Below are 230,686 nucleotides of genomic sequence, written 5' to 3'. Positions count from 1 at the left end.
AGCGAAAAACTACTATCAAAACTATGCCCTAGGCGATTCACCCACGGTTTTTTCCATTTTAACGAGCCACGTACGCCAACATCGGTCGATAAACCGATCCCAGTTTCTAATTGATTGCGGGCTTGTGGTGCTAAAGTGACTTTGATCGGTAACTCACGGCCTTGATCTAACTGCGATAAATCTGGCTCGACCAGCACCGAGGAGAACCAATCAGTATTGGACAGATTTTGGTTAAACTCGCCCACCTGTGACACCAGATAAGGATCGCCTTGTTTAAACGGCCGTAGTGACAGCACTCGATTTTGCTCAATCTGACTGCCTTCGATACTAGTGAGACCAAACTGATAACGCATACCACTGGCAAAATGCAGCTTAACTCGGGCTTGATTCAGCTCGGGGATCACTTCCAATCGACTGAGCTCAAAGTCACCATTGAAGTAACCTTTTTGCAGAGCAAGGTTGCGGATCCCAGATTTTAGATTGTCGTACAAGCTATGGTTAAGTCGGCGATCAACCACCACACCACTGGTTCTGATCAGGCGTTGAAAATCATTGTCGGTGTGCGCCTCACCACTGATCACTATGTCAACCTCACTAAAGCGTGTCACTTCACCGCGCGTCACCGCCACATTTAAGCGCTGATTATCGGCTGCCACGCTAAACTCAATCTGCGGATGATAATAACCCACCGCGTTCAGTGCCTCGATAATGCTCTTTTCAAGTTGGGATTGAAAACGTAAGCTAGTGGAATAGTCTGATGGGGCAATCGAGGAGAGATAAGCGTCTACGTTATCTTTGTCTGCACCACTCAATCCGGTGATCTCCAACTTCACATTGGCGTAACATAACGCAGGCAATAGGGCGGAGCAGAGCCAGAGCAGAATTAAGGCGCGAAGTGATGGTCGTCTCATGCTTGATTAAACTCGTTATACAACGGTGACATTTTTGCTACATCGGCATCATAGCGTCAATGCCGCGTGGCGTCTGTACGAAAATGGTTAAATCGCTGGCCATAACGAGCATAAGCGATCACGGCAAGCAGGCCCGCAGAATTTTTCGCTGGCAACCATTTATATGCTATATCTGCACCGGCTTAACCGAAGGAAATAACTCAATGCACAATAAAACTTTGATTGCCTTACTCTTGGCATGCTCACCAACGCTTGCGTTGGCCCACAATCTAACCCTTGGCGCAGCCGTGCCAGCCGTAACTGTCGAGCAACATGGCGAAATCCTACTCCAACAACAGCAGTTCAGCTATCAAGCGTGGAACTCACAACACATGGTTGGCAAAGTGCGCGTGATCCAAGCCATCGCTGGACGCAGTAGTGCAAAACAGCTCAATGCACCATTAATGGACGCAATCTCAGCGGCAAAATTTCCTAGCGAACGCTACCAAACCACCACCATCATCAATCAAGATGATGCGCTGTGGGGCACCGGCGCACTGGTGAAATCATCAGCGCAGGACAGCAAGCAACAATTCCCTTGGTCATCGATGGTGCTGGATAAATCCGGTGCAGTGGCTAAAGCATGGCAGCTACCCGCCGAATCTTCCACTATCATAGTGCTAGATGAGCAAGGTCAGGTGCTGTGGGTGAAAGAAGGCGCACTCAGCGAGGCCGAAATTGCCAGCGTGCTTGGATTGATTGAGCAACAGTTGTGATCAACCAAGATCGGCAGCGTTAACCACTTAACGCGTGCAGCATCGGTGAGTAAGGACTGACTTGCTCACCGAATCATCGATTGAACATCCGCGCAGTGCACTGAATCACTGCTTGCCTGATTGGTGAATTGTTATATTATAACAAACCTCATTCACTGCAGGTCTGCCATAATGCTCAAACCTATGTTGCACCGATCGCGCTTATCCATCGTCGCTCTACTGACGATGGCACTAGTGCTATGGTTTAACGTAGCGGTGATTGATCACCAATTCGATGCACATCCTGAACACCATTGGCAGCATGATTGTCAGTTATTTGCTGGGGTTAACCATGGATTGCCTAGCACACAGTGGCGACTGCCTCAGTGGCCGCAGACGCCACCGCAAAGCCAAGTAGCCCAGCCGATTCAACGCACACTGCTGCTGCACTCCTATTTTGCTCGCTCACCACCTGCGGCATAAAACAAATCAAACCGATTGTTTCTTTTTTTTGTTTTATTAGGAGTTTTTCATGCATTACCCAACAATGATTGCGCTGATGATTGGCGCGACACTTTCTGGCAACGTATTTGCCGATCATCACTCTGACCATCAACATCGTCAGCACGAAGCGCATGTACATGGCCACGTTGAACTAAACATTGCTCAAGATGGTCACGACTTACTGATTGAAATCACCGCACCAGGCGCAGATGTGCTTGGCTTTGAGCATGAGCCACAAAATGAGGCCCAGCAACACACCTTGCAGCAAGCACTCGACACACTGCACCATGCCGATCAACTGTTTATCATCAATCAGCAAGCGCGCTGCGAAAAACGTGAAGTGTTTATCCAATACTCATTGGGTGGTAAGCAATACCAAGACCGTCATGCTTATCAACCCGGTGAAAAGCACCAACACAACCATACTACCCACGATCACCACACCGCGCACGATCACGCTGAACATGAACACCACGATCATGATGGCCATGCACATGACGATCATCAGCATGACAACCATCAACACGGCTCATTCAGCGCTCAATATCAGTTCCACTGTGAAGCTGTCGATCAGCTCCAACAGATCGATACACAATGGTTCCAATATTTCCCAAGCAGCGAACAAATCCAAGCTAATGTGTTAACCGAAAAGCAGCAAAGTGCGCTACAACTGAACGCTAAGCAAGCGCTTATCAAACTGTAATTCCAGCGCTCGGGATGGGTGACTCTCACCTATCCCTTATTGGAGATGCTTTGATTTCCCTGTACACATGAGGAGCCATTATGCCTGCTCACCATTCTGATCCTACTTCATCCGTGATTGAGTTAAATGATGTGGTGTTCTGTTGGCCGGGAGCCAGCACCCCCACCTTGGATATTGCCCATTTACAGATAGCTCGGGGTGAACACCTGTTTGTCAAAGGCCCAAGTGGCTGCGGCAAGTCCACCTTACTGAGCCTTTTAACCGGCATTAACACTGCAACACAAGGTGTCGTATCTTTACTTGGCAGTGACTTAAGCCGCTTGAGTGCCAGTCAGCGCGATCGCTTCCGCGCCGACCATATAGGCTATATTTTCCAACAATTTAATCTACTGCCTTATCTGTCGGTGTTAGATAACGTGACCTTACCATGCCACTTTTCCGCTCTGCGCAGACAACAAGTCAACGGCCCTTTGGTGCACCAAGCCCAATCGCTACTCGAAAGATTGCATCTGCCAAGCGCTTTACTCAATAAGCCGGTGACAGAACTCAGTATCGGCCAGCAGCAACGCGTCGCCGCTGCGCGAGCGCTGATCGGTGAGCCACAACTCATCATCGCCGATGAACCGACATCAGCGCTGGATCACGATAATCGCGAAGCTTTTATTGCACTGCTGCGTGAAGAAGCCGAGCGCGTTGGTTCCACTTTAGTGTTTGTTAGCCATGACCCAACACTAGAAAAGCTTTTTGAGCGAAGTGTCCACTTACCCACCCTCAATCGTGCAGGAGGTTGGCAATGAAAGTTATCCTGAATTTGGCATGGAAAAGCCTACTCAACCGCAAAGCCAGCGCACTATTAACTGTATTAACCGTCTCGATCGCCGTGGTATTGCTGCTCGGGGTGGAGCGGATCCGCACTCAAGCCAAGCAGAGCTTTGCCAACACCATTGCCGGTACGGATCTCATCGTTGGCGGGCGCTCTGGTCAGGTCAATTTACTGCTCTATTCAGTATTTCGAATTGGCAATGCCACCAACAATATTGATTGGCACAGTTATCAAGAATTTAGCCAGCATCCGGCGGTAAAATGGACCATCCCGATCTCTTTGGGAGATTCACATAAAGGATTTCGCGTCCTTGGCACTAACCATAGCTATTTTGAGCACTACCGCTATGGTAGTAAGCAACCACTTACTTTCTTACAAGGCACTGAATTTAATCGCCTCTTTGAAGCCGTCATTGGTTCCGATGTAGCAAAATCGCTCGGCTATCAGATTGGCAGCCCAATGATCATCGCCCACGGGATCAGCGATGTCGGCTTTAGCCGCCACGATAACCAGCCCTTTACTGTGGTCGGCATTTTGGCACCTACGGGCACACCAGTCGATAAAACGGTGCATGTTTCCTTAGAAGCGATAGAGGCGATCCATGTCGGATGGGAATCAGGGGCCAACCTTGGTCAGCACAGCAGTGCCGAACAACTGGCGCAGCGCGATTTTACCCCGAAACAGATCACCGCTATGTTGCTAGGGGTCAAATCGAAAATCCAAATTTTTGCCTTGCAACGCCAGATCAATAGCTATCCGTACGAGCCGCTCAGCGCTATTATGCCGGGCGTCGCACTACATGAGTTGTGGGGTATGATGTCCGTCGCTGAGCAAGCACTGATGGCCGTCTCCATTTTTGTGGTGATAGCAGGGTTGCTCGGTATGCTCAGTAGCTTGCTGACCAGCTTACAAGAGCGGCGCAGAGAGATGTCGATCTTACGTACAATGGGCGCAAGGCCACAGCATGTGTTTGCTTTGCTGGTCAGCGAAGCAAGTGTACTGACACTCGTGGGCATCCTGCTTGGCGTGAGTGTGCTTTATCTGCTACTGGCGCTCGCCGCGCCACTGATTGCAAGCCAGTACGGCATTCAAATTGCGCTAGCTGGGTTAACCGCTTATGAATGGCAGTTGCTCGGCTGCGTACAACTGGCAGGTATAATGATTGGGTTTATTCCCGCACTGCGCGCTTATCGACAATCGCTCAGTGATGGCATGACCATTCGCTTATAGGAATAAAATAGGTGACTGACTCACAACGAGAAGGATCACAAGGAAGCATTCGATGAAACGTTTTATGTTGATAGCGAGCCTCATCATGGCGCCGCTGTTCTCAACGCCACTATTGGCTAATCAAGACACCACTGCCAGTGAGCAGGATGTGTTACAACTCGACTGGCTCGATCTCATTCCAGAGAATGAGCGCAACTTGTTTGATCAACAAGGTATGCCGATGCCGGATCATAACGGTAATGAACCAGCCAAGCAGCAACAGATTGGCACTGTCCGTAAGGAGCTGAACGGCAGTCGGGTCAAAATCCCCGGCTTTGTGATCCCGCTTGAAGGCGATGATAAAAAGGTCACCGAGTTTTTATTGGTGCCTTACTTTGGTGCATGTATTCACGTGCCACCACCGCCACCTAACCAGATTATTTACGTCAAGTTTCCTAAAGGCGCTCCAATCCAAGAGCTGTGGGATGTGATTTATGTGATTGGCGAATTGAAAACCGAATCACTCAGTCATGATCTGGCCGAAACCGCCTATACCCTAATTGGCACGGACATCGCCGAATACGACGATATGTAAGTATTAAGCCTCTCGGCTCAACGTTGGGAGGCTGACATCCCCGCACTCGAACCTGCCGCAGCTTTCTCCGTCACCACTTTTGCGATCAGAGCGCAAAATTATGCGCTAAATCCAAGAGTTTCACTGGCTGGCAAGCGGTGAACAGAGTAAATTTTACACTCGACGTCCACCCCGTAGCAGAGATTTTCAGGTAGCACATGGCAGACAATCCTACGCCAGTTGTGATCGAGCATGACACGCCACACAACCAAGAGCAACGCACACAATCCCAGCATCTTAAAGACAGCGCCAGTCGGATCTTAGGCATCGCCCGTCAGCATGGTTTAGATAGCCTATTACTGAGCGAAACACCGAAAACTAGCCTGTTAGAGCGGGCGATACAGCGTGAACGTCGCCATAAAGAACTGCGCCAAAAAAACTTAGAGCAGATCATTAAACTGGCTCACAGCTCTTGCCGCAATGAAAGCTCCGGCGACCCAGATCCTGACTGGCTATACCGTTTTTTTGACATGGCACAAGATATTCACAGCCGCGCAATGCAGCAGTTGTGGGCACAAGTGCTAAAACGCGAGGTCACCAACCCTGGTTTTACCTCAATGAAAGCGCTCAAAGTTCTGCAAACTATGACCCCGAAAGAGGCGCAAATTCTGCAGCGTGCCGCGAGCTTAGCCTGCAGCTTTGGCGCGAGTAGCAGCTTAAAATTGCTGATTGGCTACAAAGCCCAGCATAGCCTGCTCAGTTTCGCGAAACGCATCACCACTCAAACCATCAATATCGGTAGCCATCAGTTGCCCTACTCCAGTTTATTAGTACTGATTGAACTTGGGCTACTGCACGCGACTGAATTAGAGTCCGGTGAGATTGAAACCGATCCGCCACTCCTACTCAACTATCAAGGTAAACACCTTCAGTTACAGCCCCATAGCAAAGCGGTACGCCTGATCTATTATCGCTTCAGCCCGACGGGTAATGAACTATGTCGCTTACTCGGCAATAAGTTTAACCAGACTTACTACGATCAGTTGATCGCGTTACTGAATCAGAAATTCACGCTGCAAACAGAAGTCAGCAACTCAATGCATCATGCGGTATGACCACACATAACTGAAAAATGGCTTGCACATCAACGAACACGCCATCCTGTTTGGCGCATTCACTCAGCCAGTAACATCATTGTGGGAGATAATGCCGCGCAGGCTCAACTCGGTGAGACATTGCTCAACTAACGCTTCGATGCTTTTTTCTGCGGCCATTAGATCAATCTCAGGATCGAGTGGCGCTTGGTACTCGGAATCAATCCCAGTGAAGTGCCGAATTTCCCCAGCACGGGCTTTTTGATACAAACCTTTCGCATCGCGCGCCTCACACACTGCCAGCGGCGTATTGACATACACCTCAATAAATTCACCGCTAGGCAACAAATCACGCACCATCTGTCGCTCAGCACGATAGGGCGAAATAAACGCAGTCAGCACAATCAACCCCGCATCCGCCATCAATTTGGCCAATTCGCCAATTCGTCGGATATTCTCGCGCCGATCTTGCGCTGAAAAACCGAGATCACTGCATAAACCGTGACGAACATTATCACCATCCAACAAATAGGTGTGATAACCAAGCTCGGCTAAGCGATATTCCAAAGCCCCCGCCACGCTCGACTTCCCCGCGCCAGATAACCCAGTAAACCAAAGTACCGCTGGACGCTGCTGTTTGAGCGTGGCACGTTGCGTTTTATCCACACGATGAGAATGCCACACGATATTGGGCTGACGCTCCCATCGCTGATCACGCATATTCTCTGCTTGAACTGTCATACGATCCTCACTCACTTTGCCCTAAACGACTAACATCGATAGCTTGCCAATGCGGAAAATGTTTACGTACTAATGCATTGAGTTCGACCTCAAAGCTGGAAAATGGCGTCGCTTGCGCTGGCCGATGCTGCACGCTCTCACGCACCAAGCCCGCACCGACCGTGACATTGGTTAGGCGATCGATGATGATGAAACCGCCGGTATCGGCACAAGCCAGATAGTGATCAATCGCGACGGGTTGGGTAAACGTCCACTCACATAAACCAATCCCGTTAAGCGGTAAACTTTCAGCCGGATAAGTGGATAGATTATTAATATCGTACTGATGGTGCAGCGCTTGTAGTTGGCCGACCGTCTTTTTACCGGCAATTTTAATGTCGTAATCACGACCGATTTGCAATGCTTGTTCGGTCATCCACACCACATCGGCCAACAGATGATGGGTGCTCTCAAGCGCTGAATTTTCCTGCACCAGTAAATCGCCACGGCTGATGTCAATTTCGTCGGCTAAGGTTAGCGTGACCGCCAATCCAGCTTGGGCTTGCAACAACTCACCATCAAAGGTGACAATCCGGGTCACCTGCGAGGTTTTTCCCGATGGCAATACTTTGATCTTATCGCCAACCTTGATCACTCCAGCGGCGATAGTGCCGGAAAAACCCCGAAAATCGAGATGGGGACGATTGACATACTGCACCGGAAAGCGAAATTCCGCCCCGCTCTTGTCGCGATCTATATTCACTTGTTCCAGCAATCCCAACAGTGATGGACCTTGATACCAATCCATGACGCGGCTTGGTTCCACCACGTTATCGCCTTCTAAGGCTGAGATCGGGATGATCTGAATATCAATATCACCTTGTAGATGCTCAGCAAATTGTAGATATTCAGCGCGGATCTGCTCAAAACGCGATGCAGAGTAATCGACCAGATCCATCTTGTTCACCGCCACCACAAAATGCCGTAAACCCAGTAAATGAGCGATAAATGAATGGCGACGGGTTTGATCCAGCACCCCTTTACGCGCATCAATCAAGATCACCGCCAGATCGCAGTTGGATGCACCAGTCGCCATATTGCGCGTGTACTGCTCATGCCCCGGTGTATCGGCAATGATAAATTTGCGGCGCTCGGTTGAAAAATAGCGGTAGGCCACATCAATGGTGATGCCTTGTTCACGTTCGGCTTGTAAGCCATCCACCAGCAAGGCTAAATCTGGACGCTGACCTGTGGTGCCGACCCGTTGGCTATCGTGATGCACCGCAGCCAACTGATCTTGATAGATCTGTTTAGTGTCATGCAGCAGACGGCCGATCAGAGTGCTTTTGCCATCATCGACCGAACCACAGGTTAACAATCTCAGTAACGATTTGTGTTGATGCTGCTTGAGGTAAGCTTCAATACCAAGCTCAGCGAGCTGCTGTTTGATTGCATTATTCATACGCTTTCCTGCGATGCTTAGAAATAACCTTGCCGTTTTTTCAGTTCCATTGATCCCGACTGATCGTGGTCGATCGCGCGGCCTTGCCGTTCACTTGAGGTCGCCACCAGCATCTCTTCAATAATTTCGGTCAGGCTACTGGCGTGCGACTCAATGGCGCCGGTCAATGGATAGCAACCTAAGGTGCGAAAACGCACGCTTTTGTGCTCAATCTGCTCACCATCACGCAGGGTCATCCGCTGATCATCAACCATGATCAACATGCCATCTCGCTCGACCACAGGGCGCACTGCCGCCAGATACAGCGGTACAATCTCGATCTGTTCGAGATAGATGTATTGCCAAATATCCAGCTCGGTCCAGTTAGAGAGTGGAAACACCCGTATGCTTTCGCCTTTGTTGATCTGGCCGTTATAGGTTCGCCATAGCTCTGGACGCTGATTTTTCGGATCCCAAGTATGGTTTTTATCGCGAAATGAATAGACTCGCTCTTTCGCTCGCGATTTTTCTTCATCTCGCCGCGCACCACCAAAAGTGGCATCAAAACCATACTTGTTAAGCGCTTGCTTCAAAGCTTGGGTTTTCATAATGTCGGTATGCTTGGCCGAACCGTGCACAAACGGGTTAATCCCCGCGGCTAATCCTTGTGGATTTTTATGTACCAGCAGTTCAAAACCATATTTTTTAGCGGTCGCATCGCGAAATGTGATCATGTCGCGAAACTTCCAGTCGGTATCAACATGCAACAAAGGAAAGGGAATTTTGCCGGGATAAAACGCTTTACGCGCCAAATGCAGCATTACCGAGGAGTCCTTACCAATCGAATACATCATCACCGGATTGGCAAACTCAGCCGCCACTTCACGAATAATATGAATGCTTTCCGCTTCCAACTGTTGTAAATGGGTTAAAGCTTGTTGAACCATATTGTCTCTTCCTTGTTTGCGACTGAAACCACTTCACTACTAAGCCGATTGACCATTAAGCGAATTGCGCGGCCTCACGCGAGATTGGCGTAGCGCAAGAACCAAACCAGTGCAGCTTAGTCGCCAGCGCCACTACCTCACCGACCACAATCAGCGCGGGAGCCGCCGCACTGGCCGCCAAACTCGGCAAGTTGTGTAACGTACCAATTTGCACTTGCTGCGTAGTTTGCGTGCCACGTTCGATGATGGCGATGGGAGTGCTGGCTTGGCGACCATGCAGCTGTAATTGCTCACTAATCATGCTTGCGTTGCCAAGCCCCATGTAGATGACTAAAGTTTGCTGGCTACGCGCCAAGGTTGACCAATCCAATGCTTCGGCTTGTGCCTGTAAATGCCCAGTCACAAAGAGCGCAGACTGCGCATAATCGCGGTGCGTCAATGGAATACCGGCATACGCGGTGGCTCCGGCGGCAGCAGTAATGCCGGGCACAACTTGAAATTTGACACCAGCCTCAAACAGCACTTCGAGCTCTTCACCACCACGGCCAAACATAAAAGGATCCCCCCCTTTAAGCCGCACCACGCGATAACCTTGCCGAGAAAAATCGACCAACAATTGATTAGTTTTCGCTTGTGGCACACTGTGATGACCGGCACGTTTGCCAACGCAGACTAAAATGGTCGTACTTGGGATAAGCGCCATGATGGGTTCGGAAACTAAGTGGTCATACAGCACCACGTCCGCTTGCTGCAGATAGCTGAGTGCTTTCACGGTCAGCAGCTCAGGATCGCCCGGACCTGCGCCAACTAACGCAACTTCGCCTGCTGGCAGTTGACTACGGGCCGCACGCAGATAACTGGAGCCTTCGACTACCGAAAAACGAGGGGATTGACCAAAAGTGGCTAGCGCATCCTGCGACATAATCGAGCTCCTGCTTATTACCTGAAATCCTATGGGGTTTGTTGCAGGCATTATGCGCAGTTCTGATTATTACCTGAAATTCTATAATTTCATTCTTTATTCCAAAAACTGATATAGGAGTGTGTAAGGTTTAGCAGCGTAAGTGCATAACTGGCAAAGGTCGGAGAGGTACAGCAAGGTCGGATTGGCTAAGTGGATCACGCAGCGCTGCGATGTCACAGTGCTGCGGATTGGGATCCACATTATGGAGTCTCAGCCATAGCGATGTATGGCTGAGCAAACATCATGGGATTATTTGAGTAAACGAGCGCGGAACTGGCGTCCTTTCATCTTACCGTTGGCGATTTTGTTGAGGGCTTTGTGCACCACTTTTTTATCCACCGCCACATAAGCACGCATCGGGAAGAGGTTGATCTTGCCGATCTGCGCCGCCGTCAGCTCACCATCACTGGTCAATGCCCCGAGAATATCACCGGGACGAACTTTGTCTTTTTTACCACCATCAATCTGAATCGTGATCATGTTCGACAAATATGGACGCGCGCCAGCGGCCGGCTGTGGCAAGGTGGCCGGTTCAATCGCGATATCCATGTATTCATCAATTTGTGCTACACGATAGCTTTCGTTATCGCTAAAAAAGCTAAATGCTAAACCTTTGCTGCCAGCTCGGCCTGTACGACCGATACGGTGCACATGCACCTCAGGATCGCGTGATAAATCGTAGTTAAATACCGCATCAAGGTTATCCACATCCAAGCCACGCGCAGCCACATCGGTCGCCACCAAAATCGAGATGCTCTTATTGGCAAATTGGACTAACGCTTGGTCGCGCTCACGCTGCTCTAAGTCACCGTGCAATTCAATCACACTAAAGCCGGCTTGATGCAAGGTATCGGCGACATTTTGCACTTCTCGCTTGGTATTACAAAAAACCACCGCTGAGCTAGGTTGATGATGTAACAACAGCGTTTCAAGCGCTTGATCACGCGCCTCGCTGCCATCCACCTTATAAAAATATTGGCGAATGGTTGAGGTATCATGAGTGGCGGCGACTTGGATCATCGTTGCATTACGGGTAACATTTTGCGCAATTTTCTCAATGCTGGCAGGGAAAGTAGCGCTAAACAGCAAGGTTTGGCGATCAGTAGGTGCTGCAGCCACAATCGCTTCTAACGCTTCTTGGAAGCCCATTTCCAACATGCGATCCGCTTCATCCAGCACCAGCGTGTTGAGTTCGCTAAGATCGATACGATCTTTACTCAGGTGATCCAAAATACGCCCTGGTGTGCCAACCAAAATATGCGCGCCATGTTCCAACGAGCCAATCTGTGGCCCCATCGGCATCCCGCCGCACAAAGTCAACACTTTAATATTGTGGATGGTGCGACCTAAGGTTCGAATATCGGTCGCCACTTGATCGGCAAGTTCACGAGTTGGACACAACACTAAGGCTTGCACCCGAAAGCGTTTTACATTGAGATTAGACAATACCCCAAGACCAAAGGCAGCCGTTTTGCCCGAGCCCGTTTTACCTTGACCAATCACATCCTGTTGATTGAGGATTGCGGGAAGAGATTGCGCCTGAATCGGAGTCATTGTGGCAAACCCCATCGTTTCAAGGTTCGCGAGTAATTCAGGCTTCAGGTTCAAAGCCGCAAAAGAGTTGGTGTTCAAGGGGGATCCTTAGTGTGATGAAAAAAGAAGCGCTATTATCGTTATTTTACGCCTCAGCTCCAGTGAATCTTGATTTAAATTTTTCGCGCTATGCTTAACGCTAGAGAAAATGGCGCTGCGCAGTAATAATTACCCCCCGTTCAGCGCAGTTCAAAGCAAATCAAACCACGAGCATTAACTTTATTATCAAGGAGATAATCATGATCCACTGGCAATGTGTGCCTTTTTGCCAATTAACTACCGAACAGCTGTATCAACTCCTTAAACTCAGAGTGGACGTCTTCGTGGTAGAACAGTGCTGTGCTTATCCCGAATTGGATGACAAGGATTGCCTCAGCGGCGTGCAACATTTGCTTGGCTATCAAGGATCACAATTAGTGGCTTGCGCACGTTTACTGCCGCCTGGGGTAAGTTACTCGAATGTCAGCTTTGGCCGAGTGGCGACCAAGGCCTGCGCGCGGGGCAATGGGCTTGGACATCAATTATTGCAGACCGCACTTGAGCAGTGCCAACGCTTATGGCCACAACAAATCATCGAAATTGGCGCTCAACAGTATCTTGGTGAGTTTTATGCTCGCTATGGCTTTATCGCCACCTCCGAGCCCTATATCGAGGATGGGATTTGGCACATCGATATGATTAGGGACGGATCTGAGCGCTGCGCAGACTAAACTGCGCACTCATCTTATTTGCTGCGCCCAAAACCGCCATCAGAGAGGCGAAAGAACATCACTGATTGGCTATTGCGCTCCAGTTGCAAAATATCCAACTGGCCATTTTCCGCCAATTTAAAACGGATCAGTTGTCCTGCTTGAATTTGGCTAAGCGGCTTATCGGCGCCTTCAACCTTGACCAACCCATTGATATCACTTAATGGCAACTGATTAATCCGAAACACTTGCGATAAAGTATCACCTTGGCGAACCACGTACTCTTGCCAAGCCGATGATTTAAGTTCACTCGGCGTTGGCGAACCTTGTTCACTCAAACTCTGGGTATTGATCCCGACTTCAATCCTCTGCGCAGCCGCAGGCGCTGCATTGAGTGCGGTTGACTTATCCGGTAATGGGATCACCATCAAGCCGAGCACAACGGGGATCAGCACCATCAAACTCCGTCGATGCCGCAGCGGCAGTGCAAGCCATAACTCTTGCAACCGCTGACGATAGCGCGGCCAATCCAGTCGTTGCCAAAAATTTTGTACCAAGGCCAGATAATCAGTTTGCGGCGGCTTCTTGTGGCGGCGATTCATGTTCAAATCCTTTAATTACTAGCCTACAGTATAAAAATTCATAAGGTTAGAGTATAGAGTCGAGTCGCATGAAAGCCAAAGCTTGACACAAACTTGAAATTTTTTGCTGAACTTTCTGCGCTAAGTCACAAGCCAATGCCACGATGACGGACCATAACCCACTTACTTGGCATAGCAACCCCACATGGGATAACCGTTTCATGACTCTGCCTAACCTGTTATTCTGTCGCCTTTATTGAACGACCAAGAGTGACTTTTATGTCTGAAGTAACATTTGAAACCGTAGAACAAAAAGCCAGTTATGGCATTGGCCTACAAATGGGTCAACAACTGGCGGGTAGCGGCTTAGAAGGTCTGAATGTGGCAGCGATTGCCGCTGGTATCGCAACCGCACTGGTTGGCGAACAACCTGCAATTTCAGTAGATGAAATCAACCAAGCCCTACAAACCATGCATATGCGTGCAGAACAAGCACACCAAGAGGCCGCTAAAGTCGCGGCTGCAGAAGGCGAAGCATTCCTGCAAGATAACGCGCTGCGTTCAGAAGTCACGGTTCTTGAGTCTGGCCTGCAATACGAAGTATTGGTTGAAGGCAACGGGGCTATCCCAACTGCCGACAAATCAGTTCGTGTTCACTACCATGGCCAACTGGTCGATGGCACTGTGTTCGACAGCTCTGTCTCTCGTGGTCAACCTGCTGAATTCCCAGTCACTGGCGTGATCCGTGGTTGGGTTGATGCATTGCAACTGATGCCTGTCGGTTCAAAATGGAAACTCTATATTCCACAAGACCTAGCTTATGGTGAGCGTGGCGCAGGTGCCGCTATTCCACCATTTGCAGCACTGGTTTTCGAAGTAGAGCTGTTAGATATTCTGTAATATTGGCTTTGCGCTTACCAACAACGATAAAGAGCGATCCTAAGGGTCGCTCTTTTTTTACAGACTCAATAATGGCGCTGATGACGATGACAGTGACACCAATAGGTCACGCTTGAATAGGATTAGGCGAGAGGTCAGTTTAGCGGGACTGTGAGTCTAGATTTTGCCAGCAGTGGATCTAATAAAACACCAGTCGCAACCAAGAAGAGTCGCTCGGCGAACGGTAGCCACAATATCCAGCAAACCTATCGCGATAGAGTGCCCGTAACCTAATGCCAATCACATCACACTCCGTTTACAAGCCAAATACAGCAAAAAACAGCAATAAAAAAAGCCGGGCTAGCCCGGCTCTTTTATTGCATGACGAATTGATTACTCAGCAGCAGCTTCAACAGCAGCTTCTGGGCGATCAACCAGCTCAATGTATGCCATTGGAGCTTTGTCACCTGCACGGAAACCACACTTCAGAATACGAGTGTAGCCGCCTTGACGTGCAGCGAAACGTGGACCTAATTCGTTAAACAGTTTTGCTACCACTTCGTTATCACGAGTGCGAGCAAATGCTAGACGACGGTTAGCAACGCTGTCAGTCTTAGCTAGTGTAATCAAAGGCTCAACGACGCGACGCAGCTCTTTCGCTTTTGGCAAAGTAGTCTTGATAACTTCATGACGTACTAGAGAGCTAGCCATGTTGCTGAACATCGCTTTGCGATGACTGCTGTTGCGGTTGAGTTGACGACCACTCTTACGATGGCGCATGACCTAATCCTTCTAACTATTATCGATTAATCTTCAGCGATTGACGCTGGCGGCCAGTTTTCTAGACGCATGCCCAGAGACAGACCACGTGATGCAAGCACGTCTTTAATCTCTGTAAGAGACTTCTTACCGAGGTTTGGCGTTTTAAGAAGCTCAACCTCAGTGCGCTGTACCAGATCACCGATGTAGTGAATCGCTTCTGCTTTCAAACAGTTAGCAGAGCGAACTGTTAGTTCAAGATCGTCTACAGGACGCAGTAGGATCGGATCGAATTCTGGCTTCTCTTCCTTCTCCTCAGGTACACGCACATCACGAAGATCTACGAACGCATCCAATTGCTCAGCAAGAATAGTTGCTGCACGACGGATTGCTTCCTCAGGCTCAAGAGTACCATTCGTTTCCATATCGATAACGAGTTTATCCAAGTCAGTACGCTGCTCAACACGAGCCGCTTCAACTGAGTAGGCAATTTTGTCTACTGGGCTGAAAGTGGCATCAACAAGCAGACGACCAATTGGACGTTCGTCTTCTTCAGTATGGATACGGGCAGAAGCTGGAACATAACCACGACCACGTTCTACTTTGATACGCATAGCGATCGCAGCATTGTCAGCAGTTAGATGACAAATAACGTGTTCAGGGTTTACGATCTCTACATCACCATCATGGGTGATGTCACCTGCAACCACAGGGCCCGAGCCTGATTTGTTCAGTGTAATGAACACTTCGTCTTTGCCTTCGGCAACGCGAACAGCCAGACCTTTCAGGTTCAAGAGAATCTCAAGGATATCTTCCTGAACACCTTCTTTGGTGCTGTACTCGTGAAGAACGCCTTCAATCTCTACTTCAGTAGCAGCACAACCTGGCATTGAAGATAAAAGAATACGGCGAAGTGCATTACCCAGAGTGTGACCGAAACCACGCTCTAACGGCTCAAGAGTTACTTTTGCGTGTGTCGTGTTGATTTGTTCGATATCAACAAGACGTGGCTTAAGAAATTCTGTTACAGAACCCTGCATTGTGTCCTCTCTTTAGTTTAAACCTTACTTAGAGTAAAGCTCGACGATCAATTGTTCGTTGATGTCAGCCGACAGATCGGAACGCTCAGGCAGACGCTTGAAAGTACCTTCCATCGTGTTTACATCGACTTCAATCCAAGTTGGTTTTTCGCGTTGTTCAGCAACTTCTAGAGCTGCTTTAATGCGAGATTGCTTTTTCGCTTTCTCACGAACTGCAACAACGTCGTTTGCCGCAACATTGAAAGAAGGAACGTTTACTACTTTACCGTTCACTAGGATAGCTTTGTGGCTAACCAGCTGACGTGATTCAGCGCGAGTCGCACCGAAACCCATACGGTAAACTACGTTATCCAGACGACCTTCCAGAAGCTGAAGCAGGTTTTCACCTGTGTTGCCTTTCAGGCGCGCAGCTTCTTTGTAGTAGTTACGGAATTGTTTTTCTAAAACGCCATAAATACGACGAACTTTTTGCTTCTCACGAAGCTGAACGCCATACTCAGACAGACGACCGCGACGAGCGCCGTGTACGCCTGGTGCGTTATCAATTTTACACTTGGTATCAATCGCACGAACGCCTGACTTAAGGAATAAGTCAGTACCTTCGCGGCGGCTAAGCTTCAGCTTAGGACCCAAATATCTTGCCATGATCTTTCTCCAATCTTCCTAGAAACGTTAAACGCGACGTTTCTTCGGTGGACGACAACCGTTATGAGGGATTGGTGTAGCATCAACGATGTTCGTGATACGGAAACCAGCTGCATTCAGAGCGCGAACAGTAGATTCACGACCTGGACCAGGACCCTTAACCATAACCTCTAGGTTCTTTAGGCCGTATTCTTTAGCCATTTCAGCACAACGCTCAGCAGCAACTTGTGCAGCGAACGGAGTAGACTTACGAGAACCGCGGAAACCAGAACCACCAGCAGTAGCCCAAGCAAGAGCATTGCCTTGACGGTCTGTAATGGTAACGATTGTGTTGTTGAAAGATGCGTGGATATGCGCTACGCCATCAGCAACTTGCTTGCGTACACGCTTACGTGCGCGAGTTGGTTGTTTAGCCATTGTACTCTACCCTTCCCGATTATTTCTTGATCGGCTTACGCGGACCCTTACGGGTGCGAGCGTTGGTTTTAGTACGCTGTCCACGTAGTGGTAGACTGCGACGATGACGAAGACCACGGTAACAACCAAGATCCATTAGGCGCTTGATGTTCATGGAAACTTCACGACGTAGATCACCCTCTACAGTGTACTTAGCTACACCATCACGCAGTTGATCGATCTGCTCTTCAGTTAGTTCACTGATCTTAACACTCTCAGCAATACCCAAATCAGCTAAAATAGCTTTTGAACGGGTTTTACCGATCCCGTAGATCGCAGTTAGTGCGATTACAGCATGTTTATGATCAGGAATGTTAATGCCTGCTATACGGGCCACTATGCACTCCTAGTACTTTCATCAAAGAATTACCCGCAACAAAGCCCGTCGAGGATACGTTGCGGTATACTACTTCTTTTGCACGCAAAAGGTAGGCCGAGGAATATACTCGACACTACCTTAATTTTCAAGTAAAAAATTTCTGCTAATTAGCCTTGGCGCTGCTTGTGCTTTGGCTCACTGCAAATCACGCGAACGACACCGTTACGCTTGATAATTTTACAGTTACGGCAGATTTTTTTAACGGAAGCACGAACTTTCATTGCTAAACTCCGTAAATCTATCTGAACTGCTGCCGTATTAACGGCCATAGCCTTTCAGATTTGCTTTTTTCAACACAGACTCATACTGATGAGACATCAAATGGGTCTGTACCTGTGCCATAAAGTCCATGATCACGACAACGACAATCAGTAGTGATGTGCCGCCAAAGTAGAAACGTACGTTCCACGCAACCATCATGAACTCAGGGATCAGACAGATAAAAGTAATATACAGTGCACCCGCAAGGGTTAAACGTGTCATCACTTTATCGATATATTTCGCTGTCTGTTCACCTGGGCGGATACCGGGTACGAATGCACCAGACTTCTTCAAGTTGTCTGCTGTTTCACGTGGGTTAAACACCAACGCTGTATAGAAGAAACAGAAGAAGATAATCGCCGCTGCATAAAGCATTACATACAGAGGCTGGCCTGGGCTCAATGCTAAAGACACATCGGTTAACCAACCAAATGCGCTGCTTTCACCGTTCTGACCAAACCACTGCGCCAATGTTCCAGGGAACAAGATAATGCTTGACGCAAAGATCGCAGGGATTACACCAGCCATGTTGATTTTCAACGGCAGGTGAGTGCTTTGCGCTGCGAACACTTTACGACCTTGTTGACGCTTCGCGTAGTTAACAACGATTCGACGTTGACCACGCTCCATGAAAACAACGAAGTAAATCACAGCAAAAGCTAACACTGCAATTAACAGCAGAAGAAGTACATGCAGTTCACCTTGACGCGCTTGCTCGATTGTTTGACCGATTGCCGAAGGCAATCCAGCAACAATACCTGCAAAAATCAGTATCGAAATACCATTTCCAATTCCGCGCTCTGTAATCTGTTCACCTAACCACATTAAGAACATGGTACCGGTTACTAAGCTCACGGTCGCAATCAGGGTAAACATGGTTTGGTCGATAACAACCAGATTGTTGACCATGTTTGGTAAGCCTGTTGCAATACCAATCGCTTGGAATGTTGCAAGTACAAGCGTGCCGTAACGCGTATATTGGCTGATCTTACGACGGCCTGCTTCACCCTCTTTCTTGAGTTCGGCTAACGCGGGATGAACTACCGTTAGCAACTGGACAACAATTGACGCCGAAATATACGGCATGATGCCCAGAGCTAAAATAGATGCACGCTCAAGGGCACCACCGGAGAACATGTTAAACATTTCAACGATGGTACCTTTTTGCTGTTCGAACAATTCGGCAAGTACAGCAGCGTCAATACCAGGGATCGGCACAAAAGAGCCGGCTCGGAATACTAAAAGTGCACCAATTACAAAGAATAAGCGCGACTTTAGTTCATTTAAGCCGCTCTGAGCACTACGAAAATCTTGTCCTGGTTTTCTAGCCATCTGTACCTCAATCCTCGAGATTATTCCTCGATTTTACCGCCTGCAGCTTCGATTGCAGCTTTAGCGCCTTTAGTCACGCGCAGACCTTTTACAGTCACTGCTTTGTTAATCTCGCCAGAAAGAACAACTTTCACAAACTCAATGTTTTTAGTAACAAGGTTTGCTGCTTTCAGAGCGTTCAGATCAACTACGTCACCAGTTACTTTCGCCAGTTCAGACAGGCGAACTTCAGCAGTCACAAAGCTCTTACGAGAAGTGAAACCGAATTTTGGTAGACGCTGTTTCAGAGGCATTTGACCGCCTTCAAAACCTGGACGAACTTTGCCGCCAGAGCGTGACTTTTGACCTTTGTGACCACGGCCACCTGTTTTACCAAGGCCTGAACCAACACCACGACCTAAACGCTTAGGAGCATGTTTAGAACCCGCTGCCGGCGATAGAGTATTCAATAGCATTATGATTACTCCTCAACTTTAACCATGTAGTAAACCTTGTTGATCATGCCACGAACACATGGCGTATCTTCAAGTTCTACTGTGTGGTTGATTTTACGAAGACCTAAACCGCGCAGTGTAGCTTTATGCTTTGGCAGGCGACCAATTGAGCTTTTAGTTTGAGTTACTTTAATAGTTGCCATGTGTTCTTACTCCGAAATTGATTCAACAGTTAGACCACGCTTAGCAGCAACCATTTCTGGTGACTTCACGTCCACTAGCGCATCAATCGTTGCACGAACGATGTTGATTGGGTTAGTAGAACCGTACGCTTTAGACAAAACGTTGTGTACACCAGCAACTTCAAGTACTGCACGCATCGCACCACCTGCGATTACACCAGTACCTTCTGCAGCAGGCTGCATGTAAACTTTAGAGCCCGAATGGCGACCTTTCACTGGGTGGTGAAGAGTACCTTCGTTCAGCGCGATCGTAACCATGCTACGACGTGCTTTTTCCATTGCTTTTTGGATCGCTGCAGGTACTTCACGGGCTTTACCGTAACCGAAACCTACACGACCGTTACCGTCACCAACTACAGTCAGTGCAGTAAAGCTCATGATTCGACCACCTTTAACCGTTTTAGAAACACGGTTAACTGCGATTAATTTTTCTTGCAAATCATTCGCTTGAACTTGTTGTTCTTTAGCCATCTTCCAACCCTACCTTAGAATTTCAGACCAGCTTCGCGAGCAGAATCTGCTAGCGCTGCTACTCGACCGTGGTATTGGAAACCAGAACGATCGAACGCAACTACAGTTACGCCTTTTTCAAGAGCGCGCTCTGCAACAGCTTTACCCACTGCTTTCGCTGCATCGATGTTACCGGTATATTTCACTTGCTCACGGATCGCTTTTTCTACAGTAGAAGCGGCGGCGATAACCTCAGAGCCATTAGCTGCAATCACTTGTGCGTACACGTGACGAGGAGTACGGTGTACTACTAGGCGAGTTGCACCCAGTTCTGCAATCTTACGACGTGCACGTGTAGCACGACGGATGCGAGATGCTTTCTTATCCATAGTGTTACCTTACTTCTTCTTAGCTTCTTTACTACGCACATTTTCATCTGCGTAACGAATACCTTTGCCTTTGTATGGCTCAGGCGCGCGGTAAGAACGAATGTCAGCCGCAACTTGACCAACTACTTGCTTATCACAACCAGTCAGTACAATTTCAGTTTGGCTAGGACATTCAGCTTTAATACCCGCTGGCAGTTCATGCTCAACAGGGTGAGAGAAACCCAGAGTCAGGCCTACAGCGTTGCCTTTCATAGCAGCACGGTAACCAACACCTTTCAGTACGAGTTTCTTAGTAAAGCCTTCAGTAACACCAACAACCATGTTCTTAACTAGAGCACGTGCAGTACCTGCTTGTGCCCATGCATTGGCTACGCCTTCACGTGGACCAAAAGTCAGTTGGTTGTCTTCTTGTGCGATCACTACACCTTTGTGGAAAACGCGAGAAAGTTCGCCTTTAGCACCTTTGATAGTGATCTCTTGGCCGTTCAGTTTCACCTCTACGCCAGCTGGAATAGCGACAGGTGCTTTAGCAACACGAGACATGTTCTACTCCTTAATTATGCTACGTAGCAAATGATTTCACCGCCAAGACCTGCTTTACGAGCAGCGCGGTCTGACATCAGACCCTTGGAAGTGGAAACGACAGCAACGCCTAGACCACCCATTACAGATGGCAGCTCGTCTTTCTTCTTGTAAACACGAAGACCTGGACGAGAAACGCGTTTGATTTGCTCGATTACTGGTTTTGCTTGGAAATACTTAAGCGTGATTTCCAACTCAGCTTTTACTTCGCCTTCAACAGCGAAATCAGCGATATAACCTTCTGCTTTCAGAAGTGCAGCAATTGCAACTTTCAGCTTTGAAGAAGGCATTTTTACAGCAACTTTGTTTGCTGCCTGACCGTTACGAATGCGGGTCAGCATATCCGAAATCGGATCTTGCATGCTCATAAACTTTACTCCAAATGATTAAGTGGCAATTACCAGCTAGCCTTACGAAGTCCTGGAATCTCGCCTTTCATGCAAGCTTCACGAACTTTAATACGGCTTAGACCGAACTTACGCAGGAAACCGTGTGGGCGACCAGTTTGGTTGCAACGGTTACGCTGACGAGAACGACTTGAATCACGTGGAAGAGATTGCAGTTTAAGAACCGCGTTCCAACGATCTTCTTCAGATGCGTTTACATCGCTGATGATAGCTTTCAGAGCTGAACGCTTTTCAGCGAACTGAGCTACCAGCTTCGCACGCTTGTCTTCACGTGCTTTCATTGATTGTTTAGCCATAACAGTAACCCTTCACCTTACTTACGGAATGGGAAGTTAAAGGCAGCCAGCAGAGCACGGCCTTCCTCATCGGTACCAGCGGTAGTCGTGATAGTGATATCAAGACCGCGTACACGATCGACTTTATCGTAGTCGATTTCCGGAAAGATGATTTGCTCGCGAACGCCCATGCTGTAGTTACCACGACCGTCAAAAGACTTGCCGTTAACACCGCGGAAATCACGTACACGTGGAAGAGCGATAGAGATCAAACGCTCTAAGAAATCCCACATGCGTTCGCCACGCAAGGTTACTTTACAACCGATTGGGTAGCCTTCACGGATTTTGAAACCAGCTACAGATTTGCGCGCTTTAGTGATCAGTGGCTTTTGGCCAGAGATGATCGCCATATCAGACGCTGCATTTTCGAGTAGTTTCTTATCGTTGATTGCTTCACCAACGCCCATATTGAGGGTGATTTTCTCAATTCTAGGGACTTGCATGACGCTTGTGTAACTGAACTGTTTGGTCAGTTCAGCGACTACAGACGACTTGTAGTAATCATGCAGTTTCGCCATAGTAGAACTCCAAATTACTTCTAATTAGTTAGAAACGATTTCGTTATTAGACTTGAAGAAACGAACTTTCTTGCCATCTTCAAAACGGAAACCGATGCGGTCTGCTTTACCAGTTGCTGCGTTGAAAATCGCAATGTTAGAAACGTCGATTGCTGCTTCTTGCTCAACGATGCCGCCTTGGACACCCATTGCAGGAACAGGTTTCTGATGTTTCTTAACTAGATTGATACCTTCAACGATAACTTTACCAGTTGCCAGAACCTTCGTTACTTTACCTTTCTTGCCTTTGTCTTTACCAGCAAGAACGATTACTTCGTCATTTTGACGGATTTTAGCTGCCATTGTTGCCGCTCCTTACAGAACTTCTGGAGCCAGTGATACAATCTTCATGAATTTCGCATTACGAAGTTCACGAGTCACTGGACCAAAGATACGTGTACCGATTGGTTGCTCACTGTTGTTGTTCAACAGTACGCAAGCATTACGGTCGAAGCGAATGACAGAACCGTCTGGACGACGTACGCCTTTACGGGTGCGAACTACCACCGCCTTTAATACATCACCTTTTTTCACTTTACCGCGAGGAATTGCTTCCTTAACAGTAACTTTGATGATGTCGCCAACGTGGGCGTAACGACGATGAGAGCCACCCAGAACCTTAATACACATTACGCTGCGAGCGCCTGAGTTATCAGCTGCATCCAGGGTAGTTTGCATTTGGATCATGTTAGTGCTCCGCTAAATATTAAAAAAACTAGACCCATCTCGGGTCGGGCTGCCTCTTTAAAGGGACGCGAATTGTACCACCCTTTTTTTTGATTGGGTAGTCAAAAAACAAGCGGCTCCAAAAATAATTGGAGCCGCCTGAATTGCGAGAAAAGGAGAGATTAAATCTTCGCTTTTTCTACAATTTTCACCAAAGTCCAAGACTTAGTCTTAGACAGTGGACGACATTCACGAATTTCAACGGTGTCGCCAATGCCACACTCGTTGTTTTCGTCATGTGCGTGTACTTTAGTCGTGCGCTTAACGAATTTACCGTAGATCGGGTGCTTCACCATGCGCTCGATAGCAACAACGATAGACTTGTCCATCTTGTCGCTAACAACACGACCTAGTTGAGTACGAATTTTGTCGCTCATTATGCGCCTGCCTTCTCAGTCAAAACAGTTTTCACACGTGCGATATCACGGCGTACAGCTTTCAGAGTATGAGTTTGCTGCAGCTGACCAGTCGCAGCTTGCATACGCAAGTTGAACTGCTCTTTCAGCAAATTCAGTAGCTCAGTGTTCAGCTCTTCAACGCTCTTTTCGCGTAGATCTTGTGCTTTCATCACATCACCTGCTTAGTTACAAATGTAGTCTTGAATGGCAGTTTACGAGCCGCTAGGCGGAACGCTTCACGCGCCAATTCTTCAGGTACACCATCAACTTCGTACATAACCTTACCAGGTTGGATTTGGGCTACCCAGTACTCAACGTTACCTTTACCCTTACCTTGACGAACTTCTAGTGGTTTTTCTGTGATTGGTTTGTCTGGGAACACACGGATCCAGATTTTACCTTGACGCTTGATATGACGCGTCATAGCACGACGTGCCGCTTCGATTTGACGAGCAGTCAGACGACCACGGCCAATAGCTTTAAGACCAAAGCTACCGAAGCTGACTTCAGTGCCTTTCGCTAGACCACGGTTACGACCAGTCTGAACCTTACGGAACTTAGTACGTTTAGGTTGTAGCATCTGTCGACTCCTTACTTACGGCCTTTACGCTGCTTCTTAGGCTTGTCAGCCTTTGGCTCTGCAGCTTCAGTTGCTGCTGGCATTCCGCCTAGGATCTCACCTTTGAAGATCCAGACTTTCACGCCGATTACACCGTAGGTGGTGTGAGCCGAAGAAGTTGCGTAATCAATGTCAGCACGTAGAGTGTGTAGAGGTACGCGACCTTCACGATACCACTCTGAACGAGCAATTTCAGCGCCGCCTAAACGGCCACTTACTTCCACTTTGATACCTTTAGCGCCTAGACGCATTGCGTTTTGTACCGCGCGCTTCATCGCACGACGGAACATTACGCGACGCTCTAGTTGAGACGCGATGCTATCAGCCACAAGCTGACCATCCAGCTCTGGCTTACGTACTTCAGCGATGTTGATTTGCGCTGGTACGCCAGCAATTTTTGCTACTGCTGCACGCAGTTTTTCAACGTCTTCGCCTTTTTTACCGATAACAACACCTGGACGAGCAGTGTGAATAGTCACACGGATGCTCTTCGCTGGACGTTCGATAACGATGCGTGACAGAGACGCGTTTGCCAATTCCTTAGACAGGTATTGACGCACCTTGAAGTCGCCGTCTAGGTTGTCAGCGAAATCTTTGGTGTTAGCAAACCATGTAGCATTCCAAGGCTTAACGATGCCTAGACGAATACCATTTGGATGTACTTTCTGACCCATTGCTTACTCTCCTAGTCTCTTAGCGATCTGCGACAACCACAGTAATGTGGCTTGAACGCTTCAAGATACGATCCGCACGGCCTTTAGCACGAGGCATAATACGCTTCATGACTGGGCCCTCATCTACGAAGATTTTAGCGACACGTAGATCGTCGATGTCTGCACCTTCGTTGTGCTCTGCGTTCGCGATTGCAGATACCAGAACTTTCTTAATCAGTTCAGCCGCTTTTTTGTTGCTGAAAGTCAGAAGTTCTAGTGCTTGATCCACAGATTTACCGCGGATTTGGTCTGCAACTAAGCGAGCTTTCTGAGGAGAAATACGAGCAAAGTTATGTTTAGCGATAGCTTCCATCATTTACCCCTTATTTCTTCTTAGCTTTCTTATCCGCAGCATGACCGCGGTAAGTACGAGTAGGTGCAAATTCGCCCAATTTGTGACCGATCATTTCGTCAGTTACGAAAACTGGAACGTGTTGACGACCATTATGGACAGCGATGGTCAAACCGATCATTGTTGGAATGATCATTGAACGACGGGACCAAGTCTTAATAGGCTTTTTGTCTCCGCTTTCCACCGCTTTCTCTACCTTCTTCAGCAAGTGTAGGTCAATAAATGGACCTTTCTTGAGAGAACGTGGCATGGCTTATCCTCTTAAATAGATTACTTATTACGACGACGTACGATGTACTTGTCAGTGCGTTTGTTACTACGTGTCTTGTAGCCTTTAGTTGGTACGCCCCAAGGAGATACAGGGTGACGACCACCAGAAGTACGACCTTCACCACCACCGTGTGGGTGGTCAACCGGGTTCATTACCACACCGCGAACGGTTGGACGAATACCACGCCAGCGCGCAGCACCAGCTTTACCCAGTTCACGCAGCATGTGCTCAGAGTTGCCTACTTCACCGATCGTTGCACGACCTTCAGACAACACTTTACGCATTTCGCCAGAACGTAGACGGATAGTTACATATGAACCGTCACGAGCTACCAGTTGCGCGTACGCACCTGCAGAACGAGCCAGCTGTGCACCTTTCCCAGGAGTTAATTCAACGTTATGGATAGTTGAACCAACAGGGATGTTGCGCATTGGCATTGCGTTACCCGCTTTAATCGGCGCATCAGGGCCAGATTGGATAACGTCGCCCGCTTTCAAACCTTTTGGTGCGATGATGTAACGACGCTCACCGTCTGCGTACAGAACTAGAGCGATGTTTGCGCTACGGTTTGGATCGTATTCTAGACGCTCAACTTTCGCTGGGATACCGTCTTTAGTACGTTTGAAGTCAACCAAACGATAGTGTTGCTTGTGACCACCACCGATGTGACGTACTGTGATACGACCGTTGTTGTTACGACCACCGTTCTTAGAGTTTTTCTCTAGAAGAGGTGCGTATGGCTTACCCTTGTGCAGGTCAGCGTTAACAACTTTAACAACGTGACGACGACCAGCCGAAGTCGGCTTACATTTAACAATAGCCATTTTTCAACTACTCCTGTTATTCCGCGCCGCCAACGAAGTCAAGATCTTGACCTTCATTCAAAGTCACGTACGCTTTTTTCACGTCAGAACGACGGCCTTGGCGTACACCTTGACGCTTGGTCTTCCCCTTAAGGATCAGGGTATTTACAGACTTAACTTCAACTTCAAATAGCTTTTCTACAGCTGCTTTGATCTCTTTCTTAGTGGCATCTTTTGCTACTTTGAAAACGATAGTGTTCGCTTTCTCTGCAGACATGGTTGCTTTTTCAGAGATGTGCGGTGCACGTAGAACTTTTAGTAGACGCTCTTCACGGATCATGCCAGCATCTCCTCAACTTGCTTAACTGCAGCAGCAGTCATTAGAACCTTGTCAAATGCGATCAGGCTAACTGGGTCAATGCCCGTTACATCACGCACGTCAACTTTGTACAGGTTACGAGCAGCTAAGAACAGATTTTCGTCTACTTCGCCAGTAACGATGAGAACATCGTTCAGCTCAAGTTCTTTTAGCTTAGCTACTAGAGCTTTGGTCTTTGGAGCTTCAACTGAGAACTCTTCAACAACGATTAAACGCTCTTGACGAACTAGCTCAGACAGAATGCTCTTCATAGCACCACGGTACATTTTTTTGTTTACTTTTTGGCTGTGATCTTGTGGTTTCGCAGCAAAAGTAACACCACCTGTACGCCAGATTGGGCTACGGATTGTACCAGCACGTGCACGGCCAGTACCTTTTTGACGCCATGGCTTAGCGCCACCGCCAGAAACTTCTGAACGTGTCTTTTGAGCACGAGTACCTTGACGAGCACCTGCTGCATAAGCAACAACTACTTGGTGTACAAGAGCTTCATTGAACTCACGTCCGAAAGTAGTTTCGGAAACAGTTAGTGCGTTAGCACCTTTAACCATCAATTCCATTACTTACTCCTAGACGTTACGCTTTAACAGCTGGTTTGACGATCACGTTAGCGCCGGTTGCACCTGGGACTGCACCTTTAATCAGGAGCAGATTGCGCTCAGCGTCAACACGTACGATCTCTAGGTTTTGAGTCGTTACACGCTCAGCACCCATGTGACCTGCCATTTTCTTGCCTTTAAACACGCGACCTGGAGTCTGACATTGACCGATAGAACCAGGAGCACGGTGAGACAATGAGTTACCGTGAGTCATATCTTGGGTACGGAAATTCCAGCGCTTAACAGCACCTTGGAAACCTTTACCTTTTGATGTACCGGTAACGTCTACTTTTTTAATTTCGTTGAACAGTTCAACAGTCAGTTCAGAACCCACTGCAAACTCTTCGCCGTTTTCTAAACGGAATTCCCAAAGACCGCGACCAGCTTCTACACCCGCTTTCGCGAAGTGACCAGCTTCTGGCTTAGTAACACGGTTAGCTTTCTTAGCACCCGCAGTTACTTGGATAGCTGCGTAACCATCAGTTTCAAGTGTTTTCACTTGAGTGATACGGTTCGCTTCAACCTCAACAACTGTTACAGGGATAGAAACGCCTTCTTCAGTAAATACGCGGGTCATGCCCACTTTACGTCCGACTAGACCAATCATTCTTCTAATCTCCCTTAACCTAGGCTGATTTGAACATCAACACCAGCAGCAAGATCAAGACGCATCAGTGCATCTACAGTCTTATCAGTTGGTTCTACGATGTCGATCAGACGCTTGTGAGTACGAATTTCGTACTGGTCACGTGCATCTTTGTTTACGTGTGGAGAGATCAGAACAGTGAAACGCTCTTTACGAGTAGGCAGTGGGATTGGACCACGAACCTGTGCGCCGGTACGTTTAGCTGTTTCTACGATTTCCGCAGTAGAAGCATCGATCAGTTTGTAATCGAAAGCTTTTAGGCGGATACGGATACGTTGGTTCTGCATGAGACAGAGCTCCAATTATAAAAAAATTACACAAACAATATCGCCACTCAAACTCGTCAGAACGAGAGAATGCCGATTGATTTATGTGAAACCGTAGTGCCACAATTGGGCACATTGTCAGCTAATGTGAATAACTTAAATAAATAAGCTAATCGAATTAACTGCGAACATAAGCTGAGTATACATTACCGTACCTATCAATACGACAGGCTAGCTCCTCGCTGCTCATTGGTTCACAACTGGCTAAACCAGTGCGGGGAATTATACCGATCACAGTTTGAGTTGCAAGGGATGTTTGAAAAATAATCGGAATTAAATTGTGGCAGGTTGAAGACAAAGAAAAATGGCGGAGAAAAGGAAAATAGGCCAATCATTCACGGGCACTTGCATACCCGTGATATTGTATCGGTTCGGAAACTTATTGATTGGCCATGCGTTGACGCACAGCTTCAAACAGGCAGACACCACATGCCACCGAGACATTGAGGCTTGAAACACTACCCGCCATCGGGATTTTGATCAGATCATCGCACGTCTCACGAGTGAGACGACGCATACCATCCCCTTCGGCTCCCATCACGATGGCTAGTGGCCCACTCAATTTACTTTGGTAGATATCATGAGTGGCTTCCCCCGCCGTACCAACAAACCACACCCCTTTTTCCTGCAGAGCGCGCATGGTACGTGCCAAGTTAGTCACTCGAACCAATGGTACGGTTTCTGCAGCGCCACAAGCGACTTTACTGACCGTCGCGGTCAGTGGCGCGGATTTATCCTTGGGCACAATCACTGCGGCGACACCTGCCGCATCAGCATTCCGCAAGCAAGCCCCAAGATTATGGGGATCGGTCACGCCATCAAGCACTAACAGTAATGGCTGTTGATGTTGGGCGAGGATATCATCCAGATCATTTTCATTGAGTTGCCGCATGGCTTTCACCCGCGCAATCAAGCCTTGGTGATTGGCACCTTCCGCTTTGTCATCAAGTGCTTTACGACTCATCTCTTGAATCGAGATCCCAAGATGCGTCAATTCATTGACTACTGGTAGCAAGCGATCATCCTGACGGCCTTTTAGTACATACACTTCGATAAAGCGCATTGGATCGCGTTGTAATACTGCATTCACCGCATGGATGCCGTAAATCAATTCGTTACTCATGTTCTACCTATTTGGTTTTTTCTCGTGCCTTGCTGGTTTTCTTACCCGCTTGGTTTTTACGTTTTTTCGGCGCTTTGGTTTTTTTGGCTTTGGTAGTCGCGGGGCCATCTGGATGGCGTGTCGCTTCTAGCTTAGGTTGTGCCGCTGATTTTACTGGCGCCTTAGCCCGACCACCTTTGCTCGCGGCTTGCTTTTTACCCTGAGCTTTGGCCCTTGCCTCTTCGGCACGCTTTTTGGCGGTTTTACCTTGGCCGCGTAGCTTACGACTTGTTTCAACCAATTCAAAGTCTATTTGACGATCATCAAGATTGACGGCCAAAACTTTCACTTTCACAGCATCGCCGAGCCGATAAATAGCACCAAAACTTTCCCCAACCAAACGTTGACCGATCGGATCATAGTGGTAGTAATCGTTAGCTAACGTCGAAATATGCACTAAGCCGTCAATATGCAGATCGCTCAAGCGTACAAAGAAACCAAAACTGGTCACGTTGGCAACTACACCATCGAGCTCTTCACCCACATGGTCTTGCATATATTCACATTTGAGCCAATCAGCGACTTCACGAGTCGCATCATCAGCACGCCGCTCAGTCATCGAACACTGCTCACCATAAAAATGCATATCATCAAATGAGTAATGATAGCCGCCGGTTGGGGTCCAACGATCTTGATTACGTCCTTCTTGTTTGGCGATCAAATACTTGATTGCACGATGCAGCAGTAAGTCTGGGTAGCGACGAATCGGTGAGGTAAAGTGTGCGTAACGTTTTAAAGCCAAACCAAAGTGACCAGCATTAGCACCGTTATATACCGCTTGCTTCATCGAACGCAGTAGCATGGTTTGGATCAGTTCTTTATCTGGTCGCTCGCCGATTTGCTTCATCAAATTTGCGTAATCGGTCGGCGCGGGCTCTAATCCCCCGGCTAGATCAAGGCCTAATTCACCTAAGAAACTTCTGAATCCAGTTAAACGCTCTTCACCTGGCGGTTCATGGATACGATACAAGGCCGCTTCTTTGGCTTTCTCCACCAACGAAGCTGATGCGATATTAGCGAGGATCATGCACTCTTCAATCAGCTTATGGGCATCGTTACGCACCACAGGTTCGATGCTGTCAATTTTACGCTGTGGATTAAAGATGAATTTGGTTTCCACCGTTTCAAACTCAATCGCACCACGCTCATCACGTGCGCCTTTGAGTACCTGATACATTTTGTGCAGCTCTTGCAGATGAGGGACTAGTTCTTGATAGCGCTCACGCAGCTCTTCATCGCCTTCGAGAATTTCGTGCACTTTAGTGTAAGTCAAACGCGCATGCGAATTCATCACCGCTTCATAGTGCTTGTAACCAGACAGTTTACCTGTCTCGGAGATGGTCATTTCACACACCATACACAAGCGATCGACTTGTGGGTTGAGCGAACAAAGACCATTGGACAACACTTCCGGTAGCATAGGAACCACTTGTGATGGGAAGTAGACTGAGTTACCGCGATTAATCGCCTCTTTATCCAGTGCGCTATCTGGGCGCACGTAATAACTTACATCGGCAATCGCCACCCATAGTCGCCAGCCGCCACCTTTTTTCGCTTCACAATAGACCGCATCATCGAAATCTCGCGCATCTTCACCATCAATGGTGACCAGCGGTAAAGCACGCAGATCAACGCGGCCTTGTTTAGCTTGCTCCGGTACCTCTTCTGCCAACCCAGCCACTTGCTGTTCAACTTCGGCTGGCCACTCATGGGGAATTTGGTGGGTACGGATCGCAATCTGAATTTCCATCCCCGGAGCCATATTTTCACCGAGCACTTCGACCACTTTACCCATCATGCCGCGATTGCGAGTACCGCGATCAGTGATCTCAATCACCACTACGTTACCCATCCGCGCACCGACACGTAATTCGTCAGGGATCAAAATATCATGATGGATCCGCGAGTCATCCGGCACCACATAGGAGTAACCGTGTTCAAAAAAGAAACGCCCAACAATTTGGTCATTACGCGGCTCCAAAATGCGCACCAAGCGCCCCTCTTTACGGCCACGCTTATCGGTACCACTTGGCTGCACCAACACAAAATCACCATGGATCAGCGAACGCATCTGGTGATGTGGGAGTAAAATATCACCCTCTTTATTAAGGCTTCCTTCTGGGCGTACCCAGCCATGCCCATCTTTGTGGCCAATGACGTAACCTTTCACCATTTCTAATTTTTCAGGCAAGGCGTAACATTGACGACGAGTAAATACCAGTTGACCATCACGTTCCATTGCTCGCAAGCGACGGCGCAACCCTTCGTACTGTTCTTCGCCGGCCAGTTTTAGCGCTTCGAACAGATCGTTGCGATTCATCGGAACATTAGCTTGGGTTAAAAATTCCAGAATGAACTCACGACTTGGAATTGGATTGTCATAGTTGTCGGCTTCTCGATCCGCAAATGGATCAAGGTGTGTGGTGTCAGACATAGGCAGACCTGCTTATCGAGGGGTATAGGTTATATCCTAATGCTTTGTCACAATGAACAACTAACGACAACGCACAGAACTGACTCATCATGCTATTTAATGTGATCTGAATCAAATTTAAAATGATGAATCAGCAAGATTTATGATCGGGTTCGAGCCAATCAGCCAAGTGAGGCTGATGGATAGTAAAATAGGTGGATGCCGCTTGGCGACAGCAAGAGCTTAATCGGCTAAATCAACGATATTGCTGACTCACCAATCCGTGAGATGTATTACACCCAAATAGCTTGGAGTTGCAGGTAGGCGGCAAGTGAGTGAGTCCCCATGAGCATAGGCAAGCTATGTGATTGAGGTGAAACAACCTAGCCAACACCACTACCGCTTCAAGTCGCAAGGGGATATCACCAAAACGTTTCTCTGCGCTTAGCACGTGCGATGATATTTTCCGGCATACGCCGCTCTAAACCTTGGCGCAGTAGCGCGATCCGGTGGTGAGTACGCTGATCCGCAGTTACCGAGTTATACAGCCAACGATACGCATCTTCGTAATCTCGCGGGCTGCCGTAATCACGCAATAACAGCTCGGCCAGTTGAATACGTGCATTTAGATTACCCATTGCCGCCGCTTCGCGTAGGTAAGGAATTGCGCGCTGTTTATCTTGCTGAACTAACGTACCGCGCGAATAATAACGTCCGAGCTGCTCAAGTGCTGCGGGTAGCCCTTGATGTGCTGCATTTTCCATATAATACAGGCCAAGCTCGACATCCTGCTCGACACATACTCCCCACGCTAGCATATCGCCATACAGAAATTCATAAGCAGGCAGACTGATACGTGTCGCACGCGCAACAATATCTTCCACAATCTGGCAATGATCCGCTTTTACACGCTCAAGATGCTTATTTTGTTCAATCAGTTTGATTAGCTTAGCTTCCGAATAGATAGGCACTGGTTCTCCTAAATCCTCAGCATAAGCAGGATTGTAGCAGGAGTACCATGCAAGCAATAAGGAAGCGGCTAGCGTTCGTAGCTTCATACCCGCACTCTTACATAACACCGGCAATCGTTACGCGCAGCATTGCACGCGGACTCGGTTTGCTTTCTATATCGGCATTTTATGCGATCGCTTTAGCCCCGTTTACCGTTTTGCGGCAACTTTTTGCCACCAATGAACAGCATACCGCTGACAGTATGGCAAAAAAAAGCCGACTCAATGAGTCGGCTGCGATTTTTTTCTCTCAAGATCACACGCTAAATGGGTGAACTTTGATGATAGTTTCGTTGCGATCTGGACCAGTAGAGATGATGTCAACTGGAACACCGGTCAGCTCTTCAATGCGCTTGATGTAATCCAGCGCAGTCTGTGGCAACTCAGCCAAAGTTTTCGCACCGAAGGTCGTTTCAGACCAACCTGGCATGGTTTCGAAAATTGGCGTTACACCTTCGAATGCATCTGCAGCCATTGGTGAAACTTGCGCAATTGAACCATCTGGCATTTGATAACCAGTACAGATCTTGATTTCTTTCAGACCATCAAGAACGTCAAGTTTAGTCAGACAGAAACCTGTTACTGAGTTAATTTGAATTGCACGGCGCATCGCCACGGCATCAAACCAACCACAACGGCGCTTACGGCCCGTGGTTGCACCAAATTCATGGCCTTTAGTGCCTAGGTGGTCGCCCACTTCGTCAAACAATTCCGTTGGGAATGGACCAGCACCAACACGAGTACAGTATGCTTTGGCAATACCTAAAATATAACCCAAGTGACGAGGGCCAAAACCAGAACCAGCGGCTACACCACCAGCAGTGGTATTGGAAGAGGTGACATATGGGTAAGTACCATGGTCGATATCCAGCAGGGTGCCTTGTGCGCCTTCGAACATGATCTTATCGCCACGCTTACGCGCTGCATCCAGTTCGTCAGTCACGTCAATAACCATCGACATCAACAATTCTGCATAACCTTGCACTTGCTCCAGTACAGCTTGGTAACTGACTGGCTCTACTTTGTAGAAATGCTCCAGTTGGAAGTTATGATATGCCATCACTTCTTGCAGTTTGTCAGCAAAAGAAGCCATATCGAATAGGTCACCAACACGCAGACCACGACGAGCCACTTTGTCTTCGTACGCCGGACCGATACCACGACCCGTAGTACCAATCGCTTTCTTGCCACGAGCAACTTCGCGCGCTTGGTCAAGCGCAATGTGGTATGGCAAGATCAGGGGGCAAGCTTCAGAAATGAAAAGACGCTCACGAACAGGTACACCACGCGCTTCGAGACCAGACATCTCTTTGAGCAGCGCATCTGGTGACAGAACCACACCGTTACCGATAATGCATTTCACGTTGTTGCGAAGAATACCGGATGGAATCAAGTGAAGAACGGTTTTTTCACCGTCAATGACTAGTGTGTGACCTGCGTTATGTCCGCCTTGGTAGCGAACCACGTATTTTGCATCTTCAGTTAAAAGGTCTACGATTTTACCTTTACCTTCGTCACCCCATTGGGTGCCAAGAACGACTACGTTATTACCCATCTTTCCAAGTCTGATTGCTAGTTAAAAAAGGATTCTAGCACCGAATGTGAATCGTTGCAGTCATTTTTTAAGCATCAAAAATTCATATAAAACAGTCTTGAAAATCCATTCAGTTATTAGCGCGCAATTATTGGTCGGCGTAAATGTTGACACTCAATTGCCCATGTCGATCAATACTGGCGCAATACATTGCAGTACCGTTGATCGCAAAGTGAACGTCGCCACAGGCATTGATTGCAATTAAACCCACTTCGCTAGTAAGGCTTTTCAGCTCGCCTTGCAGCACACTTTGACACGCGGTCTGCACATCTTGCTGCAGATAACGCATGTGAGCAGCAATATCACTGGCCACCGAATAGCGCAGCAAATATTGATCCATCCCGGTACATGAAATTGCCACATTACCATTTTCGGCAATCATACCCGCCCCCATCAGCACCGCACTCCCCACTCGCCCAACCGGTTGATTAGCAACGCCGCCAGTACTGGATGCCGCGGCTAAATTCCCCCATTGATCGAGCGCAACCGCACCGACCGAGCCAGATTGTTGCGCCACGAGATGTTGCCTTGGCGAGGATGGTTCAATCGCATCGCAAAGCGCTAAATCCGTTTGTGGCTTGAGACTCTGGAGTTGCTCATAACATCGCTCAGTAAAGAAATAATCCTGCTCGGTATATTGGTGTCCTTGTTGAAAAGCAAACTGCTCAGCCCCTTCACCGCTCAAAAATACCTGCGAGCTATCACGCAGCACATCACGCGCAAGCTGGATCGGATTTTTAATATGACGCACCCTAGCAATCATTCCCACCGCTCGCTGTGCACCATGCATCACTGAGGCATCCATCTCAACCATCTCATTATGAGTCAATGCCGCCCCCTTGGCGGCATTGAACAGTGGTGAATCTTCCAATACTGTCACGGCCGCCACCGCCGCATCTAACGCATCAGCGCCTTGCACTAACAATTGATGCCCGGTACGCACAGCTTGCTCTAATGTAGTGAGAATTTCAGCACGTAACGGGGCATCGATGTGTGCAGATAACACGCTGCCAACACCACCATGAATGGCGATCGCAATAGGATGAGTCATAACCAGTTTCTCCAACGGTATACCACGCATCATGGTGGTATGGGGCTTAAGCCGTAGTCTATCGATAAAAAGCAAAAAATCAGCCACAAAAAAAGCGCTAACCGGATCGCGGTGAGCGCTTTGCCAATAGACCTGACTAGACCAATCTGTTATCAGCTAGTCGGCGGCTTTACACTTAGTGTGAACCGCAGCTACCGCCGCCACAGCAGCCTTCTTTTTTACCATGACCGTGATGGTCATGATCGTGGCCTTCGCCACCACAGCAACCGCCTTCATGATCGTGGTCATGATCATGACCACCACAGCAGCCACCTTCTTGGTGAATATGACCGTGTGCCATCTCTTCTTCAGTAGCAGCGCGCACCGCGACCACTTCAACACTGAAAGTCAGTGATTGACCAGCCAGCATGTGGTTACCATCAACCACCACTTCATCACCATCAACTTCAGTGATTTCAACAGGGATCGGGCCTTGATCGGTATCGGCCAAGAAACGCATACCCACTTCCAACTCATCAACACCTTGGAACACATCCGCAGGAACACGTTGCACTAAGTCAGCATTGTGTTCGCCATATGCATCTTCCGGTGCAATCGTTACGGTAAACTTATCGCCCGCCACTTTGCCTTCTAGCTCACGCTCAAGACCTGAAATCAGGTTATTGTGACCGTGCAGGTAATCCAGTGGTGCCTCAACCGTAGACTGATCCACTACCACGCCATCTTCGATAGTCAATTGGTAAGCAAGACTTGCTACCGTGTTTTTTTCAATTTTCATAACTGCTCCAGGGAGGTTGTCTCTCGACGGCCAAATACCCGCCAAAAGAAAAAAGTTGTCGATATTATGAAGATCACACGCAGAAACTCAATTACTCCGGCTTAAAAATTCCCATCATCGACGGATCGGCATGCTGACTCGGCGCAATCATACCCGAATCGGTATAATGATCGACTTTTATCCTTATTCCACCTACTATTCCGAGCGCAAATTCAACCGGCGATAAACGATTTTTTATGATTACCTTTTCTGATATTCAGCTACTGCGCGGCGGTAAACCCCTCCTTGAGCACGCTTCAGCCACCATTCATCCCGGCGATAAAGTCGGTTTAGTCGGTAAAAACGGCTGTGGTAAATCAACCCTGTTTGCATTGCTGAAAGATGAACTCTCAATTGATGCGGGATCGTTCAGCCAACCCGCTTACTGGGAATTAGCTTGGGTAGCACAAGAAACCCCAGCCCTAGATCGCACCGCACTGGAGTATGTGATTGATGGCGATCGCGAATATCGCGAGCTAGAAAGTCAATTAGCTGAGGCGGAAATGGCCGATAACGGCACGAAAGTGGCGGAGCTGCACGGCAAAATCGAAATGGTTGGTGGTTATAGTATTCGCGCTCGCGCCTCAGAGCTGCTGGACGGCTTGGGCTTTTCACAACCGCAGATGAGCTGGAATCTGACCCAATTTTCCGGTGGTTGGCGAATGCGTTTAAACCTGGCACAAGCACTGATTTGCCGCTCAGATTTACTGCTGCTCGATGAGCCGACCAACCACTTAGATTTGGACGCGGTAATGTGGCTCGAACGTTGGTTACAAAGCTATCCTGGTACGCTGATCCTGATTTCCCATGACCGAGACTTCCTCGACCCGATCATCAATCGGATTGTGCATATTGAGAATCAGACTTTAAACGAATACACCGGTAACTACTCATCGTTTGAGCACCAACGCGCGCAAAAAATGCTCCAACAACAAGCCGCCTATCAAAAGCAGCAAAAACAGATGGCGCACATGCAAAGCTATATTGATCGCTTTCGCTATAAAGCGTCGAAAGCTCGCCAAGCACAAAGCCGACTCAAAGCGTTAGAGCGGATGGAAACCGTGCTGCCAGCCCAATTTGATAACCCGTTCAGTTTTGAATTTCGTGAGCCAGCCGCGCTACCTAACCCGATCCTGATGATGGATCAAGTGGCGGCGGGCTACGGCGATAACTTAATTCTGGAAAAAATCCGCTTGAATTTGGTGCCCGGCAGCCGCATCGGTTTGCTTGGCCGTAACGGAGCCGGTAAATCGACCTTGATCAAACTGCTCTCTGGGGAGCTGATACCACAATCGGGTGACTGCAGCTACTCGCAAGGGGTAAAAATTGGCTACTTTGCCCAGCATCAGTTAGAAACCCTGCATCCAGAAGAGACTCCGCTGCAGCACATGATGCAAATCGCCCCCGATAAAAATGAGTTAGAGCTGCGTAACTACCTAGGCAGCTTTGGGTTTCATGGTGAAAAAGCACTCGAAAAAGTTGCGCCCTTCTCTGGCGGTGAAAAAGCCCGTTTAGTGCTGGCACTGATTGTATGGCAAAAGCCCAACCTACTGCTGCTCGACGAACCGACCAACCATCTGGATTTGGATATGCGTCAGGCGCTGACTTTAGCATTGCAAAGCTATGAAGGCGCAATGGTGATCGTCAGCCACGATCGTTACTTACTGCGCGCCACCACCGATGATCTCTATTTAGTGCATGATCACCAAGTTGCGCCATTTGATGGTGACTTAAATGACTACTACAAATGGCTGACCGATCAGCAAAAAGCCGAACGCAAAGAAACCCAAACTAGCAGTAACACCAACAGCAGCAACAGTGCAGCGGCCAAAAAAGAGCAAAAGCGCCGTGAAGCCGATTTTCGTAAGCTCACTGCGCCCATTCGCAAAAAACTGACCCAGTTGGAAAATAAACTCGACCAACTGAACCAACAGATCGGTGAGATGGAAAACCAGTTAGCGGATAGCGCACTGTACCAAGCCGAAAATAAAGCCACTCTGACTGAGGTGTTGGCCAAACAAGCGGCCGCCAAATCCGAGCTAGAGCAAGTCGAACTAGCCTGGATGAGCGAACAGGAAATCTTAGAAGAGATGGAACAGCAATTTAATGCTTAAAGCACGCTAGCGCACAAACCATCTAGCCGCGACGCTGGTTATCTCGCTCGACCACTTCACCGACAGCGAGATAACACAGATCCCCCCGATCACTCGTGCGGTGAAAGCCGAGCAATCGGTTATCAAATCAAGAGGTATTGATGATCATTCCCTGGCAACAAATTGCACCAACAACACTCAACAATTTGATCCGAGAATTTGTGCTGCGTGAAGGCACGGATTATGGCGATATAGAAGTGTCACTGGAGGAAAAAATAGCGCAAGTACGCGTTCAATTACAAACTGGGCAAGCGGCAATCGTCTATTCCGAATTGCATGAAAGCGTCGATATTAAATGCCAACCATTTTAACTCAGCAGTGACGACAACCTTGACCGTGCTATAGTCATTGAGCAACGGGAGCCAAGTGGGCACCCAATTCAAGGACTTAAGGACAAGGTTTGTCATGTCAGCGAAACACCCCATCATTGCGGTGACCGGCTCTTCCGGTGCCGGCACTACCACCACCTCAGAAGCATTTCGTAAAATGTTCAATATAATGGACATTAAACCAGCATGGGTTGAGGGAGACAGCTTTCATCGCTTCACCCGCCCTGAAATGGATAGTGAAATCCGCAAAGCCCGAGAACAAGGTCGCCATATCAGCTATTTTGGTCCACAAGCCAACGACTTCTCAGCGCTAGAAGAGTTCTTTCGTCAATATGGCAAAAGCGGTACCGGCCAAGTTCGCCGCTACTTACATTCGTTTGACGAAGCCGTGCCATATCATCAAATCCCAGGCACCTTTACCCCTTGGCAAGCGCTGCCAGAAAACTCAGATGTGCTGTTTTATGAAGGCTTACACGGTGGCGTCGTTGATGGCGCAGTCAATGTTGCACAGCACGTTGATTTTCTGATTGGCATGGTGCCGATTGTTAACCTTGAGTGGATCCAGAAATACGTGCGTGATACCCGCGATCGTGGACATTCACGTGAAGCGGTAATGGATTCGATCGTCCGTTCAATGGATGACTACCTCAACTTCATCACCCCACAATTTTCACGCACCCATATTAACTTTCAACGGGTACCGACCGTCGATACCTCCAACCCGCTCAACGCAAAAGGCATCCCAACCTTGGATGAGAGTTTTGTGGTGATCCGCTTCCGTGGCATTAAAAACGTCGATTTTCCATACCTATTGGCGATGATTGATGGCTCATTTATGTCACGCCATAACACCATCGTTGTCCCCGGCGGCAAGATGAGTTTTGCGATGGATTTAATTGTACGCCCACTGCTGCAGCAACTGATTGAAACCGGAAAAATTGGTTAGCTCCGACCAGTTATGAATGCTTACTTTTCATACCGTGATCATGTGCACATTTTTGCGTAGCAAATCAGGCCAGTGACACGATTAAAATCAAGAAATCATTTTGGAAAGACGCTACTATTCTCAATCGAAACATAAGAGAGCTTGCAGCACTAGGTAACACCTTTTATTCTAGTAAACCCAATTGAGGCTTCGCTAAAATATGGATAGCGGCAAGCGTACCCTGCAGAGGAAGTGAGATAATTATGGTTCTAGGTAAACCTCAAACCGATCCAACACTAGAGTGGTTTCTTTCACATTGTCACATTCATAAGTACCCATCAAAAAGCACACTGATCCACGCGGGTGAGAAAGCGGAAACGCTGTATTACATCGTCAAAGGTTCTGTCGCGGTACTGATTAAAGATGAAGAAGGTAAAGAGATGATCCTCTCTTACCTAAACCAAGGTGATTTCATCGGTGAACTGGGCCTCTTTGAAGAAGGCCAAGAGCGTACCGCTTGGGTTCGAGCTAAAACACCTTGTGAAGTGGCTGAAATCTCATTTAAGAAATTCCGTCAATTGATCCAGGTTAACCCTGATATTTTGATGCGCCTTTCAGGTCAAATGGCTCGCCGTCTGCAAGTCACTAGCCAAAAAGTGGGTGACCTGGCGTTCTTAGACGTCACCGGTCGGATTGCCCAAACTCTGCTCAACCTAGCACGTCAACCTGATGCTATGACCCACCCTGATGGCATGCAGATCAAAATCACCCGTCAAGAGATTGGTCAAATTGTTGGCTGTTCACGTGAAACCGTTGGCCGCATCCTCAAGATGCTGGAAGAGCAAAATCTGATCTCTGCTCACGGTAAAACTATCGTGGTGTACGGTACTCGCTAACTATTGCGTGATCACCAGATCGATAAAAAGAGCCACCCGTTGCATTGGGTGGCTCTTTTTTTAGTTTAGTGTATCAGCGGATGACTAACCAACCAGCGTGGCGATAGCGCTATCTAAACGCGCCATCCCCTCGGCAATCTCTTGCTGACTAATGATTAATGACGGAGTAAAACGCACCACACTCGCTCCGGCCATCAAGACCAGCAACCCCTGCTGACCAGCAGCCAGCAAAATATCCCGTGCACGGCCTTGCCATTGTTCATTCAACACCGCCCCCAGCAATAAGCCTTTACCGCGCACTTCTTGGAATAGGTGATATTTTTGATTAATTTTTGCCAACTCCGCACGCATCCACTGCTCACGCTGCCGAACGCCAGCCAAAATATCCGGCTGGGACACAAAATCGACCACCGCTTCCGCCACTGCGCACGCTAATGGATTGCCACCGTAAGTCGAACCGTGCACACCAACCTGCATATGTTGCGCAAGTTTCGCCGTGGTCAAAATCGCACCAATCGGGAAACCACCACCGAGCGACTTGGCGGTGCTAAGAATATCCGGCGTGATCCCTAGCCCTTGATAGGCATAAAAATCACCGGTGCGACCATTGCCAGTTTGTACTTCATCAAAAATCAGCAGCGCATGGTGTTTGTCACACAATTCGCGTACCGCTTGCACAAATTCGCCGCTGGGCGCAATAATCCCGCCTTCGCCCTGCAGCGGTTCCATCATCACCGCGCAAGTGCGATCAGATATTTGTGCTTGTAACGCCGCCAGATCATTATAAGGCAGATGCACAATATCGCCCGGTTTCGGCCCAAAACCATCCGAATAGGCTGCTTGACCACCGACCGAAACGGTAAACAAAGTGCGACCATGGAACCCTTGATTAAAAGCAATGATTTCCGATTTTTCAGCGCCATATACATCCGCCGCATAACGACGCGCCAGTTTCAGGGCCGCTTCGTTGGCTTCCGCGCCTGAATTGGCAAAAAAGACCTTTTCAGCAAAACTGACTTGGGTAAGTTTTTTGGCCAGCCGTAAGGCGGGTTCATTGGTCATGATATTACTCACATGCCACAGCTTATTCGCTTGAGTGGTCAAGGCTTCAACCATCACAGGGTGGCAATGCCCCAAGCAACTCACCGCAATCCCTCCTGCAAAATCAATATACTCGCGGCCATGCTGATCCCACACTTTGCAACCAACCCCTTTGACAGGGATAAACTCCATCGGGTTGTAGCAAGGTACCATTACCTCATCAAACCAACTCCGATCGACACTCGCTTCCATCATCATTAACCACTCCTTGCAACACTGCGTCACTAATGATTACTTATGCAATAAAAACGTTTTTTTATGAAGCTTTTTTTATGAAAAATTAAAAATAGCTCAGAAAACGAAGAACTATACCCAAACAACTTGGAGTTGCAGGTAGGCGGCAAGTGAGTGAGTCCCCATGAGCATAGGTAAACTATGTGATTGGGGGTGAATGAACGTAGCCAACACCACTGCAGCCTCAAGTAGGAAGGGTATAGCGACGTAAGAAATTGGCCAACAACTGGTGACCCTGCTCGGTTTTAATCGACTCTGGATGAAACTGCACCGCTTCTAGTGCTAGGCTTTTATGTTGAAAGCCCATGATTTCATCAACACGACCATCACTGAGCTCTGTCCATGCCGTTAGCTCAAAGCACGCCGGTAGCGTCTCATTTTTCACCACCAATGAGTGATAGCGAGTCACGGTCAGTGGATTATTCAGTCCAGCAAATAAGCCTTGTCCGCTATGGCGGATCGGCGAGGTTTTACCGTGCATCACCTGACGTGCGCGCACCACTTGACCACCAAACGCTTGCGCCATCGCTTGGTGCCCTAAACAGACACCTAAAATCGGTAGCTGGCCAGCAAAATGCTCAATCGCTGCCAGCGAAATGCCCGCCTCATTTGGGGTACAAGGCCCGGGAGAGATCACCAGATGGCTCGGCGCTAACGCCTTGATACCATCGAGATCAATCTGATCATTGCGCACCACCTTGACCTTAGCCCCTAACTCACAGAAGTATTGATACAGGTTGTAGGTAAACGAATCGTAGTTATCGATCATCAGCAGCATGCATACCTCCTTGAGCGATGAAAATCGTGCGCGCTATTGTGCAACACTGGCTTTTAAAGGCAAGGTTTAAGCCAAACATACCAACTTTAGCCGCGCTTGGTGGGTGCTTTTTTACGCAATTTTGCACCCTCGGCTCTACCCAATTTCCCCGGCTCAGTTATAATTCGCCGACTTTTATACCCGTACCGATTGCCACCACACCTTGGTGATCTGGGCGGTGATCCGATAATTATCAGGTAGCACACAGAGCAATGACAGTTCAGACTTTTACGCCCAACCAAACGACAACCTTGGAAACGGCGAAAAAAACCCTCGTACAACAGAGCCAAATCGGTCAAACCACAGGCAATAAAATTGGTTTTGTTTCGTTAGGTTGCCCGAAAAACTTGGTCGATTCAGAACGCATTTTGACCCAACTGCGTACCGAGGGGTATGACATCGTCAATAGTTATCACGATGCCGACGTAGTGATTGTCAACACCTGTGGCTTTATCGATAGTGCGGTACAAGAGTCGCTTGATACGATTGGTGAGGCGCTCACAGAAAACGGCAAAGTGATTGTCACTGGCTGCCTTGGCGCGCGCGAAAATGAAATTCGCCAAGTGCATCCCAATGTATTAGCCATTACCGGCCCGCACGCTTATCAAAATGTCTTGGAGCAGGTACACCAATACGCACCGAAACCCACTCATAACCCCTTTACCAGCCTAGTGCCGGACCACGGGGTCAAACTGACTCCCAAGCATTACGCTTACCTAAAAATTTCCGAAGGATGTAATCACCGCTGTACTTTCTGCATTATTCCCTCGATGCGCGGTGACTTAGTCAGCCGTCCAGTGGGCGATATTCTTAGCGAAGCGGAACGCCTGAAAAACGCTGGGGTAAAAGAGCTACTGGTGATCAGCCAAGATACCAGCGCTTACGGGGTGGATACCAAGCACAGCCTCGGTTTTGCCAACGGTTCACCAGTGCGCCACAATATCAAAGCACTGAGTGAAGAGCTCGGCAAAATGGGGATTTGGGTACGTTTGCACTATGTCTACCCTTACCCGCATGTCGATGAGCTGATCCATTTGATGGCGCAAGGCAAAGTACTGCCTTACCTAGATATTCCGTTCCAACACGCCAGTCCACGAGTGCTGAAAATAATGAAGCGCCCAGGACAAGCGGAACGCACCTTAGAGCAGATTAAAAGATGGCGAGAGATCTGCCCAGAGCTGGTGATCCGCTCAACCTTTATCGTCGGCTTCCCAGGCGAAACGGAACAAGATTTCCAGATCCTGCTGGATTGGCTGCAACAAGCCCAACTCGATCGCGTTGGCTGCTTTAAGTATTCCCCCGTCGAAGGGGCTACGGCCAATGAAATTGCAGATCAGATCCCGGAAGAAGTGAAACAAGATCGTTTCGAGCGCTTTATGCTGGTGCAACAAGCGATCAGCGCCGCCAAACTGCAGAAGCGGATTGGCAGCACCATGCAAGTGCTGATTGATGAAGTCGATGAAGAAGGCGCGATTGGCCGTACCTACGCCGATGCTCCTGAAATTGATGGCTTAGTCTATCTCAATGGGGAAACTGGCCTACAACCGGGTGAGCGGGTCAAGGTGCTTATCGAACACGCCGATGAATATGATCTGTGGGGCAGCGTACAGCGCGACGCACAGTAAATCGAGTACAGAACCCATAAATAAAGGCTAGCGCAAGCTAGCCTTTATTTTTCCGCCGATCCAAGCAATAACGCAGTGGATATAGCTCAATCACACAAGCTTATGGGCGTGCCACAAATCCGACGGCCGCATAGACTTGTTGTAGCGTTTGCTGCGCCTTGGCTGAGGCTTTCTCTGCACCATCACTCATCACGCTGTTAAGATAGGCACGATCACTGCGAATCCGCTGGTATTGCGCCTGAATAGGCTCCAGCATCGCCACCAGCGCTTCACCAACGTCTTTCTTAAATGGGCCATACATCTCCACCCCAGCGTATTGCGCTTCAATTTGCGCAAAAGTTTGCCCGGTGGCAGCGGAATACAGTCCCATCAAGTTAGCAATTCCGGCTTTATTCTCTACATCGTAGGCGATCCGCGGCGGAGTTTCGGCATCGGTTTGCGCTTTGTTGATCTTCTTGATGATCGATTTAGGATCTTCCAGCAAGGTGATCACATTTTTGCGGTTATCGTCCGATTTCGACATTTTCTTAGTCGCATCTTGCAGACTCATCACGCGCGCATTCACGGTTGGGATATAAGGCTCTGGAATGGTAAAAATCGGCTGCTCTGGGGCATAAATATTATTGAAACGGGTCGCGATATCGCGCGCCAGTTCTAAATGCTGCTTCTGATCACTGCCGACAGGCACTTGGTGCGCACCATACAGCAGAATGTCTGCCGCCATCAACACCGGATAACCAAACAAACCGACATTCACATCATTGGCATACCGTGCGGATTTGTCCTTGAATTGAGTCATGCGGTTCAGTTCACCCATCTGGGTATAACAGTTTAACACCCAACTCAGTTGCGCATGCTCCGGCACATGGGATTGAACAAACAGCGTGCTCTTTTCGGGATCAACCCCGACTGCCAAGCAGATTGCCAGTGCATCAAGCGTTACTTCATACAGTGCTTGCGGATCTTGGCGCACGGTAATCGCATGCAGATCCACCACACAATATTGGCAATCATAATCATCTTGCATCTGTTGCCATTGACGCAGCGCACCCAAATAGTTACCGATACTTAGTTCACCTGACGGTTGAACACCACTCAATACAATGGGTTTGCTCATGGGTTTGATTTCCTTGCAACTGAAATTAAAATTACACAACACTTAAAATGACACCAATCAAAGTGACAAAACCGCACTCAGCTTGAGTGCGGTTTTAGCAGTGTACTTATTAACGAGTATTTTTCTAGTACGAATAACAGGTTTTATGCCGAAACCTGCACCACCTCAAGTAGCGTGCCAATATCATCGGCCACAAAATCAGGCTCTGCATTAGCAATCGGTTCACCATGGTTGTAACCATAGGTTAAACCAAACGAGTAACAGTTGGCATTTTTCGCCGCCAGAATGTCATTCTGCGAGTCACCGACCATCAACATCTGATCCGCACTCAGTTGGTGCTTAGCCAGTAACCAGTTGAGCGCCATCGGATCTGGCTTCTTATCTGGGAATGTATCGCCACCAATCACATCACTAAAAAAATGGGCAATGTTATGCTGCTCAAGCACTTCTGGCACAAAGCGCGATGGTTTATTGGTCACCAACGCCAAAATAAACCCAGCGTTATGTAATGCAGCCAAGGTCGATGTGACGTTGGCATACAGATGACTTAATTGATGGCCAGTTTGCGCGTAAAATTCATCAAACTTTTCGCGAGCTTGCTCTAGCAGGGCTGGGCTTAAATCGGAATTGATGGTTAAACTTTGGCTAAGCGCACGCGCAATCAATACATCGGCACCATTGCCGACATAATCACGCACTTGTGCTTCACTTACCGTGGGATAGCCGAGTAGGTGTGCAGTTTGATCCACCGCAAGCGCTAAATCCGGCACACTGTCGAGCAGCGTACCATCCAAATCAAAAGCAATTAATTTTATCGATTTCAAAACAGGATCCTAACTCAAATTAAATCTTGGCTTGTGCCAATTCAGCACGCATTTGGGCAATCACCGCTTGGTAGTCAGGCTGGCCAAAAATCGCCGAGCCGGCCACAAACATATCGGCCCCGGCCTCCGCAATTTCACGGATGTTTTCCACTTTGACTCCACCATCGATTTCCAAACGAATTTGACGACCGCTTTGCGTGATCCGCTCACGCACCGCACGCAGTTTATCTAAGGTGTGTGGAATGAAAGATTGTCCGCCAAAACCCGGGTTCACCGACATCAGCAAAATTAAATCGACTTTATCCATGATGTAATCGAGATGATGCAGAGGTGTCGCAGGGTTCAGTACCACACCCGCCTGACAACCACACTCTTTAATGAGCTGTAAAGTACGGTCAACGTGCTCAGAAGCTTCAACGTGGAAAGTGATCATGGAAGCGCCAGCTTTGGCAAAATCCGGAATGATGCGATCGACCGGTTTAACCATTAGATGCACATCGATCGGCGCGGTGATCCCATAATCGCGGAGCGCTTTGCAAATGGGTGCGCCAAATGTCAGGTTCGGTACGTAGTGATTGTCCATCACATCGAAATGCACCACATCGGCCCCAGCCGCGAGCACTTTGGCAACATCTTCACCTAAACGGGCAAAATCGGCGGAGAGAATGGATGGTGCAATGAGAAAATCTTTCATACTGACCTCATGAGGAGTGGAATGCGAGCTGGATATAATGTGCTCGCTATTCTACCTAAGCTCGCCAACAGATCCTAGCGCACCGCTCAGCGGCCAAGATCATTTTGGCGAATATCCCCTTCCTAGTTGAAGCTGCAGCGGTGTTGGCTACGTTGCTTCAGCCCAATCACCATAGTTTGCCTATGCTCATCGGGACTGATTCACTTGCCTACCTACAACGCCAAGTTGTTTGGGGATAACATCAAACTTGAGGTACTGAAAGAGGGGTAAATAAAGCAAGTAATTCATCGACTTTATTACGCCCTGCGCCATTGCGACTGATGGTGCGATTGGCTTTGACGACGTTAAGCTGCGCCCCGCGATATAAACGGCGGGTATGGGTGGTGTCATGATTAGAAATCAACACCGAAATGCCACGCTCTTTGGCGGTTTTCTCGGCAATATCCGCTAACGCGGCTTGATCGTCGAGGGTAAAACCACTACCGGCATAAGAGGTAAAATTGGCGGTCGTCGAGAGCGGTGCATAAGGTGGATCACAATAGATCACGCTATCACTTTGCGCCTGCGCAAAACTGTGGTGGTAAGAGGCGCAGATAAACGTTGCACGCTGAGCTTTCTCAGCAAAAAACTCCAGCTCTTGCTCGGGAAAATACGGTTTTTTATAAGAACCAAACGGCACATTAAAGCCGCCTTTTTTGTTGTAACGGCACAGGCCATTAAAACCAAATCGGTTCATATACAAAAAAGCCAGTGAGCGAAACAGCACATCATCACTTTGATTAAACTGCTGACGAATATCGAGATAGGCTTCTTTACGATTATTTTCCGGCACAAACCAGCGTTTGGCTTCGGTAATGTAAGCTTGTGAGTCGGTTTTGAGCAGATTATAGAAATTGATCAGATCGGGATTAATATCTGCCAGCAGATAGCGCTCAAAATCGGTATTCAAAAACACGGATCCGGCCCCAACAAAGGGCTCAATCAATTCTCGAGCTTCTGGCAGATGGCGTTGAATGTCTTCGACTAGGCTAAATTTACCGCCAGCCCATTTCAGAAAGGCACGCTGCTTTTTCATCTACTTCTCTAATCACTGGCCACAAAATAAGGCTGCGGAATGTAACATATTTTTGCTTGAAGCTCAGGTTTATTTGTTACGTTCGATTTCGCGCTGCACCTGACTGAGTGACTTAGCCCAAGGACCCAATGCTTGTAGCGCAGCAGGCAGTTGCTCGACCGCATCGCGCGCCATTTGAATGGTTGGATAATTACCCTGCGTGACAATAAACCACTCCACCTCATTACGTAAGGTCGGATAAACGTAAACTTTATTGTGCAACTGATAGCGCTCAATAAATGCCTGCACATCTGGCAGTGAATTCATCGCCGCCAGTTGCAAGGTATAACTGCGCGCCGACATCGCTTTAAGTTCATCACGCGCAAAAGAAAAACTGACCGCTGGCGGCGCAGAAACCGAGGCAGCGCTTGGCTGCAGAGTTTGGCTTTTCAGTTGCGTAACAGATTGAGTTGACTCAACAAGTTGTTCAATCGCGACGGTGTCGGTGGGATTGGCGGTGCCTTGCAGTAGCGCATCAACCACATCCGAGTTAATCACCACTCGCTTACCATCATCAGCCATGCCGACACTGGCGGTGCTCTCTACCACATCAGGTGGCAAAGCGGCCGTATCATCATAAGCGCCGAACGCCGTACCATCAGCCTCTGAAGTCGCCTCATCACCATTGGCCTTGGCATCATCAGCCAGCGCTGAGTGATTCGCAGAATCGAGGGGAGCAAGCACCGTTTGTTCCGCCGTTGCTAATTGCCGTTCTTGCGGCACCGGTTTTGAGAGTAGCCACCAATAGCCACCACCGAGCAACAGTAGCAATAACAGTATCACTAAGGTGATGTTGAATGGTGAGCCGATAATTGAGCGGATCACCACTCGCTTTTCTAATTTAGTTTCCGCCAATGCCATAATTTCCCCCGGTAACGGATGCACTTTTTTATACGCATTGCGAACTTTACGTTCAAGTTGTGGATCAACATAGCGCATCACTCGATTTTCGAATAACCGATCCGCTTCATCTTCGGACAGCATCTCAATCTCTAAATCGACAGGTTTATGCTCCTGACCGTAACTTAAACGAGCCAGCAACGCGTCCAAACCATTATCCCGAGCAAACAGCAACACATTCAGCGTCCAACGTGGATTCAGTTGTGCTTCTTGCACCAACATCCACAATTCGGAAATCAGCGACTCAGACAACAGATGGGCATCATCGACCACAATGGCGATATCGCAGGTCTGCTCTTCAAATAGGCGAGTAACACTCTCAGCGAGTGGATCTTTGGGGTTGAACGAGGACTCAGAAGCCAACTGTGACAAGATAGTCACCCGGCGCTGCTCATCATTTTGATTAGGATGACACATCAGCAGAGCTTGGTTTTTATCCGGCACCCAGCTCTCTAAAAAGCGCTGTGCCAACCAAGATTTACCTGCACCTTGCCGACCACACACATTCACTAAATGAGAACCAAAGCGAGTCAGTAGCTGTAACCGCTGCAATAATTCCGTTTGCGACTCTAAATCCAGTTCATGCGCCAAACTCATTGGGCCATCCTAATCACAATTGTCTGCTATCAATAAGGTTACACGAGCGTCCATTTTACACAGTGCGACAATACTCAATCGCCTGTGCGATCACAGCTTGAGCAACATCTTTTACTACTGCGGCACTGCCTATGCTAGTTGGTAATACGAGACGTAGCTCGCCGGCCAACACTTTTTTATCACGCAGCATATGCTGCATAAAATCGGCAAAGGTCATACTATCTGGTGGACAAACTGGTAATTGGGCTTGTTTGAGTAGCGCTACGATACGCGCAAACTGAATAGGATCAATCAAACCTTGCAGTAAGGCAGTTTTGGCCGCCATCACAGTGCCAGCCGCAACAGCTTCACCGTGTAGCCAATTACCGTAGCCCATATGTGCTTCAATCGCATGGCCAAAGGTATGGCCGAGATTGAGTAACGCACGAATACCCGTTTCGGTTTCATCTTGAGCAACGATTTCAGCTTTGATTTGGCAACAACGGGCAATCGCATAAGTTAATGCGCTTTGATCGAGAGCATATAATGCATCGATGTGCTGCTCTAACCAATCGAAAAACGCCGCATCGTAAATAATCCCGTATTTGATCACTTCGGCCATGCCTGCGGCAAACTCACGTGCTGGCAGAGTGGCTAAACAGTCAGTATCAATTAATACCGCTTGCGGCTGATAAAATGCGCCGATCATGTTTTTGCCAAGTGGATGATTGACGGCGGTTTTCCCCCCTACCGAGGAGTCTACTTGCGACAATAACGTGGTGGGAATTTGGATAAAATCCACTCCGCGCTGATAACAAGCTGCTGCGAAACCGACCAGATCACCAATCACTCCACCACCGAGGGCAATGATCACCACATCACGGTTGTAGTTGTGTTCGAGCAAAAAGCTCACCACGGTATTGAACGTCTCTAAGGTTTTATACTGTTCACCGTCAGGCAGCTCAAGCAATGCATGCTGACAGCCAAGTCGATCCAGTAATGAGACAATGACAGAGGCATAGAGCGGAGCTACCGTGTGATTAGTCACGATCACCACTTTCTGCTGGGCGGAGAGAGAAAGAAAGGCCGGATCAGCAAATAATCCGGCACCGATTGAAATTGGGTAGCTACGTTCACCTAAGTTGACCGTAATCCGCTCCATGGTTTTGCACTCCAATTCTTCGAACAAATCTTACATGATGTGTTCTTCTAGCATTTTTACGATCTGATTGGCTACCACTTTTGCACTTTGATCGTCAGTACGCACGGTGATATCCGCTATTTCTTGGTACATCGGATTACGATCTTCGGCTAATTGCTCTAACACATCACGTGGGCAATCGGTTTGTAATAACGGACGCTTTTTATCACGATTGGTGCGGGCCAATTGCTTTTCGATGGTCGTTTCGAGGTACACCACGATACCGCGAGCAGACAAGCGATTGCGATTATCTTTACTGATCACAGAGCCACCACCGGTCGCCAGTACGATACCTTGTTGCTCAGTTAGATCATTAATAACGGCCTCTTCGCGCTTGCGGAAGCCTTCCTCACCTTCAACATCAAACACCCATGCGATATCAGCTCCGGTACGTTCTTCGATAACCGTATCAGAGTCAACAAACTCCATGTGCAGTTGTTGCGCAAGGTGTCTACCAATTGTACTTTTGCCGGCGCCCATCGGGCCAACAAGGAAAATATTGCGTTTCTCAGCCATGTTTAGCAGTAATTTACAACGTTAATTCAATGACATCGCCACAAGAGTTGCTGGACATATACCAACAGTAAGTATGCTTGTGGCACCTATTCCTCACCGATATTTCGTGATAAGACCCGAAATTATCAAGGTATGGTGCCACTATTGCAACTTTAATTTTTGTTCACGGGTTTTACGCACGCTAAGTTATTGAATGACGACTTTCGGCGTGACAAAAATCAGTAGCTCACTTTTACCCATTTGCTCGTAAGTGCGGCGAAACAGAGCGCCTAACACGGGCAGATCGCCGAGCAATGGCACTTTATCCACCGTATTATTAATACTGTGTTGGAAAATGCCGCCCAGCACCACCGTTTCGCCATTATTGACCAATACCTGAGTGCCGATCCGCTGGGTATCAATTGAAACCGCTTCTCCGGTTCCGGTTTTGACCGTTTCACCACGTCGATCTTGAGTCACGCTCAAATCGAGCACCAAGCGATTGTCTGGGGTAATTTGCGGAGTCACTTTTAAACTCAATACCGCTTTTTTAAATGATACGGTTGAAGCGCCACTGGAGGAAGATTCGAGGTACGGGATCTCGGTACCTTGTTCAATATAGGCTGGCTGTTTATTGGTGGTGATCAGTCGTGGGCTAGAGATGATCTCTGCTTTTGACTCATTTTGCAGTGCCGAAAGTTCCAAATCGAGCAACGTATCTGAACCTAATTTGGCCACCTGGAAAGCAATCGAAGGTGCGTTGGCTGAAGCGCCTAAGTTAACATTTAAGAAATTATCGAGCGGAAAGTCATCATCACCGAGCAGACCTTGTTGCCAGAGATTGCTTTCAATCGAACCACCAACGGAATGGCTACCATTGGTCGACATCACTCCCCAACGCACCCCAAGCTCATCAATATTGCCTTCCTTGACGGTCACGATCCGCGCTTCAATTTGCACTTGTTTAACCGGGATATCTAGTGATTCAATGATCTCACTGATCACCGCGATATTGTCCGGCAACTCACGGATCAGCAACGAGTTAGTCCGCTCATCAATGCTGATTGAACCGCGATCCGACAGCATATTAACATTGCCCTCACCGCCGATCATCGCGGCGATATCCGACGCTTTGGCAAAGTTAATCTTGATGATTTGTGATTTTAAATCACCAAGCTCTTCGGTCAAACGCGCCTTTTCCAAAGCTTGTTTCTCACGTAAATCCAGCTCTTCTTTAGGTGCAATCAAAATCACGTTGCCATCGACCCGCTTATCCAATCCTTTGACTTGCAAAATAATATCTAACACCTGCTGCCAAGGTACCCCATCTAAGCGTAAAGTGAGGTTGCCAACCACTGAATCCGAGACCACTAAATTGAAGCTGTTATAGTCAGCAATCAGCTGTAAGACATTGCGCACCGGAATATCTTGGAAGTTAATTGAGATCAGCTTGCCCTCTTTTTCCAAGATACTTTTCGATTTTGGCTTTTCATCCACTTTGAGTTTACTGATCACCACTTCAAGGTATTTGCCTTTTAAGGAGTAATCATGCTTAAACTCACCCTCAATGCTCACAATCAACTCCGTGGTCGGCTGCTTTCTAAACACTTCAATGCTCTGCACCGGAGTGGCAAAATCTTTTACATCAAGCAGATAAAGCTTGTCATCAGCAACATCGGTTTTCAGCAGATCAATGCTTAACCCTTGCGGGATCTTTTGCACATCCACCACTACCGAAGCGGAAGCCAATTCGACAATTAACACGGCGGCCTGGGCTTTATTGACTCGAAAATCAATATTTTCCAATCGATTAGCCGAAACAGAATCAACAGCATACGCGACGGAAGAAGTGCAAACCGCCAAACCAATCCATAAGGTCAACCAAGCCTGGGCGACATAAGTTTTCAATCCATTTTTCATCGTGATATCTCTACACTTCAACCTATTATTTTAAAGCCAGCTTGACGTTACGCTGATTCCAACACCCTAAGCCATCCGGCAAGGTTTCATTAATTAACAAGTAGCGCTCATCGACCCGCATAATCTTGCCATTATTATTTCCAACATATTGCCCCGCTTTGGCTTTGACCACGTTCCCATTCGGGGTCTGGATCAAGGCTGAAATCGATCCTCCACTGCTCATCACACCCTTAAGACGTAACTGAGTGAGAGGATAACGCTCAAGGGGGCCATTTTTGGTACGCGGCGCAGGTTGCCAACAATCGGTTTGCGCGACTGGTTGATTGTTTACCAGCGCTTCTTTGGGCAGCATAAATGGCTCACGTCCTTTATGCTGTTGATATTCAACGGCGGAAAACTCCAAAATCGGCTTGAGCTTAGTCACTTCTTGGCGAGCTTCACGCTCAATTTGGGCAACATAACTGGCTAAATTGTCTTGATTGGCTTTGCAACCAACCAACATCAACAAGCTGACTAACAGTGGCCACAGCGAATTATTTTTCATCCTCTACCTCCGGCTTAAACTGATAGGTGTAGGCTCTGACTCGAAAATGCAGTGTGCTGCTTTCTTGACTGACTCGCTGCCAATCAATGTCATCAAAATGAATAATCCGTGGCAGTTGGGCAATCGCCTGAGAGAAATCACCAATATCGTGATAGTTACCGGTCAGCTCAATATTGAGTGGTAAACGATACAGAAAGGCTTGATTTTGGCGTTCACCCCAATCAATTCTGGTGAAGGTCAGTGAGTTATCTAGGCCTAATTGATTGACTGACGCCAGCATACTGGCCAGCTCTTTTTGTACCGGCAATTGACGTAATAAAAAGTCATAGCGCTGTTTTAATTCATCGAGTTGCGCCTGAATCTGTGGCAAAGCGGCCACTTTGTTGGCTTTGATCCTCAAAGTGGCTTTAACCGTTTGCTCTTCTTGTTTCAAAGCGTTGATTTGATCTTGTTGTGGCATCAGATAAAACCAGTAACCCGCCCCTTGAACTAGCAACATCAACAATAAAATCACCAATAACTGAGGCAATAATGGCCATTCGGTGATCTCATCAAGTTCCAATTCTTGCCAATTAGTCATCGGATGCCTCTCCTTGTTTTAGCTCAGAGACCGCCGGCAACAATTGGAAAGAGACTTTGAAGCTCTGAAACTGCTTACCAAAGCGTTTATTGCCCGCCACAATCTCATGCATCTCCACCTCGCTTAATTTGGTCGACTTTTCTAGGTTGTCGAGCATAGTGGCTAAACGGGCAGTCGAATCGCTAATACCGGTGATCTCTATTTGCTGACTATTCATTTTGATCTTATCGACATACACACCTTCTGGGATCAACGGCGGCATCAGATTCATAAAATCGGTGGTGGTATTGCGTTTATGCTGCAATTGCTCGACCACATGTAGGCGAGTCAGCAGCGCTTTGTGTTCTTCTTCGCTCAGTTTCAGTTGCGAGACTTGCTGATCGAGCGAAAAAATATGCTGCTTTAAATAACCAATTCGCTCTTGCTGTTGCGCTACTTGACGACTCAGGTAGTGACCCGCAGCAAACTGCATCAACACCGCGAGCAAAATGCCGAGCATGACTAAACCCAAAAAACGCCGTTTATGAGCTTCACGCCGCGCTTCTCGCCATGGCAATAAATTAATTCTATCCAGCATGCTCACCCTCCAGCCACGCTAAACCACACAAGGCCAAACCTGCCGCGGTGCTAAACCGTGCCCCATCCCTCACTGGTCGCTGACGCCTCGCTACCTCGATGGTGAACAGTGATAATGGATCCAATACCTCACAGGGTAGCCCTACACGCTGCTGCAGGGCCTCAGTCAACCCCGCCATCAGTGCGCCACCACCAGAAAGCCATAGGCCACTCAGATTCTGCGCCCCATGTACCGAGGTAAATAACTGAATTTGACGGGCCGTTTTATCGACCAACTCATCAATAAAGCGCTGTGTTGGATCTTGCAACTCTGATGGGTTGACGGCAAATTCACTCCTTGGCTCGACGTCGAGTCGTTGAGTACCGAGCGGAATATCTTTGTAAAACGGCATTTTGTCTGGCCAATCGAGACACAGGGTGCTTTGGCTATAACCAATATCAATCAACATCCAATCCGCACGCCGCTGAGCACGACTCGCGTGTTGCCATAACTTCAGCAAGCTATGCACTTGTACATCGATCAAGATCGGCTCAAAACCCGCTTTCTTACTGACTTGCCAACGACTGTCGACCACTTCAGTTCTGGTGGCATAAACTTGGAACGTTGTCGTGCTGCTGCGCGCAACAGCACTACTCGCGATCTCAACAAAATCGAAACTCAGATCTTCGACCGGAAAAGGGGATTGATGGGCGAAAGCCTGATAGATAGCAAACTCCTGCTCACGCGGTTCAAGGTCACTATCAATGGGTAATGATTTGCTGATCACCGCATTATCCGGAATTGCCAGCGCGACTTTACGACTAAATAGCGGTAACCCCTTTTTTAGTTGTTTGAGTTTCTTTACAATTTTCTGATAATCGAGCGTGTAGTTATCGGTGAAAATATCCGCGGTAACGAGCAACTCCTCATACCCCACCAGCGCGTAGGTGTCGCCCATAGGTTTGAGCACTACAGCTTTAATGCTGTGATGGCCGATATCAATACCCGTAACTAATGATTTACCCATGTGGCTAAGTTCCCATAAAGATGTCCAGCTCAAGCGACCGATTGCTCTATACTTGGCAATAAATAGGCAGATGAGATTGGATGAGCTAAGGTTCTAGCCTAGAGTACAAGGGTTTGCATTAGTGCAGCCTCAACTAAACAGGGATTCTCCGGTGAAGTTCATAAAGCGTTTATTAGTATTCTCATTGATTTGCATTATTCTTGGAGTCACTACAATCTTTGGTTTCTATTTCTATCTGAAATCAGAATTGCCAGATGTCGCGACTTTGCGTGACGTTCAGTTACAAACTCCGATGCAAGTCTTTAGTCAAGACGGTAAGTTGATCGCCCAGTTTGGCGAGAAACGCCGCATTCCCCTCAAGCTAGAAGAGATGCCCAAAGCACTCATCGACGCGGTGATTGCCACCGAAGATTCTCGCTTCTATGAACACTATGGTTTTGATCCGATTGGTATCACGCGAGCTGCGTTTGCCGTGGTCGCATCGGGCAGCGCCTCACAAGGCGCGAGTACCGTGACTCAGCAATTAGCGCGTAACTTTTTCCTCTCCAATGAGAAAAAAGTGATGCGTAAGATCAAAGAGATCTTTATTGCCATCCACATCGAAGAACTGCTCAGCAAACAAGAAATTTTAGAGCTGTATCTGAATAAAATTTATCTTGGTTACCGCTCTTATGGCGTGGGTGCGGCAGCTCAAGCTTATTTTGGCAAAGAGGTAAAAGACCTCACCTTAGGTGAAATTGCCCTGATCGCGGGTCTTCCAAAAGCGCCTTCGACCATGAACCCGATCTATTCCGTCGAGCGCGCTACCAATCGTCGTAACGTGGTGTTACTGCGCATGCTGGATGAAAAATACATCACACAAGCCGAATATGAAGCCGCTCGGCGTGAACCGGTGTTAGCCAAATATCACGGGGCAGAAATTGAGTTAAATGCACCTTATGTGGCGGAAATTGCCCGCGCTTGGATGGTCGAGCGCTATGGTGAAGAAGCGGCTTACACGTCAGGGATGAATGTTTATACCACGGTAGATGCCAAGCGACAAAAGGCGGCTAATCAAGCCGCGGTCAATAACTTGATCGCTTATGATGAGCGCCATGGCTATCGCGGTGCAGAAAAAGAGTTATGGTCAGCCAACCAACCCACTTGGAGCAGTCTGCAACTGACCCAATACCTCAGCAATGAACCTACCTATGGCGATATGTACCCTGCGGTGGTACTGAGTGTCGAGAATCAATCAGCACAGGTTTGGGTGAAAAGTTACGGTCAGCAAACCATCGCTTGGGAAAATATGAACTGGGCGCGCCGCTTTATTAACGATGATCGGCAAGGTCCATTGCCCCACAGTGCGAGCGAATTTTTAGCGGCTGGCCAGCAAGTTTGGGTTCGCCCACGTAGCCAGGATAGCCAGATCGAGGCTTGGAAACTCAGCCAAGTACCGAATGCCAATACCGCTTTTGTCGCCATGAATCCAGATAATGGCGCGGTACTCGCGTTGGTGGGCGGCTTTAACTTTGTACATAATAAATTTAACCGCGCCACTCAGTCGGTGCGTCAAGTGGGCTCGAGTATTAAGCCGTTTATTTACTCAGCTGGGTTGGATCAAGGGCTGACATTGGCCACCTTGATTAATGATGCTCCGATTAATCAATGGGATGAGAGTCAAGGTACCGCGTGGCGACCTAAAAATTCACCACCGACTTACACTGGCCCAACTCGGCTTAGAATTGGCTTAGCTCAATCGAAAAACGTCATGGCAGTGCGAGTATTGCGTGAAGTGGGTTTGGATAAAACTCGTCAATATTTAACTCGCTTTGGCTTTAGTCTTGATCAACTACCACGCTCAGAAACCATCGCGCTTGGTGCTGGTAGCTTAACGCCAGTACAAATGGCACAGGGTTTCTCTGTGTTTGTGAATAATGGCTACTTTGTTCAACCTTTCTATATTAGCCGAGTCGAAACACCATCCGGCAAACTGGAGTTCAGCGCTGAACCGAAAGTCGTCTGCCATCAACAGTGTGCAGCAACACTTAACGAGTTTGCCGAACAAGATGTCAACACCGCTTATGCACCACAGGTGATCTCCGAACAAAATGCGTTCCTGACCCGCGAAATGTTGTACAGCAATATTTGGGGGGGCGGCGAATGGAGTTCAGATACCGGTTGGAATGGTACGGGCTGGCGCGCGCAGACACTGAAGCGGCGTGATATTGGCGGCAAAACTGGCACCACCAATGATTCGAAAGATGCATGGTATAACGGTTATGGCCCGGGCATTGTCGCCGTGGCTTGGGTCGGCTTTGATGACCATAGTCGCAACTTAGGCAAAACGGCACCGAATAAAAACTTGGATGATGATGTCTCCGGAGCGGAATCCGGTGGTAAAACTGCGTTACCCGCTTGGGTTGAATTTATGTCGCTCGCACTACAAGATGTACCGACCCAACCCAAAACCGTACCCGATAATATAGTGCGGGTGCGCATTGATCGTGAGACTGGACTACTGACCAACAAATTAGATGCCAGTTCGATGTTTGAGTATTTCGAAGCCGGGACTGAACCGACTGAATACGTTGGTGAACATGTCAATGAGTCGATTTACTCATCCAGCACTGGTGAAGAGTTGTTCTAACTTACATCGATAACCAACCGAGGCGGCATTGACCGCCTCGTTTTTTTTGGCGTTAAATTGACTCTAGCTCGGCAGGCTGCAAGCACTGCTGAATCTCCGCCGCCAACTGCTCAAAGCGCTGACGTAAAGGAGAGCCTGGGCGATAAGCCAAGACTAATCGACGAGATGGAATAGGATTTACCGCTCGCAGATAACACACGCCATCTTTGTTTTTTTCTGCTGGCAGCGCCAATTGAGGCAATAAGGTGATCCCAGCCCCGGCGGCAACCATATTACGCAAGGTTTCTAAGCTAGTGGCTTTAAAGCGTTCATCATCCTTTGCGCCGGCAGCAAAACAAAAGCCTAACGCTTGATCGCGCAGGCAATGACCATCGCCCAAAGCTAACACCGTTTTATCTTTCAATTCCAACATCTCGACCGCATCGCGCTCAGCCCAAGCATGATCACTCGGCACCGCAATACTCATCACCTCATGATACAGTTCAATCTCTTTAAACGGCGCGGTCTCTTCCACCGAGGCTAATACCAAGCAATCGAGCTTGCCCTCTTCAAGTTGCCGCACCAATTGATGGGTCTGCGCTTCATGCAGGTAAAGCTCCAATTCTGGAAAACGCTGTTTCAAGGTTGGGATGATCCGCGGTAATAGATAAGGCCCTAAGGTTGGGATAAATCCGATGTGCAGCGGGCCGGTCATTGCTCCGGTTTGCTGATTTGCCATATCTTTAAAGGTTTTCACTTCGCTGAGAATTTTCTTGGCCTGATCGACCAACTGCAGCCCAGACTCAGTAAACAGCACACGCCGACTACTGCGCTCAAGCAAGGTGGTACCAATTTCATCCTCTAATTTACGGATTTGACCACTGAGCGTTGGTTGACTGACAAAACACGCCTCTGCTGCTTTACGAAAATGCTTATGGTCGGCTAACGCGACCAGATATTCAAAATCACGAATGTTCATGCTTTACCCACATAGAATGCACCTATCAAAACCATAGCATTAAACGATTAGAGCTATCAAAGCTTTTCTTGAATAATCACCACAACAAAGCAATCCATGCTATTGATTTAATTTTTTAATTTCAAAAATGAGGCAACAAATGTTTACAGCTAAAGAAGGCCAGAACGTTCCACAAGTTACCTTTCCAACTCGCCAAGGCGATGCTTGGGTTAATCTAACCAGCGACGAGCTATTCAAAGGCAAAACCGTTATCGTGTTTAGCTTGCCGGGGGCATTTACGCCAACCTGTTCATCCACTCACCTGCCGCGCTATAACGAGCTATTCCCAGTATTTAAAGAACACGGTGTGAACAGCATTTTGTGCGTATCCGTCAACGATACTTTCGTGATGAACGCTTGGAAAGATGACCAAAACGCCGACAACATCACTTTCATTCCTGATGGTAACGGTGAGTTTACCGATGGCATGGGTATGCTAGTGGATAAAAATGACCTTGGTTTCGGTAAACGTTCATGGCGTTACAGCATGCTGGTGAAAGACGGCGTGGTAGAAAAAATGTTTATCGAGCCCAATGAGCCAGGTGACCCGTTCAAAGTTTCTGATGCAGACACCATGCTCAAATACATTGCGCCGCAATACAAAGTGCAAGAGTCGGTAACCATCTTCACCAAGCCGGGCTGCCCTTACTGCGCGAAAGCCAAACAAGCCCTGATTGATGCGGGTCTGCACTATGAAGAGCTGATCTTAGGCAAAGATGCCACCACCGTGAGCCTACGTGCCGTTTCGGGCCGCAGTACAGTGCCACAAGTGTTTATCGGTGGTAAGCATATTGGCGGTAGCGACGACTTAGAAGTCTACCTAAACCAGTAATTTACTTAAACCAATAAGCTACCTAAATCAATAAGCACGATAGGCTCCGTAACGGAGCCTAATTTTTCCCCCCGACAGACCGATAACCCACCGATTGAGGAACCAGAATGAAGCAGATCCACGTTGATGTTGCCGTGATAGGCGGCGGTACCGCAGGTCTTGGCGCTTACCGTGCCGCAAAAGCCTATACGCCAAATGTGGTCATGATTGAAGGTGGCCCTTACGGCACTACCTGCGCACGAGTAGGCTGCATGCCTTCCAAATTACTGATCGCGGCGGCAGAAAGCGTGCACCAGATTGAGAAAGCCCCCGGTTTTGGCATTCACCCACAAGGTGAAATCGTGATTAATGGCCGTGAAGTGATGGATCGCGTCAAGCGCGAACGGGATCGCTTTGTTGGCTTCGTACTGGAAGGAGTCGACTCAATTCCTGAGCAAGATAAGCTGGCTGGCTATGCCAAGTTTATTGATAACCATACCCTACAAATCGATGATCATACTCGCGTTCATGCCCAACGGATTGTGATTGCCACTGGCTCACGCCCAGCTTACCCAGCCGCATGGCATGAGTTAGGCGATCGGTTAGTGATCAACGATGATGTGTTCGAATGGGATGATCTTCCTGCCGCGGTTGCGGTATTTGGTCCGGGCGTGATCGGCTTAGAGCTCGGTCAAGCACTGCATCGTTTAGGGGTGCAAGTCAAAGTGTTTGGCTTGGGCGGTCAAGTGGGGCCACTGACTGACCCTGAGATCATGGCTTACGCTAATCGTGCTTTCCAGCAAGAATTTTATCTAGATGCAGATGTCAAAATCGAAAGCATGCAGCGTATCGCGGGCGATAAAGTTGAGATCCAATTTATCAACCAGCAAGGTGAATTAGAAACTTTCGTGGTCGATTACGTGCTGGCTGCCACCGGTCGTCGTCCCAACGTTGATCAGCTCGGCTTAGATAACACCGATGTGACGCTCGATGAGCGTGGTGTCCCTAAAGCTGATCACTACACGCTACAAACTTCAGTACCTGCAATTTTTATTGCTGGCGATGCTAGCAACCAAATTCCGCTGCTGCATGAAGCAGCCGATCAAGGCCGAATTGCCGGTGACAACGCCGGGCGCTTCCCTGACATTCGCGCTGGTTTGCGCCGCTCGCCAATTTCTGCGGTGTTTTCTGACCCACAAATCGCTATGGTTGGGGAAACCTATCAGCAGTTGACTCAACGTCTGGGTAACTGTGGCTGCTTTGCGGTGGGTGAAGTGTCGTTTGAAAACCAAGGTCGTTCACGCGTGATGCTACGCAACAAAGGCTTGCTGCATGTGTATGGCGAGCAAGGCACAGGTCGTTTCCTTGGCGCGGAGATGATGGGACCTAATGCCGAGCATTTAGCCCACCTACTGGCTTGGGCGCACCAAAACCAGATGACTATTTCACAGATGCTGGATATGCCTTTCTACCATCCGGTGATTGAAGAAGGGGTGCGCACTGCACTGCGCGATCTCAACGCTAAGCTGCACTTAGGCCCAGAGATGATCCAACACTGTTTGGATTGTGGCCCGGGCTGTTAATCAGCACCTATGGTAGTCGAGGGCTCAAGCACCTCTCCCATCAGACCAAGCCCAACCAGCAAGTTGGGCTTTTTTGCGGTTGTGAAAACCGTTAGCCGCTAACTGTCACTGGCGATCAAGATCACTTAAGCCATCCCTCAATACTCGGCTATACTGGTGAACCTTAGCAATCGGAACCCGATTGTTGATGGATCACTTGCAACGAAAGGAGTAGCCATGGCTTGTGGAGAGTGCAGCGAACATTGGTTTTGGAAAAAAATCGGCCGCTGCCAGCGCTGTATCGATCAACTCACGGTGTTGTCCGTGGTGGTGTGGATCATTTGGTTTTGGGGCTTTAAACAGGAGCCCACCAGCATCGAGTCGATCAGTCTGATCTTGGCGGGTTTTGCTTTCAATGGCCTGCTATTTCTGCATCTATGGCTCAGGTATGTGATCTTGCCTTGGCGTAAACGGCAAGCCAAAAAGGATTAAATCGAGCGCATCACTCTTCTGCTGTGCAGAAAAGAAAAAAGCCCTAAATCTAGTACAGGTTTAGGGCCTTCTTAGAGTCTTCTAAGAAAAAGCAGTGGTACAGCTATAGACTGAGCTTTAGGACAAAGGTTCATTAAAAATGATCTTTTTACGATCTTTTTTAGCTCGCAAGGATCCTGCCTGACCACTCACCCAATTTATTCAGCTTTTACCCGAGCTTGCGCCTGTTGCAAGGCATAAGTTACTTGCTGGGGAGCCACTCCCCGAGAGCACAGCGCTTGTGTAAACAAGAGTCGATGGTCAAAATCGAGTAAACATCTTGCTCAATCAACGGCGAAAACTGCCGTAGTTCGCTCAGTTCAAACTCTTCCAGCGCCACGCCTTGTTTAATCGCCGCTACCACCACCACCCCAACAATATGATGCGCTTCACGAAATGGCACACCTTTTGCGACTAAATAATCAGCCAGCTCGGTTGCGTTCGAATAACCTTGCTTGGCCGCTTCGAGAGTACGCGCGGCGTTGACTTTAATCCCATCAAAACAGAGTCCAGCCATTTGCAAGCAATCAAACCAAGTATCAAGCGCATCAAACAGCCCTTCTTTGTCTTCCTGCATGTCTTTGTTGTAGGCCAGTGGCAAGGCTTTCACCGTCATCATCATCCCAGCCAACGCGCCATAGACACGGCCGGTTTTGCCACGGATCAACTCCAACGCATCCGGATTTTTCTTTTGCGGCATCAAAGATGATCCCGATGTCACCGTATCCGCCAATTCAATAAAACCTGCTTCGCCAGTGGTATAAAAGATCATATCTTCCGCCAGACGCGACAAATGCAGCATTGAAATGGATGCCACAGAGATCAGTTCCAGTACATGATCGCGATCAGAAACGGCATCCAGTGAATTACGTGTCGCACGAAGAAAACCAAGATCCGCCGCCAACACTTCCCGATCAATTGGGTAAGCGGTGCCCGCTAAGGCTCCTGAGCCAAGTGGTGAAGTATTTAGCCGCGTCAATGCGTCAGCTAAGCGTGATTCATCCCGCTCAAACATTTCTAAATAAGCTAAGCACCAGTGGGCGAAGGTGACGGGCTGTGCGCGTTGCAAATGGGTATAGCCCGGCAGCACCGTCGCTTGGTGCGCAGCCGCTACCGCAACTAACTGTTGCTGTAGTGCTTTAAGCGCCAACAGAAGATGAACGCTTTGATCGCGGCACCACAATTTAAGATCGGTTGCCACTTGATCATTACGCGAACGGCCAGTGTGCAGTTTCTTACCCAGATCACCAACTTGCTCAATCAGTTGCTGCTCGACCCAAGAGTGAATATCTTCCGCATCCGAGGCTAAAATTTGCTCAGGATCTTGCTGAACCGATTGCAGCAATTGGTTTAACGCCTGCTCTAACTGCTGTTGCTCAAGCCCGGTTAAGACATTGACTGACAGCAAAGCTTTTGACCAAGCAATCGAGCCAACAATATCTTGCTCGGCCAAGCGATAATCAAAGCGCAGTGAATCATTAAAGGTTTTAAACCGACTGTCTGCCGCTTGGGTAAATCTTCCACCCCATAATGCCATGCTACATCTCCTACTTGCCTCTGACTGCCACCACAGTTGAGGATGTGATAACTGAAAAATAAGGATCGCACAGCGATCCTTATTCTAAAAATCGATAACGCGACGGATCACTGATGGTGTTTATTCAGCGCACGGATCCGGCTCGACAACGAGTAGAGGCGAATAAAGCCGCCAGCGTGGCTTTGGTCGTACACTTCATCAGCACCAAAAGTCGCAAAATCTTCCGAGTAGAGACTATTGGCCGAACGTTTCTGGGTTGCGACCGCTTGGCCTTTGTAGAGTTTGATCACCACTTCACCGTTGACCTCTTTGGCCAGTTCATCGGCAGCGGCAAATACCGCTTGACGCAGTGGAGTAAACCAGCGGCCATCGTAAACCAGATGCGAAGCTTTAATGCCCAGCTCTTCACGAAACTCAAACGCGGTTTTATCCAGCACTAACTGCTCAACCGCACGCAGCGCTTCCATCATGATGGTGCCGCCCGGGGTTTCGTAACAGCCGCGCGATTTCATGCCGACCAGACGGTTTTCTACGATATCGATCCGACCGACCCCATGTTTTGCCCCTTTTTGATTGAGGTAGCGTAGTGCGTTATAGGGCGTCATGGCTTCGCCATCCACCGCTACCACTTCACCGTGCGCCACTTGCAGGGTGACATATTCTGCCTCATTCGGTGCTTGCTCAGGATCAACCGTCCACACCCAGCAATCTTCATTCGGTGCATTCCAAGTACTTTCTAGCACGCCACCTTCGGTCGATACGTGCCATGCGTTAGCATCACGCGAATAAATTTTGGTCAGCGAAGCGGCACAAGGAATGTTACGTGCGGCAAGGTAATCCAGACACGCTTCACGGCTACGCAGATCCCACTCACGCCACGGCGCAATCACATGCAGATCTGGTGCAAGCGCAGCAAAGGTACCTTCAAAGCGCACTTGATCATTACCTTTACCGGTACAACCATGCGCCAGAGCATCCGCTCCCACTTTACGCGCAATTTCAACTTGGGCTTTCGCAATCACCGGGCGCGCCATTGAAGTACCCAGTAGGTATTTTCCTTCGTAGTACGCGCCAGTTTTTAGGGTTGGGTAGATGTAGTGCTTAACAAACTCTTCTTTTAGATCAACGATGTAGCATTCTGAAGCACCGGAAGAAAGCGCTTTAGCTTCCACGCCTTTCAGCTCTTCATCGCCTTGACCGACATCGGCCACAAACGCCACTACCTCACAGTCATAATTCTCTTTCAACCAAGGAATGATCACCGAGGTATCCAGACCGCCGGAATAGGCCACCACCACTTTTTTAACTTGAACTTTACTCATTGATTTATCTCCATATTCCTGACTCTGCGCTAAGCGTTCAGTGCTCAGGTTGCATCAAATTAGTGACTTAATAGGTTAAGGAAGAAAACGGGTGCCAATACTTTCACCACCAAATAGCTTGGCGAGCTTCTCTGGGTAACGCCAGGTCGCCACTTCTATCGGACGCCCTAAATCTTGTGCCGCTTGCAGCGCTGCTTTAACTTTGACAATCATGCCATCGGTAATCACTTTGCCGGCGATCAGAGCATCCGCTTGTTTGCTATCTAATGTCTTGATCAAACGGCCTTTACCATCAAGCACACCACTGACATCCGACAGCAGTACCAGTTCCGCATCTAAAGCGCCGGCAACCGCCAATGCCGCTTGGTCAGCATTCACATTCATCATCTGCCCTTGTGCTGTAAGGCCAATCGAACTAATGATCGGCATCGCACCGACAGCTAAAATCGCTTGCAGTAAAGTGGAATCACCTGGGGTGGCTTTACCGACAGCGCCCAATTGAGGGTCCAATTCGTCGACCTGACACAAGCCACCATCGGCCAGCGATAGCCCTACCGCATTTATGTCATTTTTAATCGCTTGGCCTTGCAACATTTTATTGGCCGTTCCCGCTAGCGCACCAGTAATGATCGGGATTTGCTCATAGGGGGTAACACGCAAACCCTCTTTCTTAACCGATTTGAGCTGCAACTTGGCCAGCAAATCATCCACCAAATAACCGCCACCATGCACGATGACAATACCGCGCTGCGCTTGCTGCTGATATTGCGCTATCGCGGCAAACAATTTGCTCAATGTCTCGGTACAATCGAGCGCGGCACCACCTAACTTAATCACTAAAGGACTGAGCTTGAGAGTTGTCATAGTAAATCCTTATACCAATGCGGTTAATGGGTCGAAACCGTAGTGAATATTTAAACACTGCATCGCTTGACTGGATGCACCTTTCAATAAATTGTCGATCGCAGAAACCACAATGATATGACGTCCCTGCACTTTCCAACCCAAATCGCAAAATGGGGTGAATTCGACATCTTGCACCCGAGGTAAACCGGTTGGGAAACGCACCAATGGTTGATCGTGATAGGCATTGGCAAAGGCTTGTGCCACTTGTTGTTCGCTCACTCCTGCCGCCAGTTTCATGGTAATGGTGGCTAAAATGCCACGCTTAAAATTGCCAAGATGTGGGGTAAAAATCACCTCACAACCAAGATGAGTGGCAATTTCTGGTTGATGGCGATGGTTAAACACCCCATAAGGCTGCAGGCTCACTTCACAAAAGCTGTTGCTCATACTGGCTTTGCGTCCAGCGCCAGAAACACCGCTCACCGCATTAATCACTGGCCATTGAGTGGTATCGAGTAAACCGGCGACGAGCAACGGTTTAATCGCTAGTTGTGATGCGGTGGGATAGCACCCCGCGACTGCAATAATTGGGCTGGTTTTGATCGCCTCTGCGTTCCACTCTGCCAAGCCGTACACCGCTTGCTCTAACCAGTCGAGATGTTGATGAGTAAAGCCATAAAAAGTCGGATAAAAATCCTCACTCTGCACCCGAAATGCACCAGAGAGATCGAAGACTTGGCAACCTTGCGCTAAAAATTGCGGCGCGAGATCGTGGCTCACTTCGTGTGCGGTGGCTAAAAAAACCACATCACTGTTGGCCGCCACAGCCGCAACATCGGTTAATGCCTGCACTGGCATATCGATAATGCCTGCCACCCGACCATGCACAGCCGCTAACGATTTTCCCGCATCAACACTGTTGGCGGAAACATATAAACCTGCTAGCGTGAGTTGTGGGTGTTTGTGCACCATCACAGCCAATTCTGCTCCGGTATAACCACTTGCGCCAATGATGGTGGTTTTTAACATCAGAAAACATCCATATTCGTGATGAAAGATAGCAGCTCATGCTGATTATTCATCTTTAAAAACTACGATTAATTGATTTTTTATTCACACAAAGTGATTTAATATGTGTTTTACCGTTTCGCTGTCCCCCTGTCAATAGTAGGAGTAAAGATAAAATGCCGTTACCCAGTTTCCTTGAGGTCTATGAAGGCCTGATTTCAACTTCTTCGATCAGTTCAACCGATACACGCTGGGATCAAGGCAATGAGCAGGTGATCGCAAAATTAGCAGAGTGGCTAAGTGCACTCGGCTTTACCATCCACATTGAGCAAGTGGCAGAGCATAAGCAGAATTTGATCGCCCAGTTAGGCAGTGGCGAAGGCGGCTTACTGTTAGCCGGACACAGTGATACGGTGCCATTTGATCAAGGGCGTTGGAATTACAACCCACATGCGCTGACTCAAGCCAATAATCGCTTTTATGGATTGGGTACCGCCGATATGAAAGGCTTTTTTGCCTTTATCTATGAAGCAGTGAAAAAAGTTGATTGGAGCAAACAGAGCAAACCACTGTATATTCTTGCCACTTGTGATGAAGAAACCACCATGCTCGGCGCACGTCACTTTACCGCCAGCACACCATTTAAGCCCGATTACTGCATTATCGGTGAGCCAACCAGCCTAGTGCCCATTCGCGCCCATAAAGGCCATGTTGCCAATGCGATCCGAGTTACCGGTAAATCTGGCCACTCATCCAATCCCGCATTAGGGGTTAATGCGATTGAAATTATGCATGAAGTGCTGTTTGCGCTGATGCAGCTACGTGACCGCTTAATCAAAACCTATCAGCATCCTGGATTTGAAATTCCTACCCCAACGCTCAACCTTGGCCATATCGACGGCGGCGATAGCCCAAACCGGATTTGTGGCTGCTGCGAATTGCATTATGACGTGCGCCCGCTACCTGGGATGAGCTTAGAGGGTTTAGATAACCTGATGCGCGAAGCTCTGGGTGAAGTGCAACAAAAATGGCCCGGGCGGATTGAGCTGGTACCCCTGCATGAACCGATCCCGGGCTATGAGTGCCCCGCGGAGCAACCCTTTATTACCAGCATGAGCGAACTGTGTGGACAAACCGCACAAACCGTCAATTACTGTACCGAAGCACCGTTCTTACAACAGGTTTGCCCAACCTTAGTGCTCGGCCCAGGCTCGATTGATCAAGCGCATCAACCCGATGAATTTTTAGCCTTTGAATTTATTGAACCGACGCTCAATATCCTGTCACGCGCAATGCTGAAATATTGTTTCTAAATCGATCACTGCTAGCGCAATCCTCAGGCTTTTTGTAAGAAGTTTTCAACAAATTAGTCCAGTTAGTTAAACAAGCGCCACACAAAAGCGCCGATTAATAAACCAAATTTTAGCCTTAATCGCTAGCTTACTGGACAAAACGGCCAAGATTGTGTAATTAACTGGACTAATACTGGATGTAATTTTTTTTCAAGGCAGGATGACAATGAACGAAAAATACGCTGCGCTTAAAAGTAACGTAAGCATGTTGGGTAGATTACTCGGCCAGACAATCCAAGCCGCCGATGGCGACGTTATTTTAGAAAAAGTGGAAACCATCCGAAAACTTTCTAAATCCGCCAGAGCAGGCAATCAAGCGGACCGTGAACTGCTGATTGAAGAGATCAAACATCTCCCCAATCATCAGTTGACTCCGGTCGCTCGTGCGTTTAACCAATTTCTGAACCTGACCAATATCGCTGAGCAGTACCACACCCTCTCTCGCCACTGCGAGAGCCATGTTAATGGACTGGATTCCCTCAGCAATTTATTCGCAAAACTGGCGCAAAAATCGGTCAGCCAGTTCGATACTGCGCAAGCCATTCGTGATCTGAATATTGAGTTGGTGTTAACCGCTCATCCGACCGAAATCACTCGCCGCACCATGATCAATAAATTGGTCAAAATCAATGAATGTTTGTCCAAGCTCGAACTGAGCGAACTCTCGTCAAAAGAGCGCCATAATACCGAACGGCGTTTGGAGCAATTGATTGCACAAAGCTGGCACTCAGATGTGATCCGCCAGCAACGCCCAACTCCACTCGATGAAGCCAAATGGGGCTTTGCGGTAGTTGAAAGCTCACTGTGGCACGCGGTACCTGAATTTTTACGTGAGCTGGATGAGCAGGTGCAATCTCATTTAGGTGAAGGCTTGCCGATTGACGCTCGTCCGGTGCATTTTTCCTCGTGGATGGGCGGCGACCGTGATGGCAACCCGTTTGTTACTCACACCATCACACGGGAAGTGCTGTTGCTATCGCGCTGGAAAGCGGCCGATTTGTATCTTACCGATATCAATGAGCTGGTCAGCGAGCTTTCAATGACCAAGTGCAATGATACGGTACGCGCTTTAGCCGGCGAGGAGCACGAACCGTACCGCGCGATTCTCAAGCACTTACGCAGCTTGCTGCAAGAAACGATCACCATCTTGGATGCCAAAGTTAACGGCCAAAAGCTGGCGGTCAAAGCGCCGCTGCAAACAGTCGATCAATTGTGGGAACCACTTTACGCTTGTTACCAATCACTGCATGAGTGTGGCATGGGCGTGATCGCCGATGGTTCACTACTTGATACCTTGCGCCGTATCAAAGCCTTCGGTGTGCACCTAGTACGCCTTGATATTCGCCAAGAAAGTTCACGCCATGCCGAAGTACTTTCCGAACTAACTCGTTACCTTGGGATTGGTGATTACGAACAGTGGAGCGAGCAAGATAAAATCGCATTTCTAACCACCGAACTCAATTCTAAACGACCACTACTGCCACGTGATTGGCAACCTTCAGCCTCAGTCAAAGAGGTGATCGACACCTGTAAGATCATTGCATTGCAATCAAAAGATGCGTTTGGTGCCTATGTGATTTCGATGGCTCGTACCGCATCCGATGTACTGGCAGTGCACCTGCTACTGCAAGAAGCCGGTTGTCCTTACCGTATGGATGTCTGTCCACTGTTTGAAACCTTAGAGGATTTAAACAATGCCGAATCGGTGATCCGTCAATTGATGAGTATCGATCTGTACCGTGGCTTTATTCAAAACCACCAAATGGTGATGATTGGTTACTCAGACTCCGCCAAAGATGCTGGGGTCATGGCCGCGGGCTGGGCGCAGTACCGTGCGATGGAAGCGCTGGTTAACGTGAGCGAAGAAGTCGGTATTGAACTTACCTTATTCCACGGTCGCGGCGGTACCATTGGTCGCGGAGGCGCGCCAGCCCATGCAGCACTCCTTTCACAGCCACCAAAAAGTCTAAAAGGCGGACTCCGCGTTACCGAACAAGGCGAGATGATCCGCTTCAAACTTGGACTACCGGAGGTTGCAGTTAACAGCTTCAACATGTATGCCAGCGCCATTTTAGAAGCCAACTTATTGCCACCACCAGAACCAAAGCAAGAGTGGCGCGATCTGATGGATGTGTTGTCAGAGGTCTCTTGTGAAGCCTATCGCCATGTCGTGCGTGGTGAGCCTGATTTTGTGCCTTACTTCCGCCAGGCAACCCCAGAATTAGAGCTGGGTAAATTGCCACTGGGCTCACGCCCATCAAAACGCAATCCGCATGGTGGAGTAGAGAGCCTGCGCGCCATTCCATGGATTTTCTCTTGGAGCCAAAACCGCTTAGTATTACCCGCTTGGCTTGGCGCTGGCGAAGCGATCCAATTTTCGATCGATAAAGGACATCAAGCACTGTTGGAAGCCATGTGTCGCGAGTGGCCGTTTTTCTCGACTCGGCTTGGCATGCTTGAAATGGTCTACACCAAGTGTAGTCCTGAAATTGCTGAATATTATGATCAACGTTTAGTCGATCCCGCACTGCGCCCACTGGGTGAAAAATTGCGCGCCCAACTGCAAAAAGATATCCAAACGGTGCTTAATGTCGAAAACAATGAGAACTTGATGCAAAGTAATCCTTGGGGACATGAATCGATTCGCCTACGTAATATCTATGTCGAGCCACTTAATATGCTGCAAGCGGAATTGCTGTACCGAACTCGCCAATCGGAGCAGCCGAGCGTAGAACTTGAAGAAGCGTTGATGGTGACCATTGCTGGTATTGCAGCAGGAATGCGCAATACCGGTTAAGAAATCACAATTCATTAATATGAACACCCCAAAAGACTGCACATTCGCAGTCTTTTGTTTTAAAATTTCACATTATTGAGAGTATTATCAGTTTTTTACTTAACCAACCACTTTCTATTCCACTTTGTGCTTATGTTTTTGGTATAATGATGGCGAAAGCAATAAACCATACGAATTCATTGTTTAATTAAAGTATGCAAAGACATACACCAAGCTAGGTGACAATCAGTTTTATAAGGTGACATAAGCAGTCGATATCTCGACTGCGTTTGTTTAAACCAATGGATATACGTGCCGCAAGAAGCACACCACGGTTTAAATGAAGCTTTATGTGGACTTAATTTTGGATTGAAGACATGTCATTACCACACGTTATCCTTACTGTTCTTAGCACACGCGATGCAACCGGTTACGATATCACTAAAGAATTTTCCGCCAGCATTGGCTATTTTTGGAAAGCGAGCCACCAGCAGGTTTATCGCGAACTCAATAAAATGGCCGAGCAAGGCTTAGTCACTTGTGTGTTACAACCGCAAGAAGGCAAACCGGACCGTAAAATCTATTCCATTACTCAAACCGGCCGCAGCGCTTTAGGTGAGTGGTTTGAGCAGCCGACCGCCCACCCAACCGTGCGCGACGAATTCAGCGCTAAACTGATGGCCTGCTCGATTCAGTCAGCAGAACCTTATCGTTTGCAACTGACTGAATTGGTGGAAGAATCACGCAGACTGGTCGCACATTATCAAGAGATCGAAGCGGCTTACTATGCGACCCCGAGACTGCTAGACAAACCGCAACGTTTAGAACGCTTAACTCTACGTCGCAATTTATTGGTTCGCCAAGCTTGGATCCAATGGGCCGATGAAGTGTTGGCGGAATTGGCTGAGCTGGCGTAAGCCGAGCAGTTTCAGCCAGTTTTAATCGAAAAAAGGATGATGTCACCATCATCCTTTTTTGTCGACAAACTCAGCCGAATTAAATCCCGTCGCCACCAATAAAGGTTTGCGTACGGCCATTAAATTGCTGATCCATATCCAGTGAGGGTTTATCGGATTGCGGATGGCCGACAATTCGGGCCGGAACCCCTGCCACAGTGGTGTGTGGTGGCACCGCTTGCAAGACGACTGAGCCAGAGCCAATTTTTGCCCCCTCACCCACTTCGATATTGCCTAAAATTTTCGCGCCAGCACCAATCATCACTCCTTCGCGAATTTTCGGATGCCGATCACCACACTCTTTACCGGTACCGCCCAAAGTAACGTCTTGGAGGATCGACACATCATTTTCAACCACCGCCGTCTCACCAATCACAATCCCAGTCGCATGATCAAGCATGATGCCACGACCAATGCGCGCCGCAGGATGAATATCGACCTGACAAGCGACCGAAATTTGATTTTGCAGATAAGTTGCGAGCGCTTTACGCCCTTGCCGCCACAACCAATTGGCGACGCGGTAGCCTTGCAGCGCGTGATAACCCTTGAGATACAACAGTGGCATCGAATACATAGACACCGCCGGATCGCGAGTCACCGTCGCACAAATATCACATGCGGCAGACTGGGTAATGCTCGGTTCAGCGGCAAATGCCTCTTCAATCACCTCTCGCACTGCCATGGCGGGCATTGAGGCGGTACTTAAGCGGTTGGCCAAAATATAACTAAGCGCCGAGCTCAAACTGTCGTGTTTAATAATCGTCGCGTGATAGAAGCTGGCCAGCATCGGCTCTTGCTCTGACTGCTCACGAGCTTCCACCACTATCGTTTGCCAAACCTTAGTATACGCACACTGTTTCATTGCTTATTTGTGTCCCAATCAAGAGAAGGCGCGAGCTCGCCATCTAATCGATATTATCTCGTCCGTTGGATTTACCCTGCTGTTTAGCAACAAATGAGAGCTTAGCGCTCCATCTTCTTATCACGGGCCAGCAAGTCCTGAGCCGCCTGTCGCGCATCTTTACCTTGATACAATACTTGATAAATTTGTTCAACAATTGGCATCTCAACGCCCATGCGTTTCGCCAGTATCCACACTTCTTTGGTGTTGCGATAGCCTTCGACTACCTGACCGATATCGCTTTGCGCGCTATCGACATCTTTCCCCTGCCCTAGCGCCAAACCAAAACGGCGGTTACGTGATTGATTGTCGGTACAGGTCAGCACTAAATCGCCAAGTCCCGCCATGCCCATAAAGGTTTCCGGTTTGGCCCCCAGTGCCACACCTAAACGGGTCATTTCGGCCAAACCACGCGTGATCAGCGCAGTACGCGCATTGGCACCAAAGCCAATTCCATCGGACATTCCCGCCCCAATCGCAATCACATTTTTCACGGCACCACCCAGTTGCATACCGATAAAATCACTATTGGCATAAACACGGCACGTTTTGCTACAGTGGATTTTCTCTTGCAGATCAACCACAAATTGTGGATCTGGCGAGGCAACTGAAATGGCCGTCGGCATCCCCATCGCCAACTCTTTGGCAAACGTTGGCCCAGACAACACCGCCAATGGATAGCTATCGCCAATCACATCGTGCGCAACCTCTTGCAATAAGCGTCCGGTTTCTGGCTCTAACCCTTTGGTAGCCCAACAAATCCGGCTATCAGCACGCAAATATGGCTTTAAGCTGTTTAGCACCAGACCAAATACATGGCTTGGCACCACCACCAATAGATCACGACACGCTTGCACCGCTTTCTGTAAATCGGTTTCCACAATCAATGAATCAGGAAACGCAATATCGGGTAAAAATTCGTGATTGGCCCGCTCGGCGGCCAAACGAGCCATATGCTCGACTTCATGTCCCCATAGGACAATATTCGCTCCATTACGGGCCAGTGAAATCGCCAGCGAAGTACCGTAAGATCCGGCACCAATCACCGTCATTTCAATCGGTTTCCCGTAGCCATTATGGTTATGTGTCTCGCTCATTATTGCGCCTATCGATAACGAAGTTGGGCTCTATTCTATACTTAAAGTCGGCAAAATTGCAGAGTCAGCATGAACACTGCACTGATTAAGCCACAATTCAGTCGCTAGAATAAAAAAATGCACATCGCAACCGCGCTGTGCATTTCATCAAAGTAAAGTGACAACCGCCTAACTTAAGCGTTAGCGGGTGTTGCACCTTCAGCTTGCTGCTGCAGATAGTTCATGAACAGCGCATCAAAGTTAACTGGCGCTAAGTTCAATTGTGGGAAAGTCCCCTTCACCACTAAGCTTGAAATCGTTTCACGTGCATATGGGAATAGGATGTTCGGGCAGAAAGCGCCTAAACAATGTGCCAATTGGCCCGCTTCCATCTGCTCAGCACCAAAAATACCCGCTTGTTGTACTTCACACAGGAAGGCGGTTTCTTCGGCATTTTTCACCGTAACGGTCAAACGCAAAACCACTTCATAAACCCCTTGGCCCAGTTCGCGGCTTTGTGTGTCGAGATCCAGTTTCACATCTGGACTCCACTCTTTTTGGAACATCACTGGTGAGTTTGGCGCTTCAAAAGAGACATCTTTCAGATAGATACGTTGAATAGCAAACTGTTGTTGCTGGGCTTGTGCTGCTTCAGCCATGATTTCATCCTTAATTCAGATAATTCGATTCAAAAGTCAAGATGTCCTGAGACTAACTGAGAGTGCGAATGATCACTAGGTGACTAAACCATTACGTGGGCAATATCACAACTCTCATCATCAAGCGCTGACATTTTCGCCAGCCCTGACCTCTTACCCTGCTATTTAGCGTTTACCACGCACTAAAGGCAGGTTTGCTTCATTCCAAGTAATCAAGCCATTTTTAAGAAGATTGACCTTCTCAAAGCCAGCCTGAGTCAGCAGTTGAGCGCTTTCACGCGCGGTCTGACCGGTTTTGCATACCACGATAATGGGGCTTGATTTATGGCTTTCAAGTGCCGCCAAGTTTCCAGCCTTAATCTCAGAGGGCAAAATGTGCAGCGCATCGGTAATGTGTCCTTGTTTGAACTCATCTTTACTGCGGATATCCAGCACAATGCCGTTTTCACGGTTAATTAAGTGCGTCGCTTGGCTCGCGGTCACTTCTTGGTAAGCGGCGGTGGCTGATTTATAAATGCTGACGATTAACGCCACCAAAATACCAATCCAAGCCAGTGAAAGGATCATATTTTGCTGAAAAAACTCAATGTACTCTTGCATATCCTGTGCTCTTGCAATGGGGTTCAAATCAGATGAGGAGTATAACGAGGTTGGCTGCGAGACGCGAGCGCTTACCTCGTTAAAACTGGGGTGAAACCAGCGACCAATGTGGCAAACTGAGAAACGGATCAGGCACGAGGAAATGGAAAGGCGGTGACGTTGTCGATATGATCCTCATCTAACGCCAACATGATCAGGCGATCAATCCCCAATGCCACGCCAGCACAGGCCGGCAAACCCGCCTCTAATGCCGCAATTAAGTGGTAGTCAATCGGCTGCGCGGGCAAGCCCATCTCACTGCGCTTAACATTATCCGCTTCAAAACGAGCCAGTTGTTCAGCCGCATTATCCAATTCATGAAATCCATTAGCTAATTCAATGCCTTTAAAATAGACTTCGAAGCGATCGGCCACTCGCCCATCCAACGGGTTGATCTTAGCTAATGCCGCTTGTGAGGCAGGAAAGTCATACACAAAAACCGACGCGGTTTGACCAATCTTCGGCTCAATGCCGATGCTAAACAACAGCTGCAATAAGGTGTCACGATCTTGCTCTGGCTCAGCGATATCACTTAAACCCAGCGTTGCCGCCACTCGTTTTAAATCCGCCATGCTTGCCGCAAGTGGACATACGCCCAGTATCGTTAAAAAGGCTTGTTGGTAAGTGATCCGCTCTGCACTTGTACCACCTAATACTAAGCGCAGTAAATCGTCCATTTCATCCATTAAATCATGATGATCAAAACCGACGCGATACCATTCCAGCATAGTAAATTCTGGGTTGTGGTAACGACCATTTTCTTCATTACGAAACGCCTTACCAAGCTGGTAAATACAACCACTGCCTGCCGCCAACAAACGTTTCATATGAAATTCAGGACTGGTCATCAAGTGCAGCCGACCTCCCTGTGCATAACCAGGCCCAACAAACTCGGTTTGAAACGTCTGGAGGTGAACATCGGTCACCGTCGCATGACTCATGGCAGGCGTTTCCACTTCCAATACGTCACGCTCGGCAAAAAATTTACGGATCTGGCGCAGCAAAGCCGCACGCTGTTTTAATTGGCGGATCGAGGCACTCGGCATCCAGTCAGCAGTGGTCATAACATCACTTAGTAAGTCAACACAGAGCAGGAATTGTACTTGCTCAGAATCAAAATCCAAACCCAATTGTGACGCCAGTCACATACAATGCAATTAATAGACTTAAGTTGGTAATTCCGCAGCAAAAACCTAGCGGAATCAATTTTTAAATTGCCAAGCTATTTTACACTATCACTACCACTTAATAGGTGGGGTAGAGCGTGATGGAAACGATAAGAAATCGCATTTGCATCCTCTCTCACTATTCCAGGCACTGGGCCTAACTTAGTCCATAAATAAAATAATCACACTGGAGGATAACTGTGCAAATTATCACCACAGATATCGCGGTCATCGGCGCTGGCGGCGCTGGTCTTCGTACTGCTATTGCAGCGGCTGAAGCAAACCCTAACTTAGAAGTCGCACTGATTTCTAAAGTTTACCCGATGCGTTCTCACACCGTCGCGGCCGAAGGGGGCTCCGCAGCAGTTATCAAGGATGAAGATAGTTTAGATAATCACTTCAACGATACCGTTGGCGGTGGTGACTGGCTATGTGAACAGGATGTTGTTGAATACTTTGTTGCCAATGCAACCCGCGAAATGGTGCAAATGGAACAATGGGGTTGTCCTTGGAGCCGTAAAGACAATGGTGAAGTCAACGTCCGTCGTTTTGGCGGTATGAAAGTTGAGCGCACTTGGTTTGCGGCCGATAAAACCGGCTTCCACATGCTACACACCCTATTCCAAACTTCAATGAAGTACCCACAAATCAAACGATTCGATGAGTACTTTGTCGTGGATTTATTGGTGGATGAAGGTCAAGTCCAAGGTTTGATCGCGATTCATATGTCGGAAGGCGAACTGGTTCTGATCAAAGCTAAATCGGTGGTATTAGCCACCGGCGGCGCAGGACGTGTTTACCACTGCAATACCAATGGCGGCATCGTAACAGGTGACGGCATGGCAATGGCGTATCGCCATGGTATCCCACTACGTGATATGGAATTTGTCCAGTATCACCCAACCGGTCTGCCAGGTACCGGCATCCTGATGACCGAAGGTTGTCGTGGTGAAGGTGGTATCATTGTTAACAAAAATGGCTACCGCTACCTGCAAGACTACGGTATGGGACCAGAAACCCCAGTGGGTCAGCCAAAGAATAAATACATGGAACTGGGTCCGCGTGACAAAGTTTCCCAAGCTTTCTGGCATGAGCAGCAAAAAGGCAACACCATCAAACACCCGCTTGGTGATGTGGTGATGCTTGATCTACGCCACTTAGGCGAAGAATATCTGCAAGAGCGTCTGCCATTTATCTGTGAACTGGCAAAAGCGTACGTTAACGTTGACCCAGCCAAAGAGCCTATTCCAATTCGCCCAACCGTGCACTACACCATGGGTGGTATTGAAACCAATGGTGAATGTGAAACGCGTATTAAAGGCCTGTTTGCCGTCGGTGAATGTGCTTCAGTGGGTCTACACGGTGCCAACCGCTTAGGTTCTAACTCGCTAGCCGAATTCGTGGTCTTTGGCCGCGTTGCCGGTGAAAAAGCAGTCGAGCGTGCCGCTGAGTTTAAAGGCTGGAACGAAGCTGCAATCGCGACTCAAGTTAAAGCGGTGGAAGATCGTATCGCTGCGCTGATGCAACAAGAAGGCGATGAAAACTGGGCGACCATCCGTACCGAAATGGGTCACACCATGGAAGCCGGTTGTGGTATCTATCGCCAAGAAGATCTGATGCAACAAACCATCGACAAACTGGCTGAGCTGCAAGAGCGTTATAAGCGCATCAGCATCAAAGACAAAGGCAAAGTGTTCAACACTGACCTGCTGTACGCGATTGAAGTCGGTTATGGTCTGGATGTGGCACAGGCGATGGCTCACTCAGCGATCCTGCGTAAAGAGTCGCGTGGTGCGCATCAACGTCTTGACGAAAATTGTACTGAGCGTGATGACGTGCAATTCCTCAAGCATTCACTGGCATTCTATCAAGCCGGTCAAACACCGAAAATTGATTACAGTCCAGTGAAAATCACCAAATCGCAGCCAAAAGCGCGTCTATATGGTGAAGCGGCAGAGAAAGCAGCGGCAGCAGAAGCGGCAGCAGCTGAAAAAGCGTAGAGGAGCAAAAATAATGTCAGCACAACGAATTCAAAAAGTGGACATTCTGCGCTACGACCCAGCAACAGACGCAGAACCCAAGATGCAACGTTTCGAAGTACCGTTTGATGAAACTATGTCAGTACTCGATGCGATTGGCTATGTGAAAGATCATCTCGATAAAGATCTTTCTTACCGCTGGTCATGCCGCATGGCGATCTGTGGATCGTGTGGCATCATGGTCAACGGCGTGCCAAAACTGGCGTGTAAGAGCTTCTTACGCGACTATCCAGAAGGTGTGAAAATTGAGCCTCTGGCCAACTTCCCGATTGAAAAAGATCTGATCGTCGATATGACGCCGTTTATCGAGCGTCTTGAAGCGATCAAACCTTACATCATCGGCAATGACCGTAAGCCAGAAGATGGTACCAACCTGCAAACACCAGAGCAAATGGCGAAGTACAAACAGTTCGCTGGTTGTATCAACTGTGGTTTGTGTTACGCAGCTTGTCCGCAATTCGGTCTCAATCCTGAGTTTTTAGGCCCAGCGGCACTTACCTTAGCCCATCGCTACAACCTCGATAGCCGTGACAACGGTAAAGCTGAGCGTATGAAGCTTATCAACGGTGATAATGGCGCTTGGGGCTGTACCTTCGTCGGTTACTGCTCAGAAGTGTGTCCAAAACACGTTGATCCAGCATCTGCGGTTAACCAAGGTAAAGTGGAGTCATCATTAGACTTCGTGATTGCAATGTTGAACCCAGACGGTTCACCGAAGAAAGTGGAGGCTTAAGGATGAGTAACCGTAAACCTTATGTGCGTGAGATGAAGCGGACTTGGTGGAAAGATCATCCTTTCTACCGCTTCTATATGGTACGTGAAGCGACCATCCTACCACTGATCCTATTTACCTTGTTCCTAACCTTTGGTTTAGGATCGCTGGTTAAAGGCCCAGAAGCTTGGCAAGCATGGTTAGATTTCATGGCCAATCCAATTGTCATTGCGATCAACATCTTAGCATTAGTCGCCAGCTTATTTCATGCGCAAACCTTCTTTAGCATGATGCCACAAGTGGTACCTATTCGCTTAGGTGGCAAACTGGTCGATAAAAAAATCATTGTGCTAGCACAGTGGGCCGCTGTGGCGTTTATCTCATTGATCGTGCTTATTGTGGTGTAAGGAGCTTATTGTGATTAATACCAACCCAAAACGTTCAGACGAACCAGTATGGTGGGGCCTGTTTGGTGCAGGTGGCACTTGGTTTGCCATGATCACCCCAATCACGATTCTGGTACTAGCAATCCTAGCACCACTCGGTGTGTTGGATGCAGAAGCGCTGAGCTATGAGCGTGTCACTAGTTTTGCCACTAGCATTATTGGTGCACTATTCATTATCGGTACCTTAGCGCTGCCAATGTGGCATGCTATGCACCGTGTTCATCACGGCATGCATGACCTGAAATTTCACACTGGTGTGGCGGGTAAAATCGCTTGCTACGGCTTTGCCAGCCTTATCAGTATCTTGGCGGTTGTGTTTATCTTTATGATCTAACCCTCGGTGATCAACAATCGATTAGCGGGCCTCAATTGAGGTCCGCTTTTTTATCGACAGCAGCATGAAGCGCCACCAGTCCGATGATCCACCACGTGCAGCCAACAAAACGCAGCAAACACAGCCCATAAAAAAACCAACCTTACGGTTGGCTTAATAGTTGGGGCGAAATCTATTACTTCACACGGCCAACGTATTCTGCTGAACGCGTGTCAACTTTGATCACTTCGCCAATCTGTACGAAGAGAGGTACACGAACTACCGCACCAGTAGAGAGCGTCGCTGGTTTACCACCTGTACCTTGCGTATCACCTTTCACACCAGGATCGGTTTCGGTCACTTCTAACTCAACGAAGTTCGGTGGCGTCACTGCGATTGGGTTACCATTCCACAGCGTCAACATACAGGTATTGTTTTCTACCAACCATTTCGCATTATCGCCCACGGCTTTAACATCCGCAGCCAACTGTTCGAAGGTGGTGTTATTCATAAAGTGGTAGAATTCGCCATCGTTGTACAGGTAATCCAGATCGATATCGATAACATCAGCCACTTCAGCGGTATCACCCGATTTGAATGTTTTTTCCAAAACTTTACCAGTAAGCAGCTTACGGATTCTCACGCGGTTGAATGCTTGACCTTTACCTGGTTTTACATACTCGTTTTCGAGAATGACACAAGGCTCGTTATCAAGCATAATTTTGAGACCGCCTTTAAACTCATTCGTGCTAACAGTAGCCATTTTTTCCTCTTACTATCTTCGAGTTAAAATCAATGCCGCACATCATAACCCGAAAAGTCGTTTCTGTTGAGCAAAACTGGCTGCAACAATTGGCAAACGCGATCTCCGATCCGCTGCAACTACTGCAGCAACTGGAGATAGATCCAACACCATGGCAAGCCGGATTGGCGGCACGCCAACTGTTTGCGCAGCGCGTACCACAAAGTTTTGTCGCACGTATGCAAAAAGGCAATCCGGCCGATCCTCTGTTACGGCAAGTTTTACCGCTGAGTGCAGAGTTTGAGACCCATCCCGGCTACTCCCATGATCCACTGGATGAACAAAATAACACGCTTCCCGGTTTGCTGCACAAGTACCAAAATCGCTGCTTGTTGATTGTCAAAGGTGGCTGTGCCATCAACTGTCGCTACTGCTTCCGTCGCCATTTTCCATATCAAGATCACCAAGGTAATAAGAAAATTTGGCAGCGCAGCCTTGACTACATTGCCGAGCATGGTGAGCTCAATGAAGTGATTTTGTCTGGTGGCGATCCTTTGATGGCCAAAGATCAAGAACTGGCTTGGCTGATCGAACGCATTGCGGCTATTCCGCATATCAAACGGCTGCGTATTCACTCGCGCTTACCAGTGGTGATCCCAGCCCGCATCACGGATGAGTTGGTGGCGTTATTGGCGCACACTCGCTTGCAAGTACTGTTGGTGACTCACATCAACCACGCCAATGAAATCAATCTCGAGCTCAGACAGCAACTGGCTCGCTTACGTGCGGTGAATGTGACGTTACTGAACCAAAGTGTGCTACTTAAAGCGGTGAATGACACGGTTGAGGCGCAAGTCGCGCTCAGTGAAGCCTTGTTCGATACGGGTATTTTGCCGTATTACTTGCATGTACTGGATAAAGTACAAGGAGCGGCACACTTTTACGTCAGTGATGATGACGCGCGCAAGATTATGGCCGGTTTGATCGAACAGGTTTCTGGATATCTAGTGCCCAAACTCACCCGAGAAGTCGGTGGCAGGCCAAGCAAAACCCCACTCGATTTGCAGCTTGAATGAATACAGCGCTGCCTAGGCAACGCTGTAGCTTCAAATGAGAAGGAGATTTATCGCATTACTTAGCAAAGTTAATGATTGGGAAGCACTTGAAGAAACCGTTATCAGCACAGTTGATCAAGCCAATCTGCACCCCTTCAATTTTGTCGGTTTTGTTGAACAGGCCAAACTGTACTGTCGAAGTACTTGAGAAATTAGCCGCACCGAGATCAACCAACGTATTACCTTGTGAGTAGTTCACAAAGCTCAAGTTTGCCCCATGCACATCATTGGTCAAGTTAACCAAGCCGAGGTTAGCACCGTAAGTATGGCCCGTATTCCAGTTAAGCAGACCGAGCGATGCGCCAGTCATCTCTTGGTTCACTTTGCTGGCACCAAACAAGAAGCCAAAGTTTACACCAGTGGTTTTGTTGGTTTCCGACAGACCAAGAATGGAAAAATCCACCCCTTTCACTTCCGCCACTTTACCATGCAGCGCTGAAACGCGTAGACCTGCCACTTGGTTGGCATCAGGCGTGTTGAAATTATTGATCGAAGAAAACATCACCGGCGTCGCTGCCAATGCAGCAGGAGCAGCCAGCGCAGCAGTCAGAGCCATCAAAGCAAACGGCTTATTCATAAAAATAACCTCTAAATCAAAATAAATACGGGAAAACTCAGCAATCTTAGCCACAAGCGTGGCGAGAATTTGTGCACATTCTCTCAGTTTTTCGGTTCCAGCGATGCATTACCCTAGCATCTTTTTTCGATCAACTGAGCGGATCTGCTTCGCTGAGTGGGCTGTCGCGATAAAAAACCGGAGACTAAGCTCCGGTTTATCAACGAGTAAGATCAGGGATTACATCATTCCCATGCCACCCATGCCGCCCATATCAGGCATTGCAGGGGTATCTTTCTTCGGCAGTTCGGTGATCATCGCTTCGGTAGTGATCATCAAACCGGCAACCGAGGCCGCGAATTGCAGCGCTGAACGAGTAACTTTGGTTGGATCCAAAATACCCATTTCAATCATATCGCCATATACACCCGTCGCCGCGTTGTAACCGTAGTTACCTTCGCCAGCACGAACATTGTTAGCCACCACTGACTCTTCGTCACCAGCGTTTTTCACGATTTGGCGCAGTGGGGCTTCCATTGCACGTAGTGCAACACGGATCCCGACATTTTGCTCTTCGTTATCGCCCTGCAGCTCCGTCAGCTTAGATGCGGCACGGATCAGGGCTACACCGCCACCCGCAACCACGCCTTCTTCTACCGCGGCACGTGTCGCGTGCAGCGCATCTTCAACGCGATCTTTCTTCTCTTTCATTTCCACTTCAGTCGCTGCGCCAACTTTGATCACCGCTACGCCGCCAGCCAATTTAGCCACACGCTCTTGCAGTTTCTCTTTGTCGTAGTCAGAAGTCGCTTCTTCGATTTGTTGACGGATCTGCGCAACACGACTTTGGATCGCCGCTTGATCGCCAGCACCATCAATGATGGTTGAGTTTTCTTTGGTGATTGAGACACGCTTCGCTTGGCCCAAATCTTCCAAAGTCACTTTTTCCAGCTCTAAGCCAATCTCTTCTGAGATCACCACACCGCCAGTCAAAATCGCGATATCTTGCAGCATCGCTTTACGGCGATCACCAAAACCAGGCGCTTTAACTGCCGCCACTTTCACGATGCCACGCATGTTGTTCACTACCAAAGTAGCCAACGCTTCGCCTTCAACATCTTCCGCCACGATCAGCAGTGGACGCGATGCTTTCGCTACCCCTTCCAGAGCCGGTAACAGTTCACGGATGTTAGAAATTTTCTTATCCACCAACAGGATAAATGGACTGTCTAGCTCTACGCTGCCCGCTTCTTGATTGTTGATGAAGTAAGGTGACAGGTAACCACGGTCAAACTGCATGCCTTCTACCACATCCAGCTCATCTTGCAGACCTTGGCCTTCTTCAACCGTGATCACACCATCGCGGCCCACTTTTTCCATCGCTTCCGCAATGATGTTGCCCACGCTAGTGTCTGAGTTAGCAGAAATCGTACCCACTTGAGCAATCGCTTTAGTATCTGCACAAGTCACTGACAGTGCTTTCAGCTCTTCAACTGCAGCAATCACCGCTTTGTCGATGCCGCGCTTAAGATCCATTGGGTTCATACCCGCTGCAACCGCCTTAAGACCTTCATTGACAATCGATTGAGCCAGTACCGTCGCCGTTGTGGTTCCGTCTCCCGCCGCATCATTCGCTTGTGAAGCGACTTCTTTAACCATTTGTGCGCCCATGTTCTGGAATTTATCTTCCAGTTCAATTTCACGCGCAACCGATACCCCGTCTTTAGTAATAACAGGGGCACCAAAAGATTTGTCTAGCACCACATTACGGCCTTTCGGACCTAAGGTGACTTTTACCGCATCAGCCAGAATATTTACGCCTTCCAGCATTTTTACACGAGCGTCATTACCAAAACGTACGTCTTTAGCAGCCATTTTTCATTTCCTTTCTAAATTCAGTTGTTGATTTTGGTTGGGATTCAGAATCAATTATTCAACGATTGCCAAAATGTCATGTTCAGACAAGATCAACACTTCTTTACCATCGATCTTCTCAGTTTTCGTAGCATAGCCTTCTGCAAAAATTACGGTATCGCCAACTTTCACATCTAAAGCTTGCACTGAACCGTTCTCCAGAACGCGGCCTTTACCAACAGCCAACACTTTACCGCGAGTTGATTTTTCCGCCGCAGAACCAGTTAGAACAATCCCACCAGCAGATTTTGATTCAACTTCTTGGCGTTCAACGATCACTCGGTCATGTAATGGACGAATATTCATCGGTCGTCTCTCCTGATTTAATTTTCCGTATGGTTGATAAAACGCTGATCATCAGCATATGTCACTTATGTGGGGTAGCTTGCTTAATATCCCAAGGGGCAAAGCATAAAAAAACGTGATTAAATTAACGTTTTTGTATAGTAATTCACCAAAACTGTCGTTGATGGTTGGCTTGGCTTGCTCCGCACGCCACCAAGCTCGACCCCATCAAACAGCGCTCAAATAGCGCCAATGCTGGCGGCAAAGCGGCAGCTTAAACCGCCGATAAATAGTAAATGGTTTGCTTTAGATAATAAGCATTCCATAATATGCGCGACGCCTAAACACAGCGACTAAGCAGAGATAGCCAGATCCGGTTAACGACAAGGATAAAAACAATGAAAACGGTTGAGCGCATTTTGCACACCATTAAACGTGAAGGCAGCGTCACCGCCAAACAATTAGCCGCCGATCTCGATATGACCACCATGGGCGCGCGCCAACATCTGCAAAGCTTAGAGCAGGCTGGAGTACTGTGCTTTGATGATGTAAAAGTCAAAGTCGGCCGCCCCACTCGTCACTGGCGTTTGACCGCTAAAGGGCACTATCAATTTGCCGATCGGCATGGCGAACTGACGATTCAGGTGCTTGATGCCGTTGAGCATCTTTTCGGGGCACAAGGGGTGGCGAAAGTCGCGCAGCAGCGTGAAGCGCAGACTTTCGCAGCCTATCACAGCGCCTTAGCTGGCTATCATGAGTTAGCCGATAAACTTGCAGCGCTGGTTGCTCTGCGCGAACAAGAAGGCTACATGGCCGAATTACAGCCGGTTGCAGATGGATTTGTGTTGATTGAAAATCACTGTCCGATTTGCAAGGCCGCTACTCGCTGCCCAAACCTCTGCCAATCCGAGTTGAATGTATTTCGTCGCCTACTGGGTGAGGCTTATCAAATCGACCGCCAAGAGCATATTGTCGCCGGCCAACGGCGCTGCAGTTATTGGATCCGACTACGCTAACGGTTCTCCCCTCACATCTCATTTATAAGACAATTGCCATTTGTCGCGTCCAGCCCGTTAAAAATTGCTTACGCTGTTAGTGTTGCAGAAAGCTCTGCTTAGCCTCATAAGGAGCGACTTATGTCCCGCTCACCACAACAGCCACTATCAGCTCGCCATACATTGCCGCCTTTTGATGAGCTGGTGGCACTCGCCAAAAATCATCCTGATGCTTTTGAACAGGTCAAAAAAGAGCTGTGCGAAGAGATGATTTTGTCTGCTTCGCGGGTGATGCAACAAAGATTATGGGCACAACAGAGTCACATAGAGCGCATGATCAGTCGCGGGAAAAATCCCGATCATATCAATGTGCTATTGATGCGTGAATTGTGCACGCAGATGGCCAAATTTAGAGATGCGCTTGAGGGGGATCTCCATCAAGAGCGCTGCGCTCAACTGATTGCTTTTCCGACAACATCGGCGCGTGATAATGGTCAGTACTAACTGACCACGCTGCCAAATCGATTCTCGTACTCTGATCCTGCCAAAAAACCACACTCAACCAAAATCCAAGCGCCGCACAACAGAGCGGCCAGTGAAATCAGTGTTCCAGGCATACCAGGTTCAGCATTGATCGCTAACTCGCCAGTCGGGATGGTCATACGTCCAATCACCAACGGTAGGTTAAGTAACAGCCACCAACTCGATTTATCACGATCATGCCAACGCTTAGCGGTAATTGCTAAATCCGGCACTAATACCAGTAATAAAAAAACCGGCAAAATTAAGTGGGCAATATTGGGCAACCATTGATTGGCCAGCACGGCAAACAGAGCGATCATGGCGTAGTAGCATACATTCCATAGCCAATAGGTCCGACGCCCGACTCGACCTTGAAAAGAGAGTAACAGTGTTTGTAACGATATGGTTTGTAAAGACAGTGTTTGTAACGACATGATTTTAACCTCAGTGATCTTATTGATTGATCACTTTTTGAAAACAGTCCGCATCCATTTCGCGGAGATTGATGGTTAAGCTTCGGATATTACTAGCTTTATCTTGCAAAATAGCCATCAAATCATCGGCTAAAGCACGTTTTTGCTGCACGCTGCGTCCACTGAGTAGCTCAAAGCTAAGGTGAATAAAATCAACACTATCCCCCTCATCGCCGATTAACCAATGATGGCAGCGCACGGCGCGTGACTTTACCGCCGCTGTGTTAAATAACCCGGAATGGATCGCGGCTTGATGTAAATCCTCCAGCAATCCTTGCACATTGATCCGTTCATCAACTGAACTTGAATACTCCATGACCAAATTCGGCATTAGCGGCTCCTTAGTTGCGATGGTAAAAATGCTCAGCTTGTCAGGCTCACCATAGTAATAACAAGTTCAAGCCCAAAAACCGAGTTGATCAGCGACAATCTGTCACTCAGATCACTGCTTTCCTCAATCTGCGAGCGGATTTGATCCCAGAAAGTCATGATGCGAGTCATGATCTGGCGAATTTATTCTGCTATAGTCCTGCGAGTTTATTTTTTACATTGATGAGATATGGAGATATTGCTATGCGTCGTCCTGTAGTGATGGGTAACTGGAAACTGAATGGCAGCAAAGCTATGGTCACTGACCTGTTAAACGGCTTGAATGCAGAACTTGAAGGTGTGGTAGGTGTAGATGTTGCCGTTGCGCCACCAGCGATGTACTTGGATCTGGCTGAGCGCCTGATCAAACAAGGCGGTAATAAACTGATCTTGGGTGCACAAAACACGGATACTCATAACAACGGTGCTTACACTGGTGATATGTCGCCAGCGATGCTGAAAGATTTCGGTGCTTCACACATCATTATCGGCCACTCTGAGCGTCGTGATTACCACCAAGAGTCTGACCAATTCGTGGCGCAAAAATTTGCGTTCCTGAAAGAAAATGGTCTGACGCCAGTGTTCTGTATCGGTGAAACCGAAGCACAAAACGAAGCGGGCGAAACTGAAGCAGTATGTGCTCGCCAAATCAATGCCGTGATCGATGCGTGTGGCGTGGAAGCGCTGAACGGTGCGATCATCGCTTACGAACCAATCTGGGCTATCGGTACTGGTAAAGCAGCGACCGCTGATGATGCACAGCGCATCCACGCATCAATCCGCGCGCTGATCGCGGCGAAAGATGCAGCCGTGGCTGAGCAAGTGATCATTCAATACGGCGGTAGCGTAAAACCTGAAAACGCAGCCGCTTACTTCGCACAACCAGACATCGATGGTGCTCTCGTTGGCGGTGCAGCGCTAGATGCGAAAGGCTTTGCCGCGATCGCTAAAGCGGCAGCAGAAGCGAAAAAAGCGTAATTAACCGCTTAGCTCGCATGCTTCAAGGCCAGCGCTTGCTGGCCTTGTTGTTTTTCAACGCACACACTGTTTAAGCTTGGGGCACTTCAAGTCACCCACCCACTCCCCCTGCGCTAGGCGCGGTTTTTAACTTCAGGTATGCTAACCACCTGTTCCCCTCGCGCGCCCATAGTATGCAAGATAAATACGGTCTGCTTTCCGCTCCGATTGCTCACGTTTTACGGCAAATGACTGTGCCGCTGGTGTTTGGCTTAGTGGCGGTCTTGATGTTTAACTTGGTCGACACGTTTTTTATCTCCCTGCTCGGCACTCAAGCTTTGGCGGCGATCAGCTACACGTTCCCAGTCACCTTTGCGGTCAACTGTATCACGATGGGCATTGGGGTTGGCTTGGCAACCAGCATCGGCCGTTTACTCGGCCAAGGTAACAGTCAATTGGCCGCCCGAGTTGCCAGCCATGGATTGCTGCTCGCATTACTGCTGATCATTTGCGCCAGCACACTGGGCTTACTGACACTCAATCCGCTGTTTTTACTGCTGGGAGCCAGTCGTGATCTGCTGCCGCTGATCGCTCAATATATGCAGGTATGGTATCTCACCATTCCGCTGCTTGTGCTACCGATGGCCGGTAACAGCGTGATCCGCGCAACGGGCGATACCAAAACTCCGGCGAAAATTATGCTACTGGCCGGTGCAATTAACGGTGTGCTCGATCCACTGCTAATTTTTGGCTATGGCCCATTCCCCGCGCTCGGCATACAAGGCGCAGCGATTGCCAGCGCTTGGTCTTGGCTTGGCGCTTTGTTAGGCTCACTCTATTTATTGATCAAACGTGATAAATTGTTAGCGATGCCCTCATGGTCACAACTTGCGCACGACTGGCGCCAGATCCTCAAGATTGGAACTCCGGCAACCCTATCGACAGCAATGAATCCGCTAGCGGGAGCACTGCTGATGATGATGCTGTCAAGCCACGGTACCAGCGCAGTGGCAGCCTATGGTGCTGCGCTACGAATTGAATCGATATTAATCTTGGTGTTGATGTCACTCACCTCGGCGTTAACCTCCTTCATGGCGCAAAATTTCGGCGCAAAAAATCCAGCCCGTAGCTTTGCTGGGCTGTTTATTAGCCTGCGCTTCGCACTGCTATTTCAGTTGATGGTGTTTATTATGATGGTGCCGCTCAGCGTTCCGCTAGCCGCGCTGTTTTCTCAAGAGCCGGTGGTGCGCGATCTGCTATGGCATTATCTGCTGGTGGTGCCGATCAGCTACGGTTTTCAAGGCGTGGTGATGATGTTGATTTCCGCGCTCAATGCGTTGCATCAACCCTTACAGGCATTTCAATGGAGCTTTATGCGGCTGTTTGTTTTTACTCTGCCGGCGGCTTGGATTGGTAGTGTTTACTATCACACTGAAGGACTTTTTATCGGTATTGCGCTGGGAAACGTACTGGGTGGACTGTTAGCTTATCTCTATGCATTAAGATTGCGTCATCAAAACCTTATGTCCGATTTAGGGTGAGCCAGTGAATACCAAATAGGACATAAATAAAAAAGCCGATGCCCACCACATCGGCTGTTTCATGCTTAGAGGGAGTGAGTTCGCTTACACCAACTCATCATCCTCTTCACTTAAATCGCTGCTGAGCGGCTGCTGTGAAATGATGATGCCGGTATTGTCAGCATACAAATAATCTTCCGGCAGGAAAGTCACCCCGCCAAAGTTAACTGGAATATCCACTTCACCGATCCCTTGTGCGTTAGCACCAACAGGAATCGCTGCGATGGCTTGAATGCCAATATTCATCTCTTCCAGCTCATCCACTTCGCGGACACTGCCATACACCACAATGCCTTCCCACTCATTTTCTTCCGCTAAGGCTGCCAGCTCGGCATCAATCAATGCACGACGCAGCGAACCACCACCATCGATCAGCAAAATACGCCCTAGCCCATCTTGCTCCAGTGTTTCACGGATCAAGCCACTATCTTCGTAGCATTTAATCGTGGTGATTTGACCGGCAAAAGAAGCGCTGCCACCAAAATTACTGAACATTGGCTCTACGACATCGACTTGGTCGAGATAGATATCACATAGCGCAGAAGTATTGTATTCCATAGCTTGGTTCTCTTAGCGAAAGTCTTCCAACGAGTATATAGAGTGATAGGGTCATTGCAATGCCAGAGTGCAAATTAACTGCTCAGAGTTTGGGCAATGATCACTCCGACAAACAAAAGGTTGGTGATCACTGAGGTTTTGACAATCACAGGCATCATCGGTGCAATTTGGGCTGGCTGTTCGGTAAACCACACCTCACGACCATGGCGCGTCACTAATGATAAACAGAGTAAAAATGGCAAACTGATCCACAGTGGTTTGTCTTGTAGCACTAAATAACCAGCAAATGCCACCACCGCACCAAACAACAACGCAAAATGGTAGTGCTTAGCACGCACTTGGCCTAAACGCACCGCAACGGTACGCTTACCGCATAACGCATCATTTTCAATATCACGCATATTGTTGATATTGAGCACCGCCACCGCTAATAAACCACAGCCCAATGATGGCAGCAGTAAACTCCATTCAACAACGCCAGTGTGCAAGAAAAAGCTACCCGAAACGCCAAGCAGACCAAAAAACAGAAACACCGATAAATCGCCAAGCCCAACATAACCATAAGGCCGCTGACCAACGGTATAGGCAATCGCAGCCAAAATAGCCAACACGCCAAGGCCAATAAAGATCAAAATATTTTGCAGATTATCGAAGGCATATAGCACTAGAGCCAAACCAGAGAAAATGGTCAGCAGTACATTAATCGCCATCGCGCGCTGCATATCACGCAAGCTGACCGCACCCGATTGAATCGCGCGCATCGGCCCGAGCCGAGCGTGGTTATCGGTACCTTGTACCGCATCACCATAATCATTGGCTAAGTTCGATAAAATTTGCAGCAAGGTGGCGGTGAGCAGTGCTAACAGCCCGATCACCCCATCGAAATGTCCAGCCGAAAAAGCTAATGCGCTACCGGTTAGAATTGAGATCAGTGCCAGCGGCAAGGTTTTTGGACGCGCGGCATCCAACCAAATTTGCACAGAGTTATTCATGATAATGAGACGACAATCAACATGGGCAGAGTATACCCGCAAATCACCGCGATGAAAAAGCCCACCGCAATGCGATGGGCCATCAAGCATTACAGAATGAAGCGACTCAAATCTTCATCTTCCACTAGCGCTCCAAGACGCGCTTTCACATAGCAGGCATCAATCACCAAACTCTGGCCAGATTTTTCCGTAGCATCAAAAGAGATCTCATCCATCAAGCGTTCAAGCACGGTATGCAGACGACGCGCACCGATATTTTCGGTCGTCTCATTGACTCGCCAAGCCGCATCGGCAATCTGTTTGATGCCATCTTGGCTAAACTGAACATCGACTTGCTCGGTCTTCATCAGCGCAACATATTGCTCAGTGAGCGAGGCTTTCGGCTCAGTCAGAATACGTCTGAAATCGTCACTCGATAGCGCTTCAAGTTCAACCCGAATCGGCAAGCGACCTTGCAGCTCTGGGATCAAATCGGATGGCTTAGCCACTTGGAAAGCGCCAGAGGTAATAAACAGAATGTGATCGGTGCGCACCATACCATGCTTGGTGGATACGGTACTGCCTTCAATTAAAGGCAGCAGATCGCGCTGCACCCCTTCACGCGATACGTCTGGGCCTGACACTTCACCGCGTTTACAGATTTTGTCGATCTCATCAATAAACACGATGCCGTGGTTTTCTACGTTAAAAATCGCCTGCTCTTTCAACTCTTCTGGATTGACCAACTTGGCCGCTTCTTCCTCAACCAAGGCTTTCAACGCTTCTTTGATCTTCATTTTGCGCTTTTTCTTGGTATCACCCGCCAGATTTTGAAACAAACCCTGCAGCTGATTGGTCATCTCCTCCATGCCTGGAGGCGCCATGATCTCAACCCCCATTTGTGGCACTGCGACATTGATCTCAATCTCTTTGTCGTTCAGTTGCCCTTCACGCAGCTTTTTACGAAATACTTGGCGAGTGCTGGAGTTATCTTCTTTCTGCTCCGCTTGTCCCCACGCATCACGCGCTGGCGGCAACAACGCATCCAATACACGCTCTTCCGCCTGCTCTTCGGCGCGGAATTTCACTTTTTCCATCGCTTGTTGATGCGTCAATTTCACCGCAACATCGGTCAGATCGCGGATAATCGATTCCACTTCCTTACCCACATAACCCACTTCGGTAAATTTGGTCGCTTCCACTTTGATAAATGGCGCATTGGCCAGTTTAGCCAAGCGACGGGCAATTTCGGTTTTACCCACCCCAGTTGGGCCGATCATCAGAATATTTTTCGGGGTAACTTCAGCGCGCAAGCTCTCTTCAAGCTGCATACGACGCCAGCGGTTACGCAGCGCAATCGCCACGGCACGCTTCGCTTGATCTTGACCGATAATGTGGCGATTAAGCTCGCTGACTATTTCGCGGGGAGTCATTTCAGACATAATTCAAATCCTTCACTCAGCTTAATTGGGCGCTATCTTGCGGCGCTTGACCGTCTGGCAACATTGGCGAGGTCGCGTCGAGTTCTTCAATAGTGTGATGATGATTGGTAAACACACAGATGTCACCGGCGATATTGAGCGCCTTTTCGGCGATGGTGCGCGCATCCAACTCGGTGTTTTCTAATAGGGCAATCGCCGCCGCTTGCGCATAATTACCTCCAGAGCCAATCGCAATCAAATCGTGCTCAGGCTGCACCACATCACCATTACCGGTAATGATCAGCGATGCGCTTTCATCGGCGACCGCTAAAATCGCTTCTAAACGGCGTAATGCGCGATCGCTACGCCAATCTTTGGCCAGCTCGACCGCAGCTTTGGTCAGATGGCCTTGGTGCATCTGCAACTTGCTTTCAAAACGTTCAAACAGGGTAAAAGCATCGGCGGTTCCACCGGCAAATCCCGCTAGCACTTTGTTGTGGTAAAGGCGGCGAACCTTACGCGCATTGCCTTTCATCACGGTATTGCCTAGCGATACCTGCCCGTCACCAGCGATAACAACTTTATTATTTCGACGCACGGATACGATAGTAGTCACAAGCGGCCTCTTTATGTTCACATGACAATTAGTGGCTATATGTGGCTAGTGAGGGGTAATTTCAAGCGGCTGAACAAAATTCCATCTCTGCTTTTCATTTTTATTCACTGTCTTCATTTATCTCTCAGCAATAAAATCTTGTGGTCATAAACAAAAATATCTTACCCCTAACTTATTGATTGAGATGATGTTGCACTCAATATTTATTGGAAAATTATAATGAAAAAACAACTGCTTATTTTATCCGTTATCAGCCCATCTCCAGCACTAGCACAAATTACCGATTCATCACAATTGTACTTTGGCTCTAAACAACCCACTCAAAGTTGTGGGGTGCAAGGACGCCTAGCGACAGTGGCAGAGATTGAAGCACTTAAACTTAACGCAAACTTATGTAGCCATGTCGCATCACCATGGGCAATCTGGAAGGTTCAGGATGAAGATGGCACCCTCTGGTCATTCATGGGATACAACTATGCCTGTGAAACGAAAGCTGGATCGAATGAATGGAATGAGTCGGTATGTGTCATGGATGAGGCATTAGCCAATACCGCACAAATGTTTCCGCAAGCAAATTATCATGGCGCCTACCCTTGGGATGGCCGTGCCGCCATTTCTACCGTGGGTGATGAAGTTTCTAACACCAATATTCAGTCATTTAAATTAGGGAGCGATGTTCAACTTACTGCATTTTCCGATACCAACTACACTGGGCAAACAGAAACCTTTACTGAATCAGCCACAACAACACCATTCGAGATTAAATCCTATAAATTAAAGTTTATTGATAGCCCATACGAATACAGCTTTAGTTTTCAATCTTCAAAAGATTACAAGACTTGCCTTAAATTACAAACTAGCAGCGGCATCACGACAGAAATTTGTTCAGATTCAACCAATTCGGAATTAAGCCTAGGTAACACTCCGACACAAGGGCAAATCACTATTGCTGCTTATCTAAACTCATATGAAAACTCGACACCTACGCCATCTATTGGCCAAATCGTTTTAAGCGTCAATGATGAAAATCAAACCCTTTCTATTCAGCATGAAAGTCTTCCCGAAGGTTTACAGCTAAATTTGGATGATCGTAATATGGCATTTATTTATAATTAAAATCCATCAATAATAAATTAAATTAGGTATATACCTAAACAATTTGGAGTTGCAGGTAGGCGGCATGAGAATGAGTCCCCATGAGCATAGACAAACTATGTGGTTAGGGTAAGCTAAGGTAGCCAACACCACTGTAACTTCAAATAGGAAGGGAATATAAAAATCAGGAGATAATCATCTTGTCATTCATAAATTCAACATTTTTACGAACACACCTTAATCTAAACTTATCCTCTAATGAAATAAATAACTTAAGCAAAAAAAACACTTTAACAAATAAGGACATTTTTAGGTTAAATAAAACCTTAGATACATCAAATAATAAAATAAAAAATAAAACCGCAATGGAAATGTTATCAAAACATAATAAAACCATTGAGTTTCCTGATATGAAAAGAACCATGGAGGAAAAGTATAATGACGAAAGAAATCATAACTTTATAAATTCTTGGGACACTTCAAATTTCACATTAACAAGTTCTATATCGGATGAAATGGGAGTTAGAGGGCATAATTCCAAAAAAGAGTTTCAATTTATAGTTCACACTGCAAGTATAGAACAACTCATTAATAAAGATGGAATTTTTAGCCACAACGGTGAATCAGAATTAAATAACTGGGATGTTCTTTGCGCAAGCATTGTTAATGAAAAGAAAACTTTTACTTATGGCTCTATTGGTGTGATTTTAGATGTTCCAAAACAGAACATGTTAGCAGCAAGTCCAGATGATTTGATGTCTGAAACAAACATAGGGGCAACCCACCGGGTGGATTACCTAGTAAACATCTCGAATAAAGAAGATCAAGTTGAAAAATACAAACAAATGCCAAACCATGAAAGAACTGGATTATTAAAAAAAGAAATTTCCAGACATGCTAGACATAAAAATACACCATATGAAGTTTTGAAAAAAACCTATAACATGAGAAATGAGTTACTAATATGTACTCGCAGTGATGTAAATGTCCATAAAAATGAAGAATGCACTAAAAATATTAAAATTGCCGGGATATTTTTAAATGATTGTGACATTACCCCTGAACAAAAACATTTAGCTGAATTTACAGGCGATAAAATTTTATCAAAAGATGAAAAATATGAAATATTTATACAACATGCCAAACCGTTAGCAGAAAAGCTAGGCATACCAATCATTTATTTTAATGGTCAATCTGATACTGCAGAAAAAATCATTGACTAGTATTTTATAAGTTACATGTTCTTTTTTCACAAAAGAACAATCCACTTCATCTGACATTCCTCAAGCGATAAGAATTCTATTAATTTCTTATCGCTTAGTAGATAGCTGGAGTGTAACTATTCACCCACGAGCTATTGACGTCGGATTATGCTAAAAACGCTGGTGTCTGATAATCCACTTTGAGCATATGATACTCGACGATTTCACGCAGCCAGTTATAAGCTGATTGCTGTTGAAGTTTAGCGGTCTCGATAAGTGAGAACATCCGTTCACGGAACAGGTATCCTCGATATGAACGAGTTACGTAACAGCACTTTCTCATCAATATGTAATTACGAAGAACTCGTTCCGCTGCGTTGTTCGTTAGCGGACATTTGGAGTCATCCATAAAGCGCCAGACCATAGCATCGATATACTCTCGATGGGATCTAATGTCTGGTTTACCAGTTCGCCTTCCGTCGCTTTCCTCGACAGTATTGGGGGAAGTACAAATAATGGCGTCATTCATGAAAATGGAACAAGTGGACCTTCTGGTGACTTCTATAAGTTTAACTGGATTAATGCTCAATCATTGTGTGATACATATAATCATCGTCAGATTCTTGGCTTATCTAACTGGCAGCTACCCACACAAGAAGAATTATTAAATAACTTATTTACTCAACATGGCAATATGTTTACCTCACGAGAGTGGCCGACCTCCACGCGCTATTGGTCATCAACAACAGATGGTGATTATATAAGTAATATCGATCTCAGCCTAGGCTATAGTAATTTGAATCTACAAGATTCTCAATACTATGCATCGTGTATTTCTAAGCCTTAAAATTAATTTTAACCGCCAAAATTCCTTACCTGACTCCTCAAATAAACAGGTAAGGAATTAAAAACTCTTATATTATGCCAAGCATCTAGTTGTTTAGCATATCAATGATATTCATCACTTAATTTCATTACTCATCGATTAGTTTAGTTGGCATTATTACTATACCCAAACCACTTGGAGTTGCAGGTGGGCAATAATTAACATATTGAAGTGGTTATTGAAGAGGATTTATGACAATCATTAACGCCAGTGCTCCAGCTGCATTTCATGTCAGTGCAACAGAAAGCACTCCAAGTACATCTGCAGTAACTCGCCATATTTTTAACACAAAGCAAAGTAGAGATGAACTAAAATGTGCCAAGCTGATCGGTAAAATTGAAGCTAAACAAGATGCACTTGCTAAACTTGAAGCTTCGGCAACTCGCTGCAAGGCGATACAAAACAAACGAATTGCGTATATTCAAGCGCATCTTCATTGCCATGAGGTTAAACTCGATAAGCTACTGAATCAGCAAGAACATAGTTTAATGACCAAGATATTGGCACCAACCGATCACAATACAAAAAAAGAGATTCAGTGCAGTGCCATGTTGGCAAGTTTTGCATATCACCAAGATCTTGATCGCTTGCATAGTGCGACAGATCAACAGTGGAGCTTGGATAAACCTCTAATTACTGAACTAGCCAAGGAAGTGGGGCTTAAAGTTTATCCAGCAAAAGGAATGATTATTGACTCGCAAAGCGGTCTGGTTGGATTTGTTTTTCATAACCATCAAGCCAAAGAACTGCGGCTAGTTTTTGGCGGTACCAGCAGTGGCAAAGCAACCGGTTCATTGATGTACAGAAGTATCAGTAACTTTAAAGTAACCATGCATCAATGGGGGGCCAATGCCAAAAATGCCATTACCGGAAAAACCCCAGATAGCTATGCACAAGCACAGCTTATCGCCGAAACACTGACTCGAATGATAAGTAGTGGAGATTATAAGGATTATCGCTTATCGCTTTCTGGCCACTCAAAAGGAGCGGGTGAGGCAGCTTATGCTGCAGCAATGATTTCTACACCTGAAAATCCAGTGAAAGCCGAGTGTTTTTGCAGTGCTGAACTTGGCTCATCCATGCTGCAAGATATTCATGCAAGATTTGCGGATCCAAAGCAAGCCAAACAAGCGGTATCTGAAATTCAACACTATAAAATACAGGGAGACCCAGTGCCTAATGTTCATAGGGTAAAACATGATTTAGAGCATGTAGGTAAAATTATGACCTTACCTCATACTGAGGTGGAGGGAGCCAATAATATGCTTGCCTACCATGATAAATTTGATCGACAAATTGCAGCCTGGTTAAGCAACACGCCATAATTTGATAGTAAGCGATAAATCCGTACCAAAATCAATGCCATTCCCTTTAGATATTTAATTAGGATAACAAAACATTTATTAACTTTAGCAAATAGACTGGATGTGTATAACAATGAAATATTGTAAATAAAACCCGACAAACGATCAAGAAGATATTGAAATAGCTTAAGTGCCTCAACCATAATCGTCACATAACCCATTGAAATAAATTAATTTTCATAAAAACCTTAATCATTAACTACAACACAACCGATCAAAGTGGCTGATTTCGGGATTATCATAGACATAATGCATATCATTTGAACAAAAAAATGTGAAATGTAGTTAAATCGTTTGGCGGTTCTTTGACAAAGTAATTCACTTGAATTAACGTGTAAACATATTAAATTAATTATCAATTTGAGGTTCATCTATGTTAGGCATTAATCATTTTAGAGCCCATGTACTTCGGCATTCATCCGCTGCATTAGCCATTAACAAGCCAGAATTAGCAAAAGCTATTATCAGCGTAAAACAAAATAGATTACAAAACGCACCGTATCTTAAAAAAGATCTCGATAGCCGAGCTATAGCTCAAAAAGAAAGAAAATACGAGAGCGTTCTTAAGCAATGTGAAACACAAATTAAAGTAAATACTTTAGTAAAAGAAATGAAAAATGGTCCCCTCACCTCTGAGACAGCCAGTGAAGTATTAGTTGTGTTATTAGAAAAACTACAAAATAATGAAGAGTTCACAAAATCAGAAGGGATATTTCGTCTTTCACCATCAAGCTCAGAATTTAAAAAAACCTCATTAACTGATGTTTTAGCTAAAACTGATGATTTAATTAGCAAAAACAATGGTGCAGATCTAATTGCGAGTAAAATAAAGAAAGAAGTACTCCCTGCTATCCTTGATAAAACAGCATGTGCCACCTTAGCTCAGTTTAGTGTTCAATTTAGCACTCAACAACAGAAGCCAAGTTCAGATGAATTACCAGATGCACTAAATGCATTACTAGCATTTTTTAAAGAATCGATCATTGTAAATCACGCTCATAATAAAATGGATGCAGAAGCATGTGCTAGTATACTTGCTATGGTGACGAGCCAAAATCTAGACATGCCCCCACAAGCCATTCAAGCCATGGTATTAAACATGTCAAAAATGTATGAAGCGTTGTTGCGTGATTAATTAACAACATGACATTTTCATGTGCATTATAATAAAAAGCATCAACTTTGGTAAAAATAGACCCAAAGTTGATGTTCAACATCGATCACATATAAATAACAACACTAAATCTATCTTTACTTTTATAAGTAACACTATAAAAACCAAAAATATCATACAGTTTCGAATTGGTCATAACATTAAACAACTTAAAGATAGAGACAAACCATGAATGTTTCAAGTAGTCATCAAACCCATGCGATCAATAATAATTTAAATCCAAAAGATACGTTTGATAAATTCGAATTCGCAAAGCAGATAAAAGCCGTTAAAAATATTATCGTCACTTCTGAGCAAGCAAGCGATTGTTTAAAAATAATGGACCAACATCATGATCAAGGAAATTTCAGACTAGATGATGGGCGTAGCTATGAAATTAAACATGGTCAAGTCACTCGAACCAATAGAGGTAACCTGCTAGTTAGAATGAAAGAGGGTTTCGTTAAAAAATCACAAGGCCTATCTACCTCATCATCAGATGCAAGTAAATTTACTGAAGCATTGCAAGAAGATTTATTTACACCATCACAGCAACAATTGATACAACAGGCAAAAGAAAAAAGTATTAAATCACTGATTCCTAGAAATTGTAAGTTTCAATATCCACTCTACCTTAGAGACAATGAAAGATTTATAAATCCAGCTTATGAAAATCTTGATCAAGAACTTAATTGTCCTTTACCTGTAGGTGAACATCGAATATTTGTTTTAACTGTATCAATGATGCTCAATACTGGAATGAAGAACCATTATAATAAAGACTTAATTAATTCATTTTCGAACTCTCAGTATATTGATTGGAGCGAACGATATAGTCATCCATCCATAGCAAATGGAGAGCCAGTATACTATGCTGGATATCTTCACCAGAGAGAAGAGCACCTTGAAGTTATCCGTATATCTGGTCACTATGAACAGAGCTTAAATGAAAAACAAGCATTTTTACTTGAATTATATTTATCATTAAAGTTTTCTGAAGCTTATGGAATGCAAGAGGTAAAATTCTATGAGCCTTACGATAAAGAGACTAATGAATTAGCTACAGACGTAACTATCCATGCTTTAGAAAAGTCGCCTGATTGGGAAAGCGTAAAAAACAAGTTAATCTGCAGAGTTTTCAATGAAGATAAAGTTAAATATTTAAACTATGAGTTAAATGATCAACAGCGATAACGCTTAATCATTTAATATAGAGACAATTATAAACATCTACTTACATAAAATATTTCACACACCGACATTCTTACCATTTAGTATTGAAAAAAGTTCAATTTCAAACACTCACACAATGACTCAATATACTTCAACTTGGTTAGCCAAAGAAATAAAAAACATTGCTAACACCTCTACAGCTCCATATATTAACACCATTCAAAAAAAAGCAAATCAAATAATCACCACCGTATCAAACAATAAGTATACAACACGGAGCATAGCATATGTACACCCTGACAAAACATTATCAGGCGAACGATTTTCATGTAACCCTATTGTTATGAGCCTTATATCTGCTAATTTTTTAAAATACTCTTCACAAATTAAGGCAGAGCTTTCTAGTAAAGTAAGAGAAATACAAATATTTACAGCCACAACAATAAAAACCTTCAATAATACATGTTCAGCACTGAAAATTGTTGATACCTATGCTGGAGATATTCCAGATAAAAACAAATCAATAATGGCTTATTGGGTGCCTCAAGGAGGCTATGTTGACATACCTATTAAACCTGATTTATCAATACATCCTATTTATGTGTTTACTCCAGCCTTTAGTGGTTGTACATTCGTTATAGATAAAATATATCCAGATACATTGAGAGTTCGCCATGTAGAAGGCGGTAAAGAGCAAGAGCAGTACAATGATAAAAATATTGAACATGGGGAAGGAATATACTCATTAATTGAATTCAATGACTATGGCTACTATAAAGATAAAGAGTCTAAAAAAGTAATACAAAACACATATGGCTTTGCTTTTTTAAAGTTTGATGAACACTTAGATGGCTGGAATATACATTTACAAAAGCAAATAGCAACACCAGTTATTACTTCCATTGAAAAAAAAGGTTTATTAAATAGAGACACTGCCACAATATATATATCTGAAAAATCTTCAGTTCAAGGCACAAAAACCATCAATCCAATATAATAAAAACAATAATCAATCAAGCTGAATCATTAACATATCTAAGCATTGTTAAATTTATCATCAAATATAACATAAGCAACAAAATCAACCTATTGATTGAAAATTAATCATATAATCGATTTTGAAGTTCACTTTAATTCACTTTGTGGCAATCAAATTATGGGGTATAATTTATTATTTTAAAAACAGCGTGCAACTTAAAATTCTTCACATTATTAAATAAATTCAAGTAAAAAACATTTACCTAATAATCCCACTGTAACAATATTATTGAACACACTAAAATATGAGGTGTTTTTTGAACGTAAGTAGTAAAGTAAGTAGCCTAACAGCGCTATTTGAATCTAAAGCGGCAGAAAGTAAAAATACGCCAACGCGTTTGCCGGTCAGGGGAGCTCGTAATCACCATGCCTTATTTAATGGTGGCTCAAACGAACCTAGTACAATGAGCACCCCAAGACCACAAGTTGAGACAGGCGCACGATCAACGCCTGAACAACAAAAAAGTAGGGCAGAATTTAAAAGACTCTTAAATGAAAAATTAGGAGCTGGTCCCGTTGCACCAAAGAAAAAAGTGCAACCTCAACCTGTTGTAGCAGCGCAAGCTAAACCACAGGCCGAGTCTAACTCTCAACCATCCACTCCTACGGTAACGTCGACTACCACCGCTCCGCTAGCACCACCACCACCACCACCACCACCACCACTACCTCCATCACTTTCAAGCCCTCAGGTAAAGGTGTGGGCAACAATTGATGGTAAAGCGCTTGATCAAGCCAATAAGGCACAATCTCAAGAAAAAGCAGCAAGCAAAGTTAAAGCCTCTACTTTCGCAGCCAGTCAAGCAGAAAAAATGGGGTCAAAAGATATGATGGCAGAGCTAAGAGCGAAACTTTTGGCACGCCAAGAGAGTGCATCCCAGTAACTCATCGTGCGTAACGGATGGGTTATACCCTTCCGACTTAAAGTTGCCACGGTGTTGGCGGCCCATATCGATAAATTAATATGGGGGTCGCCAACACCTCATTTAGAGTAAATATCAATATAAGCTAACTTATGGAATGCTGCTTTTAATTTTACCACCAATAGGTAGGAAAATGACTACAGCGCCAGAGTATAAATATAATTAAATAAATAGCCACAGCAAAAAAAACATATGGATTTATTTAAAAATTAACTAACGCCTCACACTTCATATCCTCAATCTAAAACGCATCAAAAAATAAAGTCAGTTTGATCATCTCAGCTATATCTAGCTTTTGGGATTATGCTAATATCAATATCGCGCATCTTTTTATGAATGGAATTTGCTATACCCAAACCACTTGGCGTTGCAGGTAGGCAGTAAGTGAGTGACTCCCCATGAATATAGATAAACTATGTGATTGGGGTGAACAAGCGTAGCCAACACTGCTGCAGCTTCAATTAGGAAGAGGATAATAGAGATCACGCAAGACAATGTTGATTTTTATGGTGGCTTACTGAGAGGAAACAGGGAAATTAAACTCCAGTAAGATAGTTTATATACCCAAACAACTTGGAGTTGCAGGTAGGCGGCAAGCGAGTGAGTCCCCATGAGCATAGACAAACTATGTGATTGGGATGAACGAACGTAGCTAACACCGCTGCAGCTTCAAGTAGGAAGGGTATAGAGTGCAATACTTAACTTACTGGATCACTTATGTTCAAAAAAATGACTATCGGTCACAAACTTATCGCTACATTTTTAGCACTGACATTACTTATCATCGGATTATCTTGGTTTAATAGTGCTCAACAAGCGAACCTTAATCAAGCCTTTGGTGAAGTCACCAATAACGTTGTTCCTTCCATTCGATCGTCAAGCCAAATGCATGTCGCGCTATTAGATGCACGCCGAGCTCAGCTACGTATGGTACTGGATGCAATGAGTAATGATCTGGAGTCTCTCACTCAAAGTACCAAAAATTTTGAGCAAGCACGGCATCAATATGAAACTGCAGAGCGTAATTATAAAACGCTACCATTTTCATCAGAACAAGAACATAAGATTTTTTTAGAACTGAGCTCAGCCGCTAATAATTATTTTTCAATTCAAAATTCAATCAATAATGAAATTAAAAATAATAATATCGACCAAGTCATATCACTAATTAAACATCAGTCTATGCAAGCGTTAGAGAAAGCGGGAACGGATAGCTTTACACTACGCCACGAAAATGATTCTTTTGCGAACCAATTGGCCAAACAAATTGCAGACTCTTATCAAACCAATAAAATTCTTGGTATGACAATTAGCGGTTTTGCAATTATTTTTGTAGTGGTGGTTGCTTGGTTATTAATTGGTCAAATTCGCAACCCGATCATGTTGTTATTGAAACAAATTCATCAAGTAGCCGCTGGTAATCTAACTCACAAACTGGATATGCAGCTTTTTTCAGAGGATGAATTGGGTAAGCTCGCGCAAGGCGTTAATGAGATGCAAGTCAGCTTGCAGGTATTGGTTAATGAAGTTTTAGGATCGGTTTCTCAGTTAAGTGCCGCAGCAGAAGAGATTAGTGCGGTTGCTGAGCAGTCAGCGCAAAATATGAACTCTCAGCAGCATGAGCTCAATCAACTGGCTACAGCAATGAATGAAATGCAAGCCACAGTACAAGAAGTGGCTCGTAATACCAGTGATGCCGCTAACTCTGCGGCTTCAGCCAGTTCAACCTCTGTTGACGGTGGAAACATCGTGAATGATTCCATTGTAAAAATTGAAAAGGTTGCGACAACGGTTGAGGAAACAGCCTCCGTCATCAATCAATTAAGTAGTGATAGCCGTAATATTGGCCTCGTTCTTGAAGTTATTCAAGGCATTGCTGAGCAAACCAACTTACTTGCTCTTAATGCAGCAATTGAAGCAGCCCGAGCAGGTGAGCAAGGCCGTGGTTTTGCCGTTGTTGCGGATGAAGTAAGAACTCTGGCGAAGCGAACACAAGACTCAACGACACAGATCCATGGGATTATTTCTGAGTTGCAACTGCGAGCTAACGAAGCTGAATCCACCATGCAACAAAGTCAAGAAATGATGTCCGAAACCGTCAATACCGCTAAAGCCGCAGGCTCTGCGATTGCTGAGATTAGTGATTCTGTTAACAGTATCTCCCATATGACGATTCAGATTGCAACTGCAACTGAAGAACAGGGCGTTGTGAGTGAAGAACTCAATCGTAACGTAATTAATATTACAAATGCTTCAGAAGAGGTCACCTCAGGCGCGAAACAAATGGCCGAAGCTTGCAACGAGCTGAATTCTTTAGCCGCTCAGCTACATAGTGTGGTCAGTAAGTTTCAAGTTTGATGATGGTTATTAAGGGAGCAAAAAACCATTAAAGTTCCCCCCCCTGCTAACCGGTAAATCATTTCAACACATTATATAATGTCTTAATTTATAGAGAGCCTTGCTCATCCAAGGCTCTCTTAATCCAGCACAAAACCAGTTTAAGAACCTAACTCAATACAATGTCCACGATATAAAATCAGACTGTGTGGATCATTATTGATCGTGACCAATAACTCTGAACTGTTTTTAAGTGCTTGCCATTCGCTAGGAGAGAGATAACGCGCTTGGTTGAGATTTTGCAAGCTATCAATCAATTGTAGTTCACCCGTATTTTTATCTCTCATCCATACCATTTCTTGTGCAAGCGAAATAGGTTCAACGCTAAGATTACGCTGCATATGTAGACTGGATTGCCCAGGTTTATCACCTTGATAAGCGACTAATGCAAAGGCATCACGCTGATTTTCGGATGACATCATTGCGAAGTAAGCGATAGGCTGTATCTGAGTAGCTTCGATCACTGTTGGAATTGACAACATGATATTTTGCCCCCATATCCCAACCAACAATGACATGCTCATTCCGACCGGTAGCCACCACCAACGCAAACGAGGTGAAGGTTTAGATAACAATTGAGTGCGCTCACAAATACGCTTCCAAACTCGCTTCGGTGGTGGTTTAAAATAGCTCGCCGAAACCTGAACATGAGTAGCAGGATTAAAATCAGATAAATATTGTTGCCACTGCTCGATATGCTCCCACCACGTTGGATCCGAATGGAACAAACTTTCCATACGGCATTTAACTAAATTAGTTTGTGTACCTAATACATATTCTGCTGCCAATCTATCGCGTAATAGGGCATTCAAATAACGGCCGCTTTTTAATGACTCAGACATTGTTTCAACTCCTGCAGGCCGCGGCGGATCCATGATTTTACGGTTCCTAACGGTGTATTAGCATGCTTTACGATTTCTTGGTGGCTCATCCCATATTGATATGCTAAAACTATCGCACTTCGCTTTTCCTCTGTAAGAGTCAGCAAACATCGGCTCAAGTGCTGATCGGATAAGCTTTCTGCTGTATGAGATCCTCGCTCTATCAAATTCTCCAGTGACTCTTCACTACGACGTCCTCGTTTCCGAATTTCATCAATCGCAAGATTTCTCATACACTGGCAAAGCCAAGCCCATGGGTAGTCTACGGGATGTAAGTAATTACTAACCCAAAGCTTAACGAACCCTTCTTGCAAAATATCTGCTGCAAGGTGTTCATCTCCGACAATAGGCAAAATTACGTTATAGAGCCTTGAACTGGTTAACTGATAGAGCGCTTCGAAAGCCTTTCGGTCTCGAAGCGCTACTTGGGAGAGCAGTAAACCTATCGCATGTTTATCTATGCTCACACTTTCCTCATTGAGTAATTAGATGCCAAACATTGTTGACCCCATCACCTTTCGTTTCGCCCGGCTGTGATTCCTTTCGGGTTGCCTTTAGGCACGGCGATAACCGCTCTACGCAAATAGATGGGTTCAATGTTTTGATGATTAATAAAGGGATACGTTTCAGCAAAAGCACTCATCGATTGCTCTGATGAGCCAAAGAGCAAATCTGCATTTTTCTGTGCTTCTAGGCTCCATTTGGATTCTGGTCCAGCAATAATATTAACGGGCACCCCGCTTTGCTCAGTAAAAGCTTGGGCAGCATGACGTAATGCAGTATCTGGACCACCAGGGCCGTAGACATTAATCACCCCATCTTTAGGTTGATGAGTAACATTTAAATCCATTGGTACTGCAGCCACTGCAGATGTACTAGCGGCCAATAGTAGTAGGTTGGTTATCACACGATAGCGGTTCATTCGTTCTCCTTAATGGGAGGGAAAGTTCGTGAAATGAGACGCTAGAAACGTATCCGCCCCATGATCCCACGGGGCGTTCGAGTTTTAATGTGAGAAGTTCCAAGGAAGCAGTGAGTCGATATCAGGCTCTGACTTTGCCAACTCTTTCATACATTTCACCATGTAATCGTAGAGTATTAGCCCGTTAGCTTTTGCTGTCTCGATGATGCTGTATAGTAACGCACTGGCATCTGCACCATTGGGATTGTTGGCGAACAACCAGTTTTTTCTCCCAATAACCAATGACTTAATTGCGCGTTCCGCTCGGTTGTTGTCGATAGATAAATGCCCATCTTCAACATAGCGTATCAGCTTAGGCCACTGACCCAGGGTGTACTTGATGGCTTTTCCAAGAGGACTCGATTCGATGACTTTTTGCGTGGTTAACCAGTCATAGAGGTCATCTAGCATGGGTTTAGCATTGGATTGTCTCTCAGACCAACGTTCTTCGACCGAAGCGAGTTTTAATCGGGATTCAAGTGCATACAGCTTTTGGATTTTTGCTAACGCCACATCCGCTTTACCTGATTTTCCTTTGCCTTGAAGCTTCTTCGCATCCATGAACTTACGACGTGCGTGAGCGAAGCAGCCGACATTGGTAACTTTGGTTAATCCGTCATAAGCACCGTAGCCATCACTTTGCAGATAACCTGAGTAGTCGCCCAGGAAGCCCACGGGACAAGCTCTCGCACGACTGTTTTGATAGTCGAACAAGACGATGTTTTTCATGTCAGGGAGTGTAGCTTCGGGCGAGTCAGCCCCCGAGCAGTATAGCCACATGTAACATTGCTTGTCTTCCTTGAGCACATTGAGCGGTGTCTCATCAGCATGAACCGCCACTTGCTCAAGTAAGTGTGCTTTTAATGCTTGATAAAGCGGTTTGAACTTTTCACTCACCTGGATTACCCATCTTGCCATCGTGGTTCTCGATAACTCGATACCCGACTGGGTGAACAGGGTTTCCTGGCGGTACAGCGGTAGCGCATACTGATATTTACCGAGGATAATGTTGGCAAGCAGGCTTTCAGTGGCGAAGCTTTTGGGGATGATGCTCTTTGGAGCAGGCTGTTGGTGAATACGGCTCGTCTCTGCTTTTTGTTCGCACTGACGACAAGCGTATTTAGGGCGGACAACCTCCAACACTTTTAACACCGCTGGCGTGAACTCCAGCTTTTCACTGCGGTCTTCACCGACTTTATGGAGAGTGTGCTGACAGCAAGGACATTGCTTATCATGCTCATCAAGGTCAAGTACGAGGATTTCACGCGGTAAGTCTTTAGGCAGTGGTTGACGTTTACCACGGCGTTTTGTGGTCGTCGTTGTCGTGACAACTTCCTCTTCAGCTTTAGCGGCTTCGCATTCCGCTTCATTGAAGAGGTCACCCTGTGCTTCATTATAAGGTTTTAACGCTTCTGAGCGTTTGGCGAACTGGCGGTCAAGAGCGAGCTTAAATTGCTCAATTAAGGATTGGCGCTCTTGTTGCCACTCCTTTTTCTCCGACATCAACGCTTTCACCATAGCTTGAAGCTCGGCGATGTCTTGGCTTTCTGGGTTAATATCGGGCGTCTTTTTCATGGCATTTATTATACTAAAAACGCCACTCTAAGGCTTGGTGTAACTGACTTTTATCGAGATTAACTCATTGTAATATTGTCTATTTTTATCGGTTTATGGCCGATTATCGTGAAGCCCGATAACAGTCTGTCTAAGTCAAATTGAGTCAGGGTGTATACCTGTTTTTTCTCTTGAGTGGGCCATTTGAATTTGGCTTTTTCCAATCTTTTATACCACAGAGCGAAGCCCGTTTTATCCCAATACAAGACTTTGATTTTGTCGCGTTGTTTATTGATAAACAGGAACAGCGCACCGCTTCCTAATGGTAAGTCGGTTTCAGATTCAATAATCGCCGCCAGACCATTGATGGACTTTCTAAAATCCACAAACTCCCGATACAGGTAAACATTCGGAGCACTCAGCATTCGTTTCATGACAGTGCTCCGATTAACTCTGCCAGATACGAGGCAGGTGTTCCCTGGGGGATGCTGAGTTCAACGTCATTAATAAATAATGTCATGTTGGCAATCGGTGTTTGAGTCATCTGGTAGCGTGTCGTTTTTTCAACGACTTCCGCTTTGATAAAGCCACCTGCTTGAGATTGCCCAGAGCAATGCAATTGTTGACGCTTTGCGTAGAAGGTCGAAAGACTCAGATCATGGCGCTCGCAGAACACACGCTGAGAGAGTTGACTGGATTCGTATTGCTCGAACAGGGTTTGCCATTCTTGGTCGGTACGCCGCTTTGCCATTTCAGATCTCCTTGTAGTTTGAGGTTTGATCTTAGGGCGTACCGAGATTGATTAGAATGTGGGGTTTATGACGCGTTTACCTAGAAACAATCGATTGGATGCAGAAAAAAGAAATTTTTAATGTAATTAAAATCTACAGCTCAACAAGAGAAGTATTCTTAATACTTTTAGCGCTGGGTGATAATGCGGTATATGCAGCAGTAGTGTGCTCAGCCTTGATTTGAGTAGCGTGCAATCACACGCCACTCGTTGATAAACATTTTAAATGTGCAAATCAAAGCTCAGAAACACAAGATGCAAAATGAGTATAATAATCCATTGGTGGAAGATCTTGGGAACTTCCATCCTTGAGATCGAAGAGATAATAGCTAGATCCGTTAGCTGTTGTAGTCCACTGCATCGATCCTATCGGCCAACCACGTGTAACAAACATATTAGGAGAATTATTGGTATATAATGTTGATAATTCAGCAAGCGTTGCTAAGCGCCAATTACTACGACCAGCAAGGTTTTTATTGTTATATGTGGTACATAATTGATTTGCTTGTTGCCACGTAAATAAAAGCATAACTCCATCTGGACCAGATGTACTAGTCTGTAGAAATAAATCAGTATATGGACTGCCACCAATACTCTCCAAATAAGGTAAACTTGGTGAATTGGTAAATAAAACTCCACCACCGGTATCGAAAATATCCAAACATGATCCAGCTAAATCATCGCAGATATTGATATTGATTTCATTACTGGTTACTTCTTGTTTAAAAGCCATCACCTTCGTCTGCCCAGCCTGAACTCCTGATAGCAAACCTGATGGATCAACAACAGCAACTGAGGTGTTCAAAGCATCCCAAGCCGATGAACTCGTTATATCGGAGGAACTTGCATCACTATAGGTTGCGGTTGCTACTAGTTGCTGAGTTTTACCTTTAACCATGCTAATAGAAGCTGGCAAAATCGTAATGTCAGTAATAATCGCAGGAGATACCTCAACATCAATTAAAGCACTGGTAACACCATCCATAGAGGCGCTTACCAATGTATTACCGATGTTACTTCCAGATAACAACCCTGTATTGGTTACTGTGGTAATCGCTGAATCAAAGGAAAACCAAGTAGCCGTATTGGTTATATCCAAAGAGCTGGCATCAGTGTAATTTGCCATTGCCACTAACTGTTGATCTTGCCCTTTAGCAAGGGTAACACTTGCAGGACTCACCACAATATCAGTAATAATTGCTGCAGTAATTTCTATATTAACCGTATTACTGATAATCCCATTTTGGGAAGCGGTTATTGTTGTATGACCAACCGCTTGACCAACTAATTTTCCATCAGGAGTAACCGTAGCAATTGCAGGATTTAATGGGATCCAACTAACTGTATCAGTAATGTCTGATGATGTATGATCATTGTAGGCTGCAGTTGCAGTTAACTGCTGAGGTTGACCTTTGGGTACAGTAATAGAAGGAGGTGTTATAGTAATGCTAGTAATTGTTGCATCCGTTACATCAACATGAATTGAATTACTAACAACACTATCTTTAATAGCAATAACTATTGTATTACCAACCTCTTGTCCTGTTAGTAGCCCGTTATTTGTTACTGTAGTAATTGCAGGCTTTAAAGGCATCCAATTAACTGAATTAGTAATATCAGATGAAGTTTTATCACTATAAATTGCTGTAGCGACTAACTGTTGCTTTTGACCTTTAGTGATCGTGACTAATGGTGGAGTTATTGTAATACTCGTAATAACAGCTGCAGTCACATCAACATTAACGGAATTACTCATCATTCCATCCTTAGATGCAATCAGCACTGAAGTACCAATATCCTCCCCTGCTAGTATACCAGCAGGGGTTATTGTAGCGACACTTAGATCAGAAGACTCCCAAACCACACTATCAGTTATATTTGATGAGGTTGCATCACTATAAATAGCCGTTGCTACCAGTTGTTGCTCTTGACCTTTAGCAATTGCTACTGATGATGGTGTTAGCGTAATGCTGGTAATGATTGCCGGTGTAACATTGACATCAAGTGCATTACTTACAATTCCATCTTTAGAAGCAGTAACAGTAGCAAGGCCAATATCAGTACCTAATAGAAATCCAGTTTCACTAAAAACAGCAACACTATTATCACTAGAATGCCAATTACTCACATTTAAATCTGTGAGTTTTTTTGAGGTTCCATCAGAAAAATAACCGATAGCAACAAACCCTTGCTTGACTCCAACTGGAATGGTTAAATCACTAGTACCATTCGTAACAATTGGTGAGGCCATGATATCGATTCTAACCAATTGTAAATCAGGTTCAGAAAATGCCCCTTCTGAATTACAACCAAACAAAAAAGCTAATACTAGCAGAGAATAAAATAATTTAATTGTTTTCATAAAACCTACTTATAATAATCAAAACTTTGGATAGTGATCTCAACACGTCGATTTTTAGATCTTCCTTCAACGGTTTTATTATCATAGAAGGGTTTATGTTCTCCCTCACCGAAAGTTTTTATTTGTATAGGATTAACACCTAATTTTAACAGTTTATTTTCTACAGCTTCTGCTCTTCGCTCTGAAACAATTTGATTATTCTTACTAGAACCAATAGAGTCTGAATGACCAACAATTACAACTCTAGCTTGTTCATATGAGTTTAATAAAGATGAAATTTCCGTCAAATCGATAAATTCATTTAATTCTGATGAGTTATAATCAAAAAATATTTCATCAATAATAGATGGTTGAGTGAAAAGAATAGGAAGAGTCTCTATGTCATAAGCATCGTCATCAGAGTGAGAAAGCACATACTCTGTAGTTGATTTTCCTTCCCCACCAAAATGATATCTCAAGCCAATCAAAATTGACTGACTATCATATTTACCAACTGAAGAATCGCCGATGCTATTAATATATTGATAGCCAGCAGATAAACTAAGATTTTCAATGAGATGATAAGATATACCTAACTCACCGAAAGGAGAGAAGCCATCAGCTCTCATCTTTGGAAGAGCACTTTGCTCTTTATCCAGATCCCAATAAACTAATCCAAGACGGCTATATAGACTAAAATTATTTTTCAGATACCAATCATTGCGTATCGCACTTTCAAATAGCTGAGTCTTAATATTAATCGATGAATTATTTGCTATTAACTGTTCATGACTTTGATAGCCAAGCTCAAAACTCCAGCCAGGAGAAAACTGCCATCCTAACTCCCCCCCCCAAATATTATCATTGGGCATTGAACCTGTATATTTGTCATCCATAGCCCACTGATAGCCACCTTTCAATCTAAAAGAAAATGGATTAACATCCTCAGCAAGCAATGTAGGTGAAATAAACACCGTAGGTAATAACGACAATAAATAAATTTTATCTTTTGAAAGGCTCATAATATAATTATCACTTTGAAGGCCAACTAACTTATTAAAAATAAAAACCGAATAAAATCAATCAAGTTTTAGTACATATATTTTAACCATCCCATCTAACATCTCACATTTTATTCTCATAGTGTCTATATTCGATAATTTGATTAAAGATGGTTTTACTACACTATGGAAATACCTTATCGCAGTTGAATCAGCTTTACATCCAACACCTAATAAATTTAACAGTCTAACCAAAGAAATAGAAAAACAAAAAGAATATGAACTCATTACATAAATAATCTCCAATAAACGAAGCTGTAATATAGATAGTGAATTAATTGTTGATGCTTTAAATTTAAACAGCAATGGATCACTCATCGAGAAGGATTGATCAAACGTAACTACATAGCCATCCTCAATTTTACTGTAATCGAGTAGCTCTCTTTGCTTCATTCTTTTTAATAATGTTCTAAGGTTATTCCTTCCACTAATATCAGGGAAGTCACGAAAATTCATATACTGTTGATAAGTAAAATAAAATTTATTATCAAGAGCTCGACTAGCCCAAAAATATATAAACAATCTTTCTTGAAAAGTAAAAGATCTATGATCAATAAGTATCGACCTCGGAATATATACATCTTCAGAAATCTTTATCTTACCACCATACTCCAACATCGTATTCATCATAATACTCTTTTTTATATTCAATATTTTCCAACCAATGCAGAAGATAAAGAACCTTAATTAAATTATCATCTATAATTAATGAATATCTTTCATTTTTAGCGTATACAGCTCTAGTTAAATCTTTATTTCTTATAATCGGAATTTGATTTAACTTAGCCACTTCAAATACTTGCTTTGCCTTATTCTCTATACATTTAATAGAAACAAAAGGTATCGGGGAGTGCTCCTGATTAAAATAGACACCAATAGCTATATGTGTTGGGTTAGCTAAAATGACACTAGATCTCTTTATATCAGAAATATCCTGCTCAGAAAGTAACTCTCTATGAAGCTCCATCCGCTTACCTTTGATTTCAGGCGAGCCATTTTGTTCTTTTTGTTCACGTTTGACTTCCTGTTTAGTCATCTTTAAATCACTGATAAAGTTTCTGTATTCAAAATAAGCAAATGGCAGTACAAACAAGAATATAACTAACATGGCAAGGATAGCAAAAATAACAATGCTATCAAAAAGGTATGATATTATTTCACTTTTTTTCAGAAAAATACTTCGAAAAACATCTGGTCCTAATGAAAAAAAATAAAATATAACAAAAGACACACCAACAATATGAACAACAATTGACTTAATCAACTCAATTATTGTCTTCACTGAAAAAATATTTTTAAATCCAGAGATTGGATTCAGCTTAGAAACATCAAACTTTAATGATTTAAATGCTAGTGTAAATTTTGTTTGAAACATACTAGAAATTAAAACTGAAATAATAGACATTATAATAGGCAAAAAAAACGCCAGAAATATTTCATATTTAGCATTTTCAAAATAAGCCTTCAAAAAGTTCAGATTAAGATCACTGGTTAAAGTCAAATCAATTAAAGACTTTATATTAATAAAATACAAACAAGCAATGACAGACAGAAAATTAACCACATATATTAATTCTTTAAATTTAAAAGATTGTCCCTCCTCAAGAGAATCTTTTAGTTTTTTTTCTGTGGGTTGTTCTGTTTTTTCTTCTGTAGTTTCTGACACCTCAACGATCTCTCTTTAATAAATGAAAGATATCTTCTATATTTCTTAAACCATCCTCTATTTCATTCACAGATATAGATATATCAAAAGAAGATTCAATATCACATATTAAATTTATATAAGATATTGAATCAAAATTCAAATCAATAAAAAAATCATCTTTACTATTAACAAAAGTAAGATCATTACTATTTTCAATAACCAGGTCTGATATTTGCTTTAGTAATACTTCATCTTGTAATGTTTCTTTCATAATTTTCTCTAAGTATTGGATATCGATAAAGATTGTATCTACTATAAAATAAAATTGATAACAATGGTCGTTTCAGAAGAAACTCAGGATCACATCTTAATATATTCTCCAAAATAAAGTTTGGATGATATGCTGCTAACTTCAATGCAATTAAATGTATTTTTATATCATTAGGATCATTGTTTTTTATCAAAATATCATAAAGTTTATTGCAGAAATCAAGTGAAAAATCCAAGACCACAGTATCAATGTTTTCGATATCTAATAATTTACTATCAACAAGTTCAATAGATAAATTATCAAAAATTTCTAAAACAAGTGATTTATACCAATCATCCTGGATAGATAATGATGTTAACATAATTAATCCTCATCTATTTCAGAATCAGTATTGCTAAAAATAAATTCTTTAAAAGCCTCAAAACTTGCACTTGTCGTCGAACTCATCATCCAAGCAGCTTTAATGACCTCCTCTCCATCTGGATATTCTCTTAATAAACTCTCATATATTTCTGAAAATTCTCTAATGTTTTTATTTTCTTCATAGACTAAATTATGCAGCTCTACTGGAGTAAGGCTATTATTAATATTCATTTAAAATAAACTCCATTATATAACTTTCAAAATTGATTGAAAAATACAGAAATAGTGTTCCAATACCAATAAAACTTTTCACTGTCAAAGAAAGTGAGAATGTATTCATCTGGGGAGAGTATCTAGAAAGTACGCCTAAAAACAATTCACTTAAAAACATTGATGACAACACAGGTAAAACAAAAATAAAGCCAGATAATAAACTAAGATCTATTACCGATATGATATTTTTTAAAGTTTCTAAGTCAAGTGAAAAATCCCCACCAATAGGTATTGATGTATAACTTTTACTTATAGATAAAATTAATATCATAATTCCTGGTGAGAATAAGTATATAACATTAGTCATATAGATAAAGAAACTAGATAATGGTGAAGTTTCAACACCAACAGAGGGATCTATTGTATTACTAATTGTTGCCCCTCGTTGGTTATCAATTATCTCACCAATTGTATTGGCAACCCAAAATGGTAATGCAGCAGGTATTGCTATTGACAAACCAATTATTAACTCTTGTAAAAAAAATGAAAATACATTTTTATCAACAAGATCTTCCACATTCACTACATTTATAAATGGTAAGCAAAATATAAAAACAAAGGCGCTGCGAACATATTTATTAGAAATTGTCGATGATGAGAATACTGGTAAAAATAAGAAAACAGGTAAAACACGAAGTAAAATAATCGCAATCGCTTGAAATATTGAGAAAAAGTCCATTTATACACCAAGAATCATCATCAATATTTCATTGTAGAAAATTATTATTTTACTGGCCATCCAATTAGACATTAACAACAAACATAACGATGTAGCGATAAGCTTTACTCCAAACGGAAGTGTTTGTTCTTGAATCTGAGTAACGGTTTGAATTAAGGCAACAAACAAACCAACAATAGTAGCAACTAATATTGGATAAAGTGATATTAGTAATACTAAATAGATTGATTTATTTGAAAAATATGTTAGTTCATTCATTGGAAATATTGCAATATTAGCCCTTGTGAAACTCTAGACCATCCATCAATAGCAACAAACAAAATAAGCTTTATCGGTAATGATATTGTCACCGGACTCATCATCATCATACCTAAAGCTAACAATATATTTGAAACAATAAGATCAATTATGACAAATGGAAGATAGAGATAAAAACCAATTTCGAAAGCAGATTTTATTTCTGTTAATGCATAAGCAGGAAGATAACTAATAAATGAAAAGTTTTCATCAGTGGTTTCTTGCCGATTAGCATTTAAATTAGAAAAAAAACTAACTAGTTCTTTATCGGAATATTTTATTAAATAATTTTTATAACTAGCCAATCCATTTACAAGAAATCCATCAACAGACTTAGAGTCATCTAATATGACCTCATTATCTTTTATATAGGTAAATACATTATCATAAACTGGATACATAACAAAAAGTGTCATCATTAATGCAATGGCATTTGTAGTTAAGTTCGTTGGTATTTGTTGAATACCAATGGCATTTTTTAAAAGGGAAAACACCACTGTAAACTTAATAAAACATGTCCCTCCAGCAATAAGAAAAGGAACCATTCCAAGAATAAATAACTTTATAATTAAAAGTAGTTCACTACTTTCTGAACCAAAAGCTATCATTTCAATAGACTTCCTTTAACTCAATAAATAATTTTCCATTCTCGTTGACCACTAACTCACCTAAAGCTATTACATTTGAATTATTCATCACTTTAACTTCAGCCACAGAAAGTTTAGATATGTCTAAAAATGATCCAACATATAGTTGCTCTAACTCAGAAAACTTCATCGAAATATCTCCTAATGAAATTGAAAACTTCGCTTCAACTTCTGATAAATCACTGAGTAAAACATCACCAACTGTATGTGATAAATTATCACTATTTTTATTTACTAACATTATTTCTCTCTTTCCTAAATGAAATGAACAGACATGCTCATGCTCAATTAATACATTAAAGTCTTTGAAAAAATCAATAACTCTATTTTTTTGTAATTTTAAACAGGAATAAAAAAATCCAAGCTCTAATTTAAAGTCAATATAGATTAAATTTTTCAGCCTATCTTTATCAGAGATAGATTTATTTTTCTTTTCAAAAAAGAATTGACAAACATCAATTGACAATGATTCAAAGAAAATATTACAATTTCCTTGACTTACTATATAACCTGTAAATGAATTTACACGAGATACAATTAACTCTGCTTTGGAAAAATTTTCAGGAATACATTGATTAATATATTCAATTAAAAGTTCATGTATTTCTAATCTTAGCTCTTCAAGATTTTGTGATATGTTAAAATGATTTACTAATATTGAGTAATCGACAAGAATCTCTAATCCATTTGATAATGACAATTTTAAAAAATCACCATCAAATAGATCATAGCTAGGAATTTCATAATCAATTGAAAATGAATTAACCTTTTTTAAATCAAGTTTTTTAAAATTATTTAAATTCAATTATTATAGTTCCTTTTCATCAGATTCATCTTGATGGTTGTTTTGCTTATTATCCTTTGATCCTTTATTGTCACTAAAACTTAAGTATTCTTTAGCACTACTTATGAAGTCATCATGTCCATTCACAAACAAAGACTCTCCCTTTATTCCAAGAGTTCCACTCCTAGTGGAGACAGTGACACTTTCATTTTCAATTTTAATATCTGCTGATAAAATCACTTTATCATTAACTAATTGAGAATTAAAATTCTGAATTTTACTGGATGCTTCTACTGTAGTGAATTCCAATGTGGTTTTATTTATAAAGCTAACATCTACACCATCTTTATTTAAGATATTTGCATCAGTACTTAAAGTAGTCACATTAACACTTACTGGATTAGAAATGATTTTACTTGATTGGTCTATAGATGATTCACTATTTTGCTTTCTTATTACTTCAACATCTTGATCATTTGTAGCTGAATCCTTCAAATCTACCGGTAAAGAATCTATTTCAGTCATCACATTAAGTGTATTAGCTGATTTCGATACTAGTTCATTCTTTGATACCAAGGATAGATTGTTAAGTACTTCGGCAAAGTCACCGTTTCCTAATTTCCAATTTTTCTTCATCTCTGACACAATCAAATTAACAAAATCAGCATCCTCTATTGAGCTATTATAACTCTCAAGTTCTGATGGTTCCTGTTCCTTTTCTTGTATCAAGATATCAGTCTTTGACATATCTACATTAGCAGAAAACATACTTTTATTATCAATATAATTCATCAAGTACCGCCTTCATTTTATATTCTTTTTTCTTTACAATCTTTATTTGATTTTCCATTTCAAGTAATTCTTGTTTATGTTTTTTTATCTCAGATTCCAACCCTATGATATCAACATCAATCAACTGCTTTTTTTTTAACCAAAATGAAATGTCGGATCTCATTTTATAATATTGATTTATATCTTTAACCTTACTAACTAAGTCAGACACATTCAAATTAGCAATTTCTTCCCGATCCTTTTTTTTAAAATTAAATTATACTCTCTTTGGTTAAGAACATTGATCTTATTAAAAATATCTTGTTGCAAGCTATCTATTCTTACGCTATACAGATTGATTATTTTATGTAAGTTTTGATGTAATGATTTGCATTTTTTCATTTAATTCATTCTCACTAAAAAACTCATCATTAGCCTGAGTTAAAAACGAATTTATTTCATCTATATTTTCAACAATCTTGTCATTTTTTCTGTTTACACCTGCTTTATATTCACCAATATCAATTAAAAACTCTAGTTCTTGATACTTAGATAAAGCATTTCTGATTAAAGATGCATCTCTTTTAAAATCATCTGAAACAAGACTTTCGAATAATCTGCTTTTACTAGACAACACATCTATTGCAGGATAATGATTTTTTGACGATAACTTATTAGTTAAATAAAAATGCCCATCTATAATAGATTTCACTTCATTACCTAATGGATCATCGTCATCTTCAGATTCTAGTAGAATTGTATAGAAAGCAGTTATTGAACCATTTTTTGTTTTTCCAGCTCTTTCTAGAATTTTCGGTATATTCGAATATACCGATGATGGATATTTATCATTTGAGTGCTCTCCACCATCTAAAGCTATTTCACGTAGAGCCCTAGCATATCGTGTAATAGAGTCAAAAAGAACTAATACATTAAAACCAGCATCTCTAAAATATTCAGATATCGTCATGCCAATTAATGCAGCATTTCTTCTTAAGATAGAAGACTGATCTGATGTTGAGTAAACCACAATACATTTATTCTTAATTTCATTTGGAATTAGAGAATAGATAAATTCATTGACTTCTCTTCCTCGCTCCCCAACCAATATCAATATATATATATCTGATTCTATACCATTTAGTAAAGAAACTAGTAGTGTTGTCTTACCAGTACCCGCAGGGGCAAAAATACCTATTCTTTGTCCAATACCAACAGTAAGTAAGCTATCAATTGCTTTAATTCCAGTAATACACTTTTTATCAATAATAGATCGTATTAAAGGAGAGACTCCATCAGATGAAACCTCTCGATAACTTTGTGAAGTATTTATAAATAATTGCTCGGAAGATCCAAACCTAGTAATGATGTTAAAGTTAGCATCAATAACACTACCTAGTATAGATGGAGTAATATCAATGCTTCTTACCTTACCCGTTAGTGCAACTTTAGTTGAACTAGAGATACCTTTACCATCATCTAATAAACATATCGAAGCTAGGTTATTTTTAAATGAAATAACCTCACCAGATATCTTTTTATTTTTATTAATTCTAATTACACAAAACTCACCAACAAAAGCTTCATCTGTTTCAATGACAATCACATTATTTGTCATTTCAACAACATTATACCAGCGCTGGAGGACACTACTACTCATTCACAAAGCTCTTCTAACATTTTCGCATCATTAAAAAATGTTTCTAATAATATAGAAAAGTTATCACCATCCATAAGTGCATCTTTGGAAGCTAGTGCTTTCAGTTCAAAGATATCATCATAGTGTCCAACACTATATTGGCCACCAATAACGAAGCTTTTAAATTCACTAATAATTTTTAATATTTCAAATGCATAGTTTTCAAAATGATATGTTGACATAAAGTTCAACTTTGACCAAATCCAAACATTATCATCTACTTCTGAAATAAAAATTGAGAATTTAGTATTTAGCTCTAACTCTACTGTCGAATGCAGATCAAAGTCCTCAATTAACTGTTCGTTAACGCCCATTTTAATTAGTGTCTGTTTTAGTAACTCTTTACTTAACATTATACAACTCCTATTGTATTCAGTTTAATTGATTCATATATTTCATCAACAGATAAAACCTCCAATCTTGGATATCGGCTACCTATTGCACTCTTGATATATCGTCTAATATCAGCTGAAGAAAGTAAGACAACATCTGAAGACACATGTGTTGTTTGTTCTAAAACAACATCTAATTTTTCAAAAATCATTTGCTTTTGCTCATGACTTAATAACAACTTCGGTCCTGAGTTCGTTTGTTTTATTGAACTCTGAACAAGCTCTTCTAGCTGTGGTGTAATTAATATTACATTTATTATATTATCCACACTGTATTTATCGCTAATATATCTTGACAAAGAACCTCGAATATACTCACATAACAATAGGTTATCTTTTTCTTTTTGCCCTAGTTGAGCAACCGTTTCAAGAACTACCTTTATATTTCGTATTGATATATTTTCAATAATTAACCGTTGTAATATTTCAGTCAATCGTGGTATTGGTGCTGCACGATAAACCTCCTTCGTTAGTTCAGGATAATGGGCTTCTACTTTATCAATTAAATTTTTAACCTCTTGAATACCAAAGTATTCCTTTACATTCTTTAATAAATCAGAAGAAAGTGAAATATAAACATGCTCTTCAGCTGAAATAAGATGCTTAACAAGTCCTAGGTTTAAAAGCGTTTCTTTATTACTATTTTCACACCAAACCTCATCCTCACCATTATTATAAATTTTCGTTAAGCTATCATTTAAACTATCTAGATTAGAACCGGTTACAACTCGACTAAACTCAGGTAAATATGTAACCTTAGATACTTCAACTTCGTTAACATATAAATGTACAATGTTTTTATCACTTAATTCTATAAATTTATAATGAATTTTAGGTAAAGTTAAACCGTTTTGGTAGAAAAAGTGCAACTTGAATTTATTATGAAAATCCAGATCTAATAATCTATTCTTATGAGAGATATCCATCAATAGCATAATTACAACCATTTCTGGCAGTGCATTATCAACATCAAACACATCCGTTGAGATTGCATTATCATCGACAGTAAAATCTACGTCATCAAAATTATCATTCATTTTTAAAGATTGATTGTCTTTTTTATTCAAAAAGAGAAACATAGTCATACTTAATACTGAAAAAATAGAAAAAATGACAACCGGCATTCCAGGGATAAAACAAAGTAGAAAGGTAAATATTGATATATAGATATATACTTTCTTATCAGAGACAATCTGTGAAAAAATGTCTTGTCCTAAGTTGTCATTTTGGCTATCAGCTTTGGTAACAATAAAGCCTGCAGATATTGCGATTAAAAGTGCAGGAATCTGGGCAACAAGACCATCACCAATAGTTAATATTGTATATTTTTCACTTGCAGCAGCAAAACTCATATTATAGTTAATCATTCCCATTGCAATACCGCCAATTATGTTAACTAAAATAATAATAATACCTGCAATTGCATCGCCTTTGACAAACTTCAACGCACCATCCATCGAACCGAAAAGATGAGTTTCTTTTCCAAGAATAGACCGTTTAGTAAATGCCTCTTCTGCTGTAATATTACCCGCTCTTACATCAGCATCAATGCTCATCTGTTTGCCAGGAAGCCCATCAAGAGAAAATCTAGCTGAAACCTCGGCAACACGTTCACTACCCTTAGTAATAACAATAAATTGGACAATGGTTATAATACTAAATACAATAATCCCAACAACAATATTTCCGGCGATAACAAAATCACCAAAAGTTTCAATAATATCACCGGCATAACCATCAACTAAGATGGCACGAGTGGTACTTATAGACAATGAAAGTCGAAATAATGCCGTTATCAATAAGATTGCAGGAAAAGTAGATAGACTTAGAACATCTTTCATGAAGATAGATGAAAGAAATAGCATTAAAGCCAATGTTATATTTAATGCGATTAGCATGTCTAAAAGATATTGGGGTAACGGAACTAATAGCATTGATATGATCAGAAACATCAATATGACTATAGCTATATCACCTTTGATTTTAATAAAATTCAACTCTAATCACCTTTATTGAAATCTGATAAACTATACCCAGAAAGAGAGTCTATCGTAAAACATTTATAATATGAATTATTTATATATAAGCTAACACTTGGCAATGCACTACAAGAGAAATTACTTATAATTATATATGCATAGTCATTCTTATATATAAAAACTCCATCAATCTCGATTATCTCCCCATCATCCATCAGTATGTCATCTAATTCCACGATCAAGAAATCCTCTGGTTACCTTATCTATAAAAAATGCAATCACTAAATCCTTATCAGTCTGGCTATAAAACAACCCGCTGGGGATCTTTGAAAAGTAATTACTTATCTTTATCAGTTCATTGGTATCACAAACATCAACTATTTTTTCAAGCTCTAGATTACTTAATATCTTATATACAAAATCAGAAACTGAAATATTATTTGTGTTAATAGTAAACTTACCTGTTAGCAAATCATCATATACACTAGATATTTGTTGAATATCTCTCCTTTTAGCATTTAAAAAAATATAATTTTCCATTTCATTTTTATAGCTTTCTGAAAAAATCTCATAGCCAATCAAACGAAATAATTCCTTCATCAAGGTATTGTATTCATGATAATTTTTTGACAGTTCATAAGTAAAGTCACTAACATGTCCATCATACTCTAGATAACTGATAAAAACCTCAGCCAACATTAAACCATTAATACCATCAAGCTTTCCATCAGTAATAGCATCGTCTAATCTATCTAGAGAGCTAATTTTTTTTCTTTTTTTCTTGAGTTCATTAAGCTTTTTATTAATTAAGATTATTATGTCAGCACTTAAGTTATCCAGTGTTAGTAGATGTCTTAATATTTGATATTTCCCAATTTCAGAACTGATTTTATTATACGCAACCTCGATATCCTCCCACTTTATATTCTCTATTTTTTTTATTTTAGATACGATATCTTTTAATTCTTGATTACTTTCAATAAAACTACTTAATCCTTTATTCTTAAGGTCTTTATCCTTTTTATCAAATAAAGTTCTTGACATGGATAACTCTTCTAGAGCATCCGTCAAGTTTTGCATTACAGTTTTGTTGCTAGCTTGAGAACTTGGTTGCTTTTCGTTAACAGACTGAAGCATTGAAAGTCTAGATATTGGTGATAACATTTATTATTACCTATTTAATGATTTATATGTCTGACTAATCAGAGCTTCAATATCAATAAACTCTTGTCTATCACTAACTATCTTAGGCTCAATAAGAAACAATCTCATAACATTAGATTCGTTTTTAACTTTATAAGAAAAAATATATTTAATGATAGGAATATCTTTTAAAAATGGAATACCTTGTATATTTTCACTATTTTCAGATCTGATAAAACCACCTAATAATAATGATTCATTATTTTTAATCCTACCTATAGTAGATATAACACTTCTACGAATGTTGGGGATTCCATCGATATCAATACCAGTCTGATTACCATCTTCAATGTCAACCATCATTTCAATTTCAGAGCTATTTTCACTATAGTTACTCTTAATCCTTGGGCTTACACTCAAGATAGTCCCATATGTGATTGCTTGCAATGAAACTTCATTTTCACCTAATAGTCTTACATAAACCGTCTCATTTGTGTCTATCACTGCCGGTGTGTTGTTTTGTGTCAATAAAACTGGTTTCGACAAGATTTTAGCTTTTTTATTCTCCTCAAGAGCTGCAATAGAAGCAACAAACTTAAAGCTATTTTCTTGGGTTAAAATTATATTCGATGTAGCATTTAAGCTCGCATCAAGAAAATCACTATTGAATTGTCCAGCCAATTTTGTTCCTAGCTGATTAACTTGGTTTGAATCCACGTCAATAATCCATAATGATATTTGAATTTGTTCTCTTGCTATATCAACATTTTTAATAATATCATCTAGATCGACTAGATCTTTAGCTAACCCTTTGGCATATAAGGTGTTGTTTAAGTAATCTTCAACAATCTCAACCTTAGCCGAAAATTTTCCTGAGTCATAAATTTCTCTGATTACACTCGCAACACCCTTTATAACTTTCTCATTTCCTCTTACAATATATTTCATATCGCTAACAAAACGATTGTTAAGACGAAACGACTTAACAACAAAAGCATCAGGACTAACCTTTTTATCTTTTAAGCTATTATAATAAGCTAAAATTGTGTCTCGAACGATCGATACATAGCTAGGAGGTCCAGATATAAAAACCGCACCTTGAGTATATCTAAGCTCATATTTATCATCAAATAACCCGGTCATGACCAAATGTTTCTTTATTTGATTAAAATCATCCAATGACTCTATAGAATAAAATTCATTTTTTATTTCACTAGATGAATAGATATATATAGCATAGCCATTATCATACCATATAAAGTTCAACTTATTTGCAACATCATTGATTGCACTTAAAGGATTACTTATATCGATATCGCCTGACAATTTAAACCCTTCAGACTTATTACTTAGAATAACTGGACGACCAATTTCAATAGAAACTGCATCAAAAAAATTACTGACCTTACTATCTCGTAGACTTATAACGGCAGACGAAACGTTAAAACTCAATAAACACAAAATTAACGCAGCATTCTTACTTATCTTACGTAGCATATGTTAACCGTCAAATCCATTATAAATTCAGACATTAAGTTCAAATCTCCAGAAACTTCTAGCGAAATTTCATCTTCACTTCGATAAATATCAATCAGAAGACCTCCAGAATACTTTAAATATAATCCTAGTGTGGTTTTTTCATTTTGACATGTTCTAGGGTAGCTAAATTTTTTTGTTTGCAAACCCTTAACTCCCTAACTATATCATTTTCAAGACATTCGATGTCTATTGTTTTATTTATGCCTCGAAACGAAATATCAAATACTCGATCATCAATAGTTTCATCATAAATTACATTTAGTTTTTTACCAATAATTTCTAAAATGTTTTTTGAACTTGTTCGACAAACTATATCACTGATGGATGCTCCGGTATCGATATCTTTCATCAAAAGGCTTTTAATAAATTCGGCATTACATTCAAAATCAACCGTGATATCTCTCAATGACTCTTCAATTTTAATACAAGTTTCATTGACAATCTCACATACTAATTTTTTTGAAAGTTCATTATAAAAATTTATTATAAAGTCTCTTTCCGAATCAAGCTGTGCCCTTTCTTTTTTTAATAGAGCATTCAATCCCATATCGACAACTTTAATATAAGATTTATACAATTCGATAGTTACTTTGTCACTTTCAAAGTCTTGATCAGATATAGTCTTTAACATAGTTTTCTAAACCTTTAGTTAATATAATTTCATTAAGGCAATCAATTTCTATCGTCTTATCAAAATTAAAATTACTATTGCTAACTAATCTATTCGCTTCAAGTTCCGAGATCAGCTGATGTTGATAACACCATATAATTATTTGATTATATGAAACAGCGACATCAAGTTTAAGCGTTCGTTTAGCTAGCATTTGTGAATATAATGCTAAAACCTTTCTTCGATCAAACATTGGAATTTCATTCATTAGGTATGAACAATTACCACCCGTCGTATTAATTATTGCAATTAAACATATGATTTGATATAGAACTCGATACTCTATACATGAATAATTATCTATCGATAAATTATCCTCATAATTAATCACAGCAAACTTATCTAATAGCCCATTTTCCAATAGAAATTCATTATATTCAGAATTATATAATTTATAATTTTCTGGATTTTGCATGAACTCGATAATCTTTAATCTTCGAGATAATAAATTTTCCATTGCTGAATAAAACACCCAAAAGAATAGTTAAAAATAAAGCAAAAACATAATAAATCCAATTGCTATCCTTTTGACTTAAAAGGACTGGATTAAAGGATTTTTTGTAAAAACTTACCGAAACATTAGCAAAATCAACATCGCCGAACCCATTAACAATCATAGACCTAATGCTTTCTTTAAAATCTTCGCTTACCTCTAGAGACTCTTGATGAACAACTATTACAGATGCCTTTTTATCTTTACTATCGTAGGATAAATCAACACTAGCGGTGATTACTCCAGGAATAGTCTCAATAGAACTTTTTAACTGGCTACTAACACCAAATAAGAGCCTATTTTTTTCAGAAAAAGGGCTTGCAACCAATTCACCAACTGGAAAAAGATCATTCATTGTTACATTTGATTCACTTGGCATGCGATAAAATGAAAGTAAATTGATTGCTCGCAATCTATCTTCACTACTAACACTTATTGTAAAGCCATCTTTATTTTTGTTTGATTTTGGAATAATCCCATTATCTATTAACATTGACTCAATTCTTATGGATTCCTGTGCTGACACATTAAAAACAATATCATTTTGTTTACAGCCAAACAAAAAAAACATAAAAATAACAACGAGTATATTTTTCACGATTTCACCAATGTATCGACCGCCTTAATTCCACTTTGCGCTATTTTTTCAAATAAAGAGATATTGAGGCTATAATCTGCCATCATCGCTTGTACTTTCGCAAGAGAGGCAGGATCAGAGATCAAAGTTGGATCACTTAATGCATTATTGATGCTTAATTTTACATCTTGCATTACCGATACCTTATTAGATACAGCTTCGATAAATAAAGAGTCTATTGAACCTATATCATTTGTATCCACTTTACTGATAATTAATGGTTCTTTATAAACCTCAACTCCTTGAATTGATTTAACCATTAGCCAATATTCCTTACTATACTTTGGTCCAAGTCTCGATAAGACTTTACTAGGTTAGAAACAAATTGTTTAAACGTCGTATAGTCAGCTTGTGCTGCTTGAAAACGAGCAAGAGCACCAGGATCAGAGGGATTAGCACTAATATCAGCCAAAGCTTTATCTAATGCCTCTTGAAGATTAACAAGCTCTTGATCATAACCCAAAACTACATCATGCAAAGTTCCATGATCACCCGGTAATTCTGATGGAGTAGTCGCAAAATTTGTTGTTATTGAAAATGTACTGATTGACATAACGCTCTCTTTATATTTGGTAACCACTTAGGGTTTTAATTACAAATCCATTGTTGTTTTTAAGTATAAACTCAAATGGTACAACTTTTTCATCTTCTAGGATAACATTAAAATCAATATATCGATTACCCCAGCGTTGAAAAAAAACCCTAACATCGTTATTTATTGAATCAAATTTAATATTATTAGACTTCAAATTAATCTGGATTAAACTAAAGGTTAGAAGTTTACTATCAATCTTATCCAATCCATATTTATCTGCTATTCTATTATAATCAGAATACATGTTATCAATATTTTTAACTTGAACATCAATTGAATCGATCCATCGATTGAATTTATTTAAAATAACCTCTTCATATTGGTATTGTTCAATTTCAAAAACATAAATTCTTAAAGTTACCTTACCTTTTTTCTCATTATGGATGATATCAAAATTAATAAAATTCAAGTTTGCTTGATTCAAAAATTCTGTTATTTCATGTCTTAATCTTGTTTCTACGATAAAATCACCATCTGCTAATTTACTTACATCATGCTTCATTAAGTGAAATTCATTAACAAACCATAAATTATGATTTTTTTCACTCATAACTTTAAATAGCGCTAGTGAAATAAGACTAATCAGCATTACAAACAACAGAATAGAGATAAACATTTTTTTAGTTATTTTCTGTCCAAATGATAAATTTTCAATCACTTGAAGGTCTTCAACACTATTGACTGCCATTGAAAATGGAATAGATGAAAAACTTAGCTTCTTTACATTATAAAGAGAAAAATCCATACTTCCTTGAATAGGAATCGTTTCAATTTTTCCATCTTCAAAGAAGAAAACAGCATTTATATCATCTTCAGTATTAAGATTTATTAGCTCTTTTTCTTTATTAACTGTTAATATAAATTCCACATCACTTCTAATTAAAAAGTCAGTAGTTTCGTACTCTTCTACTTTCTGTTCTTTATAAAAGATAAATCTAACTTGATCTTCTACATAAATTGTTTCATGTTTAAGTGGACCGTCCAGTAGATGTACGTAACACGTCTTCATAACTATATACTCTTACTTTTTTAAAGTTTTTATTAAGCATCGAATTAGAACCAAATCGACTTTTATTAAAAGTATATGGCTCAACAGTTAACTTGTAACCAAATCTTGGCACTGTGCTGATGATATCTTTTTTCTTATCTTTTAATGCATTCCTTAGGTTCTTTATCGTTTGATTGATTGTTTCATCAAATACATAGGTACCAGCCCATACTTCTTCAGCAATTTCTTTTCTAGAAACATTATTGGGATACCTTTTAATCAAAAGCATTAAGAGGCTTGATTCTTTATATCGTAATTTTATTTCATTTCCACTTGAGTCTGTAATACTATTACAACTTTCATCTATAGTTAACTTTTCATTAACAACATTTAAAACATACATAATCATTACATGTAACTCCATGGATCGATATAGCTTAGATCTTATTCACCACTTCAGAGACTGACTTTTAATGCTTTATTACTAGAAACACTATTGAAATTATTCTAGCCAGATTAGCACAAAAAAAAAGTGAAATAGAGTGATTTGCCTCTTTTTGTAAAAAAACACCCTACAACTGTACAAAATACAATCAGATCAAAAAACAACCAATAGAAACAACACAACCTTTACTACCAATCAATTAACATGGCCAAATCCGTAAGAATCATCCTACATGAATTGCTAGCGTACTGTATCACACCACCACAATATTCATATACACACATAATAACGAATTCTGCTTACTCATTACAAATAGCAACTTAAGATAGGTATCTGTTCCCAAATTACTTGGAGTTACAGGTGGTGAAAATCAGTCCTATGAGTATAGACAAACCATGTGACTGCAGTGAACAAGCGTAGCCAACACCGCCGCAGTTTTAAGTAGGTAGGTTATAAGCAATGAGGTAATAAATAAAATATTATGAAAGCCTCTATTTTTTAGACGATATTCAATTTATGTTCGATGAGATTTTATATAATGAGTTAATACCATATCAATAAACAGGACATATAATATGCCACATTATAAATCATATAGGATAGATAGTACTAATAGATTGAATCAAGGTAATTTAAGTAATAAAAGAAAAGATACTCTTACAACAACAAGGGTATCGAATACTAATGATAGAATAACCACACTAGGAGGTAATGAAAATATTATTGATAGCACACCATTACCTATTGTCCTAGGTAATGAAGATGGTAATATTTTAACACATGATTTATCTGTAGTTATAAGCAGACTTAATCAACATCTAAATAATTCAATTAAAATAAAAAAAATTGATGCTACATTAAGTAGAATGAATACATTACTGAATAGTAGTAGTGATGAAAAAATAAATCCGCATGACTTAGGATTATTATCGTTATATATGAATAAACTCTCAGGATTATTACCTAAAGGAGAGCTAAAAGAACTCGTAAAACTCATTAACATTCAGTTAGAAGCTAGCTGGGTAAAAATGAAAAGCGATCAGCATCTTATAAAAAGAATGACTGAATTGCAATTTATGAAACAAGCAGATGCAGCATTTAAAAGCACCACTAAACTGGGTGTAAATATTGGCTGTGGTTCAGGTGCCAAAGTTAATTCGACAGGTCTAAACACCAGTATTAGCGCAGGATTAGAGACTGAAATCACCCACAATACATTTATTGATGATGATAAAACTATATTTTCACAACATATCTCGTCAAGTTCAATCAATGGCGGTGCTGACTTTGATTTTACAGCAGCAAATTTGAATGCCAAAGCAAAAGTAAAATATGAAAAGATAATACAACAGGAGTTTTCATCTCTCGAACATTTGGCAAAAAATGAAAAGGTTAAATTTTCATTATCTAAAATGAAACACTCTTTCATCGACAAGCTATCACTAAAATCCCGAAAAACTTTGCATCAGGCTCAGCAAGAGGCTTACAGCACATCGCTGAGATTAAATGACTTAATGCAATCTGTCCTTGGTTTAAATTCGGATGTTTTTTGTATAAAACCCGTCCATATGCTCACTAACATCGCGAATTTAGACGCCACTTCGATCGATCTAGGAGCTAAAACAAATGCCGGACTAAAAGATCTTGAAGCTGCGGTAGAAGTTTCAGCCAACCAATCTATAACTCTGCTAGGAATCAAAGCCGAGGGGTATCAACATTTTATACAAGACCTGAATCGAATCAGTCAGCTGCCTCGTGAGTTTTACATTAAAATGAAAGGTGAAATTGACTCTGATAATAGTCGAAAAAATTTATTACATCTGCTGAGTGTGTTAGAGAGAGATGTACTCAATTATAATAGTGTTGTAAAAAGATACGATGGTGAAAAATTAAACTTAAATGCTAATTCACATTTGAAACAAGCTTTAAAAGCCGAAAAGCATAGCATAGAAGATCGATGGTCTGCGATCGGCCGACATCAATTTTTGCAGCATGCTGCAGCCAGCCATGCATACATCGTACAAAATTTAAACCAACCAGAAATTGAAGATACCGATATCATCGATCGTTGTGAGGCATTAATATACAATCCAGACTTCTCATACTCAGCTCAAAAGTTAAGAAAATTAACAACATTACCTAATGTTCTCAATTTAAAATTAATTGACAATAAATCTAGCTTTGGTTTATCTGTCGGACCTTTCTCAGGAAAATTAGAAATTAATCATCGTGACTTTAAACATTGTAGCCGAGTCAAAGATGGCAAGTTTATACAAGTTGTTATAACCGGTCAGGCATCAGGAGCCTTAAGTATGTTAAATTTTGAGCAACTTAAAACCAAAATAACTGAGACATTAACCAGTCAAGGGCTGGGAGAGCTTGTAGGTTCATTGACTTTTACTCCTGATATGTTCGGCAATATAGCGGTATCCCATACAACTCGCTGGTTTAAACCTAATTATAGCCAACATGATAGTTTTCCTGGTAGTAAAGGCTGGAGAAAACAATTTACTCGGAGTGCTCTTACCCAAACGCTAGGCGGAGAGATTAGTGCTTCTGGTGGTGTAGGGGTTGTTTTAGGTGCCAATCTAGGTTTAAGTAAAAGTAAAACCAATATTATTAGTGAGAATATTGGAACGAATGATTTAACATGTAGCATGATGCGTTTTAACCATGCTTATACTAGCCATGGATCAACAATCCACAACCCTGAGTGGGATGAGTTCTTTGAACAAAACAAGCATAACTATATTGAATTATTTAAAAACATCTCCGAACAACAAGGTTTATTAGCCAAGGAAGTTGATTACTTTTTTACTGAACTAATCGATCGGGCTAACGATACAGACAAAGCCGAAATTATAGCTTTAAAAGAAAATTTCTTCTCATCGATGAAAAAAGTCAATGAACAGCCCTTTAATCAAACTGTCTTTAATGAGGCGAGAGAGCATTTCGAAACCTTTTTAGAAAAACAAGTTTCTCCTTGGCTTGACATTATCACTGAAAAGTGGTGGAAACCAGATGTTTATAAACAAAACACTCTCAGTGCTAATAAACTGGGAACCAAAGTATTAAGAGTCCTTAATTTGCATCCAAGGGATAAAGATAATCAAGAGAAAGACAAACCATTAGTTGAAGTTTCTCGATTATAAACAAATCATTAATTTAATATTGATAGAACAATAACTTTCTGTTTAATTAGTTTATCGAAGATACCAAGGATGGCTCTCAGTAGAGAGCTATCCTAAGGTAATGTGACTTGTATTATTTACTCATCACTAACTAGTTTTATATCCTTTAGCACTCTCCACTAGTAAATGACTTAATTGTTTCGATACATTTTTTGCTTCACCGATCAATGAGGTTTTCACTGCTTGTGCTCCAATATTGAGTGAACCATATTGTTGAATAAGCTCCTTACTCGTTAACTCATTGAGATTTAGTGTTTTCTCTAAGGCCGCACTAGCTGCATTTAATTTCGCATTCGTTGAACGATCAGGCTTTAATGAAGCATCCTCAACACCCGTTTGAGTCACTTTTACAGCCTTTTTCGTTACGACAGAATGCGGCTTTACATCAGTGGCCTCAATAAATCCATCTTGATCAAGCTTAAAGGAAACTTCTACCGATCCAGACTGGGTAACTTTTAAGGCCTGTTTTGCCACTGAATGCAACTTAACATCCGCTGTTTCAATAAATTGATTGGCATCAACTAGAGATGACTCTTGCTGAGTTGTTTGGCTTGCCGCATCTGTTGCATCACTACCAGTCGCCTGGCTAGACGGCATAACTAAAGTCGCGACTGAAGGCCTAGCTAGCGAGACATTCAATGTTGAAACAAATTGTGGAACTTTAATTTTAGTTACCGGTTTTTGCTCGGCAGCAACAGCACCAGAGACTACTGATGCTGATAGTTGAGCTGCCTTTAACAAATCGGTTAGAGAAGTTGCAACTTTCTTAATTACACTCAGCAAAGACGCTGGTAAAGATTGACTAGAATCAGCAGTATTCAATAATCCAACTAAACGACCATTGATCTGCTCAAGTCGATTAAGCTGAACAATATCACTGTTTGTTAGATAATCTTCCGCTTCCGCAGTTAAGCGTTTCAATTCAAAACGCATAGGACCTGATGACGTAACCGCTTGGTGTGCTTGTAATCCATCAACTAAGCTTGCTAAAACGGCTTTCGCTTGCACATTCAGGGCTGCTAATGCTTTTACTGGTGTGCCGAGATCAATTGATTGCTCAGTGGCCACATTTACTGTTTGATCAGTCGATAGTGCAGGCTGATGCACGACTGTACTGCTCACAATAGATTGTGGCGTTTGCTCACGCACGGTTCTGCTCGCCACCGATGCCACTTGCGCTGCGGATGTTGTAGATTGGCTCGCTGTTAACGTGTTTAGTAATGCACCAGAAACACGCTTCACTCCAGCAATCAGATCACTCGCTTCTGCGCTAGAGTCTGGCTCTAGCTCCTTGGTTAGTTTAGCTGACGCTTGAGCTAATCTCATTTTGGAAGAAGCCGACTGAGCAAGCTCTTCACTGCTGGCTAAAAATGTAGAAACATGCCCTGGCACGACTTTAGCAGCCACTGCAATTGTTGATTGAGCCGCTTGCAGTGCATCAAATAAGGTTCCTGAAACACGCTTAGCTCCCTCAACCAAAGTCTGCGAGCTTGTCTGAGAAATATTCAACACACCAGTTAAGTTAGCCGTTGCCTTCGCTAATCTAATCTTGGCAGAATCTGGCTGAGGCAATGCTTCATTACTCGCTGAAAGTGTTGAAACTTGTGTTGGTGTTACTTTAGCGGCCACAGCTTGAACATCAGCAGTTGTTCCAGTTGTTCCAGTTGTTCCAGCAATAGATTGAGCCACTTGTAATGCCGTAACTAATTTTTCTGAAACTACTTTCGCCTTCGCAGCCAAAGGATTTATGCCTGTCTCGCTGGTATCTAACACACCAGCTAAGTTAGCTGCAGCCTCAGCTAATCGAGCGCTGGATGGCATAGTTTGCACCACCTCTTCACTACTCGCTAAGAATGTTGGCTCCTGTGCAGTAATGAGTTTAGCCGTCGTTGAATCATCATCTGGTGAAGCTGAAGATACTGCATCATTTAATGATTGCGTCACGCCCTCTTCCACAGCTGGTGTTTGAGGAGAGGCTTGCTGAGCCGATTGGTTATAATACTGACCTTGATTATTAGAAGTTGGAGTAAATACAGGATTAAAAACCGGATTAAATGTTGGATTAAAAGTAAAGCTCGGCATCTCAGGAACGCTTGGAGTGCTTGCCTGAGAGCCATAGTGATAATGGGTATGATAATGGGTATGTTTAGCGCCGTAATCTTTTAGAGCCTTTTGAATCGGTTCACTTGATGAGCGTCTTGGTAATCCATCTACCTCATCACTACTTGGTGGCGGTAAATCTGTCGCTTGAGCCAATAGTAGAGGAAGTCTTCTCAGCAGATCTAGGTATTCGACGTAGCCATTGAATCCCGTTGATGTTGCATTGATAAATGCATCAATCGATGACTCCACTAAACCAGGATCAAGATCGGTAATTTTCGCACATAATTGGCTGGTAATTTCAACCGCAACACTTTCAAAGTGATGCCTTGCTTCCTGTCCCTCAGGAATTTTAAGAAACAGCTCAAGAACCTCTTCACCTAGCTGACTGACTTGCGCTTGGAAAGAGACTTTATGTGATGATTTGGTATCGTTAATCGCCTTTGTGATTAAACGCTCAAATTTTTCCATCACGCTGTTTAATTGACGCTCTGTAAATAGTCCTTGGCCTGTTTCGCTTTCACTACAACTGATAAGTTGACCAAGCAAACTATTAATCGTACTTAATTCTCGAATATTTTCCGCAAGTTCAGGAGCCGCCGATATAGCCATATCGCGCAAATCTTCAACTGTCATAGAAGCACGTAAATTAGCAACTAATTGATCTATTTTTTGATTAAATGGTCCTTTATCTAATTCAGCACCAATATCACGCTTAGCTTGTTGTAATAACCCTTCACTTTTCGCTTGATTTAATGTGCTGCTTGCAAAAGCAGCATCAGTGACATCAACACTAATATTATGAATGCTGGCAGATAATTCTTGTCTTTTTTGGTCGGTTTTATTTATAATTTGATTTCTTAAAGTGCCTGTACTAGACACTCGTATATTGTTGCTAATTGGCATAGACACTCCATAATAAAAATAAATGCCATACTAAGATGGCATTATTATCTTAAAACTAACGAATACTGCTGGATACTGAACTATATAACTGTGATTGAGCATTAGTTAATGCCACAGCTGAACGCAACGCTTCTTGCAATGCTTCCCGCATTTGATTAGCTAAATCTTCATTCTTTTCCTGAGTTTCAGTCAACGTTTGCATGGATGTTTCAGTTAAGTTCTCTGCGGCTTGGTTCTGCGCATTCATAGCTTGAGTTGAGCCATCAATCACACCACTAACCGTCTGACCTGCACCCTGAATTGCCATACCTTTGACTTGATTTAAATCCGTTTTACTTCTTGCGATATCATATCGCGAATTATCACTCGCAATATCCTGCTCAAGATTAGCAATGGATTTTTTCATTTCTAATCGAGTATTAACATCCGATGCCGGCATAGCATCGAGTGTCGATTTATTCATATCTAAAGTGAGCTTTTTCTGTGGTAGAGTGTTACCTAAATCCACCATGTCTTTTTTGGCAGCATTAGTATTTTTAACTAATGATGCTGTACCAATACCACTAACGGTAGCCCCTAAGACAGCTGAAGAGATCCCCATCGCCATCGCTTCGCGACCTTTAGTAACGATATTATCTCGGTGAGCCACACTCACTTTTTCACGTAGGCTAACCAAAGATCCAGTTAAACTTTTTAGATTATCCCGCATTTGTTCAAATACTTCTTGCAGCATTAGAAACAAAGAAAAACCACGATCAAATAAATTCATTACAAACGCTGGAGATTGATTATGTGCCATTTCCATCGCTGTGTTAAATTGCTCAGACCCAAGATAAGCACTAGCTTGTTCAAAATCAGCTTTATGCTGCGATACCACCTCAGGTGTAGTGCTCACAGTTGATTTAACCTGCTGCTTCAAAATTTCTGCACTAAGATTAGATTGATCAACTAATTTTTCACCGTTAATTCTGGCCGATGTAAGAGTGTTAACCTCTTCGCTCATTGCTTTAGCTGAGCTTTCCATATTATCTGCAAGAACAAGACTAGCTAATTTTGTAGTATCACTAATATTTAAAGTTGGATTCATTTTAATTACACTCCTTTACTTGACATATTTAAAATATGCTGTGCAGTTTGTTGTTCTTGGGCCTGTGCGTTTAAAGCAAACTCCATCATATCATTCGAGCGTTCAATCATATTTGATAAGCTGGATTGTGATGATTTTAACAGATCACCATTACTATTCATTTGGGCAAACATCGCTTGTAATTTTTCGTGTGCAAGAGTGGCATTATAACTAAAGGTTGAACTAGCCACACTGGCACTGCTGCCCACGGCAGAGCCACCCAAAGCCACCGATTGCTGAACAATACCGATTTTGGCGGAAGCAATTTTCTGTGCCGCGGCTAAGGTTTCATCAGCCATCCGCTCAGCCTTTTTTAAAGCCTCAGCAACGGTATCTCCACCATCAATTGCTGTTTTAAAGGTTGTCGAAAAGCTGCGGTTAACTTGGCCTAAATTAACTTTACGCATTAATGAAACGGTAGCTTCATCCAAACTTGATGTAATATTTTTGCCAAACGCCTTAACCACACCTGGGGTCATTTTTGATAAAGCGTTAAACATACTATCACTCATTTTGGATAAGAACTGTTTAATCATGGTGGCGTTCTTTGCAATCAATACACTGGCAATGACCGCTGCAACAATGGTGACTAAAGCTAATACAGTACCAGCAATATTTGCTGCTGCCTCGTCAGCACCAAGCGCTTGAAGAAAATCACTAATAATACCGCCTAAGCCTTCAATCATAGGCATAATCACATTATCCATTAGTGGAGAGAGGATCCTATCGGTTAATGATTTCTCACCCGCCGCTTGTAATGCAGAATCGACCACCAATAACGCCACACCAATGCCCGCCATTAAAATAGCGCTCGCGCCACCGGTCACGACAGCTAGTGCCACACTGATTACGGTTACCAAAACCGATACAATTTGCATCACACATGAAGCCGCCTTTTGCGCTTCTTCCGCTTTGGCTTGCTGCTCAGTAAATTCAACTTCATTTTTTTGAATTGACTGCATGTTCAGTTCTGAAGTGCGTAATTGATGCTCACGGTTAGATTCAACTTGGCGAATCGCATCTTCAGTAATTAAAGCCGACATTGCACTCATAATACCGGTTAAAATTGAGTGGTGATCTTTAGTGGAAACCAAAGAACTTAACGCAAAACCCGGTGGAATATCTTGTGGTCTTGGTGGAGTTGGTGGGTCTAATGGTTTAGAAGGATCTGTCTCTTCCAAATCTGCACCACCCGTTTCTGAACTAGAACCATCGCCAGATTTCATTAATGGTGAGTTAGATTCATTATTTTTCTTATTAATTTTCTTTGTTTCTTCCGTACTAACCTCACTCGATGCACTATTAGATAGAGTAGTAACATCTTGTGGTACACCATGTTTTTGAGCTAACAACAGCTCTGCTTTTTGGCTCATAAGAGCCATCGTTTTCTGGTGTTGTTCCGTTCCAACTTTAGATGCTTTTTCAATCGCAAGTGATTTAATTTTAGCATCAACCCCAGTAAGACGATTTTCTAAAGATCGTGCTACTGAATTACTGCTTAGACTACTGGATTCAATCATTATATTTTCCCCTCATTCATAGAGTCGATAAACATTTCCGCCATCGTGGTTAAATCTTTTGAATGATTATCTTTAATCACCACTTCAAAACAATGTCTGGCTTTAGCATATTTTCGATCAAAAAAATTACATTGCCCCGCATAAAACATGGGGCGAGAATCATTTTTCTGTACCATATGGCCAGCAGCATAAATATCTACGGCCTTACTGTAGAGTTTCTTCTTTTGTAAAACTGCGCCAAGGCCCAAGATATAATCAATATTGGTACTATCTAATAAGCACAGATGCTGAAAAAACTGCTCTGCTTCGTTTAATTTGCCTTTATCATAAAAATCACAGGCTATGGCATGTAAATTATTAACGTCATCATCTGAGATCCCAGCTTGTTCTTTGATTGACTTACCATTAAACAGCGGAACAAGATTTTCAAAGTTTGCAAAAATTTCTGATATATTTTCCATATTTAATTTCACTATTTATTGTATCTATGCTAGAAAGCCCTTATTAGCATCAGCATTAGCTTGCATAAAAGTACTTAATAATTTGGTAAAGTTATCTTGCTGTGAAATCGTTCGTTGATACTTCTGAGCACCGGTTTGCATATTATTAGCATACTGCTCACCGATCGATTTAAATGCGGTATCAAAAGATTGCAGTTGATAAGTTGTTACTTCCGCATTCTTTGATAGAGCAAAAACTGCTTCATTTAAATTATTGATTAAATCCAAGTCGACAAATAGATAAAAGCCACCGCTACCATCCTCTTTATTAACTAAGATTAACCCGGTACCTTCGATTAATTCTCGAGCTTTCGCTTCATCCGCAGCTGAAAATTGAATATTTTTCAATCGAATCGCAATGCTATCTCGTGAATTAGGATAACCAGGATTAGTCTCGGTAAATGTTCTTACTAAATTATCGACGGCTGTTTTTAACTCTGTCATGTCCAGAGTCATTGCCGAGCCATCTTTATTTGGCACACCATTACTGATCATTTTCGTAACCACGGTATTCAACTCAGAAAATGCAGCATACATATCAGCCAAGATTTCTGCCACTTCCTGATAAGGGGTCACATAGGAAGATTCTACATTTGCGATTAAATCAAAGATTTTATTATAAATTTCATCATCCGGTTGAACTTTCTGACCATTTTCCTGCTCGCTGTAATTTACAAGTAGCTCATCGACCACCTCTCTTAATTGAGTGCTATCAATTGAATCGACGTGTACGTTCACTCGCTGCCCAGCCACCTTAGATTGCTGGACAATACGCTGAATATCAGTACCTTCAATAAAGCCTACTCCATCCATTTCCATGGCATGTAAATCACTGACCGCATAAGCAATACTGACTAATTCTTCAGCACGTTTCATCCTTTGTTCGCGAAGATCTTGTTTCGCATTTAGCTGCTCAATCAATTGATATAATTGGCTGGTTAACGCCACACTTTTGGTTTGTGCATCAAAACGGTGAGCCGCAGCAGTACTTTCGAGTACAGCGGTATTGGGATCGAATGTTAGGTTCATCAAGCATCTCCTTTTTAGCCATATTCTATGCAAATCAAGCCAGATTGCACACAAAATAAAGCTATATTAATCAATGCGTTAAACAAAAAAACAACCAACAACACCCGTTTCACATTTATTCATAAATTTGACTAAATGAATAGCATTTAATCGAGCTAGCTAACGTAATTTGGCGGATTAAGGCCAGTCACTTAAAGAAGTTTGGTGATTAGCATTGTTGATAAAAAATCTTTAGCGTGTAGGGAAATACATCGAGATAGGTAACTGAGGTCAATGGATGAAGATCAGAAAAATCATTGATAAAGAGAGATATTTTTATAAAAGCACTTACAGCAACCAAATTAGTTCTGATGGCTGTAAGTGTTTGTGTACTAATGATGTATTAACTACATCTTATTCATCACCAAAATGTACTCGATTTAATTTTGGTAAACTTTTCGATGTCACCAAGATCGACTTCAGTCCATTTCCATCCACTTTATCTACATCAGGCATACTGCTATATAATGGATTGTGGACTACTTCATGTCGCTTTGATGGTGGTAATTGTGCTACATCTGGAGATTGATTAGGCTCATAATTATCCACTGGTGGTCTTGGAGGCGGTTCTGTTGGCGCAGGAGGAACGATTTGGCCATTAACCATAAGTGGTGATTGTGCTGGACCAGAAGATGGAGGCGGGATTCTCTCACCTCTAAAAATGATCGTATTTAATTGTTCTGGCTTTGCTGCCTTAATAACCATTCTATTGTCGGCACCACTTCTTTGATCTGTATTTTTAACACTGGTAATATTAACTGAGCCAGAACGTGAATGAAGATGAATAATAGATCGTAAGGAAACGCTAGAAATAGTTGGTGCTTTCATAAATATCACTATAAATTATATGATAAAAATAAAACCAACCCCTTAATTAGAATAATGGATTGGTTTTAATATGACTAATCAATACAAGATAAATATCTAAATAGTAGATTTAGATTATTTTTTGCTTTCCATTTGTAGTTGCGTTTGTTGCTGCATGGCAAGCGTGGTTTGATCTTGTTCTTTAACACCATAAGCAGCTGTACTTAAACCCATTATGGAAACTAGATTGCCAGCTATAGTGAGCGCTTTACTATCCATCATGGTTCCAACTGCAGAAACACCTACACCTGCGGCTGCAATCATTAACCCATCAAATGTCTTCTGTCCGGAATAAGTCATTGGGCGTTGTTCTGATGATTGACAAACATTTACAATAGCATCAGCAATTTTATGACCGCTATCACTATCATTTGAGCGTTGCACTGACGATAGTTGTGATGCTGTTGACGTTGAACTTACATTAGTAATTGGCATTTTTTAAACCTTAATTGATATTGTGTAATATTTATAACCCAAGCTTGTTCTTGGCTGTAGTGAAGTAATGTGATATTTGGTTAATTTACATTCAAGTAAAACATAGGCATGAGATGCAAACGATTGCTCGATGATTAAATAAAAATTTATCCATGATAAAATATTAGCATTATCAGTTATCGCGATTCAGCAAGATGATGTTCAATGAGTGGGGGGCTTATTACTAGGCCACAAAAAATCCCAATAAGAACTGGGCAACAATGCGATTGGGATAAATAAAGATTTTGAATGTTAAATTTAAAGTCGAATAGGCATTAAATGACTCATCCTACTAACTAATGTTCAAATACTCTAAGTATACATTATACGATACAATCATCAGGATCACTGGAATTCCATTTGCAGTTGGTTACCGGTTTAGTCTGACTCATTTTAGATGGGCAATTTTTCTGTGATTTTTCACACTGCCCAGGATTTTTTTTGCATCCAACATAGGTGACCATTTTGGAAATATTTATTTTTTCTGGTAATTTAAACTCATGGTTAGGCATTAGGTTCACATTCAGATCAAGCACCACACTATGAACACCAGTAAAATTAATCACAAACTCTGATCTGAGTGCTTCAGAGTCTTTTTTTTCGGGAAAAAAAACCTCCCGAGTTAAATCATTAAAAAAAATACTCAACGACCACCTCTGCTTAACATTGACACAAATAGATAGAGTCAGACATTAGGTTGCTATTATGATGATTTTTCTGCTCGGTCAAAAATCAAACCAAGCAATTGATGTTTAAATAGAGAATCTACCTACAGCAATATAAGTTATGTGTTAGAAATAAATATCAATCACTGAATATCATGCCTTATTATTTCAAACTAGAAATTATACTGATCTCTAAATCATACACCCTGAAAATTGTTACAGAATTATGACATATAACTTTTTTTTACACTTATAAAATATTATGAAACACATGACCTATTACTCGGCTTAAATTTATTAAATTTCACATTTAAGTCTTAACATTACGATGCTTATGAGACTTTTTTGAACAAATCCATAAAGCATAGAATTGGTTAAAAAAAAGTAGGCATGAGATCAATGGTTGTGATCTCAATACCTACTCTTTGGTATCATTATCATGTTTAAACTGATTTAAGATCATTTAAAATGGGGCACTAAACTCCACCACACTCAATTTTCTCGCTGCTGACTGTTGGCTTTTTCTTTCAGCATAATGAATGGCATTATTGACAATCATTTGTAAATTCAACTGACTAGCAGAGCCATCTTTCATGGGGAAAAGCTGATTAGCTTGACAATAAGCAAAGAGCTGTTGATTAAGCACGTGATACATCTGATCTTCCGTCTCAGCTAAAAACTCACTCCTCATTTCTTTAGTAAGGAATGAAAACATATCTTTTTTATCTAAATTTACTTTGACAGCAGAAAGTAAAGCACTAGCTCCAGCAGAATTAGGCAAGCAATTAAAATAACTTTCTGCACGTTGTTTGGCATCTTTGGCCAACTGATGTATTTGCTGTGTTGTTTGCTCATTAACTAAACCACGATGAATTAAATCTTGTACTTTTGCATGACAGTGCTCATCAATACAGCGTGCTACATAACAGATAAAATGCTGAGAGACTTCAACATCTTTGGGCTTAACCTGATTAATCACCGCTGCACAAGCTTGTTCAATGGAAACGGTACTATTTTTAAAGCAAGCGATATCTTCAACTCTTTCTAGCTGTTTAGAAATCAAGCTAGAGATTTGTTTTTCAACAAATGTTGATTTAACAAAGCCTAAATAATCTCGTGCAGTGGCTAACGTTGCCATACGCTGATCATATGGACTATTTTTAACTGAGCTAAGTATGTCACTCATTTTTTGGATAGTTTTCTCTGATAAGCTTTTATTATCAGCCTTAGCAAGTATTGCACCTTCTAAGGTCTGTGTACTGACATTTATTTTCACGGGAAGCAAAGTAAACTCCTTATTATTATATTTTATTAGATATTGTAAGTCGTTATTTATGATGAATTATATGATTAATCACATTACTACAACAACCAAGTACAATATCATGGGATGATTAATGTTCTTGGTTAATGACATAGCGTAATTTAATATTTAGCTTAATTAATTGGTTGATAAAACCACTTTATCAACCAATTAATTTATCGCTAGTCTAAATTAAGTACGAATAAACAGACGGTGTTTATGGTCTTTATCCTTTGCATCTTGTCGCATTAGTTTTGGACGTTCATCACTAGAAGTTGCATCATCTTCCTTTTTAACACCAACTTCCATAGTAGCTCCAAAACCTAGCACTTCAACACCTACAGCTACAGTTACCTCTTTCCCATCTTTATTAATGTCAATTTTTCCTTTACCACCAGGAGTCAAGATCTCAAGATTAAATTTTCTAAATTTAATTCGACCATCAACACTATCAAATCCCGGCTGTTCACTAGATGCAGCGACACTAACGACACTGGCACCTAAACTGGGGGCAGAATGTGAGCGCACTAACGTTGGATGCTTAACTGCGGTTAAATCTGGTAATGATGAAGAGCGTGAAATAGTAGGTAACATCGTCTGATTCCTATATTAATTTTTATTGGAAGCAGAATATAATATTACTCGGTGGATTTGGGTTGTGAATTGTTATGATTTTTAACGGGTTATGCAAGGCAAGCAAGCACTGGAGCAGGATCCACGTGTAGGGGTAGCACACTCAGAGAAGCCAAAAAAGCATGATAGCTGAGTGCCAAGTTTCATCCATCCAGCCTAGTTCGATTAACGTCAAAATTAAGCTGGATGGGTAGGGATTATTGTGCCTCAGTCCAGATCGCACATGGCTCAATTTTGGCACGCTGTAATTTGTGCTTATCTCGCTCGGCATCACGTTTAAATTTGTAAGGCCCTAGAACCACACGATACCAACTGCTGTCGGCTTTTTTACGAATTTGGCTACTAATGCCTTGAAAAGCGATATCCAGTTTACGTGCTTCGGCTTGTGCCGCAGTTTTATACGCACCACACTGCATTACGTAAGGCACCTTAGAGACTGGTTGCGGTTTGGGTACTACCGCAATCTCTCGGTTGGGCAGGGAATCGACGTAATCCCATTTCTCCAGCGGGGGCAGCGGTAACGGTTTGCTCACATTAGATTGGTGATTGGGGGGGGGTTAGTGGTTTGGGATTGGCTGGGAGCGGCTGATGGCTTAGCTGCAGGTTGTGGATCATTACTGAGCTGATACAACCCATAACCAAATCCCACCACTAGCACTAACGCCACCAAACCACTACGCCAAGGTTTACCGCGCGGTGGTGCTTTCTTGCGGGTCGCAGCTTTAGTGCTCCGACCGCCTCTTACATAATCTCGATTAGCCACGTCATTATTCAAATTTCACAAAATTTACCGACATATTAATGTAGATCGTGACCAGATAATAGCGTTATAGCGCAACAACTTATGGTGGAGTGCCAACGCTCGAGCCGCGACTGCCACACCGTCAGCACCTAGCTACATGACTACTTCATTTGCCTTAATCGCTATTTTTTATTGGGCGGAGCCGCACTCTCACGCACCACCAGCTTAGTATCCAATAAACGAGAACCAGCGCGCACATCATGGCCACGCAACAGTTCCAGCATCATCAACATCGCTTGACGACCAATTTCATAACGCGGTTGAGAAATCGTGGTCAGGGGGGATCACAATATTGCGAAAATTGAATATCGTCAAAACCGACCACCGACAAATCTTGTGGTACCCGCCAACCTAAGCGTTTCGCTTCTTGCATCGCACCAATCGCCATGGTGTCGTTGTGACAGAAAATCGCGGTCGGCTGCTCTGGCAATGCCAGTAATTGACGTACCGCTTTAACCCCGGCTTCAAACGTGAAATCGCCAAACGTGCTGTAATTGGGCATCATCGGGATACCAGCGCGGCGCAATGCCTGTTGATAACCTTGCTGACGAAATTGGCATAACACCGCATGGGGCGGGCCTGAAATTTGTGCAATGCGTTTGTGTCCAAGTTGAGTTAAATAGTTCACCGCTTCAAAGGCTGAGGTGAGGTTATCAATATGCACGGTTGGCAACTCAAGTTCTGGGGCAAATTCACACGCCATCACCATCGGCGGCAGGTTTTTCTGCTCTGGCTTACTGACATCAAACGGCAGATCGGTCCCCAGTAGCACCATGCCATCCGCTTGTTTGGTCAATACCAAATTGACAAACGAGCTTTCCCGACGTTTCTGCTGACCACTGTCACCCAATAACACCAGATACCCTTGCTCCATCGCCGCATCTTCAATGCCACGAATAATCTCTGAAAAATAGGGATCACAGATATCAGGCACGATCGCCACAATGGTTTTTGACTCGTTACGGCGCAGATTACGCGCTAAAGAATTTGGTGAATAACCCGCTTCCAGCACCGCCTCTTCCACTCGCTTACGCGTCGAAGATGAGACTTTTTCAGGATTCATCAACGCACGCGATACGGTGGCGGTCGACACTCCGGCAAGCTGGGCAACATCCTTCATTGTCGCCATTTGTTTTACACCTCTTTGATTAAGTTGAATTAAGGGGTTACATCACACCGTTTACTGCCGGAGGGATGAGTTGAGTGTTATCTCACTCTAGTGTGCAACAATCTGGCGACACAAAATGTGCCGCGCCCTCGATAGCGGAAAAATCAGTCATTTGGGCCGCACGAAAACGATTCACTGGTGGATTTTACCGATAGTCTAAGCAATTCAGAACAGAAAGTTACGGCTGGATTAACATTTTTTGCATCGATGGCGTGATATGCATCACGACAATAAGCATTAATTTGCTGACAAAATTAACAATATTTATTCCCAATCGTGCTATTTTCGCCTAGCTCAAATCTTGTGGATCAAGATCAATCGACCAGCGCACTTTATTGGCCAACGGTAATTGCTGCACAGCCGGACGAGCACTGTGCAAAATTTTCTGCATCAGCGCACGATTAGGGGTTTGCAGCAACAGTTGCCAGCGGTACTTGCCGGCTCGTTTAGCCAATGGTGCAGGCGTTGGCCCAAGCAACATACACTCCTCATTAAACCAAGGGTTGCAGCGCAAAGTTTCTCGAACTTGCCGTAGAAAATCTTCAACTTGTACCGCTTGATTCGCCTCAGCTCGAAATAAACAGAGATAAGCATAAGGCGGTAATTGCGCCAGCTTACGTTCTTGCAAAGCGGTTAACGCAAAATGGTGATAATCCTTATGCAGCAGCGCTTGCAACAAACTGTGCTCTGGGTGATGAGTCTGCAGCACCACCTCACCCGGTTTGCTGGCGCGCCCCGCCCTTCCGGCAACTTGAATCAATAACTGTGCTAAACGCTCAGCGGCGCGAAAATCACTGCTGTACAGTGAACCATCGACATCAAGCAGTGCCACTAAAGTCACATCAGGAAAATGGTGACCTTTGGCCAGCATCTGGGTACCAATCAAAATTTGATATTCACCAGCACGGATCGCGCTCAATGCCGCTTCTAAGCTGCCTTTACGCCGAGTGCTATCACGATCAATGCGTATCGAGCGATATTCGGGGAATAAGTGCTGTAGTTGCGCTTCCAACTGCTCAGTGCCGACGCCAACCGTGACCAGCTGAGTTGAACCACAACCTTGGCATTGATGGATGACTGGCCGCTGCGATCCACAATGGTGGCAGCGCACTTCATCACTGTGTTGATGGTAGGTGTAATACGCATCGCAGCGCTGACATTCGGCGATCCAACCACACTCGTGACACATCAAGGCGGGCGAGAAACCACGCCGATTTAAAAACAACATCACTTGATTGCCCACGCTCAGATGTTGGCGCATTTGGGCAATTAATGGCGCAGACAAGCCGCTTTCCAAATATAAGCCTTTAACATCCAACACATGATTGCGGGTTGGCAGCGCATTACCTGCCCGCTGAGTGAGTTGCAGGTGATGATATTTGCCACTCAGTGCATTGTGCAGGGTTTCTAAGGCGGGAGTCGCCGAACCCAATACAATCGGGATCTGCTCAAGATGAGCACGCATCACCGCCACGTCGCGTGCGTGGTAGCGCAAACTATCTTGCTGCTTGTAAGAGCCGTCATGCTCTTCATCAACAATAATAATGCCCAATTTGGCGAACGGGGTCAGTAATGCCGAGCGAGTACCAATCACGATCCCTGCCACTTTATCGCGCGCCGCCAACCAAGCGTTGAGGCGTTCGCTATCATTCAACGCCGAGTGCATCACTTCAACCGGCACATTAAAGCGCTGGCGAAAACGGTTGATGGTTTGTGGGGTTAAACCGATTTCCGGTACCAACACCAAGGCTTGCTCACCGCGCGCCAGAACTGGCGCGATCAAATTAAGATACACCTCAGTTTTACCAGAGCCGGTCACCCCTTCCAGCAAAAAGCAGCCAAAACCTTGCAAGCTATTGACCGCAGCAATCACAATCGCCTGCTCTTGATTGAGCTTAGGTTTATCGACTTGAGCTTCCAGCTCTAATGGCCAAGGGCGTACGATCGGCTGACACTCCTCACACTCGATCCAGCCTTTTTCAACTAAAGTTTTGAGGGTTGTGCTACTCACCTCTTGATCCAGCAAGGCTTGGTGAGATAAAGCACCATGCTGCAACAGATGCAGCAGTTGCGCTTGCTTAACCGCACTGCGTTTCACACCTTGCATCAGTTGCTGTTGACCTTGCGCCGTCAAACGCCACTCTTTATGGCTGGTCAATTGTGCTGCCTTGCCCTTACGCAGCGCGCCGGGTAACGCATTGGCGTAAGTTTCACCGAGCGGATAGTGGTAAAACTGGCTACACCAATGCAGCAAGGTTTGCAGCTTTTCCGGCCACACCGGTGCAACATCCAATACCGCTTGCAGTGATTTGAGCTGTTCAATCGGAAAATCAGACTGATGGGTCAGCGATTGGACAATACCGACTAAGGTTTGCCGCCCAAAAGGCACTTGCACCCGTCCACCCAGTATCGGAAACAGATGGGCAGGGATCAGATAATCAAAAGATTTATCTAACGGAACAGGCAGACAAACTCGGGCAATGATTGGGCGCATTGGGGTCCAAAACAGCGAAAAATCAAACGGATCACAGTCTACTGGAAGCTTGGCAAAAATTCGACCCAGCCTTTTGGCGAAATAATCAGCGAGAGCGGTTGATCCTAACTGCGAGATTCATTACTATATCGCGCCTTACGGCATCCTAGAGGGTTAGCCTCTCTGGATATGCAAACTGGTTATTTTTAACACTACGTGTGGTGTCCGCCGATCATGATGCGGATGGCGACACGGCCTAAATTGAGGTTATCCCATGAAAGCTGGTATCCACCCAGAATACAAAGCAGTAAACGCAACTTGCTCTTGCGGCAATTCTTTCGTTTTCAACTCTACGCTGACCAAAGAATCTATGCACTTAGACGTATGTGACAAGTGCCACCCATTCTACACTGGTAAGCAACGTATCGTTGACACCGGTGGTCGTGTTGAGCGCTTCAACAAGCGTTTCGGCGCACTGTCTGCGAAGAAGTAATCACTGCTTACGCACGATTTTAAAAAGGACGCTACGGCGTCCTTTTTTCATCACTAACTCTGGTTCTACCATCCCGATTGCGACTGATAAGCCACAACAACATCCAATCGATTGGCAATTTTTTCTCCGCAATTCACATTTTGCTCAGTCTTATCAGCAAGATCGTGACTTTTTTTGTACGCTGTGCTTGGTTTCCAACCGAGGCAGGTTACAATCTCGCAGGTTATAATCTCTGCCTTACCTATTGTGATCTTTTCCATAAAATAAGAGAACAGCCCTATGTCCGATGACCATCACCTCACTGCAACGCCTGAACAACTGTTTCGCCAACGCGCGCTAAATTACCACGCTTACCCTACGGCAGGTAAAATTGGTATTGCGCTCACTAAACCGGCTGACTCCGCCGACGATCTCGCGCTGGCTTACAGCCCTGGAGTGGCCGAGCCAGTACGTGAAATTGCGCAAAATGTTGAAAATGTCTACAAATACACGGCGAAAGGCAACACGGTAGCCGTGATCTCAAACGGTACGGCAATTTTAGGCTTAGGCAATTTAGGGCCGATGGCCTCTAAACCGGTGATGGAAGGCAAAGCGCTGCTATTTAAACGCTTTGCTGGGTTAGATTCGATTGATATCCAAGTCAAACACCGCACTATCGACGAATTTGTCGACACGGTGGCCAACATTGCCGACACTTTCGGTGGCATCAACTTAGAAGATATCAAAGCACCAGATTGCTTTGAGATTGAACGCCGCCTCATTGAGCGCTGTGATGTGCCCGTCTTTCACGATGATCAGCACGGTACTGCGATTGTCACCGCCGCCGGTATGCTCAACGCGTTAGAGCTGCAAGGTAAGCAATTGAAAGAGTGTATCATTGTTTGCTTGGGTGCCGGAGCGGCAGCCGTGGCCTGTATGGAATTGCTGATCAAATGCGGTGCGATGCGTGAGAAAATCTACATGCTGGATCGCAAAGGGGTGATCCACACTCGACGGGACGATCTCAACCAATATAAAGCGCTGTTTGCCAATAATACCGACAAACGAACTCTGGAAGATGTGATTGCCGGTGCTGATCTCTTCTTAGGCGTATCCGGCCCGAACCTGCTACCGGCTGAAGCGCTAAAATTGATGGCCGACAAACCGGTGGTGTTTGCCTGTTCAAACCCCGATCCGGAAATCAAACCCGAGATCGCGCATCAAGTGCGCAATGATATGATCATGGGTACCGGACGCAGTGACTATCCCAACCAAGTCAACAACGTACTCTGCTTCCCGTTTATTTTCCGTGGCGCATTAGATGTGCGCGCCAGTGAAATTAACGTACAGATGAAATTGGCCGCCGTCGATGCGATTCGTCAACTGGCCAAAGAGCCAGTGCCAGCTGAAGTGCTGGTCGCCGCTGGAGTGGATAAGCTCAGTTTTGGTATTGATTACATTATTCCAAAACCGATGGATCCTCGTTTACTGCCACGCGTAGCCCGGGCAGTGGCGAAAGCGGCGGTGGATTCTGGGGTGGCGCGGATTGCTATGCCTAAAGATTATATGTTGGATTAAATCAGCCATCGCTGACTTATCCAGCAGCGCAGCAAAGGTAAAGCCCCTCAAGCGAGGGGCTTTTTGATCACGACTATCGTGCGCTTACGCGTATTCAGTGGCCGATCGATCACTCATCATAAGATTCGAACGCGATGCCCATTTCGGTCATCAAGCGCTTCGCTTCACTCGGAATATCATCCGGACGATCTTTACGCAGATCTTCATCGGTCGGCAGCGGCTGGCCAGTGTAGGCGTGCAAGAAAGCTTCACACAGCAGTTCACTGTTGGTTGCATGACGTAAGTTATTCACTTGACGGCGTGTTCTCTCATCAGTAAGCACTTTAAGAACTTTGAGCGGAATGGATACCGTGATTTTTTTTACCAACTCGCTTTTTTTCCCATGCTCTGCATAGGGGCTGATGTATTCGCCATCCCAGTCTGCCATTGCGCACCTTCGTTGTTTTGGTTCGAATCGAAATTTCAAAGGCCTCAATTTTAGCGGCATTTACTGCCATAAGCAAAGACATATAGACATCTAGATGTGTTGACGTCTCAAATTAAGAGCAGTAAAGTAGCGCATAATAAATCGCCGGTCATCAAACCGAAACTCAGCGGGGTGGTACTTTCACCATTCCGCTGCCGCTTTCTGCGTCGAGGCGGTATGATAAGGCTCTCTAGGACAGAATAGTCAGCAAGGAAATGCTATGACCACACGCAAACCTGCCACGATTGCGGTGCGTACCGGAATCGAATCAGATACTCAATATCATGCGGTTGTGCCACCGATCTATCTTTCCACTAACTACGGTTTCCCCGCCTTTGGTGAAGTACCACAATACGATTACACCCGTTCTGGCAATCCGAACCGTAGTTTACTGGAACAAACCTTATCCGAGCTCGAAGGTGGCTCGGGTGCGGTTGTCACCAACTGTGGTACTTCAGCCATTAATTTATGGGTAAGCGCTTTCCTCGGCCCACAAGATCTGATCATCGCCCCTCACGACTGCTATGGCGGCACTTATCGCTTACTGAATACCCGTGCCAAAAAAGGCGATTTCCAAGTGCAATTTGTCGATCAAACCGACCAAGCCGCATTCACCCAAGCATTAGCCCGTCAGCCTAAATTACTGTTGATTGAAACGCCTTCCAACCCACTGCTGCGGGTAGTGGATATTGCCCATCTGTGCCAACAGGCCACAGCGCAAGGCACTTTGGTGGCGGTAGATAACACCTTTTTGACCCCCATATTGCAAAAACCACTTGCCTTAGGCGCTGATTTTGTCCTGCACTCCACCACCAAATACATCAATGGTCACTCGGATGTGATTGGCGGAGTGTTGATCTGCAAAAATCCGCAGCACGCCACCGAGTTGGCTTGGTGGGGTAATTGTTTAGGTGCGACAGGCACCCCCTTTGATAGCTACATGACCCTACGTGGTCTGCGTACTCTAGGCGCGCGGATGCGCCAACATGAAGAGAATGCCCAGCGCATTTTAGCCTATCTACACAGCCAACCCTTGGTGGGCAAACTTTACCACCCTAGCCTAGCGAGCCACGCTGGCCATTCAATAGCCAAACAGCAGCAGTCTGGATTTGGCGCCATGCTCAGTTTTGAGTTTGCCGGCAGCTTGGCACAATTAAAGTGCTTTGTCGGTCAATTGACACTGTTTTCACTCGCGGAATCACTGGGCGGGGTCGAAAGTTTGATCTGCCACCCTGCCTCGATGACTCACCGGGCAATGGGCGAGGTTGCCCTAGTGGAAGCGGGCATTTCTCAGCAACTGCTGCGCCTTTCGATCGGCCTAGAAGAGAGCGGCGATTTGATCGCCGATCTTGATCAAGCCTTTCAGCAAGCTAATTCCATCACTTAAGGAGATCCGCGTATGACTCACGCCCGTCAGTTGCATAAATTTGGAGGCAGTAGCCTTGCCGACCCAGAGTGTTATCTGCGCGTCGCCAGCATTCTGAAAAGTTACTCAAAAAGTGAAGATTTGGTGGTCGTATCGGCCGCCGGCAAAACCACCAACCGTTTGATCAATTTTGTGCAGGCACTGAGTAAAGATGGTCGAGTTGCCCACGAAACCCTACAAGGTTTGCGCCACTATCAAGCGGAGTTGATCACCAAACTGCTTGCCGCGCCAACGGCGGAGCAGCTATTAAGCCAATTACGCCAAGAGATCAGCGTGCTCGGAGAGCTGCGTGCACCACTCACCAGCGCCCAATACGCTTGGGTGCTCGGCCACGGAGAGCTGTGGTCAGCACGTTTACTGGCCACCTTACTCGATCAGCAAGCGCTACCAGCGGTGGCGCAAGATGCGCGTGCCTTTTTACGTGCTGAAGCAGGCACCCAACCAGAAGTTGATCGCGCGCGCTCTTACCCTCTGCTCAAAGCGGTATTGGCGCAACATACCCAGCGGCGAATTGTGATCACTGGTTTTATGGCCCAAAACGATCAGGGGGAAACCGTACTGCTCGGCCGCAATGGTTCCGATTACTCGGCCACGGTGATTGGTGCTTTAGTCGAGGTTTCACGAGTCACCATCTGGAGTGATGTCGCAGGTGTATACAGTGCCGACCCACGCATAGTGAGTGACGCCTGCTTACTGCCGCTGCTCAGGCTCGATGAAGCCAATGAGCTAGCGCGCTTGGCCGCGCCGGTACTGCATAGCCGTACCTTACAACCTGTCGCACACAGCACCATGGAGCTGCATCTACGCTGTAGCCATCAAGCCGAATCCGGCTCGACCCGCATTGAGCGGGTGCTGGCCTCAGGACGCGGCGCAAAAATCGTCACCTCATTGGATGATGTGTTACTGCTTGAACTCAGTTTTACTCATCAACATGATGTACAACGTCTACAAGAAGAGGTGCTGCAACATTTACAACGCATCCAACTACAACCGCTCACTTATGAGGCGCAGCCCGATCAACACCGCTTACGCTTAGCTTACACCGCCGAGATTGCTCCCGGTGTGGTTGCGGCACTGCAATCAGCTAATTACCCAGCCGAACTGACCCTCAAAGCCGGCTACCATTTAGTCGCGGCAGTCGGGGCTGGCGTAACCAAAAACCCCAACCATTGTTACGGTTTCTATCAACAACTGAGCGCATTACCGGTTGAGTTTATCAGCGCATCGGAATCCAACCTCAGCTTAGTCGCCGTGCTGCGCCAAACCCCACTGAATCCGTTGGTCAATGGCCTGCATAATCAACTATTCCAAGCACAAAAACGGGTCGCGATTGCGCTGTGCGGTAAAGGCAATATCGGCTCAAGCTGGCTTAAACTGTTTGCCGAACAGAAACAGAAACTGGAACAGCGCCACGGCATGAGTTTTGAACTGGTCGCGGTGGTCGATAGCCAAACCTACTGGTTTAACCAACAAGGCATCGATCCCAGCCAAGTCGCCAACCGCTTTCAAGACGAAGCGCAGCCAAATCTGGCCGCAAACTGGCTCAGCCAACTGGGTAAATTAACAGGTTACGATGAAGCGGTGGTCATTGATGTCACTGCCAGCGCAGAATTGGCCCAGCACTATTTAGCCATCGCTGAGCAAGGCTGGCACCTGATTTCCGCCAATAAAATGGCAGGCTCAGCTCCCGGTAATTACTACTATCAAGTGAAAGATGCGTTTCACAAAATCGGTCGCCACTGGCTGTATAACGCTACAGTGGGTGCCGGTTTACCGATTAACCATACCGTGCGCGATTTGCGTGAAAGTGGCGATGAAATCATGGCGCTGTCGGGGATTTTCTCCGGCACCCTCTCTTGGCTGTTTCAACAATACGATGGCAGTTTACCGTTTAGCGAATTGGTCGATTTGGCTTGGCAACAAGGCTTAACCGAACCGGATCCGCGCCGCGATCTGGATGGCTCGGATGTGATGCGCAAACTGGTGATTCTCGCCCGTGAATCTGGCTTAGAAATTGAGCCGCACAGTGTCAAAGTTGAATCCTTAGTGCCAGAGGAGCTGCGCTCAGTGTCGCTGGATGATTTTTTCGATCACGGCCAATTACTCAATCAACAGCTCGCAGAGCGCCTCGCCCGCGCCCAGAAACAGGGCCGGGTGCTGCGTTATGTCGCCAGATTGGAAAAAAATGGCAAAGCCAGCGTTAGCGTCGAAGCGCTTGAGCAAGATCATCCGTTAGCCAACTTGCTACCGTGCGACAATATTTTCGCCATTGAAAGTAAATGGTATCGCGATAATCCACTGGTGATCCGCGGTCCTGGCGCTGGGCGGGAAGTGACCGCAGGTGCGATTCAATCTGATCTCAATCTACTCGCCAGCTTGCTGTAGCCACATATAAAGCTCGTCGCTTTGGCGAGCTTTAACTTTTAGCGCTAGGTTTGGCCACTCGCTTCTGATGGTGAAGCGCGCCGCTCGCATTCCACATCGCCCAACCAAATAGCGACCACTTAATCACCAACTTGAATCCAATTCAGCTACAACATGAATAATATTCATACTGCTAGCGTTGACATCCAGCCTCATTCACGACAAGCTACAGCCATATGGACGTCTAAACGTAAATTTGAATTCAGGCAGTGACAGGTTCGTCACAGGGAGTACAAGATGGGATATACACACGCCAGCCATATCGATGCCTTAAACCGGAACGTTGCTGAACTGTCCGATATCAATGTCTCATTTGAGTTTTTTCCCCCAAGTTCAGCACAAATGGAACAAACACTGTGGGATTCAGTACAGCGCCTAAAAACTCTCCAGCCCAAATTTGTCTCGGTCACTTATGGCGCGAATTCCGGCGAGCGGGATCGTACCCATTCGATCATCAAAGCCATCAAAGATCAAACCGGTTTAATTGCCGCCCCCCATCTCACCTGCATTGACGCGACACGCGATGAACTGATCCAAATTGCGGATGATTATTGGCATAACGGTATTCAAAATATTGTTGCCCTGCGCGGTGATATTCCAGCTAATGGTGGCCAGCCGGATATGTACGCCGCCGATCTAGTGGCGCTGCTCAAATCTCGCCACGATTTCGATATTTCAGTGGCCGCTTTTCCTGAAGTGCATCCTGAAGCAAAAAGTGCGCAGGCGGATCTACTCAATTTGAAACGCAAAGTAGATGCAGGAGCTAACCGCGCCATCACCCAATTTTTCTTTGATGTGGAAAGCTACTTGCGTTTTCGGGATCGCAGCGTTGCAGCGGGTATTGAGGTCGAAATTATCCCCGGTATTCTACCGGTGTCTAATTTTAAGCAAGCGGCACGCTTTGCGGCACAAAACCACGTCAAAGTGCCCAACTGGATGGTAAAACAGTTTGCCGGATTGGAAGAAGATCCTGTCACTCGTCAGTTGGTTGGTGTGAGTCAAGCGATTGATATGATACGCGTACTATCGCGTGAAGGGGTGAAAGATTTCCATTTCTACACTTTAAACCGCGCCGAAATGACTTACGCGCTCTGCCACACTTTAGGGGTCAGACCGCCAGCGTCAAGCTGTGCCCTGTAATTAAAGCGCTACTCAGTAATTAAAGCTATACCCAGTCACTAAGCCGATGCTCCGTGACAAGATCGAATACGCCGACCCAGTGGTCGGCGTATTCGATTTTATGCGATAACGGTAGAGTTACTCTACGTCTTCCATTTTGCCAAGCAGGCTACGGATACGCTCTTGCCACGCCGTATGCTCTTGCTCAACTTGCTGAGCACGCTGCTCTAACTCATCACGAATATCACGCAATTGCTGAGCTTCAGTTTGGAGTTGTTGCTTGGCATCTTTCAGCTCTTCAACTTCCATTTGCAGCAGCGCGATAGTGTCGACTGCAGTTTGAATTTTTGCTTCGAGTTTTTCTAATACTTCAAAAGACATGGTGTTTTACCTTTGTTGATCCGGTTAAGGTGAAGTCAACTTCACTGATTGAGATCATTCTACTCAGCCCTGTGCTTAGAAACACCTCCTAAGTGGGATCTTTTTACTATTTGGTTAAAAAAAACGCGCAATTTGACCTTCTCTTAACTTAATCGCGTACTCACGCTCGGCTAGCTGCACGAACTTGAGCCTATGATGACTTTTTTAGTCGGTTTTTGATCAAAGGCAAAGGCTGACCACCGCAAAAAGCAAACGATTACTTTAGACTATGGTAGAATCCGGCGCAGATTTTCTCTCTTGAGTTTGGAGCAAACATGAAACGCGATTTGGCAATGGCTTTTTCCCGCGTCACCGAAGGTGCCGCACTAGCAGGCTATAAATGGTTAGGACGTGGTGATAAAAACGCGGCCGATGGTGCAGCGGTAGAAGTGATGCGTATTTTGCTCAATCAAACCGAGATCAGCGGTGAAATCGTGATTGGTGAAGGCGAAATTGATGAAGCGCCGATGCTTTATATTGGTGAGCAAGTGGGAATTGGCGGTGATGCGGTGGATATCGCCGTCGATCCGATTGAAGGTACCCGCATGACCGCGATGGGGCAATCCAATGCACTGGCTGTCTTAGCCGCAGGCGAAAAAGGTAGCTTCCTCAAAGCACCTGATATGTACATGGAAAAATTGGTGGTTGGCCCGGGCGCGAAAGGCTGTATTGATCTTAATTTGCCCCTGCAAGAGAACTTGCACCAAGTTGCTCACGCGCTGAATAAACCGCTGAGCGAATTGGTGGTGATTACCTTAGCCAAACCGCGCCACGATAACGTGATCGCCGAAATGCAGCAGATGGGCGTACGTGTATTTGCCGTGCCAGATGGTGATGTCGCGGCGTCGATTCTTACCTGTATGCCAGACAGCGAAGTAGACATGATGTACTGCATTGGTGGCGCACCGGAAGGGGTTGTGTCAGCGGCGGTGATCCGCGCACTAGATGGCGACATGCAAGGTCGCTTACTGCCACGTCACCAAGTTAAAGGTGATACAGAAGATAACCGCATTTGGGGCGCACAAGAGCTTGAACGCTGCCAACAAATGGGCGTACAAGCAGGTAAAGTGCTCAAAATGGAAGATATGGCACGCAGTGATAACGTCATTTTCGCTGCAACCGGGATCACCAAAGGTGATCTGCTGGATGGCATCAGCCGCCAAGGCAACATTGCCACCACCGAAACCCTGTTGATCCGTGGTCGCTGCCGCACTATTCGCCGCATTCGCTCGACCCATTATCTGGAGCGGAAAGATCCTCAAGTGCGCGACATTATTTTGTAACGCCAAACGCGTGTCATAAACGCACATAAAAAAAGACCGCACTGCGGTCTTTTTTATCTATCCGTGGAGTTTGTTACTCAGCCAGTGCAGCTTAGAACAACTCTTCAGCGACTTTGAAGAGATCAGAACGTACTGGACGCTTCATGTTTTCAATCGCATCGATGATATCGTGATGCACCAGTTGCTCTTTTTGGATACCAACACAGCGGCCGCCGTGGCCTTCCATCAATAGATGCACTGCATAGTTACCCATGCGCGATGCCAATACTCGGTCAAACGCGGTTGGTTTACCACCACGTTGGATATGACCCAGTACGGTAGCACGGGTTTCACGACCGGTCGCCGCTTCAATTTCTTTTGCCAGCTTGCCCGCATCCATCATCAACTCAGTCAGGGCGATGATCGCATGCTTTTTACCTTTAGCGATACCATCTTGGATATTGCTGATCAGCTGTTCCATGTTCAAGCCGGTCTCTGGAGTGATGATGTATTCACAGCCACCCGCGATTGCTGAAGTCAGTGTCAGATCACCACAGTGACGACCCATGATTTCAACAATAGAAATACGCTGATGTGAAGAAGATGTATCACGCAGACGGTCAATCGCTTCAATTACAGTATCGAGCGCAGTCAGATAACCGATGGTGTAATCAGTACCTGCGATGTCGTTATCGATCGTGCCTGGCAGACCAATACATGGGAAACCCATTTCAGTCAGTTTCTTCGCCCCCATGTAAGAGCCGTCACCACCGATCACCACTAACGCTTCAATGCCGTGTTTTTTCAGGTTCTCAATCGCTTTTTCACGCACTTCCACTTCACGAAATTGTGGGAAACGCGCCGAACCCAAGAAAGTACCACCACGGTTGATCACATCAGACACACTTGAGCGGTCTAATGGCTTAATACGATCTTCGTACAAACCCAGATAACCGTCGTAAATGCCATACACTTCTAGACCTGCGCCCAATGCGGTACGGACTACGCCACGAATAGCTGCGTTCATGCCAGGGGCATCGCCACCACTGGTCAACACACCGATTTTTTTAATCATGCTCACCCTCGAACTTTGCAAATCGAATATCAATTTCTACTCTGTTTGGCTGCTGGCAACCAAACCGAAAAATCCAAAAAAAACTGTCGGTAATGTTACCTTTCCCGATTAGGATTACTACTGTTATTTGCACTAAATTGTGTAAGTAATCTACGAATGTAAGAGTATTACAGTTTTGTGCGCTCACGTGTTGATTCATGTCAGGATTGACGTTGGTTGCCAATCTGAGCAAAATATAGTCAAACCTCAACCGTTTGTCGTGCTATTGGGCCATTTTTTGTCGGAGTTCCGCTTCAATCACCACCGAATGCGGATCTTGGTGAATCAATACATCGGCCCCGCTAAATTCGGCACGCAATTTATCCTCAACCTGATCGGAAATATGATGAGCTTCGAGTAACGAAATATTGTCATCCAATTCCAAATGCAGTTGGATAAATCGGATAGGGCCCGACATCCGAGTTCGCAACTGATGCATACCAATCACCCCCGCCACGCTTAAACAGATCGCGTTGATCTGCTTCAGTTCTTGATCCGGTAATTTACGATCCAGCAGTGTTTGTACTGCATCATGTACCATCTTAAACGCACTGCCTAAAATATACAGACCGATGCCAATCGCAAAAATCGCATCCGCTCGACCAAAGCCCCACCAACTCAAACCGAGCGCCACCATAATCGCCGCATTCATTAATAAATCAGATTGATAGTGCAACGAATCCGCCGCAATCGCTTGGCTACCGGTTTTTTTCACCACATAACGCTGAAATAGCACTAAACCTAAGGTGACCAGCATTGCAATGGCACTGACATAAATCCCTAACTCAGGGGCATTTAATTCATGGGGGCGGAAAAAGCGCTCAACGCCATTGAGGATCAAAAAACAGGCAGAGCCGGAAATAAACATCGCTTGCGCCAACGCGGCTAACGATTCGGCTTTACCATGCCCAAATGCATGTTCATGATCGGCCGGTTGCAAGGCAAAACGCAATGCGATGAGATTAACCACCGAAGCGGCGATATCGAGCAGTGAATCGATCAACGAGGCCAATAAGCTAACCGAACCGGTGATCCACCATGCGCCAACTTTGACCACTAATAACAAGGTTGCGATCGTCGTTGCCATCCATGCCGCCATCGTGACCAAACGGGCATAATCCTTGTTCATCACCAGTTTCCTTTCAGGTTCATTTTAATGCTCAGATGGGCGATTATATAACCGAGCAATCAAACACCACAAGGCAGCCCTGAGGCTACCTAGTCGTTAAAAACAGCGGTTAAAAATACACGGGAATCAGATCACGCTACTCGGGCGATTAGTCAGCCTTGCGTTTATGATTGCCCTGTTGCAGACACTGTTGCATCTGATCTTGCTGCAATGTCTGCCATTTGGCTTTCTGCTCTGCGGTCAACACATTCATCATTTGCTGACGGTGTTGCAGCATGTTAACTCGCTGAGCCACTTGTTGCTCGACCATCTGTTGCGCTAGGTTTTGAGCGGCGGCTTGATCAAAATCAGCCGCTAGCACTAAAGCGCGTTCCTGCTCATGCAGCGCTTTCATCGCAGCACGCTTATCATCACGAGTATTACGCATCTCATCACGATGAGTGTCACGCAACTTTTGCAGTTGAGCTTGCTGCTCACTCGTCAGATCAAGCTGTTTCCACAGCCGCGCTTCGCCACGCCCACATGGGCCATCACCTTTATGATTGGCGGGACCACCGTAAGCAAATGCAGCACTGGTACCAAAAACGAGCGGGAATACCGCCGCAGCTAACAGGATTTTTTTGGCAAGTTTCATTGTTGATTCCTCTACATCATATTTAAGATTAGCAGGCTGCTCGGCAGCGCATGAACATAGCATAAAACCTGCAAGGTCAAGTGATGTATAGCCAGCGTAAAGAATCGTAAATCGCAGACCGCGCACTGACGAGGCCAGTTATTTCAAGATAAACTGTCGCCAATCAACCGAATACACCGCACCAGTGATCCACGAGGCAAACATGGCACATATCCTTCTGATCGATGATGATAGCGAACTGACCAGTCTATTAACTGAAGTGTTGCAGTACGAAGGCTTTAGTGTCTCGGAAGCCAATGACGGCGAAGCCGGATTAGCGGCAGTCAGCCATGAGACCGATCTGATCCTGCTCGATGTGATGATGCCTAAACTCAATGGTATGGAGACCCTCAAACGACTACGAGAAAACTGGGCGACTCCAGTGTTAATGCTGACCGCCAAAGGGGAAGAGATTGATCGGGTGATCGGCCTAGAACTCGGAGCCGATGATTATTTGCCAAAACCGTTTAGCGATCGCGAGTTACTGGCGCGTATCCGAGCGATTTTACGCCGAACCCAACCTGCGCTAACCGCAAAATCGACTGACGTCATCGAGTGTCAGGATATTCAGGTTTATCCTGGCAAACAAGAAGCCTATTGCCAAGGACAACTGCTTGATTTGACCACTACCGAGTTTGCTTTGCTGGCTCATTTTGTCCAAGCACCGGGGGCCACGCTAACCAAAGAGATGCTCAGCATTGAAGTGTTAGGTAAACGCTTGGCGGCATTTGATCGGGCGATTGATATGCACGTTTCCAATTTACGCAAAAAATTACCAGAGCGCCCGGATGGTAAAGCGCGGATCAAAACGCTGCGTGGACGAGGCTATTTGATGGTACTGGAGGAATGATGCGTCGACCATTACCGCTACCCAAGCTCAACAATTTGTATGGGCGGATCTTCGCCATTTTTTGGTTCACTATGTTGCTGGTGCTATTTGCGGTATTGACGTTGCCGCATCTTGATCCGCGTAAACCTCGCGATCTGTCGCCGGTGGTTTTACAACGCTTAATCGAAAGCAAAACCCGCTTTGAGTTGGAGTACCAGAACAGTAGCGATCTCAGTAAGATTCTGTTTCAGCTCGAAGGGCGAGGCAGCTTGCAACGTGAGCACGATGGCCGGCCGCGTTTCTTCGTTACCGATTTAGAGGGCAATGTCCTCACCACCGCCAAACACGCCGATTTTCGGCTTAAAGCACTGCAAAATTTCTCGTACAGCATTGAATCGATCAACAAACCTCAGCAGCAACTGTATGGTCGCTATATGTTGGCCGGTCCGGTGCCAATCCGACTAGCCAAACAAGAGCTACTGCTTTACGCGGGTATGCGCTCAGATGAGCCACCACCGTTTTTATTACGCTTATTTGATAAACCGATCCAACTGCTGTTAGTGGTGATGTTAGTCAGCACACCGCTGCTCCTATGGCTCGCTTGGGCGCTGAGTAAACCGGCACAAAATTTGGCTCAAGCGGCACAACGGGTCGCACGTGGCGAATTTGTGCATGATCCGAAACTCGAACGTGGTACCGCTGAATTTCAGCAGGCAGGACGCAGCTTTAACCAAATGGTTGATGCGGTCAATCAGATGGTATCTGGCCAGCAACGGCTATTGTCTGATATTTCCCATGAATTGCGCTCGCCACTCACCCGACTACGAATGGCCAATGCACTCGCAATGCGTAAACTTGGCACCAGCAATGAGTTAGAGCGCATTGATACCGAGGCGCAACGTTTAGAGCAGATGATTGGCGACTTGCTTGCCTTATCGCGCATGCAAACCAACGGCCATTTACTACGAGAAGTGCAGCCGCTGAGCAGTTTGTGGGAAGAGCTACTCAAAGATGCGCAATTTGAAGCAGAACAAATGCACAAAACCCTCACCTTTGATGCGATCCCGCAACGCACGATTAATGGCACGCCTAAGCTACTGATGAGTGCACTGGAAAACGTAGTGCGCAATGCGATTCACTATGGCCAGCAACAAATCCACGTCGCATTTCACACCCAAGATAACCAACTGACGGTTTGCGTCGATGATGATGGCGCTGGCGTTCCCGAACAAGAGTTGGTAGATATTTTCCGCCCCTTTTATCGAGTATCGACCGCGCGCGATCGACACAGCGGTGGCACTGGGCTAGGGCTCGCCATCACCGAAAGTGCTATTCGCCAACACAGCGGTACGATCTGCGCCGTCCGCAGCCAGTTGGGTGGTTTGCAAGTGTGCTTTAGTTTGCCACTCGCAATATAAATCATGCAGCAACTCATGCTGCAGCTAGTAATACAGCAGATAATAATACAGCCGAGAGTAATCCGGCACATCGGTAGGGTTTACGTATATACTCGCCGCTTCTTTACATTCACGGATCATTGTTATGTTTGATATTGCTCTGTATGAGCCAGAAATCGCGCCCAATACTGGGAACATCATTCGCTTATGTGCCAATTGTGGTGCTAACTTACACCTTATCGAACCACTTGGATTTGATCTGGAAGAAAAAAAAGTGCGCCGCGCCGGCCTTGATTATCATGATTTAGCTCGCGTCACGCGCCATCAAAATTACTCGGCCTTCATTGAATATTTACAGCGTGAATGTGCTACTTATCGGCTATTTGCTTGCACTACCAAGACCACTCAACCTCATGTGGATGCCACATTCCAACAAGGTGATATTCTGTTATTTGGACCAGAAACCCGCGGCCTACCGGCTGAAATCATCGCCAGCTTACCGGCTGAGCAACGGATCCGTATTCCGATGATGCCAGAAGCGCGCAGCCTCAATCTTTCCAATGCAGTGGCGATTATTGCCTTTGAAGCATGGCGACAGATGGACTTTGCTGGCGCAATCTAATCCGCCAATGCTACAGAGCCTTACTTCAAACGTGGTGGCTGTTGATCCTCTTTGCGTTCAAATTCACCATCATAGGTTGTGCCGTGAGTTTGATCGGCAAATGGGTTAGGCTGCTGAAAACCGGGCTGACCGCTGTGCATCTGACCGATCACCATACGGCTCATCACTGACTGAGCCAACCAAGCGCGGGGCGCGGGCAGCAAAATCAGCAGGCCGATCATATCGGTGAAAAAGCCCGGCACCAGCAGTAACATACCAGCCAGTGCCAACATCATCCCTTCTAAAATCTGCTGCGCGGGCAGTTGCCCTTGCGCCAAACGCTGCTGCACGGTCAATAAGGTTTGCAAGCCTTGGCTGCGCACCAGTGATGCCCCCACCACGGCGCTCAACAACACTAAGCCGATAGTTGGCCATAGCCCAAGCCAATCACCGACTTGGATAAATAGCGCAATCTCAAGCACCGGAATCGCAATAAAGAATAACAGTAAGATCGGGAACACAATGCCTCCTTGGTTTGCTGCCAGTGTATGCCTTACCACCCTAACCACCAACGGAGAGGGTGTAAAAAAGTGTGTGCTTTACTATGCCAAAACGCAATATTGTCACCTACAATGTTTAGTACAAGCTTTGTATCACTCTGGCTGGATAAAAGCCAAAATAGTGATCTAGTTACTATTTTTTATATGTGGTTACAGTATTATGTGCCACATAAGTCAGGACGGATTTCCAGGCAAAAACTCTGACGAATGGATTCTTAAGTTACAGAAATAGCTATTAATTTTGCTTTTTCACTAGATAAATTATCTAAGGATCCTCTATGTCTACCCAATCTGAAGCGCTCAACAGCGCAACATCAGCCACCCGTATTGAAGAAGATCTGCTTGGTCAACGTCATGTTCCAGCGGAAGCTTATTACGGTATTCATACCCTGCGCGCGGTAGAAAACTTCAACATTTCTAATGTCACCATTTCAGATGTTCCTGAGTTTGTGCGCGGCATGGTAATGACCAAAAAAGCGGCCACTCTTGCTAACAAAGAGCTGGGCGTGATCCCAAAAGATGTCGCTAACTACATTCTGCAAGCGTGTGATGTGATCCTCGAAACCGGTAAGTGCATGGATCAATTCCCGTCAGACGTCTTCCAAGGTGGTGCGGGCACATCGGTCAACATGAACACCAATGAAGTGATCGCCAACGTAGCATTGGAATTAATGGGCAAGCAAAAGGGTCAATACGAATTTATTAACCCCAATGACCATGTTAACAAGAGCCAATCAACCAACTGTGCTTATCCGACCGGTTTCCGGATCGCGGTTTACAACAGCATCCTGAAAGTGATTGATGCGGTTGAATACCTGAAAAGCGCGTTTGATTTGAAAGCAATTGAGAACAAAAACATCCTGAAAATGGGTCGTACTCAGCTACAAGACGCAGTGCCGATGACCGTTGGCCAAGAGTTCCACGCATGGTCAGTCACGCTGAATGAAGAGATCCGCGCGCTACAATACACTTCTAAGCTACTGCTGGAAGTAAACTTGGGCGCAACCGCCATCGGTACTGGTCTCAACGCAGCACCTGGCTATCAAGAGCTCGCGGTAAAATATTTGGCGCAAGTGACAGGTCTTGAAACTGTACCTGCGGAAGATTTGATTGAAGCGACCTCAGACTGCGGCGCTTACGTGATGACCCACGGTGCACTGAAACGTTTAGCCATGAAACTTTCGAAGATCTGTAACGATTTACGTCTGCTTTCTTCTGGCCCACGAGCTGGCTTCAATGAAATCAACTTGCCAGAAATGCAAGCAGGTTCTTCAATCATGCCAGCTAAAGTTAACCCAGTGATCCCAGAAGTGGTCAACCAAGTTTGCTTCAAAGTCTTTGGCAACGACATCACCATCACTTTTGCTGCAGAAGCCGGTCAACTACAGTTGAACGTAATGGAGCCAGTGATTGCGCAAGCGATGTTTGAATCTATCTCTCTACTGACCAACGCGTGTATCAATCTACGCGATAAGTGTGTCGATGGCATCACCATCAACCAAGAGATTTGTGAAAACTTCGTGTTTAACTCAATTGGCATCGTGACTTATCTCAACCCATACATTGGCCACCATGAAGGTGACATTGTGGGTAAAATCTGTGCCGAAACCGGTAAGAGCGTACGTGAAGTGGTTCTGGAGCGCGGTTTGCTTACCGCAGAACAATTGGATGACATTTTCTCAGTTGAGAACCTGATGCATCCTCAGTACAAAGCAAAACGTTACGAATAATCGCCGTGTTAAGCCCCCTTATTTGGGGGCTTTTTCACATGTCACTCCACCAATACCAACGACTAAGGTTGCAGGTTAACGGCAAGTGAGTGAGGCCCATCATATAAATATGACATGGGTCAGCCAAAGCCGCTAACACCGCGGCAACTTCAGTGGATGGTTAACATGATGAAAAGATTATTTGAACGCTCGTAGTGTGAGTGTTGAGCTAATTTTTTCATCTTTACATGAGGTAATCATTATGATCTGGGTCGAACTACTCGTTGTTCTCCTCTTCATTTTCCTGGGCGCACGGATTGGCGGTATCGGCATTGGTTTTGCCGGTGGTGCCGGTGTGATCGCCTTGTCATTAATCCTAGGTGTTCCAACTAAACAAGCCTTTATTCCTGTCGACGTGATCCTGATCATCATGTCAGTGATCACGGCGATCGCCGCCATGCAAGTGGCCGGCGGTATGGATTGGCTGGTTCAACTGGCAGAAAACTTCCTGCGCAAACATCCGGAAAGAATCACTTTCTATGCCCCGATTGTGACCTTCCTGATGACCCTGATGGCAGGTACTGGTCACACTGCATTTTCTACCTTGCCGGTGATTGCTGAAGTCGCCAAAGGTCAAGGGGTGCGTCCTTCTCGCCCATTGTCAATTGCGGTGGTGGCTTCACAAATTGCCATTACTGCTTCACCGATCTCAGCCGCAGTGGTTGCGTTTGCGGCCATGCTGGTGCCATTTGGTGTTGATTATTTAACCCTGCTGGCCATCTGTATCCCAACCACTTTTGCTGCCTGTATGGTCGGTGCATTCGTGTCTAACTTTATGGGTAGCGAGCTGAAAGAAGATCCTATCTATCAAGAACGTCTGACCCAAGGTCTGATCAAGCTTGCCGGTACTCAACAGCGTGAAATTTTGCCAACAGCCAAAACCGCCACTTACATCTTCATCACCGCGATCATTCTGGTGGTGTGCTACGCGGCGGCGATTTCAAACTCGATTGGCTTAATCGAAAACCCAGCACTGGGCCGTAACGAAGCGATCATGACCTTCATGCTAGCCGCCGCGGCCGGTATTGTGCTGTTTACAAAAATTGATGCCGCAAAAATTCCAGCAGCTGCGACTTTCCGCTCGGGCATGACCGCTTGTGTCTGTGTACTCGGTGTGGCTTGGTTGGGTTCAACCTTTGTTAACGCACACGTTGATGGCATCAAGGAAGTGGCAGGCACTCTACTGGCTGACTACCCATGGATGCTGGCTATGGTGCTGTTCTTTGCTTCAATGCTGTTGTACTCACAAGGTGCAACCACAGTGGCATTGATGCCAGCCGCTCTGGCGATCGGTGTTGCGCCACTGACTGCAGTCGCTTCTTTTGCGGCGGTGAGTGCGCTGTTCGTACTGCCTACTTACCCAACGCTATTGGCTGCGGTAGAAATGGATGACACAGGCTCAACGCGCATTGGTAAATATGTGTTTAACCACCCATTCTTCATCCCAGGTGTGGTCACCATTGCCAGCGCCGTGGCGTTTGGCTTTGCCTTTGGTAGCCTATTTATCTAACCTCTACTGATAGGTTAAGTGCAAAATCATGGGAGCTACGGCTCCCTTTTTTGATTAACCAGCCCATTTCGTCACATACTGCTTAAGCTTTATTCACATAAAAAATCATTTAATGGATAAATATAAGCCGGTTCACACTATTGATTGCTGATATACAGTATCGACAATGGTTAACTAGCGAGCCTGCCTACACTTTTGCTCAAATTATCTATATTTCAGCCTACAATCCGTGCTCTGCTTCACTTGCTCTCATTCCACCATCCGTGACCCATTACCCCTACCATGCTTTTTTACTCCTCTAAAAAATCTTTATTGACCCCCCTCACAATCGGTATCCCTGAGCTTTCCTTACCCTTTTTGTTGTGTTGCACAACCCTACTTATAATTCTAAGGAGCCCAAAACGTGAACCGTCCTATATTTAAACTTTCACGCGTCAATCAAGCTTTGCTGCCGATCTTGGCAAGCTCATTGCTGATCGGCTGTAATAATGACAGCGATACATCCACGCCACCCACCACGCAGGCCAATCAAGTCAAGGTGTACTATCAAGCAAACTCTGCACTACGTAGCAGTGGCGGTGCGGATTACAGCAAAGCTTCGCTGTATGTGTGGAACAACCAACAATGTGCGGCCTATGCTGATAATAATCCAGATGCCGGTGCTTGGGATAAAGGATTACCCCCCACTGGAGTTGACGATTCAGGCGTATATTGGCAATTGTCTTACCATGCAAATGATGCCACTCAATGTATCAATTTTATCCCGCGGATTGATGGTGAGAAACCACTTGGTGATTATGATGCGAAGATCGATTTAACTCAGCTAGGGGCTGACAATGCAGTTTACACTCAGCAAGGTATCGCTGCAGTCTATCCTGAGCTGATTCCTATTTTACCCACCAATACCGCACGCCTTTATCTTAATACCCAAGATGGCGATGCCGACAGCTTTACCCTGCATGTTTGGAATGAAGGTGAGTGCCAAAACTATGCAGCGAGTAATTCAGCTTGGCCGGGCATCGCTCCCACTGGACGCAGTCAAACCTATGGCCCTTACTGGGATTTGCCGATGAATGGCAGTGATAATTGCATCAATGTCATCCCCAACAACAAATCTAGCGGAGATTATCAAACCGCGAATCTGAAACTCGAATTTAGTAAGACTGGCGTAATTGGTCCGATTGGTTTTGTATTTAAAGGCACGGACAAAGTTTATTATCAACCGTTAGCTCAGTTGCCTCAAAATCAGGTCGAGCTCAGTGGTGCCAGCGCTATTTTTGCCGATGAGCAGACGTTACTGGTCGGCAATCTAGATGCCACATCAGTCACGCTATATTACTCAAAAGCAGGCAAGCTCAGTTTTGATAATACGAGTAAAACGGTACTTAATGCCGATCATCAGATCTCCTCACAGGACACAAGTGGAACTGCGTGGCAAACGCAAAAACCACATTTAACCTCAGCATTTCGTGGCTTTGAGTTTGATTTCGCGACCGCAGGTTTAGATCTCAAAACCTTACTGCAAGGGCAACTGATACTGGTCGCCAATGATGCGACTGGCGTTCTGTTAGCAACCGAGGTTCAACCCGCCAGTGCGCTAGATGCACTGTATGCTGATGCGGCGAGTGGTTTAGAATATGGGGCAATCATCAATTCCGATAACACAACCACCTTCCGCTTATGGGCTCCCACCGCCCAAACCGTGTCACTAATCCCTTACGGAACAGATAAGCAAGCCCAAACTCCGATTGCGATGAACTTTGATGACCAATCTGGCAGTTGGAGTGTCACGACGACCGAACTAGGTCATGGTGATTACTATCGTTATCAAGTGACGGTTTACCATCCAACAACAGACAAAGTCGAAAGCTATCAAGTGACCGATCCTTACTCACTAAGCTTAGCGACCAATTCGCTCTACAGTCAGGTGGTCGATCTTAATCATGCCGATCTTAAACCTGCTGGCTGGGATACATTAACCGCACCGCATCCACAGACCAATCGCGCTGACTTTATTTTATATGAAGCACATGTGCGTGATTTTTCAGCACTTGATAACACCGTAGACAAAACATCTCGCGGTAAATTTGCCGCGTTTAGTGATTTCGATAGCCAACCTGTGCAGCACCTAAAACAGTTAGCCGACTCTGGTGTGACTCACCTGCATTTACTGCCCGTGTTTGATATTGCAACGATTAATGAAAATCCCGATCAAGTGGTTAACCTGGAGGCATCATTCAGCCGTTTATGTGACCTCAATTCAACGATCAAAAATGACGATGATTTGGCCAGCTATTGCGCCACAAGCAACACATTGCAAAGTGTGTTTGAGGATTTACAACAGCAAGACCGCCAAGATAACGCGATTGTGCAGCGCTTAAATAGCTATGTTCGCGATGTGGATGGCTTCAACTGGGGTTATGATCCACTCCACTACACGGTGCCGGAAGGCTCTTATGCGACCAATCCTGACGGAGTTAGCCGGATTAAAGAATTTCGCGAGATGGTACAGGCGATTAAGCAAGATATTGGCATGAATGTAGTGATGGACGTGGTGTACAACCATACCAACGAAGCGGGAGTTTCGGATAAATCGGTACTCGATCGCATCGTGCCTTGGTATTACCAACGTTTAAATGAGTGGAGTGGGCAGGTAGAAAACTCGACTTGCTGCTCAAACACCGCTCCAGAAAATCGTATGTTTGCTAAGCTGATCGATGATTCGATCCGGACTTGGGTTGAACAATATAAAATCGATGCTTTCCGTTGGGATTTGATGGGCCACCATCCATTAGATCAGATGATCAACACCTTAAACGCAGCTCGTGAAATCAATCCGGATGTTTACTTCTACGGCGAAGGTTGGAATTTTGGCGAGGTGGAAAATGATCGCCAATTCAAACAGGCCAGTCAGGCTAATTTAGCCGAAAGCGGGATTGGCTCATTCTCCGATCGTCTGCGTGATGCGGTACGCGGTGGTGGACCATTTGATGGCGAAGCAAGCCTACGCAGCAATCAAGGCTTTGGTAATGGTATTTACGTACAAGCCAATGATTTGAGCAGCCAAACGCTTAGCGATGCACTGCACGCGGCTGATTTAACCCGCCTTGGCATGGCGGGCAATTTAAAAGCGTTCACCTTTACTGACCAAACGGACAAGACCATTAAAGGCTCGGAGCTGGACTACAACGGCCAAGCGGCTGGTTATGCCAATGATGCTTGGGAAATCCAGAACTATGTCTCAAAGCATGATAACCAAACCCTATGGGATATTCAGCAGTACAAAATTGACTACGCGGTGCCACTAGAAACTAGGGTGCGTATGCAAGCGGTCAGTTTAGCCACTGCAGTGCTCGGGCAAGGTGTACCATTTATTCATATGGGTAGTGAATTACTGCGCTCTAAATCGATGGAACGTGACTCCTACGATTCGGGTGATTGGTATAACCGGGTGGATTTCAGCAAACAGAGCAATAACTGGAATGTCGGACTACCACGTCAAGACAAAGATGGCAGCAACTGGTCGATGATTGAAACCGTGATTGCGCAAGCCGGAGCCAAGGCCGAGCCTCAAATAACTGAAATTAGCGCCATGAACAATTATTTTAATGAACTGGTGCAACTGCGCAGCTCTTCAGGATTGTTCAGCTTAGGTAAAGGCGATGAGATCATTAAGCGGGTCCAGTTCCATAACACTGGCAGTAAGCAGATCCCAGGCGTGATCGTGATGAGTATTGATGGTCAAGACCAGCCAACCATTGACCCTGCGCGTTCAGGTTTAGTAGTGGTGATCAATGCTAGCCCGACACCACTGGCAAAATTTGCACACTTTGATGCCACTGGTTATCAATTACATACCATTCAAGCAACACTAGGCAATCGCTCAATAGCCGATGATGGCACCCCAGCACAAGTGATTGATAACCTACTCTCAGTACCTGCATGGTCAGTGGCCGTGTTTGAAAAACTCCATCAATAATGGATCAAAACGTAAAAATACACCGCTAAACCACAAGGGAAGTCACCGACTTCCCTTGTTCGCATTCAAGATATGGAAACTTATTGACACAACCTACGGTCTGATTAAGTTACTATCCGTTGCCAATGATTAATCACGATTTTGCCCATGCGCACACTGTTACTCTGTTTTTCGCTGCTATTTGCCCTACTCACTCAGCCGGCTTGGGCACTGTTTAGCAATAATGCCGCCAACAATACTGCCGGTTTTACGGCGAGCCCCAACCGTTTCGTCGCGGTCGATGAGGCCTTTCCGTTAAATACTGTCCAGCAAGGTTCGACCCTCTTTATTGATTGGCAGATCAAAGCGGGCTACTACCTGTATCAAGATCGGATCACTATTCATGGTGAAAATATTCAGCTTGGTGAGTACTCACTGACTGAAGGTGAACCTTACCATGATGAATTTTTTGGTGATGTGCAGATCTACACCACGCCGTTATCTGTGCCGCTGCCGTTGGCCGCTTATCAAAGTGGAGCCAAAGTGATCATCCAGTATCAAGGTTGTGCTCAAGCAGGTTTCTGTTATCCACCAGAAACACGAGTGATCGACATTACGCCATTTAAGACAGAGTCGACCCGCATTATCGAGCCCAATACCAACACCTCAACGCAAGCAGCACCACCACAAACCGATAACACAGCCACCTCTGCCCAAGATTCGCTGGCCACTCAGCTCGCAAAAAATTGGTGGACACCACTGCTGTTTTTAGCCTTCGGCATCGGCCTGGCCTTTACCCCTTGCGTGCTGCCGATGTACCCGATTTTGACCAGCATTGTGCTTGGAGGCACACGACTCACTCAACGTCGCGCATTGCTATTAAGTGTGGTTTACGTGCAAGGGATGGCACTCACTTACACCTTACTCGGGTTAGTGGTGGCTTCGGCGGGGCTGCAATTCCAAGCCGCACTGCAGCATCCTTATGTGCTGATCGGGCTCAGCTTACTGTTTGTGGCATTAGCGGCATCAATGTTTGGTTGGTACCACTTACAACTGCCCAGCGCGCTACAAACACGACTCAATGCGCTGAGTAATGCTCAGCAAGGCGGCCGTCTGCTCGGCGTGTTCAGCATGGGGGCAATTTCTGGTTTAGTCTGCTCGCCCTGTACCACCGCGCCACTCTCTGGAGCGCTGTTATATGTGGCACAAAGTAGTGATTGGTTGACTGGAGCGGTAACCCTCTACGCTCTCGCGATTGGCATGGGTATTCCGCTGATTTTGGTTGCGGTATTTGGCCAGCAACTGCTGCCTAAATCGGGCGATTGGATGGGGCGTGTGAAAACCTTATTCGGTTTCGTGCTGCTCGCGGCACCACTCTTGCTGCTAGAGCGGATTTTGCCGGAGTGGTGGGCTAGCCTACTCTGGTCTGCGCTTGGCGTTGCCACATTTGGCTGGTTATATCATGTTAAAAACAGCCTAGCATTGGGCAGTTGGAAGCAGAGCCTAATAGGAATCGTGGCAATTTTAGGGCTAGTGCTGGCGGCGCAGCCGGTGTTACATCGCTGGTGGATGCCAGCACAACCGACTCAAGCGGTGAACACCATTCAGTTTCAGCGGATCGCCAATCTACACCAGCTAGAAACCGCTTTAGCCAGTGCTAAAGCTCAGGGTAAGCCAGTGATGCTCGATTTCTATGCCGATTGGTGCGTCGCCTGCAAAGAGTTTGAAAAATACACGTTCCACGCCGCCTCCGTTTCACGTCAACTGGATGATTTTGTCTTACTGCAAGCGGATGTGACCCAAAATCAGCCGGCCGATATTGAACTGCTGAGCGCATTAAACGTGCTCGGATTGCCAACCATTGAGTTCTGGAATCAACGAGGAGAACCGATGCCAAATGCGCGCATTACCGGCTTTTTGGCGGCGGAGCCTTTTATCAACCACCTCACTCAGCACGGGTTAATCTCGCCAGTTAACCGATAATCGAAACCTGCGACTGAGCGAAGCGATGATTCGCTCAGTCGTTGAACCTATTTTGCTATTGCTCTGCGTTTTCAATCAACTGCTGCTCGGCCGGTAAACGTAGACCAACCTTAGTCACCTTCCAATCAACCACATCCGCGACCACCCATTGCAGACCATGCCACTCGAAGTGATCGCCCAATACTGGCGTTTCGCCTAAATGCTCCAGCACCAGATCGCTCAGTTGCGCATCGGCGGTTAACTCACCTAAATCTAAGCCATACAGCAGTGCCACATCTTGCAACTTTGCTTCAATATCCAGGAAAAAGTCACCAAAAAAGCGCGCCAGCGAAGCTTTTTCCGGCGCCTCACTGAACAGCTGGCTCAACGCTTCCAAATCACGCTCTTGCGCCATCACACACAGCGTATCGCCTTCACACAACTCGGTACTACCGGAGGGGTGCAGCAGCTGATTATCGCGAAACACCGCGGCAATCCGCGTCCCTTGCGGCATAAACAGATTACGCAGTGGCTCACCAATACACCATTTATCCGCTTTCAGTTGATAGATAAACAGCTCCCATTCGCTGGTCGGATAGATTTCTACCCCAGTGCGTGAAATCGGCTCAGGCTTAGGAGGCAGCTCGACTTTGGCTAACGCCATCGCTTTGGTTAGCGTGCCACCTTGCACCACTAAAGAGACCATCACCACGAAGAAAGCGAGGTTAAAATAGAGCTGAGCATTAGGCAGCCCCGCCATCATCGGAAATACCGCTAAGATGATCGGCACCGCGCCACGTAATCCGACCCAAGACACAAACCATTTTTCACGCGCGGTAAAACTTTTAAACGGTGCCAAACCAATCCACACCGCAATCGGACGCGCCAACACGATCATCCCAACCGCTAACGCTAAACCAGGCAGCGCAATCTCCAGCAGTTCTGACGGTGTAACCAGTAGCCCCAGCACCAAAAACATGCCAATTTGCGCCAGCCAAGTCATGCCATCAAGCACGTTGAGGATGGAGTGGCGACTACGGGTTGGCCGATTCCCTAGCAGCAACCCCGCAAGATAGATCGAGAGGATACCACTGCCGCCCAGCGCATTAGACAGGGCAAAAATCATTAAGCCACCACTCACCGCCAGAATTGAGTACAAACCTTCTGGCAACTGATTACGGTTGATCAGCCACCACAAAATCCAACCGCCAGCCAAACCAAGTAGCGCACCGACTCCAAATTGCTGTAGGAAATTAAGCAATAAAAAACCAGCACTTAAGTTGGCTTCGCTGCTGCCAAGCACCGCGATTAGAGTCACGGTCAAAAATACCGCCATCGGATCGTTGGTTCCGGACTCAATTTCCAAGGTTGCACCAACCCGCTGATTGAGGCTGCGGCCTTTAAGCAGTGAAAATACCGCGGCCGCATCGGTCGATCCGACAATCGCGCCGACTAACACACCTTGCAGTAAGCTCAGATCAAATAACCACATCGCAAGCAACCCAGTCAGCAAGGTGGTGATCGCCACACCTAAGGTTGCCAGTGAGACCGAAGGCCAAAACGCGACCCGAAAACTGGCCACCCGAGTGCGCATGCCACCATCAAGTAAGATGATTGCCAAAGCGAGGTTACTGACCAGATAAGCGACCGGATAATTATCAAAACCGATTTGGCCGATGCCATCTTCGCCGGCCAACATACCCACCGCCAAAAACACCAATAAAATCGGGATCCCCAATTTTGATGACACAGGGCTGAGTAGTACGCTGATACCGATTAGTAAGGCACCTATCATGAAAAAACTGTTAATCGTAACCGCGTCCACTCTTCCTCCCAGTCAACTATTAACCCATTACTGGGTTGTACTTATTATATGGCTCAACTCATGCTGCCCTGACCAAAATTAGCCGGCCGCAGGTCTGATTTCATCCCGTATCTTGTGCCACCATTGTGCACTAATTGATGACAGGCTAAGAAAAGTTTATGCAAACAAATCACTTTCGCGCGAGCTTTTTATACCCAAACAACTTGGAGTAGCAGGTAGGCGGCAAGTGAGTGAGCCCCCATGAGCATAGGCAAACTATGTGATTGGGGTGAAGGGGATATTCATAAGGTGAATAAACGGGTTCCACTAAGATTCAACCAGCATAAAAACCCGAGAGATTGAATTCTCCCGGGTTTAATCTTTTCCTCGCTCTGCCGCTTATGTTTAAGCCTTAGCGCTAAGAGGCTGAATTATGCGGCTTTGACACTTGCTGCGGTAAAGTGCTGATTGATCATGGTCAGCTTTTTGATCAGGTAGTTCAGCAGCACGCCATAAATAGGCACAAATAAACCTAAACTAATGATCAATTTGAAGCTGTAATCAACCAAGGCAATCTCCATCCAATGCTCCGCCATAAACGGGTCGCTGCTTTGGTAAAAAGCAATCGCGAAGAAAGCCAAGGTATCAAGCGCATTACCAAGCAGAGTGGAACAGGTCGGCGCAATCCACCACTGCGGCATTTGCCGTAGGCGGTTAAACACCTGCACATCCATGATCTGTCCAAGCAGGTAAGCCATAAAGCTGGCCATCGCGATACGCGCCACAAACAGATTAAACTCACTGAGTGGGGCAAAGCCTTGATATTGACCTTCAAAGAACACCACTGACAGTAAATAAGAGACGCTCAACGCAGGCAGCATCACCCAAAAAATGATCCTACGCGCTAATCCGGCACCAAAAATTCGCACCGTTAAATCGGTGGCTAAAAAGATAAATGGAAAAGTAAACGCGCCCCACGTAGTGTGGAAACCGAAAATGGTAAACGGGATTTGCACCAGATAATTGCTAGAAGCAATGATCACGATGTGAAATAGAACAAGATAGCCAAGGGCTTTGCGCAATTGCGCAGGGGTAAAGTGATTCATACTATACCTTTTTAGTTTGGTTTGGGGGCGAGGGAACCCAAATTGGAAGCACGCTTCCGACTCAAATTTTACGTGATTGACCTGAGGCCAGCTCACAAGGGCGGCGATTATATCTCAAACGTTATTCGGTGCAAGGGTATTTTTTGCACAAAAATCCCGCCACTTCTTCACGCCTCCTTAATTAGATAGCTTAACAAAGTTTAAGTCGCAAATGCGGCCAATGCTTGAGAAGATCCCGCACATCGTGCTACTCTTCGCCTCCATTTTTCTGGCTGAAAAATCATCCAATTCGGATAACAGCTGGTGCTATCTTTAACTGGTTGCTGATTAAGGCAAACAGACAATCCAAACCTAAGTGGAACCGAATCGATGGGCAAAGGCACTCTTTATATCGTTTCTGCACCGAGTGGCGCAGGTAAATCGAGCTTAATTGCCGCGCTGTTGGAGCAAAATCCAACCTATGCAATGAAAGTCTCGGTATCCCATACCACTCGTGGTATGCGCCCTGGCGAACAAGATGGCGTGCATTACCATTTTGTTGAAAAAGAGCACTTTATTGAGCTGATTGACCAAGGTGAATTCCTCGAATACGCCGAAGTGTTCGGTAATTATTACGGCACTTCACAGGTATGGATTGAAAACACACTCAACAAAGGGATTGATGTTTTTCTTGATATCGATTGGCAAGGCGCGCGCCAAATTCGCCGCCAAATGCCAAACGCGAAAAGCATCTTTATCCTACCGCCGAGCAAAGAAGAGCTTGAGCGCCGCTTAAATACGCGCGGCCAAGACAGTGAAGCGGTGATCGCAAAACGCATGAGTGAAGCTAAATCAGAAATTTCGCATTACAGCGAATATGATTATGTGATCATTAATGATGATTTTGATGTCGCATTAATGGATTTCAGAGCCATCATTCGTGCAGAAAGATTGAAGCAAGACAAGCAAGCTGCTAAATATAGCTCAATGCTTTCTGCGCTGTTGGCAGAATAAACCGCCAACTTAGGTTCCCAGCCCTGCCCGTTGCTAGAATCTCAACCGGTTAGGCTGTATACTTTCTCGTCATTCACTATATCCGTTAACTAAATTTTGGAGTTCTCATGGCACGCGTAACAGTTCAAGACGCTGTTGAAAAAATTGGCAACCGTTTCGACTTAGTTCTGGTTGCGGCTCGCCGCGCTCGTCAAATGCAATCTGGCGGTAAAGATGCATTGGTGCCGGAAGAGAACGATAAGCCAACGGTTATCGCACTGCGCGAAATCGAAGAAGGGCTGATCACGAAAGAATTGCTCGATGCGCGTGAGCGTCAAGAGCAGCAAGAGCAAGAAGCGGCTGAGCTGGCTGCAGTTAGCAGCATCATGCACAACCGTTAATTATCGCGACTTAACCCGCTGGGCCTGAAATTTGTATCTATTCGATAGTCTAAAAGACGTTGCCCAAGAATACCTCACAGAGCCTCAAATCGAGGCTCTGCGCCGATCTTATGTGGTAGCCAGAGATGCCCATGAAGGGCAAACCCGCTCAAGCGGCGAACCTTACATCATCCATCCGGTGGCGGTAGCGCGGATCTTGGCCGAAATGCATCTCGACTTAGAAACGCTACAAGCGGCGCTACTGCATGATGTGATTGAAGATTGTGAGGTCACCAAGCAAGACCTCGATGCCCTGTTTGGCAACTCAGTCGCCGAATTGGTGGATGGCGTCTCAAAACTCGATAAACTTAAATTTCGCGACCGCAAAGAAGCGCAAGCGGAAAACTTTCGCAAAATGGTGCTGGCCATGGTGCAGGATATTCGGGTTATCCTGATCAAACTGGCCGACCGCACTCACAATATGCGTACCCTTGGTGCGCTGCGCCCAGATAAAAAACGCCGCATTGCCCGCGAAACCTTAGAAATCTACGCACCGCTGGCCCATCGTTTGGGGATCCATAACATCAAAACCGAACTCGAAGAGCTGGGTTTTGAAGCGCTCTACCCTAACCGTTATCGAGTGCTCAGAGAAGTAGTCAAAGCGGCGCGTGGTAATCGCAAAGAGATGATCCTGCGCATTCACAGTGAAATCGAAGGTCGCCTCAAAGAAGTCGGCTTACCTGCCCGAGTGGTAGGGCGAGAGAAAAACCTGTTCTCAATCTATAACAAGATGAAAACCAAAGAGCAGCGTTTTCACACCATTATGGATATCTATGCGTTTCGGATCGTGGTGGATAGCGCAGATACCTGTTATCGGGTATTGGGCCAAGTCCACAGCTTATACAAACCACGTCCGGCGCGCATGAAAGATTATATCGCCGTCCCAAAAGCCAATGGCTACCAATCGCTGCATACCTCGATGGTTGGCCCACACGGCGTGCCTGTCGAAGTGCAGATCCGTACCGAAGATATGGATCAAATGGCCGATAAAGGGGTGGCAGCCCATTGGTCATACAAAGCCAATAGCGAACGTGGTGGCACGACGGCACAAATCAAAGCACAGCGCTGGATGCAAAGCTTGCTCGAATTGCAGCAAAGTGCGGGTAACTCGTTTGAATTTATCGAAAACGTCAAATCAGACCTGTTCCCTGATGAGATTTACGTATTCACACCTAAAGGGCGCATCGTTGAATTACCGGTCGGCGCGACCGCGGTGGACTTTGCTTATGCGGTCCATACTGACATCGGTAATACCTGTGTCGGTGCACGTGTCGATCGTACACCTTACCCGCTCAGCCAATCGCTGAAAAGTGGCCAAACGGTGGAAATCATCAGTGCACCGGGCGCACGCCCAAATGCAGCATGGCTTAACTATGTAGTGACTTCACGCGCACGCACTAAAATTCGCCAAGTGTTGAAAACCATGCGGCGCGAAGATTCAATTATCCTTGGCCGCCGCTTGCTCAATCACGCACTGGGTGGGCAGCCAATCAGCGAAATTGCCACACAAAATATCAGCAAGGTATTGAGCGACCTAAAAATCGCCTCGATGGATGATCTGCTGGCGGCGATTGGCCTAGGTGAACTGATGAGCATTGTGATTGCCCGTCGGTTATTGGGTAATGCCGATGAGCTAAGCGAACCAAACCAGCCAGCAAACAATAAACACAAACTACCGATCCGCGGAGCCGAAGGCATTCTGCTCACCTTTGCCAATTGCTGTCACCCGATCCCAGATGATCACATCATCGCCCATGTTTCACCGGGACGAGGTTTAGTGGTACACCGCGAAACGTGTCCGAATGTGCGTGGCTACCAAAAAGAGCCGGATAAGTACATGGCGGTTGAATGGACCAAAGATTACGATCAAGAGTTCATTACTGAGCTGAAAGTCGATATCCACAATCGTCAAGGTGCACTGGCAGAGCTCACCAACGTGATCTCTAATACCGGTTCCAATATTCACGGGATCTCCACCGAAGAGCGCGATGGTCGCTTGTATACGGTGACGCTACTCCTGACCACCAAAGATCGGGTCAACTTAGCCGACATTATGCGCAAGATCCGCAGCATGCCACATACGCTCAAAGTACGGCGGCGCAAAAACTGATCGCACGCTAAGACTTAAGCGACCAGCCCAAGCCGATCAGTAACCGCAAGAGGTATCCGTTAAGCTCACCTCTTGCGGTTAATTTTTCCTGTACAAAAACACAGCTCAGTGTTTGAATAGCCTTTCTGTCAAATAGTTAGAACCGATGCGCATGTCACAACTCCTGTCCAGCGTTGCCCTTACCGAGCTCTCCGGTGTCGGAGCCAAAGTTGCCGAAAAACTGGCGAAAATCGGTTTGCACAGCGTGCAAGATCTGCTGTTTCATCTGCCACTGCGTTATGAAAATCGCAGCAAGGTTTATCCGCTGGTGCAACTGCACCACGGTTTATGGGCGGCAGTGCAAGGTAAGATGATGGCCGCTGATACCCTATTTGGCAAACGCAAAATGCTCAGCGTGAAAATCAGCGATGGTAACGGCAGCCTGACGCTGCGCTTTTTTAACTTCACGGCGGCGATGAAAAACAATTTTTCTGAAGGCAAGTGGGTACATGCCTATGGTGAAGTCAAACGTGGCCCGCACGGTTTAGAGATCATTCATCCCGATTATCACTTTGTAGTCGCAAGCCAAACCACGCAAGCCGAAGCCAATCTGACACCGGTTTATCCCACTACCGAAGGGTTACGCCAGCTCACCTTACGTCATTTGACCGATCAAGCATTAGCGCTACTGGAAAAATCGGCAGTGCAAGAGCTACTACCCTCAGGACTGTACGATCAGCAGATGACCTTGGCTCAAGCGCTGAACATCATTCATCGCCCTTCGGCGGATATCGATTTAGGCCAGTTTGAGCAAGGACGACATCCCGCGCAAGTGCGACTGATCATGGAAGAGTTACTGGCGCAAAATCTTTCGATGCTGGCGATTCGCAGCCAAGGCCAGCAAGATACCGCCTTACCACTGACTCCTGTCCACCAGCTCAAGCAGCAACTGTTGGCACAACTGCCGTTTTCACCAACCCAGGCGCAGCAACGGGTAGTAGCGGAAATTGAAGCAGATCTCAGCCAAGCGCAGCCAATGATGCGTTTGGTGCAAGGTGATGTCGGCTCAGGCAAAACCTTAGTCGCGGCGCTCGCCGCGGTACGCGCGATTGAGCATGGCTATCAAGTGGCTTTAATGGCTCCCACTGAACTGCTCGCCGAGCAGCATGCACTCAATTTTGCCCAGTGGCTAGAACCGATGGGCATTCAAGTTGGCTGGCTGGCAGGTAAGATCAAAGGTAAAGCGCGCGAAAACGAGCTAACCCGAATCGCAACCGGTGAGGCCAAAATGGTGGTCGGTACCCATGCACTGTTTCAACAGCAGGTTACATTTGACCACCTTGCTCTCGTGATCATCGATGAGCAGCACCGCTTTGGCGTCCATCAACGCTTAGAGTTACGCGAGAAAGGTGCAAAACAAGGCGCTTATCCACATCAACTGATCATGACCGCCACGCCAATTCCACGCACGTTAGCGATGACCGCTTACGCGGATTTAGAAACCTCAGTGATTGATGAGTTGCCTCCCGGGCGCACTCCAATTCAAACCGTGGCGATCCCCGATACCAAACGCGATGAGATTGTCGAGCGCATTCGCCATGCCTGCCTTAACCAAGGCAAACAAGCGTATTGGGTGTGTACTTTAATTGATGAATCCGAACTGCTCGAAGCGCAAGCCGCGGCAGAAACAATGCAAGATCTGCAACGCAAGCTGCCGGATCTGCGCATCGGTTTAGTGCACGGGCGGATGAAATCGGCCGAAAAACAGGCAGTAATGCAAGCATTTAAAGCCAACCAACTGCATCTGCTGGTGGCGACCACAGTGATTGAAGTGGGGGTGGATGTGCCGAATGCCAGTTTGATGATCATCGAAAACCCTGAGCGTTTAGGGCTCGCTCAGTTGCATCAGTTACGCGGACGGGTCGGCCGAGGCACCATTGCCAGCCACTGTGTACTGCTGTTTCACGCCCCACTCTCGAAAACGGCGCAAAAACGTTTAGCGGTACTGCGCGACAGCAATGATGGTTTTGTGATCGCCGAGCGCGATCTAGAAATCCGTGGCCCCGGCGAACTGTTGGGCACCAAACAGACTGGGCTGGCTGATTTCAAAATTGCCGATCTGGTGCGTGATCAAGCATTAGTGCCGCAAGTACAGCGTATCGCCAGACACCTCCATCAGCGTTATCCGCAGCAGGCACAAGCCATCATCCAGCGTTGGCTCGGCCAGCGCGATATTTACGCCAAAGCATAACCGTTCATCTGCCCCTATCAGCGAAAAAGCCCAAAGCAACCGTTTGCTTTCTTGGTGAAAACCTCTATAATCGCCGCCATTTTACGGTCGACGCAAACGTTTACCTTCTATCCCGACTTCGATTTGTTGCAGCAAACAGCACAACAGAGACGATGAGCTGGGGAGATTTCTGAGCAGAGTCTGATTATACCCAAACTACTTGGAGTTGCAGGTAGGCGGCAAGTGAGTTCATCCCCATGAGCATAGACAAACTATGTGATTGGGGTGAACGAACGTAGCCAACACCGCTGTAGCTTCAAGTAGGAAGGGGATAACAGCAATCACAGAGGCGGCTTCTGCTCCACCTTAACCACCCATTCAGCGTGTGCAAGGTGTTATTTATCATCAGGAAAATCGCTATGACACAATCAACTTCGCGCCAAGCCGATCTGGTCTATCAACTCAATGATCGTCCACCCTTGCCACAAACGTTATTTGCCGCCCTGCAGCATTTACTGGCGATGTTTGTCGCGGTGATCACGCCATCGCTGATCATCTGTCAATCGCTTGGCGTACCGGCCGATCAAACCAACACCATCATCAGCATGTCGCTGTTTGCTTCTGGTGTCTCCTCGTTTATTCAGATACGCACCTTTGGTCCGATTGGATCTGGCTTACTATCGATTCAAGGTACCAGCTTTAACTTTTTAGGGCCAATTATTGGTGCTGGCCTTGCGCTCAAAGCGGGCGGAGCCAATATCGAAACCATGATGGCGGCCATTTTCGGCACCATTTTAGTCGCTTCATGCGCAGAGATTTTACTGTCACGCGTGCTGCAATTTGCCCAGCGCATCATCACTCCGCTAGTGTCTGGGATTGTGGTAACGTTGATCGGCCTTACCTTAGTTCAGGTCGGATTGGTTTCGATGGGCGGTGGCTATGCGGCAATGGCCGATGGCACCTTTGGTAGCCTAGACAAACTGGCACTGGCCGGTACCGTGTTAGCGATCATTGTGCTGCTTAACCGAGCGCACAATCCTTACGTGCGTATCGCTTCGATTGTGATTGCGATGCTAGTCGGCTATGTGATGGCTTATCTGATGGGAATGGTCAATACCGATAACTTAGCAGAGACCCAACTGATTGCGCTGCCAATCCCGATGCAATTCGGCTTAGGCTTTGATTGGTCACTATTTATCCCGCTAGTACTGATTTTCCTGATCACGGCGCTAGAAGCGATTGGTGATATCACCGCTACCTCTGAAGTGTCTGGTGAACCGGTCAAAGGACCAGTGTATATGAAGCGCATCAAAGGTGGCGTACTGGCGGACGGTCTGAACTCGGCAATTGCGGCGCTGTTTAACAGCTTCCCGAACTCAACTTTCAGCCAAAACAATGGCGTGATCTTATTGACCGGTGTCGCCAGCCGTTATGTTGGCTATTTTATCGCAGGCATGTTGGTGCTGCTTGGCCTATTCCCAGGTGTCGCGAGCTTTGTACAGTTGATCCCTGAGCCAGTATTGGGCGGTGCAACCATTGTAATGTTTGGTACCATTGCCGCAGCTGGGGTGCGAATCATTTCACGGGTGGATTTGGATCGCCGAGCGATTCTGATCATGGCACTGTCGTTCTCAATGGGACTCGGCATCGCGCAAAAACCAGAAATTCTGCAGTTTATGCCCGATTTTATTAAGAATCTGTTCTCTTCTGGTGTAGCCGCCGGTGGGATCACCGCGATTGTGCTGAACTTGCTGCTGCCAGAGGTACGCCGCGATGAAAAAGCCGCTCCAGTAGTGAAAACCGAAGCGGCGTAATCATCAAACTAGGCAAGACTATCAAACTGACGGTTGAGATAGGGCTAATTTCGGTTAGCCCTGTTTTTTTTACTGTTGCGGTCTTATTTGGTGGGAAAACTGATTTGGGCGCGTAAGCCGCCTTGGCTTCGGTTACTCACCGCCACCGCACCGTGATGTTGACTGACGATCCGTTTAACAATCGCCAATCCCAAACCCGTCCCTTCACTGCCACGAGCCGTATCGCCACGGGTAAAAGGTTCAAACACCTTATTCACTTGGCTAGGCTCAATGCCGGGGCCATTGTCTTCGACACACAGCCAAACCAGCTGTTTATCCGCCGTCATACCGCTACTCACCTTAACCCAGCCATTACCATAGCGCAGGGCGTTAACCACCAGATTACTCAGCGCACGCTTAATCGCAATTGGATTACCAAAGGCGGGAACCACCTCAACTTGCAGATCGGTTTCAATCTGCACTTCATAGCCCCCTTCCGAACTGGCCACATCATTGGCAATCTCATTAATATCCACCGCCTCAAAAGCTTGCCGATTGACCGGTTTTAGGTAATCCATAAACTGGCTGATAATTTGATTACACTCTTCGGTATCACTGATCATACTCTCTGCTAGATAACTATCTTGCGGCGACATCATCTCCGTCGCTAAGCGGATACGCGTGAGTGGAGTTCGTAAATCATGGCTGATCCCAGCCATCAGCAAGGCGCGATCATCTTCTAGCGCTTGAATGCCTTTCGACATGCGATTAAATGCCCGTGTCACGGCCCGAATTTCCAACGTACCTTGCTCTGGTAAATGGGGAGGAATCTCACCACGGCCAACCATGTGCGCGGCTTTTTCTAGCGCAATCAATGGCCGATTTTGCAAACGGATAAACAGCCAGCCCCCCAGCACAATCAGCAGCGCCATAATGATGCTGTTACGAAACAGTGGCGCAAAATCTTCTTCTTGTAGCTCAGAAAGTGGGATGCGCAATAATTGGCCGGGCAGCGAGTCAATCTTCATCCACAAGATATAGCTCTCCTCGCCAAGAGCCATGCGCACCTCGGTCGGCGAGCCAAGTTCGCCACTCATCTCTTCGCTCATCAAATCGATACTCAGCGCATGCTGAAAATCAGCCGCAGCAGAGCTGTCGTCACTGTGAATGGTCACTCCCAATTGCTCAAGCACCCGCCGTTTGAGTAGCGCGTCCATCTCTGAACTCATCGCCGATTGACTGGTGTCATCCAGCATCAAGCTAATTTCATGAGCAAGAATTTTATTGAACTGCTGCAAACTTGGCAGCAAGGCGTAGTTAAACACCGCGTAGTAAGAGTAAATTTGACTGGCAATCAGCAGAGAAAAAAACAGCAGGATCGATTGAGTAAATGAGCTGCGAATTCGCATAAGGCACCTGAATGTAGCAAGGGCACGCTCGGAGCGAGGACGCCCTTGCCCGGCGTGCCTAGGAGAAGTTAGTTGGCGGCTTTACCATCGGGTACAAAGACGTAACCCAGACCCCAAACGGTTTGAATATAGCGCGGTTTGCTTGGATCCACTTCCAACATGCGACGCAGACGAGAAATCTGTACGTCAATCGAGCGCTCCATCGCTGAATATTCACGGCCACGTGCCATGTTCATCAGCTTATCACGCGACAGAGGTTCACGCGCATTGGTCACAAGTGCTTTCAACACCGCAAATTCACCGGAGGTAAGTGGCATCGCCTCTTCGCCGCGGAACATCTCACGCGTGCCAAGATTGAGGCGAAATTCACCAAATTCGATGATGGTCTCTTCCGCGCTCGGCGCTCCCGGCGCTTCAATCACTTGGCGACGCAGCACTGCTTTGATGCGAGCCAGCAGTTCACGCGGGTTAAATGGCTTGGGAAGATAATCATCCGCCCCCACTTCTAGGCCGACAATCCGGTCAATCTCATCGCCCTTGGCGGTCAACATCAAGATCGGGATCATATTGTTGGTATTACGCAGACGACGGCAGATCGACAGTCCATCTTCTCCCGGCAACATTAAATCCAGCACCATCAGATGAAAGTTTTCGCGAGTCAGCAGACGATCCATCTGCTCGCCATTGGCTACGCTGCGAACTTGAAACCCCTGCTCTGACAGGTAACGCTCAAGCAGCGCACGCAAGCGCGCATCATCATCTACCACTAAAACTTTATGATTTTCCACCATGATCCCACCTGATTATTCTTCGCATCTCGATCGATTCAATTCCCGCTGCTGCGGAAGAGTAAAATGTAACATCGTTACCCCTATCCGATCGCAAAGAATTGTTACTTTTTATGTCCTTATAACGGATATGCTTTTTATATTCAATCCTAGTTTGCATTTACGAAAAAAAATAAACTTACAAAAAATAGATATTCGGTCACGATTCATTATGCTTATAATCATACTGTCATAAAAATAACATTTTTGTGGCCGAATACACTCTATTTATCAATCGATAAAAAATGAGTAATATTTCATTTAAAAAACTAAAAAATAATTATATTTTTAATAAGGTTCAAAATGAATTCAAATTTCTTGGTTACCTTCACAGCTCTTATAACAACATCAGCTATAGCAAATGTTGATGACAATATTATTCACTCACAAAGAATAGCTTTAGACCAAAATACTATTGGTCTTGGATTTGGACCACAATCCCCAAGAGATATAGATAATCTCACTGGGAAAAATAGCCGTAATTTTTCAATTGCACCTGAATATCATAAAATGAATTTATGTAATATTCACTTCCATAAAAATGCTGAGCACAAAGGTGGAGAATTTACAGAATATGCGGGTAATGGAAATGGGAAAGGATACAATACTGGTTATAAATACAATGGAAACTTAACTGCAACAGAATTAAAGCCCTTCAAGAATAATTTTGGTATACAATCAGGCGATACAATAGAAGTTCATTATGTTCACTCAACGGCTCAAGTAGAACCAGGTGCAACTTTAAACTCCTGCCTATCTCCTTCTATAGCGAATCCACAACTTCGTGTTGAAGCCCAAGTTTATGTACTAGTCAATGATAAAAAGGCATCAAACTTTGTGCAGTTAAATGAGGTTGAAATTAAAAATGGTTATTATCAAGCATTAAATATTCCTGATACAACAGGGACTCCGATTATTTATGCAGGCTCAACAACTGGCCCTAGCTATAATGAACAAGGTTCACCATTACAGGTGACATGGAGTGTCAGGCCTAATGTAATAAAAGTTAATATTGAATCGGTAGAAAAATGGCTTAAAAATAATCCATTTGATGAAGATCATGCTCATGGAGTAAGAAATCTTGTGACCAATCCAGAACTACTTTCATCAGCTCACTAATAGTGAAAAAGGGGAGTCACTCCCCTTTTTTATACTCAATCGAATTGATAAACCACTCTTTGATACCGGTTGGGGTACGCACTTGCAACTCTTCATCGACTTGCTTTTTGAGTAGTGCGCGCGCCATCGGCGAATCAATTGAAATGTAATCTTTGGCATCGCCATAGATTTCATCTGGGCCAACGATACGAAACTTCTTCACTTCTCCAGCTTGGTTTTCAATTTCCACCCATGCCCCGAAGAACACTTTGCCTTCTTGCTGCGGCGCGTAATCCACAATCTTCAGCTCAGGCAGCAGGTTACTGAGGTAGCGTACCCGGCGATCGATCTGGCGCAGCAGACGCTTGTTGTAAGTATAATCCGCATTTTCGGAGCGATCGCCAAGACTCGCCGCCCATGACACTTTTTGCGTGATCTCTGGGCGCTGCTCTTTCCATAGATAATCCAGCTCTTGTTTGAGCTTATTGTAGCCAGCTCGGGTGATCAGTTTGGTTTTCACACGGGGTCCTCAACAAAATCAGCTTGCGCGCAAAGTACCGATTTTTTGTGCGCTTGACCAGTCACAGCAAAAGATTTGACGAAAAGCGCTCAAAAGCTCGCTGCAGTCGTGGTATTAATAGCCGCCTATGATTGATGCCCTCTAAAGTCGGCAGAGCGTGATCCTGCGCTCAAACTGCGCTTTGCTACCAGCCTTGTGCTAGAGTCCAACGCAATTGCCCCCATATAACATACAAATATCAACAAGAGACCACCACGGATGAGCCAAGCTATCTGTCACCAGATTGCTCAAGAACTGCATGTTCGCGCTGAGCAAGTTATCGCTGCCGTCACCCTAATCGACGATGGCAATACCGTTCCTTTTATCGCCCGCTACCGTAAAGAAGTGACGGGAGGATTAGACGATACCCAACTGCGCCACTTAGATAGTCGTCTAGCCTATCTGCGTGAGATGGATGATCGCCGCCAAACCATCCTCAAATCGATTCAAGACCAAGGCAAACTGACCCTAGAGCTGGAGCAGGCCATTTTAGACGCCGACAGCAAAAACCGCCTTGAAGATCTCTATCTGCCTTACAAGCCTAAGCGGCGCACCAAAGGTCAAATCGCGATTGAAGCGGGTCTTGAGCCACTGGCCGAGACGCTGTGGACGCAGCCTAACACTGACCCTGAAAGCGAAGCAGCAAAATACATTAATACTGAGAAAGGGGTCGCCGACAGCAAAGCCGCACTGGATGGCGCACGCGCAATCGTGATGGAGCGCATCGCAGAAGATGCCAATCTGCTGGAGAAAATCCGTCAGCACCTTAATCGCAACGCACAGATTGTCGCGCGAGTGGTAGAAGGTAAACAGCAAGCCGGTGAGAAATTTAAAGATTACTTTGAGCACAGCGAGCCGATCAGCAAAGCCCCTTCCCATCGTGCTTTGGCAATGCTGCGTGGCCGTAACGAAGGCTTCTTAACTCTGACGCTGAATGCCGATCCTGAATTGGAAGAGAGTGCTCGCCAATCCTACTGCGAAACTCTGATTGCCGAGCATTACGGCATTCATTTGAGCCAAGCGACGACCGATGCGTGGCGCAAGCAGGTGATCAGCTGGGCATGGAAGATCAAAATCTCGCTGCACATGGAAACCGAATTGATGAGCGCAATGAAAGAGCGCGCTGAAATCGAAGCGATTGAAGTGTTTGCCAGCAATTTAAAAGATCTGCTGATGGCCGCCCCTGCCGGCCCTCGTGCTACGCTCGGCCTCGATCCTGGCCTGCGTACTGGCTGTAAAGTCGCGGTAGTCGACGCCACCGGTAAAGTGCTGGCCACCGACACCATTTACCCTCATGCGCCACAGCATCAATACGATCGCGCTATGCAGTCCATCGCGCTGCTGGTGAAAAAATTCAACGTCGATCTGATTGCGATTGGTAATGGCACCGCCTCGCGCGAAACCGATGCCTTTGCCGCCGATCTGATCAAGCGCGGCAGCCTCAAAGTGCAAAAAATCATGGTCAGCGAAGCGGGAGCTTCGGTTTATTCCGCTTCTGAACTGGCGGCCAAAGAGTTCCCCAATCTGGATGTTTCACTGCGCGGCGCGGTTTCTATCGCACGTCGTCTGCAAGATCCACTCGCTGAACTAGTGAAAATCGATCCGAAATCAATCGGGGTTGGCCAATATCAGCATGACGTCAGTCAGAGCCTACTCGCCAAACGTCTGGATGCGATTGTGGAAGATTGTGTGAATGCGGTCGGTGTCGATGTGAATACCGCTTCGGCAGCCTTGTTAACTCGCGTGGCCGGACTGTCCACCACCCTCGCGCAAAACATCGTCGCTTATCGCGATGACAATGGTCGATTTGAGTCACGCAGCGCCCTGAAAAAAGTGCCACGCTTGGGGCCTAAGGCGTTTGAACAGTGTGCGGGCTTCCTACGCATTATGGATGGTAAAAATCCGCTTGATGCCTCAGCAGTCCACCCAGAAGCGTATCCGGTGGTGAAAACCATTGCCGAGAAAAACAGTAAAGATCTCAAAGCGCTGATTGGTAATACTGAGTTCCTGCGCACCCTGCACGCGGTCGATTACACTGATGAGCATTTTGGCGTGCCAACAATCAGTGACATCATCAAAGAGCTGGATAAACCGGGGCGCGATCCGCGTCCAGAGTTCAAAACTGCCACGTTTGCCGATGGCATTCATCAAGTGTCGGATCTGGAAGTGGGGATGATTTTGGAAGGCGTGGTCTCCAACGTGGCCAACTTTGGCGCATTTGTCGATATCGGCGTCCATCAAGATGGCTTAGTGCACATTTCGGCGCTGACCGATCGCTTTATCGCCGATCCGCGTGATGTGGTGAAAGCGGGAGACATCGTCAAAGTCAAAGTGATGGAAGTGGATGTCGCGCGTAAGCGGATTGCACTCTCGATGCGTTTAAACGATGAGCCGGGCCAAGATCATCGCAGCCAACGCAGCGCCGCACCACGCGCAGGACAAGAGCGTCGTGCGCCACGCAGGGCTGAGTCAACAGGCAATCCACAAAGTGGGGCAATCGGTAGTGCGATGGGTGGTGCATTTGCTGCCGCGTTCGCCAAAGCCAAGAAATAGTCATCAGGCATACCTTGGATGGCAATCCTCAAGTGAGATAAAAAAGTCCCCATGACCATGGGGACTTTTGTTTTGCGCGGACGACCCACCTACAAAACGGCAATCACGTCTGATGGTGTGTTGGGTGCCACTGCGTGACCATAATGATATTTGATCACGACACGCCGGCGCGCCATTTTGCCTTGTGTTATCGCGGCATCAAGAATGTGCTTCGGTAAGCGAAAGCGCATCACATAACCTTTACCTTGCTGTTCGCTGTACGAGGCGAGCGCCAGCAGTTCAAACAATCGCTCTAGCTCGCTTTTCGATTCATGGTGATGAAAACTACGCTCTTGTGCTTCACCATCCACATCGTAGCTGGGATGCTCAGCAGGATCCCATGCGGGCTGTTTGCGGCGTTTATCATCATCTTTAATCTTACGTTCAGCATTCGATCCGGCCAAGGCTACAGTAGGCGTAACGGGCGCACGCACGCGGTTATCACGTGCGACCTGCTCAGTTGGCACATTCACTGATGGGGCGATAAGCGGCACACTGACATTGGTCGGTGACACTAGCATAGCCGAAACCTCCTCAGCTTCGCCCTCCCCCAACTTGCGCTGTGGGTTAGACTATTTATCGACCAACATCGCTAATCATTGAGTCAATTTTTAGTCAGCACGCCAAAATTTATTCTATCCACTTAAATCGCGGTAAAAGTGATCAGTTGCTGCTCAAATAGCTCTGCCTCAGTGATAAACGGCGCATGAGCCGATTGATGGAAAATCACTGCCGTGCTGTGTGGTAGCAATAAGTCCACATCATGGGCGATATTGACTGGCACTAAACCATCCAATCGGCCGTACAAACGCAGTACTGGCTGGGTCAGTTGAGCTAATTCAGCGCGCAAATCCAGCTCAGCCAGCATAGTGAGTCCTGCCATCAAGGCTAAGGGATTGGGCATCGGCCGCGACAACACCGCTTGTTTAAGCTGTTTAACATCCTGCCGAGCCGTTGGGCTCCCCATCGCTTGCAGCGCCATAAAACGCTCAATCGTCGATGGAAAATCGCTGATCAATTGCTGACTAAACGCTTGTAATACCGCCGGTTGAATACCACGCCAATCCTGATGTGCCGCAAATTTGGGCGAGGAAGCCACAGTGACCAATTGGCGCACATACGCTGGGTGATGCAACGCGATATACGTCGCGACTAACCCACCCAGTGACCAACCAACCCAAATCGCATCACGCGGAGCCTCTAACAATAACGCTGCAGCGATTTGATCGATATTCTCGGCATGCTGTGCGGCACTGTGACCATAACCGGGCAGATCGACCACATGCACTCGAAAGTGGCAACTTAATGCTTGTACGGTTGATTGCCACACCGCACCATTCATCCCCCAGCCATGTACCAGCACCAGATCTTGCCCTTGTCCACTCACTTGCCAATACAACGCCATGGTCACATTTTCTCCGTCTATTTCCATCGTTATCACTTTTGCCAGTCGGCAAGATAAGTGCAATTCCCAAAATTATGGAGCAATGATGTTAATCGATTGGCTGAGAAAAACCACTGCGCTACAGCTGATGGCACAATGCTCACTGTGTCGCTTGGCGCTCGATACTCCTAATCCAGCGGGTATTTGCACCGCTTGCCAAGCATGGTTGGCACATGGTGCACGCTGTCAGCGCTGCGGCTTACCCTGTTTAATCGCGGTCGAACAGTGTGGACAATGCCTACGCCAGCCGCCAGCGTGGCACACACTGATCTGCGTGGGAGATTATCGTTTTCCGCTGAGTGATGCGGTACAGCAACTCAAATATCAGCGCCAATTTTGGCAAGCGCCGCGCCTCGCTCAGTTGCTGGCCGCTCAGATAGAGCAACCAGCACCATTATTGTGCAGCGTACCACTGCATTGGCGACGACGCTGGCAGCGCGGCTTTAATCAAAGTGATCTGCTGGCGCGAGCCTTAGCCCGCGCTTTAGCCACCGACTATGACCACCAACTGTTTAGCCGCCGCCGAGCCACACCGCAACAGCAAGGGCTTAGCAAAACTGAGCGCCTCAATAATCTGCAAGATGCATTTCAGCTTAATCATCTGCCACGCGCAGCTCATGTGGCAATTGTCGATGATGTGGTGACCACCGGCAGTACCCTTCGCCATTTATGTGCGTTACTGCTTGATGCTGGGGTGCAACGGATTGATATTTACTGCCTATGCCGCACTCCCGAGCCAAAAGAGCGTCAACCTTAACGTTTTTTATGCAAAAGGGCTGGATCATCGCTAACTCAGGAGTAAAATGGTCAGCAATAACCTATTCTTTTACTCGGGTATTCGTCGTGTCAAATCCAATTACTATTACTGAATCAGCTCAATCTCACTTCGCGAAATTGCTCGCTCAGCAGCCTGAAGGGACTAATATTCGCGTGTTTGTGGTTAACCCTGGAACACAAAATGCCGAATGTGGTGTTTCTTACTGCCCACCGGAAGCGGTAGAAGCTACCGATACCGAGCTGACCTTCACCAACTTCTCCGCTTATGTTGATGAGCTAAGCCTACCGTTTTTGGAAGACGCGGTGATTGACTTTGTGACCGACAAAATCGGCTCACAACTGACCCTAAAAGCACCGAATGCGAAAATGCGCAAAGTGGCTGACGATGCCTCACTGATCGAGCGGGTTGAATATGCACTACAAACTCAGGTTAACCCACAATTGGCGGGCCACGGTGGCCACGTCAGCTTGATCAGCATCTCTGATGATGGCGTTGCACTGGTACAATTTGGCGGTGGCTGTAATGGCTGCTCAATGGTCGATGTCACACTCAAAGATGGGATTGAAAAAGAGCTGCTGGCTCAATTTGCAGGGGAACTGACGGCAGTTCGCGACTCCACCGAACATGATCGCGGTGAGCACTCTTACTACTAGCCCCTCTTAGTGAGCTCAGCACCAAGCACCTCAAGCTGATGGTTCGCCATCGGCTTTTCGGCCAATGATTGGCAGCCATCGTCACCACCGATCGTGACTAAACCTTTTACAGCGGAGCCTTGGTATGCCATCCAAATCTTTACCCGCGATACTGGAATGCACCACCATCGCCCAGTCGCGACTGTTTACTATTGAAGCGGTGGATCTGCGTTTTGAAAATGGCGCACAGCGTACCTATGAGCGAATGAAACCCAGTGGACGAGAGGCGGTCATGATGGTGCCGATCACGGCTCAAGGTGATCTGTTGTTGGTGCGCGAATACGCTGCCGGAACCGAGCGTTATGAATTGGGTTTTCCAAAAGGGTTAATCGATGCCGGCGAAAGTGCCGAACAAGCGGCCAATCGCGAATTGAAAGAAGAGATTGGCTTTGGCGCGCACCAATTAATTCCACTTAAAAGCGTCGTGCTTGCCCCATCCTACTTCTCAAGCCGTATGCAGTTATTTATCGCGCAAGATCTCTATCCTGAATCATTAATCGGTGATGAACCTGAACCTTTAGAGATCATTCGCTGGCCATTAGCTCAAGCCGAAGAGCTGCTGACCCATCTCGATTTTTGTGAAGCGCGCAGTATCACCGCATTACTGCTCGCTCTACGCTTGATACAAGCCGATACCCAAACCACTTGAAGATATTCCGGTAGACGACCAAGGAACAAAACCTCTGAGCATAGATAAAGATGTGATGAAGTTTGTGAGTACCCGTCAATACCGCGGCAACTTCAAGTAGAACGGGGATAAATCACCAACCTTTGGAGTGATTATGTCAACCAGCCACGATTTCTCATCCTTACTGCCCAAAGTGATTGCTATCGCCCAAGCGGCAGGGCAACTGATTTTAGATATTTACCAACACCAATCCTATCAAGCATTCACTAAAAGTGATGCCACGCCAGTGACCAGTGCCGACTTGGCGGCACATCAATTGCTGTGCCAACAGTTACAGCAGTTAACCCCAGACATTCCAATCCTCTCCGAAGAGGATGCCGAGATTTCACTGGCTACCCGTGCTGCTTGGCCGCGTTACTGGCTGGTTGATCCATTGGATGGCACTCAAGAGTTCATCGACCGTAGTGGCGAATTTGCGACCATTATTGCACTAGTGGAGCATAATCAGCCGGTGATGGGAGTAGTGTATGCCCCAGTATCCGGCGTGACTTACTACGCCTATGCCGGTAAAGGAGCATGGAAAATTACCGATAAGGCGCAGAGTGTGCCAATGCAAACTTACCAACGCGAATCGGTTGATCATTCACTGAGCATCGCGATCAGTCGTCGCCAAGACATCAATCAAATCACCCACCGCCTCAATAGCACATGGCATTACAATCTGCTACCACTGGGCTCTGCGGCATTGAAAGCCTGTTTAGTGGCTGAAGGCGCGGCCGATTGTTATCTCCGTTTGGGTCCAACCGGTGAATGGGATACCGCCGCCACCCAATGCATTGTCGAACAAGCCGGTGGCCGCATTGTGAGCACCGAGTTAAGCCCACTCTCGTACAATCAGCGCGAAAGTTTACAAAACCCAGATTTCATTGTGCTCGGCGATACCAATTTACCTTGGTCTGCCATCCTGAATCTGCCGAGCGATAAAATCATCTAACCGTGCGAGACCGTAATCTTGCTCAAGGCTATAACTTAACGTGATTGCTAAAAGTGATTGAACAAGGTTATTGCTCAAAGTTGCCCTTGCGGATTAAACCGATAACGGCCTTGTGCATCAGGAGCGGGTAACCAGTTCAACGACGGCTTTAAACCATCAGGAAAGGCGTCTTGCGGTTGAAACCATGCTTGTACTTGGTAACGATGATCTGCCTGTAGCGTCAGGTTAAACTGACTGCTGACCTGCTCAGTTTGCTGGCCACCTTGCGCAGTGATGACACTGTCTTGGCAACGGAAATCCGCCAGCACACTCCCGAGATCCAGCGGCGCCAGCGGCGATGTAACTTGCGCTGCTGACCAAGCCAAACTGCCCTGTGCTTGCTGGCAATAATGCTGAGCGAAGCGGTAGTGTTGCAACGTTAATTCCAACTGCCCCTGCACCGTTAAGGGAAACGGCAAACTAAGCCATGGCAACGCTTGCTCGGCGGGTAACGACAGCAGCAGATGATCAGCATAAGGCCCAGTTAAGCCAACACCAACCACGCCTTTACCACGCAATTGGTTGGCGCTACCCCGCCCAAAGCGCACATCGGCTTGCAGCCGTGCCAGCAGTAAACGGCTCAATTGCAGATCCCAGTTCAGATCGCCAAGATTGGTTTGTTGCCACTGTACTTGGGCTATTTTGCCCTGCCACAATGTGCCTTCAATCCCATTGAGCTGTAAACCCTCTGGCAACGGTAGCGGTTTGAATGCGACCTGCGCTGGCAGATGCGCCAGCACACTGACCAACACGACCGCCGAAAATAACCCACTATAAGCTATCGTACGCCGCATCTTAAGCGCCTCGCTTTAACTGTAAGCGTTTGACTTCAACCAGCCCGCTCTCTTTACCGCGGTCGATATCGATCACATCCACACTCACCCCTTGTCGCTGTTGTAAATCGGCAATCCAAGCCACCAACTGGGTAAACGGCAGTGGTTGGATCCACACTTGCATCATTTCTCCGCGCGGTTGTACCCGGATCAACTCAATCTTGAACTGACGAGTCGATTGAGTGATCACCTGATTGAGTGACTGATTAGTCGCCGCTTGCCCACCACTACCTTGCCCAGCTTGACCACGTAAAGTCACAATCCGGTTGGCATTATCACTCACCCAACTCAGCAGCTGTTTTTCACTCTGCAAACGCGCTTGTGCCTGAGCGGTACGCTGCTCTAGCGGTTGCCACACGCCCCAGTAGCTGATCGCGATGAGGGCTAACGCGCCACTCACCAACAGCATTTTTTGCTCGCGCGACGTCACACTGCGCCACCAAGCCTGTATCGAAGCTAATAACGGTTTCATCCTTTCGCCTTACTTTGGCTTAACCAGCAACACACCAAACACTTGCTCACCATTTTTGTTCACTTGGCCTTGTTCGACCACAAAATGCTGCTCAAGCTGGGTACGTGCTTGCTCAAAACTTTGGAAATCACGACTGGTCGCCTCTAGGCGGACTTCATTGCGATTACCATCAAATTTAATGCTTTGCAGTTGCAGATTAATTCCACTCAATGCGCTCGGTAACGGAGTCAGCCAGTGTAATAGGCTGCTTGCACTGGAAGTGCCAGATAAGCGCGCCAGCTCATCGCTGATCTGCCGTCTTAAATAGGTCACGGTTGGAATACGCTGCCGATCAGTAAAAATAGTCCGAAAAATTTGCTCACTTTGCGCACGGTAGGCATCGGCTTGTAACTGATACTGATGGGCTTGCAACACACTATGGCCGATCGTTACTGCGACCAATAACCCAGCGGCGATGCCAACTTTGCGCCAAATTCGCCAATGGGGCAGCCAAGACGATTGTGGCTTAAATCGACCGCTGAGCAGGTTAAATTTGCTACTCAATGCTTCTTGGGTCAGCAGTTGCATGACTAAACTACTTGGCTGATCTTGCCACACTTGCTGCTCAGCCAAGGCTAACGAGGGTAATGGCGTGAAAGCGTGGAGTGGCAGGTACTGCTCATCTTGCTTTACCCAAGCATCGGTGGCGAGCAAACTTAACCACTGAGTATCGAGTGCCATGCCTTGGGTCTCGCTTTTACGCACCAACCACTCATCACCCAATTGCAATGCGCTTAAACCGGCGTCAACACGAGGAACCGCCAGCACATCGGGCAGCACGCGTTTCACTGACAAGCCACATTCGCTCAGCCGCTCCAAACAAGCAGCGAACCAGCGGCGGTCCACACCGAGCACATCGGCACTGTCACGCCCTTTACTGAGCACACAAAAATGCAACTCTTCAACATCTTGTGCGATCTCATCTTCCAGCAAATAGGGCAACATACTCTCTAGCTGCCGCGCCGCACCGGGCGGGATCGCCACTCGGCTTAAGATCAGATCACTGGCCGCCAGCAGCACTAATACGCTACGCTCGGCCGCATAGCTTTCCAGCTCATGTAAAGCTTGCCAGCCAGCCACTTCACCGCTAGCAATCACTTGCTGCAGTTCGCTAGACCATACTAACCAAGGGATTTCGGCCTCGGTTTGACTACTCAGTCGAACGGTCAGAAACTCGCTCACTGATCCCTCCAAAGCGACGGCTAACCACCGTCGCAGTTTTTTTATCGTTACTGTAAAACAGGCTGCGGATCCGCACACGCGAAGCATCGACCAACACCTGAGCATCTAATTCAAAGTAATGGCTATCGACACTGAGGTATTTTTTCGCCTCCTCACGTGTCGCTTGCTCGACGCCATTGAGCGCCGACTCAGCCAGAAAATCTTCCACACTTGCCCAACCATCAAAGGGGCGCCCTTCCAACAAGGTTTTGGCGCTCGAACGACTCAAAGCAGGACTAAACATCGCCGCCAACAGCGCCGCTTGTTCAGCAGGCAAGGTATTAACATTTAAACGCCACTGATCGGTCGGTAGCGCACACAGATAAGGCAGCGCTTGCTGCATTAACTCACCACTCACTTGCTGCACCGCACGCCATTCGCTGGCATCGGCTAACCAAGCATCCGCCGCTAGATAAGCTGGGTGCATCGATTGATAGTAACTGTCTTCAACCCCATAGGCGGTGCGCACTGAGTCATCACCATCAATAAATTCCAGCGTCGAGTCAGCGATGGTTTCCGCCAGATACCCCTCCACTTGCCACTCTTCGCTTAGCGCTTGTAAAACCCGTAACAAATATGGCTTTTGTACGCTATCGGCACTGATCTTGACCTGCGCCAACGCGTTAAGGTTAAAGCAAGCTTGCATATCGCGAATTTTACCGCTCACCTGACCGTAATCGAGTGGGTAGGTTTGCTGCTGGGTCGCCCACGGCTGACTCAAATTGATCGTCTGGCTATCTTGATAGCTCTGCTCGATGCCTTTTTTGACCAAAGCTTCGACACCGAGACTATACCAATAGGCTTGCTGGTAATTGAGTTGATGGGTGGCGCGCTGAAACTGGCTAAATAGGCGCTCAGCCATCGTAGCCGCAATCGACACCATCACCGCCAGCAGCAGCAACACCACAATCAGCGCTACGCCGCGCTGCTTAACGACCATTATGCTTAACTACCATTATTGCTACTCTCAGCCTGATTGAGGGTCGCGCCGCCAGTCAAATAAATCCGCTCCAACTGACCATAATCTTGCAACTGCAGCATCACTTTAACTGCCTCAGGCAGCGCATGCTTGGTTGACCATTCCGTGCGCCACTCACCTTGTTGATAAAACTGCACCTGCCAATCTTCGACACCGGTTAATAACGGCGTCACCAAGCCGAGCTGCCCCACCGGAGTATCGGGATAGTGCCACCATATACGCTCTAAACGCTGCTCATAAATTCGGTAGCCGACTTTCGCCACCTCGCCGCGTGGAAACTGCTGCTGTGGGTTATGCCAACCCAGACGGGTAAACAGCAAGCCATGTTGATCCGAATCGAGCAAAGATGCTTGCCATTGCAACAGCAGCTCGCTCGGCGCTTGTCCATCGGTGCGAGATTGGCGCAGCGCCATCTGGCGAAAATCGGCATCCATGATCACCAGCGCGCGTTGTAACTCGGTCAAGCGCGCGCTGCGTTCGGCCGAAATTTGATTACTGCGCTGCACTTGGTTAAGCACCTGATAAGCGCCAATGCTCAAACTGGCAAAGATCGCTATCGCCACCAACACTTCAATTAAGGTGAATCCGGCACTTTGCAGGCCCGCTAACTTAACGTTCGCAGACCGCGATAGCGTGTGCCGTGGTTTAATTGGCAACATAGCTACGCACCGTCACGACCGGGGTCGCCCCTTTTTCGGTTGCCACACTCACATCAAAGGCTTTGAGCAGATTGTCGGCGGTTGGCACTCGGCTAAGTTTCCAATACCAGGTTCGGCCGGCCATCTGCTCACTGCCCTCACGCGCCGTCAGCGCTCGCGGATTAAGCATCACTTGCGCCATCTGGTTATCCACCACCATCGCCGCAAACAGTTTCTCTTCCAAATAATTGACCGTATTGATGTGCTGACTGACCGAACGGATGACACTGATCGCCGCCGTCGCAAAAATCGCCAGCGCCACCAGCACCTCCAACAAAGTGAAACCGCGTCTATTCTTCATCACTTTCTCCCGGTGCCAGCAGGTGCAGAGTGCCATTTTCTTGCGCGCTGACTCGCCACTGCTCATCGCGTGGTTGTCCTTTAGGGAAAATGCGCAGCGTAAATGGCGTCACTTCGCCACTCGATAGCACAAATAGTTGCGGCGGGCGCTCCTGCTTAGTCGCTTGCTGCTCGGTAAACATCTCTTCATCAAACAGCGTACCGGGATTAAACAGTCGCTCATCATTTTGCCAACGGCTGCCGCCCAGTTGTAGCTCAAGCTGCAAGTTGCCATCGAGCGTGGTTTGATTGGTCATTTTATTGCTTTGCCACTTCTGCCAACCTTGATCCGCACTCAATTGTAAAAAAGTCAGCCGCCGCGCCTCAACATCGACTCGCACCCCAAAATCTTGCCCACTTAGAATCGCTTCTTCGTTAAGCAAAAGTAAGCGCTGATAGAGACTCTGGGCACTGATTTTGGCTTCATCGTTGACTGAGCCGGGCAAGGTGGCGATCACCGCCACCGCACTGACCGCCACCAACACCAGCACCAGCAACACTTCCAGTAATGTAAAACCGCGCGTCGCTGTCATGGATTGGATCGATACCTTATTGTTCAAGTTTATTGAAAATCTTGAATGTTCCAGTTACCGACATCGGCATTCGGGCCTTCACCACCCTCTTGGCCATCCGCACCTAAGGTGAAAATATCCAATGCGCCTTTATCACCAGGACTCAAATATTGATACTCATTGCCCCAGGGATCTCTTGGCAGACGGCGAATATAACCCCCATCACGATAGTTGCGTGGCTCAGGGTTGCTTGGCTTACTCACCAGCGCTTCTAAGCCTTGATCTGTGGTTGGGTAGACGCTGTTATCCAGCTTGTACATATCGAGGGCATTTTCCAGCGCCACAATATCGGTCACCGCTTTTTGTTGGTCGGCTTTCTCTTTATTACCCAACAAATTTGGCACCACAAAGCTGGCTAAAATGCCTAGGATCACCACCACCACCATCACTTCGAGCAAGGTAAAACCCGCTTGCTTACCGATCGGTTTCCGAATTGCTTTACGCATTGTTTTCATAGTTACTCCACACTATTTCGTCGCCATCGCACGTGACGACTTAACGACTCATTAAATTATTCATTTCCAAAATCGGCATCAGGGTTGCCATGACAATAAACAGCACCATGCCCGCCATTAATGCAATCAAGGCGGGGGTAAAAATCCCCAACGCGATATTGACCGTTGATTCAAAACTCTGATCTTGGTTATCCGCCGCGCGCGTCAGCATGCTTTCCAATTCGCCACTTTGCTCACCACTGGCGATCATATGCAGCATCATCGGCGGAAACAATTTGGTCTGCTCAAGCGCCTTGCGTAGGCTCGAGCCTTCACGAACATTTTCCGCCGCGGCTAACACCTGCTGTTTGACAAATTGATTGGTCATTACATCCACCGCAACCCGCATGCCATCCAAAATCGGGATCGCACTGGAGCTACAAATCGACAGCGTGCGCGCAAAGCGTGCGGTGTTAAGACCGCGCGCAATTTTGCCAATCATCGGCAGGCGGATCACGCGCCGATCCCAAGCCAAACGCAGATCCGGCTTAGTCAGCGCATAGCGCAGCAGGTAGATCAACACGAGCAAGCCAATCAGTAGCCACACGCCCCAATGCTGTAAAAAGTCACTGGCATCGAGCAAAAACTGGGTCGAAGCCGGCAAGGCTTGCCCCATTTGCACAAACTGCCCGACAATTTTAGGCACCACCGCCGCCAACAAAAAAGCCACGATGCCGACCGCAAACACCACCAACACCACCGGGTAGATCATCGCTTGTTGCAGCTTGGAGCGCATTTTCTGCCGATTTTCCGCATAGTCTGCCAAACGCTCTAATACCGAATCGAGATGACCGGATTTTTCGCCAGCCGCAACCATCGAGCGAAACAGCTCATCAAACACTTGCGGGTAATCGGCTAAGCTATCGGACAAGGTATAACCTTCGGTCACTTTGGCGCGCACCGCCACCAACATGCTGCGAATACGTGGCTTTTCCGACTGCTCGGCCACCGCACGCAAACACTCTTCCAGCGGCATCCCTGATTGGACTAGCGTCGATAGCTGACGGGTGATCAGCGCCAAATCTGGAGTGCTAATCCCGCGCTTAAAGCCTAAACCTTGGCGGCTACGCGCCGCTTTTGCTTGGGTTTCCAGCACTTCAATCGGCACTAAGCCTTGCTCTTTGAGGCGCTGCCGCACTTGACGCGCATTATCGCCTTCAATGATGCCTTTTTTATGACGCCCTTTGTTATCTAACGCTTTGTATTCAAACGCCGCCATCAGGACTCCTTGGTCACCCGCATCACTTCTTCCAGCGAAGTAATACCTTGGCGAACTTTGTCTAGACCATCATCACGAATGCTTGGCGTAGTCGCACGGATCTGTTTTTCCATCGCCTGTTCACCCGCTTCGCTATGGATCAGCTCTTGCAACGCATCATCGACCAGCAGCAGCTCGTGGATACCGGTTCGGCCACGATAGCCTTTATGGTTACACTTAGGACAGCCTGCCGCTCGATACAAAATCAGTGGCTCTTTTTTCTTGCTATCAAATAGTTTGCGCTGCTCTTTATCCGCTTCATACGGCTGTTTGCAATCGGCGCACAGCGTGCGCACCAAGCGCTGCGCCAGTACGCCAAGCAGTGATGAGGAGATCAAAAACGGCTCAATCCCCATATCACGCAGACGGGTGACCGCACCCACCGCGGTATTGGTGTGCAACGTCGACATCACTAAGTGACCGGTCAGCGAGGCTTGCACAGCAATTTGCGCAGTTTCCAAGTCGCGAATTTCCCCAACCATTACCACATCGGGATCTTGACGCAAAATGGCGCGTAAACCGCGGGCAAAGGTCATATCCACCCGTGGATTGACTTGGGTTTGGCCGATGCCATCAATATCAAATTCAATCGGATCTTCGACGGTGAGGATATTGCGCTCGCTGCTGTTAAGCTCTTGCAAACCGGCGTACAAGGTGGTCGATTTACCTGAACCGGTCGGTCCGGTGACCAAAATGATCCCGTGAGGACGCGCGATCAAGCGGCGGAAATTGTCATGGTTTTGCGCAGTCATGCCCAAGCTGTGCAGATCAAGCCGCGTGGCATTTTTATCGAGCAAGCGCATCACGACTCGCTCGCCGTGGGACGAAGGCATGGTCGACACCCGCACATCCACCGCTCGGCCACCAATGCGCAGTGAAATGCGCCCATCTTGCGGAACCCGTTTTTCAGCGATATCTAGCTTGGCCATCACTTTCACCCGCGACACCAGCAGTGATGAGAGTTTGCGACTCGGCGCTAACACTTCACGCAGCACCCCATCGACCCGAAAGCGGATCGACAAGGTTTTTTCAAAGGTTTCGATATGAATATCCGATGCCCCTTCTTTGATCGCTTCGCTCAGCATCGCGTTGATCAGTTTAATGATCGGCGCATCATCTTCACTTTCCAGCAAATCTTCATTTTGTGGCAGCTCTTCAGCCAGCGAGAAGAAATCATCATTGTCGGCCCCAATATCTTCCATCAACTGCCGCGCCTCCGATGAGTCGCGTTGATAGACTTGGGTCAGTTTGAGTTCAAACTCATTCTGCGCCAACGCTTGCAGTTGAAACGCATGTTTAACCACGCGTTTGGTTTCGACCAGCGCCTCAATCGACAATGGCGCTAAATAGTAGATGGTGGCCTGAGAAAAATCTTCATTCCAATCGAGCAGTAACTTAAACCGATTGGCGAAGCTAAACGGCAGGCGACGGATCAACGGTTGCTGTACTGGAGAGATCACCATTTCAGTCATTATTTAAGGTCCATCTGTTCAATAAAGGCTTGAATTTCTGGTGGATGAAGCTGATCCGCGCCAAATTTTGGCAGCACAGGCACACTGGCATCATCCAGCAAGCGCAAGCCTTTTTCCGCGCGGAACAGTTGCTCGGCCCGAATGTAATTGTATTTACGCTGAGTGATGCCATCTGCGGTCATACCATCACGAATAATGGTTGGCTTGATAAACACCATCAGATTTTTCTTTTCCAACTGGGAACTGGTCGAGCGGAACAGCTGACCAAGCAGCGGAATATCGCCGAGCAGTGGCACTTTGGATTCACTCTCTAGCGCTCTTTCATCAATCAAACCACCGAGCACCAGCATCTGACCATCTTGTACCATCACCGAGGTGTTGAGCTGACGTTTAGCAAAACGCACGTCAACCGCGCCATTGGCCCCCAACACATTGGACACCTCTTGCTCAATGTTGAGCTGCACTGAGTCACCTTCGTTGATTTGCGGCACCACTTTAAGCTTAATCCCGACCTCTTTACGCTCTACGGTTTGGAATGGGTTGGTATTGCTTGAGCTTGCGGTTGAGCCTGTGATCACCGGCACTTCTTCACCGACGATAAATGAGGCTTCGCCGTTATCCATCACAGTGATACTGGGTGACGACAGAATATTTGAGGTGGAATCATTCGATACCGCATTGATTAACGCGGTCCAGTCGCCCAAGGCCAGACTGACCGCAGCACCTTGCATTCCCGACAACGCGGAGGCTAGCGTCGAATAGTCACCTTTGGTGGTGGTCTCTTCGTAATATAAAATCTGATCGGAATCACTCTTACGAACTGGCTTCTTCTCGGTCGTGTCTTTGGCTTCTTCAAGACCAATCATCACATTTCCAATCGAAGCACCCGTGTTGCCATATTGGATCACCGAGCCGCTTTCCAGCGAGCCCCACTGCACACCAAGGTTAATGCCATCGCCCTCGGACATTTCGACAATCAGCGCTTCAATCAACACTTGCGCGCGACGAATGTCTAATTGGCCAATCACCTCCAGCATCGCATTCATAATATCTTGCGGAGCCGTCAGCACTAGCGAGTTGGTATCCACATGCGCGGCAATCATCACTTCGTTACGCTTGGAATTGTTTGACTGGCCGCTGCCTTTCTCCGCTTGCAGATTGTCGGATACGCCCTTTAACACTTCGACCATATCGTTGGCTTTGGCGTATTTAAGGTACACCACACGGTTATTGCCTTTGGTTGCCATTTCGACATCCAGCTGTTTAATCAACCGTTTGAGTCGATCACGCACTTTCGGATCACCGGAAATCAAAATCGAGTTAGTACGCTCATCAGCGACAAACTTGGGTTTTAAGAATTCTGGGGTATTTTGCGCATCGGTGGTTTTGCTGAGCGCCTCAACTATCCGTACCATTTCCGCTGCCGACGCGTTATTGAGTTCAACCACTTCAATCTCTTTATCGCCCGCCTGATCGACACGGCGAATGATTTCTGCTAAGCGATTGACGACTGCAGCTCGGCCAGTGATCAAAATAATATTGGCCGGATCGTAATGCACCACGTTGCCAGCCCCGGCGTTATCAATCAGTTGACGCAGCAGAGGCGACAGTTCACGTACCGATACATTTTTTACCGCCACCACTTGAGTGATCACCGTATCGCCATTGGCACGCTCATCACCACTGAGAACTGGAATGGCGGAGGTTTTGGCATCTTTCGATTTGATCACCTTGAGCACGCCGTTATCCATTTCGACCACGGCAAAACCATACACTTCCAGCACACTCAAAAAGAAGCTGTAGTATTGCGCTTCATTTAAGGTATCAAAACTGCGCACATCGACTTTGCCGCGCACGGAAGGGTCAACAATGATGGTTTTTTCCAGATTACGCCCAACAATATTGATAAACTCTTGAATATCAGTGCCTTTAAAGCTGGCACTGTACTGGTTTGCCACCGCGACCAACGGCATCGACAGTAAACTGCCGGCCAATAACCATGAACTTTTTTTCAGCCACACTTTCACTGGGAACTCCCTTGCCTCACTAAGCTCGCGCTAAGCTGAGTGTTAAAATTGAATATAAACATCATATTGTTGACCATCGCGCTCAACCGTTAGACTGATTTCGGTCAGCTCGTTGATTGACTGAAATACGCTATTCATAATATTCGGATCACTGAGATCCATACCATTGAGCGCCACGGCCACATCGCCCGCTTGCAAGCCGACCGACTCAAACAGCGCGGCATCTTTGCCGGGACTGACACGATAACCAATCACCTTCTCATCACGCTTAACCTGAGAAAGGCGCACATATTGAAACAGTTCCTGCGGATTGCGCGCGATCGCTTCACGAATCGTATCGAGAGTCTCTTGCGAAGTTGGCTCCGCCTTGGGTTGCGTAGCGGGCGCGGAATTATTCGGCGCTGGCGCAGCCGTTGAGGCGGTATAATCTAGCCCTTCCAGCATTAAGGTTTCATCGCGTCCGGCATTACTGATGATCACGCGATCGGCCAACACGGCTTTCAGTTTAACTTGCGTGCCTTCAATCACTTCATTGAGGCCATAAGTGGCTTGCACGCCTCGATTGGCAATCACCGCCAAACTTTTTTGTGGATCATTACTGGCGACCACTCCCGAGAGTACCAAGGTTAGGCGAGTTTTTGGCGCATCAACTACCACGGGAGCCACTACGACAGGTGGTTTGGTCGGCGCGAAGATGCCAAACAGCGCGCCGCTTTGTAAACCACTGATATCGATTGATTGCTGTTCACTTTTTAGTTCGAGTGGGGTTGGCTGCCAGCTCGGCACAGGCACTGGATCTGCCAAGACTAACCACACTATTTTGCCCACCATCCACGCCGCGACCACCAACAAGAAGAGGGTCAATCCTTGACTGATCGGTTTTTGCCAACGCAGCGCTCGCTCGCCCACTAAACGCGGCCAACTCGCGAACGGCGGCAGTTGTTTAAATTCCATAAATGTCCACGTCATTTGTTGCTGTAGTTGTAACTCCCAGAGTTACCCAAATGGGGTGCTACAGCAGTTTTTCAATACGTTATGCCAACACAGCAATATATCACAAGCGAGATAACACCAAGTGTCTCAAACGTTAAATTGTCGACTTGCTTGAAAAACTGGGCAGCAAACACCATTGTTAAGCGGTCAATAGTTTAAAGCATAACCAGCTTAGAGAGGAAATATGCCAATGAGTTCCAATCCCGATGGTATAAGGCTGGATAAATGGCTGTGGGCAGCCCGATTTTACAAAACCCGAGCCATCGCGCGCAATATGGTCGAGGGCGGCAAAGTTCACTATAATGGCCAACGCACGAAACCCAGTAAATCCGTGGAGCAGGGCGCACAGCTCACCCTGCGCCAAGGTCACGATCAAAAAACCGTGATCATCGAAAAGATCACGGATCAGCGGCGTGGTGCGCCCGAAGCACAATTACTGTATCGCGAAACCGCAGAGAGCATTGAGCAACGAGAGCGCCAAGCGATAATGCGCCAGCTCAACCCGAGTTCCGATCAACGTCCTGATAAAAAACAGCGTCGAGATCTACTCAAATTTATCCATCAGTAAGTAAATAGCCGGACAATTCCTTATGACGACACATTCCATGGCGAGCAATATGCTGCATCGCTATCTTTTTGAAGACCTCTCAGTGCGTGGCGAGTTGGTTCAACTGGATGACACTTACCAGCAGATGATTGCCAGTCAACCATACCCAACCGCGGTACAACACTTGATTGGTGAACTGCTGGTCGCCACCTCACTGCTGACGGCCACCTTAAAGTTTGAAGGTTCGATTACCTTGCAACTACAAGGTGATGGTCCAGTCTCTTTAGTGGTGATTAACGGTGATAATAATCAGCAAGTCCGTGGCGTGGCGCGCTGGCAAGGTGATATTGCCGAAGATGCCACTTTGCACGATATGCTGGGTAAAGGTCACTTAGTGATCACGATTGAACCAAAGCAAGGCGAGCGTTACCAAGGCGTGGTCGGTTTAGAAGGGGCAACGCTAGCGGAAGTGCTGGAAGGCTATTTCCTGCGTTCTGAACAACTGAAAACCCATTTATGGATCCGAGTCGGCCAACAAGCGGGCAAAGCTTGCGCCGCCGGCATGCTGCTGCAAATCGTCCCCGATGGCAAAGGTTCGAGCGACGATATTGAGCACTTAGCCCAGTTGACTAACACGATTAAAAATGAAGAGTTGTTCACCTTGCCTGCCGAAGAGCTGCTGTACCGCTTGTATAACCAAGAAAAAGTGCAGTTGTTCACCCCACAAGCGGTTAACTTCCGTTGTGGCTGCTCGCGTGAGCGCAGCGGCGCAGCGATTGTCACGGTCGCACGCGACGAGATTAATGACATTCTGGCGCAAGATGGCGTGGTGTCGCTGCACTGTGATTACTGCGGTACCACCTATTCTTTCGATGCGACGCAGGTGAGCGAGTTGTATCAACCCTCATCCAGTAACGGGCAAACCTTGCATTAATCTGCCGCGATACCCAGCAACATCACTCACCAAAGCCAGTATTCACTGGCTTTTAATTTTTGCCTTCATTCAAAAAACAAATAAAATCAATGATTAACGCAAATCGCTCAGCTTAAGCCAATCACGTATTCTGATGCTCATTCGTCAAGTGGCGATTTCAGCGCAGCATGAAATATGCAATGCCAATATCTGTGACGAGCTACCTGAAACCACCGAAACTGGGTGAATAATATTTGAACTGCCTCCCTGTTTTGTCGCCTATCCGTTGTTAGCATGTTCCACAGACAACCAAAATTATTACAAAATCCCTACAAAATCCTACAAGGAGCACCTATGACCGTTATGGAACATACTAAGGCTGCACAAATCGACCTAGCCCAATATGGTATCAATGGCGTTAAAGAAATTGTTCGTAACCCGAGCTATGAGCTGTTATTTGCTGAGGAAACGCGTTCAGACCTCGAAGGTTATGAGCGCGGTATCGTCACTGAATTAGGCGCCGTCGCAGTTGATACTGGTATTTTTACTGGCCGCTCACCGAAAGATAAATTTATCGTTAAAGATGACACTACCCGTGACAACATGTGGTGGACCTCAGATAAAGCCAAAAATGATAACAAACCGATTAACCAAGCGGTGTGGAGTGATCTGAAAACACTGGTGACTAAGCAGTTATCAGGTAAACGCTTATTTGTACTCGATGGCTACTGCGGCGCGAATGCCGATACACGCCTGAGCGTTCGTTTTATTACGGAAGTAGCGTGGCAAGCGCATTTTGTGAAAAATATGTTCATTCGTCCTACCGAAGAAGAATTAATTCGCTTCAAACCCGATTTTGTGGTGATGAATGGGGCTAAATGCACCAATGCGAAATGGCAAGAGCACGGTCTGAATTCAGAAAACTTTACCGTATTTAACCTGACTGAGCGCATGCAACTGATCGGCGGTACTTGGTACGGCGGTGAAATGAAAAAAGGCATGTTCGCGATGATGAACTACTTCTTGCCGCTGCAAGGCATCGCATCAATGCACTGCTCTGCCAACATGGGTAAAGAGGGCGATGTGGCCATTTTCTTTGGCCTCTCTGGTACAGGTAAAACCACACTCTCAACCGATCCAAAACGCGCGTTAATCGGCGATGATGAGCACGGCTGGGATGATGATGGCGTGTTCAACTTTGAAGGTGGCTGCTACGCCAAAACCATCAAACTCTCCAAAGAAGCTGAGCCAGATATTTATAATGCCATCCGTCGTGATGCGCTGTTAGAAAACGTCACCGTACGCAATGATGGCTCGATTGATTTCGATGACGGTTCAAAAACGGAAAACACTCGTGTTTCCTACCCGATCTATCATATCGACAACATTGTTAAACCGGTGTCGAAAGGTGGTCATGCCAATAAAGTGATTTTCTTGTCGGCGGATGCGTTTGGCGTACTGCCTCCGGTATCCAAACTCACTCCAGAGCAAACGAAGTACCATTTCTTATCCGGTTTTACTGCCAAACTCGCCGGTACTGAGCGTGGTATTACTGAGCCAACCCCAACTTTCTCGGCCTGTTTTGGTGCGGCGTTCCTCACCCTACACCCAACCAAATATGCTGAAGTGCTGGTCAAACGAATGGAAGAGTCTGGTGCTGAAGCTTATCTGGTCAATACCGGTTGGAATGGCAGTGGAAAACGTATCTCGATTAAAGATACCCGCGGCATTATTGATGCGATTTTGGATGGTTCGATTGAACAAGCGGAAACCAAGCACATCCCAATCTTTAATCTTGAAGTGCCAACCTCACTGCCAGGGGTTGACCGAATGATCCTCGATCCTCGTGATACTTATGTCGACCCACTGCAGTGGGAAAGCAAAGCCAAAGATTTAGCCGCGCGCTTTATCAATAACTTTGACAAGTACACCGACAATGCGGAAGGTCAATCACTAGTTGCGGCTGGGCCGCAACTCGACTAAGCCGCAATCCAATCACTTTCGCTCATCTCAGCATGAGCGAAAGTAAATACCCAAATAACTTGAAGTTGCAGGTAGGCGGCAAGTGAGTGAGTCCCGCTGAGCATAGACAGACTATGTGATTGGGGTGAGCGAACGTAGCCAACACCGCTGCAGCTTCAAGTAGGAAGGGGAAAAATGATAACTCACTAGCAAGCCCCTATTTCAAGGGGCTTTTTTTGTTGCGGTTGCGCGCACTTTAATCCAAGCTTGCTAAGCAAATCCCCAGCAACATGCCAACTCGCAGTGCACAGCGTTGTCACTCGCTTATACCCAAACAACTTGGAGTTACAGGTAGGCGGCAAGTGAGTGAACCCCCATGAGCATAGACAAACTATGTGATTGGGGTAAACGAACGTAGCCAACACCGCGGTAACTTCAAGTAGGAAGGGGATAGTTAAGATTAATAACGGTAATTGCAGAGACTATGAGAAAATTTCTAGCCATAAGTGTCGCCGGCATCGCCCTACTGCTGATCATGGTTTTAGCAGGGTTTGGTATCATGCACACTCGCTACTTCACGCCATCGGCACAATGGATCGTGCAGCAGCTATGGCCAGCAACCCTGCGTTTTGAAAACATCGAATATCTCTATCCATTTAAGCTGCGCTTGCAAGGGGTACAACTGGCAACCACACCGAGCGTTGAAGTGCAGCAGATCGATTTATGGCTCAACCCGCATGGTCTGCTCAAGCAACAACTCCGTATTGATAGCGCATTACTGGATGGCATCAATCTCAGTCAAGGTTTGCCAACTTTTGCTTGGCCTACCGCAATCAAACTGCATCAGTTAGCGATCCATAATCTCAACTGGGCAGATAAAGAGGTAAGCGCGCGCGGGGTCAGCCTGCAAATCGAGCAACCACGCTGGCAAACACCACAACAGTGGTTACCCTATGGCAAGCTGCAGTTGGCCGCCGAACAAATTACCCTTGAGGGTGAAACGTTTAATCAAGTGCTGATCAATGCAGAGCATCAGGCCGAAAATAGTACCATCCACGGTTTTTCTTTCGATTGGCGCGATAGCCCCATCTCTGGGCAAGCTGAGCAATACCCAGAAGGCTGGTCACTGATCAATGTCACCCTCAACCGACTTAACCTCGACTTCGACCAAGTCCGCACCATTCCACTGTGGCAAAAAATCACCACTTACGTAAATCATATTAACAGCTTAGATCTGCTCAACAGCCAGCTCACCAACCATGGGGTGACTTGGGAGAACCTCAATCTATCACTGGAAGATTACCGCTTATCCAACACGGTCTGGCAACAGCCACAAGGCTATCTGTCACTCAATGCCGACTCCGCCCAATGGCAAGAAATTTTATGGGTCGAGCCAAGTGCCGAGCTGACTTTTACCCCGAACGGAATTGAGATCGAAGGGCATACTCAAGTCTGGCAAGGGGATGTTCAGTTGAAAGGCCGACTTAACCAACACCGCAGCGAACTGGATCAACTGACCATCAGCGGCGTGAAATGGATTGCCGAACAACCGCAAGATCTCCAGCTACTGGCTCAAGCCCTACCCGCTTGGCAACATTTGCAGATTGAGCATTTGGATATCAATAATCTGCAATTGATTCAAACCGCACAGCGCCCATTTTGGCAACTCTCCGGCCTCAATGCCGATGGCGAGCGTCTGCAATGGATCAAACAAGGCGCTTGGGGATTTTGGCAAGGTCAGTTGGCGGTCACCGCCAACAGTGCCAGCTATGCCGGCATTCTTAGCACTCAAGCGATATTAAACATGCACAGTGAACAAGATGTGTGGCAGTTGACGCGAGCCTTTTTACCGCTCGAACAAGGTTATATTGAGACACACGCTACTTGGGATCGATCAACACCCAGTGCGCCTTGGCAATTAGCGCTCGATATCGACTCGCTACCACTTGCACCGCTGCAACCGTGGCTAAAACCACCGTTTGGCCTGCAAGGTTTGGCGGATATGAGCTTAACCGCACAAGGCATGGCTGGCGATCACAATATGTTGGCTCACTCACTGAGCGGACAATTGCAGCTGAGTGTACGTCAAGGCTTGCTGTCACTGCGCAGTGCCAATACGGTGATCACCCAACCTTTTGAATTAGAACATCTGCCGGTCAACGCCGATCGAGGACGGATCACCATTACCCCAACGCCACTGCACGGACCGAACCTGCGCGGGCAGTTAAGTGGCAGTGGTGATTTATTGCAACCGCAGCAACATCAATGGCAACTGGCGATTGAGCAGCGCTGGGCTGATCAATGCCTTAACCTCAGTTGGGATTTCATTCAGACCGAATTAGTCAGCCAAGCTTGTGGCAGTAACCCAAATCCATAGTCCATTACTGCCAATCTCACCTTTAAACGGATGACTTGCTGATCAGCGCCTTATAGTTGGGGATCAACATGTAAGTCCCGACAAACTCGATGGCCGGCACATCGGCGCTAAAAATCATCACCCGCACCACAATTCGTGCTTTACGCCCTGCAGCAAGGCGATCCAAATCGCCTGAGATCCCATCCAGCGAAGTCGAGGCAAGCGGGTTTTGCAAGACAGGCTGACGATAACGAATATGGCTGTCCACCAACACAATATCCCCTTGCAGATCACGCTCGCGCATCAAAAGCCACGCCATTCCCCAACCAGTTAAGGTCGCCAAAGTAAAGGCCGAGCCAGCAAACAGCGTATTATGTGGATTAAGATTGGGGTTGAGCTGGGCGGTACACTGAAATTGGTAACCGGTATATTGCTCAATTTTGATGCCAATTTTATCGCTGATCGGAATGTATTTAGCCCAGCGCTGCTGCAGTTCACTGCACCACTCCGGTTTACGCAACACATTCAGCATCGGATCCAACGGCTTCACCATCTGCTGATGACGCACCGGGCCACGCTCATCACTCAATTCGCCTCGGCGCTCAAAGCCATGTTTGGCATAAAACCGGATTGCATCTTCCCGCGCATTACACACCAAACGCTTAGCCCCTTCTTGGCGTGCTAACGCTTCAAGCGCGACTAAGATCAACGAGCCCATCCCTTTCGAACGACGATTCGCCTTAACCGCCATAAAGCGGATCTGGCCTTCACAATCTGGGGTAATGTATAGCCGACCAATAGCGATAGGGTAGCCACGACTATCGACAATCATCCGATGATGACTCAGTGCATCATATTCATCACGCTCTGAGCCCAGCGGCATCCGCCATGGCTCTCGCAACATTTGCCAGCGGAAATGGAAATACTTATTGAGCTGATGATCGCTATTCGGTGTAATAAGTTTGAACATGACCAATCCCTGAATCACACATGAATGCTCGCTAAGCGGCAAGCTTAATTATGCCTGCAACCAAAAGGTCACAGGGCCATCATTGATCAGTGCGACTTGCATATCGGCCGCAAAACGACCACGTTCCGTTGGCAAAATTTGTGCGCAAAGATCAGCAAAATAATCATACAACCGCTCGGCTTCTTGTGGCGCTGCGCCGCGTGAAAATCCGGCTCGAGTGCCTTTTTTGGTATCCGCTGGCAGGGTAAATTGTGACACCACCAGCACACTGCCACCAACATCTTGCACACTCAAATTCATTTTGCCGGCGCTATCTTCAAATACTCGATAGCGAGTGACCCGCTCAACCAAACGCTGCGCTTTGGCTTGATCATCATCCCGCTCGACCCCCAGCAGCACCAATAGTCCCTGCTCGATTGCGCCCACAACTTCACCATCAACTCGAACGGCCGCTTCACTTACGCGCTGGATCAGTGCTATCACTCTGTAGTTCCTCTGTTTTATTCAATTGTGTTGCCGCAGAGTTTAGCATGCCTGATCGACCACTCCACTGCTCACGCTCACCTAATGCCGCGGTCACTTCTGCTCCCACCAGCACAATCAACCAGCCTAAATACACCCAAACAAATAGGATTGGAATCGCCGCAATCGCCCCATAAATCAGCTGATAGGAGGGAAACTGAGTGATGTAAATCGCAAAACCTTTTTTACTCAGTTCAAATAACACTGCGGCCAGTAAAGCCCCAGTAACGGCATGATGAAAATAAACTTTTTTGTTAGGCACTAGCAGGTATAAACCACCAAAAGCACACAATGACAACCCAAAGGGCAACCAACGCAAAAATAGTTTATACGCGCCAGACAGCGCCCGATGATCGAGAATGGTCAATGAGGTGATGTATGAACTGACCGCGATGCTCGCGCCAACTAAAATTGGCCCGAGAGTCAAAATCATCCAATACATTGAGAATGAAAAGACCGCGCGGCGTTTTTGCTGCACTCGCCAGATATAATTGAGGTTATTATCAATATTGGAAATCAGCATGATTGCAGCGACCAGTAGAAATACGCCACCCACAGCAGTCATTTTACCGGTATTGGCAATAAATTCGTTGAGCGCACTTTTCACTACCTCACCAGCCGCGGGCACAAAATTGGCGATCACAAAATCTTGCATTACCTCTCCGGCACTGGCAAAAACAGCAAATGAAGACAAGATCGAGAGTAACACGGCTAACATCGGCACGATCGATAACAAGGTGATGTAGGCAAGATAACCGGCGTTGACATTCACCCGATCATGATTCATCCGTGTCAGCAGATAGCGCCCAAAACAGACCCATAATCGGGCCTGCTGTTCAAGCGCAGAGTAAGTCAATTTCATAACTCATCCTTGTCGTTAGTGGGTCTATCCTGTCACGACTAAGCTTGCCAATGCAAAAGCCACCCGCTGCTCAATCGAAGCCATCGGCACAGTAATACAGTGATAGCCGAGTTCAGTGTAAGTATTCACCAACTGGTGATGAATGTGTAATGCTTGTTCAAAACTATAAGGGCGCACCTCATCGGCTTGGTAAGTGATGCGATTTGGTTCGCACATCAACACCTGTCGATGATAGCCCAAACTGGCTTGCCGATACTCAGCCAGCACTGGCAATTCAGCCTGCCATAGATAAGCACAGATATCACCAATTGCACGATCGACAAACACCGGCTGTGAGGTAAGCAATGCTTGTTGTTGCGCCGACTGTTGTTGCTCGTGCATCGCCTGATAGCAAAGTGCAGCAAACCCCGCTAAATCATGCCAAGGCAAAATTCCATCGGCCATGACACTTTGTTGTTCAATCAACTGACGCGGCACTTCCGGATAAGTGTGGTAGCCATGCTGCGCTAATCCTTGCAACAAGGTGGTTTTACCGGCTCCGGGTCCACCAGAAATAATCACAACGGGCATACAGTTTCCCTTTTACTCATAAAAATAAAGCCCTTAACTGCAACAGCTAAGGGCTTACATTACTTATCTAGTCACAATGCTAGAATCAGTAATTATTTCGCATCACGAGAAGCGCGCTTACGATCGTTTTCGGTCAGGAAGCGTTTACGGATACGAATGCTAACTGGGGTAACTTCTACCAACTCATCGTCATCGATAAACTCAAGCGCTTGCTCAAGAGTCATGATGATTGGTGGTGACAGCACCTGCGCATCATCAGTACCTGATGCACGCACGTTGGTTAGCTGTTTACCTTTCAGTGGGTTTACCGTCAGGTCGTTATCACGGCTATGAATACCGATCACCATACCTTCATAAACTTCCACACCGTGACCAATAAACAGGCGACCACGATCTTGTAAGTTAAACAGCGCGTTGGTCAGAGCTTTGCCCATACCATTTGAGATCAGCACTCCGTTCATACGTTGGCCGATTTCACCACCTTTGTGTGGAGCATAGTGATCAAACGTATGGTACAGCAAGCCTGAACCTGAAGTCAGGGTCATAAATTCAGTTTGGAAACCGATCAAGCCACGAGAAGGCATCACGAAATCCAAACGAACGCGGCCTTTACCATCTGGAGACATATCTTTCAGCTCGCCTTTACGCATGCCGATTTTCTCCATGATGCCGCCTTGGTGCTCTTCTTGCACATCGATAGTTACCGTTTCAAACGGTTCCATCAGCTGACCATTCTCGTGCTTAAGAATAACTTCTGGACGCGATACCGCCAGCTCAAAACCTTCACGACGCATATTTTCGATCAGGATTGATAGGTGAAGTTCACCACGGCCTGACACGCGGAATTTATCCGGGTCTTCGGTCGCTTCAACACGCAGTGCTACGTTGTGTACCAGCTCTTTTTCCAGACGCTCAAGGATGTTACGTGAAGTCACGAACTTACCTTCTTTACCAGCAAACGGTGAGGTGTTGACTTGGAAAGTCATGGTTACGGTTGGCTCATCAACGCTTAGCGGCGGCAGTGCTTCAATGGTGTTTATATCACAAATTGTGTCTGAGATTTTCAGCTCGCCAAGGCCAGTTACTGCCACGATGTCACCCGCGGTCGCTTGATCCGTTTCAGAACGTTGCAGACCAAGATAACCCAGCACAGTACCGACTTTACCGTTGCGCTTCTTACCATCCGCGCCGATCACTGTTACTTGTTGGTTTGGTTTTACTTTACCGCGCTTAATACGGCCAACCCCAATAACACCCACGTAAGAGCTGTAATCCAGTTGAGAAATTTGCATTTGCAGCGGACCATCAAGGTCAACTTGTGGCGCAGCTACGTTATCAACGATGGCTTGGAACAGCGGCTCCATGTTTTCGCCAGTTTCGCCTTCAACTAAGGTTGCCCAGCCATTCAGTGCTGAAGCGTAAACCACTTGGAAGTCGAGCTGTTCATCGGTCGCACCTAGGTTATCGAACAGGTCAAACACCTGATCCATTACCCAATCAGGACGTGCGCCAGGACGGTCAATTTTGTTAATGACAACGATTGGCTTCAAGCCGTGGGCGAACGCTTTTTGAGTTACGAAACGCGTTTGTGGCATCGGGCCATCAACGGCATCAACGATCAGTAGTACTGAATCTACCATCGACATGATACGCTCTACTTCACCACCAAAGTCGGCGTGTCCTGGGGTATCTACGATGTTGATCCGGTAGTCATTCCAGTTAATGGCGGTGTTTTTCGCCAAAATGGTGATACCACGCTCTTTTTCAATGTCGTTCGAGTCCATGACTCGCTCTTCAACATCACCGCGAGACTCTAGCGTGCCGGATTGCTGGAGCAGTTTGTCAACCAAGGTAGTTTTACCGTGGTCAACGTGCGCGATAATCGCGATGTTTCTTAATTTTTCAATTTGCGGAGTGGTCATTGGGATTACTTCACTTTTCATTGAGGCTGGCTGCCAAAACAGTCGCCGAACATGGTTCAAAAACGGCGAATAATGTACCAGATTCTAGCAAAAAACCTAGAAATATGTGATCTGTCACGCTGAAATCGGCGACTTTTTCTTCATTTTGCTGATCTACTAACGCTATATGACCGCTTTTCGGTAGCCAAATGATTGACAAGCTCAGTGATTGAGCGCGAAATAGCAAACGTTTTGCTAGAACATGGTGCAGCACAATTCATTACCGCACAATTATGGTGCAAGGTGGGATCTTTTTGGTGCGGCATAGCATTAAAAAACCAACCTATTTCTAACAAGACTATGATTTATATTGGATTTATAAAAATGGCACGGTTTTCGCTTAATTAAATACAGCAGCGCTTATGCTTGATTAAATGTCATAAGCTTGACCGATTTATTTAAGACTCGAACCCATACCGCTTATTAACACCGGAGGTTATTCAAGATGTCAGTAGAAAATGTTCTATCGCTGATCCAAGAAAACGAAGTTAAGTTTGTTGACCTACGCTTTACCGATACCAAAGGTAAAGAGCAACATATCTCAATCCCTGCTCACCAAATTGATGCTGACTTCTTCGAAGACGGTAAGATGTTCGACGGCTCATCACTCGGTGGCTGGAAAGGTATCAACGAATCTGACATGGTGATGATGCCTGATCCAGCCAGTGCCGTGCTCGATCCTTTTACTGAAGATGCAACACTGAACATTCGTTGTGACATCTTAGAACCAACCACCATGCAAGGTTACGACCGTGACCCACGCTCGATTGCTAAACGTGCTGAAGAATACCTGCGCGCCACAGGCATCGCAGACACTGTTTTGGTTGGTCCAGAGCCAGAATTCTTCCTGTTTGATGATGTGAGATTCTCAACCAATATGTCTGGTTCATTCTTCAAGATTGATGATGTTGAAGCAGCATGGAACTCAGGTACTGAATACGAAGATGGCAACAAAGGCCACCGTCCTGGCGTAAAAGGCGGTTACTTCCCAGTCGCTCCTGTTGACTCATCACAAGACATCCGCTCTGCGATGTGTTTGATCATGGAAGAGATGGGACTGGTCGTTGAAGCACATCACCATGAAGTGGCGACCGCGGGTCAAAATGAAATCGCGACCCGTTTTAACACGCTGACTCTCAAAGCGGATGAGATCCAAACTTACAAATATGTGGTACACAACGTTGCACACGCTTTTGGTAAGACCGCAACCTTTATGCCTAAGCCACTAGTGGGCGATAACGGCTCAGGTATGCACGTGCACCAATCACTAGCTAAAGATGGTGTTAACCTATTTGCTGGTGACAAGTACGGCGGCCTGTCTGAAATGGCGATTTACTACATTGGTGGTATCATCAAGCATGCTCGTGCATTAAATGCGATCACTAACCCATCGACCAACTCATACAAGCGTCTAGTGCCACACTACGAAGCACCAGTTATGCTGGCTTACTCAGCGCGTAACCGTTCTGCATCAATCCGTATTCCTGTGGTACCAAGCCCGAAAGCGCGCCGTATTGAAGTTCGCTTCCCAGATCCAGCCGCTAACCCATACCTAGCGTTTGCTGCAATGCTGATGGCGGGTCTTGATGGGATCAAGAATAAGATCCATCCAGGCGAAGCGATGGATAAGGACTTGTACGACCTACCAGCAGAAGAAGCAGCAGAAATTCCAAAAGTGGCTGAGTCGCTGAAACAAGCACTCGAGTACTTAGACAATGACCGTGAATTCCTAACCGCTGGGGGCGTATTCTCTGACGATTTCATCGATTCTTATATCGAACTGAAAACCAAAGATGTACAACGCATCAACACCGCAGTACACCCACTGGAATTTGAACTGTACTACTCAGTTTAATCCTCCAAGGCTGTAAACCGTGATTTAGGTTACATCAATAATTAGGCTCGCCTCGCAGGCGGGCCTTTTGCTTATTTAGTCCTCTCACCATTCCTTTCACATCTAGCTTACCATTACCAATATGAGCATCCGCTCATCAATCATACTGTACCAACTTACCGCTCATTGAGGTGTGCTTATGCTAGCGTCTCGTCTCTGGTGGCTACTCATCTGTTTATTGTGGGTACCGCAAATCACTGCTCAGCAGATCTACACTTGGGTTGATAGCCAAGGCGTGCTGCACTTTAGTGATAGCCCACAAAACGATCAGGCCAAGTCGATTCATTTGCCGGATTATGCGGCGCAAGCGCCTGCGCCCAGCTTTGATGCCAGCCAACCGATCGCAGAGAATCAAACCGAGACTAAATTAGTCACCACTGACGCGGCCAGAAAAGCTCAAGCGACGAAAACAGAACTCGAACCGTTAGCCATCAGCTTAATTTCTCCGAAACATGATGAGACACTGCGCAGTAATAGCGGCTCGATTCTGATCCGCAGCGAGCTCAACCGCAAGCTGGCGATTGGTGAACAGTTGCAACTAATAATGGATGGTCGGCCTTATGGTGCCCCGAGCCATCAAGCACAATGGCCATTGAAAAATATCGATCGCGGCACTCACACCTTCACCATTCAAGCCATTGAGAACGGCAAGATTATTGCATCGTCCTCAATTATTACGGTGCATCTACATCGCGCGATGGTAAAACAAGAGTAACCTGTGACCCTGCGCTCGATCGCGCAGGGAGTTTGACTATTTGTTTGCACTCCCTTGCGGCATACTTAGCACTGTAATGCACCAATATTGTGCACCGAAGTGCTAAGTAGGTAGTGAGTGAAAATGAGCGTGAGCGAAGAATTAAGTCAAACCATCATCAATCATCAAGTCACTGCGGTGTTCATACTCGATGAAACCCTGCTGATCCGCTATGCCAACCCAGCCGCAGAGCAACTGTTTTCACAAAGTGTCAAACGCTTGATGAACTACAACCTGCATCAACTGGTTCAACACTCGTCACTTGATTTACAACTACTCACCCAGCCTTTGCAAAGTGGACAGAGCATTACCGACAGCGATGTTACCTTGGTGGTGGATAATAAACCGTTGCTACTCGAAGTCACAGTCAGCCCAATCTCATGGCAAAAGGAGCTGCTGTTACTGGCTGAAATGCGCACCATTGGACAGCAGCGCAGGCTCACTCAAGAACTCAATCAACATGCTCAGCAGCAAGCTGCCAAATTATTGGTTCGCGGCTTAGCCCATGAAATTAAAAATCCACTTGGTGGCTTAAGAGGCGCCGCTCAACTGCTCGCGCGCATGCTGCCAGATCCGCATCTCACCGAATATACCCAAATTATTATTGAACAAGCGGATCGCTTACGCGGCTTAGTCGATCGCCTGCTTGGGCCACAGCGACCCGGTGAAAAAACTTGGGAAAACCTGCACCTTATTTTGGAAAAGGTACGTCAACTGGTCGTGTTAGAAGCAGGGGCCAATCTGGTCTTTGAGCGCGATTATGATCCAAGCTTGCCCAATATCTTGATGGACACCGATCAGATCGAACAAGCTTTGCTGAATATCGTTCGTAATGCCGCACAAATTTTGGCCGACCAGCCTCAAGCAACGATTACCCTGCGCACCAGAACTGTGCATCAGGCCAACATTCACGGTCAACGGCATAAACTGGTGGCCAGTATTGAGATTATTGATAATGGCCCCGGCATCCCACCAGAACTACAAGATACCCTATTTTACCCGATGGTCAGTGGCCGCGAAGGGGGAAGCGGGTTAGGCCTATCCATCTCGCAAAACTTAATCGATCAACATCAGGGAAAAATCGAGGTGCAAAGCTGGCCAGGGCGCACCATGTTTACCATTTATTTGCCAATTTAATTTGCTGTTCATTCACTTGCTGTTAAGGATTATCTATGAGTAGAGGATACGTGTGGGTTGTCGATGATGATAGCTCGATCCGTTGGGTCATGGAGAAAACGCTCTCCTCCGCCAATATTAAATGCGAAACCTTCGCAGATGCAGAAAGTGTATTAATGGCACTACGGCGTGAAACACCGGACGTATTGGTTTCTGATATTCGGATGCCGGGCATGGATGGTATTGCTCTGCTAAATCAAGTTCACCAGCAGATCCCTGAATTGCCAGTGATAATTATGACCGCTCACTCCGATTTGGATGCTGCGGTGAATGCCTACCAACAGGGTGCCTTTGAGTATCTGCCCAAACCTTTTGATGTAGATGAGACGCTCACCTTGGTTGAACGGGCGATTGCACATGGACAAGAACAGCGTAAAACCTCACCTCGCCCCAGTGAAAACTATTCAGCACCGGAGATCATCGGTGAAGCTCCAGCGATGCAAGAGGTGTTTCGAGCGATTGGCCGTTTATCGCGCTCTTCGATCTCAGTATTAATCAATGGCGAATCGGGAACCGGTAAAGAGCTGGTCGCGCATGCGCTACATCGACATAGCCCGCGAGCGCAAAAGCCGTTTATTGCGCTGAATATGGCGGCGATCCCTAAAGATTTGATCGAGTCAGAATTGTTTGGTCATGAAAAGGGCGCTTTCACCGGAGCCAATACCGTGCGCCAAGGACGCTTCGAACAAGCTAATGGCGGCACTTTATTTTTAGATGAAATTGGCGATATGCCTTTAGATATTCAAACTCGCCTACTACGCGTGTTGGCCGATGGACAGTTTTACCGCGTTGGCGGTCATAGTGCGATTAAAGTTGATGTGCGGATTGTTGCCGCTACCCATCAAAATCTGGAAAAATTAGTCCATCAAGGCAAATTTCGCGAAGACTTGTTCCATCGCCTAAACGTGATCCGGATCCATATTCCCTCGCTACGTGAGCGGCGGCAAGATATTGAAAAACTGACTAAGCATTTTCTGACCCTTGCGGCGAAAGAACTCGCCGTAGAGATGAAAACGCTCAATCCGCGCACAGTCGAGATCCTCACTAAGCTTGATTGGCCGGGTAACGTTCGCCAGTTAGAAAACATATGCCGCTGGCTAACCGTAATGGCCAGTGGCAGTGAAGTACTGCCGAGCGATCTTCCTTCCGAACTATTAAGCGAGAAAAAGGCAAACCAGTTTGAAAATGAGATCAGTTGGCAGCAACTGCTAGAAAGCTGGGCTAAATCCGCCTTAACCTCAGGTGAAACCGAATTGCTCGCCCATGCGCTGCCCGAATTTGAACGCATCCTTTTAGAGGCCGCACTTCAGCATACCAATGGACATAAGCAAGATGCAGCGAAAGTACTCGGCTGGGGTAGAAATACCCTGACCCGTAAACTCAAAGAGCTGTATTAAGCCACCAATCACTCCTCTTAAAAATAAAATTAATCCTTTTCCTGTCCAGCACTAGCTGACAGGTAATGGATTGGTTTTTATACTTAGCGGCAAAGACTAATCAGGATAACCATAATGATAACTTCATCTCTGCCTTTAACCGATTTGCATCGCCATCTTGATGGCAACATTCGTACTCAAACGATTCTTGAGCTCGGACAACAGTTTGGTATTCAACTGCCCGGTAATAGTGTTGAAACACTGACGCCCTTCGTGCAAATTGTCGAAGCTGAGCCATCACTGGTCGCTTTTTTATCCAAACTTGACTGGGGTGTTGCAGTGCTAGGCGATCTGGATGCTTGCCGCCGAGTCGCCTACGAAAATATGCAAGATGCATTAAATGCCCAGATTGACTACGCCGAGCTGCGCTTTTCTCCCTACTATATGGCAATGAAACATCATTTACCGGTAGCTGGTGTGGTGGAAGCGGTGGTCGATGGCGTGCGTGCGGGTGTGCGTGATTTTGGCATTCAAGCCAACCTTATCGGTATTATGAGCCGGACCTTTGGTAGCGATGCTTGCCAACAAGAACTCGACGCTATCCTCAGCCAGAAAAATCACATTGTGGCAGTCGATCTAGCTGGTGATGAATTGGGCCAACCTGGTGATCGTTTCATTCAACATTTTAAACAAGTGAGAGATGCAGGTTTACAGGTCACAGTGCATGCCGGAGAAGCGGCTGGCCCAGCAAGCATGTGGCAAGCGATTAAAGAGCTTGGCGCAACACGAATTGGACACGGGGTGAAAGCTATCGATGATCCACAACTGATGGATTACCTAGCACAGCATCGGATTGGTATCGAATCTTGCCTAACTTCCAACCTACAAACCAGTACGGTCAGCAGCTTAGCCAGCCACCCACTGAAGAGCTTTTTAGAACACGATATTTTAGCTTGTATTAATACCGATGATCCTGCTGTAGAAGGGATTGAACTACCGCATGAATATGCCGTTGCCGCACCACAAGCAGGCTTAACTCAGCAACAGATCCGCCAAGCGCAAATCAATGGCTTGGAATTGGCCTTCTTGTCTGATGTAGAGAAAAAAGCACTCCTAACGAAAGCAGCGCTACGTGTTTAAAACCGCTTGCAGTCTTGCCATGCTTAATCAACCGATGTCTTGTGCATCGGTTTTTTATACCAATCAAAGAAAAAATATGATCTAATTGAGGGCATTCAACGATAGAACTTATTCACTATGGACAGCCTCAATAATATCGACTTTAAAAAGCTCGCAAGCCAGCAGAAATCTATTCAGATGAAAATGAGACTGCTGGCCCTCGACCATTTCAAAGATGGGCACTCTCGCACCCAAATCGCCAAGTTTCTTAAGGTCAGCCGAACCAGTGTTAATCGGTGGGTTCACACTTTTCTTGAGGAAGGATTAGAAGGCCTCAAGGAAAAACCAAGAACGGGACGACCACCATTCTTAACGTCCAAGCAAAGAGAGCAATTGAGCCAATACATCAAAGATAAAGCCAATGATACACTAGGCGGACGACTCACAGGGGCCGACATCCACGCTTATATCGTGAAAGAATTTGGCCAGCACTACCACCCTGATTCTATCTATTACCTGCTCGAGCACATGGGGTTCTCTTGGGTAACTTCTCGCTCCAAACATCCTCGTCAATCCCAGCAAATCCAAGACGATTTTAAAAAAATTTAAAATTGAAACGATCCTGAAGATCCCAGGACATATCGCTTTAGAACGGGTTGATGTCTGGTTTCAGGATGAAGCCAGATTTGGGCAACAAAACACCACCACACGGTTATGGGCAGAAAAAGGAACACGTCCCAGAGCCGTGAAGCAACAACAATTTGAATATGCGTATCTGTTTGGTTCTGTCTGTCCCGCTAGAGGCATTGGCGAGGCGATGGTCGTTCCTTGGGTTAACAAGGACCTTATGGTTGAGCATCTTAGGCAGATCTCCGCGGTGACCGAAAAAGGTCGTCACGCAGTGGTCATACCAACCAAAGAAAAAATATGATCTAATTGAGGGCATTCAACGATAGAACTTATTCACTATGGACAGCCTCAATAATATCGACTTTAAAAAGCTCGCAAGCCAGCAGAAATCTATTCAGATGAAAATGAGACTGCTGGCCCTCGACCATTTCAAAGATGGGCACTCTCGCACCCAAATCGCCAAGTTTCTTAAGGTCAGCCGAACCAGTGTTAATCGGTGGGTTCACACTTTTCTTGAGGAAGGATTAGAAGGCCTCAAGGAAAAACCAAGAACGGGACGACCACCATTCTTAACATCCAAGCAAAGAGAGCAATTGAGCCAATACATCAAAGATAAAGCCAATGATACACTAGGCGGACGACTCACAGGGGCCGACATCCACGCTTATATCGTGAAAGAATTTGGCCAGCACTACCACCCTGATTCTATCTATTACCTGCTCGAGCACATGGGGTTCTCTTGGGTAACTTCTCGCTCCAAACATCCTCGTCAATCCCAGCAAATCCAAGACGATTTTAAAAAAATTTAAAATTGAAACGATCCTGAAGATCCCAGGACATATCGCTTTAGAACGGGTTGATGTCTGGTTTCAGGATGAAGCCAGATTTGGGCAACAAAACACCACCACACGGTTATGGGCAGAAAAAGGAACACGTCCCAGAGCCGTGAAGCAACAACAATTTGAATATGCGTATCTGTTTGGTTCTGTCTGTCCCGCTAGAGGCATTGGCGAGGCGATGGTCGTTCCTTGGGTTAACAAGGACCTTATGGTTGAGCATCTTAGGCAGATCTCCGCGGTGACCGAAAAAGGTCGTCACGCAGTGGTCATACCAACCAAAGAAAAAATATGATCTAATTGAGGGCATTCAACGATAGAACTTATTCACTATGGACAGCCTCAATAATATCGACTTTAAAAAGCTCGCAAGCCAGCAGAAATCTATTCAGATGAAAATGAGACTGCTGGCCCTCGACCATTTCAAAGATGGGCACTCTCGCACCCAAATCGCCAAGTTTCTTAAGGTCAGCCGAACCAGTGTTAATCGGTGGGTTCACACTTTTCTTGAGGAAGGATTAGAAGGCCTCAAGGAAAAACCAAGAACGGGACGACCACCATTCTTAACATCCAAGCAAAGAGAGCAATTGAGCCAATACATCAAAGATAAAGCCAATGATACACTAGGCGGACGACTCACAGGGGCCGACATCCACGCTTATATCGTGAAAGAATTTGGCCAGCACTACCACCCTGATTCTATCTATTACCTGCTCGAGCACATGGGGTTCTCTTGGGTAACTTCTCGCTCCAAACATCCTCGTCAATCCCAGCAAATCCAAGACGATTTTAAAAAAATTTAAAATTGAAACGATCCTGAAGATCCCAGGACATATCGCTTTAGAACGGGTTGATGTCTGGTTTCAGGATGAAGCCAGATTTGGGCAACAAAACACCACCACACGGTTATGGGCAGAAAAAGGAACACGTCCCAGAGCCGTGAAGCAACAACAATTTGAATATGCGTATCTGTTTGGTTCTGTCTGTCCCGCTAGAGGCATTGGCGAGGCGATGGTCGTTCCTTGGGTTAACAAGGACCTTATGGTTGAGCATCTTAGGCAGATCTCCGCGGTGACCGAAAAAGGTCGTCACGCAGTGGTCATTATGGATGGTGCAAGCTGGCACACAGAAGATATTGCCAATGAATTTCAGAACCTCAGTGTCATCAAACTCCCGCCCTATTCCCCTGAGTTGAATCCAATAGAACAAGTATGGAGTTGGTTAAGACAACACTATCTAGCCAACCAGTCTTTTACGGATTACGAAGACATTGTCTCCAAAGTATGTCGGGCTTGGAATAGTTTTTTGAAATGCTCGGCCAGAGTCAGACAGATGTGTTCGAGAAGGTGGATAGAGCTGACCAGTTAATTTTCCAGATTGGTATCATTATGGATGGTGCAAGCTGGCACACAGAAGATATTGCCAATGAATTTCAGAACCTCAGTGTCATCAAACTCCCGCCCTATTCCCCTGAGTTGAATCCAATAGAACAAGTATGGAGTTGGTTAAGACAACACTATCTAGCCAACCAGTCTTTTACGGATTACGAAGACATTGTCTCCAAAGTATGTCGGGCTTGGAATAGTTTTTTGGAATGCTCGGCCAGAGTCAGACAGATGTGTTCGAGAAGGTGGATAGATCTGACCAGTTAATTTTCCAGATTGGTATCATTATGGATGGTGCAAGCTGGCACACAGAAGATATTGCCAATGAATTTCAGAACCTCAGTGTCATCAAACTCCCGCCCTATTCCCCTGAGTTGAATCCAATAGAACAAGTATGGAGTTGGTTAAGACAACACTATCTAGCCAACCAGTCTTTTACGGATTACGAAGACATTGTCTCCAAAGTATGTCGGGCTTGGAATAGTTTTTTGGAATGCTCGGCCAGAGTCAGACAGATGTGTTCGAGAAGGTGGATAGAGCTGACCAGTTAATTTTCCAGATTGGTATAATTTTCCAGATTGGTATCAAGCGTAGAGAGCAAATAGCCAATAGCAAAAAACCCAGTCCGAAGACTGGGTTTCATAATAAGTGGCGGAGCGGACGGGACTCGAACCCGCGACCCCCGGCGTGACAGGCCGGTATTCTAACCAACTGAACTACCGCTCCGCTGTCTGGTTAGCGCTTGGTGCTAAATTAAAAGCCTGGCGATGTTCTACTCTCACATGGGGAAACCCCACACTACCATCGACGCTGTTTCGTTTCACTTCTGAGTTCGGGATGGAATCAGGTGGGTCCAAAACGCTATGGTCGCCAAGCAAAATTCTGTTTTTGATTTCACTTTTTCTTAAAAAGTGATAACCAACAATTCTGGAAAGCTGTCTTCATTCTCTCAACACATTCTTATGCGCTTAGCTTTGAGTCCACTACAAAACCCCTTGGGTGTTGTATGGTTAAGCCTCACGGGCAATTAGTACAGGTTAGCTCAACGCCTCACAACGCTTACACACCCTGCCTATCAACGTTCTAGTCTCGAACAACCCTTTAGGATACTTAAAGTATCAGGGAAGACTCATCTCAGGGCTCGCTTCGCGCTTAGATGCTTTCAGCGCTTATCAATTCCGAACTTAGCTACCGGGCAATGCGTCTGGCGACACAACCCGAACACCAGAGGTTCGTCCACTCCGGTCCTCTCGTACTAGGAGCAGCCCCCTTCAATCTTCCAACGCCCACGGCAGATAGGGACCGAACTGTCTCACGACGTTCTAAACCCAGCTCGCGTACCACTTTAAATGGCGAACAGCCATACCCTTGGGACCGACTTCAGCCCCAGGATGTGATGAGCCGACATCGAGGTGCCAAACACCGCCGTCGATATGAACTCTTGGGCGGTATCAGCCTGTTATCCCCGGAGTACCTTTTATCCGTTGAGCGATGGCCCTTCCATACAGAACCACCGGATCACTATGACCTGCTTTCGCACCTGCTCGAACCGTCATTCTCGCAGTTAAGCGGGCTTATGCCATTGCACTAACCTCACGATGTCCAACCGTGATTAGCCCACCTTCGTGCTCCTCCGTTACTCTTTGGGAGGAGACCGCCCCAGTCAAACTACCCACCAGGCACTGTCCTCACCCCAGATAATGGGGCTAAGTTAGAACATCAAACATACAAGGGTGGTATTTCAAGGACGGCTCCAACGCAACTGGCGTCACGTCTTCATAGCCTCCCACCTATCCTACACATGTAGGTTCAATGTTCAGTGCCAAGCTGTAGTAAAGGTTCACGGGGTCTTTCCGTCTAGCCGCGGGTACACTGCATCTTCACAGCGATTTCAATTTCACTGAGTCTCGGGTGGAGACAGCGTGGCCATCATTACGCCATTCGTGCAGGTCGGAACTTACCCGACAAGGAATTTCGCTACCTTAGGACCGTTATAGTTACGGCCGCCGTTTACCGGGGCTTCGATCAAGAGCTTCGCTTACGCTAACCCCATCAATTAACCTTCCGGCACCGGGCAGGCGTCACACCGTATACGTCATCTTGCGATTTTGCACAGTGCTGTGTTTTTAATAAACAGTTGCAGCCACCTGGTATCTGCGACTCTCGTCAGCTCCATCCGCGAGGGACTTCACCATCAAGAGCGTACCTTCTCCCGAAGTTACGGTACCATTTTGCCTAGTTCCTTCACCCGAGTTCTCTCAAGCGCCTTGGTATTCTCTACCCGACCACCTGTGTCGGTTTGGGGTACGATTCCTGACTATCTGAAGCTTAGAGGCTTTTCCTGGAAGCATGGCATCAATGACTTCACTGCCGTAGCAGCTCGACGTCGTGTCTCAGCCTTAGAGAGAGCCGGATTTACCTAACTCTCAAGCCTACGCACTTGAACCAGGACAACCGTCGCCTGGCCCACCTAGCCTTCTCCGTCCCCCCATCGCAATAGTCAGAAGTACGGGAATATTAACCCGTTTCCCATCGATTACGCCTTTCGGCCTCACCTTAGGGGTCGACTCACCCTGCCCCGATTAACGTTGGACAGGAACCCTTGGTCTTCCGGCGAGGAGGTTTTTCACCCCCTTTGTCGTTACTCATGTCAGCATTCGCACTTCTGATACCTCCAGCAAACCTTACAGTTCACCTTCAACGGCTTACAGAACGCTCCCCTACCCAATATCTAAAAGATATTGCCGCAGCTTCGGTGTATTGCTTAGCCCCGTTACATCTTCCGCGCAGGCCGACTCGACTAGTGAGCTATTACGCTTTCTTTAAATGATGGCTGCTTCTAAGCCAACATCCTAGCTGTCTGAGCCTTCCCACATCGTTTCCCACTTAGCAATACTTTGGGACCTTAGCTGGCGGTCTGGGTTGTTTCCCTCTCCACGACGGACGTTAGCACCCGCCGTGTGTCTCCCGGATAGTACTTACTGGTATTCGGAGTTTGCAAAGGGTTGGTAAGTCGGGATGACCCCCTAGCCTTAACAGTGCTCTACCCCCAGTAGTATTCGTCCGAGGCGCTACCTAAATAGCTTTCGGGGAGAACCAGCTATCTCCGAGTTTGATTGGCCTTTCACCCCTAGCCACAAGTCATCCGCTAATTTTTCAACATTAGTCGGTTCGGTCCTCCAGTTGATGTTACTCAACCTTCAACCTGCCCATGGCTAGATCACCCGGTTTCGGGTCTATATCCAGAGACTGAACGCCCAGTTAAGACTCGCTTTCGCTACGGCTCCCCTATACGGTTAACCTTGCCACTGAATATAAGTCGCTGACCCATTATACAAAAGGTACGCAGTCACACCACGAAGGTGCTCCTACTGCTTGTACGTACACGGTTTCAGGTTCTATTTCACTCCCCTCACAGGGGTTCTTTTCGCCTTTCCCTCACGGTACTGGTTCACTATCGGTCAGTCAGGAGTATTTAGCCTTGGAGGATGGTCCCCCCATATTCAGACAGGATATCACGTGTCCCGCCCTACTCGATTTCACGCTCGATGAAGCGTCGGTTACGGGGCTATCACCCTGTTTCGCCAAGCTTTCCAGCTTGTTCACCTACTTCAACGAGTGCTTAAGGGCTAATCCAGGTTCGCTCGCCGCTACTACCGGAATCTCGGTTGATTTCTTCTCCTCGGGGTACTTAGATGTTTCAGTTCCCCCGGTTTGCTCTGTTAACCTATGTATTCAGTTAACAGTAACTGCTTATGCAGTTGGGTTTCCCCATTCGGAAATCGCAGACTCAAACGGCTCTTACTGCCTTATCTGCGCTTATCGCAAGTTAGTACGTCCTTCATCGCCTCTGACTGCCCAGGCATCCACCGTGTACGCTTAGTCACTTAACCATACAACCCGAAGGAGTTTCGGGTTGTTGTTTAAACAACCTAAGTTGTCTCGCGTTTATTTACATGAGTGCGAGACAGATTTTGCCGGACTCAAATTTTGAACAAGACCTTAGCCTTATTCGATACCAAGCACACTTGAATGTGTTGTTGGTGTTTATCTTTCGATAAACATTGAGAACTTTACAAACAACAAACGAATTTGTTGTTTTGTCAGCTTTCCAAATTGTTAAAGAGCAAGATATTTCTTATCACTAAGAGACACTTTCTAAAGACTCTCGGCGGCAAAAAACCGAACCACACAACAATTGGTGGTTTGGAATTGCATTCCAAAAGTATTTAGAGAGTGGTGGGCGATACCGGGTTCGAACCAGTGACCCCCTGCTTGTAAGGCAGGTGCTCTCCCAACTGAGCTAATCGCCCACGTATTTTACTTCCCGTGGCGGAAGAGTTTGGTGGGTCGTGCAGGATTCGAACCTGCGACCAATTGATTAAAAGTCAACTGCTCTACCGACTGAGCTAACGACCCCTTTACTTCACAAGGAAGTGGTATCCCGTAGGGGAGTCGAACCCCTGTTACCGCCGTGAAAGGGCGGTGTCCTAGGCCTCTAGACGAACGGGACACTATGTTTGCTTCTCTAATCTAAACCATATCAATCTGTGTGGACACTCATCACGATAATCATCGTGTAAGGAGGTGATCCAGCGCCAGGTTCCCCTAGCGCTACCTTGTTACGACTTCACCCCAGTCATGAACCACAAAGTGGCAAGCGTCCTCCCGAAGGTTAAACTACCTGCTTCTTTTGCAGCCCACTCCCATGGTGTGACGGGCGGTGTGTACAAGGCCCGGGAACGTATTCACCGCAACATTCTGATTTGCGATTACTAGCGATTCCGACTTCATGGAGTCGAGTTGCAGACTCCAATCCGGACTACGACGTACTTTCTGAGATTCGCTCCACCTCGCGGTATCGCTGCCCTCTGTATACGCCATTGTAGCACGTGTGTAGCCCTACTCGTAAGGGCCATGATGACTTGACGTCGTCCCCACCTTCCTCCGGTTTATCACCGGCAGTCTCCCTGGAGTTCCCACCATTACGTGCTGGCAAACAAGGATAAGGGTTGCGCTCGTTGCGGGACTTAACCCAACATTTCACAACACGAGCTGACGACAGCCATGCAGCACCTGTCTCAGAGTTCCCGAAGGCACTCCAGCGTCTCCGCTAGATTCTCTGGATGTCAAGAGTAGGTAAGGTTCTTCGCGTTGCATCGAATTAAACCACATGCTCCACCGCTTGTGCGGGCCCCCGTCAATTCATTTGAGTTTTAATCTTGCGACCGTACTCCCCAGGCGGTCTACTTAACGCGTTAGCTCCGAAAGCCACGGCTCAAGGCCACAACCTCCAAGTAGACATCGTTTACGGCGTGGACTACCAGGGTATCTAATCCTGTTTGCTCCCCACGCTTTCGCATCTGAGTGTCAGTATCTGTCCAGGGGGCCGCCTTCGCCACCGGTATTCCTTCAGATCTCTACGCATTTCACCGCTACACCTGAAATTCTACCCCCCTCTACAGTACTCTAGCTTGTCAGTTTCAAATGCAACTCCTAGGTTGAGCCCAGGGCTTTCACATCTGACTTAACAAACCACCTGCATGCGCTTTACGCCCAGTAATTCCGATTAACGCTCGCACCCTCCGTATTACCGCGGCTGCTGGCACGGAGTTAGCCGGTGCTTCTTCTGTCGCTAACGTCAAATCATAACGCTATTAACGCTACAACCTTCCTCACGACTGAAAGTACTTTACAACCCGAAGGCCTTCTTCATACACGCGGCATGGCTGCATCAGGCTTGCGCCCATTGTGCAATATTCCCCACTGCTGCCTCCCGTAGGAGTCTGGACCGTGTCTCAGTTCCAGTGTGGCTGATCATCCTCTCAGACCAGCTAGGGATCGTCGCCTTGGTGAGCCATTACCTCACCAA

Annotated in this window: 224 protein-coding genes, 4 tRNA genes, 3 rRNA genes and 5 pseudogenes (2 of these 236 cut by a window edge); 80 read left to right on the top strand and 156 right to left on the bottom strand. The window is 46.0% G+C overall.

Annotation, left to right across the window (positions count from 1 at the left end):
- A protein-coding gene (locus G7083_RS07910; RefSeq protein WP_166014283.1) for an autotransporter assembly complex family protein crosses the window boundary here: on the bottom strand, positions 1 to 911 show its 5' portion. The gene continues 817 nt to the left of window position 1, outside the view; only the first 911 of its 1,728 coding nucleotides appear in the window; its start codon is at positions 909 to 911; its stop codon lies beyond the left edge, outside the window.
- A 203-nt stretch (positions 912 to 1,114) separates the two neighbouring features.
- Here G7083_RS07910 and G7083_RS07905 point away from each other — a divergent pair, with 203 nt between their 5' ends.
- From G7083_RS07905 to G7083_RS07875, 7 genes are all read left to right on the top strand, one after another.
- A complete protein-coding gene (locus G7083_RS07905; protein ID WP_166014282.1) occupies positions 1,115 to 1,666 on the top strand; it encodes a YtfJ family protein in 552 nt (183 codons plus the stop codon).
- A gap of 171 nt (positions 1,667 to 1,837) precedes the next feature.
- Positions 1,838 to 2,128 (top strand): DUF2607 family protein, encoded by a 291-nt coding sequence (locus G7083_RS07900; RefSeq protein WP_166014281.1) that lies wholly within the window; start codon positions 1,838 to 1,840, stop codon positions 2,126 to 2,128.
- 49 nt (positions 2,129 to 2,177) lie between these two features.
- Entirely contained in the window at positions 2,178 to 2,852 is a 675-nt protein-coding gene (locus tag G7083_RS07895; RefSeq protein ID WP_166014280.1) for a DUF2796 domain-containing protein, read from the top strand.
- An 80-nt stretch (positions 2,853 to 2,932) separates the two neighbouring features.
- Positions 2,933 to 3,649, top strand: coding sequence for an ABC transporter ATP-binding protein (locus G7083_RS07890; protein WP_166014279.1), 717 nt, complete (start codon positions 2,933 to 2,935; stop codon positions 3,647 to 3,649).
- Complete coding sequence (locus G7083_RS07885; protein WP_166014278.1) at positions 3,646 to 4,905, top strand: ABC transporter permease; 1,260 nt, start codon at positions 3,646 to 3,648, stop codon at positions 4,903 to 4,905. The genes G7083_RS07890 and G7083_RS07885 overlap by 4 nt, the downstream gene beginning before the upstream one ends.
- Positions 4,906 to 4,957: 52 nt before the next feature.
- On the top strand, positions 4,958 to 5,479 hold the full coding sequence (locus tag G7083_RS07880; RefSeq protein WP_166014277.1) for a DUF3299 domain-containing protein: 522 nt from the start codon (positions 4,958 to 4,960) through the stop codon (positions 5,477 to 5,479).
- 197 nt (positions 5,480 to 5,676) lie between these two features.
- On the top strand, positions 5,677 to 6,573 hold the full coding sequence (locus G7083_RS07875; protein WP_166014276.1) for a TIGR03899 family protein: 897 nt from the start codon (positions 5,677 to 5,679) through the stop codon (positions 6,571 to 6,573).
- A 63-nt stretch (positions 6,574 to 6,636) separates the two neighbouring features.
- Here G7083_RS07875 and cysC read toward each other — a convergent pair whose 3' ends face one another.
- From cysC to dbpA, 5 genes are all read right to left on the bottom strand, one after another.
- On the bottom strand, positions 6,637 to 7,293 hold the full coding sequence (gene cysC, locus G7083_RS07870) for an adenylyl-sulfate kinase (protein WP_166014275.1): 657 nt from the start codon (positions 7,291 to 7,293) through the stop codon (positions 6,637 to 6,639).
- Positions 7,294 to 7,300: 7 nt separating this feature from the next.
- Positions 7,301 to 8,734 (bottom strand): sulfate adenylyltransferase subunit CysN, encoded by a 1,434-nt coding sequence (cysN, locus tag G7083_RS07865; RefSeq protein WP_166014274.1) that lies wholly within the window; start codon positions 8,732 to 8,734, stop codon positions 7,301 to 7,303.
- Between the two features lie 17 nt (positions 8,735 to 8,751).
- Entirely contained in the window at positions 8,752 to 9,660 is a 909-nt protein-coding gene (cysD, locus tag G7083_RS07860) for a sulfate adenylyltransferase subunit CysD (RefSeq protein WP_166014273.1), read from the bottom strand.
- 55 nt (positions 9,661 to 9,715) lie between these two features.
- Positions 9,716 to 10,582, bottom strand: a complete 867-nt coding sequence (gene cobA / locus G7083_RS07855) for a uroporphyrinogen-III C-methyltransferase (RefSeq protein ID WP_166014272.1) — start codon at positions 10,580 to 10,582, stop codon at positions 9,716 to 9,718.
- A gap of 291 nt (positions 10,583 to 10,873) precedes the next feature.
- On the bottom strand, positions 10,874 to 12,256 hold the full coding sequence (gene dbpA / locus G7083_RS07850; RefSeq protein WP_166014271.1) for an ATP-dependent RNA helicase DbpA: 1,383 nt from the start codon (positions 12,254 to 12,256) through the stop codon (positions 10,874 to 10,876).
- Positions 12,257 to 12,456: 200 nt separating this feature from the next.
- On the opposite strand from dbpA, the gene G7083_RS07845 reads away from it, so the two are divergent.
- Entirely contained in the window at positions 12,457 to 12,927 is a 471-nt protein-coding gene (locus G7083_RS07845; protein ID WP_166014270.1) for a GNAT family N-acetyltransferase, read from the top strand.
- Positions 12,928 to 12,941: 14 nt separating this feature from the next.
- On the opposite strand, the gene G7083_RS07840 is transcribed toward G7083_RS07845, so the two are convergent.
- A complete protein-coding gene (locus G7083_RS07840; protein WP_166014269.1) occupies positions 12,942 to 13,508 on the bottom strand; it encodes a LysM-like peptidoglycan-binding domain-containing protein in 567 nt (188 codons plus the stop codon).
- A gap of 258 nt (positions 13,509 to 13,766) precedes the next feature.
- Here G7083_RS07840 and G7083_RS07835 point away from each other — a divergent pair, with 258 nt between their 5' ends.
- Positions 13,767 to 14,387, top strand: a complete 621-nt coding sequence (locus G7083_RS07835; RefSeq protein ID WP_166014268.1) for an FKBP-type peptidyl-prolyl cis-trans isomerase — start codon at positions 13,767 to 13,769, stop codon at positions 14,385 to 14,387.
- Positions 14,388 to 14,759: 372 nt separating this feature from the next.
- On the opposite strand, the gene rplQ is transcribed toward G7083_RS07835, so the two are convergent.
- The 34 genes from rplQ to slyD all read right to left on the bottom strand — a co-directional run bounded on the left by rplQ (position 14,760) and on the right by slyD (position 36,474).
- Positions 14,760 to 15,146: a 50S ribosomal protein L17 gene (rplQ, locus tag G7083_RS07830; RefSeq protein ID WP_001216360.1), complete on the bottom strand. Its 387-nt coding sequence runs from the start codon at positions 15,144 to 15,146 to the stop codon at positions 14,760 to 14,762.
- Positions 15,147 to 15,172: 26 nt separating this feature from the next.
- Complete coding sequence (rpoA, locus tag G7083_RS07825; protein ID WP_166014267.1) at positions 15,173 to 16,165, bottom strand: DNA-directed RNA polymerase subunit alpha; 993 nt, start codon at positions 16,163 to 16,165, stop codon at positions 15,173 to 15,175.
- 24 nt (positions 16,166 to 16,189) lie between these two features.
- Positions 16,190 to 16,810, bottom strand: coding sequence for a 30S ribosomal protein S4 (gene rpsD, locus G7083_RS07820; protein WP_166014266.1), 621 nt, complete (start codon positions 16,808 to 16,810; stop codon positions 16,190 to 16,192).
- A gap of 27 nt (positions 16,811 to 16,837) precedes the next feature.
- Positions 16,838 to 17,227 carry a 30S ribosomal protein S11 gene (rpsK, locus tag G7083_RS07815; protein ID WP_001118870.1) on the bottom strand — a complete coding sequence of 130 codons (390 nt, stop codon included), beginning with the start codon at positions 17,225 to 17,227 and terminating at the stop codon, positions 16,838 to 16,840.
- 19 nt (positions 17,228 to 17,246) lie between these two features.
- Positions 17,247 to 17,603 (bottom strand): 30S ribosomal protein S13, encoded by a 357-nt coding sequence (gene rpsM / locus G7083_RS07810; RefSeq protein ID WP_000090771.1) that lies wholly within the window; start codon positions 17,601 to 17,603, stop codon positions 17,247 to 17,249.
- 149 nt (positions 17,604 to 17,752) lie between these two features.
- Positions 17,753 to 17,866 (bottom strand): 50S ribosomal protein L36, encoded by a 114-nt coding sequence (gene rpmJ / locus G7083_RS07805; RefSeq protein WP_039969906.1) that lies wholly within the window; start codon positions 17,864 to 17,866, stop codon positions 17,753 to 17,755.
- A 37-nt stretch (positions 17,867 to 17,903) separates the two neighbouring features.
- On the bottom strand, positions 17,904 to 19,238 hold the full coding sequence (secY, locus tag G7083_RS07800) for a preprotein translocase subunit SecY (protein WP_166014265.1): 1,335 nt from the start codon (positions 19,236 to 19,238) through the stop codon (positions 17,904 to 17,906).
- 20 nt (positions 19,239 to 19,258) lie between these two features.
- Positions 19,259 to 19,693, bottom strand: a complete 435-nt coding sequence (rplO, locus tag G7083_RS07795) for a 50S ribosomal protein L15 (protein ID WP_166014264.1) — start codon at positions 19,691 to 19,693, stop codon at positions 19,259 to 19,261.
- 5 nt (positions 19,694 to 19,698) lie between these two features.
- Complete coding sequence (rpmD, locus tag G7083_RS07790) at positions 19,699 to 19,875, bottom strand: 50S ribosomal protein L30 (protein ID WP_000201159.1); 177 nt, start codon at positions 19,873 to 19,875, stop codon at positions 19,699 to 19,701.
- Between the two features lie 6 nt (positions 19,876 to 19,881).
- Positions 19,882 to 20,385, bottom strand: coding sequence for a 30S ribosomal protein S5 (rpsE, locus tag G7083_RS07785; protein WP_001040927.1), 504 nt, complete (start codon positions 20,383 to 20,385; stop codon positions 19,882 to 19,884).
- Positions 20,386 to 20,399: 14 nt separating this feature from the next.
- Entirely contained in the window at positions 20,400 to 20,753 is a 354-nt protein-coding gene (gene rplR / locus G7083_RS07780) for a 50S ribosomal protein L18 (RefSeq protein ID WP_000358092.1), read from the bottom strand.
- A gap of 9 nt (positions 20,754 to 20,762) precedes the next feature.
- Entirely contained in the window at positions 20,763 to 21,296 is a 534-nt protein-coding gene (gene rplF / locus G7083_RS07775; protein ID WP_166014263.1) for a 50S ribosomal protein L6, read from the bottom strand.
- A 14-nt stretch (positions 21,297 to 21,310) separates the two neighbouring features.
- Positions 21,311 to 21,703, bottom strand: a complete 393-nt coding sequence (rpsH, locus tag G7083_RS07770; protein WP_000062614.1) for a 30S ribosomal protein S8 — start codon at positions 21,701 to 21,703, stop codon at positions 21,311 to 21,313.
- A gap of 29 nt (positions 21,704 to 21,732) precedes the next feature.
- On the bottom strand, positions 21,733 to 22,038 hold the full coding sequence (gene rpsN, locus G7083_RS07765) for a 30S ribosomal protein S14 (protein ID WP_166014262.1): 306 nt from the start codon (positions 22,036 to 22,038) through the stop codon (positions 21,733 to 21,735).
- 17 nt (positions 22,039 to 22,055) lie between these two features.
- The gene (gene rplE / locus G7083_RS07760; RefSeq protein WP_001096208.1) at positions 22,056 to 22,595 is read right to left on the bottom strand and encodes a 50S ribosomal protein L5; all 540 of its coding nucleotides are present in this window, start codon (positions 22,593 to 22,595) and stop codon (positions 22,056 to 22,058) included.
- Between the two features lie 24 nt (positions 22,596 to 22,619).
- A complete protein-coding gene (rplX, locus tag G7083_RS07755; protein WP_000729176.1) occupies positions 22,620 to 22,937 on the bottom strand; it encodes a 50S ribosomal protein L24 in 318 nt (105 codons plus the stop codon).
- A 12-nt stretch (positions 22,938 to 22,949) separates the two neighbouring features.
- A complete protein-coding gene (gene rplN / locus G7083_RS07750; RefSeq protein ID WP_166014261.1) occupies positions 22,950 to 23,321 on the bottom strand; it encodes a 50S ribosomal protein L14 in 372 nt (123 codons plus the stop codon).
- Between the two features lie 161 nt (positions 23,322 to 23,482).
- Positions 23,483 to 23,737: a 30S ribosomal protein S17 gene (gene rpsQ / locus G7083_RS07745; protein ID WP_001280802.1), complete on the bottom strand. Its 255-nt coding sequence runs from the start codon at positions 23,735 to 23,737 to the stop codon at positions 23,483 to 23,485.
- The gene (rpmC, locus tag G7083_RS07740; RefSeq protein WP_166014260.1) at positions 23,737 to 23,928 is read right to left on the bottom strand and encodes a 50S ribosomal protein L29; all 192 of its coding nucleotides are present in this window, start codon (positions 23,926 to 23,928) and stop codon (positions 23,737 to 23,739) included. The genes rpsQ and rpmC overlap by 1 nt, the downstream gene beginning before the upstream one ends.
- Positions 23,928 to 24,338, bottom strand: a complete 411-nt coding sequence (rplP, locus tag G7083_RS07735) for a 50S ribosomal protein L16 (protein ID WP_000941216.1) — start codon at positions 24,336 to 24,338, stop codon at positions 23,928 to 23,930. Before rplP ends, rpmC begins: the two co-directional genes overlap by 1 nt.
- Positions 24,339 to 24,349: 11 nt before the next feature.
- On the bottom strand, positions 24,350 to 25,051 hold the full coding sequence (gene rpsC / locus G7083_RS07730) for a 30S ribosomal protein S3 (protein ID WP_000529940.1): 702 nt from the start codon (positions 25,049 to 25,051) through the stop codon (positions 24,350 to 24,352).
- Between the two features lie 19 nt (positions 25,052 to 25,070).
- A complete protein-coding gene (rplV, locus tag G7083_RS07725; RefSeq protein WP_166015013.1) occupies positions 25,071 to 25,403 on the bottom strand; it encodes a 50S ribosomal protein L22 in 333 nt (110 codons plus the stop codon).
- A 10-nt stretch (positions 25,404 to 25,413) separates the two neighbouring features.
- Positions 25,414 to 25,692, bottom strand: a complete 279-nt coding sequence (gene rpsS, locus G7083_RS07720) for a 30S ribosomal protein S19 (protein WP_001138114.1) — start codon at positions 25,690 to 25,692, stop codon at positions 25,414 to 25,416.
- A 20-nt stretch (positions 25,693 to 25,712) separates the two neighbouring features.
- Positions 25,713 to 26,537, bottom strand: coding sequence for a 50S ribosomal protein L2 (rplB, locus tag G7083_RS07715; RefSeq protein WP_166014259.1), 825 nt, complete (start codon positions 26,535 to 26,537; stop codon positions 25,713 to 25,715).
- Between the two features lie 16 nt (positions 26,538 to 26,553).
- Positions 26,554 to 26,856, bottom strand: a complete 303-nt coding sequence (gene rplW / locus G7083_RS07710) for a 50S ribosomal protein L23 (RefSeq protein ID WP_166014258.1) — start codon at positions 26,854 to 26,856, stop codon at positions 26,554 to 26,556.
- On the bottom strand, positions 26,853 to 27,455 hold the full coding sequence (gene rplD / locus G7083_RS07705) for a 50S ribosomal protein L4 (protein ID WP_166014257.1): 603 nt from the start codon (positions 27,453 to 27,455) through the stop codon (positions 26,853 to 26,855). The genes rplW and rplD overlap by 4 nt, the downstream gene beginning before the upstream one ends.
- Before the next feature lie 16 nt (positions 27,456 to 27,471).
- Positions 27,472 to 28,101 carry a 50S ribosomal protein L3 gene (gene rplC, locus G7083_RS07700; RefSeq protein ID WP_166014256.1) on the bottom strand — a complete coding sequence of 210 codons (630 nt, stop codon included), beginning with the start codon at positions 28,099 to 28,101 and terminating at the stop codon, positions 27,472 to 27,474.
- 14 nt (positions 28,102 to 28,115) lie between these two features.
- Positions 28,116 to 28,427 carry a 30S ribosomal protein S10 gene (gene rpsJ / locus G7083_RS07695; protein ID WP_001181007.1) on the bottom strand — a complete coding sequence of 104 codons (312 nt, stop codon included), beginning with the start codon at positions 28,425 to 28,427 and terminating at the stop codon, positions 28,116 to 28,118.
- Between the two features lie 418 nt (positions 28,428 to 28,845).
- Positions 28,846 to 29,589: a 23S rRNA (guanosine(2251)-2'-O)-methyltransferase RlmB gene (rlmB, locus tag G7083_RS07690; protein ID WP_166014255.1), complete on the bottom strand. Its 744-nt coding sequence runs from the start codon at positions 29,587 to 29,589 to the stop codon at positions 28,846 to 28,848.
- Between the two features lie 7 nt (positions 29,590 to 29,596).
- Positions 29,597 to 32,062, bottom strand: coding sequence for a ribonuclease R (rnr, locus tag G7083_RS07685; RefSeq protein ID WP_166014254.1), 2,466 nt, complete (start codon positions 32,060 to 32,062; stop codon positions 29,597 to 29,599).
- A gap of 401 nt (positions 32,063 to 32,463) precedes the next feature.
- On the bottom strand, positions 32,464 to 33,099 hold the full coding sequence (locus tag G7083_RS07680; RefSeq protein ID WP_166014253.1) for a tetratricopeptide repeat protein: 636 nt from the start codon (positions 33,097 to 33,099) through the stop codon (positions 32,464 to 32,466).
- Between the two features lie 208 nt (positions 33,100 to 33,307).
- A complete protein-coding gene (locus G7083_RS07675) occupies positions 33,308 to 34,606 on the bottom strand; it encodes an adenylosuccinate synthase (protein ID WP_166014252.1) in 1,299 nt (432 codons plus the stop codon).
- A gap of 127 nt (positions 34,607 to 34,733) precedes the next feature.
- A complete protein-coding gene (locus G7083_RS07670; RefSeq protein WP_166014251.1) occupies positions 34,734 to 35,696 on the bottom strand; it encodes an isoaspartyl peptidase/L-asparaginase family protein in 963 nt (320 codons plus the stop codon).
- A 175-nt stretch (positions 35,697 to 35,871) separates the two neighbouring features.
- Positions 35,872 to 36,474: a peptidylprolyl isomerase gene (slyD, locus tag G7083_RS07665; RefSeq protein ID WP_166014250.1), complete on the bottom strand. Its 603-nt coding sequence runs from the start codon at positions 36,472 to 36,474 to the stop codon at positions 35,872 to 35,874.
- A 236-nt stretch (positions 36,475 to 36,710) separates the two neighbouring features.
- Here slyD and G7083_RS07660 point away from each other — a divergent pair, with 236 nt between their 5' ends.
- The 4 genes from G7083_RS07660 to crp all read left to right on the top strand — a co-directional run bounded on the left by G7083_RS07660 (position 36,711) and on the right by crp (position 40,816).
- The gene (locus G7083_RS07660; protein ID WP_166014249.1) at positions 36,711 to 38,627 is read left to right on the top strand and encodes an ABC transporter ATP-binding protein; all 1,917 of its coding nucleotides are present in this window, start codon (positions 36,711 to 36,713) and stop codon (positions 38,625 to 38,627) included.
- Between the two features lie 140 nt (positions 38,628 to 38,767).
- Positions 38,768 to 38,977 carry a YheU family protein gene (locus G7083_RS07655; protein WP_166014248.1) on the top strand — a complete coding sequence of 70 codons (210 nt, stop codon included), beginning with the start codon at positions 38,768 to 38,770 and terminating at the stop codon, positions 38,975 to 38,977.
- Positions 38,978 to 39,071: 94 nt separating this feature from the next.
- Complete coding sequence (locus G7083_RS07650; protein ID WP_166014247.1) at positions 39,072 to 39,941, top strand: phosphoribulokinase; 870 nt, start codon at positions 39,072 to 39,074, stop codon at positions 39,939 to 39,941.
- A 242-nt stretch (positions 39,942 to 40,183) separates the two neighbouring features.
- Positions 40,184 to 40,816, top strand: coding sequence for a cAMP-activated global transcriptional regulator CRP (gene crp, locus G7083_RS07645; protein WP_000242749.1), 633 nt, complete (start codon positions 40,184 to 40,186; stop codon positions 40,814 to 40,816).
- Positions 40,817 to 40,900: 84 nt separating this feature from the next.
- On the opposite strand, the gene G7083_RS07640 is transcribed toward crp, so the two are convergent.
- Both G7083_RS07640 and G7083_RS07635 read right to left on the bottom strand, forming a co-directional pair.
- Complete coding sequence (locus tag G7083_RS07640; protein ID WP_166014246.1) at positions 40,901 to 42,115, bottom strand: aspartate aminotransferase family protein; 1,215 nt, start codon at positions 42,113 to 42,115, stop codon at positions 40,901 to 40,903.
- A 220-nt stretch (positions 42,116 to 42,335) separates the two neighbouring features.
- On the bottom strand, positions 42,336 to 42,929 hold the full coding sequence (locus tag G7083_RS07635; RefSeq protein ID WP_166014245.1) for an aminodeoxychorismate/anthranilate synthase component II: 594 nt from the start codon (positions 42,927 to 42,929) through the stop codon (positions 42,336 to 42,338).
- Between the two features lie 251 nt (positions 42,930 to 43,180).
- Here G7083_RS07635 and rimO point away from each other — a divergent pair, with 251 nt between their 5' ends.
- Positions 43,181 to 44,593 carry a 30S ribosomal protein S12 methylthiotransferase RimO gene (gene rimO / locus G7083_RS07630; protein ID WP_166014244.1) on the top strand — a complete coding sequence of 471 codons (1,413 nt, stop codon included), beginning with the start codon at positions 43,181 to 43,183 and terminating at the stop codon, positions 44,591 to 44,593.
- 100 nt (positions 44,594 to 44,693) lie between these two features.
- Here rimO and trpS read toward each other — a convergent pair whose 3' ends face one another.
- The 12 genes from trpS to pilM form a co-directional block, all read right to left on the bottom strand.
- Positions 44,694 to 45,710, bottom strand: coding sequence for a tryptophan--tRNA ligase (gene trpS / locus G7083_RS07625; protein WP_166014243.1), 1,017 nt, complete (start codon positions 45,708 to 45,710; stop codon positions 44,694 to 44,696).
- Between the two features lie 143 nt (positions 45,711 to 45,853).
- On the bottom strand, positions 45,854 to 46,534 hold the full coding sequence (locus G7083_RS07620; RefSeq protein WP_166014242.1) for a phosphoglycolate phosphatase: 681 nt from the start codon (positions 46,532 to 46,534) through the stop codon (positions 45,854 to 45,856).
- A 19-nt stretch (positions 46,535 to 46,553) separates the two neighbouring features.
- Positions 46,554 to 47,228, bottom strand: a complete 675-nt coding sequence (gene rpe / locus G7083_RS07615) for a ribulose-phosphate 3-epimerase (protein WP_166014241.1) — start codon at positions 47,226 to 47,228, stop codon at positions 46,554 to 46,556.
- Between the two features lie 241 nt (positions 47,229 to 47,469).
- Entirely contained in the window at positions 47,470 to 48,303 is an 834-nt protein-coding gene (locus G7083_RS07610; protein ID WP_166014240.1) for a Dam family site-specific DNA-(adenine-N6)-methyltransferase, read from the bottom strand.
- A 69-nt stretch (positions 48,304 to 48,372) separates the two neighbouring features.
- Positions 48,373 to 49,839: an AAA family ATPase gene (locus G7083_RS07605; protein WP_166014239.1), complete on the bottom strand. Its 1,467-nt coding sequence runs from the start codon at positions 49,837 to 49,839 to the stop codon at positions 48,373 to 48,375.
- Positions 49,840 to 49,894: 55 nt separating this feature from the next.
- Positions 49,895 to 50,980 (bottom strand): 3-dehydroquinate synthase, encoded by a 1,086-nt coding sequence (aroB, locus tag G7083_RS07600; RefSeq protein ID WP_166014238.1) that lies wholly within the window; start codon positions 50,978 to 50,980, stop codon positions 49,895 to 49,897.
- A gap of 30 nt (positions 50,981 to 51,010) precedes the next feature.
- Positions 51,011 to 51,535: a shikimate kinase AroK gene (gene aroK, locus G7083_RS07595; protein ID WP_166014237.1), complete on the bottom strand. Its 525-nt coding sequence runs from the start codon at positions 51,533 to 51,535 to the stop codon at positions 51,011 to 51,013.
- A gap of 186 nt (positions 51,536 to 51,721) precedes the next feature.
- Positions 51,722 to 53,434 (bottom strand): type IV pilus secretin PilQ family protein, encoded by a 1,713-nt coding sequence (locus tag G7083_RS07590; protein ID WP_166014236.1) that lies wholly within the window; start codon positions 53,432 to 53,434, stop codon positions 51,722 to 51,724.
- 25 nt (positions 53,435 to 53,459) lie between these two features.
- Positions 53,460 to 53,978, bottom strand: a complete 519-nt coding sequence (locus G7083_RS07585; RefSeq protein ID WP_166014235.1) for a pilus assembly protein PilP — start codon at positions 53,976 to 53,978, stop codon at positions 53,460 to 53,462.
- Complete coding sequence (gene pilO, locus G7083_RS07580; RefSeq protein ID WP_166014234.1) at positions 53,968 to 54,558, bottom strand: type 4a pilus biogenesis protein PilO; 591 nt, start codon at positions 54,556 to 54,558, stop codon at positions 53,968 to 53,970. The genes G7083_RS07585 and pilO overlap by 11 nt, the downstream gene beginning before the upstream one ends.
- A complete protein-coding gene (locus G7083_RS07575) occupies positions 54,551 to 55,135 on the bottom strand; it encodes a PilN domain-containing protein (protein WP_166014233.1) in 585 nt (194 codons plus the stop codon). The genes pilO and G7083_RS07575 overlap by 8 nt, the downstream gene beginning before the upstream one ends.
- Positions 55,125 to 56,141, bottom strand: a complete 1,017-nt coding sequence (pilM, locus tag G7083_RS07570; RefSeq protein WP_166014232.1) for a type IV pilus assembly protein PilM — start codon at positions 56,139 to 56,141, stop codon at positions 55,125 to 55,127. Before pilM ends, G7083_RS07575 begins: the two co-directional genes overlap by 11 nt.
- Positions 56,142 to 56,292: 151 nt before the next feature.
- Here pilM and G7083_RS07565 point away from each other — a divergent pair, with 151 nt between their 5' ends.
- Positions 56,293 to 58,770 carry a penicillin-binding protein 1A gene (locus G7083_RS07565; protein WP_166014231.1) on the top strand — a complete coding sequence of 826 codons (2,478 nt, stop codon included), beginning with the start codon at positions 56,293 to 56,295 and terminating at the stop codon, positions 58,768 to 58,770.
- Positions 58,771 to 58,822: 52 nt separating this feature from the next.
- Here the strand turns inward: G7083_RS07565 and oxyR are convergent, their stop codons facing one another.
- A complete protein-coding gene (gene oxyR, locus G7083_RS07560) occupies positions 58,823 to 59,728 on the bottom strand; it encodes a DNA-binding transcriptional regulator OxyR (RefSeq protein WP_166014230.1) in 906 nt (301 codons plus the stop codon).
- 139 nt (positions 59,729 to 59,867) lie between these two features.
- Here oxyR and G7083_RS07555 point away from each other — a divergent pair, with 139 nt between their 5' ends.
- The 3 genes from G7083_RS07555 to G7083_RS07545 all read left to right on the top strand — a co-directional run bounded on the left by G7083_RS07555 (position 59,868) and on the right by G7083_RS07545 (position 62,632).
- Positions 59,868 to 60,599 (top strand): glutathione peroxidase, encoded by a 732-nt coding sequence (locus G7083_RS07555; protein WP_166014229.1) that lies wholly within the window; start codon positions 59,868 to 59,870, stop codon positions 60,597 to 60,599.
- Between the two features lie 107 nt (positions 60,600 to 60,706).
- Positions 60,707 to 62,161, top strand: coding sequence for a dihydrolipoyl dehydrogenase (locus G7083_RS07550; protein WP_166014228.1), 1,455 nt, complete (start codon positions 60,707 to 60,709; stop codon positions 62,159 to 62,161).
- A 216-nt stretch (positions 62,162 to 62,377) separates the two neighbouring features.
- Positions 62,378 to 62,632 carry a DUF3624 domain-containing protein gene (locus tag G7083_RS07545; protein ID WP_166014227.1) on the top strand — a complete coding sequence of 85 codons (255 nt, stop codon included), beginning with the start codon at positions 62,378 to 62,380 and terminating at the stop codon, positions 62,630 to 62,632.
- Positions 62,633 to 62,841: 209 nt separating this feature from the next.
- Here the strand turns inward: G7083_RS07545 and argH are convergent.
- The 4 genes and pseudogenes from argH to argC all read right to left on the bottom strand — a co-directional run.
- Positions 62,842 to 64,208, bottom strand: a pseudogene (gene argH / locus G7083_RS07540) (argininosuccinate lyase); the annotation flags it as partial.
- A 107-nt stretch (positions 64,209 to 64,315) separates the two neighbouring features.
- The gene (locus G7083_RS07535; RefSeq protein WP_166014226.1) at positions 64,316 to 65,530 is read right to left on the bottom strand and encodes an argininosuccinate synthase; all 1,215 of its coding nucleotides are present in this window, start codon (positions 65,528 to 65,530) and stop codon (positions 64,316 to 64,318) included.
- A gap of 75 nt (positions 65,531 to 65,605) precedes the next feature.
- A complete protein-coding gene (gene argB, locus G7083_RS07530; RefSeq protein WP_166014225.1) occupies positions 65,606 to 66,394 on the bottom strand; it encodes an acetylglutamate kinase in 789 nt (262 codons plus the stop codon).
- A 9-nt stretch (positions 66,395 to 66,403) separates the two neighbouring features.
- Positions 66,404 to 67,405: an N-acetyl-gamma-glutamyl-phosphate reductase gene (gene argC, locus G7083_RS07525; RefSeq protein WP_166014224.1), complete on the bottom strand. Its 1,002-nt coding sequence runs from the start codon at positions 67,403 to 67,405 to the stop codon at positions 66,404 to 66,406.
- Positions 67,406 to 67,560: 155 nt separating this feature from the next.
- On the opposite strand from argC, the gene argE reads away from it, so the two are divergent.
- The 3 genes from argE (at position 67,561) to G7083_RS07510 (ending at position 72,429) form a co-directional block, all read left to right on the top strand.
- Positions 67,561 to 68,697 carry an acetylornithine deacetylase gene (gene argE / locus G7083_RS07520; RefSeq protein WP_166014223.1) on the top strand — a complete coding sequence of 379 codons (1,137 nt, stop codon included), beginning with the start codon at positions 67,561 to 67,563 and terminating at the stop codon, positions 68,695 to 68,697.
- Between the two features lie 205 nt (positions 68,698 to 68,902).
- Entirely contained in the window at positions 68,903 to 71,533 is a 2,631-nt protein-coding gene (gene ppc, locus G7083_RS07515) for a phosphoenolpyruvate carboxylase (RefSeq protein WP_166014222.1), read from the top strand.
- 356 nt (positions 71,534 to 71,889) lie between these two features.
- Positions 71,890 to 72,429 carry a PadR family transcriptional regulator gene (locus G7083_RS07510; RefSeq protein WP_166014221.1) on the top strand — a complete coding sequence of 180 codons (540 nt, stop codon included), beginning with the start codon at positions 71,890 to 71,892 and terminating at the stop codon, positions 72,427 to 72,429.
- Positions 72,430 to 72,508: 79 nt separating this feature from the next.
- Here G7083_RS07510 and cysE read toward each other — a convergent pair whose 3' ends face one another.
- The 5 genes from cysE to epmA all read right to left on the bottom strand — a co-directional run bounded on the left by cysE (position 72,509) and on the right by epmA (position 76,807).
- Entirely contained in the window at positions 72,509 to 73,330 is an 822-nt protein-coding gene (cysE, locus tag G7083_RS07505) for a serine O-acetyltransferase (protein WP_166014220.1), read from the bottom strand.
- 101 nt (positions 73,331 to 73,431) lie between these two features.
- A complete protein-coding gene (gene gpsA, locus G7083_RS07500; RefSeq protein ID WP_166014219.1) occupies positions 73,432 to 74,466 on the bottom strand; it encodes an NAD(P)H-dependent glycerol-3-phosphate dehydrogenase in 1,035 nt (344 codons plus the stop codon).
- Positions 74,467 to 74,639: 173 nt separating this feature from the next.
- On the bottom strand, positions 74,640 to 75,104 hold the full coding sequence (secB, locus tag G7083_RS07495; RefSeq protein ID WP_166014218.1) for a protein-export chaperone SecB: 465 nt from the start codon (positions 75,102 to 75,104) through the stop codon (positions 74,640 to 74,642).
- Between the two features lie 165 nt (positions 75,105 to 75,269).
- Positions 75,270 to 75,704, bottom strand: coding sequence for a rhodanese-like domain-containing protein (locus tag G7083_RS07490; RefSeq protein ID WP_166014217.1), 435 nt, complete (start codon positions 75,702 to 75,704; stop codon positions 75,270 to 75,272).
- Between the two features lie 128 nt (positions 75,705 to 75,832).
- Entirely contained in the window at positions 75,833 to 76,807 is a 975-nt protein-coding gene (gene epmA, locus G7083_RS07485) for an elongation factor P--(R)-beta-lysine ligase (protein WP_166014216.1), read from the bottom strand.
- A 302-nt stretch (positions 76,808 to 77,109) separates the two neighbouring features.
- Between epmA and frdA the strand changes: the two genes are divergently transcribed.
- The 4 genes from frdA to frdD are packed head-to-tail and all read left to right on the top strand — an operon-like array spanning position 77,110 to position 80,440.
- On the top strand, positions 77,110 to 78,909 hold the full coding sequence (gene frdA, locus G7083_RS07480; protein WP_166014215.1) for a fumarate reductase (quinol) flavoprotein subunit: 1,800 nt from the start codon (positions 77,110 to 77,112) through the stop codon (positions 78,907 to 78,909).
- Between the two features lie 13 nt (positions 78,910 to 78,922).
- Entirely contained in the window at positions 78,923 to 79,681 is a 759-nt protein-coding gene (locus G7083_RS07475; RefSeq protein ID WP_166014214.1) for a succinate dehydrogenase/fumarate reductase iron-sulfur subunit, read from the top strand.
- A gap of 2 nt (positions 79,682 to 79,683) precedes the next feature.
- The gene (frdC, locus tag G7083_RS07470; protein WP_166014213.1) at positions 79,684 to 80,067 is read left to right on the top strand and encodes a fumarate reductase subunit FrdC; all 384 of its coding nucleotides are present in this window, start codon (positions 79,684 to 79,686) and stop codon (positions 80,065 to 80,067) included.
- 10 nt (positions 80,068 to 80,077) lie between these two features.
- A complete protein-coding gene (gene frdD, locus G7083_RS07465; protein ID WP_166014212.1) occupies positions 80,078 to 80,440 on the top strand; it encodes a fumarate reductase subunit FrdD in 363 nt (120 codons plus the stop codon).
- Positions 80,441 to 80,615: 175 nt separating this feature from the next.
- Here frdD and efp read toward each other — a convergent pair whose 3' ends face one another.
- Positions 80,616 to 81,182 (bottom strand): elongation factor P, encoded by a 567-nt coding sequence (gene efp, locus G7083_RS07460; protein WP_166014211.1) that lies wholly within the window; start codon positions 81,180 to 81,182, stop codon positions 80,616 to 80,618.
- 32 nt (positions 81,183 to 81,214) lie between these two features.
- Between efp and epmB the strand changes: the two genes are divergently transcribed.
- Positions 81,215 to 82,237 carry an EF-P beta-lysylation protein EpmB gene (epmB, locus tag G7083_RS07455; protein WP_166014210.1) on the top strand — a complete coding sequence of 341 codons (1,023 nt, stop codon included), beginning with the start codon at positions 81,215 to 81,217 and terminating at the stop codon, positions 82,235 to 82,237.
- 55 nt (positions 82,238 to 82,292) lie between these two features.
- Here epmB and G7083_RS07450 read toward each other — a convergent pair whose 3' ends face one another.
- From G7083_RS07450 to G7083_RS07440, 3 genes are all read right to left on the bottom strand, one after another.
- Positions 82,293 to 82,853, bottom strand: coding sequence for a phaC PHA synthase (locus tag G7083_RS07450; protein WP_166014209.1), 561 nt, complete (start codon positions 82,851 to 82,853; stop codon positions 82,293 to 82,295).
- Between the two features lie 219 nt (positions 82,854 to 83,072).
- Positions 83,073 to 84,707: a chaperonin GroEL gene (gene groL / locus G7083_RS07445; RefSeq protein WP_166014208.1), complete on the bottom strand. Its 1,635-nt coding sequence runs from the start codon at positions 84,705 to 84,707 to the stop codon at positions 83,073 to 83,075.
- A gap of 54 nt (positions 84,708 to 84,761) precedes the next feature.
- Positions 84,762 to 85,052 (bottom strand): co-chaperone GroES, encoded by a 291-nt coding sequence (locus G7083_RS07440; protein ID WP_166014207.1) that lies wholly within the window; start codon positions 85,050 to 85,052, stop codon positions 84,762 to 84,764.
- 377 nt (positions 85,053 to 85,429) lie between these two features.
- Here G7083_RS07440 and G7083_RS07435 point away from each other — a divergent pair, with 377 nt between their 5' ends.
- Together G7083_RS07435 and G7083_RS07430 are read left to right on the top strand one after the other, a co-directional pair.
- Entirely contained in the window at positions 85,430 to 86,047 is a 618-nt protein-coding gene (locus G7083_RS07435; protein ID WP_166014206.1) for a metalloregulator ArsR/SmtB family transcription factor, read from the top strand.
- 120 nt (positions 86,048 to 86,167) lie between these two features.
- Positions 86,168 to 86,530 (top strand): DUF3135 domain-containing protein, encoded by a 363-nt coding sequence (locus G7083_RS07430; protein WP_166014205.1) that lies wholly within the window; start codon positions 86,168 to 86,170, stop codon positions 86,528 to 86,530.
- Here G7083_RS07430 and G7083_RS07425 read toward each other — a convergent pair.
- Together G7083_RS07425 and G7083_RS07420 are read right to left on the bottom strand one after the other, a co-directional pair.
- On the bottom strand, positions 86,527 to 86,952 hold the full coding sequence (locus G7083_RS07425) for a DUF805 domain-containing protein (protein ID WP_166015012.1): 426 nt from the start codon (positions 86,950 to 86,952) through the stop codon (positions 86,527 to 86,529). The genes G7083_RS07430 and G7083_RS07425 overlap by 4 nt on opposite strands.
- Before the next feature lie 49 nt (positions 86,953 to 87,001).
- A complete protein-coding gene (locus tag G7083_RS07420) occupies positions 87,002 to 87,352 on the bottom strand; it encodes a 5-carboxymethyl-2-hydroxymuconate Delta-isomerase (protein ID WP_166014204.1) in 351 nt (116 codons plus the stop codon).
- A gap of 242 nt (positions 87,353 to 87,594) precedes the next feature.
- On the opposite strand from G7083_RS07420, the gene tpiA reads away from it, so the two are divergent.
- Together tpiA and G7083_RS07410 are read left to right on the top strand one after the other, a co-directional pair.
- Entirely contained in the window at positions 87,595 to 88,368 is a 774-nt protein-coding gene (tpiA, locus tag G7083_RS07415) for a triose-phosphate isomerase (RefSeq protein ID WP_166014203.1), read from the top strand.
- 173 nt (positions 88,369 to 88,541) lie between these two features.
- A complete protein-coding gene (locus G7083_RS07410; RefSeq protein ID WP_166014202.1) occupies positions 88,542 to 89,888 on the top strand; it encodes an MATE family efflux transporter in 1,347 nt (448 codons plus the stop codon).
- 84 nt (positions 89,889 to 89,972) lie between these two features.
- Here the strand turns inward: G7083_RS07410 and rraA are convergent, their stop codons facing one another.
- The 4 genes from rraA to hslV all read right to left on the bottom strand — a co-directional run bounded on the left by rraA (position 89,973) and on the right by hslV (position 93,493).
- Positions 89,973 to 90,485 carry a ribonuclease E activity regulator RraA gene (rraA, locus tag G7083_RS07405; RefSeq protein ID WP_166014201.1) on the bottom strand — a complete coding sequence of 171 codons (513 nt, stop codon included), beginning with the start codon at positions 90,483 to 90,485 and terminating at the stop codon, positions 89,973 to 89,975.
- 74 nt (positions 90,486 to 90,559) lie between these two features.
- Positions 90,560 to 91,477: a 1,4-dihydroxy-2-naphthoate polyprenyltransferase gene (locus G7083_RS07400; protein WP_166014200.1), complete on the bottom strand. Its 918-nt coding sequence runs from the start codon at positions 91,475 to 91,477 to the stop codon at positions 90,560 to 90,562.
- Positions 91,478 to 91,566: 89 nt separating this feature from the next.
- Entirely contained in the window at positions 91,567 to 92,898 is a 1,332-nt protein-coding gene (gene hslU / locus G7083_RS07395) for an HslU--HslV peptidase ATPase subunit (RefSeq protein ID WP_166014199.1), read from the bottom strand.
- 16 nt (positions 92,899 to 92,914) lie between these two features.
- Positions 92,915 to 93,493 carry an ATP-dependent protease subunit HslV gene (hslV, locus tag G7083_RS07390; RefSeq protein WP_166014198.1) on the bottom strand — a complete coding sequence of 193 codons (579 nt, stop codon included), beginning with the start codon at positions 93,491 to 93,493 and terminating at the stop codon, positions 92,915 to 92,917.
- A gap of 219 nt (positions 93,494 to 93,712) precedes the next feature.
- On the opposite strand from hslV, the gene G7083_RS07385 reads away from it, so the two are divergent.
- Positions 93,713 to 94,609: a hypothetical protein gene (locus G7083_RS07385; protein WP_166014197.1), complete on the top strand. Its 897-nt coding sequence runs from the start codon at positions 93,713 to 93,715 to the stop codon at positions 94,607 to 94,609.
- Between the two features lie 179 nt (positions 94,610 to 94,788).
- The gene (locus G7083_RS07380) at positions 94,789 to 95,811 is read left to right on the top strand and encodes a hypothetical protein (RefSeq protein WP_166014196.1); all 1,023 of its coding nucleotides are present in this window, start codon (positions 94,789 to 94,791) and stop codon (positions 95,809 to 95,811) included.
- A 145-nt stretch (positions 95,812 to 95,956) separates the two neighbouring features.
- Here the strand turns inward: G7083_RS07380 and G7083_RS07375 are convergent, their stop codons facing one another.
- Entirely contained in the window at positions 95,957 to 96,214 is a 258-nt protein-coding gene (locus tag G7083_RS07375; RefSeq protein ID WP_277347073.1) for a transposase, read from the bottom strand.
- Positions 96,215 to 96,232: 18 nt separating this feature from the next.
- Here G7083_RS07375 and G7083_RS15130 point away from each other — a divergent pair, with 18 nt between their 5' ends.
- From G7083_RS15130 to G7083_RS07340, 7 genes are all read left to right on the top strand, one after another.
- On the top strand, positions 96,233 to 96,637 hold the full coding sequence (locus G7083_RS15130) for a DUF1566 domain-containing protein (RefSeq protein WP_240911892.1): 405 nt from the start codon (positions 96,233 to 96,235) through the stop codon (positions 96,635 to 96,637).
- Positions 96,638 to 96,867: 230 nt separating this feature from the next.
- The gene (locus G7083_RS07365) at positions 96,868 to 98,001 is read left to right on the top strand and encodes a hypothetical protein (protein ID WP_166014194.1); all 1,134 of its coding nucleotides are present in this window, start codon (positions 96,868 to 96,870) and stop codon (positions 97,999 to 98,001) included.
- Positions 98,002 to 98,413: 412 nt separating this feature from the next.
- The gene (locus G7083_RS07360; protein ID WP_166014193.1) at positions 98,414 to 99,175 is read left to right on the top strand and encodes a hypothetical protein; all 762 of its coding nucleotides are present in this window, start codon (positions 98,414 to 98,416) and stop codon (positions 99,173 to 99,175) included.
- Positions 99,176 to 99,382: 207 nt separating this feature from the next.
- The gene (locus G7083_RS07355) at positions 99,383 to 100,387 is read left to right on the top strand and encodes a hypothetical protein (protein WP_166014192.1); all 1,005 of its coding nucleotides are present in this window, start codon (positions 99,383 to 99,385) and stop codon (positions 100,385 to 100,387) included.
- 115 nt (positions 100,388 to 100,502) lie between these two features.
- Positions 100,503 to 101,363 (top strand): hypothetical protein, encoded by an 861-nt coding sequence (locus tag G7083_RS07350; protein ID WP_166014191.1) that lies wholly within the window; start codon positions 100,503 to 100,505, stop codon positions 101,361 to 101,363.
- Positions 101,364 to 101,661: 298 nt separating this feature from the next.
- A complete protein-coding gene (locus G7083_RS07345) occupies positions 101,662 to 102,288 on the top strand; it encodes a hypothetical protein (RefSeq protein WP_166014190.1) in 627 nt (208 codons plus the stop codon).
- 756 nt (positions 102,289 to 103,044) lie between these two features.
- Positions 103,045 to 104,685: a methyl-accepting chemotaxis protein gene (locus G7083_RS07340; RefSeq protein ID WP_166014189.1), complete on the top strand. Its 1,641-nt coding sequence runs from the start codon at positions 103,045 to 103,047 to the stop codon at positions 104,683 to 104,685.
- 140 nt (positions 104,686 to 104,825) lie between these two features.
- Here the strand turns inward: G7083_RS07340 and G7083_RS07335 are convergent, their stop codons facing one another.
- The 30 genes from G7083_RS07335 to G7083_RS07185 form a co-directional block, all read right to left on the bottom strand.
- A complete protein-coding gene (locus tag G7083_RS07335) occupies positions 104,826 to 105,566 on the bottom strand; it encodes a hypothetical protein (protein ID WP_166014188.1) in 741 nt (246 codons plus the stop codon).
- On the bottom strand, positions 105,551 to 106,072 hold the full coding sequence (locus tag G7083_RS07330; protein WP_166013931.1) for an RNA polymerase sigma factor: 522 nt from the start codon (positions 106,070 to 106,072) through the stop codon (positions 105,551 to 105,553). Before G7083_RS07330 ends, G7083_RS07335 begins: the two co-directional genes overlap by 16 nt.
- Positions 106,073 to 106,116: 44 nt before the next feature.
- A complete protein-coding gene (locus tag G7083_RS07325; protein WP_166014187.1) occupies positions 106,117 to 106,527 on the bottom strand; it encodes a substrate-binding domain-containing protein in 411 nt (136 codons plus the stop codon).
- An 84-nt stretch (positions 106,528 to 106,611) separates the two neighbouring features.
- A complete protein-coding gene (locus tag G7083_RS07320) occupies positions 106,612 to 108,141 on the bottom strand; it encodes an IS66 family transposase (RefSeq protein ID WP_166013947.1) in 1,530 nt (509 codons plus the stop codon).
- 59 nt (positions 108,142 to 108,200) lie between these two features.
- Complete coding sequence (tnpB, locus tag G7083_RS07315) at positions 108,201 to 108,554, bottom strand: IS66 family insertion sequence element accessory protein TnpB (protein WP_166013945.1); 354 nt, start codon at positions 108,552 to 108,554, stop codon at positions 108,201 to 108,203.
- Positions 108,551 to 108,871, bottom strand: a complete 321-nt coding sequence (locus G7083_RS07310) for an IS66 family insertion sequence element accessory protein TnpB (RefSeq protein ID WP_166013944.1) — start codon at positions 108,869 to 108,871, stop codon at positions 108,551 to 108,553. The genes tnpB and G7083_RS07310 overlap by 4 nt, the downstream gene beginning before the upstream one ends.
- 274 nt (positions 108,872 to 109,145) lie before the next feature.
- Complete coding sequence (locus G7083_RS07305) at positions 109,146 to 111,272, bottom strand: Ig-like domain-containing protein (protein ID WP_166014186.1); 2,127 nt, start codon at positions 111,270 to 111,272, stop codon at positions 109,146 to 109,148.
- A gap of 5 nt (positions 111,273 to 111,277) precedes the next feature.
- The gene (locus G7083_RS07300; RefSeq protein ID WP_166014185.1) at positions 111,278 to 112,273 is read right to left on the bottom strand and encodes an OmpA family protein; all 996 of its coding nucleotides are present in this window, start codon (positions 112,271 to 112,273) and stop codon (positions 111,278 to 111,280) included.
- A gap of 57 nt (positions 112,274 to 112,330) precedes the next feature.
- Entirely contained in the window at positions 112,331 to 112,942 is a 612-nt protein-coding gene (locus G7083_RS07295) for a hypothetical protein (protein WP_166014184.1), read from the bottom strand.
- Positions 112,911 to 113,978 (bottom strand): EscU/YscU/HrcU family type III secretion system export apparatus switch protein, encoded by a 1,068-nt coding sequence (locus G7083_RS07290; RefSeq protein WP_166014183.1) that lies wholly within the window; start codon positions 113,976 to 113,978, stop codon positions 112,911 to 112,913. Before G7083_RS07290 ends, G7083_RS07295 begins: the two co-directional genes overlap by 32 nt.
- Position 113,979: 1 nt before the next feature.
- On the bottom strand, positions 113,980 to 114,231 hold the full coding sequence (locus tag G7083_RS07285; protein WP_166014182.1) for an acyl carrier protein: 252 nt from the start codon (positions 114,229 to 114,231) through the stop codon (positions 113,980 to 113,982).
- Complete coding sequence (locus tag G7083_RS07280; protein ID WP_166014181.1) at positions 114,209 to 114,592, bottom strand: hypothetical protein; 384 nt, start codon at positions 114,590 to 114,592, stop codon at positions 114,209 to 114,211. The genes G7083_RS07285 and G7083_RS07280 overlap by 23 nt, the downstream gene beginning before the upstream one ends.
- A gap of 2 nt (positions 114,593 to 114,594) precedes the next feature.
- Positions 114,595 to 114,825 (bottom strand): hypothetical protein, encoded by a 231-nt coding sequence (locus G7083_RS07275; protein WP_166014180.1) that lies wholly within the window; start codon positions 114,823 to 114,825, stop codon positions 114,595 to 114,597.
- Complete coding sequence (gene sctT / locus G7083_RS07270) at positions 114,815 to 115,546, bottom strand: type III secretion system export apparatus subunit SctT (RefSeq protein ID WP_166014179.1); 732 nt, start codon at positions 115,544 to 115,546, stop codon at positions 114,815 to 114,817. Before sctT ends, G7083_RS07275 begins: the two co-directional genes overlap by 11 nt.
- 254 nt (positions 115,547 to 115,800) lie before the next feature.
- On the bottom strand, positions 115,801 to 116,451 hold the full coding sequence (locus tag G7083_RS07260; protein ID WP_166014177.1) for an EscR/YscR/HrcR family type III secretion system export apparatus protein: 651 nt from the start codon (positions 116,449 to 116,451) through the stop codon (positions 115,801 to 115,803).
- Between the two features lies 1 nt (position 116,452).
- The gene (locus tag G7083_RS07255) at positions 116,453 to 117,295 is read right to left on the bottom strand and encodes a FliM/FliN family flagellar motor switch protein (protein WP_166014176.1); all 843 of its coding nucleotides are present in this window, start codon (positions 117,293 to 117,295) and stop codon (positions 116,453 to 116,455) included.
- A 3-nt stretch (positions 117,296 to 117,298) separates the two neighbouring features.
- Positions 117,299 to 118,066, bottom strand: coding sequence for a hypothetical protein (locus G7083_RS07250; RefSeq protein WP_166014175.1), 768 nt, complete (start codon positions 118,064 to 118,066; stop codon positions 117,299 to 117,301).
- A complete protein-coding gene (locus G7083_RS07245) occupies positions 118,053 to 118,277 on the bottom strand; it encodes a hypothetical protein (RefSeq protein ID WP_166014174.1) in 225 nt (74 codons plus the stop codon). The genes G7083_RS07250 and G7083_RS07245 overlap by 14 nt, the downstream gene beginning before the upstream one ends.
- 132 nt (positions 118,278 to 118,409) lie before the next feature.
- Entirely contained in the window at positions 118,410 to 119,705 is a 1,296-nt protein-coding gene (locus G7083_RS07240; protein ID WP_166014173.1) for a FliI/YscN family ATPase, read from the bottom strand.
- A complete protein-coding gene (locus G7083_RS07235; RefSeq protein ID WP_166014172.1) occupies positions 119,702 to 120,097 on the bottom strand; it encodes an SPI-1 type III secretion system chaperone SpaK in 396 nt (131 codons plus the stop codon). Before G7083_RS07235 ends, G7083_RS07240 begins: the two co-directional genes overlap by 4 nt.
- The gene (gene sctV, locus G7083_RS07230) at positions 120,097 to 122,133 is read right to left on the bottom strand and encodes a type III secretion system export apparatus subunit SctV (RefSeq protein WP_166014171.1); all 2,037 of its coding nucleotides are present in this window, start codon (positions 122,131 to 122,133) and stop codon (positions 120,097 to 120,099) included. The genes G7083_RS07235 and sctV overlap by 1 nt, the downstream gene beginning before the upstream one ends.
- Positions 122,134 to 122,337: 204 nt before the next feature.
- On the bottom strand, positions 122,338 to 123,279 hold the full coding sequence (locus tag G7083_RS07225; protein WP_166014170.1) for a hypothetical protein: 942 nt from the start codon (positions 123,277 to 123,279) through the stop codon (positions 122,338 to 122,340).
- A 6-nt stretch (positions 123,280 to 123,285) separates the two neighbouring features.
- Positions 123,286 to 124,755, bottom strand: coding sequence for a type III secretion system outer membrane ring subunit SctC (gene sctC / locus G7083_RS07220; protein WP_166014169.1), 1,470 nt, complete (start codon positions 124,753 to 124,755; stop codon positions 123,286 to 123,288).
- Between the two features lie 127 nt (positions 124,756 to 124,882).
- Positions 124,883 to 125,428 carry a hypothetical protein gene (locus tag G7083_RS07215; RefSeq protein ID WP_166014168.1) on the bottom strand — a complete coding sequence of 182 codons (546 nt, stop codon included), beginning with the start codon at positions 125,426 to 125,428 and terminating at the stop codon, positions 124,883 to 124,885.
- On the bottom strand, positions 125,409 to 125,882 hold the full coding sequence (locus tag G7083_RS07210) for a hypothetical protein (protein WP_166014167.1): 474 nt from the start codon (positions 125,880 to 125,882) through the stop codon (positions 125,409 to 125,411). The genes G7083_RS07215 and G7083_RS07210 overlap by 20 nt, the downstream gene beginning before the upstream one ends.
- Complete coding sequence (locus tag G7083_RS07205; protein WP_166014166.1) at positions 125,860 to 126,558, bottom strand: hypothetical protein; 699 nt, start codon at positions 126,556 to 126,558, stop codon at positions 125,860 to 125,862. The genes G7083_RS07210 and G7083_RS07205 overlap by 23 nt, the downstream gene beginning before the upstream one ends.
- Positions 126,555 to 126,857: a type III secretion system inner rod subunit SctI gene (sctI, locus tag G7083_RS07200; RefSeq protein WP_166014165.1), complete on the bottom strand. Its 303-nt coding sequence runs from the start codon at positions 126,855 to 126,857 to the stop codon at positions 126,555 to 126,557. The genes G7083_RS07205 and sctI overlap by 4 nt, the downstream gene beginning before the upstream one ends.
- A complete protein-coding gene (sctF, locus tag G7083_RS07195; RefSeq protein WP_166014164.1) occupies positions 126,857 to 127,150 on the bottom strand; it encodes a type III secretion system needle filament subunit SctF in 294 nt (97 codons plus the stop codon). Before sctF ends, sctI begins: the two co-directional genes overlap by 1 nt.
- A 10-nt stretch (positions 127,151 to 127,160) precedes the next feature.
- Positions 127,161 to 128,201 (bottom strand): hypothetical protein, encoded by a 1,041-nt coding sequence (locus G7083_RS07190; RefSeq protein WP_166014163.1) that lies wholly within the window; start codon positions 128,199 to 128,201, stop codon positions 127,161 to 127,163.
- Positions 128,161 to 128,589: a winged helix-turn-helix domain-containing protein gene (locus G7083_RS07185; RefSeq protein WP_166014162.1), complete on the bottom strand. Its 429-nt coding sequence runs from the start codon at positions 128,587 to 128,589 to the stop codon at positions 128,161 to 128,163. Before G7083_RS07185 ends, G7083_RS07190 begins: the two co-directional genes overlap by 41 nt.
- Positions 128,590 to 129,200: 611 nt before the next feature.
- Here G7083_RS07185 and G7083_RS07180 point away from each other — a divergent pair.
- The gene (locus G7083_RS07180) at positions 129,201 to 131,777 is read left to right on the top strand and encodes a hypothetical protein (protein ID WP_166014161.1); all 2,577 of its coding nucleotides are present in this window, start codon (positions 129,201 to 129,203) and stop codon (positions 131,775 to 131,777) included.
- A 126-nt stretch (positions 131,778 to 131,903) separates the two neighbouring features.
- On the opposite strand, the gene G7083_RS07175 is transcribed toward G7083_RS07180, so the two are convergent.
- The 13 genes and pseudogenes from G7083_RS07175 to priA all read right to left on the bottom strand — a co-directional run bounded on the left by G7083_RS07175 (position 131,904) and on the right by priA (position 147,442).
- Complete coding sequence (locus G7083_RS07175; protein ID WP_166014160.1) at positions 131,904 to 134,822, bottom strand: hypothetical protein; 2,919 nt, start codon at positions 134,820 to 134,822, stop codon at positions 131,904 to 131,906.
- 55 nt (positions 134,823 to 134,877) lie between these two features.
- Positions 134,878 to 135,909: a hypothetical protein gene (locus G7083_RS07170; protein ID WP_166014159.1), complete on the bottom strand. Its 1,032-nt coding sequence runs from the start codon at positions 135,907 to 135,909 to the stop codon at positions 134,878 to 134,880.
- A gap of 5 nt (positions 135,910 to 135,914) precedes the next feature.
- Positions 135,915 to 137,468 (bottom strand): type III secretion system translocon subunit SctE, encoded by a 1,554-nt coding sequence (gene sctE / locus G7083_RS07165; RefSeq protein ID WP_166014158.1) that lies wholly within the window; start codon positions 137,466 to 137,468, stop codon positions 135,915 to 135,917.
- A complete protein-coding gene (locus tag G7083_RS07160) occupies positions 137,468 to 137,929 on the bottom strand; it encodes a tetratricopeptide repeat protein (RefSeq protein WP_166014157.1) in 462 nt (153 codons plus the stop codon). Before G7083_RS07160 ends, sctE begins: the two co-directional genes overlap by 1 nt.
- Before the next feature lie 24 nt (positions 137,930 to 137,953).
- A complete protein-coding gene (locus G7083_RS07155) occupies positions 137,954 to 138,997 on the bottom strand; it encodes an IpaD/SipD/SspD family type III secretion system needle tip protein (protein ID WP_166014156.1) in 1,044 nt (347 codons plus the stop codon).
- Between the two features lie 393 nt (positions 138,998 to 139,390).
- On the bottom strand, positions 139,391 to 139,864 hold the full coding sequence (locus G7083_RS07150) for a hypothetical protein (RefSeq protein WP_166014155.1): 474 nt from the start codon (positions 139,862 to 139,864) through the stop codon (positions 139,391 to 139,393).
- 114 nt (positions 139,865 to 139,978) lie between these two features.
- Entirely contained in the window at positions 139,979 to 140,338 is a 360-nt protein-coding gene (locus G7083_RS07145; protein WP_166014154.1) for a hypothetical protein, read from the bottom strand.
- A 362-nt stretch (positions 140,339 to 140,700) separates the two neighbouring features.
- Positions 140,701 to 141,024: a hypothetical protein gene (locus G7083_RS07140; RefSeq protein ID WP_166014153.1), complete on the bottom strand. Its 324-nt coding sequence runs from the start codon at positions 141,022 to 141,024 to the stop codon at positions 140,701 to 140,703.
- Positions 141,025 to 141,505: 481 nt separating this feature from the next.
- A complete protein-coding gene (locus tag G7083_RS07135) occupies positions 141,506 to 142,327 on the bottom strand; it encodes a hypothetical protein (protein WP_166014152.1) in 822 nt (273 codons plus the stop codon).
- A 210-nt stretch (positions 142,328 to 142,537) separates the two neighbouring features.
- A complete protein-coding gene (locus tag G7083_RS07130; protein WP_166014151.1) occupies positions 142,538 to 142,939 on the bottom strand; it encodes a hypothetical protein in 402 nt (133 codons plus the stop codon).
- Positions 142,940 to 143,175: 236 nt separating this feature from the next.
- Positions 143,176 to 143,741 (bottom strand): annotated as a pseudogene (locus tag G7083_RS07125) (SPOR domain-containing protein).
- Positions 143,742 to 143,902: 161 nt separating this feature from the next.
- Positions 143,903 to 144,909, bottom strand: a pseudogene (gene cytR / locus G7083_RS07120) (DNA-binding transcriptional regulator CytR).
- Between the two features lie 328 nt (positions 144,910 to 145,237).
- Positions 145,238 to 147,442 carry a primosomal protein N' gene (gene priA / locus G7083_RS07115; protein ID WP_166014150.1) on the bottom strand — a complete coding sequence of 735 codons (2,205 nt, stop codon included), beginning with the start codon at positions 147,440 to 147,442 and terminating at the stop codon, positions 145,238 to 145,240.
- Positions 147,443 to 147,695: 253 nt separating this feature from the next.
- On the opposite strand from priA, the gene rpmE reads away from it, so the two are divergent.
- Positions 147,696 to 147,914, top strand: coding sequence for a 50S ribosomal protein L31 (gene rpmE, locus G7083_RS07110; protein ID WP_166014149.1), 219 nt, complete (start codon positions 147,696 to 147,698; stop codon positions 147,912 to 147,914).
- A 279-nt stretch (positions 147,915 to 148,193) separates the two neighbouring features.
- Positions 148,194 to 149,471 carry a malic enzyme-like NAD(P)-binding protein gene (locus G7083_RS07105; protein WP_166014148.1) on the top strand — a complete coding sequence of 426 codons (1,278 nt, stop codon included), beginning with the start codon at positions 148,194 to 148,196 and terminating at the stop codon, positions 149,469 to 149,471.
- Between the two features lie 109 nt (positions 149,472 to 149,580).
- Here G7083_RS07105 and metJ read toward each other — a convergent pair whose 3' ends face one another.
- Positions 149,581 to 149,898: a met regulon transcriptional regulator MetJ gene (metJ, locus tag G7083_RS07100; protein ID WP_166014147.1), complete on the bottom strand. Its 318-nt coding sequence runs from the start codon at positions 149,896 to 149,898 to the stop codon at positions 149,581 to 149,583.
- A gap of 259 nt (positions 149,899 to 150,157) precedes the next feature.
- Here metJ and G7083_RS07095 point away from each other — a divergent pair, with 259 nt between their 5' ends.
- From G7083_RS07095 to metF, 3 genes are all read left to right on the top strand, one after another.
- Entirely contained in the window at positions 150,158 to 151,324 is a 1,167-nt protein-coding gene (locus G7083_RS07095) for an O-succinylhomoserine (thiol)-lyase (protein ID WP_166014146.1), read from the top strand.
- A gap of 12 nt (positions 151,325 to 151,336) precedes the next feature.
- The gene (locus tag G7083_RS07090; protein ID WP_166014145.1) at positions 151,337 to 153,748 is read left to right on the top strand and encodes a bifunctional aspartate kinase/homoserine dehydrogenase II; all 2,412 of its coding nucleotides are present in this window, start codon (positions 151,337 to 151,339) and stop codon (positions 153,746 to 153,748) included.
- A gap of 276 nt (positions 153,749 to 154,024) precedes the next feature.
- Positions 154,025 to 154,927, top strand: a complete 903-nt coding sequence (gene metF / locus G7083_RS07085) for a methylenetetrahydrofolate reductase (protein ID WP_166014144.1) — start codon at positions 154,025 to 154,027, stop codon at positions 154,925 to 154,927.
- Between the two features lie 117 nt (positions 154,928 to 155,044).
- On the opposite strand, the gene zapB is transcribed toward metF, so the two are convergent.
- On the bottom strand, positions 155,045 to 155,287 hold the full coding sequence (gene zapB / locus G7083_RS07080) for a cell division protein ZapB (RefSeq protein ID WP_166014143.1): 243 nt from the start codon (positions 155,285 to 155,287) through the stop codon (positions 155,045 to 155,047).
- A 314-nt stretch (positions 155,288 to 155,601) separates the two neighbouring features.
- Here zapB and glpX point away from each other — a divergent pair, with 314 nt between their 5' ends.
- Positions 155,602 to 156,609, top strand: coding sequence for a class II fructose-bisphosphatase (gene glpX, locus G7083_RS07075; protein ID WP_166014142.1), 1,008 nt, complete (start codon positions 155,602 to 155,604; stop codon positions 156,607 to 156,609).
- A gap of 91 nt (positions 156,610 to 156,700) precedes the next feature.
- Here the strand turns inward: glpX and pfkA are convergent, their stop codons facing one another.
- The 3 genes from pfkA to G7083_RS07060 form a co-directional block, all read right to left on the bottom strand.
- Positions 156,701 to 157,663 carry a 6-phosphofructokinase gene (gene pfkA, locus G7083_RS07070; protein ID WP_166014141.1) on the bottom strand — a complete coding sequence of 321 codons (963 nt, stop codon included), beginning with the start codon at positions 157,661 to 157,663 and terminating at the stop codon, positions 156,701 to 156,703.
- A gap of 262 nt (positions 157,664 to 157,925) precedes the next feature.
- Entirely contained in the window at positions 157,926 to 158,831 is a 906-nt protein-coding gene (gene fieF / locus G7083_RS07065) for a CDF family cation-efflux transporter FieF (RefSeq protein ID WP_166014140.1), read from the bottom strand.
- 148 nt (positions 158,832 to 158,979) lie between these two features.
- Entirely contained in the window at positions 158,980 to 159,465 is a 486-nt protein-coding gene (locus G7083_RS07060; RefSeq protein ID WP_166014139.1) for a CpxP family protein, read from the bottom strand.
- 202 nt (positions 159,466 to 159,667) lie between these two features.
- Between G7083_RS07060 and G7083_RS07055 the strand changes: the two genes are divergently transcribed.
- The 3 genes from G7083_RS07055 (at position 159,668) to trmL (ending at position 162,352) form a co-directional block, all read left to right on the top strand.
- Entirely contained in the window at positions 159,668 to 160,354 is a 687-nt protein-coding gene (locus tag G7083_RS07055) for a response regulator (RefSeq protein WP_166014138.1), read from the top strand.
- A complete protein-coding gene (gene cpxA, locus G7083_RS07050; RefSeq protein WP_166014137.1) occupies positions 160,354 to 161,751 on the top strand; it encodes an envelope stress sensor histidine kinase CpxA in 1,398 nt (465 codons plus the stop codon). The genes G7083_RS07055 and cpxA overlap by 1 nt, the downstream gene beginning before the upstream one ends.
- A gap of 124 nt (positions 161,752 to 161,875) precedes the next feature.
- A complete protein-coding gene (gene trmL / locus G7083_RS07045) occupies positions 161,876 to 162,352 on the top strand; it encodes a tRNA (uridine(34)/cytosine(34)/5-carboxymethylaminomethyluridine(34)-2'-O)-methyltransferase TrmL (protein ID WP_166014136.1) in 477 nt (158 codons plus the stop codon).
- A 20-nt stretch (positions 162,353 to 162,372) separates the two neighbouring features.
- On the opposite strand, the gene G7083_RS07040 is transcribed toward trmL, so the two are convergent.
- Positions 162,373 to 162,852, bottom strand: a complete 480-nt coding sequence (locus G7083_RS07040) for an FxsA family protein (RefSeq protein ID WP_166014135.1) — start codon at positions 162,850 to 162,852, stop codon at positions 162,373 to 162,375.
- A gap of 317 nt (positions 162,853 to 163,169) precedes the next feature.
- Between G7083_RS07040 and aspA the strand changes: the two genes are divergently transcribed.
- The 4 genes from aspA to G7083_RS07020 all read left to right on the top strand — a co-directional run bounded on the left by aspA (position 163,170) and on the right by G7083_RS07020 (position 172,111).
- Positions 163,170 to 164,621 carry an aspartate ammonia-lyase gene (gene aspA / locus G7083_RS07035; RefSeq protein ID WP_166014134.1) on the top strand — a complete coding sequence of 484 codons (1,452 nt, stop codon included), beginning with the start codon at positions 163,170 to 163,172 and terminating at the stop codon, positions 164,619 to 164,621.
- A 241-nt stretch (positions 164,622 to 164,862) separates the two neighbouring features.
- Positions 164,863 to 166,170 carry an anaerobic C4-dicarboxylate transporter gene (locus tag G7083_RS07030; protein ID WP_166014133.1) on the top strand — a complete coding sequence of 436 codons (1,308 nt, stop codon included), beginning with the start codon at positions 164,863 to 164,865 and terminating at the stop codon, positions 166,168 to 166,170.
- Positions 166,171 to 166,573: 403 nt separating this feature from the next.
- A complete protein-coding gene (gene pulA, locus G7083_RS07025; protein ID WP_166014132.1) occupies positions 166,574 to 170,149 on the top strand; it encodes a pullulanase-type alpha-1,6-glucosidase in 3,576 nt (1,191 codons plus the stop codon).
- 147 nt (positions 170,150 to 170,296) lie between these two features.
- Entirely contained in the window at positions 170,297 to 172,111 is a 1,815-nt protein-coding gene (locus G7083_RS07020; RefSeq protein ID WP_166014131.1) for a protein-disulfide reductase DsbD, read from the top strand.
- A 55-nt stretch (positions 172,112 to 172,166) separates the two neighbouring features.
- Here the strand turns inward: G7083_RS07020 and G7083_RS07015 are convergent, their stop codons facing one another.
- The gene (locus tag G7083_RS07015) at positions 172,167 to 173,915 is read right to left on the bottom strand and encodes a potassium/proton antiporter (RefSeq protein ID WP_166014130.1); all 1,749 of its coding nucleotides are present in this window, start codon (positions 173,913 to 173,915) and stop codon (positions 172,167 to 172,169) included.
- 410 nt (positions 173,916 to 174,325) lie between these two features.
- Positions 174,326 to 175,000 carry a 7-cyano-7-deazaguanine/7-aminomethyl-7-deazaguanine transporter gene (locus G7083_RS07010; RefSeq protein ID WP_166014129.1) on the bottom strand — a complete coding sequence of 225 codons (675 nt, stop codon included), beginning with the start codon at positions 174,998 to 175,000 and terminating at the stop codon, positions 174,326 to 174,328.
- A gap of 369 nt (positions 175,001 to 175,369) precedes the next feature.
- Between G7083_RS07010 and gmk the strand changes: the two genes are divergently transcribed.
- The 5 genes from gmk to G7083_RS06985 all read left to right on the top strand — a co-directional run bounded on the left by gmk (position 175,370) and on the right by G7083_RS06985 (position 182,545).
- Positions 175,370 to 175,993, top strand: coding sequence for a guanylate kinase (gene gmk / locus G7083_RS07005; protein ID WP_166014128.1), 624 nt, complete (start codon positions 175,370 to 175,372; stop codon positions 175,991 to 175,993).
- A 107-nt stretch (positions 175,994 to 176,100) separates the two neighbouring features.
- Complete coding sequence (gene rpoZ / locus G7083_RS07000) at positions 176,101 to 176,373, top strand: DNA-directed RNA polymerase subunit omega (RefSeq protein ID WP_166014127.1); 273 nt, start codon at positions 176,101 to 176,103, stop codon at positions 176,371 to 176,373.
- A 31-nt stretch (positions 176,374 to 176,404) separates the two neighbouring features.
- Entirely contained in the window at positions 176,405 to 178,522 is a 2,118-nt protein-coding gene (gene spoT, locus G7083_RS06995; protein WP_166014126.1) for a bifunctional GTP diphosphokinase/guanosine-3',5'-bis pyrophosphate 3'-pyrophosphohydrolase, read from the top strand.
- 151 nt (positions 178,523 to 178,673) lie between these two features.
- Positions 178,674 to 180,752 (top strand): ATP-dependent DNA helicase RecG, encoded by a 2,079-nt coding sequence (gene recG, locus G7083_RS06990; protein WP_166014125.1) that lies wholly within the window; start codon positions 178,674 to 178,676, stop codon positions 180,750 to 180,752.
- Positions 180,753 to 181,150: 398 nt separating this feature from the next.
- The gene (locus tag G7083_RS06985) at positions 181,151 to 182,545 is read left to right on the top strand and encodes a uracil-xanthine permease family protein (RefSeq protein WP_166014124.1); all 1,395 of its coding nucleotides are present in this window, start codon (positions 181,151 to 181,153) and stop codon (positions 182,543 to 182,545) included.
- 83 nt (positions 182,546 to 182,628) lie between these two features.
- Here G7083_RS06985 and envZ read toward each other — a convergent pair whose 3' ends face one another.
- On the bottom strand, positions 182,629 to 183,933 hold the full coding sequence (gene envZ / locus G7083_RS06980) for a two-component system sensor histidine kinase EnvZ (protein ID WP_166014123.1): 1,305 nt from the start codon (positions 183,931 to 183,933) through the stop codon (positions 182,629 to 182,631).
- Positions 183,934 to 184,001: 68 nt separating this feature from the next.
- Positions 184,002 to 184,724, bottom strand: a complete 723-nt coding sequence (ompR, locus tag G7083_RS06975) for a two-component system response regulator OmpR (RefSeq protein WP_206212083.1) — start codon at positions 184,722 to 184,724, stop codon at positions 184,002 to 184,004.
- A 339-nt stretch (positions 184,725 to 185,063) separates the two neighbouring features.
- On the opposite strand from ompR, the gene G7083_RS06970 reads away from it, so the two are divergent.
- A complete protein-coding gene (locus G7083_RS06970) occupies positions 185,064 to 185,879 on the top strand; it encodes a delta-class carbonic anhydrase (RefSeq protein ID WP_166014122.1) in 816 nt (271 codons plus the stop codon).
- Positions 185,880 to 185,895: 16 nt separating this feature from the next.
- Here G7083_RS06970 and greB read toward each other — a convergent pair whose 3' ends face one another.
- Positions 185,896 to 186,378 (bottom strand): transcription elongation factor GreB, encoded by a 483-nt coding sequence (gene greB / locus G7083_RS06965; protein WP_166014121.1) that lies wholly within the window; start codon positions 186,376 to 186,378, stop codon positions 185,896 to 185,898.
- Positions 186,379 to 186,636: 258 nt separating this feature from the next.
- Here greB and G7083_RS06960 point away from each other — a divergent pair, with 258 nt between their 5' ends.
- Positions 186,637 to 188,970 carry a Tex family protein gene (locus G7083_RS06960; protein ID WP_166014120.1) on the top strand — a complete coding sequence of 778 codons (2,334 nt, stop codon included), beginning with the start codon at positions 186,637 to 186,639 and terminating at the stop codon, positions 188,968 to 188,970.
- A gap of 89 nt (positions 188,971 to 189,059) precedes the next feature.
- On the opposite strand, the gene G7083_RS06955 is transcribed toward G7083_RS06960, so the two are convergent.
- Positions 189,060 to 189,530, bottom strand: coding sequence for an ATP-dependent Lon protease (locus G7083_RS06955; protein WP_166014119.1), 471 nt, complete (start codon positions 189,528 to 189,530; stop codon positions 189,060 to 189,062).
- 122 nt (positions 189,531 to 189,652) lie between these two features.
- On the bottom strand, positions 189,653 to 190,414 hold the full coding sequence (bioH, locus tag G7083_RS06950) for a pimeloyl-ACP methyl ester esterase BioH (RefSeq protein ID WP_166015010.1): 762 nt from the start codon (positions 190,412 to 190,414) through the stop codon (positions 189,653 to 189,655).
- On the opposite strand from bioH, the gene G7083_RS06945 reads away from it, so the two are divergent.
- The 4 genes from G7083_RS06945 to cysQ all read left to right on the top strand — a co-directional run bounded on the left by G7083_RS06945 (position 190,350) and on the right by cysQ (position 193,545).
- Positions 190,350 to 191,210 carry a ComF family protein gene (locus tag G7083_RS06945; RefSeq protein WP_240911935.1) on the top strand — a complete coding sequence of 287 codons (861 nt, stop codon included), beginning with the start codon at positions 190,350 to 190,352 and terminating at the stop codon, positions 191,208 to 191,210. The genes bioH and G7083_RS06945 overlap by 65 nt on opposite strands.
- A gap of 86 nt (positions 191,211 to 191,296) precedes the next feature.
- On the top strand, positions 191,297 to 191,884 hold the full coding sequence (nfuA, locus tag G7083_RS06940; protein ID WP_166014117.1) for a Fe-S biogenesis protein NfuA: 588 nt from the start codon (positions 191,297 to 191,299) through the stop codon (positions 191,882 to 191,884).
- Positions 191,885 to 192,008: 124 nt separating this feature from the next.
- A complete protein-coding gene (gene nudE / locus G7083_RS06935; RefSeq protein WP_166014116.1) occupies positions 192,009 to 192,572 on the top strand; it encodes an ADP compounds hydrolase NudE in 564 nt (187 codons plus the stop codon).
- Positions 192,573 to 192,705: 133 nt separating this feature from the next.
- Entirely contained in the window at positions 192,706 to 193,545 is an 840-nt protein-coding gene (gene cysQ / locus G7083_RS06930) for a 3'(2'),5'-bisphosphate nucleotidase CysQ (protein ID WP_166014115.1), read from the top strand.
- A gap of 74 nt (positions 193,546 to 193,619) precedes the next feature.
- Here cysQ and G7083_RS06925 read toward each other — a convergent pair whose 3' ends face one another.
- The 12 genes from G7083_RS06925 to gspC are packed head-to-tail and all read right to left on the bottom strand — an operon-like array spanning position 193,620 to position 204,942.
- Positions 193,620 to 194,378, bottom strand: a complete 759-nt coding sequence (locus G7083_RS06925) for a type II secretion system protein N (protein WP_166014114.1) — start codon at positions 194,376 to 194,378, stop codon at positions 193,620 to 193,622.
- 1 nt (position 194,379) lies between these two features.
- Positions 194,380 to 194,889, bottom strand: coding sequence for a type II secretion system protein GspM (gspM, locus tag G7083_RS06920; RefSeq protein ID WP_166014113.1), 510 nt, complete (start codon positions 194,887 to 194,889; stop codon positions 194,380 to 194,382).
- Between the two features lie 9 nt (positions 194,890 to 194,898).
- Positions 194,899 to 196,110 (bottom strand): type II secretion system protein GspL, encoded by a 1,212-nt coding sequence (gene gspL / locus G7083_RS06915; protein WP_166014112.1) that lies wholly within the window; start codon positions 196,108 to 196,110, stop codon positions 194,899 to 194,901.
- Positions 196,079 to 197,089: a type II secretion system minor pseudopilin GspK gene (gspK, locus tag G7083_RS06910; RefSeq protein WP_166014111.1), complete on the bottom strand. Its 1,011-nt coding sequence runs from the start codon at positions 197,087 to 197,089 to the stop codon at positions 196,079 to 196,081. Before gspK ends, gspL begins: the two co-directional genes overlap by 32 nt.
- Positions 197,090 to 197,094: 5 nt before the next feature.
- Positions 197,095 to 197,787 carry a type II secretion system minor pseudopilin GspJ gene (gene gspJ / locus G7083_RS06905; RefSeq protein WP_166014110.1) on the bottom strand — a complete coding sequence of 231 codons (693 nt, stop codon included), beginning with the start codon at positions 197,785 to 197,787 and terminating at the stop codon, positions 197,095 to 197,097.
- Positions 197,774 to 198,127 (bottom strand): type II secretion system minor pseudopilin GspI, encoded by a 354-nt coding sequence (gene gspI / locus G7083_RS06900; RefSeq protein ID WP_166014109.1) that lies wholly within the window; start codon positions 198,125 to 198,127, stop codon positions 197,774 to 197,776. The genes gspJ and gspI overlap by 14 nt, the downstream gene beginning before the upstream one ends.
- Positions 198,117 to 198,698, bottom strand: coding sequence for a type II secretion system minor pseudopilin GspH (gene gspH / locus G7083_RS06895; protein ID WP_166014108.1), 582 nt, complete (start codon positions 198,696 to 198,698; stop codon positions 198,117 to 198,119). The genes gspI and gspH overlap by 11 nt, the downstream gene beginning before the upstream one ends.
- Positions 198,699 to 198,727: 29 nt before the next feature.
- A complete protein-coding gene (gene gspG / locus G7083_RS06890; protein WP_166015009.1) occupies positions 198,728 to 199,183 on the bottom strand; it encodes a type II secretion system major pseudopilin GspG in 456 nt (151 codons plus the stop codon).
- A 49-nt stretch (positions 199,184 to 199,232) separates the two neighbouring features.
- The gene (gene gspF / locus G7083_RS06885) at positions 199,233 to 200,450 is read right to left on the bottom strand and encodes a type II secretion system inner membrane protein GspF (RefSeq protein WP_166014107.1); all 1,218 of its coding nucleotides are present in this window, start codon (positions 200,448 to 200,450) and stop codon (positions 199,233 to 199,235) included.
- Complete coding sequence (gspE, locus tag G7083_RS06880) at positions 200,450 to 201,961, bottom strand: type II secretion system ATPase GspE (protein ID WP_166014106.1); 1,512 nt, start codon at positions 201,959 to 201,961, stop codon at positions 200,450 to 200,452. The genes gspF and gspE overlap by 1 nt, the downstream gene beginning before the upstream one ends.
- On the bottom strand, positions 201,961 to 203,988 hold the full coding sequence (gene gspD, locus G7083_RS06875; protein WP_166014105.1) for a type II secretion system secretin GspD: 2,028 nt from the start codon (positions 203,986 to 203,988) through the stop codon (positions 201,961 to 201,963). Before gspD ends, gspE begins: the two co-directional genes overlap by 1 nt.
- Positions 203,989 to 204,030: 42 nt before the next feature.
- A complete protein-coding gene (gspC, locus tag G7083_RS06870; RefSeq protein WP_166014104.1) occupies positions 204,031 to 204,942 on the bottom strand; it encodes a type II secretion system protein GspC in 912 nt (303 codons plus the stop codon).
- A 229-nt stretch (positions 204,943 to 205,171) separates the two neighbouring features.
- Between gspC and hslR the strand changes: the two genes are divergently transcribed.
- From hslR to G7083_RS06850, 4 genes are all read left to right on the top strand, one after another.
- Positions 205,172 to 205,549: a ribosome-associated heat shock protein Hsp15 gene (gene hslR, locus G7083_RS06865; protein WP_166014103.1), complete on the top strand. Its 378-nt coding sequence runs from the start codon at positions 205,172 to 205,174 to the stop codon at positions 205,547 to 205,549.
- A 37-nt stretch (positions 205,550 to 205,586) separates the two neighbouring features.
- The gene (gene hslO / locus G7083_RS06860; protein WP_166015008.1) at positions 205,587 to 206,462 is read left to right on the top strand and encodes an Hsp33 family molecular chaperone HslO; all 876 of its coding nucleotides are present in this window, start codon (positions 205,587 to 205,589) and stop codon (positions 206,460 to 206,462) included.
- 333 nt (positions 206,463 to 206,795) lie between these two features.
- On the top strand, positions 206,796 to 208,424 hold the full coding sequence (pckA, locus tag G7083_RS06855; RefSeq protein WP_166014102.1) for a phosphoenolpyruvate carboxykinase (ATP): 1,629 nt from the start codon (positions 206,796 to 206,798) through the stop codon (positions 208,422 to 208,424).
- A 463-nt stretch (positions 208,425 to 208,887) separates the two neighbouring features.
- Positions 208,888 to 210,780, top strand: coding sequence for an AsmA family protein (locus G7083_RS06850; RefSeq protein WP_166014101.1), 1,893 nt, complete (start codon positions 208,888 to 208,890; stop codon positions 210,778 to 210,780).
- A 22-nt stretch (positions 210,781 to 210,802) separates the two neighbouring features.
- Here G7083_RS06850 and G7083_RS06845 read toward each other — a convergent pair whose 3' ends face one another.
- From G7083_RS06845 to typA, 5 genes are all read right to left on the bottom strand, one after another.
- Positions 210,803 to 211,729, bottom strand: a complete 927-nt coding sequence (locus G7083_RS06845) for a bifunctional GNAT family N-acetyltransferase/hotdog fold thioesterase (protein WP_166014100.1) — start codon at positions 211,727 to 211,729, stop codon at positions 210,803 to 210,805.
- A gap of 48 nt (positions 211,730 to 211,777) precedes the next feature.
- On the bottom strand, positions 211,778 to 212,212 hold the full coding sequence (dtd, locus tag G7083_RS06840; protein ID WP_166014099.1) for a D-aminoacyl-tRNA deacylase: 435 nt from the start codon (positions 212,210 to 212,212) through the stop codon (positions 211,778 to 211,780).
- Entirely contained in the window at positions 212,184 to 213,113 is a 930-nt protein-coding gene (locus tag G7083_RS06835; protein ID WP_166014098.1) for a virulence factor BrkB family protein, read from the bottom strand. Before G7083_RS06835 ends, dtd begins: the two co-directional genes overlap by 29 nt.
- 24 nt (positions 213,114 to 213,137) lie before the next feature.
- The gene (locus tag G7083_RS06830; protein ID WP_166014097.1) at positions 213,138 to 213,683 is read right to left on the bottom strand and encodes an AAA family ATPase; all 546 of its coding nucleotides are present in this window, start codon (positions 213,681 to 213,683) and stop codon (positions 213,138 to 213,140) included.
- 92 nt (positions 213,684 to 213,775) lie between these two features.
- A complete protein-coding gene (typA, locus tag G7083_RS06825; RefSeq protein WP_166015007.1) occupies positions 213,776 to 215,605 on the bottom strand; it encodes a translational GTPase TypA in 1,830 nt (609 codons plus the stop codon).
- A gap of 484 nt (positions 215,606 to 216,089) precedes the next feature.
- Between typA and glnA the strand changes: the two genes are divergently transcribed.
- The 12 genes and pseudogenes from glnA to G7083_RS06760 form a co-directional block, all read left to right on the top strand.
- Positions 216,090 to 217,499, top strand: coding sequence for a glutamate--ammonia ligase (gene glnA / locus G7083_RS06820; protein WP_166014096.1), 1,410 nt, complete (start codon positions 216,090 to 216,092; stop codon positions 217,497 to 217,499).
- Between the two features lie 178 nt (positions 217,500 to 217,677).
- Entirely contained in the window at positions 217,678 to 218,253 is a 576-nt protein-coding gene (locus tag G7083_RS06815) for a DUF4124 domain-containing protein (RefSeq protein ID WP_166014095.1), read from the top strand.
- 129 nt (positions 218,254 to 218,382) lie between these two features.
- Positions 218,383 to 219,429: a nitrogen regulation protein NR(II) gene (gene glnL / locus G7083_RS06810; RefSeq protein ID WP_166015006.1), complete on the top strand. Its 1,047-nt coding sequence runs from the start codon at positions 218,383 to 218,385 to the stop codon at positions 219,427 to 219,429.
- A 35-nt stretch (positions 219,430 to 219,464) separates the two neighbouring features.
- Positions 219,465 to 220,865, top strand: coding sequence for a nitrogen regulation protein NR(I) (glnG, locus tag G7083_RS06805; protein WP_166014094.1), 1,401 nt, complete (start codon positions 219,465 to 219,467; stop codon positions 220,863 to 220,865).
- Between the two features lie 114 nt (positions 220,866 to 220,979).
- Entirely contained in the window at positions 220,980 to 221,984 is a 1,005-nt protein-coding gene (gene add / locus G7083_RS06800; RefSeq protein ID WP_166014093.1) for an adenosine deaminase, read from the top strand.
- A 117-nt stretch (positions 221,985 to 222,101) separates the two neighbouring features.
- Positions 222,102 to 222,572 (top strand): IS630 family transposase, encoded by a 471-nt coding sequence (locus G7083_RS06795; protein WP_166014023.1) that lies wholly within the window; start codon positions 222,102 to 222,104, stop codon positions 222,570 to 222,572.
- Positions 222,526 to 222,894 carry a transposase gene (locus tag G7083_RS06790; protein WP_166015005.1) on the top strand — a complete coding sequence of 123 codons (369 nt, stop codon included), beginning with the start codon at positions 222,526 to 222,528 and terminating at the stop codon, positions 222,892 to 222,894. The genes G7083_RS06795 and G7083_RS06790 overlap by 47 nt, the downstream gene beginning before the upstream one ends.
- 37 nt (positions 222,895 to 222,931) lie before the next feature.
- Positions 222,932 to 223,402 carry an IS630 family transposase gene (locus tag G7083_RS06785; RefSeq protein ID WP_166014023.1) on the top strand — a complete coding sequence of 157 codons (471 nt, stop codon included), beginning with the start codon at positions 222,932 to 222,934 and terminating at the stop codon, positions 223,400 to 223,402.
- The gene (locus tag G7083_RS06780) at positions 223,356 to 223,724 is read left to right on the top strand and encodes a transposase (RefSeq protein ID WP_166015005.1); all 369 of its coding nucleotides are present in this window, start codon (positions 223,356 to 223,358) and stop codon (positions 223,722 to 223,724) included. The genes G7083_RS06785 and G7083_RS06780 overlap by 47 nt, the downstream gene beginning before the upstream one ends.
- 37 nt (positions 223,725 to 223,761) lie before the next feature.
- A protein-coding gene (locus G7083_RS15125) for an IS630 family transposase (RefSeq protein ID WP_240911891.1) occupies positions 223,762 to 224,797 on the top strand; the annotation gives its coding sequence in 2 pieces (ribosomal slippage) (positions 223,762 to 224,220 and positions 224,222 to 224,797; 1,035 coding nt in all).
- Positions 224,798 to 224,811: 14 nt separating this feature from the next.
- A pseudogene (locus tag G7083_RS06765) lies at positions 224,812 to 225,081 on the top strand (transposase); the annotation flags it as partial.
- A 14-nt stretch (positions 225,082 to 225,095) separates the two neighbouring features.
- Positions 225,096 to 225,365, top strand: a pseudogene (locus G7083_RS06760) (transposase); the annotation flags it as partial.
- 98 nt (positions 225,366 to 225,463) lie between these two features.
- Here the strand turns inward: G7083_RS06760 and G7083_RS06755 are convergent.
- The 7 genes from G7083_RS06755 to G7083_RS06725 all read right to left on the bottom strand — a co-directional run.
- A tRNA-Asp gene (locus tag G7083_RS06755) sits at positions 225,464 to 225,540 on the bottom strand.
- A 33-nt stretch (positions 225,541 to 225,573) separates the two neighbouring features.
- A 5S ribosomal RNA gene (gene rrf / locus G7083_RS06750) occupies positions 225,574 to 225,689 on the bottom strand.
- Positions 225,690 to 225,820: 131 nt separating this feature from the next.
- Positions 225,821 to 228,707, bottom strand: a 23S ribosomal RNA gene (locus tag G7083_RS06745).
- Positions 228,708 to 229,051: 344 nt separating this feature from the next.
- Positions 229,052 to 229,127 (bottom strand) — tRNA-Val (locus G7083_RS06740).
- A gap of 30 nt (positions 229,128 to 229,157) precedes the next feature.
- Positions 229,158 to 229,233 (bottom strand) — tRNA-Lys (locus G7083_RS06735).
- A gap of 18 nt (positions 229,234 to 229,251) precedes the next feature.
- Positions 229,252 to 229,327: transfer RNA gene (locus G7083_RS06730), tRNA-Glu, on the bottom strand.
- Between the two features lie 67 nt (positions 229,328 to 229,394).
- A 16S ribosomal RNA gene (locus G7083_RS06725) occupies positions 229,395 to 230,686 on the bottom strand (it continues 266 nt past the right edge of the window).
- Together the 16S, 23S and 5S rRNA genes with 4 tRNA genes alongside form the textbook arrangement of a ribosomal RNA operon.

It is taken from the genome of Vibrio sp. HDW18 (genome assembly GCF_011306175.1).
Taxonomy (GTDB): domain Bacteria; phylum Pseudomonadota; class Gammaproteobacteria; order Enterobacterales; family Vibrionaceae; genus Vibrio; species Vibrio chanodichtyis.
This window is presented reverse-complemented; position numbering and strand designations above follow the sequence as displayed.

Bases quoted from the DNA above. Each gene is read 5' to 3' on its own strand.
- G7083_RS07905 (WP_166014282.1), top strand. From the start codon at position 1,115: ATGCACAATAAAACTTTGATTGCCTTACTCTTGGCATGCTCACCAACG.
- G7083_RS07900 (WP_166014281.1), top strand. From the start codon at position 1,838: ATGCTCAAACCTATGTTGCACCGATCGCGCTTATCCATCGTCGCTCTA.
- G7083_RS07895 (WP_166014280.1), top strand. From the start codon at position 2,178: ATGCATTACCCAACAATGATTGCGCTGATGATTGGCGCGACACTTTCT.
- G7083_RS07890 (WP_166014279.1), top strand. From the start codon at position 2,933: ATGCCTGCTCACCATTCTGATCCTACTTCATCCGTGATTGAGTTAAAT.
- G7083_RS07885 (WP_166014278.1), top strand. From the start codon at position 3,646: ATGAAAGTTATCCTGAATTTGGCATGGAAAAGCCTACTCAACCGCAAA.
- G7083_RS07880 (WP_166014277.1), top strand. From the start codon at position 4,958: ATGAAACGTTTTATGTTGATAGCGAGCCTCATCATGGCGCCGCTGTTC.
- G7083_RS07875 (WP_166014276.1), top strand. From the start codon at position 5,677: ATGGCAGACAATCCTACGCCAGTTGTGATCGAGCATGACACGCCACAC.
- cysC (WP_166014275.1), bottom strand. From the start codon at position 7,293: ATGACAGTTCAAGCAGAGAATATGCGTGATCAGCGATGGGAGCGTCAG.
- cysN (WP_166014274.1), bottom strand. From the start codon at position 8,734: ATGAATAATGCAATCAAACAGCAGCTCGCTGAGCTTGGTATTGAAGCT.
- cysD (WP_166014273.1), bottom strand. From the start codon at position 9,660: ATGGTTCAACAAGCTTTAACCCATTTACAACAGTTGGAAGCGGAAAGC.
- cobA (WP_166014272.1), bottom strand. From the start codon at position 10,582: ATGTCGCAGGATGCGCTAGCCACTTTTGGTCAATCCCCTCGTTTTTCG.
- G7083_RS07845 (WP_166014270.1), top strand. From the start codon at position 12,457: ATGATCCACTGGCAATGTGTGCCTTTTTGCCAATTAACTACCGAACAG.
- G7083_RS07840 (WP_166014269.1), bottom strand. From the start codon at position 13,508: ATGAATCGCCGCCACAAGAAGCCGCCGCAAACTGATTATCTGGCCTTG.
- G7083_RS07835 (WP_166014268.1), top strand. From the start codon at position 13,767: ATGTCTGAAGTAACATTTGAAACCGTAGAACAAAAAGCCAGTTATGGC.
- rplQ (WP_001216360.1), bottom strand. From the start codon at position 15,146: ATGCGCCATCGTAAGAGTGGTCGTCAACTCAACCGCAACAGCAGTCAT.
- rpoA (WP_166014267.1), bottom strand. From the start codon at position 16,165: ATGCAGGGTTCTGTAACAGAATTTCTTAAGCCACGTCTTGTTGATATC.
- rpsD (WP_166014266.1), bottom strand. From the start codon at position 16,810: ATGGCAAGATATTTGGGTCCTAAGCTGAAGCTTAGCCGCCGCGAAGGT.
- rpsK (WP_001118870.1), bottom strand. From the start codon at position 17,227: ATGGCTAAACAACCAACTCGCGCACGTAAGCGTGTACGCAAGCAAGTT.
- rpmJ (WP_039969906.1), bottom strand. From the start codon at position 17,866: ATGAAAGTTCGTGCTTCCGTTAAAAAAATCTGCCGTAACTGTAAAATT.
- secY (WP_166014265.1), bottom strand. From the start codon at position 19,238: ATGGCTAGAAAACCAGGACAAGATTTTCGTAGTGCTCAGAGCGGCTTA.
- rplO (WP_166014264.1), bottom strand. From the start codon at position 19,693: ATGCTATTGAATACTCTATCGCCGGCAGCGGGTTCTAAACATGCTCCT.
- rpmD (WP_000201159.1), bottom strand. From the start codon at position 19,875: ATGGCAACTATTAAAGTAACTCAAACTAAAAGCTCAATTGGTCGCCTG.
- rpsE (WP_001040927.1), bottom strand. From the start codon at position 20,385: ATGGCTAAAGAACAACAAGTTCAAGCGAATGATTTGCAAGAAAAATTA.
- rplR (WP_000358092.1), bottom strand. From the start codon at position 20,753: ATGGATAAGAAAGCATCTCGCATCCGTCGTGCTACACGTGCACGTCGT.
- rplF (WP_166014263.1), bottom strand. From the start codon at position 21,296: ATGTCTCGTGTTGCTAAAGCACCTGTCGCTATTCCAGCTGGCGTAGAG.
- rpsH (WP_000062614.1), bottom strand. From the start codon at position 21,703: ATGAGCATGCAAGATCCGATTTCGGATATGCTGACCCGCATTCGTAAC.
- rpsN (WP_166014262.1), bottom strand. From the start codon at position 22,038: ATGGCTAAACAATCAATGAAAGCACGTGAAGACAAGCGTGCGAAGCTG.
- rplE (WP_001096208.1), bottom strand. From the start codon at position 22,595: ATGGCGAAACTGCATGATTACTACAAGTCGTCTGTAGTCGCTGAACTG.
- rplX (WP_000729176.1), bottom strand. From the start codon at position 22,937: ATGGCAGCTAAAATCCGTCAAAATGACGAAGTAATCGTTCTTGCTGGT.
- rplN (WP_166014261.1), bottom strand. From the start codon at position 23,321: ATGATCCAAATGCAAACTACCCTGGATGCAGCTGATAACTCAGGCGCT.
- rpsQ (WP_001280802.1), bottom strand. From the start codon at position 23,737: ATGAGCGACAAAATTCGTACTCAACTAGGTCGTGTTGTTAGCGACAAG.
- rpmC (WP_166014260.1), bottom strand. From the start codon at position 23,928: ATGAAAGCACAAGATCTACGCGAAAAGAGCGTTGAAGAGCTGAACACT.
- rplP (WP_000941216.1), bottom strand. From the start codon at position 24,338: ATGCTACAACCTAAACGTACTAAGTTCCGTAAGGTTCAGACTGGTCGT.
- rpsC (WP_000529940.1), bottom strand. From the start codon at position 25,051: ATGGGTCAGAAAGTACATCCAAATGGTATTCGTCTAGGCATCGTTAAG.
- rplV (WP_166015013.1), bottom strand. From the start codon at position 25,403: ATGGAAGCTATCGCTAAACATAACTTTGCTCGTATTTCTCCTCAGAAA.
- rpsS (WP_001138114.1), bottom strand. From the start codon at position 25,692: ATGCCACGTTCTCTCAAGAAAGGTCCATTTATTGACCTACACTTGCTG.
- rplB (WP_166014259.1), bottom strand. From the start codon at position 26,537: ATGGCTATTGTTAAATGTAAGCCGACTTCGGCTGGTCGTCGTCACGTT.
- rplW (WP_166014258.1), bottom strand. From the start codon at position 26,856: ATGATCCGTGAAGAGCGTCTACTAAAAGTTCTACGTGCACCGCACATC.
- rplD (WP_166014257.1), bottom strand. From the start codon at position 27,455: ATGGAATTGATGGTTAAAGGTGCTAACGCACTAACTGTTTCCGAAACT.
- rplC (WP_166014256.1), bottom strand. From the start codon at position 28,101: ATGATTGGTCTAGTCGGACGTAAAGTGGGCATGACCCGCGTATTTACT.
- rpsJ (WP_001181007.1), bottom strand. From the start codon at position 28,427: ATGCAGAACCAACGTATCCGTATCCGCCTAAAAGCTTTCGATTACAAA.
- rlmB (WP_166014255.1), bottom strand. From the start codon at position 29,589: ATGAGTAACGAATTGATTTACGGCATCCATGCGGTGAATGCAGTATTA.
- rnr (WP_166014254.1), bottom strand. From the start codon at position 32,062: ATGTCTGACACCACACACCTTGATCCATTTGCGGATCGAGAAGCCGAC.
- G7083_RS07680 (WP_166014253.1), bottom strand. From the start codon at position 33,099: ATGAAGCTACGAACGCTAGCCGCTTCCTTATTGCTTGCATGGTACTCC.
- G7083_RS07675 (WP_166014252.1), bottom strand. From the start codon at position 34,606: ATGGGTAATAACGTAGTCGTTCTTGGCACCCAATGGGGTGACGAAGGT.
- G7083_RS07670 (WP_166014251.1), bottom strand. From the start codon at position 35,696: ATGACTCATCCTATTGCGATCGCCATTCATGGTGGTGTTGGCAGCGTG.
- slyD (WP_166014250.1), bottom strand. From the start codon at position 36,474: ATGAAAATTGAAAAAAACACGGTAGCAAGTCTTGCTTACCAATTGACT.
- G7083_RS07660 (WP_166014249.1), top strand. From the start codon at position 36,711: ATGATTACCTTTTCTGATATTCAGCTACTGCGCGGCGGTAAACCCCTC.
- G7083_RS07655 (WP_166014248.1), top strand. From the start codon at position 38,768: ATGATCATTCCCTGGCAACAAATTGCACCAACAACACTCAACAATTTG.
- G7083_RS07650 (WP_166014247.1), top strand. From the start codon at position 39,072: ATGTCAGCGAAACACCCCATCATTGCGGTGACCGGCTCTTCCGGTGCC.
- crp (WP_000242749.1), top strand. From the start codon at position 40,184: ATGGTTCTAGGTAAACCTCAAACCGATCCAACACTAGAGTGGTTTCTT.
- G7083_RS07640 (WP_166014246.1), bottom strand. From the start codon at position 42,115: ATGATGATGGAAGCGAGTGTCGATCGGAGTTGGTTTGATGAGGTAATG.
- G7083_RS07635 (WP_166014245.1), bottom strand. From the start codon at position 42,929: ATGCTGCTGATGATCGATAACTACGATTCGTTTACCTACAACCTGTAT.
- rimO (WP_166014244.1), top strand. From the start codon at position 43,181: ATGACAGTTCAGACTTTTACGCCCAACCAAACGACAACCTTGGAAACG.
- trpS (WP_166014243.1), bottom strand. From the start codon at position 45,710: ATGAGCAAACCCATTGTATTGAGTGGTGTTCAACCGTCAGGTGAACTA.
- rpe (WP_166014241.1), bottom strand. From the start codon at position 47,228: ATGAAAGATTTTCTCATTGCACCATCCATTCTCTCCGCCGATTTTGCC.
- G7083_RS07610 (WP_166014240.1), bottom strand. From the start codon at position 48,303: ATGAAAAAGCAGCGTGCCTTTCTGAAATGGGCTGGCGGTAAATTTAGC.
- G7083_RS07605 (WP_166014239.1), bottom strand. From the start codon at position 49,839: ATGAGTTTGGCGCATGAACTGGATTTAGAGTCGCAAACGGAATTATTG.
- aroB (WP_166014238.1), bottom strand. From the start codon at position 50,980: ATGGAGCGGATTACGGTCAACTTAGGTGAACGTAGCTACCCAATTTCA.
- aroK (WP_166014237.1), bottom strand. From the start codon at position 51,535: ATGGCTGAGAAACGCAATATTTTCCTTGTTGGCCCGATGGGCGCCGGC.
- G7083_RS07590 (WP_166014236.1), bottom strand. From the start codon at position 53,434: ATGAAAAATGGATTGAAAACTTATGTCGCCCAGGCTTGGTTGACCTTA.
- G7083_RS07585 (WP_166014235.1), bottom strand. From the start codon at position 53,978: ATGAAAAATAATTCGCTGTGGCCACTGTTAGTCAGCTTGTTGATGTTG.
- pilO (WP_166014234.1), bottom strand. From the start codon at position 54,558: ATGACTAATTGGCAAGAATTGGAACTTGATGAGATCACCGAATGGCCA.
- G7083_RS07575 (WP_166014233.1), bottom strand. From the start codon at position 55,135: ATGCTGGATAGAATTAATTTATTGCCATGGCGAGAAGCGCGGCGTGAA.
- pilM (WP_166014232.1), bottom strand. From the start codon at position 56,141: ATGGGTAAATCATTAGTTACGGGTATTGATATCGGCCATCACAGCATT.
- oxyR (WP_166014230.1), bottom strand. From the start codon at position 59,728: ATGAACATTCGTGATTTTGAATATCTGGTCGCGTTAGCCGACCATAAG.
- G7083_RS07555 (WP_166014229.1), top strand. From the start codon at position 59,868: ATGTTTACAGCTAAAGAAGGCCAGAACGTTCCACAAGTTACCTTTCCA.
- G7083_RS07550 (WP_166014228.1), top strand. From the start codon at position 60,707: ATGAAGCAGATCCACGTTGATGTTGCCGTGATAGGCGGCGGTACCGCA.
- G7083_RS07545 (WP_166014227.1), top strand. From the start codon at position 62,378: ATGGCTTGTGGAGAGTGCAGCGAACATTGGTTTTGGAAAAAAATCGGC.
- G7083_RS07535 (WP_166014226.1), bottom strand. From the start codon at position 65,530: ATGAGTAAAGTTCAAGTTAAAAAAGTGGTGGTGGCCTATTCCGGCGGT.
- argB (WP_166014225.1), bottom strand. From the start codon at position 66,394: ATGACAACTCTCAAGCTCAGTCCTTTAGTGATTAAGTTAGGTGGTGCC.
- argC (WP_166014224.1), bottom strand. From the start codon at position 67,405: ATGTTAAAAACCACCATCATTGGCGCAAGTGGTTATACCGGAGCAGAA.
- argE (WP_166014223.1), top strand. From the start codon at position 67,561: ATGCCGTTACCCAGTTTCCTTGAGGTCTATGAAGGCCTGATTTCAACT.
- ppc (WP_166014222.1), top strand. From the start codon at position 68,903: ATGAACGAAAAATACGCTGCGCTTAAAAGTAACGTAAGCATGTTGGGT.
- G7083_RS07510 (WP_166014221.1), top strand. From the start codon at position 71,890: ATGTCATTACCACACGTTATCCTTACTGTTCTTAGCACACGCGATGCA.
- cysE (WP_166014220.1), bottom strand. From the start codon at position 73,330: ATGAAACAGTGTGCGTATACTAAGGTTTGGCAAACGATAGTGGTGGAA.
- gpsA (WP_166014219.1), bottom strand. From the start codon at position 74,466: ATGAGCGAGACACATAACCATAATGGCTACGGGAAACCGATTGAAATG.
- secB (WP_166014218.1), bottom strand. From the start codon at position 75,104: ATGGCTGAAGCAGCACAAGCCCAGCAACAACAGTTTGCTATTCAACGT.
- G7083_RS07490 (WP_166014217.1), bottom strand. From the start codon at position 75,704: ATGCAAGAGTACATTGAGTTTTTTCAGCAAAATATGATCCTTTCACTG.
- epmA (WP_166014216.1), bottom strand. From the start codon at position 76,807: ATGACCACTGCTGACTGGATGCCGAGTGCCTCGATCCGCCAATTAAAA.
- G7083_RS07475 (WP_166014214.1), top strand. From the start codon at position 78,923: ATGTCAGCACAACGAATTCAAAAAGTGGACATTCTGCGCTACGACCCA.
- frdC (WP_166014213.1), top strand. From the start codon at position 79,684: ATGAGTAACCGTAAACCTTATGTGCGTGAGATGAAGCGGACTTGGTGG.
- efp (WP_166014211.1), bottom strand. From the start codon at position 81,182: ATGGCTACTGTTAGCACGAATGAGTTTAAAGGCGGTCTCAAAATTATG.
- epmB (WP_166014210.1), top strand. From the start codon at position 81,215: ATGCCGCACATCATAACCCGAAAAGTCGTTTCTGTTGAGCAAAACTGG.
- G7083_RS07450 (WP_166014209.1), bottom strand. From the start codon at position 82,853: ATGAATAAGCCGTTTGCTTTGATGGCTCTGACTGCTGCGCTGGCTGCT.
- groL (WP_166014208.1), bottom strand. From the start codon at position 84,707: ATGGCTGCTAAAGACGTACGTTTTGGTAATGACGCTCGTGTAAAAATG.
- G7083_RS07440 (WP_166014207.1), bottom strand. From the start codon at position 85,052: ATGAATATTCGTCCATTACATGACCGAGTGATCGTTGAACGCCAAGAA.
- G7083_RS07435 (WP_166014206.1), top strand. From the start codon at position 85,430: ATGAAAACGGTTGAGCGCATTTTGCACACCATTAAACGTGAAGGCAGC.
- G7083_RS07430 (WP_166014205.1), top strand. From the start codon at position 86,168: ATGTCCCGCTCACCACAACAGCCACTATCAGCTCGCCATACATTGCCG.
- G7083_RS07420 (WP_166014204.1), bottom strand. From the start codon at position 87,352: ATGCCGAATTTGGTCATGGAGTATTCAAGTTCAGTTGATGAACGGATC.
- tpiA (WP_166014203.1), top strand. From the start codon at position 87,595: ATGCGTCGTCCTGTAGTGATGGGTAACTGGAAACTGAATGGCAGCAAA.
- G7083_RS07410 (WP_166014202.1), top strand. From the start codon at position 88,542: ATGCAAGATAAATACGGTCTGCTTTCCGCTCCGATTGCTCACGTTTTA.
- rraA (WP_166014201.1), bottom strand. From the start codon at position 90,485: ATGGAATACAATACTTCTGCGCTATGTGATATCTATCTCGACCAAGTC.
- G7083_RS07400 (WP_166014200.1), bottom strand. From the start codon at position 91,477: ATGAATAACTCTGTGCAAATTTGGTTGGATGCCGCGCGTCCAAAAACC.
- hslU (WP_166014199.1), bottom strand. From the start codon at position 92,898: ATGTCTGAAATGACTCCCCGCGAAATAGTCAGCGAGCTTAATCGCCAC.
- G7083_RS07385 (WP_166014197.1), top strand. From the start codon at position 93,713: ATGAAAAAACAACTGCTTATTTTATCCGTTATCAGCCCATCTCCAGCA.
- G7083_RS07375 (WP_277347073.1), bottom strand. From the start codon at position 96,214: ATGGTCTGGCGCTTTATGGATGACTCCAAATGTCCGCTAACGAACAAC.
- G7083_RS15130 (WP_240911892.1), top strand. From the start codon at position 96,233: ATGGGATCTAATGTCTGGTTTACCAGTTCGCCTTCCGTCGCTTTCCTC.
- G7083_RS07365 (WP_166014194.1), top strand. From the start codon at position 96,868: ATGACAATCATTAACGCCAGTGCTCCAGCTGCATTTCATGTCAGTGCA.
- G7083_RS07360 (WP_166014193.1), top strand. From the start codon at position 98,414: ATGTTAGGCATTAATCATTTTAGAGCCCATGTACTTCGGCATTCATCC.
- G7083_RS07355 (WP_166014192.1), top strand. From the start codon at position 99,383: ATGAATGTTTCAAGTAGTCATCAAACCCATGCGATCAATAATAATTTA.
- G7083_RS07350 (WP_166014191.1), top strand. From the start codon at position 100,503: ATGACTCAATATACTTCAACTTGGTTAGCCAAAGAAATAAAAAACATT.
- G7083_RS07340 (WP_166014189.1), top strand. From the start codon at position 103,045: ATGTTCAAAAAAATGACTATCGGTCACAAACTTATCGCTACATTTTTA.
- G7083_RS07335 (WP_166014188.1), bottom strand. From the start codon at position 105,566: ATGTCTGAGTCATTAAAAAGCGGCCGTTATTTGAATGCCCTATTACGC.
- G7083_RS07325 (WP_166014187.1), bottom strand. From the start codon at position 106,527: ATGAACCGCTATCGTGTGATAACCAACCTACTACTATTGGCCGCTAGT.
- G7083_RS07320 (WP_166013947.1), bottom strand. From the start codon at position 108,141: ATGAAAAAGACGCCCGATATTAACCCAGAAAGCCAAGACATCGCCGAG.
- tnpB (WP_166013945.1), bottom strand. From the start codon at position 108,554: ATGAAACGAATGCTGAGTGCTCCGAATGTTTACCTGTATCGGGAGTTT.
- G7083_RS07310 (WP_166013944.1), bottom strand. From the start codon at position 108,871: ATGGCAAAGCGGCGTACCGACCAAGAATGGCAAACCCTGTTCGAGCAA.
- G7083_RS07305 (WP_166014186.1), bottom strand. From the start codon at position 111,272: ATGAAAACAATTAAATTATTTTATTCTCTGCTAGTATTAGCTTTTTTG.
- G7083_RS07300 (WP_166014185.1), bottom strand. From the start codon at position 112,273: ATGAGCCTTTCAAAAGATAAAATTTATTTATTGTCGTTATTACCTACG.
- G7083_RS07295 (WP_166014184.1), bottom strand. From the start codon at position 112,942: ATGATGAATACGATGTTGGAGTATGGTGGTAAGATAAAGATTTCTGAA.
- G7083_RS07285 (WP_166014182.1), bottom strand. From the start codon at position 114,231: ATGAAAGAAACATTACAAGATGAAGTATTACTAAAGCAAATATCAGAC.
- G7083_RS07280 (WP_166014181.1), bottom strand. From the start codon at position 114,592: ATGTTAACATCATTATCTATCCAGGATGATTGGTATAAATCACTTGTT.
- G7083_RS07275 (WP_166014180.1), bottom strand. From the start codon at position 114,825: ATGAATATTAATAATAGCCTTACTCCAGTAGAGCTGCATAATTTAGTC.
- sctT (WP_166014179.1), bottom strand. From the start codon at position 115,546: ATGGACTTTTTCTCAATATTTCAAGCGATTGCGATTATTTTACTTCGT.
- G7083_RS07260 (WP_166014177.1), bottom strand. From the start codon at position 116,451: ATGATAGCTTTTGGTTCAGAAAGTAGTGAACTACTTTTAATTATAAAG.
- G7083_RS07250 (WP_166014175.1), bottom strand. From the start codon at position 118,066: ATGAATTATATTGATAATAAAAGTATGTTTTCTGCTAATGTAGATATG.
- G7083_RS07240 (WP_166014173.1), bottom strand. From the start codon at position 119,705: ATGAGTAGTAGTGTCCTCCAGCGCTGGTATAATGTTGTTGAAATGACA.
- G7083_RS07235 (WP_166014172.1), bottom strand. From the start codon at position 120,097: ATGTTAAGTAAAGAGTTACTAAAACAGACACTAATTAAAATGGGCGTT.
- G7083_RS07225 (WP_166014170.1), bottom strand. From the start codon at position 123,279: ATGTTATCACCAATATCTAGACTTTCAATGCTTCAGTCTGTTAACGAA.
- sctC (WP_166014169.1), bottom strand. From the start codon at position 124,755: ATGCTACGTAAGATAAGTAAGAATGCTGCGTTAATTTTGTGTTTATTG.
- G7083_RS07215 (WP_166014168.1), bottom strand. From the start codon at position 125,428: ATGTTAAAGACTATATCTGATCAAGACTTTGAAAGTGACAAAGTAACT.
- G7083_RS07210 (WP_166014167.1), bottom strand. From the start codon at position 125,882: ATGCAAAATCCAGAAAATTATAAATTATATAATTCTGAATATAATGAA.
- sctI (WP_166014165.1), bottom strand. From the start codon at position 126,857: ATGGTTAAATCAATTCAAGGAGTTGAGGTTTATAAAGAACCATTAATT.
- sctF (WP_166014164.1), bottom strand. From the start codon at position 127,150: ATGTCAATCAGTACATTTTCAATAACAACAAATTTTGCGACTACTCCA.
- G7083_RS07190 (WP_166014163.1), bottom strand. From the start codon at position 128,201: ATGAAGACGTGTTACGTACATCTACTGGACGGTCCACTTAAACATGAA.
- G7083_RS07185 (WP_166014162.1), bottom strand. From the start codon at position 128,589: ATGATTATGTATGTTTTAAATGTTGTTAATGAAAAGTTAACTATAGAT.
- G7083_RS07180 (WP_166014161.1), top strand. From the start codon at position 129,201: ATGCCACATTATAAATCATATAGGATAGATAGTACTAATAGATTGAAT.
- G7083_RS07175 (WP_166014160.1), bottom strand. From the start codon at position 134,822: ATGCCAATTAGCAACAATATACGAGTGTCTAGTACAGGCACTTTAAGA.
- G7083_RS07170 (WP_166014159.1), bottom strand. From the start codon at position 135,909: ATGAATCCAACTTTAAATATTAGTGATACTACAAAATTAGCTAGTCTT.
- sctE (WP_166014158.1), bottom strand. From the start codon at position 137,468: ATGATTGAATCCAGTAGTCTAAGCAGTAATTCAGTAGCACGATCTTTA.
- G7083_RS07160 (WP_166014157.1), bottom strand. From the start codon at position 137,929: ATGGAAAATATATCAGAAATTTTTGCAAACTTTGAAAATCTTGTTCCG.
- G7083_RS07155 (WP_166014156.1), bottom strand. From the start codon at position 138,997: ATGAACCTAACATTCGATCCCAATACCGCTGTACTCGAAAGTACTGCT.
- G7083_RS07150 (WP_166014155.1), bottom strand. From the start codon at position 139,864: ATGAAAGCACCAACTATTTCTAGCGTTTCCTTACGATCTATTATTCAT.
- G7083_RS07145 (WP_166014154.1), bottom strand. From the start codon at position 140,338: ATGCCAATTACTAATGTAAGTTCAACGTCAACAGCATCACAACTATCG.
- G7083_RS07130 (WP_166014151.1), bottom strand. From the start codon at position 142,939: ATGTTACCTACTATTTCACGCTCTTCATCATTACCAGATTTAACCGCA.
- priA (WP_166014150.1), bottom strand. From the start codon at position 147,442: ATGCGCCCAATCATTGCCCGAGTTTGTCTGCCTGTTCCGTTAGATAAA.
- rpmE (WP_166014149.1), top strand. From the start codon at position 147,696: ATGAAAGCTGGTATCCACCCAGAATACAAAGCAGTAAACGCAACTTGC.
- G7083_RS07105 (WP_166014148.1), top strand. From the start codon at position 148,194: ATGTCCGATGACCATCACCTCACTGCAACGCCTGAACAACTGTTTCGC.
- metJ (WP_166014147.1), bottom strand. From the start codon at position 149,898: ATGGCAGACTGGGATGGCGAATACATCAGCCCCTATGCAGAGCATGGG.
- G7083_RS07095 (WP_166014146.1), top strand. From the start codon at position 150,158: ATGACCACACGCAAACCTGCCACGATTGCGGTGCGTACCGGAATCGAA.
- G7083_RS07090 (WP_166014145.1), top strand. From the start codon at position 151,337: ATGACTCACGCCCGTCAGTTGCATAAATTTGGAGGCAGTAGCCTTGCC.
- metF (WP_166014144.1), top strand. From the start codon at position 154,025: ATGGGATATACACACGCCAGCCATATCGATGCCTTAAACCGGAACGTT.
- zapB (WP_166014143.1), bottom strand. From the start codon at position 155,287: ATGTCTTTTGAAGTATTAGAAAAACTCGAAGCAAAAATTCAAACTGCA.
- glpX (WP_166014142.1), top strand. From the start codon at position 155,602: ATGAAACGCGATTTGGCAATGGCTTTTTCCCGCGTCACCGAAGGTGCC.
- pfkA (WP_166014141.1), bottom strand. From the start codon at position 157,663: ATGATTAAAAAAATCGGTGTGTTGACCAGTGGTGGCGATGCCCCTGGC.
- fieF (WP_166014140.1), bottom strand. From the start codon at position 158,831: ATGAACAAGGATTATGCCCGTTTGGTCACGATGGCGGCATGGATGGCA.
- G7083_RS07060 (WP_166014139.1), bottom strand. From the start codon at position 159,465: ATGAAACTTGCCAAAAAAATCCTGTTAGCTGCGGCGGTATTCCCGCTC.
- G7083_RS07055 (WP_166014138.1), top strand. From the start codon at position 159,668: ATGGCACATATCCTTCTGATCGATGATGATAGCGAACTGACCAGTCTA.
- cpxA (WP_166014137.1), top strand. From the start codon at position 160,354: ATGCGTCGACCATTACCGCTACCCAAGCTCAACAATTTGTATGGGCGG.
- trmL (WP_166014136.1), top strand. From the start codon at position 161,876: ATGTTTGATATTGCTCTGTATGAGCCAGAAATCGCGCCCAATACTGGG.
- aspA (WP_166014134.1), top strand. From the start codon at position 163,170: ATGTCTACCCAATCTGAAGCGCTCAACAGCGCAACATCAGCCACCCGT.
- G7083_RS07030 (WP_166014133.1), top strand. From the start codon at position 164,863: ATGATCTGGGTCGAACTACTCGTTGTTCTCCTCTTCATTTTCCTGGGC.
- G7083_RS07020 (WP_166014131.1), top strand. From the start codon at position 170,297: ATGCGCACACTGTTACTCTGTTTTTCGCTGCTATTTGCCCTACTCACT.
- G7083_RS07010 (WP_166014129.1), bottom strand. From the start codon at position 175,000: ATGAATCACTTTACCCCTGCGCAATTGCGCAAAGCCCTTGGCTATCTT.
- gmk (WP_166014128.1), top strand. From the start codon at position 175,370: ATGGGCAAAGGCACTCTTTATATCGTTTCTGCACCGAGTGGCGCAGGT.
- rpoZ (WP_166014127.1), top strand. From the start codon at position 176,101: ATGGCACGCGTAACAGTTCAAGACGCTGTTGAAAAAATTGGCAACCGT.
- recG (WP_166014125.1), top strand. From the start codon at position 178,674: ATGTCACAACTCCTGTCCAGCGTTGCCCTTACCGAGCTCTCCGGTGTC.
- G7083_RS06985 (WP_166014124.1), top strand. From the start codon at position 181,151: ATGACACAATCAACTTCGCGCCAAGCCGATCTGGTCTATCAACTCAAT.
- envZ (WP_166014123.1), bottom strand. From the start codon at position 183,933: ATGCGAATTCGCAGCTCATTTACTCAATCGATCCTGCTGTTTTTTTCT.
- ompR (WP_206212083.1), bottom strand. From the start codon at position 184,724: ATGGTGGAAAATCATAAAGTTTTAGTGGTAGATGATGATGCGCGCTTG.
- G7083_RS06970 (WP_166014122.1), top strand. From the start codon at position 185,064: ATGAATTCAAATTTCTTGGTTACCTTCACAGCTCTTATAACAACATCA.
- G7083_RS06960 (WP_166014120.1), top strand. From the start codon at position 186,637: ATGAGCCAAGCTATCTGTCACCAGATTGCTCAAGAACTGCATGTTCGC.
- G7083_RS06955 (WP_166014119.1), bottom strand. From the start codon at position 189,530: ATGCTAGTGTCACCGACCAATGTCAGTGTGCCGCTTATCGCCCCATCA.
- bioH (WP_166015010.1), bottom strand. From the start codon at position 190,414: ATGGCGTTGTATTGGCAAGTGAGTGGACAAGGGCAAGATCTGGTGCTG.
- nudE (WP_166014116.1), top strand. From the start codon at position 192,009: ATGCCATCCAAATCTTTACCCGCGATACTGGAATGCACCACCATCGCC.
- cysQ (WP_166014115.1), top strand. From the start codon at position 192,706: ATGTCAACCAGCCACGATTTCTCATCCTTACTGCCCAAAGTGATTGCT.
- G7083_RS06925 (WP_166014114.1), bottom strand. From the start codon at position 194,378: ATGCGGCGTACGATAGCTTATAGTGGGTTATTTTCGGCGGTCGTGTTG.
- gspM (WP_166014113.1), bottom strand. From the start codon at position 194,889: ATGAAACCGTTATTAGCTTCGATACAGGCTTGGTGGCGCAGTGTGACG.
- gspK (WP_166014111.1), bottom strand. From the start codon at position 197,089: ATGGTCGTTAAGCAGCGCGGCGTAGCGCTGATTGTGGTGTTGCTGCTG.
- gspJ (WP_166014110.1), bottom strand. From the start codon at position 197,787: ATGTTGCCAATTAAACCACGGCACACGCTATCGCGGTCTGCGAACGTT.
- gspI (WP_166014109.1), bottom strand. From the start codon at position 198,127: ATGAAGAATAGACGCGGTTTCACTTTGTTGGAGGTGCTGGTGGCGCTG.
- gspH (WP_166014108.1), bottom strand. From the start codon at position 198,698: ATGACAGCGACGCGCGGTTTTACATTACTGGAAGTGTTGCTGGTGCTG.
- gspG (WP_166015009.1), bottom strand. From the start codon at position 199,183: ATGCGTAAAGCAATTCGGAAACCGATCGGTAAGCAAGCGGGTTTTACC.
- gspF (WP_166014107.1), bottom strand. From the start codon at position 200,450: ATGGCGGCGTTTGAATACAAAGCGTTAGATAACAAAGGGCGTCATAAA.
- gspE (WP_166014106.1), bottom strand. From the start codon at position 201,961: ATGACTGAAATGGTGATCTCTCCAGTACAGCAACCGTTGATCCGTCGC.
- gspC (WP_166014104.1), bottom strand. From the start codon at position 204,942: ATGGAATTTAAACAACTGCCGCCGTTCGCGAGTTGGCCGCGTTTAGTG.
- hslR (WP_166014103.1), top strand. From the start codon at position 205,172: ATGAGTTCCAATCCCGATGGTATAAGGCTGGATAAATGGCTGTGGGCA.
- hslO (WP_166015008.1), top strand. From the start codon at position 205,587: ATGGCGAGCAATATGCTGCATCGCTATCTTTTTGAAGACCTCTCAGTG.
- pckA (WP_166014102.1), top strand. From the start codon at position 206,796: ATGACCGTTATGGAACATACTAAGGCTGCACAAATCGACCTAGCCCAA.
- G7083_RS06850 (WP_166014101.1), top strand. From the start codon at position 208,888: ATGAGAAAATTTCTAGCCATAAGTGTCGCCGGCATCGCCCTACTGCTG.
- G7083_RS06845 (WP_166014100.1), bottom strand. From the start codon at position 211,729: ATGTTCAAACTTATTACACCGAATAGCGATCATCAGCTCAATAAGTAT.
- G7083_RS06835 (WP_166014098.1), bottom strand. From the start codon at position 213,113: ATGAAATTGACTTACTCTGCGCTTGAACAGCAGGCCCGATTATGGGTC.
- G7083_RS06830 (WP_166014097.1), bottom strand. From the start codon at position 213,683: ATGCCCGTTGTGATTATTTCTGGTGGACCCGGAGCCGGTAAAACCACC.
- typA (WP_166015007.1), bottom strand. From the start codon at position 215,605: ATGACCACTCCGCAAATTGAAAAATTAAGAAACATCGCGATTATCGCG.
- glnA (WP_166014096.1), top strand. From the start codon at position 216,090: ATGTCAGTAGAAAATGTTCTATCGCTGATCCAAGAAAACGAAGTTAAG.
- G7083_RS06815 (WP_166014095.1), top strand. From the start codon at position 217,678: ATGCTAGCGTCTCGTCTCTGGTGGCTACTCATCTGTTTATTGTGGGTA.
- glnG (WP_166014094.1), top strand. From the start codon at position 219,465: ATGAGTAGAGGATACGTGTGGGTTGTCGATGATGATAGCTCGATCCGT.
- add (WP_166014093.1), top strand. From the start codon at position 220,980: ATGATAACTTCATCTCTGCCTTTAACCGATTTGCATCGCCATCTTGAT.
- G7083_RS06795 (WP_166014023.1), top strand. From the start codon at position 222,102: ATGGACAGCCTCAATAATATCGACTTTAAAAAGCTCGCAAGCCAGCAG.
- G7083_RS06785 (WP_166014023.1), top strand. From the start codon at position 222,932: ATGGACAGCCTCAATAATATCGACTTTAAAAAGCTCGCAAGCCAGCAG.